The organism is Streptomyces sp. NPDC043176 (genome assembly GCF_056436715.1).
This window is the reverse complement of sequence record NZ_JBWKCA010000011.1, coordinates 115,344-287,057: the sequence shown is the minus strand read 5'-3', so window position 1 is coordinate 287,057 and position 171,714 is coordinate 115,344. Positions and strand designations below refer to the sequence as shown.

Genomic DNA, 171,714 nt, shown 5'->3' with positions numbered 1-171,714 from the left:
CCGCGAACGGAACGATCTTCGCCTCCGCGAGCGCGCGGACCGACTCCCGGAGCATGTCGTGCTCCTCGGAGGGCCGATAAAGGTCGAAGTCCTTGGAACCCGTCACGTTCTCTCACTCCCAGGCTTGCTAACTACCGTTAAGTAACTGAAATGGTAGGCCGTGCCCCGGCCCCGGACCAGGGCACGACTATGCTCGGGCAGGCATTTCCGGCCGACGTTCACTGGAGACCCGCATGGCCCTGAAGATCACCGTGATCGGCACCGGCTACCTCGGCGCCACCCACGCCGCGGCCATGGCGGAGCTGGGATTCGAGGTTCTGGGGCTCGACGTCGTCCCCGAGAAGATCGAGATGCTGTCCGCCGGACGCGTCCCCATGTACGAGCCCGGCCTCGAGGAGCTCCTCGCGAAGCACGTGGCCGGCATCGAGGGATCGAGCGGGCGGCTGCGCTTCACCACCTCCTGGGAGGAGGTCGGCGAATTCGGCGACGTGCACTTCGTCTGCGTGAACACTCCGCAGAAGCACGGCGAGTACGCGTGTGACATGAGTTACGTGGACGCCGCCTTCACCTCCCTCGCCGGGGTCGTACGCGAAGGGGCGCTGGTCGTCGGCAAGTCGACCGTGCCGGTCGGCTCGGCCGAGCGCCTCGCGGCGCTGCTCCCCGAGGGCGTCGAACTCGCCTGGAACCCCGAGTTCCTGCGGGAGGGCTTCGCCGTCCAGGACACCCTGCACCCGGACCGGATCGTCGTCGGCGTGCGCGGCCACGGCGAGCGGGCCGAGAAGACGCTCCGCGAGGTGTACGCCGTGCCCGTCGGCGGGGGCTCGCCGTTCGTGGTGACCGACTTCCCGACCGCCGAACTGGTGAAGACGGCCGCGAACTCCTTCCTGGCCACCAAGATCTCCTTCATCAACGCGATGGCGGAGGTGTGCGAGGCCGCGGGCGGCGACGTCGCCAAGCTGGCGGAGGCCATCGGGCACGACGACCGGATCGGCGCCAAGTTCCTGCGCGCCGGCATCGGCTTCGGCGGCGGCTGCCTGCCCAAGGACATCCGGGCGTTCATGGCCCGCGCGGGCGAGCTGGGCGCCGACCAGGCGCTGACCTTCCTCCGCGAGATCGACTCCATCAACATGCGGCGGCGCGGCCAGATGGTCGAGATGGCCCGCGAGGCCCTCGGCGGGTCCACCTTCCTGGGCCGCCGGGTGGCCGTGCTCGGCGCCACCTTCAAGCCCGACTCGGACGACGTCCGCGACTCCCCCGCGCTCAACGTGGCCGGCCAGATACACCTCCAGGGCGGCCAGGTCACCGTCTACGACCCGAAGGGCATGGAGAACGCGCGCCGCGTCTTCCCCACCCTCGGGTACGCGGACTCGGCCCTGGAGGCCGTACGCGGGGCGGACGTGGTGCTGCACCTGACGGAGTGGCGGGAGTTCCGCGAGCTCGACCCGGCGGAGCTGGCGAAGGCCGCCTCCTCGCAGGTGATCCTCGACGGGCGCAACGCCCTCGACGGCGAGCTCTGGCGGGCGGCCGGCTGGACGTACCGGGCGATGGGCCGCCCGCGCGCCTAGGGCCTGTCTGACACGACGACGAGGAGGGGCGCACCGCTCGGCGGTGCGCCCCTCCTCGTGTGCCGTCGGTCAGGCGGCGGCCGGGCGGATGCGGTTCGTCCGGGCGAGGAACTCGATCTCGCGCAGCGCCCGGGTGAGGTTGGCGTGCGCGAGCCCGACCAGCTCCTGGGCGGTCCAGTCCCGGCGGAGCAGCTCCGCGAAGAGCGGTACGTAGCCGGCGGCCGGGTCGGTGGTGTGCGAGACGCCCGCGCAGTGCGCGCCCGCCCCGGCACGCACCCGGTCGAGGACGTCGGCGACGGCGGCCGTGTCGCCGGTCACCGTGACCATGCAGACGGCGCCGTTCGCGCCGAGCAGGCGCAGCACGTCGTCCGGCAGTCCCTCCGGGTCCGCCCGGGTCAGCAGGGCCGGGGCGCGGGTGACCGCGAGGGCGCGGCGGACCGTGTCCTGGTCGGCGCCGGACAGGTCCACGGCCAGGCCGATGCGGTTCATCTCCCGTACCGCGTCCCGGGCGAAGCGGTCGAATCCGGTCAGATTCACGGCCCGTACGCCGAGCGCGTGGTACGCCCGGAGGGTGGCCGCGGAGCCGCCGAGTGCGCTCCAGCCGACCGGCCCGAGCAGGGCGGCGACCCGGCCGCAGTTGCGGGCGTGGGCCATCTCGGAGGTCGTGCACGCCAGCCTCAGGTCCTCCGGGCAGGCGGCGACGAGGGCCCGGACGGCGTCGATCCGCCGCAGCGTCCCGATGACGCCCTCGTCGGCCTCCACGTGCAGCGACCAGAGCTGTGCCCCGGCCTCGGCGGCGCGGACGGGCGGCAGGTCCTCGGGGTCGAGCGATCCGGGGAGTCCGGTGTGCCCCTCGGTGACGGGCTGGGCGGCGAGGATGGCCCGGGCCCGGGCCGTCTCGTCGAGCGGCGGGGGTGGCTCCGGGGGGTCGGTGGCGGAGGGGACGGTGGAGAGGGGGGAATGGGCGTCTAGCAGTTCCGCCATGGTCTTACTCCGAACTCGGCGATGCAGTACCGCCCCGCCGAGAGCGGCGGGGCAGTACCGTCCACCGTGCCACCGGCCCCTTCGGGGAGCGCGGCGGAATACGCCGTCCGGGTGAGGCCTCAGGGCGCGTCGAGCACGTCGATCGTGGCGTTCGACGGGGCCGTACGGCTCCTCAGGTCGCGGGAGACCGCCTCCGCGTCGCGCAGGACCCGGACCGCGTTGGACCAGGTCAGCCGGGCGAGGTCGGGCTGGGACCAGCCGCGGTGGAGGAGTTCCGCGATCAGGTGGGGGTAGCCGGCGACGTCGTCGAGGCCGACGGGGGTGAAGGCGGTGCCGTCGTAGTCGCCGCCGATGCCGATGTGCGCGATGCCGGCGGCCTCGCGCATGTGGTCCAGGTGGTCGGCGACCGTGACCGCGGTCACGAGGGGGCGGGGGTTCGCCTCCTCGAAGGCGCGGTGGAGCCGCATCGCCTCGGGGCCGGTGTCGAGGTGGTCGAGGCCGTGCGCGCGCAGGTTGTCGTCGGCCCGGGCGGTCCACTCGGCGGCCGCGGGAAGGATGAACTTGGGCACGAACGTGGCCATGGCCACGCCGCCGTTGGCGGGCAGCCGCTCCAGGACGTCGTCCGGGATGTTGCGCGGGTGGTCGCAGACGGCGCGGGCGGAGGAGTGCGAGAAGATCACCGGCGCCGTCGTGGCGTCGAGCGCGTCCCGCATGGTGGTGGCGGCGACGTGCGAGAGGTCCACGAGCATGCCGGAGCGGTTCATCTCGCGGACGACCTGCCGGCCGAAGGCGGTCAGGCCGCCGGCGCGGGGCTCGTCGGTCGCCGAGTCCGCCCAGTCGTTGTTCTCGTTGTGGGTGAGGGTCATGTACCGCACGCCCAGGGTGTGCAGGGCGCGCAGGGTGGCGAGGGAGTTGTTGATCGAGTGGCCGCCCTCGGCGCCCTTCAGGGAGGCGATGCGGCCCTGCGCGCGGGCCGCCTCCATGTCGTCGGCCGTGCGGGCCGGGGCGAGGTCGGCGGCGTACCGCTCCAGGAGCCGGTCGACGACGTCGATCTGCTCCAGGGTCGCGCTGACCGCGTCGTCGCCGGCCAGTCGGCCCGGCACGTACACGGACCAGAACTGGGCGCCGACGCCGCCGGCCCGCAGCCGGGCGAGGTCGGTGTGGAGGGCGCCGGTGAGGTCTGCGGCGATGTCGAGCCGGTCGAGGTCGTAGCGCACGTGCTTGCGCAGGGCCCACGGCAGGTCGTTGTGGCCGTCGACGACGGGCGCGGAGGCCAGGAGTTCCCTGGCCTCCGCGAGGCGGTCCGCCGCGGTCACCGGGCGAAGCCGAACGACTCCGCACCCTCCACCTTGGCCCGCAGTCGCTTGCCCTTCTCCGTCGCCTGGTCGTTCAGCTCCTGCTGGAAGTCGCGCATCCGGCCGAGCAGCTCGGGGTCGTGCGCGGCGAGGATCCGGGCCGCGAGCAGGCCCGCGTTCCGGGCGCCGCCGACGGAGACCGTGGCGACCGGCACACCGGCCGGCATCTGCACGATGGAGAGCAGCGAGTCCATGCCGTCGAGGTACTTCAGCGGCACCGGCACGCCGATGACGGGGAGCGGGGTGACGGAGGCCAGCATGCCGGGCAGGTGGGCGGCGCCGCCCGCGCCCGCGATGATCGCCTTCAGGCCGCGGCCCGCCGCCTCCTCGCCGTACGCGATCATCTCGCGGGGCATCCGGTGGGCGGAGACGACGTCGACCTCGTACGGGATCTCGAACTCGTCGAGGGCCTGGGCCGCGGCCTCCATGACGGGCCAGTCGGAGTCCGATCCCATGACGATGCCGATGACGGGGGCGGTGGCGGGGCTCATTCGGTGATCGTTCCTCGCAGGTAGCCGGCGGCGTGACGCGCGCGCTCCAGCACGTCGTCCAGGTCGTCGCCGTAGGTGTTGACGTGCCCCACCTTGCGGCCGGGCTTCACGTCCTTGCCGTACATGTGGATCTTGAGCTGCGGGTCCCTGGCCATGCAGTGCAGGTACGCGGAGTACATGTCCGGGTAGTCGCCGCCCAGGACATTGCACATCACGGTCCACGGCGCCCGCGGGCGCGGATCGCCGAGGGGCAGGTCGAGAACCGCCCGGACGTGGTTGGCGAACTGCGAGGTGATCGCGCCGTCCTGCGTCCAGTGGCCGGAGTTGTGCGGGCGCATGGCCAGCTCGTTGACGAGGATGCGGCCGTCCGTGGTCTGGAACAGCTCGACGGCGAGGTGGCCGACGACGCCGAGTTCCCTGGCGATCCGCAGCGCCAGCTCCTGCGCCTGGCCGGCGAGGGCGTCGTCGAGGTCGGGGGCGGGCGCGATCACCGTGTCGCAGACGCCGTCGACCTGACGGGACTCGACGACCGGGTAGGCGACGGCCTGGCCGTGCGGGGAGCGGACGATGTTCGCCGCGAGCTCGCGGACGAAGTCGACCTTCTCCTCGGCGAGGACGGGGACCCCGGCGAGGAAGGGGTCGCGGGCGTCGGCCGCGGTGCGGACGAACCAGACGCCCTTGCCGTCGTAGCCGCCGCGCACGGTCTTGAGGATGATCGGGAAGCCGCCGACCTCGGCGGCGAAGGCGACCGCGTCCTCGGGGTCCGCCACGATGCGGTGCCGGGGGCTGGGTGCGCCGATCTCGTCGAGTCTGGCGCGCATCACCCCCTTGTCCTGGGCGTGCACCAGCGCGTCGGGACCCGGGCGGACGGGGATGCCGTCCGCTTCGAGGGCCCGCAGGTGTTCGGTGGGGACGTGCTCGTGGTCGAAGGTGATCACGTCACATCCGCGCGCGAAGTCACGCAGCGTGTCCAGGTCGCGGTAGTCGCCGATGACGACTTCGCTCACCACCTGGGCCGCGGAGTCCTGCGGGGTGTCGCTGAGGAGCTTGAACTTGATGCCGAGGGGGATGCCGGCCTCGTGGGTCATACGCGCGAGCTGACCGCCGCCGACCATGCCTACTACGGGGAACGTCACCCTCTTAGGGTATCCGCACAAGTGGGGATCACTCACGCGGCTGTGTGTTGGCACAGGTGGGACGGGGAAGGCTCACAGTTTCGGCGGCCGGAGGACGATCACCGGATGGGCTAGTTAGCATGGATGGGTTGACGTCGTCCGGACGTCATATGAACGGATGGAACGAGCGACCACCATGAGTGAACGAAGCGCACTTCGGGTGCAGCTGGACCGGCTCACCCGCGAGTTCGCCAAGTTCGGCGCGGTGGGCGGCCTCGGGGTCCTCGTCGACCTCGGCGTCTTCAACCTCGTACGCCATTTCACGGACCTGCCCGTCGTCCGGGCGAGCATCGTCGCCACGGTCGTCGCCATCGGCTTCAACTACCTGGGCTTCCGCTACTTCACCTACCGGGAGCGCGACAAGAGCCGCCGCACCCGTGAGATGACGCTGTTCCTCGTGTTCAGCGTGATCGGCCTGGTGATCCAGAACGGCGTGCTCTACGCGGCGACGTACGGCTTCGGCTGGGACACGCCCCTGCAGAGCAACGTCTTCAAGTTCCTCGGCATCGGCATCGGCACGGTCTTCCGCTTCTGGTCGTACCGCACCTGGGTGTTCCGCGCGCTGCCCGACAACGACGCCGTGCAGGCCGCCGAGGCACTCCTGGAACAGACCCCGCGGCAGGCGACCCGCCGCCAGCCCGACCGCGTCTGACCTGCGCGCTCCACGAAAGAGGCCCCCTGCCAGGGGGCCTCTTTCGTCTACCGGACCGGGCGGTCCGACGGCTCCTCCGAAAGGCTTCTGACCTCGCGGCTCAGGAAGAGCGCGAAGACCGGCGGCTGCTGCTGGAGCAGCTCCAGGCGCCCGCCGTCCGCCTCCGCGAGGTCGCGGGCCACCGCCAGGCCGATGCCGGTGGAGCTGCGGCCGCTGACCGCCCGCTCGAAGATCCTGGCGCCGAGGTCGGCCGGGACGCCGGGCCCCTCGTCGGTGACCTCGATCACCGACTGGTTCCCGGTGACCCGGGTGCGCAGGGCGACCGTGCCGCCGCCGTGCATCAGCGAGTTCTCGATCAGGGCGGCGAGGACCTGGGCGACCGCGCCGGGGGTGCCGACGGCCCGCATGCCCTGCTTGCCCGAGTGCACGATGGCCCGCCCGGCGCTGCGGTAGGCCGGCCGCCACTCCTCGATCTGCTGCTTGACGACCTCGTCGAGGTCGAAGGCGACGGCGGAGCCGGTGCGCGGGTCCCGCGCGTTGGTGAGCAGCCGCTCGACGACGTCGGTGAGCCGCTCGACCTGGGTGAGCGCGATCGTCGCCTCCTCCTTGACCGTGTCCAGGTCGTCGGCGAGGGCGACCTCCTCCAGGCGCATGGACAGCGCGGTCAGGGGCGTACGCAGCTGGTGGGAGGCGTCGGCGGCGAGCCGGCGCTCGGCGGTGAGCATCCGGGCGATGCGCTCGGCCGAGGCGTCGAGGACGTCCGCGACGCGGTCCAGCTCGGGGACCCCGTACCGCTTGTGCCGGGGCCGCGGGTCCCCTGAGCCGAGGCGCTCGGCGGTCTCCGCGAGGTCGGTGAGCGGTGACGCCAGCTTGTCGGCCTGCCGTACGGCGAGGAGGACGGCGGCGACGACCGCGAGCAGCGCCACGGCGCCGATGATCAGGAGGGTGCGGCCGACCTCGGCGGTGACCGTCGACCGGGACTCCTCGACGGTCACCGACTCGCCGCGCTCGCCCTCGGCGACGCCCCGGATGACGTCGCCCTCGGGCCGGGTCCCGATCTCGATCGTGGACCGCCCGGGGATGCGGATCTGCGCGTACCTCTTGGCGCCGCTCTGCTCGGCCAGGATGTCCGGGTTGACCGGCTCCCCGCCGATCAGCCGGCTGTCGACGATGGAGACGATCCGCAGCGCCTCCGAGTCGACGCTCTCCTGGGCGCTGTTCGAGATGGTCCGGGTCTCCACCAGGACGAGCGAGACGCCGAACACGGCGATGACGACGAGCACCACGGCGAGCGTGGAGTTGATCAGGCGGCGGCGCATGGCTTAACGGTGGCTCAGCTCTTCTCGAAGCGGAAGCCGACCCCGCGGACGGTGGCGATGTAGCGCGGGTTGGCGGCGTCGTCGCCGAGCTTCTTGCGGAGCCAGGAGATGTGCATGTCGAGGGTCTTGGTGGAGGACCACCAGGTGGTGTCCCAGACCTCGCGCATCAGCTGGTCGCGGGTGACGACACGGCCGGCGTCCCGGACGAGGACGCGCAGGAGGTCGAACTCCTTGGCCGTGAGCTGGAGCTCCTCCTCGCCCATCCAGGCGCGGTGGGACTCCACGTCGATGCGCACGCCGTGGGTCGCGGGCGCGACGGCGGGCTCGGTGGAGCCGCGGCGGAGCAGGGCCCGGACCCGGGCGAGGAGTTCGGCGAGCCGGAAGGGCTTGGTGACGTAGTCGTCGGCGCCCGCGTCGAGCCCGACGACGGTGTCGACCTCGTCCGCCCGTGCGGTGAGGACCAGGATCGGGACCGTGTGGCCTTCGGCGCGCAGCCGCCTCGCGACCTCGAGGCCGTCCATGCCGGGCAGGCCCAGGTCGAGCACGACCAGGTCGACCCCGCCCTGGAGTCCGGCGTCGAGGGCGGTGGGTCCGTCCTCGCGGACCTCGACCTCGTACCCCTCTCTCCGCAGGGCACGGGCCAGCGGTTCCGAGATGGATGCGTCGTCCTCGGCGAGCAGTACACGGGTCATGGGGTGATGGTAGTCCGCACGGGTGCCGGGCCGGGGCGGGATCCACACGGGCCGGAGATCCCCTGGGGATCTTGTGGGTATCTTTCACATGACCTTCGAATGACCTTGCGCGGTTGCAATTCCGCCTGTGATCCATCTCTCAAGTCCTTCCATATCCGGCACTGTCGTGTCGTATGGTGGCGAGACGTCAGTAGCGGTATTCGGGGACCTTTGGCCAGCTTCGCGGGCCGAGGTCCTCTTTCTGCGTAGAGGTGGGCCCTGCCACCCTCGATGACGGCGAACGACCTGTGGGCCGGGTTCCGGGGCGCGACAACGCGTCTCCCGGGGCGTGGATCCCGGCTGAGTCCTCCCCGACTCCGCCGGTGCCGGCCTCCCCCACCGGGCGCATCACGCTCACAAGGCGTGCGTCCCGACAGAGCAAGGATCGACATGGCGTCCAGCCTGACGAAGGACTCGGCCGAACCCCTCGGCTACGAGAAGACCTTCCTCGGCCACCCCCGTGGTCTGGCCACCCTCTTCATGACCGAGATGTGGGAGCGCTTCTCCTACTACGGCATGCGGGCCCTTCTCGTTCTGTACCTGGTCTCCGGCGGCGTGGACGCCGCTACGGGCAGCCAGGGCGGCGGCCTCGCGATGACCGCGGCGACCGCGACGGCGATCTACTCCGTCTACGTCTCGATGGTCTACCTCATGGCCATGCCCGGCGGCTGGTTCGGCGACCGCGTCTGGGGCGCCCGCAAGACCGTCACGATCGCGGCCTCCGTGATCATGCTCGGCCACGTCTCGCTGGCCCTCCCGGGCCAGGCGATGTTCTTCGTCGGCCTCGCGCTCGTCGCGGTCGGCTCCGGTCTGCTGAAGGCCAACATCTCGACGATGGTCGGCCACCTCTACAAGGGCGCGGACGACCCGCGCCGTGACGGTGGCTTCACCCTCTTCTACATCGGCATCAACCTGGGCGCGTTCTTCGCCCCGCTGGTCATCGGCACCGTCGGCGAGAAGGTCAACTGGCACCTGGGCTTCGCCCTCGCCGCCGTCGGCATGGGCCTGGGCCTGGCCGTCTTCCTGCTCTTCGGCAAGACGCTGAACCCGAAGAGCAGCGAGGTCCCGAACCCGCTGTCCGCCGCCGAGCGCAAGGCCGTCATCACCAAGGTCGCCGTCGTGGCCGTCGTGATCGCCGTCTTCTACGGCGCCGTCGTCGCCCTGGGCATGTACACCCTGAACTGGGCGATGGTCCCGATCACCCTCGCGGGTCTGATCATCCCGGTCGCCGTTCTGGCCCGCATCAAGGGCGACAAGGACCTGACCTCGGGCGAGAAGTCCCGCGTGACCGGCTACATCTGGTTCTTCGTCGCCGCCGCGATCTTCTGGATGATCTACGACCAGGGCGGCTCGACGCTGTCCCTGTTCGCCGACGACAAGACCGCCGACACCATCTTCGGCCTCGGCTTCCCGGCCACCTGGTACCAGTCGCTGAACCCGCTGTTCGTCATGGCGCTGGCCCCGGTCTTCGCCTGGCTGTGGCTGTGGCTGGCCCGCAAGAACCAGGAGCCGAACACCATCGTGAAGTTCGCGATGGGTCTCGTCCTGGTCGGCGCGTCCTTCTTCGTCTTCATCGTCCCGATGAACATGGCGGGCGACGGCACCAAGGTCTCCCCGATGTGGCTCGTCTCGATCTACATGATCCAGACCATCGGTGAGCTGTGCCTCTCCCCCGTCGGCCTCTCCGTCACCACGAAGATGGCGCCGCAGAAGTACGCCTCCCAGATGATGGGTGTCTGGTTCCTCGCCGTCACCGCCGGTGACTGCACCACGGGGCTGCTCTCCATCGCGGGCGTCGACCTCAACGGGACGGGGATCATCGCCCTGCAGGCGGCGCTCGCCGTCGCGGCCGGCTTCGCGATCTACATGTACCGCAAGAAGGTCCAGGGGCTCATGGGCAGCGTCCACTGACCCTCCCCTCGCACGGCCGAAGGCCGCCGCACCGGTTCGGTGCGGCGGCCTTCGCCGTGTGCGCCGCGGTCCACGGCGTGTGCGGGGGCGGCCGTCGCCGCCGCCTCACCTCCTGAGCCGCGCCCAGGGGGTGAAGGTGAACACCGCGCCGCCGAGCAGGACGACCGTGCCCGCGACCAGCGCGAGGGCGCGCAGGGCGCCGTCGTGCTCGGCGCCGGTCTCGGCGAGGTTCCCGCCGGAGGAGCCGCCGGTGCCCGCGCTGCCGGCGTCGGTCCCGGCCCCGCCGTCCGAGCCGCCGGAGGCGCCGCCCGCCTGCTTGCTGGTGTCCAGTTCGAGAGAGGCCTTCACGGCGCCCTTGACCTGGCAGGGGATCTCCAGCTTCGCGGCGCCGAGAGACACCTTGATGGTGAGCGTGCCGGGGCTGAGCGTCGACGTGCCCGTGGCGCCGGGCCGGTACGTGCCCTTCATGTCCTCCAGGCTCACCGGGGCGTCCTTCGCGAGGTCGGTGGGGTTGGGAGCGCCGGTGACCTTCACCGTGCCGCTGTCCGCTCCGCCGATCCTGATCGCCATGGTGGGCGCGAGGGCGCCCTTGGGCAGGGCCGCCGGGCTGTTCATGACGCCCTTGGCGGTCTTGACGGTGAGGTCGTAGACCTCGCCGTTCTTCTTGGCGTTGATCGTCACCTTGGACTTGATGTCCGGCGGTCCGGGGGCTTGGCAGGTGAAGGCGACCGTCACCTCCTTGCCGGGGAAGTCGGTCTGCCCGCCGCCCCCGCCGGAGCCTCCGCCGGAGGAGGACGCCGCGCCGCCCGTGCCGCCGCCGGAGGTCACGGCGGAGCCGCCGGTGTTGTTCGACTCCCCGCCGGTGGTGCTCGTACCGCCGGTGGTGGTGCCGCCCGCGTCGGTCGTGCCGCCGGTGGTGGTCGTGCCCCCGGCGTCGGTCGTGCCGCCGGTCGTGGTGGTGCCGCCCGAGGCCGTCGTACCGCCCGAGGTGGTGGTCGTACCGCTCGACGTGCTGCCGCCGGACGTCGTGCTGCCGCCGTCCGTGACCTTGATCGTCGCGCCGGCCGGCACCGCCTCCTTCGGCGTGCACTTGGTGTCCGTCGACAGGGGCTTGGAGACGTTGATCGTGTACTTGCCGGGCGTGAGGGTGATGTCGCCGGCCTTGTCGAGCTTCAGCCTGCCCTTCATGTCGGGCAGCACCATCGGGCTGTTCTTGGGGATCGGCGGGTTCTGCCGCGGCCCCTCCATGGCGACGGTGCCGGTCGCCGCGCCGCCGACGGTGAGGACGCCGGTCGGTTTGACCGTGTCCTGGCCGAGGTCGAGCACGTCGGGGTTCTTCGAAGCGGCCTGGACCGTCTTCCAGACGATCTCGACCTCGTCGCCGACCTTGGCCTCCGCCGGCGCGGTGATGAGCACCTTCGTGGTGCCCTGCACGGGCGGGAGTCCGGAGATGGAGGGCGGGACGCACTCCGTCTTGTACGAGACCTCGGCGGCCTGGGCGGGGCCGGCGGCATACAGGATCCCCGCGCCGCCGAGCATCAGCGCGACCCCGGCCGCGCTCATCCTCCGTTGCGTACTCACACCTGTCCCTTCGTCGTCGGGCTGCTGCTCTCTGGCGCTGACGGTGCGGAGTCAGGGCTGAACCACGGCAGGACCGTGGTCGGTTCGCCGTCTCCCGGGGTGCCCGGTGCGGGGGCGGTGGGGACGGAAGCACGGGTCCGGATCGCCGGCCGGATCCGGGTCGCCGGCCGGGTCCGGGTCCGGCGGGGGCGGGCGGGCGTCCCGGCGGGCCCGGCCGGCGGGCGGACCTTGTCCACCACGGCCATCCCGGTCCGGAACAGCGCCGCCGGTACGACCACGGCGAGCAGCGCCCAGAAGAGCGTCACGCCCCAGGGGCGGCCGACCCCCCAGGGCTGCTCGACCAGGACCTTGCCCGCGTACCGCACGGAGACCTGGTAGTCGCCGTGGGCGCCGGCCGTCAGTTCGGCCGGGAGGCGCACGACGGCCTTCGCGCCGGGCGCGATCGTGCCGCGCCACCGGCGTTCCTCGTACTGCGGGGCGAACACGCCGTGGCTGGTGCCGACTTCGAAGACGGGGTCGCGGACGGGGGCGGAGCCGAGGTTGCCGACGGTGAAGACGACGTCCCGGCGCGGGGGCGCCCCGAACCAGACCAGGAGGCCGCTGGAGCCGTCGAGGCGCACGGCGGCGAGGACGGCGAGCCGGCCGCCGCCGGAGGGCTCGGGGAGCGGCGCGGTGGGGTGTCCGGCGACGGTGAACTCCCGGTCGACGGCGTCCTGTTGCCCGGTCACGCCGGCGACGTGCACCACGCAGGGGCAGGGCTTGGGCGGTTCGGCGACCGGGAGCTTCGCGCTGAACGCGCCCCTGGCGTCGACGGTGGCGGCCCGGCCGTCGGTGTTGGCGCAGGAGTTGGTGCCGCCGATGACGCCCTTGCCGGGGGCGGCCTGGCCGCAGATCAGGAGCATGAGCAGCGCGCCGGGCTTCCAGCCGCTGCCGCTGACGGTGATCTCGCCGCCCTTGCCTCCCTCGGCCCGCGAGAGCTCGACGGCCGGCCCGGGGGCGGCCGCCGCGGGGGCCGCGGGCAGCAGCGCCAGGGCGAGGACCGCCAGCAGGGCGGCGGCCGTTCGGATCGTCCTCATGGTGTCGCTCCCTGCGGGGCTCGCTCGGTACGGGTCCCCCGTCGCCGCCGTACCGTCCACGCGCCGCCGCCCGCGCCGAGGAGCGCTCCGGCCACGGTGGCGAGGGCGGGGCCCGAGGCGAAGGCCGCCTCGGCGCGGGCCGTGGCGGGAGCGGCGCCGGGGGCGGTGGCGGTCAGCCGGACGGTGACGGAGTCGAGGGCGGGCGGGTCGGGCCAGGGTTCGGTGCGGACGGCCCGCTCGCCGGGCCTGAGGGTGAGCGGCAGGGGGCGGCCTGGCCGGTCGAGGACCGTGCCGAGGAGGCCTTCGGCGCGGACCGCGAGGGTCGGGGCGAGGACCGTGGTGCCCCGGTTGACCAGGGTGTAGTGGAGGGTGCCGGCGTGGACGCGGACGTCCTCGACGGTGAGCGCGGCCAGCCGGGGGCCGTTCACCCGCAGCCGGAGGTCCACCCGTACCTCGCGGCCGGCGGCCGTGGCGCGCACGGTCCCGCGGTGTTCGCCGGGCGGGGTGTCGGCGGTGACGGTCACGGCGAACGGCACGTCCGCCCTGGTCCTGGCCGGCACGGTCACGGTCCGCGCGGCGAAGGCCACCGGCGCGCCCTGCCCGGTGAGGCGGACGGTGAGCGGCCGGGCGCCCGGGTTGGTCACCGACAGGGTGTCCTGGAGGACGCTGCCGGCGGGGCCTTCCAGATAGGCGTACGGCCGTCCGGCGGCGGGCGCCGCCGTCCAGCCCTGGGTCGCGGGGGGCGCCGCCGCGACCGCGCCGACGAGGGCGGTCGCGGCGGCGACGAGCCCGGAGCGCGCCGCCGCCCGCATCAGCGTGCCGTGCGCCGCGTGAGCCAGAGGACTCCGGCGGCGCCGGTCAGCAGGACGGTGCCGCCGAGGGTGCCGAGGGCCACGGCGGAGTCGAGCGGGCCGGTTCTGGGCAGCTCCTCCCCGGAGCCGTCGTCGGCGGGCGGCGGGGTGTCGGCGGCGCCCGAGGCTCCCGTGACCTGGAGTTCGAGCGACGGCTCGGGGCTGTTCTTCGGGGTGCAGGTGGCCGCGTCCATGCCGAGCGCGTGCACGATCAGCGTGCCGGCGGTGAAGGTGACCTTGCCGTTCTTCTTCGGCGTGAAGGTGCCGGTGAGCGTGCCGATGGCGATGGGGGTGTCGGGCGGGATGGCGGCCGTGTTCGGCGTGCCCTTGACCTTGACGGTGCCGGTGGCGGCGCCGCCGAGGACGAGTTCGGCCCGGGGGGTCATGACGCCCTTGGGGAGTTCGATGGGGCTGTCGGAGACGCCCTTCTCGAACGACATGGTGATCGTGTAGCCGTTGCCGCTCTTGACGGCCTTGATGTCGACGGGCGAGACGGCGCTCTTCGGCCCGATCTTCGTCTCGCACGCGTAGTCGACGTCGACGACGGCCGCCTGCGCGGCCGGGGCAGAGGCCAGTACGGCCGCGCCCGTCATCGCGGCCGCCGCGGTGAGCGCGGCGGTCGTTCTCCTCCGGTTCGGCACCTTGGACACCCCGAGCACCCCTCACCGCAACGTAACTGACGGTCTTTCAGATTGGGCGTCAAGGTACGCCTGAGGCCGTACGGAGGGAAGAAGCGCGAAGGAAGAGAGAAGGTGAAGGTCCTACAGGGGGGCGGCGAGTTCGGCCCAGACGGTCTTGCCGGGGGAGCCGGGGGTCCGGTCGATGCCCCAGTCGAGACAGAGCCGCTGCACGATGAACATGCCGTGGCCGCCGGGGCGGCCGGAGCGGTGCGGGGTGCGCGGCGCGGGCTGTCCGGCACCCCGGTCGGTGACTTCGAGGCGCAGGGCGGTGGCCAGGCGCAGGACGCGCAGCTGCTCGGGCCCTTCGGCGTGCAGGCAGGCGTTGGTGACGAGTTCGGAGACGACCAGCAGGACGTCCTCGGCGGCGGCCCTGCGGTCGGCGGTGGCGGCGGGCAGCCAGCCCCACTCCTGGAGCGCCGTGCGCGTGAAGTCACGGGCGAGCGGCACGGTGCCGCTGGTCTCGCCGAGGGCGAGCGTACGGACGTCGGAATCGTGGTCCATCAGCGCTTCACCTCACCGATTGACGAGACAGAGGGACGAGACAGAGGGGCGGGACGTGCGGGTGGCGCCGGGGGTGACGGGGGTCTCAGCCGGGGAGCGCCGTGGCGAGCGTCTCGTGGACGGTGAAGACGGCTTCCGCGCCCGTGATGTGGAACACCCTGGCCACCGGGGGCCGCATCGCCACCAGATGGACCCCGCCGCCGGCCGCGTCGGCCCGCAGCCGGGCGCCGAGCAGCACGTTGAGCCCGGTCGAGTCGCAGAACTCCAGACCCGAGCAGTCGACGACGAGCCGGGAGCGGCCCGCGTCGAGCGCGTCGTCCAGCGGGACGCGCAGCAGGTCCGCGGTGTGGTGGTCGAGTTCACCCACCGGAGTGACGAGTGCGCTCGCGCCGTCGACGGTCCGGACCTCGACACGCAGCCGTGCGGGCTGCGCGCTGCCGATGTGCTGGCGGTCCATGGCCGTGCCTCTTCTCGCTCTCGCGGATGCCGACTGACGTGCGTCGAACACTACAAGCGACGCGCCCTTCCTTGCACACATGGGCTCCCACATATCGGTACGAAACGGATTATTGGCACTTGCAACGATCACCTTCGAGCAGGTAGGGCTAGAAGAGAACACCCGACACGACCGGCTTCGGAGGCGCCGCAAACCGCAGCAGACACCCCGACGAAGGAGACCCATGTCACCCCGGCTCGACGCCCCGCGTACCCCCGACGCGCCGTCGGCAACACTCCCCCGCCCCCTGTCCCTCGACGTACCCCCCGGCGTCCCGCTCGACCGGATCGGACCGGTCGACTCGCGCGCCCTGTCGAAGCAGCTCTTCGCCCGGCTCGCCGAGCTCGAAGAGGGCACCCACGACCACGCGTACGTCCGCAACACGCTGGTCGAACTCAACCTGGCCCTCGTCAGGTTCGCCGCCGCCCGCTACGGCACCCGCAGCGAACCGATGGAGGACATCGTCCAGGTCGGCACCATCGGCCTCATCAAGGCGATCGACCGCTTCGAACTGGCCCGCGGCGTCGAGTTCCCCACCTTCGCCATGCCGACGATCATCGGCGAGATCAAGCGCTTCTTCCGCGACACCTCGTGGTCCGTCCACGTGCCCCGCCGGCTCCAGGAGCTCCGGCTCGACCTCGCCAGGGTCGGCGACGAACTCGCCCAGCGCCTCGACCGCGCCCCGACGCCGGCCGAGCTCGCCGAGGCGCTCGGCATCTCCCCCGAGGAGGTCATCGAGGGCATGACGGCGAGCAACGCGTACACCGCGGCCTCGCTCGACGCGCAGCCCGAGGAGGAGGACGGCGGAGGCGGCGAGGCCGCGCTCGCCGACCGGCTCGGCTACGAGGACCACGGCCTGACCGGGATCGAGTACATCGCCTCCCTCAAGCCGATGATCGCCTCGCTGCCCGAACGCGAACGGCAGATCCTCTCCCTCCGCTTCGTCTCCGGGCTGACGCAGTCGGAGATCGGCGAGGAACTCGGCATCTCCCAGATGCACGTGTCCCGGCTGCTCTCCCGCACCCTCGCCCGGCTGCGCCGGGGCCTCACTCTGGAGGAATGACCCCCACCGGCTCCCCCGAGCCGCCAAAATGGCCCCGGAAAGGGCCCGTTCACGGTCTGCCGACCACGGACGGGCCCTTCCGCACGACCGGTCGCACCACGGCGGACCCCGCCGGCCACAACACCACGGGGTCTTGTTGACGTGCCGTCCGAATGGGGCGACATTGAGCCCGGGGTTCAGGGGGAATCACAGGATGTCTGCTTACGCGGAACTGGAAGAGCGCATGCGCGACCGGCTCGGGGGCAGGGAATGCCTCTACGTGCCGTCGTGCCGCTTCGGCCTCTACCTCGCACTGCGCCGGTGGTGCGCACCCGGCGGCCGGGTGCTGATGTCACCCGTCAACGACGACGTCATCTTCTTCGTCGCCCTCGCCGCCGGCCTCCGCCCGGTGCAGGCACCGCTCGACCCCCGGGACGGGTCGATCGACACGGCGGCGGTCCCCGAGTCCGTCTGGCAGGGGCTCTCCGCCGTCCTCACCACCAACCTGTACGGGAACCCGGACCCGGCACCCGCACTGCGCGCCCACTGCGACCGGCTCGGCATCCCGCTGATCGAGGACGCGGCCCACGCGATCGGCTCCACCGTCGGCGGGCGCCCGGTCGGCACGTACGGCGAGGCGTCCGTCTTCAGCCTCTCGAAGCACACCGCCGCCAGGACCGGCGGCTTCCTCACCCTCGCCGACCCGGCCCTGCGCGAGGAACTCGCCGCCGCCCGCGACGCGTTGCTCCACCCGACCCGCGCCACCGCCGAACTCGCCTACCTGGTACGGCCGTACGCCGAGGCCACCGTACGCGGCCTGCGCCTGGTCAAGGCCGCGCGGGCGGCCGTGCGGCTGCTCGGCCTGGAGGAGCGGGAGGAGATCCGGATGCCGCTGCGCGCCGGCGAACTGGCCCGCGCCCTGCCGGCCGCGCCCGCCCTCGACCCCTTCCACTCCTGGGTCCGGGTCGACATGCACGACTACCGCCTCCGGCCCGGCCCCGGCCGGCCGCGCCGCACCGCCCGCCGACTGGCCCGCCTCGACGGCGTCCTCGCCGCCCACCGCGAGGGCACGGCCCTCCTCCTGTCCGGCGAGTACGGGACGGCGTCCGGCGAGCCCGCGCAGCCACTGTTCCGGGTGCCGCTGCTGGTCGACGACCGGGACGCCGCGACCGCCGCCCTCGCCCGGCACCGGATCACCACCGGCTACCTCTACGACCCGCCGCTCGACAGCTACGCGGGCGAGGCGTTCACCGACCCCTCCCCCACACCCGGCCGGCGGTACCGGCGAGGACGGCTCCGGCGAGGGCTCGATGTTCCGCAACGCCTACGCCCTCATGCTGTCCACCGGCGTCTCCGCCGCCCTCGGCCGCACCATCCGGGAGCTCTGGGTTCCCGCGGAGGACCTCGACGGCTTCAACGGGCACATCGTCGGCGAGATCGAGGTGACCCACGAGTTCCGCTGACGGCGGTGGGGCGGGGCGGTCGGGCCTCGAAGGGGCCGCTCGGCTGCGGTGCTCAGACGGCGCGGACGCCCTTGCGCCAGACCTCCGTGACCAGGGGGACGCCCGGCCGGTAGGCCAGGTGGACGTGGGACGGGGCGTCCAGGAAGGTCAGGTCGGCCCGGCTGCCGACCGTCAGGCGGCCGACGTCGGTGCGGCGCAGGGCGGCGGCGCCGCCGGCGGTGGCGGACCAGAGGGCCTCGTCGGGGGTCATGCCCATGTCCCGTACGGCGAGGGCGATGCAGAAGGGGACGGACGAGGTGAAGGAGGAGCCCGGGTTGCAGTCCGTGGACAGGGCGACGGTGACGCCCGCGTCCAGGAGGCGGCGGGCGTCCGGCCACTCGGCGCGGGTGGAGAACTCGGCCCCGGGGAGGAGCGTGGCAACCGTGTTCCCGGAGGCGAGCGCGTCGACGTCCGCGTCCGTCAGGTGGGTGCAGTGGTCCGCGCTCGCCGCGTCGAGCTCCACCGCCAGCTGGACGCCGGGGCCGTACGAGAGCTGGTTGGCGTGCACCCGGGGGTGGAGGCCCTTCGCCTTGCCGGCGGTGAGGACGGCGCGGGCCTGGTCGCCGTCGAAGGCGCCCTTCTCGCAGAAGACGTCGACCCAGCGGGCGTACGGGGCGCAGGCGTCGAGCATCGGGCCGGTGACGAGGTCCACGTACCCCGCCGGGTCGTCCGCGTAGTCCGGGGAGACGATGTGCGCGCCGAGGTAGGTGACCTCGTCGGTGTGCTCGGCCGCGATGCGCAGGGCGCGGGCCTCGTCCTCGACGGTCAGGCCGTAGCCGGACTTGGTCTCGAAGGTGGTGGTGCCCTGGGCGAGGGCCTCGCGGAGGTAGCGGGCCACGTTGGCGGAGAGTTCCGCGTCCGAGGCCGCGCGCGTCGCCGCCACCGTCGTGCGGATGCCGCCGGCCTTGTACGCCTGGCCGGACATGCGGGCGTTGAACTCGGCGGTGCGGTCGCCCGCGAAGACGAGGTGGGAGTGGGAGTCGACGAAGCCGGGGACGACGGCGCGGCCGGCCGCGTCGACGCGGTGGTCGGCGGCGGGGGCGGCGGCGGCCGGGCCCGCCCAGGCGACGGTCTCGCCGTCGAGGACCAGTGCCGCGTCCGCGAGCAGGCCGAGGGGGCCCTCGCCGAGGGCCGGGTCGTTGGTGACCAGGCTGCCGATGTTCGTGATGACCGTGGTCGTCATGGTTGCTCTCCGGTGGGGGCGGGCGGGGCGGGTGCGGGCCGGTGGCCCGGGTCGTGCCCACCCGTTCCGCGCTGCGGAACGACTGCCCACGACCCGGGGAGGCGGCCTCAGCTCCTCAGCGTGGCGATGGAGTCGGCGAGGGCCTTGCCGACGTCGGGGACGGAGGTGTGGAAGCCGTCCCGGACGATGTGCCGGCCTCCGACGACCACGTGCCGGACGTCCGAGGCGGTCGCGGCGAAGACGGCGGTCTCGGCGGCGAGGCGGGGTACGGGGCCGGCGGTGCGGACGGTGTCGAGGGCGATGGTGGCGAAGTCGGCGAGGGCGCCCTGCTCCAGGACTCCGGCGTCCTGCCAGCCGAGGGCGGCGTGGCCGTCCGCCGTCGCGGCCCGCAGGAGCGCGGCGGCGGTCCAGTGGCCGCGGGTGCGGGTGCGCAGGCGCTCGTTCAGCTCCATGGCCCGCGCCTCCTCCAGGAGGTCGACGACGGCGTGGCTGTCGCTGCCGAGGGAGAGCGGGGAGCCGGCGCGCTGGAGGGCGACCGCGGGGCCGATGCCGTCCGCGAGGTCGCGTTCGGTCGTCGGGCACATGCAGGTGCCGGTGGACGTGGAGCCGATGAGGGCGATGTCCGTGTCCGTCATGTGGGTGTTGTGGACGCCCGTCGTGCGCGCGCCGAGGACGCCGTGTTCGGCCAGCAGCTGGGTCGGCGTCATGCCGTGGGCCGCCTGGCAGGCGTCGTTCTCCGCCGTCTGCTCCGAGAGGTGGACGTGGAGGGGGGCCCGCCGGTCCTGGGCCCAGCGGGCCACGGTGGACAGCTGGTCCGCCGGGACGGCTCGTACGGAGTGGATCGCCGCGCCGATCCGGACGCCCTCGCGCTCCTTGAGGGCCGAGACCCGCTCGGCCCACTTCTCCGCCGTGCCGTCGGTGAAGCGGAGCTGGTGGTGCTCGGGGGCGGCGCCGAAGCCGGCCGAGAGGTAGGCGGTGTCGAGGAGGGTGATGCGGATGCCGGCCTCGGCCGCCGCCGCGATCAGGGCCTCGCCCATCGCGTTGGGGTCGGCGTACGGGGTGCCGCCGGGCGCGTGGTGGAGGTAGTGGAACTCGCCGACGGAGGTGATGCCGGCGAGGGCCATCTCCGCGTACACCGCGCGGGCGAGCGCGAAGTAGCTGTCGGGGGTGAGGCGCTGGGCGACGGTGTACATGACCTCGCGCCAGGTCCAGAACGTGCCGGAGCCGACCTGGACCGTGCCGCGCAGGGCGCGGTGGAAGGCGTGCGAGTGGGCGTTGGAGAGGCCCGGAACGGTGAGGCCGTGGAGTGCGACGGCGCCGGGGGGCGGGGTCGCCACCCCCGTGCGCACGTCCTCGATGCGGCCTTCGGGGGAGCCCCCGGCGGATCCGCCGATGGACACGGTCAGGGCCACGCCCGGCTCGACGTGGGTGTCGAGCCAGGCATGCTCCAGCCAGTACGTCGTCAGCGGCACGCCAGCTCCTCCAGTACGTCGGCGAGTGCGAGGACCCCGGCCACGCAGTCGTCCTCGGCCGCGTGTTCGGCCGGGGAGTGGGAGACGCCGGTGGGGTTCCGTACGAACATCATGGCGGTCGGGATCGACTCGGACAGGATGCCCGCGTCGTGTCCCGCGCCCGTGCCGAGGACCGGCACCTCGCCGGAGGTGCCCAGGATCCGGGAGAGCTCGTCGCGCAGGGTGTGCGAGAAGTCCACGACGGGGGTGAAGGACTCGCGGACGACGGTGAGGTCGATGCCGTGGCGTTCGGCGTAGGCGCGGGCCTCCGCCTCGATGCCGGTGACGACCTTGTCGAGGGAGCCCTGGTCGGCGGCGCGGGCGTCGAGCCAGCCGCGGACCATCGAGGGGATGGCGTTGACGCCGTTGGGCTCGACCGCGATCTTGCCGAAGGTGGCGACGGCGCCCGCGAGTTCGGCCTCGCGGCGGGCGGCGAGGACCGTCTCCGCGTAGGTGAGCATGGGGTCGCGCCGGTCGACGAGACGGGTGGTGCCCGCGTGGTTGGCCTCGCCGGCGAAGTCGTACCGCCAGCGGCCGTGGGGCCAGATCGCGGAGGCGATGCCGACGGCGTCGCCGGAGAGGTCGAGGGCCCGTCCCTGCTCGACGTGCAGCTCGACGAAGGCGCCGATGCGGGCGAGCCGCTCGGGGTCGGGTCCGATCCCCGCGGGGTCGTATCCGGCCGCCTCCATGGCCTGGGGGAGGGAGACGCCGTCGGCGTCGCGGAGCTCGTACGCCTGCTCCTTCGTCAGCCGGCCGGCGGTGAGGCGGGAGCCGACGCAGGCGAGGCCGAAGCGGGCGCCTTCCTCGTCGCCGAAGTTGACGATGGCGAGGGGCCGCTTGAACGAGACGCCGCGGGAGCGGAGTTCGTCGAGCGCGGCGAAGGAGGAGACGACGCCGAGCGGGCCGTCGAAGGCGCCGCCGTCGGGGACGGAGTCCAGGTGGGAGCCGGTGACGACGGCGTCGCCGGCCGTGAGGTCGCCGAGCCAGGCCCACTGGTTGCCGTTGCGGTCGGTCTCGACGTCGAGGCGGCGGGCCTCGGCCTGCATGCGGAACCAGAGGCGGCAGTCGGCGTCGGCCTGGGTCCACGCGTAGCGGCGGTAGCCGCCGGTGGCCGTGTTGCGGCCGATTCCGTGGAGGCTGGACCACATGGCGTGGAACGAGGGGGAGTTCCCCCGCCCCGCCGAGGCGGCCCGGGCGGAGCCGCGGGGCGCCTCGGCGGCGTCGTGGGACGAGGTCACGCGGAGTCACCCTCGCGCATCGGGACGCGGACGCCCTTCTCGTCGGCGACGCGCTCGGCGATGTCGTAGCCCGCGTCGACGTGGCGGATGACGCCCATGCCGGGGTCGTTGGTCAGGACGCGGCGGATCTTCTCGCCGGCGAGCTTGGTGCCGTCCGCTACCGAGACCTGGCCGGCGTGGATGGAGCGGCCCATGCCGACGCCGCCGCCGTGGTGGATGGAGACCCAGGAGGCGCCGGAGGCGACGTTGACCATGGCGTTGAGCAGCGGCCAGTCGGCGATCGCGTCGGAGCCGTCGAGCATGGCCTCGGTCTCGCGGTACGGGGAGGCGACGGAGCCGCAGTCGAGGTGGTCGCGGCCGATCGCGAGGGGCGCGGCGAGGGTGCCGTCGGCGACCATGTCGTTGAACATGTCGCCGGCCTTGTCGCGCTCGCCCTGGCCGAGCCAGCAGATGCGGGCGGGCAGGCCCTGGAAGTGGACGCGCTCGCCGGCCATCTTGATCCAGCGGTGGAGGGACTCGTTCTCCGGGAAGAGGTCGAGGATCGCCTTGTCCGTCTTGTGGATGTCCGAGGCCTCGCCGGAGAGGGCGGCCCAGCGGAAGGGGCCCTTGCCCTCGCAGAACAGGGGGCGGATGTAGGCGGGGACGAAGCCGGGGAAGGCGAAGGCGCGGTCGTAGCCGGCGAGCCGGGCCTCGCCGCGGATCGAGTTGCCGTAGTCGAAGACCTCGGCGCCGGCGTCCATGAAGCCGACCATGGCCTCGACGTGCTTGGCCATGGACTCGCGGGAGCGCTGGGTGAAGCCGGCCGGGTCCTTCGCCGCCGCGTCGGCCATGTCGTCGAAGGCGACGCCGATCGGGAGGTAGGAGAGCGGGTCGTGGGCGGAGGTCTGGTCCGTCACGATGTCGATCGGGGCGCCCTCGGCGAGCATCTGCGGGAGCAGTTCGGCGGCGTTGCCGAGGAGGCCGATGGAGAGCGGGCGGCGGGCGTCGCGGGCCTCGGTCGCCAGCTGGAGGGCGTGGGCGAGGTCGTCGGCCCTGACGTCCAGGTAGCGGTGCTCGATGCGGCGCTCGATGGCGCGCGGGTCGACGTCGACGCAGATCGCGACGCCGTCGTTCATGGTGACGGCGAGGGGCTGGGCGCCGCCCATGCCGCCGAGGCCGGCGGTGAGGGTGATCGTGCCGGCCAGGGTGCCGCCGAACTTCTTGGCCGCGACGGCGGCGAAGGTCTCGTAGGTGCCCTGGAGGATGCCCTGGGTGCCGATGTAGATCCAGGAGCCGGCGGTCATCTGGCCGTACATGGTGAGGCCGAGGTGCTCCAGGCGGCGGAACTCCTCCCAGTTCGCCCAGTCGCCGACCAGGTTGGAGTTGGCGAGGAGGACGCGGGGGGCCCACTCGTGGGTCTGCATGACGCCGACGGGGCGGCCGGACTGGACGAGCATCGTCTCGTCCTGCTTGAGGGTGCGCAGGGTGCGGACCATGGCGTCGAAGGAGCGCCAGTCGCGGGCGGCCTTGCCGGTGCCGCCGTAGACGACGAGCTTGTCGGGGTGCTCGGCGACCTCGGGGTCGAGGTTGTTCTGGAGCATCCGGAGGGCGGCTTCCTGCTGCCATCCCAGGGCGCTCAGTTCCGTACCGCGGGCTGCTCGTACGGGGCGGGGTCCTGACATGGGGGTGCCTCCTCGGATGTCGTTCAGATATTCACATCCTGACTTGCTGAATAGTTGTAGTCAACAGGGCCGCCCTCACCCGTCCCGGTGAAGAGAGGGAGGAGGATGGGCCGCATGGCCTCCTCCCGCCGAGATCTCGCCGTCCGAGCCTCCGTCGACCAAGGACTCCTCTCCCCCGCCGAACCGGTCGTCGCCCTCCTCGACACCGCCGGCATCCGCGCCTCCGCCGCCGCCCTGACCAGCGCCTTCGCCGCCGTCACCGACGCCCACGTGCTGCACGCCTTCGCCGTGAAGGCCGCCCCGCTCGTCCCCGTCCTGCGCCTCCTGTACGAGGCGGGGCTCGGCGCCGAGGTCGCCAGCCCCGGCGAGCTGGCCCTCGCCCGCGCCGCCGGGATCCCGCCCGGCCACACCGTGCTCGACTCGCCCGCGAAGACCCCGGCCGAGCTCCGCCAGGCCCTCGCGCTCGGCATCGCCGTCAACGCCGACAACCTCCAGGAGCTGGCCAGACTCGACGCGCTCGTCGCCTCCGCCCCCACCGCATCACCCCTCGGACTCCGGGTGAACCCGCAGGTCGGAGCCGGTTCCATCGGCGCGCTGTCGACCGCGACCGCCACGTCCAAGTTCGGCGTGGCGCTCCGTGACGAGGGCGCCCGCAAGGGCGTCGTCCAGGCCTTCCTGGAGCGGCCCTGGCTGACCCGGCTGCACACCCACACCGGCTCCCAGGGCCTCCCGCTCGCCCTGATGGCCGAGGGCGTCGGCGAGGCGTACGCGCTGGCCGAGGAGATCAACCGCGCCGCCGGCCGGCAGCAGGTCGACACCCTCGACATCGGCGGCGGCCTGCCGGTCGACTTCGCCTCCGACGAGGAGACGCCGACGTACGCGGAGTACGCCCGGCTGCTCGCCGACACGATTCCCGGCCTCTTCGACGGCCGCTACCGCCTCGTCACCGAGTTCGGCCGCTCCCTGCTCGCCAAGCACGGCACGGTCCTCGCCCGCGTCGAGTACACGAAGACCTCCGGCGGCCGCCCCATCGCCGTCACCCACGCGGGCGTGCAGCTCGCCACCCGTACGGTCTACGCCCCCGGCTCCTGGCCGCTGCGCGTCCTGCCGTACGACTCCGGGGGCCGCCCCCGCACGGGCGAGGCCGTCGTCCAGGACGTGGCGGGCCCGGCCTGCTTCGCCGGGGACCTGATCGCCACCGGGCGCGCGCTGCCGCTGCTCCACCCGGGCGACGTCGTGGCCGTCCCGGACACCGGCGCGTACTACTTCGCCCACCACTACGCGTACAACAGCCTGCCCCGGCCGGGGATCCACGGCTTCACCGTGGACGGCGAGGGCGCGGTGGCGTTCACGACCGTACGGAAGCCCCAGACGCTCGACGAGATCGTCGCCGAGGCGGGCGGGGCCCTGGCGGACGCGCTCGTCCGGTAGCGGGAGTCCGGCGACCCGGCTTCGATGAGGACATGACTGCAACGGGTACGGACACCACCTCCGTCGTCGTCGAGCGCCGGGTCGCCGCCTCCCCCGGCCGGGTCTGGGAGACGATCACCGACCTGCGGGACATGCCCCGCGTCCTGTCGGGCGTCGAGCGGGTGGAGGTGCTCACCGAGGGCGGGTTCGGCGTCGGCACGCGCTGGCGCGAGACCCGGCGGATGCTGGGCAAGGAGGCCACGGAGGAGATGACCGTGACCACGTGCGAGGCGCCCGACCGGTACGTCACGGTGGCCGAATCGCACGGCATGCACTACGTCTCGGAGCTCACCCTGACGTCCGACGGAAGCGGCGGCACCACCCTGCGGATGGCCTTCTCCGCCCGCCCCGCCCAGGGCCGCTCCCCCGGGCTCGTCGCCCGGCTGCTCGCCCGCTTCGGCGCGAAGGCGGTCGCCAAGGCGCTGGCGAAGGACCTGTCCGACATCGCGAACGCCGTCGAGTCCCGGTTCTGACCGACCGGATCCGGTCCGCGGACGCCGGCCGGCCGGATCCGACCGACGAGATCCGGCCACACGGATCCGGTCGGACGGATGCGACGCCCGCAGATCAATTTCCGTCAGACAGAGGCATGTTCCGATGGAAAATGCCAGAACGCCTCCCCGGGGCCGGAACGTTCAGTAGCGTCACCGTCACTGCCACACGTTCGCACGTCGCATCGGGAGGGGAATCCGCGTGCCCGGAATCGACGAGTGCCTTCTGGAGGCCATGGCCCTGCCGGGCGCTCGCGGAGCCTCCCTGGTCGACTGGACCAGCGGGCTCGCCCTCGGGACGGCGGGCGCGTCCCCGACCGGAGACCACGAGACGACGGCCGCGGAGACCGCCGAACTCGCGCGCGCCGCGGCCGAGTTCGACTCGTTCACCGTGACGGACGACGGCTTCGCGGCCGACGGCGCCGGGGCGACGGGCCCGCCCGTCGAGGACCTGATCGTCACCACCCGCGCCGGCTTCCACGTCCTGCGCTTCGTCGAGACCTCCTTCGACAGCAGCGTCTTCCTGCACCTCTGGCTCGACCGCGACACCGGAAACCTCGCCCTCGCCCGCCTCCGGCTGCGCGACCTCGCCGAGAGGCTGGTCCTCGGATGAGCGTCGCCACCCCCGTCTCCCCGATGCTGGTCCGGCTCGCCGCCGAGAAGGCCACCGGCGCCCTGCTCCGCGACCACGGCACGCTCTACCTCGTCGACGGCCGGGTCGTGCACGCCGAGAGCCCCGCCGCCCCCGGCGTCGACGTCCTCCTGACCACCGGCGGCCGGCTGCCCCGCGAGGGCTGGGACGAGGCCGTCGACCGGGCCGGGGCCCACCGGGCCGTCGGCCGCTTCCTCGTCGACAGCGGCCGGCTCCACGACGGCGAGCTGGAGATATGCCACCTGGGCGCCGTCTTCGACGCGGCCTTCTTCGCCCTCTCCCCCACCAGCGGGCCCACCCGCTTCCGGTACGGGGTGGGGCACTGGTTCGGCACCGTCCGTCCGGTCTCCGCCGAGGCCGTCGAGCGCGAGACCGTCCGCCGCCGCGAACTCCTCGACGCCGTCTGGCCGTACGCCTCCGTCGACACCGCCCCCGTCGTGCCGCGCCCCGCCGCCCCCGGTCAGAGCGTCGGGGTGCGTCAGCGCGCCCTGCTCGCCGCCGCCGACGGGGAGCGGACCCCGGCGGAGCTGGCGCGGCTCCTCGGCCGCCCCGCCTTCCACACCCTGCTCGACGTCCGGCGGCTCGCCGCCGCCGGACTCGTCGAGACACCGCTCGCACCCGAACCCGAACCCGTACCGCCGGCGCCCTTACCGGCCCCCCCGGTCACGGACCCCGACATCGCCCTGCTGCGCCGGCTCCGTGACGCCCTGGAGGCACACCTGTGATGAGGCGTGCCCTGCGCCTGCGCGCCGAAAGGAAACAGCTCATGACGGCTGAAGCCGAGGTCCTCGGCGAGCTCAGACGACTGCGGGCCAGGCTGCCGCAGTTGACGGGAGCGCTCGCGGCCAGCGCCGACGGACTCGTCCTGGCCCACGACACGGTGGACGGCGAGGCGGAGAGCGTGGCCGCGCTGACGGCGGCGGCGCTCGGCGTCGGACAGCGGCTGACCGACTCCACCGGCCAGGGCCGCTTCCGCGAGCTGCTCGTCCGCGGCGAGAACGGCTACGTGGCGACGTACGCGGCGGGCGGCGCCGCCGTCCTGACCCTGCTCGCCGAGCCCCGGATCAACGTCGGGCGGCTCCACCTGGAGGCCCGCAGGTCCAGCGCCCGGATAGGGCAGCTCGTCGACGGCGCACTGGAACGCAAAGACCTGAACTGACCCGTCCGAACAGCACACTCGAGAAGGAAGTACGACACCATGGCGAACACCGAGACCTCCCTCAAGGAAGCCGCTTCCATCGACGGCGCGATCGGCGCGGCCCTCGTCGACTACACCAGCGGCATGGCACTCGGCACGATCGGCGGCGGCAAGGAACTCGACCTCAACGTGGCCGCGGCGGCGAACACCGACGTGGTCCGGGCCAAGGTCCGCGCGATGGAGCTCCTGGGGCTCAACGAGGACATCGAGGACATCCTCATCACCCTCAACAGCCAGTACCACCTGATCCGGCTGCTGAAGGGCCGCGGCAGCAACGGCCTGTTCCTCTACCTGGCCCTCGACAAGAACCGGTCGAACCTGGCGATGGCCCGCCACCAGCTGAAGAAGATCGAGAACGAGCTGGACGTCTGAGTCCCGGCCGAACGGGCCCAGGGCCTGTCCGGCCGATCAGGGTCGGGGCGCGACGCTGATCAGCGGGACGGGCCCTCCTCGGCGTCCTGCCCCGGAGGCCCCGCCCCGGACGCCCGGCCTCCGACGCCCCGCCCCGGACGCCCCACCTCGGACGTCCTGCTCGACGCCCCGTCCCGGACGCCCTATTCGACGAACAGCCCCCGCGAGGCCGCCTTCGTGTCGAACTCCTCCAGGCGCGCCTGCGCGTCGGGGAGCTCGTCGGCCATGGCCTCCAGGAGGACCCGGCCGAGCATCATCGGCGCGCAGGCGGTGTCGAAGGCGAGCCCGGTGCCGACGGCGGCCGGGATGAGCAGGTCGCTGTGGGCGGCGACGGGCGCGAACGCGGACTCGGCGACGGTCACGACCGCGAGCCCGGCCGCCCGCGCGTACTCCAGGGCCTCCACGACCTCTCGGGGGTGCCGGGGCAGCGCGAAGCACAGCAGGGCCGTGGCGCCCGCCCGCACGGCCGCGTCGACGCGGTCCGTGAGCATCGAGCCGCCCTCGTCGAGGAGGCGGACGTCGGGGTGCACCTTGGCGGCGAAGTAGGCGAAGCCGCGCGCCTGCGAGGAGGCGGCCCGCAGTCCGAGCACGAGCAGCGGGCGGGAGCGGGCGAGCAGCCGGCCGGCCCGCTCGACGGGCGCGGGGTCGGCGAGCAGTCCGGCGAGGTGCTTGAGGTTCTCGATCTCGGCGAGCACGGCCTGCTGGTACTCGTTGCCCTGCTCGTCCTCGGCGCCGCCCGGCTCGGGAGGCGCGACCTCCCGCAGGTGGCGGCGGAGCGCCGGGTATCCGTCGAAGCCGAGGGCGACGGCGAACCGGGTGACGGAGGGCTGGCTGACGCCGGCGAGCTCCGCGAGCTCGACGCTGGACAGGAACGGCACGTCACCGGCGCGCCGCACCATGCAGTGCGCGATCCGCCGCTGCGTGGGCGTCAGCCGGTGCCCCTCGAAGAGCGCCTGCAGCCGACCGGCCGGGCTGTCGCTCATGCCGCCCCCTCATCCATTCACCCGCCAATGACTCTGCATAAGGATATGCAGGCGGGTGAGGGGAGGGAAAGGGAAGGGAGTGGCGCGGGGACCGCCGCACCCCCGTGAAGGGGGGCGGGACGACGGCGGTCCCCGCGAGGGACACGGGCCCGGGTCAGGGCCGGTCTCCGCGTCCGCGGCGTCCGTGGAGGCCCGGGAGCCGCTCCGGAAGTCCCTGACGCCGACGGACACCAATCTGCCGGACGCGTGTTAAGCGGGTGCTGCGGTTACGTGTCACGCTCGTACCGTTTGTACGAAGAACCAGTTTCACGTACCACCACGCGTCACCGCGAGCTACTTCCCGCCGCCGTTGGCCAGGAAGGCCAGCAGGTCCTGGCGGCTGACGACGCCGGTCGGCTTGCCCTCGACCAGCACGATCGCCGCGTCGGCGGCGTCGCCCAGGACGGACATGAGGTCGGCGACCGGCTCACCCGAGCCGACCTGCGGCAGCGGCGCGCTCATGTGGCGCTCCAGCGGGTCCTCCAGGGAGGCGCGCTGGGTGAAGAGGGCGTCGAGCAGCTCGCGCTCGACGACCGAGCCGACGACCTCGGCGGCCATGACGTCGGGGTGGCCGGCGCCGGGCTTCACGATGGGCATCTGGGAGACGCCGTACTCGCGCAGCACCTCGATGGCCTGGCCGACGGTCTCGTCCGGGTGCATGTGGACGAGGGAGGGCATGACGCCCTCCTTGTGGCGCAGGACGTCGGCGACGGTGGCGGAGGAGGTGTCCTCCAGGAAGCCGTGCCCGGCCATCCACTCGTCGCTGAAGATCTTCGACATGTAGCCGCGGCCGGAGTCCGGCAGCAGGACGACCACGACGTCGTCGGGGCCGAGCTCCTTGGCGACCTCCAGGGCGGCGACGACCGCCATGCCGCAGGAACCGCCGACGAGGAGGCCCTCCTCCTTGGCGAGGCGGCGGGTCATCTGGAAGGAGTCCTTGTCGGACACCGCGACGATCCGGTCGGTGACGTTCCGGTCGTACGCGGTCGGCCAGAAGTCCTCGCCGACGCCCTCGACCAGGTACGGGCGGCCCGAGCCGCCGGAGTAGACCGAGCCCTCGGGGTCGGCGCCGACGACCTTGACGGCCCCGCCGCTGACCTCCTTGAGGTAGTTGCCGGTGCCGGAGATCGTGCCGCCGGTGCCGACGCCCGCGACGAAGTGGGTGATCTTCCCCTCCGTCTGCTCCCAGAGCTCGGGACCGGTGGTCTCGTAGTGGGAACGCGGGTTGTTCGGGTTGGAGTACTGGTCGGGCTTCCACGCGCCGGGCGTCTCGCGGACCAGGCGGTCCGACACGTTGTAGTACGAGTCGGGGTGCTCGGGGTCGACGGCGGTGGGGCAGACGACGACCTCGGCGCCGTAGGCCCGCAGCACGTTGATCTTGTCCAGGGACACCTTGTCAGGGCAGACGAAGATGCACTTGTAGCCCTTCTGCTGGGCCACGATCGCCAGGCCGACGCCGGTGTTGCCCGACGTGGGCTCGACGATGGTGCCGCCGGGCTTGAGCTCGCCGCTCTGCTCGGCCGCCTCGATCATCCGCAGGGCGATCCGGTCCTTGACCGAGCCGCCGGGATTGAAGTACTCGACCTTGGCCAGGACGGTTGCCTGAATGCCCGCTGTGACGTTGTTGAGCTTCACCAGCGGGGTGTTGCCGACGAGGCTGATCATCGAGTCGTGGAATTGCACCGTAATCTCCGGGGTCTCCGTAATGGTGTGGCCAGCGTATGCGTAGTCGGAGCGGGTTACGGGGCACTTAGACCCTGAACGGCTTGAAGGAGGTGACGGCCCCATGTCGAGGGCGAGGGTGGCGCGGCGGATCGCCGCGGGTGCGGCGTACGGCGGCGGCGGTATCGGGCTGCTCGGTGTCGCGGCGGTGGGGGTCCTGCTGGCCGAGATGCAGCTCGCGAAGCGGACGGTGGGGGGCGGAGCCGCGCCACTGCCCCCCGGCGCGGACGGTCTCTACGGCCGCGCCTTCGGCACGGAGGGCCCCCTGCGACTGGCCCTTCTGGGTGATTCCACGGCGGCGGGGCAGGGAGTGCGCCGCACGGGTCAGACCCCGGGCGCGCTGCTCGCCTCCGGGCTCGCGGCGGTCGCGGAGCGGCCCGTGGTGCTGCGGAACGTGGCGCTCTCCGGGGCGCGCTCGGACGACCTGGAGCGCCAGGTGTCGCTGCTGCTCGCCCAGCCGCTGGGCCCGCCCGACGTCTGCGTGATCATGATCGGCGCGAACGACGTGACCCACCGGATGCCGGCCACCGAGTCGGTACGGCTCCTCGCGACGGCGGTCCGGCGGCTGCGGACGGCCGGGGCGGAGGTCGTGGTCGGGACCTGCCCGGACCTCGGCACCATCGAGCCCGTCTACCAGCCGCTGCGCTGGCTGGCCCGGCGGGCCTCCCGGCAGCTGGCGGCCGCGCAGACGATCGTGGTCGTGGAGCAGGGCGGCCGCACGGTCTCGCTGGGCGACCTGCTCGGGCCCGAGTTCGCGGCGAACCCCCGCGAGATGTTCGGCGTCGACAACTTCCACCCGTCGGCCGAGGGGTACGCCACCGCGGCGATGGCCGTCCTCCCCACGCTCTGCGCCGTCCTCGGCGTCTGGCCGGAGGCGGACCTCCTCGAACCCGCCCGGCGCGAGAACATCCTGCCGGTCGCCAAGGCGGCGGCCGAGGCCGTCAAGGAGGCCGGGACCGAGGTCACCGGCGCCCGCGCGCCCTGGGCCCTCCTCAAGCACCGCCGCCGCCGGCGCCTCCCCCTCCCCTCCGAGACCGAGGCCACCCCGGAGGACGTCCAGGCCTCGCGCGGAGCGGAGGGCTGAGCGGGCGCTTAGAAAAGAGGTCCGTGTCACACCGTCAGGGCGGTGACCCGTGCGGTACGTGCGGGTAACTTCCCTTGAGTCCGCCCACCGCACCCTCATGGAGCCGTGATGCCCGAAGCCGTGATCGTCTCGACCGCCCGCTCGCCCATCGGCCGGGCCTTCAAGGGCTCCCTGAAGGACCTGCGCCCGGACGACCTGACGGCGACCATCGTCCAGGCCGCGCTGGCGAAGGTGCCCGAGCTGGACCCGCGCGACATCGACGACCTGATGCTGGGCTGCGGCCTGCCGGGCGGCGAGCAGGGCAACAACCTGGGCCGGATCGTGTCCGTGCGGATGGGCATGGACCACCTCCCGGGCTGCACGATCACCCGCTACTGCTCCTCCTCGCTGCAGACCTCCCGCATGGCGCTGCACGCGATCAAGGCGGGCGAGGGCGACGTCTTCATCTCGGCCGGTGTCGAGATGGTGTCCCGCTTCGTGAAGGGCAACTCGGACTCGCTGCCCGACACGCACAACCCGTTCTTCGCCGAGGCCGAGGCCCGTACCGCCGAGGTCGCCGCCTCCGAGGGCTCCACCTGGCACGACCCGCGCCAGGACGGCCTCGTCCCGGACGCGTACATCGCGATGGGCCAGACCGCCGAGAACCTGGCCCGCCTGAAGGGCATCAGCCGCCAGGAGATGGACGAGTTCGGCGTCCGGTCGCAGAACCTCGCCGAGCAGGCCATCAAGAACGGCTTCTGGGAGCGCGAGATCACCCCCGTGACGCTGCCGGACGGCACCGTCGTCTCGACGGACGACGGCCCGCGCGCCGGCGTCACCCTGGAGGGCGTGCAGGGCCTCAAGCCGGTCTTCCGCCCCGACGGCCTGGTCACCGCCGCCAACTGCTGCCCGCTGAACGACGGCGCCGCCGCCCTGGTGATCATGTCGGACACCAAGGCCGCCGAGCTCGGCCTGACCCCGCTGGCCCGGATCGTCTCCACCGGCGTCTCCGGCCTCTCCCCCGAGATCATGGGCCTCGGCCCGGTCGAGGCCTCGAAGCAGGCCCTCAAGCGCGCCGGCCTGACCATCGGCGACATCGACCTCGCCGAGATCAACGAGGCCTTCGCCGCCCAGGTCATCCCGTCCTACCAGGAGCTGGGCCTCGACCTGGACAAGGTCAACGTCAACGGCGGCGCCATCGCCGTCGGCCACCCCTTCGGCATGACCGGTGCCCGCATCACCGGCACCCTCATCAACAGCCTCCAGTTCCACGACAAGCAGTTCGGCCTGGAGACCATGTGCGTCGGCGGCGGCCAGGGCATGGCCATGGTCATCGAGCGGCTGAGCTGAGCCGTAGCGGAGGGTAGGGGTCGCCCGAGGAACGAGGGCGGCACCTGCCCGCAGCGGTGGCGAAGCTCAGCGCGACCGAGAGAGCGAGCGGCTGAGCTGAGCCGTAGCGGAGGGTAGGGGTCGCCCGAGGAACGAGGGCGGCACCTGCCCGCAGCGGTGGCGAGGCTCAGCGCGACCGAGAGAGCGAGCGGCTGAGCTGAGCCGGGAAGCCGGGCCGGGCGGCCGATCCGTCCGGGTCGGCCGAGCCCGGGGGCGATGCCTCGCCTCTCCACGGGCCGAGCGGGTCAACCGCACCGCGTCCGAGCCGTGACCGAATCTCCCCCAGGATGTGACCTACATCCCGGGGGAGTTCGTTTTCCCAGGTCAGAGCGGTTTCGGGACTAAACACCTGGCAGAAATACCTGTCCAATTCGTGACGTAATGCACTGACAGCGTGCCCCACCCCAGGACAAGCTGATGTAGGAAGTCGGGGGATCGACTCGGAATCGGGAGTACGTCAGTGAGCGCCATGCCTCTTGCCCTGCTGCTGACCACGGCCGCTGCCACGGCCGTGGGCGCTGCTGCCCTGCACGCCGTCCGCGGTCTCCGCAAGGAGGTCACCGCCCTCCGGGGCGAGCTGGCCGCCGGCCACGGGATCACGGTGCCCGCCGCCCGGGCCGCCTCACCGGTGGCCGAGATACGGGCCGCGGTCGCGGAGGCGCTGGCCGAGGAGCGCGAGCGCGAGCTCGCCGAGGCGCGCGCCTTCTGGGCCGCGCAGGAAGCCCGCGACGCGGCCGACGCCCCGTCGCTGCTCGGCGGCTTCGGCGGCCCGATGGACGACGGCGCCTTCTTCGTGCCGCGCCAGGCCGACTTCGCCGGTCTGGAGGCGATGGCCCTGGAGGCCATGGAGGCGGAGGCCGCCGCGCTCGACGGCCCGGACGCGCTGGACGAGTACCCCGAGGACTCGGCGGAGCTGGCCGCGGCCCGCCGCCGGCACCCCTCGCACCCTGACTTCGTGCCGGTGCAGACGCCGGTCGTCACGGACCACGAGCGGACGGTGGCCCGCCTGGAGGAGCTCGCCGACACCCGCACGGCGCTCACCGACGTGCGGCCCGGTCCGCTCGGCACCCTGGACGTCTACGTCTTCGCCGACGGCACCACGCTCTGTATGACCCCGGGCCACCGGGAGACCGCGGAGCTCCTCGCGGAGGCCCTGCGCTCCGGCCGGACCCCGGTCCTGCTCGGCGGCTCGGGCGTCTCGGGCGCCTTCGCCCTGACCTTCTCGTACGGCGACGCCGACGAGGAGAACGTCTACATCCTCGCCGACCGCGTCATCGCCTCGCTGTAGGCGCCCCCAGGGCCGTACAGGCCCCTACAGCGCCGCGCGCTCCGTCGCCTTCCGTACGAGTTCCACGGCCTCGTCCAGTTCCCCTCCGGGGGAGCCGGCCGGGGCCGTTCGCATGATCTCGGCCAGGTCGTGGCCGGCGACGACGAGCTGGTCGGCGACGGTGAAGACGCCCGCGTCGGGCATGATCCGCGGTTCGCGGCCCGGTTCCTCGGCGCGCTGGGCGCGCACGGACAACTCCCTGGCCAGGGCCAGTCCCTCGGCGGCGGCGCCGCGCTGGAGGCGGCTCTGCGGGGCGGCCCGGAGCCGGTCGGCGAAGCGTTCGACGGCGGCGGTCAGTTCACTCGTATCGCGCACCCCGCGACCCTACGCGCCGTCCCGGGCCCCTTGCCAACGGGCGCGGGCTTCGGCACGGTGACGGGGAGAACACGAGGAGCACACGGTACGACGCGTCCGGAGGCGCCGATGTCCCAGACTTTCTCCGCGGAGACCCATCGCAACATGCTGGCCCGCATCCCGCGCCGCACCGGTCGTGAGATCGCCGACTGGATGCGCACGGTCGAGGAGGGTCCGTCCCTCCTCCGCTTCGAGGAGCGGGTGAACTGGCTCCGCGGGGCGCACGACCTCGCGTACGGCCACGCCAAGGCGATCCTTCACGAGTACGACCTGCGGCGGGCGGCGCGCAGACTGCTCTGAGCCGCGCGCCGCGCACCGCACCGGCCGCTCGGCCGGCTCACTTCACGTGCCGGCCGAGGAAGTCGCGGACGAGTCCCGCGATCTCCTGGCCGTGCGTCTCCAGGGCGAAGTGCCCGGCGTCCAGGAGGTGGATCTCGGCGTCCGGCAGGTCGCGGGCGAAGGCCTCCGCGCCGGCCGGTCCGAAGATCTCGTCGCCGCGTCCCCAGGCCGCGAGCAGCGGCGGCCGGTGGGTGCGGAAGTACTCCTGGAAGGCCGGGTAGCCGTCCAGGTTGAACTGGTAGTCCCAGAACAGCTGGAGCTGGATCTCCTTGTTGCCGGGCCGGTCGAGGCCGGCCTGGTCCAGGGTCCAGGTCTCGGGGGCGATCCGGTCGAGCCGGTCGGCGGGCACGCCGTGGGTGTACTGCCAGCGGGTGGCCTCGGCGGTCAGCAGCTCGCGGACCCCGGCCTCGTTGGCCGCGCGGTCCTCGGCGTGGGCGAAGAGCACGTCCCAGAAGGGGGTGAAGCCCTCCAGGTAGGCGTTACCGCTCTGGCTGACGATCGCGGTCACGCGCTCGGGGTGCCGGGAGGCGATCCGCAGGCCGATCGGGGCCCCGTAGTCCTGGATGTACAGCGCGAACCGCTCCACGCCCAGCCGGTCGAGGAGTCCGAGGGTGATCTCGGTGAGCTTCTCGAAGCTGTACGCGAAGTCCTCGACGGCCGGTGCGGCGGAGGCGCCGAAGCCGATGTGGTCGGGGGCGATCAGGTGGTACGAGTCGGCGAGCTCGGCGATCAGCCCCCGGTACATGTGCGAGCTGGACGGGAAGCCGTGCAGCAGGACGAGGGTGGGGTCGGCCGGGTCGCCGGCCTCCCGGTAGAAGACGTCGAGCCCGTCGACGGTGACGGTGTGGGCGCGCTGGGCGAATGCGGACATGACTGACTCCCCGTTTACGGTCTCCGACCGGGAGAACGGTCGTTCTCCCGATGCCCTGTAGACTACGAGAACGATGGTTCTCCACGCAAGGGGTGATGGACGATGGACGCGGAAAGCGCCGAGCTGAAGCTGCTCGACACCGCGGAACGGCTCTTCGGCGAACGCGGGGTGCAGTCCGTCGGCATGGACGCCATCCGCTCCGCGTCCGGGGTCTCGCTCAAGCGGCTCTACCAGGTCTTCCCGTCCAAGGACCTGCTGGTCGAGGCCGTCCTGCGGCGCCGCGACGAGACCGTACGCGCCGCCCTGACCGCGCACGGCGCGCGGTTCGCCGACGGGCCGTACGAGCGGGCGCTCGCGGTCTTCGACTGGCTGGCCGGCTGGTTCGCCGAGCCCGGGTTCCGGGGGTGCGCGTTCATCAACGCCTTCGGCGAGCTGGGCGGGGTCGCCCCGGCGGTCACCACGATCGCGCGCGACCACAAGGAGGCCCTGCGGGCCTACCTCGCCGAGCAGACGGACGCCCTCGGCGTCCCGCCCGTCCTCGCCGACCAGCTGGCGCTGCTCGCCAACGGCGCCATGGCCGTCGCGGGCATCACCGGCTCCCCCGAGCCGGCCGCCCAGGCCAAGGCCGCGGCCCGGGTCCTCCTCGACGCGGCCCGTTCCTAGGAGAGGTGCCGGGACGGGCCCCGGGCACGCCCCCGGACACACGGAGGGGCCCGCCCGGCGTGATGCCGGACGGGCCCCTCCCCCGAGTCAGGGGGTGCGTCAGTCGTCGCCCTGGAGGATCGACAGCAGACGCAGCATCTCCAGGTAGATCCACACCAGGGTCATGGTGAGACCGAAGGCGGCCAGCCAGGCCTCCTCGCGCGGCGCGCCGTAGGTCACGCCGTCCTCGACCTGCTTGAAGTCGAGGGCGAGGAAGCAGGCGCCCAGGATGATGCCGATGACACCGAAGAGGATGCCGAGGCCACCGCTGCGGAAGCCGAGGCCGTCACCGCCGGCGAACACCGCGAACAGCAGGTTGGTCACCATGAGGAGCATGAAGCCCATCGCGGCGGCCATCACGAAGCCGTAGAAGCGGCGGTTGACCCGGATCCAGCCCATCTTGTAGGCGATCAGGACACCGGCGAAGACCGCCATCGTGCCCAGGACCGCCTGGATGACCACACCGTCGGCGATGTACGTCGAGACGGCGGCCGAGATCACTCCGAGGAAGACGCCCTCGAAGGCCGCGTAGCCCAGGATCAGCGCCGGCGACGGCTTGCGCTTGAAGGACTGCACGAGCGACAGCACCAGGGCGACCAGGGCGGCGCCGATGGCGATGCCGTAGGACTTGCCCAGGTTGGCGGGGTCGACCGGCAGCAGCAGCCAGGACAGGACGGCGGTGAGCACGACCGTGCCGAGCGTCATGGCCGTACGGCTCACGACGTCGTCGATCGTCATCACGTTGCCGCGGGCCTGCTGCGGGGCGCCGAGCTGCGTGTCCTGCGGGGCGTACGGGTTGGTCGCGTACGGGTTCGTCGCGCCCTCGGCATACGGGTTGCCGGTGGCGTACGGGTTGGTTCCTACGGCGGGGCCCCCGGCCTGCGGCTGCTGGCCGTAGCCCGCGGTGCCGTTGTCGCGGCTGAACCCCCGTCGCGAGAAGACCGGGTTGCTGCTCCTCATCTCACTCCTCCATGGCAGACCGCACGGCGCGGCCTTGCGTCAAGAGTAATGCGTAGGCAAAAGAAACTCCCTAGTGCTGGGGGAGGATCTTTTCCGCCACCTGATGGGTCTTCTTCGGCCTCGGCCGGCCGCGGGGAGGGACGCCGCCGGGCCGCAGGCACCCGCCTGGGCCCGGTGGTGCCCGGAACCGGACTCGAACCGGTACGGCCCGAAGGCCAGCGAGGTTTAAGCTCGCCGTGTCTGCGTTCCACCATCCGGGCGTACACGCGAAGCTCCGCGTTGGCACAGGAGCCTATCGGGACGCTTCCCCCGTTCAGCGGAACATCGGCCCGATGTTGTCTTATTTTATTGACGTCTGAGGGTGCGTCAGTGCAGGTGGGGGGCTTCTCCCCGAACTGTGACGGGGGTCGCAGGCGCAAAGCCGCACCCCCTGGAATGACGAAAAGTCGCCGCACTTCTGTCACGTCGGCGTGAACGGGTCCCTCAGGGGCCGCCGTCATACCTCAGGAGGACGGAGCGGCCCTCCGGTCAGACTCGAGTCGCCCCCGAGAACGGGCACGTGGGCGGACGCCCCGGGCCATGACGCCGGACACGATGGAGGGGTTCCCGCATCGCCCCCCGCAGTGACAGGAGTCCCCCGTGACCACCTCTCCCACCGTGTCCCGCGCCACCGCGGTGGCCGCCCGCGCCATGGACCTCTCGAAGGTCTACGGCCAGGGTGAGACCCAGGTCGTCGCGCTCGACCACGTCACCGTGGACTTCCGGCAGGGCGAGTTCACCGCGATCATGGGCCCCTCGGGCTCCGGCAAGTCGACGCTGATGCACTGCGTCGCCGGCCTGGACTCCTTCTCCTCCGGCTCGGTCCGGATCGGCGACACGGAGCTGTCCACCCTGAAGGACAAGCAGCTCACCCAGCTGCGCCGGGACAAGATCGGCTTCATCTTCCAGGCCTTCAACCTGCTGCCGACGCTGACGGCGCTGGAGAACATCACGCTGCCGATGGACATCGCCGGCCGCAAGGCCGACAAGCAGTGGGTCCAGCAGGTCATCGACATGCTCGGCCTCTCCGCCCGGCTCGGCCACCGGCCCGGCGAACTCTCCGGCGGCCAGCAGCAGCGGGTGGCCGTGGCCCGTGCCCTGGCCTCCCGCCCCGAGATCATCTTCGGCGACGAGCCGACCGGAAACCTGGACTCGCGCTCCGGCGCCGAGGTCCTCGGCTTCCTGCGCAACTCGGTCCGCGAACTGGGCCAGACCGTCGTCATGGTCACCCACGACGCGATGGCCGCCTCCTACGCGGACCGCGTGATCTTCCTCGCGGACGGCCGGATCGTCGACGAGATGCTGCGCCCGACGGCGGACGGCGTGCTCGACCGCATGAAGGCCTTCGACGCCAAGGGCCGTACGAGCTGACGCCACGGCGCCGGCACCGGACCCGAACCGGTACGGCGCGCGTCCCACCGCCCCGTCCTCCGTCCCACCTTCCGTTCAGGACACACCCATGTTCCGTACCGCCCTGCGCAACGTCCTCGCGCACAAGGCGCGGCTGCTGATGACCGTCCTCGCCGTGATGCTCGGCGTGGCCTTCGTCTCCGGCACCCTCGTCTTCACCGACACCCTCTCCAGCGCCTTCCGCAACCAGTCCGCGAAGAGCTACGACGACGTCGCCGTGGCCGTCGACATGTACCCGAGCCCCGAGGAGGCCCGGAAGACCCCCGGCCTCTCCCGGAAGGACGTCGACGAGGTCGCGCGGCTCGACGGGGTCGCCTCCGTCACCCCCCGCGTCGACGGCTTCGCGGGCGTGCCCGACAAGAACGGCAGGCTGATCGGCAGCGGCTGGTCGAACAAGGGCACCAACTTCGCCCCCGGCAAGGACGGCAAGGACCGCTCGTACGCCTTCACGACGGGCAGCGGCCCCGCCGACGCCGGTCAGGTCGCGCTCGACAAGGACACCGCCGACAAGGGCGGCTACAAGGTCGGCGACACCGTCCGCGTCGCCACCAACGGCCCGGTGAAGGAGTACACCCTCTCCGGCGTCTTCACCACCGAGGACGGCGCCGTCAACGCGGGCGGCAGCCTGGTCGTCTTCGACACCGCCGTCGCCCAGAAGCTCTACCTGAAGCCCGGCTTCTTCCAGAGCATGACCGTCACCGCCGCCCCCGGCGCGGACGACGCCAAGCTCCTCGACGAGGTCCTGAAGGTCGTCCCGAAGGCGGCCTCCGCGCAGACCGGACAGGCCCTCGCCGACCGGCAGGCCGAGGAGATCGAGGCCGGCCTCGGCGCCCTCAACCAGGTCCTCCTGGGCTTCGCGGGCATCGCGCTCTTCGTCGGGATCTTCCTGATCTCCAACACCTTCACCATGCTGGTCGCCCAGCGCACCAAGGAACTGGCCCTGATGCGCGCGGTCGGCGCCTCGCGCAAGCAGATCACCCGCTCCGTCCTCGCCGAGGCCGGTCTGGTCGGCCTGGTCGCCTCCGCCGTCGGCTACGTCCTCGGCATCGGCCTGGCCGCCTCGCTCCGCTCGGCCATGAGCGCCTTCGACATGAAGGTCCCGGCCGGCGACCTGGTCCTCGGCGTCACCCCGGCCGTCAGCGCCTTCGCCGTCGGCGTCCTGATCACGATGCTCGCCGCCTGGCTGCCCGGCCGCCGTGCCGCGAAGATCCCGCCGGTCGCCGCCATGAGCAGCGTCCACGCCGCCGCGAGCACCAAGTCGCTCGTCGTACGGAACTCCATCGGCGCCCTGCTCACCGCGCTCGGTGTCGTGCTGATCGTGCTCGGCGCGGGCAAGGGCGGCGACGACGGCCGCATGCTCATCGGGGGCGGCGCGTTCCTCACCCTCATCGGCGTGATCGTGCTGATCCCGTTCCTGTCCCGGCCCGTCATCGCCCTGATCCGTCCGCTGTTCGTGAGCGTCTTCGGGGTCTCCGGCAAGCTCGCCGGCCTCAACGCGGTCCGCAACCCGCGCCGCACCGGCGCCACCGCCTCCGCGCTCGCCATCGGCCTGACCCTCGTCACCGGTCTGTCGGTGCTCGGCGCCACGGTCGGCTCGGCGCTCGACAAGGTGACGACCGACCAGATCAAGGCCGACTACATGGTCTCCATGGCCAGCGGCGACAGCCTGAGCCAGGAGGCGCTGACCGCCCTGGAGAAGGCCCCCGGCGTCAGCGCGGTCTCCCCGCAGCAGGCGGGCGCCTTCGACCTGAAGGGCTCGTACGTCTCGGTCTCCGGCGTCACCCCCGGCGACATCGCGAAGGTCCTCAAGCTGGACGTCGTGAACGGCTCGCTGTCCTCCCTCGGCGGGAACACCATCGCCATCGACGACGACGTCGCCGCGAAGCGCGGCCTGAAGGTCGGCGACACCGTCCCGGTCGAGTTCCTGGACAAGCAGAAGGGCAGGCTGACCGTCGGCGCGGTCTACGACGCCAACGAGTTCGTCTCGCCGGTCCTCGCCGACCGCAAGCTGGTCTCCGCGCACGAGGAGAAGGCGGAGATCCGCCAGATCTTCGTCTCGACGGACGGCGGCGCGAGCGCGGCCCACGAGCGGGCCCTGTCGAAGGCCATGGGCGACAACCCGGCGATCCAGGTGATGGACCACAAGGAGATCCGGGACACCTTCGGCGGCCCGATCAACATGCTGCTGAACATCATGTACGGCCTGCTCGGCATGGCCCTGATCATCGCCGTCCTCGGTGTCGTCAACACCCTCGCGATGTCCGTCTTCGAGCGCCAGCAGGAGATCGGCATGCTGCGGGCGATCGGTCTCGACCGGCGCCGCGTGAAGCGGATGGTCCGTCTGGAGGCCGTGGTCATCTCGGTGTTCGGCGCGATCGTCGGCATCGGCCTCGGCAGCTTCCTCGGCTGGGCGATCGGCGAGACGTTCAAGAACAGCCTGCCGGGCTACGCCCTGGTCCTGCCCTGGGACCGGATCGGTCTCTTCCTGGTCCTGGCCGCCCTGGTCGGCGTCCTCGCCTCGCTGTGGCCGGCCCGCAGCGCCGCGAAGCTGAACATGCTCTCCGCCATCAAGGCCGAGTAGCCGCACCCGACGCGAAGGGCCGGTCTCCCACCCGGGGAGGCCGGCCCTTCGGCGTACGCGGGTCAGGCCCGCTCGTCCCAGACGCGCGGCCGCAGCGCCGTGCCGCTCTTCCCCGAGACCGGGGTCTTCACCGCGAGGAACTGGTTCACGCCGATCCGGTTGCGTTCGAAGGAGACGGCCGACGCGGCCATGTAGAGCCGCCAGATGCGGGCGCGGCCGGGCGAGGCGAGCCGGACCGCGCGGTCCCAGTCGCGCTCCAGGTTGGCCACCCAGCGGCGCAGGGTGAGGGCGTAGTGCTCCCGGATCGCCTCGACGTCCCGCACCTCGAAGCCGGCGTCCTCCAGGGTGGACAAGGTCCGTCCCATGGGCGCGAGTTCGCCGTCGGGGAAGACGTACGCGTCGATGAAGGGGTCGACCTCGTAGGCCGTCTCGTCGGGTTCCGGCCGGCGGGAGATCTGGTGGTTGAGGAGCCGCCCGCCGGGCTTGAGGAGCCCGTACAGCGTGTCGGCGTACTCCCGGTACCGCACCTCGCCCACGTGCTCGGCCATGCCGATCGAGGAGATCGCGTCGTACGGGCCGTCGGGCACGTCCCGGTAGTCCTGGACGCGGATCTCCACCCGGTCGGCGAGGCCCTCCTCGGCGATCCGCTTGCGCGCGAAGGCGGCCTGTTCCCGGGAGAGGGTGACGCCGACGACCCGGGCGCCGTACTCGCGGGCGGCGTGCAGGGCCATGGACCCCCAGCCGCACCCCACGTCGAGGAGCCGGGCGCCCTCCGTGAGGTTCAGCTTGCGGGCGATGAGGTCGAGCTTGTCGCGCTGGGCGTCCTCCAGGGTGCCGCCCTCGGTCCAGTAGGCGCACGAGTAGACCATCGAGGGGCCGAGGACCAGCGCGTAGAAGTCGTTGCCCACGTCGTAGTGGTGACTGATCGCCTGCTTGTCGCGGCGCCGGGTGTGCCGGCCGCCGCTGCGCCCGCGCACCTCCTCCGCCGGGGGCCGCGGCGGCGGCAGGGGGCCGGCGAGCCGCAGGAGGTCACGGGCGGCGGTGCGGAGCCTGGGATCGCGTACGGAGTCCAGCAGGCTCCTGGTCTGGTCCGGGCGCTCCCACAGGAGCCCCGAGAGGCGGTCCAGGGCCTCGTACAGGTCGCCCTCGACGTCGAGGTCCCCGGCCACCCAGGCGCGGGCCAGGCCCAGTTCGCCGGGCTTCCAGATCATTCTCCGCAGGGCGCGGCGGTCTCGGACGACCAGGACGGGGCCGCCGGCGGGGCCGGCCTCGCTGCCGTCCCAGGCTCGCAGTCGGACCGGGAGCGGTTCGCCGAGGAGCTCCTCGGCGAGGGTCGTCAGCCGCGACGCGGCGTCGGCCATGGTGCACACCTCCGTGATCTCGTGCCCCAGAAATGCTCGTGACCAAGGGAACACCGTCCGTAGGCGTTTGCAGTCCCGCCGCAGCGCAACGAGTCGGCAAAACACGCGAAGGGCCGTCCGCACCACGGATGGCGGACGGCCCTTTTACGGCCTTGCGTGTACTGCCGGTACTGCCGGTACTGCTGTGCTGCGGGTCTTACGAGGCCTTGGCCTTCTCCTGCGCCGGGGCGGCCGGCGCGGGGGCGGGCTTGGCGGCCTCGTAGAACTCCTCGCGCGGCGTCTCCATGGCGCCGAGCGAGACGACCTCGCGCTTGAGGAACATGCCGAGGGTCCAGTCGGCGAAGACGCGGATCTTGCGGTTGAAGGTCGGCATCGCCATGCCGTGGTAGCCACGGTGCATGTACCAGGCGAGACGGCCCTTGAGCTTGATCTTCACCTTGCCCACGACGATCATCGCGACGCCCTTGTGCAGACCGAGTCCGGCCACCGCGCCCTTGTTGGCGTGGCTGTACTCCTTCTGCGGGAAGCCGCGCATGCCGGCCACCACGTTGTCGCCGAGGACCTTGGCCTGGCGCAGGGCGTGCTGGGCGTTCGGCGGGCACCAGGCGCGCTCGGCCGGGACGCCGGCCTTGATCGCGGCCAGGTCCGGGACCTGGGCGTTGTCGCCCGCGGCCCAGGCGTAGTCGAGGCCGTTGATCTGGAGCTTCTCGTTGCAGTCCACGTGGCCGCGGGGGCCGAGCGGCAGACCGAAGCGGGAGAGCGCCGGGTTCGGCTTCACGCCGGCGGTCCAGACGATCGTGTTGGAGTCGACCTCGAGGCCGTTCTTCAGCACGACGTGGCCGTCGACGCAGGAGTCCATGGAGGTCTCGAGGTAGATCTCGATCCCGCGGGACTCCAGGTGCTCCTTGCCGTACAGGCCGAGCTTGGGGCCCACCTCGGGAAGGATCTTGTCGGCCGCGTCGACCAGGACGAAGCGCATGTCCTCGCGCGACACGTTCTGGTAGTACTTCGCGGCGTCGCGGGCCATGTCCTCGACCTCGCCGATCGTCTCGGCGCCGGCGAAGCCACCGCCGACGAAGACGAAGGTCAGCGCCTTGCGGCGGACCTCCTCATCGGTGGTCGAGTCGGCCTTGTCGAGCTGCTCGAGGACGTGGTTGCGCAGGCCGATGGCCTCCTCGATGCCCTTCATGCCGATGCCCTGCTCGGCGAGGCCGGGGATCGGGAAGGTGCGGGAGACCGCGCCCATGGCGATGACCAGGAAGTCGAACGGCAGCTCGTACGCCTCGCCGACGAGCGGCGCGATCGTGGCGACCTTGCGGTCCTGGTCGATGGTGGTGACCCGGCCGGTGAGCACCTCGGCTCCGCGGACGACGCGTCGCAACGGGACGACGACGTGACGCGGCGAGATGCTGCCGGCGGCGGCTTCGGGGAGGAAGGGCTGGTAGGTCATGTACGACCGCGGGTCGACGACCGTGACGGTCGCCTCCGCGTAGCGCATCTTCTTGAGGATGCGCCGAGCTGCGTACAGGCCTACGTACCCGCCGCCTACTACGAGGATCCTGGGACGCTCCGTGGTGCTCATGGCATCGAGTATCCACCCCCTCCGAGGGGGGTGCTCGTGCGCCCCTTCACAAGGTCTCGCCATACCTCTGCTACACTCCGCCGCCCACGTGATCCATGTCATGGTGCTGCAAAGGAACCGGGATGCAAGGGCGAACGTTGTTCACCCCTTGTGAACTGGCCCGGAGAGGGCCCGTTAACGCCGAACCACCGGGTGCGTTCACACGATGGAAACAGCGAGCGAAGTAGCCCCCGAACCTGCGAAAGGGCCCTGAGGCGCCCCCCGAAGGGGCTAAAGACCCCCCTCGGGCGCCATCAGGGCCCTTTTCCTTGTGAAGAACTTCACGAACTTTTCCGACGAGGTGTCGCCGGAAGGCTCGATAGGTGCCCGCTATGCCACGGATAGAGCGATCCCATCGAGGATGTCGTGCTCGCTGACGACGACCTCGCGGGCCCGCGCGCGCTCGACGATCTCCCGCAGGACGAGCGTCCCGGCGATGATCACGTCGACCCGGCCGGGGTGCATGACGGGGATCGCGGCGCGCTCGTCGTGGGTGGAGGCGAGGAGCCGGTCGGTCACCTCGGCGATCTGCTCGGCGGAGATCCGGGCGTGGTGGATCTTCGCCGAGTCGTACTCGGTGTGCCCGTGCACGATCCCGGCGACCGTGGTGACCGTGCCGGCGAGCCCGACGAGGACCTCGGCCGTGTCGATCGGCACGGTCTCGGCGGCCAGGTCGAGCGCGGCCCGCACGTCGGCGCGGATCGCCTCGACCTCCTCGGCGGTCGGCGGGTCGTGGCGGACGTGCCGCTCGGTGAGCCGGACGCAGCCGATGTCGACCGAGCGGGCGGCCTCGACCGACTTGTTGCCGAGGACGAACTCGGTGGAGCCGCCGCCGAGGTCGAAGACGAGGTACTTCTCCGGGCCGTGCAGCTCGCCGGTGGCGCCGGTGAAGGAGAACGCGGCCTCCTGGTCACCGGTGATCACCTCGGGCTCGACGCCCAGGATCTCCACGACCCCGTTCACGAACTCGTGGCGGTTCTCGGCGTCGCGGGAGGCGGAGGTGGCGACGAAGCGGACCCGCTCGGCGCCCAGTCCCCCGATGACCTCGGCGTACTCGCGGCAGGCCGCGAAGGTGCGCTCCAGGGCCTCCGGGGCGAGCCGGCCGGTCTTGTCGACGCCCTGCCCGAGGCGGACGATCTTCATCCGCCGGTCCAGCTCGACGAGGTCGCCCGTCTCCGGGTCGACGTCGGCGACGAGGAGGCGGATGGAGTTCGTACCGCAGTCGATTCCGGCGACCCGGGTCATTCCGCCGGCTCCTTCTCGTCCCTGTCGGCGCACGGGGTCACGCAGGCGCCCTTGGCCCACCACTCGGGCAGCATCGCGAGGGCCTCGTCGCCGAACGGGTTCACGCCCGGTCCCGCGACCAGCGAGTGGCCGACGAGGACGTGCAGGCACTTGACCCGGTCCGGCATGCCGCCGGCGCTGGGGAAGCCCTCGAGGACCTCGATGGCGTCGCGGCGCGCGAGGTAGTCCTCGTGCGCGGCCCGGTAGGCGGCGGCGAGCTCCGGGTCGGTGGCGAGCCGGGCCTGCATCTCCTTCATGACCCCGTTGGCCTCCAGGGTGCCGATGGCCGAGGCCGCCCGGGGGCAGGTCAGGTAGTACGTCGTCGGGAACGGGGTGCCGTCGGGGAGCCGGGGCGCGGTCTCGACGACGTCGGGGTTGCCGCACGGACAGCGGTGCGCGATGGCGCGCAGGCCGCGGGGCGGGCGGCCGAGCTGGAGCTCGAAGGCGGCGATGTCCCGCTCGGTGGGCTCGGTGCGTTCGGTCTGCGGAGGGGGCGTTTCCATGTCTGCCTTGCTCGTGTCGCGGAGGAGGGTCAGGGACGGTCGGCGTGGTCGACGCCGTCCCAGAGGTTGTCGTACCAGGGGCGGTCCGCCGCTCCCTGGTCGGCGCGGGGCCGCTGCTCCGCGTCGGGGTCGTTCACGGTGAAGCCGGTCTCGCCGGGGAGCACGTAGTGCAGGTGCTCGCGGGCGAGGCGGCGGACGTAGGCCGGGTCCTGGAGGCGGGCCTTCTCGTCCCGGAGTTCCTCGACCCGCCGGGCGGCCTCGGCGGCCTTGCGCTCCTGTTCGGCGATCTCGCCCTGCTGGGAGACGTAGCTCCGCATGGGATAGGCGAGGGCCACGACGAGGGAGCAGACGACGAGGGCGAGGAAGGCCGCGCGGCCGGTGAGCCGGGAGCGGCGGGCCTGACGGCGGGTCTGGGAGCGGTAGACACGGGCGGCGGTCTGCTCGCCGAGCAGTCTGATCCGGGTCGCGGTCGAGAACCGGTCCCGGTCCTTCGCGGCCATCTCGTGTCGCCTCCCCTGTTCACGCGTACGTCCCCGCACACGGTACGGGACCGAGTGCGGGGACGCTTCGCTTCGCTACGCCTTTGCTCCCTGTTCAATTCTCCGGACGCAAAGCACGGAGCCGCTCTTCGGAGAGGCTCAGCCCTTGAAGCGCGGGAAGGCGCTGCGGCCGGCGTAGACCGCGGCGTCGTCGAGGATCTCCTCGATGCGCAGCAGCTGGTTGTACTTGGCGACGCGGTCCGAGCGAGCCGGGGCGCCGGTCTTGATCTGACCGCAGTTCACGGCGACGGCGAGGTCGGCGATGGTGACGTCCTCGGTCTCGCCGGAGCGGTGGGACATCATGCACTTGAAGCCGTTGCGCTGGGCGAGCTCGACGGCGTCGAGGGTCTCGGTCAGCGAGCCGATCTGGTTGACCTTGACCAGGAGGGCGTTCGCGGTGCCCTCCTCGATGCCGCGGGCCAGGCGCTCCGGGTTGGTGACGAAGAGGTCGTCGCCGACGATCTGGACCTTGGTGCCCAGCTTGTCGGTGAGGACCTTCCAGCCCGCCCAGTCGTCCTCGAACAGCGGGTCCTCGATGGAGACCATCGGGTACGCGGAGACGAGCTCCTCGTAGTACTCGGTCATCTCGGCGGCCGAGCGGGACTTGCCCTCGAACTCGTAGACGCCGTCCTTGTAGAACTCGGACGCGGCGACGTCGAGCGCGAGCGCCACGTCGGTGCCCGGGGTGTAGCCGGCCTCCTTGATGGCCTCGACGATGAGGTCGAGGGCGGCGCGGTTCGACTCGAGGTTGGGGGCGAAGCCGCCCTCGTCGCCGAGACCGGTGGAGAGGCCCTTGCGCTTCAGCACGCCCTTGAGCGTGTGGTAGATCTCCGCACCCCAGCGAAGGGCCTCGGAGAAGGACTCCGCGCCGATCGGGGCGATCATGAACTCCTGGATGTCCACGTTGGAGTCGGCGTGCGACCCACCGTTGAGGATGTTCATCATCGGAACGGGCAGCAGGTGCGCGTTCGGGCCGCCGAGGTAGCGGAAGAGGGGGAGGTCGCTGGCCTCGGAGGCGGCGTGCGCGACGGCGAGGGAGACGCCGAGGATGGCGTTGGCGCCGAGCGAGCCCTTGTTCTCCGTGGCGTCCAGGTCGAACATGGCCTGGTCGATCAGGCGCTGCTCGGTGGCGTCGTAGCCGACGAGCTCCGGGCCGATCTGCTCGATGACGGCGAGGACGGCCTTCTCGACACCCTTGCCGAGGTAGCGGTTGGGGTCCCCGTCGCGAAGCTCGATGGCCTCGAAGGCACCGGTGGAGGCGCCGGACGGAACGGCAGCACGGCCGGTGCTGCCGTCGTCGAGGCCGACCTCGACCTCGACCGTGGGGTTGCCTCGGGAGTCCAGGATTTCCCGGGCTACGACGACGTCGATGGACGGCACGAGCATCTCCTTCTGGGATGTGACGCTGGAAGTGACGCAAGGTCGATGCAGGTCGCTTGGCCTTGCGGCAAGAGCCTAACCGCCCCGGGGGCTCCAGCCCGCCGGGCGCCCGCACCCTGGGACGAAAAAGGACCCAAGGGCATGCATCTGGGGACGAAGGGCCTCAGATCTACTGGACGGTAACCGCTAGGTGCCCCTTCTACGGGCGCCGGACGGGCCCCCTGCACGACGGAACCCCGCTCCGGCGCGCACGGGGGAGAGCGCGCCGGGCGGGGTGGTCACCGCGGGAGGGTCGTCGGGTCCGCGTGAGCCGCCGGACTCACGCGGGCCGCCGCACTCACTTCAGGTGGAGCTGCTGACCCACGTAGATGAGGTCGGCGTCGGCGACGACGTCCTTGTTCAGGTCGTAGAGGGTCGCCCAGCCGCCCTGGACGCCGTGCGCCTGGGCGATGGTGCCGAGCGTGTCGCCGGCCTTGACCCGGTACTCGCCGTCGCCCTGCTTGACCGTCGCGCCGGCCGGGGTGGTGACGGTCCGCTGGGCCGTGGCCTTCTTGGCGGAGGCGGCCTTCTTCGTGGCCGTGGCCTTCTTCGGGGCCTGGCGCTGCTCGCTGCGGGTGGTCGGCTTGGTGGCCGTGCGCTCGGGAGCCTCGGTGCCGCCGCTGTAGGCGGCGTTGGAGAGACCCACGCCGCAGCTCGGCCACGCGCCCTTGCCCTGGCCCGCGAGGACCTTCTCGGCGATGGCGATCTGCTGGGACTTCGACGCCTGGTTGGCGGTCGAGGCGTAGGCGGTGCCGCCGTACGCGGCCCAGGTGGAGGCCGAGAACTGCAGGCCGCCGTAGTAGCCGTTGCCGGTGTTGATGGACCAGTTGCCGCCGGACTCGCACTGGGCGACGCGGTCCCACTCGGAGGCCGTGGCGGCCGACGCGGTGCCCGCGGTCATCAGCGGGGCGGCGACGGCGACACCGGTGATGCCGACGAGCGTGGCGACCTGGGTGGCCTTGGAGGGACGACGATGTTTGCCCTTGCCGGAAAACAGCATGGAGATTCTCCTCACCGACGCCTGTGAGGTGAGCTGTCGGGTTCGGGCCGGAAAGTTGCCCGGCCGCGTGTCCTAGCACGCGGCTTCACCCCAAGCCGGTCATCGGCCGTCTGTCTCGACGGCCGGGACCGGCACTTACCTTGGGTCCCCCACTCCTGCCTTCGGCGCTTACGCGACGACTGTTCCCATCGGCCGACGGCAGGATTCGGCGTTTCGGTCGACGGGGCCCGCGGTGGCGAGCGGTTAAGACCGTAGACACAGACCCACCGGAAGTTCAAAGAGGCGCATTGCGGAAATACCGCCCCTACCTGCCCTCCGGTGGGGGGCGTTTGCGCAGGTGAGAGGTGACGGAGGCAAAGGTCACGGACAGGACACGCCAGTTGAGGCGAAGAGACCCATGTCTCACTTGCCCAGAACCGGACATACGGCCCTGAACTACCCGGCGGCCGTCGCCGGATCCGTCGTCAGCTCAAGGCTCTGACCAGGCAGGATCAGGTCCGGATCGGCGCCCACCGTCTGCCTGTTGGCGTCATAGAGGGCCGCCCAGCCTCCGGGCAGTTCGTTCGACTGCGCGATGTCGGACAGGCTGTCACCGGGCTGCACGGTGTACTCGGCCGAAGTGTCCTGACTGTCCGTTGTGCCCGAATCCACCACGCCGTCAGTCGACGGCGTGATGGTGGAGCTTTCGGCTGGCTTGTCCGTGGACGAGGCGTGTCGCCCGGATTCCGATGAAGTGCCCGGCTTGCCGGTTTCCTCCGGTGCGGCCTCGCCCCGGTGCTTGCCGGATCCGGGCGTGGCCGACGACACGTCACCCCCGGTCGCCCCGGGGGAAACAGGCATACCAGGCGTAACGGACGCATCGGGCGTGCCCGGGGTCGTCGACGTACCGGGCGTGGTGGGCGCGCCCGGGGTGACGGAGGCGTCCGGGGTCTCCGGAGCGGTGGGCGTGGTGGGCGCGGCGGGCGTCGGGGCGGCCATGGCCGTCCTCGGCGCCTGGGCGGCCCGGGAGGTGCCCGCGGAGCCCGCCGACAGGCCGTCGGTCCGGTTCGACTCGGCGACGGGCCCCGCGGGGGCCGCCGGGACGGCCGTCGGGCCCGGGTCGACGCCGGTGCCCTTGCCGTCGTTCGTCAGACCGGCGATCGGCGCACAGGTCGCCCACTCGGTGCTGCCCTTGGCAAGGGCCTTCTCGGCCACCGTGATCTGCTGGGCGCGGCTGGCCAGGTCGGGGCTGGGCGCGTACGCCAGGCCGCCGTTCCGCTCCCAGCTGTCCTGGGTGAACTGGAGCCCGCCGTACATCCCGTTGCCGAAGTTGGCGCTCCACTGGCCACCGGACTCGCACTCGGCGACGCGGTCCCAGGTGGAGGCGTCGGCGGCGGAGGCGGATCCCGTGGCGAGCAGCGGCAGCGCCATGGCGGAGCCGGTCACACCGGCGGCGACGACAAGAGCGGGGGCCTGACGGGGGCGACGGTGTCGTCCGTTCCCGGAACGCATAGAAGCGCCTTTCGCGTGACGGCTGAAGACTGCGGCGAAGGTAGCCGTATTCGAACGCTCGTCACAAGTCGGTGGACCCCCGATCACGTGAAGATCACAGTTTTGACGATCCGTCAGTTCATCGCGAGGGTCCGGAAGGGGAGAATTCCACCGGAAGTGTCCGCAATCCCCGCATGATGAGCCCACCGCGCCACCGGAGTTCGTCCGGGTCGACGGCAAGTCGCAGGTCCGGCAGGCGCGTCAGGAGGGTCGCCAGCGCCGTCTGTCCCTCCAGCCGGGCGAGCGGGGCGCCCAGGCAGTAGTGGATGCCGTGCCCGTACCCCAGGTGCTGGTTGTCGCGCCGGGTGAGGTCCAGGACGTCCGGTCCCGTGAACCGCTCCGGGTCCCGGTTGGCGGCGGCGAGCACGACGAGCACCGGGTCGCCCGCCGGGATCTCCTGCCCGCCGATGGTCAGCGCCCGCGTCGCGTACCGCCAGGTCGCCATCTCCACCGGCCCGTCGAACCGCAGCAGTTCCTCGACGCCCGTCTCCAGGAGCCCCGTCTCCCCCGCCGCGATCGAGGCCTGGAGCCGCTCGCGCTGCCCGAGGTGCCGCAGCAGCTGGTAGACCCCGTTGCCGATGAGGTTCACGGTGGTCTCGAAGCCGGCGAAGAGAATGATGAAGGCCATGGCGGCGGCCTCGTTCTCGGTGAGGTGCTCGCCGTGGTCGGAGGCCTTGATGAGCCCCGAGATGAGGTCCTCGCCGGACTCCTCGCGCTTCCGGTGGATCAGCTCCGCCAGGTAGCCGCGCATCTTCTTCACCGACCGCGCGACCCCGCCGCGCGGCCCGCCGCCGTGGCGGATCATCATCCCGGCCCAGTCCCGGAAGTCGTCCTGGTCCTCCGGCGGGACGCCGAGGAGGTCGCAGATCGCGTAGATCGGCAGCGGGAACGCGAACTCGTGGATGAGGTCGGCCGAACCCCGCTCCGCGAACGAGTCGATGAGCCGGTCGGTCAGCTCCTGCACGCGCGGCGCGAACTCCGCGACCCGGCGGGGGGTGAAGGCCTTCGACACCAGCCGTCGCAGCCGGGTGTGGTCCGGCGGGTCGATGTTGAGCAGATGGGTCATCAGCTCGGCCTTGCGCTCGCCGGGGATGCCCGTCTTCCCCTTCGCGTGCGGGGACTCGTCGTGGTGCGCGGGGTTCTTGGAGAGCCGCTGGTCGGCGAGGGCCTGCCGGGCGTCGGCGTACCGGGTCACCAGCCAGGCCTCCACCCCGCTGGGCAGTGTCGTCCGGTGCACGGGCGCGTGCTCCCGCAGCCAGGCGTAGGCGGGGTACGGATCGCTGGCGAACTCCCAGGTGAAGAGCTCGGGGGCGGGGGCGGGGCCGGGGGGCGTACTCACGTCACGACCGTACAGGGCGGCCCCCGTACCGCACGTTCGTGGAGAACCTGTGATCAAGGGGTACAGGTCGTGCCCTAGATTCGTGCCGGTGGATCCCCAGCTGCTCAGAGCGTCGTTCGCCGTCGTCGAGAGACGGGCCGAACAAGCCGTCACCTTCTTCTACTCACACCTGTTCTGGAACAACCCGGGTGTGCGCGAGCTGTTCCCCGAGGACATGCTCCCGCAGCGCGACCGGCTCTTCGCCGCGCTCACCCACGTGGTGACGCACCTGGAGAACCCCGGCCTCGGCCCCTATCTGGGGCAGCTGGGCCGCGACCACCGCAAGTTCCTGGCCTCCCCCGCGCTGTACGCCGCCGTCGGCGAGAGCCTCCTCGCCGCCTTCGCGCACGCCGCCGGCTCCGCCTGGACGGTGGACGCCGAGAAGGCCTGGACCGAGGCGTACGGGCTGGTCTCCGAGCTGATGCTGGCCGGCGCCGACGAGGCGGCCGCGGCCGGCGAGCCGTCCTGGTGGGACGCGGACGTCGTCCGCCACGAGCGGTACGGCGACGACCTGGCCGTCCTCACCCTCCGCCCCCGCCGGCCCCTGCCGTACCTCCCCGGCCAGTACGTCAGCGTCAGCTCGCTGCGCGTCCCCCGCGTCTGGCGCACCTACTCGCTCGCCAACGCGCCCCGCCCGGACGGCACGGTCGACCTGCACGTGAGCCGCGTCCCGGGCGGCGCGATGAGCACGGCGCTCGTCGCCGAGACCGGACCGGGCGAGGTCCTGCGGCTCAGCGCCCCCGGCGGCGGCCTCACCGCCCGGACGGCGCCGGGCGGACTGCGCACCTACCTGTGCGCCGGTACGGGCTGGGCGCCGGTGAAGGCCCTCCTGGAGGAGGCCGCCGTCGCCGAGCCGGCACTCGAGGGCCGGCTGTTCGTCGTGGCCCGCGCCAAGGAGTACCTCTACGCGCGTGCGGAGGCCGAACTCCTGAAGGAACGCCTCCCCGGCCTGAACGTCACCTACATCACGCCCGCGCCCCGCCGGCGCCGCGACCAGGCGACCGAGCGGCTGCTCCAGGCCCTGCGGGCCTGCGTCCACTGGCCGGCCCACGACGTGTACCTCGCCGGCCCGCCCGCCTTCGTGACCGAGGTCTCCGAGCTGCTCGAAGAGCTCGGCACCGACCCGGCCCGCACGCACCACGACACCCTGCCGCCGGTGGGCCGCTTCACCACCCGCCCCCACACCGCCGCCGAACGCCTCCTCGGCCCGCCCGCCCCGCTCTGGCACAACCCGGACGCCCGCGCCCCGCGCGACGCCTGAACCGGAGCTCAGCTCCTGGCGCGCGTGCGCCGCACCGCGCACCACGCCGGCTCCACGGCCATCAGCAGCGCGCACGGCGCGAAGACGATCCGCAGCCACGCGGAGCGCCGTCGCCCGCCGGCTCCCAGCCGAAGAACAGCGGCATCAGGGCCGTCAGGCCCGGCGCCCCGGCGGCACTCGGCCTCCGCCGGCGCGGCGCCCCGGTCACAGCCCCTCCGCCGCGCGGATCGCCTCGCGGTACGTCCGCGCGGCCGCCCGCAGCGCGGCCTCCGGGTCGACGCCGGACGCCTCGGCCCGGGCGGCGAGGGCGAGCAGCTCGTACCCGATGCCCTCGCCCGCCGGGAGTTCCACCGCGAGACCGGCCGTCCGCACCCGGCCCGCCAGCTTGGCGGCGAGCGCGAGGCCCGGCTGGCCGAGGGGGACGCCGTCGGTGACGGACTCGCGCTGCTTCTCGATCGCCTTGGTGCGCAGCCAGTGCGCCTTGACCTCCTCGGGGGTCTCGGCGGTCGCGTCCCCGAAGACGTGCGGGTGGCGGTGGACCAGCTTCTCGACGAGCGTCGCGGCGACGTCGTCGACGGAGAACGGCTCCTCCGGGTCCTCCTCGGCGATCCGGGCGTGGAAGACGACCTGGAGGAGGACGTCGCCGAGCTCCTCGCGCAGTGCGTCCCGGTCGCCGTCCTCGATCGCCTCGACGAGTTCGTACGCCTCCTCGATGCCGTACTTGGCGAGGCCCTTGTGGGTCTGCTGCGAGGACCACGGGCAGGCGCGCCGGATGCGGTCCATGATCTGCACCAGGTCGAGCAGGCGGGCGCCGGGCAGGTCGTACGAGCCGGGCAGTAGTTCCAGGTCGGGCATCGCGTACCGGCCGGAGCCGGCGAGCCGGGCGAGGCCGTCGGTGAGCGCGCGGTCGCCCTCGCCGGAGGGCAGCAGCAGGACCGTCCGGCCCCCGGCACAGGCCGCCACGAGCTCCTCCGCGGTCGGCCGGACGTGCTCGACGGCGACGCCGGCCTCCCGCAGGTACGGCAGCTGGGGGTGGTCCTCGTCGGGGCAGAGCACCCGGTCGGCACCGTGCAGCGCCTGCCAGGCGGGCCAGGAGAGGATTCCGGGCGCCACACGGTGGCTGGCGGTGAGCAGGACGATGCGGCCGGGGCTCTCAGAAGTCACCCCTCGAACCTACCTAACGTCAGGCGCCGGCCTGGACGGCCGGGTCCTGGCCGATCTTCCGGAGCCAGGGCGTGGTGGCGGCGGTCAGCCCGCCGCGCTCGGAGTCCCAGGCGCCGTAGCGCGGGTTCACGTCGATGGCGAGGGCCTTGGAGGCGGCCGAGTAGACGTCGGTCCGCTTCTTCTGGCCCTCGGCGCTGTCGGTGAAGCCCAGCTTGTCGGCGATCTTGAGCATGAGGACCTCGTGGCGGACGAAGTCGTCGATCTGGTCGGGCGCCACGCCCCGCTGCTGGAGCAGGATGGCCTCGAACCGCTCCTCGCCGCCGTTCTCGCGGGTGTAGGCGGTGCGGGTCTGCTGGATCTCCGCCCGGCTGGCGGTGACGCCGTTGTCACGGGCGACCTTCTCGACGATCCGGTCGATGATCATGGCGTTGAGTTTCTGCCGGCCGAGGTCGCCCGTGGCCTTGAGCAGTTCTGCGGACTGCTCGGAGGAGGCCTGCGCGGCGCGCACGTCCTTCACCTGTGCCTGGAGGCTCGAGACCTCGATCCGTTCGCCGCCGACGACGGCCGCCGCTCCTGGATGGGCGTCACTGCCGCAGGCGGTGAGCAGGGGGGCCGCGGCGAGGAGCGCGGCGGAGACGGTGAGCGCAGTGCGGCGGTGCAAAGGAGCCTCCCGGGCTGGTCGTGCGTCACGTGGAACGACCTTGCGGTGATCGATGGTAGGGAGTCGCCGGGGCCGGAGCCACTACTTCGGTGCGACTGTTTCCCACAACGACTCACCCGTCACCCGGGTGTCGGCCGGTTCCCCACCGCCACTCGTCTCCTTCAGGAGGTAGTGCGGCCTCCGCTTCACCTCGTAGTAGATGCGGCCCACGTACTCGCCGATCAGTCCGACCATGACCATCTGGACGCCGGCGAGGGCGGTGACGGCGACGAGCAGGGTGACGTAGCCGGGGGTGTCGACGCCGTGGGCGAGGGCGTCGCCGACGATCCAGGCCGCGTAGCCGAGGGCGACGACGAGGAGGAGGAGCCCGAGGTGGACGGCGGCCCTGAGCGGCTTGTTGTTGAAGGAGAGGAGGCCGTCGAGCCCGTAGTTGAGGAGCTTGCCGAAGGTCCACTGGGAGCGGCCCTGCTCGCGGACGGCGTTCTCGTACGCGAAGGTCGTGGTGCGGAAGCCGACCCAGGAGAACAGTCCCTTGCTGAAGCGGTTGTACTCGCCGAGGCCGAGGACCGCGTCGACGGTACGGCGGGACAGCAGCCGGAAGTCGCCGACGCCGTCCACCAGCTCGACGTCGACGAGCCGGTTGATCGCCCGGTAGTAGAGGCGGGCGGTCAGGGTCCGGGTGACGCGGTCGCCGTCGCGGGTGCGGCGGGCGACGACCTGGTCGTATCCCTCCGCGTGCAGGGCGATCATGCGGTGCACCAGCTCGGGCGGGTGCTGGAGGTCGGCGTCCATGATCACGACGGCGTCGCCGGTCGCGTGCCGGAGGCCGGCGAGCATGGCGGCCTCCTTGCCGAAGTTGCGGCTGAAGGAGACGTAGCGGACCCGGCGCGGATCGCCCGCGGCGAGCCCCCTCAGGAGCGGGAGGGTTCCGTCGCGGCTTCCGTCGTCCACGTACACGATCTCGAACTCGCCTGCCAGTCTGGCGAGTTCGGCGGTGACGTGGTCGTGGAAGCGGGCGAGGACGTCCTCCTCGTTGAAGCAGGGGACGACGATCGAGAGCAGCACGCGGACCACGACAACGGACCGCGGTGTCCCGGCCGGTCCGCGCGCGTGGCGGGCAGAAGGCCATCGCGTGAACTGGCCCTCCGAACCCCGTCCTCGCTCCCGGGGCGCTGCCATATTCGACTCGTCATGCCGAACGCCAAGCGCCCCTGTCCGCTCGCCGCCCTCCTCGCCGCCGTCGCCGTCTGCAGCGGGGACGCCGTCGCCCGGGTCTTCCCCTTCGGCCCGCGCCACCGGGCCGTCAACGACCTCGCCAACCAGTTCGTGCCGTTCCACGCCCACCTGTGGGACCTCCTCCACGGCCGGGCGGACGGCGGACCGCTGCTCGACTGGCAGGCGGGCTGGGGCACGAGCTTCCTCCCCGACTACGGCACCTACCTGTCGAGCCCCCTCGCCCCGCTGGTGGCGCTGTTCCCGCGCGCCGGCATCGAGTACGCGGTGTACGCCCTCACCGTCCTGAAGACGGCGCTGGCGGCGGCCGCGATGACGTTCCTGCTGCGCCGCCTCGGGCCGGGCGCCCGGTGGTGGGCGTCCGTCCTCGGCGCCTCGTACGCGCTGTGCGGCTGGTCGCTCGCCGAGGGCACGTACAACCCGATGTGGCTGGACGGCCTGATCGCCTTCCCGCTGCTCTGTCTCGTGGGCGAGTGGGTCCGGGAGGGGCGCAGGCCGGTCCTCGGGCCGCTCGTGGTGGCCGCCTGCTGGTTCGCGAACTTCTACACGGCGTACATGGCGACCCTGGGCGCGGCCCTGGTGCTCCTGGTGCGCCTCGCGGTGACGGACTCCCTCCGGGTGCGGACCCTTGCCCGGGCGGCGCTCACGACCGGGCTGGGGATCGGCCTCGCCGCCCCCGTCCTCGTCCCCGTCCTCCTCGGCTCCCGGCAGGCCCACCCGGGTGTCGTCCGGGACTTCGCCCCTGCGGACGGCACCGACGTGCTGGCCCGCCTGCTCCCGGTGACGTACGGCTTCGCGACCCCCGCGGCCTTCGTGTGCACGGCCGTCCCGCTGCTCGCGGGGGCACTGCTGTTCCGGCGGGACGCGCTGGGCCGGGAGCGGTGGGCGTGGGGAGCCCTGTGCGCGGCGGTGGCCCTGTCGATGCAGTGGGGCCCGACCCATCTCGTCTGGCACGTCTTCGCCACCCCGAACGGCAGCCCGTACCGCCAGACCTTCGTCCTGTCCGGCGTCCTCGTCCTCGCCGCCTGGACGGGCCTGGCCCGTGGCCGCCCGGACCGCCGGGCACTGCTCGGCGGAGCGGCGGTCGTCCTCGCCCTCACTGCCGGGGCCCTGCCGAGCCCCCTCCTCACCCCGTGGTCCCTGCTGCTCGCCGGGGCGGGCCTGGCGGCGGTCGCGGGCGCGCTGCTGCTGCCCCGCCGGGGCCGGTACGGGCTCCTCGCCGCACTCCTCGTCACCGGGACCCTGCTGGGCCAGGCCGCGGCGACGACGGCGTACGCCGACCGGGAGCGGCCGGCCCGGCTCGACGACTATCCGCCGTGGGGCCCGGAGCACGAGCGGCGGGCGGCGGCGCTCGCGGCGGCCGACGGCTGGCCCGCGTACCGCACGGACTCCGGTCTGCCCCGGATCGCGGGCAACGACCCGCTGCTCCTCGGCGGTCAGGGCGCCGCGTACTACAGCAGCCACACCCCCGCCGTCCTCACCCGCACCCTGGCCGCGCTCGGCGGCGGCTGGACCTCCCGCGGCCGGAACCTGCAGAGCCTGGACAACCCCGTGACGGACGCCCTGTTCGGCGTCGGGGCGCGCTGGCGCGGCGGCGCCGTCGTCCGTACGGACACCCGCCTGCCGCTGGTGACGGTACGGCCCCCGGGCCCGCCCCCGGCCTACGGCCCGTCGCCCTTCCGCAACCAGGAACTCCTGCTCGGCTCCCGGGTGTACGAGGCTCCGCGCGCGGGCGCGTGCCGGGCCGGCACGGAGGCCTTCCTCTGGGCCCCCGACGCCACCGGCACGGCCCGCCTCGGCGACCGCCCGCCGGTCCACCTCCTCGGCGGCGGCCCCGGACGCCGCGCGGCCCTGACGTCCCTCGGCGTCCAGCCGGCCCCCGGCCTGAGACCGGCCCTCCCCGGCCCCGGCGAACTCGGCTGCCTCGACCACGACCGCCTCCGCGCGGCCGTCACCGCGCTCCGCGCCCGCGCCGCGACCTCCGTCCACGTCACCCCGGACGGCATCCGCGCCACCCTCCCGGCGGGCGACGGCGGCACAGCACTCATCGCCACCCCCCACATCGCGGGCTGGCGCTGCGCGGGCACCCATCCGGTCTCCTACGGCGGCCTCCTCGCCGTCCCCCTCCGCGCCGGCCGCCCCACGGAGATCTCCTGCGCGTTCCGGCCCCCGGGCCTGTGGCCGGGTCTGGCCCTGGGGGCGGCGGCGGCCGCCACTCTCCTCGTCACACTCCCGGGCCGCCGGAAGCACCCCCTACCCGGGTAGGGGGCCGGACTTGGCACCGTGGTGGGAGGTGGTCGACGCGGCCGGCTTCCTACCCTTCCTGACGTCGGCGTCGGGCCGAGGGACGGACGGGACAAGGAGACGGGCCATGTCATTCACCGCTGGGCGCCGCACGGACGAGCACACGCCGAAGGCCGGGGCCGGGGGCGCACGCGCACGGTTCGCGCGCCGGGTCGGGTACGCCGCCGCGCTGCTGCCGGCGGCGATCCTCACGGTCGGCGCGGTGGCCGTGGGGCGTACGGACCGGGCACGCGACTGGTGGGCCCGGGCCGCCGAGCCGGCCCCGGCGGCCGGAGCCCCGGGCCGCCGCCCCGGACCCGCGCGCCTCCTGGGCCATGCGCTGGTGTCCGTACCCCTCGGACTGCTCGCGCTGATCCCCGTGGGGATGGAGATCCTCTTCGTCCTCCGGGGCGTCCTCTACCCGCTGGTCGAACAGGGCCCCTACGACCATTCCTGGGGCGGGCCGACGATGGCCGGGGCGTGGGCGGCGCACTTCGCCCTCTCCGTACCGCTCGCCGCCGCCGCGCTCGGCGCCCTGTGGCTCCTGGACCGGCTGCACTCCCGCCTGGCCGGCGGAATGTGGGGCCACCGGGTCGGGACGTGGCCCGTCCTCGTGACACCAGTGGCGTTCGCCGCCGGCACGGTGCTGGTCATCGCCTGGACGCACCAGCTGTGACGGGATGACGGGGCGCACCGGGTGTGACGGAGTACGGCGTGTGGCGCCGTGACGGAGTACGGGGGCAGGTCCACGGCCGCCCGGGCGAGTACGGCGGCGGGTCCACGGCCGCGCGGGCGGCGACGGCGGGAGCTACGACCGCGTCGGCGGGGTGAGGCGCCAGCGCACCTCGCCGTCGTGACGTTCCTCCGTGGGGGCGAGACCGGCCGCGCGGGCGACGGCGGCGGAGGCGGTGTGGTCGGGGTGGATGTGGGCGACGACGGTCCGGACGCCCCGGTGCACCAGCGCCGCGACGAGCGCTTCGGCGGCCTCGCGGGCGATTCCCCGCCCCTGCCATCGCGTCCCCGTCACCCAGGCGACCTCGGCCGTGCGCCCGCCGTCGGTGACCGTGGCCTGCACGGTCCCGGTGAGGCGGTCCTCGGCGCGGAGCCGTACGACCCAGTTGCACCAGAGGACCGCCGGGTCGGGTGACCCGGCGACCAGCCGTTCGTACCGGGCGCGCAGTTCGGGCTCGGGCAGCGGTTCGCCGCCGGTGAAGGCGTGCAGTGCGGGGTCGGCGAGGACCCGGGCCATCTCGCCGGCGTGCGCGACGGCGAGGGGGACGAGGTCGAGGCGTCCGGTCGCCACCGTGACGGCCCCGATGCCGTGCCGTTCCGTGCTCACGCCTCGTTCTGCCTCCGCGCTCACGCGCCCCCCGTTCCCCCGCGCACGCGCTGCCCGCCTCCGGACTCACGCGTGGAGGTCCCAGACCCCTTGGTCGTCGTACCCGGTCATTGTCGTCCCTCCCCCGTCTTCCCGAAGCACCTGTGGACAGCCACGAGCCCAGGAACGCGCCGCCCGTCCCGCTGTGCGCTCGGCGCGGGCGTCCTTGACGCTCAGCGCGCGGAACTCGGTGGGGCTGAGTCCGTACGCCCCCCGGAAGGCGCGGCTGAAGACCGCCGGGCCGCTGAAGCCCCAGCGCGCGGCGACGGCCTGCACGGGACGGCCGAGGAGTTCGGGGCGGGCGAGGTCGTCGCGGCACCGCTCCAGGCGGCGGCGCCGGATGCGGGCCTGGACGGTCTCGCCGTCGCCGTGCTCCCGGAAGAGCTGGTGGAGGGTGCGGACGGAGACGTGGTGGCCGGCGGCGACGGCGGCCGGGGCGAGGTCGGGGTCGCCGAGATGGGTCTCGACGAAGGCGTGGATCCGCCGGATCAGCGCCCGCGCCTCGGAGGGGAGCTGGTCCTCGGCGTCGAGGTTCTGGGCGAGGCAGGCGGGGCGAGAAGGCGAACCGTGAGACGCGGACGGCCCGGAGGTCCAGCACCGCCGCCTCGCCCTGGAAGTCGGCGGGCCGCTCGGCGCTGAGCGCGGTGGGCATCACCTCCCGCGTGACCAGGTCCGCGAACCAGTCGAACCGCTCCCACGCCGGCAGCTCCCCTGCCGAGACCGCTGACCACATCGCGCACCCCCGTCGATCTTGGTGTCGGCGGCCAGGACGCAGCGGCGCGAACGCGTTGGTCGCCGGGTTCCGCGGACGGCGTGGCGCGCCGGCGACCTCGTCGCGCAACGCCCGGAACACCCCCGGACCTGCGCTTCAACGACCCTGTGTTGAGCGGCCGTTGAGCGGCACTTGAGGTTCCGTTGACCGCCCCTGACAGGTTCGTGCCGCACCGGAAAACCCGGTCCCTGAGAAACGGAGAGCACCTCGTGAACTTCAAGCGATCCCTCGCGGCCCTCGGCATGGCGGCCGGCGTCGCCCTCGGCGCGGCGGCCGTCGCCCCCGCCGCCCACGCGGCCCCGGCGGGCTGTGCCGGCGGCGGTCTGTGCGTGTACTGGCAGGCCGACTACCAGGGCGCCGTGCAGACGGTCTACCAGGACAACGAGGACCTGAGCGGGTACACCAACTTCAAGTACGCCCTCAACGGCTCGGCCTTCAACAACGGCAACAGCTGCAACGTCGTGGTCTGGAAGTCCACCGGCTACCAGGGCCAGGGCTGGATCCTGTACCGGGGCACCGGCTGGAACCGGATCGGCGACAACCTGAGCACCATCGGCTCCAACAAGTGGTGCACGGTCTGATCGATGACCTCCGGAAGTCGCACCGCCGCCGTGGCGCTGCTTCTGGGTCTCGGTGCCGCCGGATGCTCGACGTCCGGCGGCACCGCCGCACCCGGCCCCGCGCCACTCCCCGCACCCCGCCCCTTCCAGGGCGTCACCCACTACCCCGGGTCGCAGCTCACGGCCCTGCGCGCGGCGGAGGAGGACCTCGTCGCCGCCTGCATGAAACGGCGCGGGTTCACGTACCACCCCCAGCCCCTGCCCACCGGGAACCACCTGGCCGACACCAACCCGTACGGACTGCTCACCGTCGCCCAGGCGATGAACGACGGCTACGGCATCACGAGCACCACGCTGTCGATGCGACCGCCGACAGACGCCAACGCCGCCGAGGCCGCGAACACCCGCTGGAAGGACGCCCTGCTCGGCACCCCCGCCCACCGGGTGAACCTGGCGATGCCCCTGGAGCGCGAGTTCTTCTACCAGGCCGACTCCTGCGTCAGCGACGCCGTGTCCCGCCTCTACGGGCCTGACTACTACGAGCTCTTCAACACCTTCCAGGTCCTGGGCGACGCGGTCGTCGAGAAGGTCAGGACCGACCGCCGCTACCTCGCCGCGCAGGATTCCTGGAGCGCCTGCATGAAGAAGGCGGGGACGGCGGCGAAGACCTTCGGCGACCCGCGGTCCACGGTCGACCGACAGCTCCGCCAGGCCGGCCGGGACCAGGCCGGGCTCCACGCCGTCGCCGGCGTCGAGCTGAAACTCTCCAGGGCCGACGCCGACTGCCAGGCCGCCACCGGCCTCACCGCCGTCGTCACGGCGGCCCAGGCCGACGCCGAGAAGACCCTCGGCGCGGGCTACGCCGACGAGCTCGCCACTCTCCGCGGCATGCGGGAACGGGCCCTCGCGACAGCGGGCGCCCGGTAGGAGCGGCCCCGGGCCGGGCCCTCTCCGGGCCGTCCCGGGGCCGAGCCCGTCGCTCCTCCGGCCGCCTCGGGGCAAGACCCGTCGCCCTTCCGGCCATCTCGACGTCAAGCCCGTCGCCCCTTCCGGCCATCCGGAGTCGAACCCTCCGGTCGGTTCGGGGTCGCCCCCCTCGATCCCTCACCCCCGCAGCCGAGTCGAGCCCCTCCCCGCCGGTCCGGCCGGATGACTTCCCCCTCCGGCCGGGTCGGGGCTGGGGCTCGTGGTGTCGTGCGCGGTCGTCCGTTGATCGGCGGCCCCGTCGGGGGTATCTTGCATTACATGGTTCCTGGCGAAGCAAGATCCGAGGCGACCGGGAAGGTCGCCAGCCAGCTGCGCAAGGGTGTGCTGGAGTACTGCGTCCTCGCCCTGCTGCGCGACGGCCCCCGCTACGGCGTCGAGATCCTCGACGAGCTGGCCGCCGTCAGCGTCATGACGACCAGCCAGGGAACGATCTACCCCCTGCTGTCCCGGCTGCGCCGCGACGGACTCGTCGACACCGAGCTGCGCGAGTCCGCCACCGGCCCCGCCCGCCGCTACTACACCCTCACCGCGCCCGGCAGGACCGCGCTCACCGAGTTCGCCGAGAGCTGGCCGCGCTTCCGCGACGGCGTCGACCACTTCCTGACCGCATCCCACGGAGGCTCCGCATGACCGGCACCGAACACCCCCTCGTGACCGACTACCTGACGACGATCGGGCGCGAGGCGTCCTTCCTCCCCGCCGGGCGCCGCGAGGAACTCCTCGCCGACCTGCGCGAACACCTCGCCGTCGCCGTCGGCGACGAGCAGGACCCGGAGGCCGTCCGCGCCGCCCTCGAACGGCTCGGCACCCCCTCCGCCATCGTCGCCGCCGCCCGCGCGGAGGAGCCCGAGACCCTGGTGACGCCCGCCGCGCCCGCCGCGCCCGAGGCGCCGTCCCGGTCGTCGCGGACCGTCGCCACCGCCGTCCTCCTCGGCGTCAGCGGGGTCGCCGCCCTCACCTCCGCGTTCGCCGGTCTGGTCGCCCTCGCGGCGGGCCTCGGGCTGCTGTGGACCTCCCCCGTGTGGGACCGGCGCACCAAGGTCCTCGCCACCGCGCTCGCCCTCGCGACGCCGGTCGTGGCCACCCTGGGCGCGTTCCTCCTGGCCGCCCGTGTCGGCCCGGCGGAACTGCTCGTCCTCCTCGGCGTGGCCGTCGCCCTTCCCGCCACGGCAGCCGTACGCCTGCTCCGCACCCGCCCTCAGGCCGCCTGACCAGGCCCGGAACGCGGAGGGCCACCCCCCGCCCCGACCAAGATCATTACGGGTGCAGAATGACCCGTATGCCCCTAGCGAACACACCGAAGACGGCCACGATCGACGACGCTCGCATGGTCGGCCACACCCTGGCCTCCGCCTTCGGCGACGACCCGATGATGCAGTGGTTCTTCCCCGACGCCGCCACCCGCGAGTCGGGCCTCGGCCGCTACTTCACCACCCTCTTCACCCGCCAGTACGGCCTTCACGGCGTCTGCGAGCGCACCGAGTCGGCCGCCGCCTTCTGGGTGGCGCCCGAGGGCGCCGACAAGGCCGTCCCCGACGCGGAGACCGTCCAGGAGCTCGTCGGGATCCTCGGCGACCGCGCCCCGGTCTTCCGCGAGGCCGTCATGGCGGCCGCCGAACACGGGCCGACCGAACCCCACTGGTATCTCGCCGTCATCGGCGCCGACCCCGCCGCCCGCGGCCAGGGCCACGGCTCCGCGCTCCTCCGCTCCGGCCTCGCCAAGGCCGACGCGGCGGGCATGCCGGTCTACCTGGAGTCCTCCAAGCCCGACAACCTCCCGGTCTACGAGCACTTCGGCTTCACCGTCGTCGGCGAGTTCGCCCTCCCGGGCGGCGGACCGACCCTGTGGGCCATGAAGCGCGGCCCCCGGTAGTCCCGACGCCCCTCACAGGTGCTGCGGCGGGCCGATGACCCCGTGGCCGAACCGCTCGGCCAGCCACTGGACCCGCTCCTCCTCGTAACCGTCGCCGTTGCGGCGGCGGACGTGCACGAGGACCAGGTGCGTGTCGGCGGGCACGTCGAGTTCACGCGAGTCGTTGTTGAGGACGAGCGTGACCTCGGCGTGTTTGAACTCCCCGCAGAAGCCCCGATCCGGCACCTCCGGCCATTCGAGGCTCTCCCAGTTGACCGCGCCCGACGACGCACCGACCGCCGCCACGAAGCCGTCCTCGAGGCTGCCCACAGGCTCCTCCTCGATCGACAAGGTCACCGGCAGATACGCCTCCGCACCCCCCAGATCCTCCGGCAGATCCCGGGCGCGGATCGGATGCGTCAGGTCCGGCAGTCCCGGCGGCGGCACCTCCGGCGCCCTCCGGTCGTCCCAGCACATCACCCACGCCTCCGGCAGCTCCCCGCCCAGCCGCTTCAACTCGTCCACGGTGTGCGCCTCGACCTCCACACCCACCTCGCTGAACGACTCCCGGCCGTACTCCACCAACTGCCTGGCCACCCGCAGCGCTTCCCCACGGTCGGCACTACGGAACACCGGATACGCGACGTCATTGGACATGGCCCGACCCTGCCACGCCCCCGCCCGCCCGCTCCTCCGAATTAAGCCGCCCTTCAGCGGTGGTCCTCCCACAAGTGGCGCCTGAGCAGCACGTTCGCGTCCGTCACCGCACTGTGGTCGAACCGGCGCCGCGCCTCGCCCCGTTCCCGTACGAGCAGCGCACACGCCACGCAGTGCTCCACGGGTTCCGGCGGACGGCTCAGGTCCGGCGCCGGCTGCGGGGCCCGACCGGCACGAGCCCTGTCGTTGGCGACGCGCACCCCGGCGCTCAGCCGCTCGGCGGGGGTGGCCGGCCTCACGTCGGCCGGGTCCGCCTGCCACTCACGGCCGCCCCCGACCGGCCGCAGCATCACATAGGGCCCAGCGCTCCCCTTGAACTCACCTACCGCACCCGCCACTTGGTCGTAGACCCAGGCCCCTCGTTCCATGGATTCCGCTCCTCTCCGTGGACTACCCTCTGTGATCCCGGCACTACGACAATGGACCGGGACACCGGCAACCCGGAGCGGTGGCGGGCCGTACTTCCCCAGGTCGCGCGGGTAGTTCCACATCTTCCACAAGGGAGTACGCGCGATGCCGACGAGACGCGTGGTCACGGGCCGCAGCCAGGAGCCCAGGAAACGGTTCGCCGAAGAGCTGAAACTGCTCCGCACCGAACGGGGCCTCAGCCTCCGGAAGCTCGGCGAGGCGCTGGGATGGGACTGGTCGCTGTTCTCGAAGATGGAGAAGGGCGAGACGGTCGGCGGACCGGAGGTGGTCCAGGCGCTGGACCAGTACTACGGGACGGCGACGATGCTGCTGGCGCTGTGGGAGCTGGCGGTGGGGGACCCTACGCAGTTCAAGGAGAAGTACCGGCGGTACATGACGCTGGAGGCAGAGGCGATGAGCCTCTGGTACTACGCGGTGGGGGCAGTGCCAGGCCTTCTCCAGACACCCGCTTACGCTCGGACCTTCCTGGCGACGAGCGGCATGGACGGTGAGGAACTGACCGCTCAGGTGGAAGCGCGGATAGGTCGTCGCGAGCTCCTGGCAGGAGACGACGCACCGCCGTTCCGAGCCATCCTTTCGGAGACAGTGCTCCGCACAGCGCTGCCGGACCTCACCGCGTGGCGTGAGCAGTTGGAGCACCTGCTGAGCATGGGCGAACGACGGAACATCACGATCCAAGTCATGCCGCACGCGGCGGGCCCACACGCGCTGACGACCACGGACGTGATGTTCCTGCGGCTGACGGACGGACGCCCGGTGGCCTGGGTGGAGACGGGTCACTCGGGCGATCTCGTGGAAGAACCGGCAGCCGTCGAGCGACTGCAGCTCCGCTACGATCGGGTCCGTGATCTGGCGCTTTCCCCGGCGGATTCACGGAAGTTCATCATGTGGAACTTGGAGGAAGCATCGTGCGAGCCGTCGATCTGAGCAGCATCACGTGGCGCAAGAGCTCCTACAGCAACAACGACGGCGGCAACTGCCTCGAAGTCGCCGACGCCCTCCCCGTCGTCCCCGTCCGTGACTCCAAGACTCCCGCCGGCCCCGCGCTCGTCTTCGGGCCCGCCGCATGGTCCTCCTTCGTCGCCGGAGTCAAGGGCGGGCGGCTCGACGCCTGAGGCACCGGCACGGAGGGTCCGCGATCGCCGCGCCCGCCCCAGGGCGTCACGCGGCGACGCTGTCCCCCGCTTCCCCGGCCGCCGCCTCGTCCGCGTCCGCGCGGCAGGCGGGGCACTGACTCGGTTCCCAGGCACGGAAGGCGACCTCCTCGCAGGTGACGCAGTGCCGCATCGGCGCAGTGGCCTGGGTGCGGGGCGCGGCGGGGAGGGGCGGCGGGAGGAGGGTGTTCAGGCGGTGGGACAGGAGGCCCGCCGGGTGCTTGAGGGGAGCCGGGAGGTCGGCGAGCAGCACGCCACGGACCGCGTCCGGTGTCGCACCCCGCGCGAACCACGCGTCGACGGCGGGCGCCAGGTACCGGACGTCCCTCGCGGAGAGCAGCATGCGCGGCTCGTGGCGACGCAGATCGAGCAACAAGTCGGCCGCCGGGCCTTCCGGGAGCCGGTCCGCCTCCCGGCGTACGGGTTGCGCGGACGGCCCGGCGGCCGCGTCCGGGACGACGGGAGCGGCGGGGGCGGAGGCCGCGTCCGGGACGACGACGGAGGCGGCGGGGGCCTCGGCAGCGAATGGGGCGGCGGCGGGGGTTCGGTCCGCCGGGTCTTGGGCCGGGGACGGCACCGAGCCCTGCGCCGAGTACGGGATCGGGCCTCGCGCCGCGCGCGGGACCGCACCCTGCGTCCCGCGCCGGGCCTCGCTCTGCGCCGTCTGCGGGGCCGCGCCCTGTCCCTGATCCTGCCCTGCCCTCAAGTCCCCACCAGCCGGCGGGTTGTTGCGGGAGATCGTGCGCGTGACGATCCGGCCGCTGGGAAGGCGCTCGCGGAGGCGGTGGAGGTAGCCGTGGGACTCCAGCTCACGGAGGGCGGAGGCGATGCGGACCTCGCCCTCGGGGAAGCGGTCGGCGAGGCGCTTGATGCCGATGGGGGAGCCGGCGGGGAGGGACTGGATGTGGGCGGCGAGGCCGATCGCGGTGAGCGAGAGGTGCTCGTGCTGCGCGAGGTGGTTGCCGACAACCGTGTAGTGCGCGGTGTGGGCGACGTTGGCGTGGATGACGCCCGCGCGGGGCATGGCCGCGCTAGGGTTGTGCTTACCCATGGGGAAGTTCCTGCTTCCTCGTTGGTCAGGCCCTCGTCGGGATTGCGAGTCCCGGGCGGGGGCCGAACTATTTCCCGCTCAAGTCGCCGCGAGCATATGCCAGGCAAGCCCCCTGAAATCCAGTCGAGTTGGGATAGTTCGCTCGTGTGGGTGACGCCCCCTCAGCGTGTCCTCCTACAGCAGGTGGGGTGGGGTTGGTACTTGCCCTGGGTACTTGAAGGGACGTCCGGACCCGCCGCGTCGTGGCCGCCCTCGACCCGGTGAACCACCACCTGGTCCGGGGCAACGCGAAAGGGCCGGAACCCGTGGGTTCCGGCCCTTTAGGGTGTGTGGGGGTTACTTCTTGGCGACCTCTTCCAGGCAGAGGACGAACTTGTCGGACTCGAGCTGCTGGGCGAGAGCGGAGAGCTCGGTGCCGCACTTGTCGAGGTCGAAGGTGTCGTCGTAGACCTTGACGACCTTGAAGAGGTCGGCCTTGCCGGAGGAGCAGTCCGCCGTGTCGACCTTGGGGTCGTTGTCGGAGCCGGTCACGGTGACGCACTCGCCGGCCTTGGCGTGGACCGGGGCGTCGCCCGTCAGGTGGGGCAGACCGAACTTGACGGCGAGGGCGATGACGATCGCGACGATGACGCCGCCGACCTTCTTGAGGATCGCGCTGCCCTTCTTGGCCGGAGCGGGAGCGGCGGGCTGCTGCTCGGGGGTGAGGGGCGCGGACGGCGTCGTCATGAGGGATTCCTTGGGGACGTTGGCGTGATCAGACGCGAACGTTACATGCAACAAAACAGGCAAAAAGGATCAGGGAGATCCACTTCCGGATCAGTTGCGGAGTCGTGATCCTGGCGGGGTGTCAGAAGGCCCTGAGGCGACCGACAGGAGACCACTGGGTGACCGTCAGGGACGGGGACCCAGCTGCCGCTGGTGGTCCAGGGAACGGCGCAAGTCGACCGGAAGCGGGTGATAGGGGCCGTAGGAGCGCTCGGCGTCGAAGAGGAGGCGCTGGAGCTGGTCCTGCCCGGCCGTGTGCTCGCCGGTGGCGAGGAGGAGCAGGCCGACGCGGCGGCGGATGTCGAAGGCGCGGGTGAGGTCGTGCTCGTAGTACGGGAGGACCGCGCGGAACTCCGCGAGCGCGGCGGCCGTCTCGCCCAGCTGCTCCAGGCACAGGGCGGCGTCGTACCGGAACTGGAGGGTCCCGGGGTCCGCGGGCCCGGCCTCCGCGTCGCGGTCCTCCGCGAGCCGGCGGAGCTCGGGGAGGGCGCGGCGGTACTGGCCGTCGTCCATGAGGGTGGAGGCGTACTGCTTGCGCAGGATGTGCACCACGGGCGAGCGCTCGCCGTGCTCGGCGGCCGCCGCGGGCAGGATGCCGCCGAGGAGGTCCACGGCCTGGGTGAGCGAACCCTCGCCGAGCAGCCGCTTGACCTCGTCCACGGCGGCGGCGAGGTCGGTGCGCGGGGCGGCCGCGGCGCCGAGCGGGACCCGGGGGTCGGTGCGGGGGTCGTGCCGGGGAACCGCGGGTGCGGCCGGTGGCGGGGGCGGCGTCGGCGCCTGTACGGGAACGGGGACCGGCACGGTCGGCGGCGGCGCGGTGGCGGGCCGGGCCGGCCAGGGGGCGTGCGGACGGAGGAAGGGGCGGGTGGGGTCCATCGGGCCCGTGGGGGCGCCCCGCGCGGGAAGGAGCGGGAGCAGGTGCTCGTACACCTCGTGGGCGCCGGACGGGCGGGCCTGCGGGTCCTTGGCGAGGAGGCGCAGGACGAGGGCTTCGAGGGGCTCGGGGACCTCGGGCCGGATCTGCCGGATCGGCACCGGGGGCTCGTACAGGTGGCGGTGCAGGACGCCCAGGGCGGTCGAGCCGGCGAACGGTACGTCACCGCTGAGGAGTTCGTGGAGCAGGACGCCGAGCGCGTACAGGTCGGTGGACGGGCCGACGGCACCGCCCATGGCCTGCTCCGGCGCCATGTACGCCGGGCTGCCGATCGGCGAGCCGGTCTGGGTGAGGCGGGTGGTGTCCGTGTCGAGGACGGAGGCGACGCCCAGGTCGAGGACGGTGACGGAGCCGTCGGGGCGGATCATCACGTTCCGCGGCTTGAGGTCGCGGTGCACGATCGGCACCGCGTGCACGGCGGCGAGCACCGCGCACAGCTGCGCGGCGACGCAGACCGCCCACTCCCATGGGTACGGGTCGTGTTCGGCGAGGTGGTCGGCGAGGTCGGCGCCCTCCACGTACTGCATGACGAGGTAGAGGTCGTCGCCGTCGCTGCCCGCGTCGTGCACGGTCACCAGGCCGGGGTGGTCGACGTGTGCGGTCACCCGGCACTCGCGGACGAAGCGGCGCCGCAGTTCCTCGGCCGCCGTGGCGGGGCCGGTCATGGTCGCCGGCCGGAGCAGCTTCACCGCGACCCGGCGGTCGAGCCGTCCGTCGTACGCCGTCCAGACCTGGCCCATGCCGCCCTGGCCGATGACGGTGGCGAGCTCGTAACGCCCGCCGATGACACGCCCGTTCACCTGCGGTCTTCACCTTCCGGGGCGTTCTTGCGGAGCAGGTCGCTCAGCTCGTCGAGCTCGGCGCGGACCTGCTCGATCCGCGGCGCGGCGGGCGGCTGGGGGGCCTGGACCGGGGGCTCGGGCGGGGTGGAGGTGTACGGGTTGGGGCTGCCGAGCGGGCTCGGGACCGTGACGGCCGAGCCGTCGGCGCCGTAGGAGTGGCCGGGCGGCCGGTACGGCGGGGGCACCTGCTCCGCGGCCGTGCGGCGCCGCTCGAAGTGGCGGATCTCGGCGACCAGGTAGTAGGTGACCGAGCCGGCCGCGAGGACCGTGATCGTGCCAACGCCGACGAAGGCCTCCAGGGTGCTGCCCTCCTCCTCGCCGGTGGCCGCCGCGTACGCGAAGAGGGCGGCGCCGGCGACGAACGCCACGCCGCACAGCACCCAGTCCAGCGCCCTGCGGGTGACGATCGCGAGCCGCAGCAGCGGGGCCCAGGCCAGGAAGCCGCAGCTGAGCAGCGGGAGCGCGGCGAAGAGCACGCGCAGGGCGATCAGGCCGCCGGAGGCGGGGCTCTTCGGCGGCTGCGGGGCCTGCGGGGGGCCGTACATGTCGGCTGCTCCTGCTCGGACGGATCGGGATGCGGAGACGAGCGTATACACCGATGCGGACAACGGTTCCGGGATGACCGGAACCGTTGTCGAAGTGAGCGGGAGAAGCGAGAGGAGCGGCCCCCGGGGAAGGGCTCCCCGGGGGGGCGTGGGTCAGGGCGCGACCGTGCCGTCCGCCAGGCCGTCGTACAGGCCCTGTACGAGCTGGTCCCCGAGCCGGGACGTCTGCCGCAGCGCCTCCTCGAACTCGGCGAGGGCCCTGAACCGGTCCCCGAACCGCCGCTGTTCGGCCAGCGGCAGCCGCGGCAGCTGCAGGCGGCGGACGTCGAGCCGGGTCGCGGTGGAGGCGTAGCTGCTGGCCTGCCGGTTGTTGGCGGTGGCCCGGAGGAACCCGGCCAGGAACCAGGGGTCGAGGGCCGCCGGGTCGGGGCGCAGGAGCTGGAGGTTGCGGCCGAGCGCGGCGCCCTCCGCCGAGGCGTCGACGACCCGGACGGCCGCGCCGCCGCCCAGGACGGGGACGACGACGTCGCCCGCGGCGAGCAGGACCGGCTCCTCCGGCGGGCCGTCGGGGAGCGTGCCCGACGGCGGCTGGGCGGCCAGGACGTCGTGGTCGGTGAGGACGGGGACCGGGGACGCGGCGGGGGTCGTGCCCGCGCCGCCGGCGCGCAGGGTCAGCGCCCCGGCCCTGGCCAGTTCGCCGACGGTGGTCGTCGGGCGGCCGACCGGCCCGCCTCCGGCGGCGGCCGGGTCGGTCACGGGCGGCGGGGTCAGCTCCCTGGTCCGGTGCAGGGTCTCCGTCAGGCGCTCGCGCACCCCGGCCAGCTGGGCCGCGCCCTCGGCGGCGGCCGGGGGCGGCAGGTGGCGGGCGGGGGTGAGGTCGACGTCGTCGTCGAGGAGTTCGACGACGGGCACGGACCGGTTCGCCCCCGGGGTCCCGGCGACGCTCCCGTCCCGGTCGAAGGGCGTCCACGCCTCCAGCACGGCGTTCTGGACGGCCGGCCAGTCGATCCGGTCGCGGGCGTCCCGCGCGGGCCCGGCGTGCTCGGACGCGGTGTCGACGAGGAGGAGTTCGGCGGGCGACCGCTCGCCCGGGGCGGGCCGGCGCAGCACCCAGAGGTGGAGCGGGATGCCGTACGGGGGCGCGGCGCCGGCCGGGAGGGCGACGACCGCGCGCAGGGCGCCCCGGCGCAGCAGGTCGGCACGGATCCGGCGGCCCGAGCGGCGGGAGGCGGCCGCGGGCGGCATGAGGAGGACGGCGGTGCCGCCGGGGCGGAGGCGTGCCAGGGCGTGCTGGACCCAGGCGAGTTCGGACTCGGTGCGGGCCGGGAAGCCGTACTCGAAGCGCGGGTCGTAGGCCAGTTCGTCGTGGCCCCAGTTGCGCTCGTTGAACGGCGGGTGGCAGAGGACGGCGTCCGCGGCGAGCGACGGGTAGGCGTCGGCGCGCAGGCTGTCGCCGGACCGGACGCGGATGTCGGCGTCGGTGGCGAGCGCCAGGCGCAGGGCGGTGAGCGCGGCGAGGTCGGGGTCGGCGTCCTGGCCGCAGAAGGCGCCGGGGCGCTCGACCGCGGTGAGCAGGCTGCCGGTGCCGCAGGCGGGGTCGAGGACGGTGACGGGGGCGGCGTCGGCCTCTCCGGCCGCGCCCGTGGCGGCGTCCGGCTCCGTGCCCGCACCCGCACCCGCACCCGCACCGATGGCGAGGGCCGCCATGAGGGCGGCGGGGCCGGACGGGGTCAGCGTGTACTGCCGGGGGTTGGCGTCGAGGTGACGGCCGAGCAGGAACTCGAACGCCGGGCGGACCCCGGTCTCGGCCGCCAGTTCGGCGGCCCCGCGCAGGAGGGGGACGGAGGCCGCGAGCGCGGAGCTGGTGGGGGTGGGGACGGGCCGCGCGTGGCCGAGGCGCTCGCCGAGCGTCTCCTCCAGGGCGACGGGCAGCACCTCGACCAGCCGGTCGTCGGGGAGTTCGGCGAGCGAGGGCCAGGCCGCGGACCGCTCCCGTACGAGGAGGAGGGCGCACCCGGCGTGGACGAGGGCGGTGACGGCGCCCGCCGGGTGGCCGGCGATCTGCTGCCAGACCCGCTCGCGGAGCGGGACCTCGGCCAGTTTGCCCTGGTCGCGGAGCCACTGCTCGATGTCGGCGAGGGCGAAGGACGGGCTCGCCTCCGTGCCGCCGACGGGCTTGGGGAAGTCGGCGTGGCGGCGGCGCCAGTTGCTGACGGCCGCCCGGCCGACCCCGGCGAGCCGGGCGATGCCGGCGGCGGTCACCTCGGTCCCGATCACCTCTTCGCCGCTCGTCTCTCCGCCGCCTGCGTCCGCTGCGCGCTCCGGCACGTGACCCATCTCCCCTGGTTCGCCGCTTGCTCGTCCTGCTCGTCCTGCTGGTCCTCCGTGTGACACCCATCCTAACGACGAACGTCGCGGACACCACTTCACAGCGTGAGCAGACTCGTTTTTCGTGAACCGTGTTGACTCGGTTCACAGCCTCTGCTGTGATTGACCCATCGCGCCAGACATCTTCACTGTCCGGGAGGACACACTCATGTCGTACGACACCCAGGTCCCGCCTGCCGCTCCGCAGGTCATGCGCAACGGGCTCGGCACCGCGGCCCTGATCCTCGGCATCATCGGCACGGTCTCCGGCCTCATCCCGCTCCTCTTCTGGCTGGCGGGCATCCTCGGCCTGATCGCCCTGATCCTGGGCCTCGTCGCCAGGGGGCGCGTGAAGCGCCGCGAGGCGAACAACAAGGGAGTGGCGCTCACCGGCGCGATCCTGGGCCTCGCGTCCCTGATTCTCTCGGTCGTCGGCCTGGTCATCACGGTCACGGCCGTCAGCGACGCGGTCGAGGAGATCGACAAGGCGGTCAAGGACTCGGCCCCGAAGGACCCGTCCGCGTCGCCCAAGACCCCGTCCGGCGCCGCCTCCGACGCCCCCGCCGACGACGCCGGCAAGAAGGACAAGGGCGCGGGCCTCGCCGACGGCGACACCTCGGTCTACGACGACGACCTCAAGGTCACCGTCTCGGACCCGAAGGCGTACACGCCGGGTGAGTACGCGATCGGCCACACCAAGGGCAACACGGCCTACAAGGTCACCGTCGTCATCGAGAACGGCGGCAAGGAGAAGTTCGACACCACCCTGGTGTCCCTGAGCGCGACGGCCGGCACGAACGGCGTCGCCGCCGAGCAGATCTTCGACGACCAGATCGGCGCGGGCTTCGAGGGCACCATCATGCCCGGCAAGAAGGCCACCATCACCGTCGCTTTCGACGCCCCCAAGAACGCCAAGAACCTGACCGTCGAGGTCAACCCCGGCTTCACCTACGACGCCTCCCAGTGGGAGCTGAAGGTCGGCTGACCCAGCCGGACCAGGCACCGCCGGCCGGGACCAGGCACCGCCGAGCAGAACCGGCACCAGACCCTCCCGCACACCCCGGAACCACCCGCCCCACCAGGACCGGGGGCCCTCAGGGGCCCCCACCGCCCGTACGACCCCCATCGGAGACACCCCCATGCGCGCCCTCACCCGCCCCCGGACCCACCGCACCGCTCGTACCGCTCGTACCGCCGCAGCCGCACTCCTGTGCGCCGCGGTCGCGGGCGGCGCCACCGGCTGCGGCCACTTCATGGACGACCCGGAGCCGCTGGGGCCCTTCGGCGGGCTGACGGGATCGGAGGTCGTCGACAAGGCGTTCGCGGCGACGAGGACGGCGAAGTCGCTGACCGTCGACGTCGACGTCAAGTCCCCCGTCGAGCCGGTGAAGGCCTATCTGTCCCTCGACGGGCAGGGGAAGTGCGCCGGCACGCTGACCATGGGCGCGAAGAACACGGTGGAGATCGTCAAGGCCGACGACGAGGACGTCTACCTGCGCTTCGACGAGGCCTTCCTCCGCGAGCAGGTCAAGGAGGACGGCCCCGAGGCGCAGGACGCCATGGTCAAGGAGCTCAAGGGACGCTGGGTGAAGTCGTCCGCGAGCGAGGCCGACTCCGACGGGATGCTGGAGCTCTGCGACCTGGACGAGCTGCTCGACGGGTTCGAGCCGGGCTCGACCGACATCGCGAGGGGCGCCGAGACCACCGTCGACGGCCACCGGGCACTGGCGCTCACGGAGCCGGGCGACGCCGGCGAGACGAGCACGGTCTACGTCGCCGCGGAAGGCACCCCGTACGTCCTGAGGATCGTCACGAAGGGCGGCGAGGAGCCCGGGACGATCACGTTCTCCCACTACGGACAGCCCGTCGTGGCCAAGGTCCCGGCGGCCGAGGACGTCGTCGTCACCGACTGAGCCGCACGGACGCGCACGCGGGGCGGGGCCGCCACAGGGGAGCGGCCCCGCCCCGCGTGCACGTACCCGACCTCACACCCGGTCCCGGGACTCCGCGCACCCCGCCGTACGCGCGTGCGTCAGACGCGGTGGCGCACCCAGACGTTGGGCTCGACGTAGACCGCGTAGCCGCGCGTGGCCTGGCAGTGGACCGGCACCAGCGCGCCGTCGACCCGGACGGGGCCGTCCGCGTCGAAGGGGAGTCCGGTCCACGCGCGCCACTCCTCGACCGAGCCGGAGACGGTCATCGAGGCCGGGGCCACCGCCTCGATGCGGCCACCCGCGCGCACGTGGGCACGGAGCCACGGGTCGTGCGGCAGACCGTCGGCCTCGCGGGTGCGGAAGGCGTACTCGTGGATGGAGGTCTCCGCCTCCAGGTGCTTGCCGTTGGGGCGGACCGGCGCGACCAGTTCGGCGAAGCCGAGCCGGCGGACGTTCTCCCGCATGGCGGCGAGCATCCGGTGCGAGAGGCCCTTGCCGAGGTGGCCGAGGTCGACGGTGATCTCGATCGCGCTCACGGTGTCGGCCTCCCGGCCGTGCCGCAGGTCGGAGAAGGCCCAGTTGAGGACCTCGTCCCACCCCCGGGCGGGCAGCCCGCGGCGGCCCTCCGCGTCGAGCCGGAAGGGCACGCTGAAGCCACGGGCGACGACCGAGCCCGTCGCGTCGGTGGCGACGAGCACGTACTCCGGGAACTCCCGGACGATCCGGCCCATGTTCGCCCAGCCGACCGGGTCGTACATCATGAACTCGGGCCACAGGTCCTTCATGGACCACATCGACCCTTCGAGCTCGGGTCGTTCGGCGAGGGTCGATATGTCGAGGTCCATGCGACCAGAGTAGAGATCGCTGCCTTCTACACCAACCAACTTTCCAGTCGGTTTGGTGAAAGTTTCCCGACAGGGCCTCCCCTTAAGGGAGTTCCTGCTGCGGACAGCCGCCGAGGACCCGCTTCATCGCGTCCCGCTCCCCCTCCGTCACCCACACCCCGTACTTCTTCTTCACCGCGACCTGCCGGGCCACGTACGCGCAGCGGTAGTCCTTGTTCGGCGGCAGCCAGGTGGCCGCGTCGCCGTCGGACTTGCGGCGGTTGGCGGAGGCGTCGACGGCGAGGAGGTTGAGCGGGTCGTTGGCGAAGCGGCGCCGGGTCTCCCCGTCCCACTTCTGCGCGCCCTTCTGCCAGGCGTCGGAGAGCGCGACGACGTGGTCGATGTCGACCTTGCTGCGACCCCGGACGTAGGAGACGGTGCCGCCCGTGTACGGGTCGTCGGCGAGCGTGCCGGAGGCGACCTTGCAACGGCCGTCCGTGAAGCGGACACCGGTCAGGTCGCGCTTGAGTATGTCGTCCCGGGTGCCGCAGCCGTTGCCGTCGACGTCCGCCCAGGAGCGGCCGAACTTCTCCCGGTCGTACCCGGTCTTCGGGGCGCGGCCCTTGACCGTGAGGGCGTCCACCGCCGCCAGGGCCGTACCCGCCGCGGCCGACTTCCCGCCCGAGCCGCCGCCGGAGTCCGGGGTGCCGGTCCCGGGCGAGCAGGCGGTGCCGACGAGCGCGGTGGCGGCGAGCACCGCCGCGGCCACGGTCCTTCGATTCGTTCGATACGTCCGTTGTGTGAACACCCGGGAATCCTAGGCGGCGACCGGTGGGGCGCGTCGGGAGACCCGGCCACCCCGCCCGGTCACGGCCGCTGGGGCGCGTCGGGAGACGCGGCCGCTTCGCCCGGTCACGGCCGGTGCCGGTGCCGGTGGGTCAGACCTTGCCGATGCCCAGGGTGTTCTCGGCGGGCAGCAGGCCGGAGCCGATGGCCGCGAGCCACGGGCCGCCGAGGAGGTCGGCGAGCCGGGCGGTGGCGTCCGGGCCGAGGGCGGCCCAGGGCTCGGCGGCCAGGACGTCCGTGCGCAGCTCGACCTCGGCGCGCAGGGCGCGGCCCGCCTCGGTGGCGGCCCCGGCCGGGTCGAGGAGGCCGCGGGCGGTCAGGCGGGCGCGGGCGGCCGACCAGGCGGCGGCGGACCAGCCGCGGCTCTCGAAGACGGGCTCGGGGGCGGCCCCGATCGCCGCGAACGAGACGAGCGCCTCGGTCGGGTCGAGCCCGGCGGCGAGGAGGGCGGCGAGGTGTCCGTCGCCGCGGTGCTCGCGCAGGACCGTCGCGGCCTGCCAGAGGACGAGGTGCGGGGCGTCGGGCCAGGGCAGCCCGGCGTTGGCGGCGGCGAGCGGCCGTCCGGCCAGGCCGAGCGGCCGGACGGCCTCCGCGGCGCGGCGGGCCAGGGTGGCGGCCTCGGCGAGTCCGGGGCTCTCGACGGCGTCCTCGCCGAGGACGGCCCGGTAGGTGCGGTCGACGGCCCGCAGCCGGGCGGCGAGCACCTCCGCCGGGGCGGCCGTCTCCCAGACGGCGGGGACGTACCGGGCGACCATGGCGGGGCTGAAGCTGTAGAAGGCGGACGTCACCGGGACCGGCCCGGGGGCGCCGAGGGGCGCGGCCCGCCAGGCGAAGTAGGAGGGCCAGCGCTCGGCGGTGTCGTAGCCGAGGGCCGCGGCCTCGTCGAAGGCCTCGGGGGCGTAGTAGAGCAGGGCGTGCAGGGGTTCGAGCAGATGCCACATCTGGCGCACGCGCCCGGGCTCCACGGTCTCGGCGGCCCGCGCGGCTTCGGCGGCCCGGCCGGCCGCATGCGCGGCCGGGGCGGCCTCGTCGGCCGTACGCCCGGCCGCGGCGGTCTCCTCGGCCGTACGCGCCGCTCGGGTGGCCAGGGCAGCCGCCCCCCTCGCTTCGACGGCCTGGCCGGCCGCGCCGGCCGCCTCTTCCGGCCGGGTCTCCAGGGGCTTCACGGGTTCCATGACGTCCTCCTCGCACCATCGACTTGTCACTGACTAGATTGCTCCCGGCCCCTGCAACTTGTCAATGACTAGATACGGGCTAGGCTGCTGCCATGACGAGCCGGAACAGCTACCACCACGGCGACCTGCGGCAGGCCGTCCTCGCCGCCGCCCTCGACGTCATCGCCGCCGAGGGCCCCGGAGCACTGAGCCTGCGCGACCTCGCCCGCCGGGCCGGGGTCTCCCACGCCGCCCCCGCCCACCACTTCAAGGACCGCACCGGCCTCCTCACCGCCATCGCGGCCCAGGGCCACGACCTGCTCGCCGACACCCTCGCCGGCGCGCCCGAGCTGGCCGAACGCGGTGTGCGGTACGTGCGGTTCGCCGTCGACCACCCCGCCCACTTCACCGTCATGTTCCAGCCGGAGCTGCTGCGCGCCGACGACCCGGCCCTCCTCGCCGCCAAGGACCGCGCCTCCGCCGAACTGCGCGCCGGCGTCACCGACCTGAAGGGCGTCCCCGACGCCCGCACCGCCGGCATCGCCGCCTGGTCCCTCGCCCACGGCTTCGCGACCCTGCTCCTCACCCACAACCTGGACGACCCCGTCGGCGGCCGCGACCCGGGAGACGTGTTCCGCTCCCTGACCGGCGCCGTGTTCGGCGCCCCCAACAGCTGACGTTTCCTCACTTCCCTTGCCAGACAAGGGAATAGACGGAGCCGATCGCGCCTTGAAACCTATGTGCGCCCCACCGGCGCAAGTGATCGAACTCCACGGGGGAAACACCAGATGAGCACCCGCACGACCCTCCGGCGCAGTGCCGCCGCCCTGCTCGCCACGACCACCCTGACCCTCCTGCCGACCACCGCGACGGCGACCACGAGCCCGGGCACGACCGCGGGCCGTCACGCGGACGGCGGATGGCGCGGCGCCTGGGCGGCCTCCCCGCAGACGGCGGTCGAGACCCTCGTCCCCAACTGGTCGCAGGAGGGCTTCGCCGACCAGACGGTCCGCCAGGTCGTACGCGTCACCACGAGCGGCACCCGGACCCGGATCGAGCTCACCAACCGGTACGGCACCACCCCGCTGCGGATCACCGGCGCCACCGTCGCCCGTACCGCCGACGGCAGCGCGGTCGAGCCCGGCTCCGTACGGCGGCTGCTGTTCGGCAACCGGCCGTCCGTGACCATCCCGGCCGGCGGCACCCTCCGCAGCGACGCCGCGCACCTCCCCGTCGAGGCCTTCGAGTCGCTGACCGTCACCCTCTACCTGGCGGGCGGGACCGGGCCCGCCACCTTCCACCAGTTCTCCACGGCCACCAGCTACCGCGCGAACGGCGACCACCGCGCCGACGTGTCCGGAACCGCCTTCGGGGAGAGCACCGACGCCTGGTACTACCTCTCCGGCGTCGAGGTCTCCGGCGGCCGGGAGGCCGGACGCCGGAACGGCGTCGTCACCTTCGGCGACTCCATCACCGACGGCGTCGGCTCCACGGCGAACGCGGACAACCGCTACCCCGACGAGCTCGCCGAACGCCTCGCCGCCGCCGGACGGCCCCGTGCCGTCCTCAACCACGGCATCGGCGGCAACCAGGTCGTCAACGACACCACCTGGGCCGGCGAGAGCGCCCTGACCCGCTTCCGCAAGGACGTCCTCACCGAACCCGGCGTCCGGACCGTCGTCCTCTTCGAGGGCATCAACGACATCGGCGGCAGCGGCCCCGCCTTCCCCGGCGGCCCCACCCCCGAGGTCTCCGTCGACCGGCTGATCGCCGGCCACCTCACCCTCGTCCGCGAGGCCCGCGCCAAGGGCCTCAAGGTCATCGGCGCCACCCTCACCCCCATCGCGGGCTCCTTCTACGACAGCCCGGAGAACGAGGCCAAGCGGAACGCCTTCAACCAGTGGGTCCGCACCTCCGGCGCGTACGACGCCGTCGTCGACTTCGACCGCGCCGTCGCCGACCCGGCCCACCCGGACCGCGTCCTCCCCGCCTACGACGCCGGCGACCACCTCCACCTGAGCGACGCCGGCTACACCGCCCTGGCCCGCGCCCTGGACCTCGACGAGTTCTGACCGGCACCCCGCCCGGACCGGCCCGCCCAGCGGACCGGTCCGGGCGGCACCGTCACGAACCCAGGATCGTCGTCAGGAACTCCCCGGTCCACGCCAGGAGTTCGCGGCCCACCACCGGCTTGCCGCCGATCTTGCCCGTCGTCGGGCGCGGGACGAGGATCTGGTGGACGGCCGGCTTGATGACCGTGCGCGGGTGGAGGCGCTTGAGGCGCAGCTCCTGCGACTCGCGCAACTCGACCGGGGCGAAACGGATGTTGGAGCCCTGGAGGACGATCTCGCCGACGCCGCAGGCACGGGCCAGCATCCGCAGGCCGGCCACCAGGAGCAGGTTCTCGACCGGCTCGGGCAGCTTGCCGTAGCGGTCGGTGAGCTCCTCGCGCACGGCCCTGATGTCCTCCTCCGAGTTCGCGGAGGCGATCGACCGGTAGGCCTGGAGCCGCAGCCGCTCGCCGGGGGCGTAGTCGTGCGGCATGTGGGCGTCGACCGGGAGCTCGATCTTCACCTCCAGCGGCGCCTCCTCCTCCACGGCGCCCTCCATCTGCGCCCGGTAGTCCGCGACCGCCTCGCCGACCATCCGCACGTACAGGTCGAAGCCGACGCCCGCGATGTGGCCGGACTGCTCGCCGCCGAGGAGGTTGCCCGCGCCGCGGATCTCCAGGTCCTTCATGGCGACGTACATGCCGGCGCCCATCTCGGTGTGCTGGGCGATCGTCGCGAGCCGCTCGTGCGCGGTCTCGGTCAGCGGCTTCTCCGGCGGGTACAGGAAGTACGCGTACCCGCGCTCGCGGCCCCGGCCGACGCGGCCGCGCAGCTGGTGGAGCTGCGAGAGGCCGAAGTTGTCGCCGCGCTCCACGATGAGGGTGTTGGCGTTGGAGATGTCGATGCCGGACTCCACGATCGTCGTGGAGACGAGCACGTCGAACTTCTTCTCCCAGAAGTCCACCACGACCTGTTCCAGCGCCGTCTCCGACATCTGGCCGTGCGCGGTCGCGATCCGCGCCTCGGGAACGATCTCCCGGAGGCGGGCCGCCGCCCGGTCGATCGAGTCCACCCGGTTGTGGATGTAGAAGACCTGGCCCTCGCGCAGGAGTTCACGGCGCACGGCCGCGCCGATCTGCTTCTCCTCGTAGGGGCCGACGAAGGTGAGGACCGGGTGGCGCTCCTCCGGCGGGGTGGTGATCGTCGACATCTCGCGGATGCCGGTCACCGCCATCTCCAGGGTGCGCGGGATCGGGGTCGCGGACATGGTCAGCACGTCGACGTTGGCCCGGAGCTTCTTCAGCTGCTCCTTGTGCTCGACGCCGAAGCGCTGCTCCTCGTCGACGATGACCAGGCCCAGGTCCTTGAACTTCGTCTCCGACGAGAACAGCCGGTGGGTGCCGATGACGACGTCGACGGAGCCCTCCCGCAGCCCCTCCAGGGTCGCCTTCGACTCGGTGTCGGTCTGGAAGCGGGACAGCGCCCGCACCTTCACCGGGAACTGGGAGTAGCGCTCGCTGAAGGTGCCGAAGTGCTGCTGCACGAGCAGGGTCGTCGGGACCAGCACCGCCACCTGCTTGCCGTCCTGGACGGCCTTGAACGCCGCCCGCACCGCGATCTCCGTCTTGCCGTAGCCGACGTCGCCGCAGATCAGACGGTCCATGGGGACCGTCTTCTCCATGTCCTCCTTCACCTCGGCGATGGTGGACAGCTGGTCGGGCGTCTCCACGTACGGGAAGGCGTCCTCCAGCTCGCGCTGCCAGGGGGTGTCCGCGCCGAAGGCGTGCCCGGGGGCCGCCATCCGGGCCGAGTACAGCTTGATCAGGTCGGCCGCGATCTCCTTGACGGCCTTCTTCGCCCGCGCCTTCGTCTTCGTCCAGTCCGCGCCGCCGAGCCGGTGCAGGGTCGGCGCCTCGCCGCCCACGTACTTGGTGACCTGCTCCAGCTGGTCGGTCGGGATGTAGAGCCGGTCACCGGGCTGGCCGCGCTTGGCGGGGGCGTACTCGACGAGGAGGTACTCGCGGGTGGCGCCCTGGACGGTCCGCTGGACCATCTCGACGTACCGGCCGACGCCGTGCTGCTCGTGCACGATGTAGTCGCCGACCTCCAGGGTCAGCGGGTCGATCGTCTTGCGGCGCTTGGCCGGCATCCGCTGGCCGTCCTTGCCCGCGGCCTTCTGGCCGGACAGGTCGGTCTCGGTGAGGACGGCGAGCTTGAGTGCGGGGTCGACGAAGCCGTAGTCGATGGAGCCGGTGGACACGTGCACGACGGCCGGGGAGATCTCGGCGAGGTCGGCGTCGAGACGGGCGGGGATGCCCTCGCCGCCGAGGACCTCGACCGTGCGGGACGCGGGGCCGTGCGCCTCCGTCACGTAGACCGTGCGCCAGCCGTCGGCCAGCCAGCCCTTGGTGTCGGCGAGCGCGCGTGCGGTGTCGCCGCGGTACGACTCGGGGGCGTGCATCCCGAGCGTCAGCGTGTCCCCGTCGGCGTCGGCCGCGTCCGCCGCGAACGGCGACACCGACCACCAGGCGATGTCCAGCTCCCGCGCCCGGTCCCGCACGTCCGCGATCCCCCACAGCGAGGCGGCGCCCACGTCGATCGGGGCCTCGCCGCCACCGGCGGTCGCCGCCCAGGACGCCTGGAGGAACTCCTGCGAGGTGGCCACCAGGTCCGCCGCCCGGGTACGGACCCGCTCGGGGTCGCAGACCACGGCCATGGCGCCCTTCGGCAGCACGTCCAGGAGGAGCTCCATGTCGTCGACGAGGACGGGGGCGAGGGACTCCATGCCCTCGACCGCGATGCCCTCGGCGATCTTGTTCAGGAGCTCGCCCAGCTCGGGGTGGGCCTCGGCGAGGTCCCGGGCCCTCGCCCGCACCTCGTCCGTCAGCAGCAGCTCCCGGCAGGGCGGCGCCCACAGACCGTGCTCGGCCACTTCCAGGGACCGCTGGTCGGCGACCTTGAAGTAGCGGATCTCCTCGACGTCGTCGCCCCAGAACTCGATCCGGAGCGGGTGCTCCTCGGTCGGCGGGAAGACGTCCAGGATGCCGCCGCGCACGGCGAACTCGCCGCGCTTCTCGACCAGCTCCACCCGGGAGTACGCGACCGCCGCCAGGCCCTCGACGACCTCGTTCAGATCGGCCGTGTGCCCGGACCGCAGCGCCACGGGCTCCAGGTCCCCCAGGCCCTTGACCTGCGGCTGGAGCACGGAACGGATGGGGGCGACGACCACGCTGACCGGGCCGGCGGCCGGGTCGTCGTCCCTGGGGTGCGCGAGGCGGCGCAGCACGGCGAGGCGGCGGCCGACGGTGTCCGAGCGCGGCGAGAGCCGCTCGTGCGGCAGCGTCTCCCACGACGGGTACTCCACGACCGTGTCCGGGTCGAGCAGCGACCGCAGCGCGGCCGCCAGGTCCTCCGCCTCCCGGCCGGTGGCGGTCACCGCGAGCACCGGCCGCCCCGAGTCACGGGCCAGTGCGGCCAGCGCGAACGGCCGCGCCGCCGCCGGGCCGACCAGGTCCACATGCGGTCGGTTCCCGTCGGCGGCGGCCTTCACCGCCTCGGCGAGGGCCGCGTCCTTGACGACGACATCGAGCAGACCGTGCAGGCTCATGAGGGTGTCCATCCCGAGGGGTGCCGGAGGCGGGCAACGCGAACAGCCCGACACGTCGTACGGGCCGGGGTGTCCAGCGTACGACGGTGCACCGACAGCCGCTTCCGAAACACGGGCGGCCCCGGTGGAGCTCCACCGGGGCCGTACCGCTGCGAGCCGGGTCCGCTACTCGGTCGCGATCGCGTTCAGGACGTTCATCCGGCCGGCCCGGAAGGCCGGGACCAGGGCCGCGAAGAGGCCCACGAACGCCGACCCGACGAACACCGTGAGGATGGTCGGCCACGGGATCTCCAGGACGCCCAGGCCCTCCAGGGCCAGCAGCTTCTGGGCGGCCGTGCCCCAGCCCATGCCCAGGCCGAGGCCGAGCAGGGCGCCGAAGAGGGCGATGACCACCGACTCCAGCCGGATCATGCGGCGCAGCTGGCGGCGCGAGAGGCCGATGGCCCGCATGAGGCCGATCTCGCGGGTCCGCTCGACCACCGAGAGGGCCAGGGTGTTCACCACGCCGAGGACCGCGACGACGATCGCCAGGGCGAGGAGCCCGTACACGATGTTGAGCAGCTGGCCGACCTGGTCCTTCAGGTCCTCCTTGTAGTCGGCCTGGTTGCTCACCTTGTACTGCGGGTAGGGCGCGAGGGCGTCCTTGATCGCCTGGTAGGCCTCCGCGTCGCGGCCGTCCTGCGCGGAGGCGAGGAGCAGCGTGGACTGCGGCATCCGGTCGGCGGGAAGGGCGGCGGAGGCGGTCGAGAGGGCCGTGTACATGGCGCCCTTGTCGACGTTGGACTCGTCGGAGGTGATCGCGGCGACCTTCAGCCGTACGGTCTCGCCGTGGGCGAAGGCGACGGCGAGGGTGTCGCCGACCTTGACGCCGTGCTCGGTCGCGTAGTCGCTGCCGACGGACATGGCGCCCGGGCCCCACGCGTCGGCCAGCCGGCCGGCGACGGTCTCGCGGCGCAGGTCCCGCGGGTACGTCGGGTCGGTGGCGGCGAGGCCGTGCTCGAAGGTGCCGCCCTTCGGGTCGGTGATCGTGGCGTCGACCCACTTGTACTCGGTGACGTGGTCGAGGCCGGGGACCTTCTCCACGGCGGCCTGGGCCTGCGGGACGACCGGCTGGCCGGTGGCGTTCTGCACGATGAAGTCGGCGCCGACGGACCGGTCGAGTTCCTCGGTGGCCGAGGCGACCATGGAGGAGCCGACCACCGACAGGCAGGCGACGAGCGCGAGGCCGATCATCAGGGCGGCGCCGGTGGCGCCGGTGCGGCGCGGGTTGCGCAGGGCGTTGCGTTCGGCCATCCGGCCGACCGGTCCGAAGACCCGCAGGACGACGACGCCGAGGACGCGGACCACGCCGCCCGCGAGGAGCGGGCCGACGACGACGAAGCCGAGGAGCGAGAGGACGACGCCGAGGCCGAGCCAGAGGGAGCCGGGTCCGGCCTCCGCCGCGCGGGTCGCGGTCCACAGCGCGGCGGCACCCGCGGCCGTGAGGAGCAGCCCGATCGTGCCCCGCACCAGGCCGGCCTTTCCGTCGGCGGGGGTGCCCGCGTCGCGGAGGGCCGCCATCGGGGAGACCTTCCCGGCCCGGCGGGCGGGGATGTAGGCGGCGAGGACGGTGACGAGGACGCCGAGGGCGAGGCCGACGGCCGGGGTCGTCCACCTGACGGTGAGGTCGTCGGTGGACAGCTCCATGCCCATCGAGGACATCAGTTCCATGAGGCCGACGGCGAGGCCTACACCGGCGGCGACACCGGCGACGGAGCCGACGACGCCGAGGAGCAGGGCCTCGACGAGGACGGAACGGTTGACCTGCTTGCGGCTGGAGCCGATGGCCCGCATGAGGCCGATCTCGCGGGTGCGCTGGGCGACCAGCATCGAGAAGGTGTTGACGATGAGGAAGATGCCGACGAGGAAGGCGATCCCGGCGAAGCCGAGCATCGCGTACTTCATGACGTCGAGGAAGCTCGCGACGTCCTCGCGGCCCGCGTCGGCGGTCTCGGCGGCGGTCTTCAGGTCGTAGCCGGTGCCGAGCGCGGCGGCGACGTTCGCCTTGAGGGCGTCGTCGGTGACGCCGGGCTCGGCGTCGACCATGACCTGCGTGAACAGGCCCTCCTTGCCGAGGAGTCCGCGCTGGGCCGCGCCCGTCTCGAAGTAGACGACGGTGGCGCCCGGGTTGGTGACCTTGAAGTCGACGATGCCGGTGATGGTGGTGGTGAAGTCGCCGGTGGCGGCGATGGTCCGGAGCGTGTCGCCGAGCTTCAGGCCGTGCTTGTCGGCGGTGCCCCGGTCGACGACGACGTCGGTGGGGCCGCGCGGCTCGTGGCCGGTGGTGAGCTCCACCGAACGCAGCTCGTACGGGCTCCAGTTGACGGCGATGGTGGGCGCGCCGCTGGTCGGCCCGACGTTCTTGTTCCTCGCGTCGACGACGGTGACGGCGAGGGAGGCGACGGAGCCCTGGGCGTCCTGGACGCCCTCGGCCCTGCGCACCTTCTCGACGAGGGAGGCGGGGAGGGCCTCGGGGCGGCCGGTGTCCGGGGTCTCGTCGGACGGGTCGGCGTTCGGCGGGCTGACGGTGACGTCGGACGCGGTCACCGCGAACAGCTTGTCGAACGTCGTGTTCATGGTGTCGGTGAACACCAGGGTGCCGCTGACGAACGCGACGGACAGCAGGACGGCGATGGCGGAGAGCGCCATCCGGCCCTTGTGCGCGAAGAAGTTGCGCAGCGAGGTCTTGAGGACGCTCATGACGTCCGCCCGCGCGCGTCGAAGTCCTTCATCCGGTCGAGGACGGCTTCGGCCGTCGGCCGCTCCATCTCGTCCACGATCCGCCCGTCGGCGAGGTACAGCACCCGGTCCGCGTAGGAGGCGGCGACCGGGTCGTGGGTGACCATCACGATCGTCTGCCCCAGTTCGTCCACCGACGTCCGCAGGAAGCCGAGCACCTCAGCGCCGGCCCGCGAGTCCAGGTTTCCGGTGGGCTCGTCCCCGAAGATGATCTCCGGTCGGGCGGCCAGCGCCCGCGCCACCGCCACCCGCTGCTGCTGGCCGCCGGACAGCTCGTTCGGCCGGTGCTTCAGCCGCTCGGACAGGCCGACCGTGTCCACCACGCGCCGCAGCCACTCCGCGTCCGGCTTGCGGCCCGCGATGTCCATCGGCAGCGTGATGTTCTCGATGGCGCTCAGCGTCGGGAGCAGGTTGAACGCCTGGAAGATGAAACCGATCCGGTCCCGCCGCAGCTGCGTCAGCTTCTTGTCCTTGAGGCCGGTGATCTCGGTCTCGTCCAGGAAGATCTGCCCGCTGGTCACGGTGTCGAGTCCGGCGAGACAGTGCATCAGGGTCGACTTGCCCGACCCCGAGGGGCCCATGATCGCGGTGAACCGGCCGCGGGCGATGTCGACGTCGACGGAGTCCAGCGCCACGACCCGGGTCTCCCCCGCGCCGTACGCCTTCACGACCTGACGCGCCCGCGCGGCGACGGCCGTGCTTTCTCCCGTACCCCCGTGCCTGGGGATGGTCACAGCCGAAGTCACGGTGTCTCCTCGAATCAGTGGCTTGGTTTGTAAGTTCAAGTTAAGAAGCCGCCGCCTCCCTCCACCTCCTCCGCCGGTACGAACGACCCCTGGCCCCTATGGGGGAGAAGCCCCTAGGGGTTCTCAACCGTGGGGTCGAGTGAGACCCTGACCCCTGACATTTAGGTGTACGAAGAAAGGAAGGGTGCGCGGTGACGGAACCGTCGACGACCCGGGCCGGAGCCGAGCCGACACCCGCGCCCTCCACCCCCGCCGCCGCGCGACGGGGACCCGTCGTCGCCGCACTCATGATCACCATGGGGCTGGCCGCCATCGACGGGACGATCGTGTCCACGGCCGTACCGCAGATCGTCGGCGACCTCGGCGGACTCGCCGTGTTCTCCTGGCTGTTCTCCGGCTACCTGCTCGCCGTCACCGTCACGCTCCCGGTCTACGGCAAGCTCAGCGACACCTTCGGCCGCAAGCCCGTCCTCATCGCGGGCGTGATCCTCTTCGTGGCCGGCTCACTGCTGTGCGCCGCCGCCTGGAACATGGCGTCGCTCATCGCCTTCCGCGTCGTCCAGGGCTTCGGCGGCGGCGCCCTCCAGGGCACGATCCAGACCATCGCCGCCGACCTGTACCCCCTGAGCGAACGACCCAAGATCCAGGCGAAGCTCTCCTCCGTCTGGGCCGCGTCCTCCGTCGCCGGACCCGCCGCCGGCGGCCTCCTCGCCGGCTACGCCGACTGGCGCTGGATCTTCCTCGTCAACCTGCCGGTCGGCCTCCTCGCCCTCTGGCTGATCGGCCGCCACCTCGTCGAACCCGCCCGCACCGCCCCCCGCGAACGCGTCCGCATCGACTGGGCCGGAGCCCTCGCCATCTTCGCGACCGGCGCCCTGCTCCTCACCGCCCTCGTCCAGGGCGGGGTCGCCTGGCCCTGGCTCTCCGCGCCCTCCCTCGGGCTCCTCGCCGGATCCGCCGTCCTCGCCGCCGTGACCGTCGTCGTCGAACGGCGCGCCGCCGAACCGATCATCCCCGGCTGGGTCTGGCGCCGCCGCACGATCTCCGCCGTCAACCTCGCCCTCGGCGCCCTCGGCCTGCTCATGGTCGCCCCGACCGTCTTCCTGCCGACCTATGCCCAGTCGGTCCTCGGCCTCGGCCCGATCGCCGCCGGTTTCGTCCTCTCCGTGATGACCCTCAGCTGGCCCGTCTCCGCCGCCTTCTCCAACCGCCTCTACACCCGCATCGGCTTCCGCCTCACCGCCGTCCTCGGCATCTCCGGCGCCCTCCTCGTCCTCCTCGCCTTCCCCCTCCTGCCCTTCCCCGGCGAACCCTGGCAGCCCGCACTCCTCATGCTGCTCCTCGGCGCGGCCCTCGGCCTCTTCCAACTCCCGCTGATCGTCGGCGTCCAGTCCACCGTCCCCTACGAGGAACGCGGCACCACCACCGCCTCCGTCCTCTTCTGCCGCCAGGTCGGCCAGAGCATCGGCGCCGCCGTCTTCGGCGCCCTCGCCAACTCCGTCCTCGCCTCCCGCCTGGGCGGCACCGCCGACCTCGACACCCTCGCCCGCGCCCTCGACGCCCCCGCCTCCCTCACCGCCGACGCCCTGGACCACCTCCGCCGCGCGGTCGACGCGGCCGTCGACTACGTCTACCTGGGGGCGGCCGGCGCCGCCGCACTCGCCCTCCTCGTCCTCCTCACCCTCGCGCCGCGCCGCTTCCCCGTCCTGCCGGAGGAGGGGGAGCGGCGCGCCGCGGAGTGAGGCGGAGTGAGGCGGAGTGAGGCGGAGTGAGGGCCCGGGGCCCGTCAGAACGCCGCGTCGATCCAGTTGCCCGGCTCGACCAGACCGTTGCGCACCGCGCCCTTGAAGGGCGCCCGCCAGTCCCCCGTGCCCTCGTAGAGGTACGAGCTTTCGTTCACCCCGAGCAGGTCCGCACGCCCGTCTCCGTCGGCGTCACCGATGCCGACGACGTCCCGGTACGCGTTCCAGCCGCCGCCCAGCCTGACCCGCGGCGCGAAGGTGCCGTTGCCGAGGCCGAGGTACATCCAGAGGACGCCGGCCCTGTCACGGGCGACGAGGTCGCCGGCGGGTGCACCGGCGAGGTTGCCGGTCGCGGTGATCTGGTTGTAGACCCCCCACCCGGTGCCGATCTTCTTCCGCGCGGAGAGCGGGGCGTTGGCATTGCCGGTGCCGGGGTAGAGCCACAGCCCGCCGGCCCTGTCCGTCGCCAGGAGGTCGGACCTCCCGTCGCCGGTCAGGTCGCTGCCGCCGGTGACCTGGTCGTAGACCTGCCAGCCGGTGCCGATCCTCGTACGCCCCGAGAACGGCTTCTCGCCGATGCCGGTGCCCTGATAGAGCCAGAGCGCCCCGCTCCCGTCACGGGCGACGGTGTCGGCCACGGACGTGCCCGCGACGTTCCCGACGGACTCCATCCGGTCGTAGACCTGCCAGCCGGTCCCGACCGGCAGTCCTCCCGTGGGGGTCACGTTGTCGCCGACGGGCGTCCGCGTCGTGCCGACGCGCCGCAGTTCGCCGTCCCCCCAGCGGACGAACAGGTCCGGGGTGCCGTCGTCGTTGTAGTCGTGCGCACCCACGGGCCGCGTCACGGTGAAACGGCCGGTCGCCCTGAGCTCGGGGCCGATGCCCTCGTCCGGGCGTGCGGTGAGCACCCACTCGTACTCACCGTTGGGGGCGGTCCCGAGGTCCTGGCTGCCCTCCAGGCTCTTCTTTCCGTCCCAATGCCAGGTGATCCGGCGCGGCGTCCCGGGGGTGACCCCGTACGGGACGGACCACCCGTCCCGTACCGTCGTGCGGCTGCGCACGTGGGTCAGGGTCACCCAAACCCGGCTGTCCGCCCGCGACAGGTCCCAGCTGAAGTCGACGCCGCGCTCGACCTGTTCGCCGGTGAGCGCCTTCGGGGTGTCGGAGCCGGTGAGGGTCACGACCGTCGACTGCCCGGTGGACGCGACGAGTTCGACGTCCGGCCGTCCGCCGTCGTCGCGCGGCGAGATCCGGTAGAGGCCCTCGCCCCGCTCGGGGGTGCCACCGCGCACCAGGAGGGTGCCGTCGGGGCCGGTGACGGCGGAGGAGAACGCGGTGAGGAGGGCTTCCTTCTCGCCGGTCTCGATCGACTGGACGGTGAAGGGCCTCATCATCGGGTTCGCCGCGCCGTCGAGGAAGGTGGACGCGCTGATGTGGGCCTTCTGGCCGGTCGCGAGCCAGCTGCCGACCAGGTAGAGCGGGGCGGAGGCGTCGGCTTCGGCGTCCGGGATCCACCGCGGCGTGGTGGTGCCGCGCTTGAGGGCGACGATCCCGTCACCCCCCGGTCGGGCCTCACGCCAGGCCACGTGCGTGGCGGACACCGTGCCGTGCCACGCCCACTCGTCCTCGGCCTGGAGGTTCCAGGAATCCGCCCCCGAAGCGAGGTCGACGAGGATCTTGGCGGGTATCCGCGTCTCGCCGATCAGGCAGTCGTAGAGCGCGGAGGCGGTGTCCGTCCACGCCTCGTCGGCGGCGTCGCAGTCGACGAGGGCCCCTCCGACCAGCTTGCGGAGCTTCGGCGTGCCGCCGGCGAGCACGGCGGCGTCGAGCGTGGCGGCGTACTGCACCCGGTAGCCGCCCTCGTACTTCCCGAGGAGCAGGGTGTCGCCGGCCAGGCCCGAGTACGAGTAGTCGCCGAGCGCGTCGAGGTCGATCTCCACGGACGTCACAGCGGGCTTCGACACGTCGTGGATCCGGATCAGCGAACTGACGGACAGCAGGGCCCGGTTGCCGGTGACGACGAGGTCCGAACCGCCTCCGGCGGCGGCGGCCCCGGGCAGCACCGTCGACGAGCCGTCCGCGTAGCGGGTCCAGCGGTACTCGGGCGTGCCGCCGCGCGTCTTCGACAGGAAGCCTTGGGGCCCCGCGCCGACCACGTCCGCGTCGAGCGGGAACGCCGCCGTGGTCTGCTGCGGGTCCTGCTGTTCGGCAGCCGGGGCGGCGGCGGCCGGGAGCGCGGTGAGTGTGCCGCCCGTGGCGGCGAGGACGATGGTGACGGCGGCGGCCGCGAGACGGCGGCCGCGGGTGTGTGCGTGATGCATGTACGGGTTCCCTCCCCTGGACTCAGGAGGTTAACGGGCCCTCAGGTCACGCCCCCCGCCGCCCCGGTACCACCAGGATCGGCGACACCCTCCCGAGCCCGGCATGACCGGCGGGATCGGCAGGATCGGCAGGATCGGCAGGATCGGCAGGACGCCCCCTAGGAGGGCGGGCGCGGAACCGTCAGGCAGAAGGGGTGGCCCGCAGGGTCAAGGAGTACCCGCCACAGGTCCGGGCGGGGCTGAGAGGGGGCGAGGGTGGCGCCCCACTGGATGAGGAGGACCGTGGCCGCGTCGAGGTCGTCGACGTCGAAGTCGAGGTGGAGTTGCTGGGGGACGGTCTGCGCGGGCCAGGTCGGGGGGCGGTAGTCGTCGACGCGCTGGAAGCCGAGGAAGAGGCCGCCGTCCGGGCCGCGGAGGCCGGCGAACTCGTCGTCGGAGCGGTCGGCGAGGGGGATGCCGGTGGCGCGGTGGTAGAAGGTGGCGAGGGCCATCGGGTCGGCGCAGTCGAGGGTGACCGCCGTCAGTTTCATGAGCATGGCCGGTCAGCCTAGGAGTGTCTTGTCGATCAGGCCCCGCGAGCCCGGCATGACCGACAAGACGCCCCCAGGGGTGCCCGGTCGGGGCCGTCCCTTACGCCAAGTCCTCGTCCTCGTCGGCCCGTTCCGGCGTGGGCGGCCCGCCGGGGGCGGTGGGGCGGCCGGTGAGGGCGGCGAGGGAGTTGCGGATGTGCTCCATGTGGGCGTGGATCTCGTCACGGGCCTCGTCGTGCTCGCGAAGGACGCGCTCGGTCTCGCGCTCGACGCGTTCGGACTTCACACGGGCCTCGGCGAGGAGCTCCTCCGCGCGGGCCTCGGCGTCCTCCTGCCCGTGCCGGGCCTGCTCCTCGGTCTCGGCGAGGGCGCGCCGGGCTTCCGCGAGGCGGGCCTCGGCGCGGGAGACGAGCTCCCCTTGGCGGGCGTCGAGGTCGGCGGCGCGGGCCTCGGCCTCGCGGTCGGCCTCGTCGCGCACCGCCGCCTGTTCGGCGCGCTGGGCGGCGAGGAGGTCGGCCGACCGCCGCTCGGTCTCCTCGAAGGCCTCGCGGGCCGCGGTCAGCTGCTCGTCGGCGTCGCGGCGGGCCTCTGCGGCCAGTTCGGCGGCCTGCTTCCGGGCGGCCTCCAGGGCGGCGCCCGCGGCGGCCTCGGCCGCGGACCGGACGCCCTCCGCGTACGCCCGGGCGGCCTCCGTGGCCTCCGCGGCCGCCGCCTCGGCGGCCTCCGCGAGGGCCTGGGCGTCGGCCTCGGCGCCGCGGACGAGCGCCTCCTCCTCCTGCTCGGCCATCTCCAGTATCGTGCGGGCCCGCTCGCCGAGGGACTCGTAGCGCTGGGGGGCGAGGGCCTCGACGGCGGCGCGCAGCCGGGCGGCCTCGGCCTCCCTCTCCTTCACGAGCACGGTGAGCCGCGCCACCCGCTCCCAGGCGCCGTCGCGTTCCCCGGAGAGGGCGGCGACGTACCGGTCGACCTGCTCGGGGCGGTACCCCCGGCCCCGTCCGACAGCGAATCCCATCCCTGACGCCCCTTCCCGTATGGCCTCAAACGTCAAGGATGCGCCATCAGAACGGACAAAAGGCGCCCAACGTGCATGCACGCCGAGCGCCCTTCGTCACATCCCGCCCGCCTCCGGCTACAGGAGGCCGTCCCACATCTGCTCCAGGAGCACCGACCACCAGTTCTCCGGCGACGCCAGCGCCTGCGGGTCCAGCATCGCCAACTGCGCCTGGAAGTCCACCGTCCAGCGACCCGCCTGCTCGGGGTTGAGCCCGAACCGCAGCCGCCACATCCGGCCGAGCAGGGCCAGCGAGCGGGTGAACTCCGGCAGCCCGGTGTTCACGAACTGCGGCGGCACCGGCTGCCCGCCCGGCCCCGCCTCCACCGGAACCGCCACGATGTGCGCGGTCCCGTACTGGACGCAGATCGCCCGCCCGAAGTCCGAACCCAGCACCAGGTACGAACTCGCGTCCGCCGCCGACTGGACCTGCCGCTGCCCCGCCAGCTCCGCGAGCGTCGGCACCACCGGCACGGCCGGCTGCGCCCAGAAGAACGGACCGAAGTCCGCCGGCAGACCCGCCCACACCAGCGTCTGCGCCACCAGCTCCGGCACGCCCTGACGGGACACCGCACGCTGGTCGAAGCGGAGGATGCCCGGACCGAAGGCCCCGGCCAGCTCCTGCGCGACCCCCTCGGGCGGCAGCGGCGGCGCCGGCTGCACCTGCGGCAGCGGCGCCCGCACCGGCGCGGGCCGCGCCGGGCCGTCCGCGACCTGGTGCAACTCGCCCTGATGCGTCAGCAGTTGCCGCATGCCCTGCTGCCGGCCCGCGTGATCACGGCCGTACGGGGCGATGCTGGTGATCCGCGCCTGCGGCCACGTCTCCCGGATCATCCGCGCGCAGTAACCACCCGGCAGCTCACAGGACTCCAGCTCCGTGTGCAGCTCCAGCACCTGCTGCGGCGGCACGTTCATCGCGCGCAGCTCGTGCAGGATCTGCCACTCCGGATGCGGCGTACCCGGCGCCGAACGCCGGATGATCTGCGCCTCGGAACCGTCCGGCGCCCGGTACCGCAGCACCGCCTGGTAGCCCGGACCCACCGTCGGCTGCCCCGCCGGCTGCGGATAGCCGTACGCCGGAGGCACCGGCCCGCCGGCCGCGGGCGCTCCCGGCACCGGACCGGGCGCCGGCGGCGGCGTGTGCCCACCGTGCACCGGCGGCGCAGGAGCGGGCGGCGGCGGCACCCCCGGACCACCCGGGCCGGGGTGCGCCAGCATCGTCGCGGCATGCGCGATACCGCCCGGAGGCGTACCCGGCACACCCGGCGGCGGCGGAGGCGGCGGAGGCGCGCCCGGACCACCCTGGTTCGGATGCGCCAGCATCGTCGCGGCGTGGTGCACGGGCTGCGGCGGCGTCGGCGGACCGGGCGGCGCCGGAGCGGGCGGCGGACCGGGCGGACCCGGCTGCGCGGGCGGCCGAAGCCCCTCGGGGCCCAGCTGCGAGACCAGCTGCGTGGGGATGTACGCCCCCGCACCCGACGAACCTCCCGGCACACCCGGCGCACCCGGCGGCGGGGGCGGCGTCGGACCCCGCCCCCCGGCCTTCGGCGACACCGCCGCCTTGCTGGTCGCCGCGTCCGCGATGTCCCCCGCACCCGGCGCCGAAGGCGCGGGCGGAGGCGGCGGCACACCGGGCCCGGCCTGCGAAGGCACCGGCGGCACCGGAGCGCCCGGCACCGGCGGGTTCGCCGGAGCCGCCGCTCCCGGCCGCGGCGCGGACGGGTCGAGCCGGGGAGCCACGGCGGTCGGCGGCAGCGCACTGCCGCCCTTCATCAGCGCGGTCGGCGCGTCGGCACCCACCACCGGCGGCGGGGTGTCCTCGTCGTCCGTCCCCGACAACGGCGGCGCGAACACGGTCGCCGGCAACGGCACGGCCCCGTCGGCACCCCCGGAACTCGCGTTCGCGTCCACCCACGGACCGCTCAGGGACGGCGAAGCCGGGACCGGAGCGGGAGCGGGGCCCGGAGGGGCCGCCGGAGGGGCCGCCGGAGGGGCCGCCGGAGGGGCCGCCGGAGGGGAAGCGGGAGCCGGAGTCGGAGTGGCGGTGGGGGCCGGAACAGGGGGAGCCTGCGCGGGCACGGAAGCGGGGGGAGCGGCCTGCGCGGGCGCAGGCGGAGCCGGAGGCGCGACGGGGGCGGCCGGCGGAGCCGGGGCCTCCTGGGCGACGGGAACCGGAGCGGGCGGAGCCTCCTGAGGCGCGGGGGCCGGAGGGGCCGCCGGAGAGGCCGCCCGAGGGGCCGCCTGAGGGGCCGAAGGCACGGCCGCCGGCACCCCGTCCATCGCCGTGGGCTCGTACGCGGAGCCCGCGTCCCCGGCGCCCAGCCCGACACCGACGCCCTCACTGCCGTCCCCGCCCGACGACGCCACCGACGCCGAGGACACCACCTCCCCCGCGCCCACCGCCTCCGAGGCGTCGTCCACCGGAACCGACGGACCGCCGGACTCCTGCGAGGCGTTCGGACCGGCCGGGATGCCGATCTTGTCGGCCGCGTCCTGCAGCCACTCGGGCGGACTCAGCAGGAACGACGTCTGGTTGAGATCGATACGGGCCGCCGGCACCGCCGCCTGGGCCGGGACGTCGTCGGCGGAGCCGTACTCCTCCTCGTACCGGCGGATCACCTCGCCCACCGGCAGACCGGGCCACAACGTGGCCTCACCGCTGTCCCGGGCGATCACCAGCCGCTGACGGCCGCCGTCCGACGTCGGACCGCCCTCGCGGTCCTCCGCCCACACCACGAACCCCAGCTCGAACTCCCGCACCCGCACCTCACGGTGCTGGTACGACGGCAGCTCGCCGTTGATCCACTCCTCGGCGCGCTCCTGCGCCTGCGCGAACGTCACCACAGCCAGCTCACTCCCCTACCGGGACCACGGGCACGGCACGCGCGAAGCCACCGTCCACCATCAGGTTCGCCACCGTCTCCAGCTCCGGGGGATTGCCCGCGAGCCGCTGGAGGAACGCGTCGAAGTCCGCGCCGCAGGGCAGCAGCAGCCGCTCCGCGCGCTCGGCCACCGACCAGCCGGCCGCGACCTCGCCGGAGTCCCGCGCGTCGTCGTACGCGCAGAACCACACCGAACCCACCGCCTGACCGCGCACCTTCACCGCGATCAGACCGCCCTGGACGAAGGCCACGCCCAGATAGTCCTTGGTCAGGTGATCGCGCAGGCACTTGTTGACGTAGACCAGGTCGTTGAGACCGGCCTCCTCCCGCACCGTGAAGAACGGCTGGTCGACCAGGAGCCCCAGCTCCGCGTCGAGCGCCGTACCCACCGGAGCACAACCACCCGCCGCCTTCAGGAAGGTGCGGTACGCGCCCGGCAGCCGGTAACCGAGGTCCTCCTCGACACCCTGCAGCTGCTGCTCCGACACCGACACCGAACCCTTGGGCAGCCCGAAGTGCGCCGGCCGGGTCTCCTGCAGCGGCCGCGTGCCCCGCTTCGACTGGTCGACGGCGGCCGTCGCCACCCCGCCGTGATGGCGCAGCAGCGCCTTCACCTCGACCGGCACCAGCTCCATGCGGCGACTGCGCGCCACGTGGTGCCAGGTCCAGCCGTGCGGCGTCGCCACCGACGGGATCGTGTCCCACAGCTCGTGCCCGGTCGCCGCCATCGCCGCGTTCGCCGACACGTAGTCCGTGAGCCGCAGCTCGTCGACGCCGAACCCCTCCGGCGGGTCGGCGATCTCCGCCGCCGCGCGCGCGTACGGCGAGAAGTCCGGGTGACCGTGCTCGTCCACCCGCACCCCCCGGGGATGACGGGAGGCGCGGACCGGGTCCGGGAAGTGCACGACCTGCCCGGCGTAGGCCGCGTTCGGTGGCGCGGTGTGCCCGAGCCGACCTGTCGTCATGGCGGTTGCCCCCTGCACTGGCGTCGCTGACTGCTACTACCGACTGATCCCGCACAGCCTATGCGCTGCCACAAGGGCCCGAACGGCCCCCGCCCGACGGTGACCAAGTGTCACGACGCCATGACAGTCACACCATGATTCCGACACACCGAAGCGGCGTTTCGGCGCCCCAGCTTCCCCATATGGCTCCCTATTTGGCAGGCTGTCCACGCAACTCGGGGGATTGCAGGAGGGGAAGACCAGCACCATGCACGCAACGACGACGCCCACACAGGGTGACCCACGCCTCAACTGGAGCAGCAGCGCCGAGGCCACTCGCGCACCGTTACTGCGTCACCGCCGGGACGGAATCCTCCCCACCGTCGGCGCCGCCCTCTCGGTGCGCGGCGAGACCCTCACGTGCACCGCGGGCCGCGGCGACCGGCCCCCCGTCCTGCACGCCCTCGTCCAGGACTTCCTGGACACCCTGACCAGCAGCCAGCGGGAACGCTTCACCGGCCGATGTCCGGAGGCGATCCTGCTCTCCCGGCACCTCACCGCCACCGAGAACGCCCGCTCCAAGCGCGCCCAGCGCAAGGCCCTCACCCACGGCGAGGCCCGCCGCTCGCTCAAGCACGCCAAGCTCACCGCCCGGCGCATCCGGGAGGACGGCGACCCGCTCCACGGCAGCTACGCCGCGCCCTGCCGTTCCTGCACGGCGATGCTCGCCCACTTCGGCGTCCGCGCCGTCGACCCCACCACGCCTGTCGAGAACGGCTGACCGCCCCCATGCCCGACCACCTCAGCACCACCCGCTTCCCCGTCAACGTCGACGCCGCCCTCCGCGAGGCCGGCTGGCAGCCCGGCCGCTGGGACATCAAGCTCGCCGAGGAATGGGCCGACGCCCTGCGCGCCCACGTCTCCCCCGCGGGCCACCGGCACAGCGTCTTCCCCGCCGCCGTCGAGGCCTGGGCCGAGTTCGGCGGCCTGCGGATCACCGCGCCCGGCCACGGCCGGCAGATAGCGCCCGCGACGGTCCGCTTCGACCCGCTCGCCGGACTCCACCTCTCCCGCACCCTCGCCGACCTCGGCCGCGCCCTCGACACCGAGCTCGCCCCGCTCGGCGAGGAGGGCGACCACCAGGCCGTCCTCGCCATGGACGCCGAAGGCCGCGTCTACAGCCTCGACCACGCCGGCGACTGGTACCTCGGCAAGGACATCGACGCCGCCCTCGCCACCCTCATCACCGGCGCCCACCCCACCCGCCTCACGGCGCAGTAGGACACCGACCCGAGGCGGCCCGCACCGGCCCGGCGACCGGGGCCCGCGACGTGGCCGCCCACGCGCACGCCCCCGCACGCGCCCGCACGCGACGCCTACGCGGCCGACTCCTCGCCGGCCGCCACCGGCAGCACCGCCGACACGCGGAACCCGCCGGCGTCCGTGGGGCCCGAGACGAACACCCCGCCGAGGCGCAGCACCCGCTCCCGCATCCCGACCAGACCGTTCCCCCCGCTCGGGAGGCGCACGTCGGCGGCGGCCGGGTCGGACGGGCAGGGACCGTTCTCCACCTGCATCGCGACCTCGGCCTCCCGGTGCGCCAGCCGCACCACGACCGCCGCACCCACCGCGTGCTTGTGGACGTTCGTGAGCGCCTCCTGGACCACGCGGTACGCCGTCCGCTCCACCTCGGGGGCGTACGGACGCGCCTCGCCGACCACCAGCAGCTCGACGACCGCCCCCGCGAGCCGGGACTGCTCGCACAGCGCCTCCAGGGCGTCCAGGCAGGGCCCGTCGTCCGCCGCGGCCTCCGCGGCGGCGGCAGCGGCCCGGCCCACCGCGGCGAGCGGCACCGCGGCGGGAGCCGCCGGCGCGGTCCCCTCGCGGAGGACGCCCAGCATCTCGCGGAGCTCGGTGAGGGCCTGGCGGCCCATGTCACCGACCAGGGCCGCGTTCCGCACCGCCTTCTGCGGGTCCTTCAGCGCCACCGCCTGCAACGCCGCCGCGTGCACCACCATCAGCGACACCCGGTGCGCCACCACGTCGTGCATCTCCCGCGCGATCCGGGTCCGCTCCTCCTGCCGCGCCCACTGCGCCCGCTGCTCCGCCCGGTCCGCGAGCAGCGACAGCTCCTGCTCCAGGCTGTCCGCCCGTTCCCGCAGGCTCTCCATGAGCCGGCGCCGTGCCCCTATGTACAGGCCGAAGAGCACGGGCGGAGCGTTGAGGCCGAGCGTCATGAAGAGCGACACGATCGGCACGTACCAGCCGCTCGGGTCGAAGTCCTGCGGGCCGTCGTCGACCTGGGCGACGTCCCGCCGCAGCCCCACCACGGTCACGACGAACACGGCCAGCGTCGACATCCCGGCCAGTACGGCGGTGATCCGGCGGGGCACCTCGGACGCGGCGAGCGAGTACAGCCCGACGATCCCCATCAGGAAGCCCATCTCGGCGGGCGCCACGGCGATCGACACGAGCACGACCGCGATGGGCCACCGCCGCCGCACGAGCAGCACGGACCCCACCATCAGCCCGAACACCACCCCCACGGGCACCGGCAGGCCCGCCTTCCCGGCGAACCCCAGCCCCTCGATCCCGCACTCCAGAGCCGACAGCACCGCCAGCCCCACATCGAGGACGGCACTCCGCCCTCTCCCCCACCACCACCAACTCCCGGCGCCCCCAGCGCCCCGATCCGCCCCCGTTGTGGTCATGCCCACCACCCTACGGGCGCCCCCCTCCCGAAAGCGCCCGACGTCAACCACACGCACACCAGTCCCTCGAACTGTTGAATCGCCAGAGTTTTCGACCCGGACGTCCGCATTCCGGACGATGGTGTTCGCATGACGAAGAACGACCTTCGCGACCGCGCCCGCGAGCTACGCCTCGAGGGCTGGACCTACGACCGGATCCAGGTCGAGCTCGGCTGCTCGAAGAGCTCCGTCTCCCGCTGGGTCCGGAACCTGCCGAAGCCGGCGCCCCGTTACAGCGAGGAGGAGCGCCGAGGCCTGATGAACGCCGGCCTCGCCCGGCTTCGCGCGACGCAGGACGAGGAGCGGCAGGAGACGAAGCGCGCGGCCAAGCGGGCCGTCGGGGCACTGTCGGACCGGGAGCTGTTCCTCGCGGGAGTCGCGCTCTACTGGGCCGAGGGCACCAAGGACAAGGCGTACAGCCGCCGCGAGTCCCTGCAGCTCATCAACAGCGACCCGGGCGTCATCACGCTCTACCTCCGGTGGCTGGACCTCCTGGGTGCCACCCGGGACCGGCTGCGTTTCCGCGTCAGCATTCACGAGAGCGCCGACGTCGCGAAGGCCGAGGAGTTCTGGGCGGACCTGGCCGGGGTGGACCGGGCGGTGTTCCAGCGGGCGACCCTCAAGCGCCACAACCCCAGGACGACCCGGAAGAACGTCTCCGACGCGTATCGGGGGTGCCTCGTGATCTACGTGAGGAGGAGCGCGGAGCTATACCGTCGCATGGAAGGCGCCTGGTACGGCATAGTGGAGGCCGCCGGGGCACGGGACTGACGTGATGTCCGTTTTGGCCCTATATGCAATCCCCTGTGGTGTAATCGGCAGCACTGGGACCTTTGGAGTCCTATGTCCGGGTTCGAGTCCTGGCAGGGGAGCACAGTACATACGGGTCCTGACCGTCACGGTCAGGACCCGCGCTCGTTTCCGTGGCCTTGCCCCCCGGTATCCTGCGTGGGTCCACCACCCAAAGCCGAAGGGCATTCCCGTGAGCGCCAATCGCCCGGCAGCCGTCGTCGTCCTCGCAGCGGGTGAGGGCACCCGCATGAAGTCGAAGACTCCCAAGGTCCTGCACGAGATCGCGGGGAGGTCGCTCGTCGGGCACGTCGTGTCCGCCGCGCGGGAGCTGGAGCCCGAGCACCTCGTGGTGGTCGTCGGGCACGCCCGGGAGAAGGTGACGGGCCACCTGGAGGAGCACTACGCGGGGACCCGCACCGCCGTCCAGGAGGAGCAGAACGGCACCGGGCACGCGGTGCGGATGGCGCTGGAGGAGCTGGGCAAGACGCCCGACGGGACCGTGGTGGTCGTGTGCGGCGACACCCCGCTGCTGTCCGGGGAGACCCTGAAGGCGCTGGCCGGCACGCACGCCGCCGACGGCAACGCGGTGACGGTGCTGAGCGCCGAGGTGCCGGACTCCACGGGCTACGGGCGCATCGTCCGTGACGCCTCGGGCGCGGTGACCGAGATCGTCGAGCACAAGGACGCGTCGGAGAAGCAGCGCGCCATCCGGGAGATCAACTCGGGTGTGTTCGCGTTCGACGGCCGGCTGCTCGCCGAGGCGCTGGGCCAGGTGCGGACGGACAACAGCCAGGGCGAGGAGTACCTCACCGACGTGCTGTCGATCCTGCGTGAGGCGGGGCACCGGGTGGGGGCCTCCGTGGCCGGTGACCACCGCGAGATCCTGGGGATCAACAACCGGGTGCAGCTCGCCGAGGCGCGTGCCCTGTTGAACGGGCGGCTGATCGAGCGGGCGATGCTCGCCGGCGTGACCGTGGTCGACCCGGCGTCGGTCTTCGTGGACGTCACGGTGACGTTCGAGGCGGACGCGGTGATCCTGCCGGGTACGCAGCTGCTCGGCGCGACGCACATCGGCGAGGACGCCGAGGTGGGCCCGAACACGCGCCTGACGGACACCACGGTCGGCCGGGGCGCCCGGGTGGACAACACGGTCGCCTATTCGGCCGTGATCGGCGAGAGCGCGTCCGTGGGGCCGTTCGCGTACCTGCGTCCGGGGACGAACCTGGGCAAGAAGTCCAAGGCCGGCACGTACGTCGAGATGAAGAACGCGACGATCGGCGAGGGCACGAAGGTCCCCCACCTGTCGTACGTGGGTGACGCGACGATCGGCGAGTTCACGAACATCGGCGCGGCGAGCGTCTTCGTGAACTACGACGGCGAGGCGAAGCACCACACCACGATCGGCTCTCACTGCCGTACGGGTTCGGACAACATGTTTGTGGCTCCCATCACCATCGGGGACGGTGCCTACACCGCCGCCGGGTCCGTGATCACGAAGGACGTGCCGGCGGGTTCGCTGGCAGTGGCCCGGGGCCAGCAGCGGAATATCGAGGGTTGGGTGGCCCGGAAGCGGCCCGGCAGCGCTGCCGCGCAGGCCGCTCAGGCCACCTCGGAGGAATCCGCCGGCGAAAGCTGACCGGAAACGGGTGCGTCGAACTCGGCGTACCGTGATACGTGCACACAAATTCGGCTGGTTCGCACATGCGCTCGACAGGCGCGGGATCGCGGCCAGAGAACACGTCTGAGGAGACAGTGCTGTGACCGGGATCAAGACGACCGGCGAGAAGAAGCTGATGCTCTTCTCCGGCCGCGCCCACCCCGAGCTGGCCGAGGAGGTCGCGCACCAGCTGGGCGTCGGTCTCGTTCCCACCAAGGCGTTCGACTTCGCCAACGGTGAGATCTACGTCCGCTTCCAGGAGTCGGCCCGCGGCGCGGACTGCTTCCTGATCCAGAGCCACACGGCTCCGATCAACAAGTGGATCATGGAGCAGCTGATCATGATCGATGCTCTCAAGCGGGCCTCGGCCCGGAGCATCACCGTGATCATCCCGTCGTACGGCTACGCCCGCCAGGACAAGAAGCACCGCGGCCGCGAGCCGATCTCGGCGCGTCTGGTGGCGGACCTGCTGAAGACGTCGGGCGCCGACCGCATCCTGACGGTCGACCTGCACACCGACCAGATCCAGGGCTTCTTCGACGGCCCGGTGGACCACCTGTCCGCCCTGCCGGTCCTCGCGGACTACGTGGGTGCCAAGGTCGACCGCTCCAAGCTGACGATCGTCTCCCCGGACGCGGGCCGCGTGCGGGTCGCCGACCGCTGGTGCGACCGTCTGGACGCCCCGCTGGCGATCGTGCACAAGCGCCGGGACAAGGACGTCGCCAACCAGGTCACCGTGCACGAGGTCGTCGGTGACGTGAAGGGCCGCGTCTGCGTCCTGGTGGACGACATGGTCGACACCGGCGGCACGATCTGCGCCGCCGCGGACGCCCTGTTCGCGCACGGTGCCGAGGACGTCATCGTGACGGCCACGCACGGCATCCTGTCGGGCCCGGCCGCGGACCGGCTGAAGAACTCCAAGGTCAGCGAGTTCGTGTTCACGGACACGCTGCCGGTGCCGGGCGCCCTGGAGCTGGACAAGATCACGGTGCTGTCGATCGCCCCGACGATCGCGCGCGCGGTGCGCGAGGTGTTCGAGGACGGTTCGGTGACGAGCCTCTTCGAGGAGCACTGAGCCACGGCCGGAGCCGACGCGTGAGGGCCGCTTCCCCGTCCGGGGGAGCGGCCCTCCGCCGTGTGCGGGTTGATCGATTGGGTGGTGGGGCGGCGGGCCGGTAGACTGCCGTAGTTGCTCGGCGAGGGAGGCCGTACCCCATGGGGTCACGGCGGTCCGTTATCGACGCGCTCTTCGTAGCAGGCCATCGCCAGTCGTGGCCGGGTGACCGTCTTTTTTTCGTCACCTTCTACGAGGAGTGCACCATGTCCGAGGTCAAGCTCGCCGCTTCCGTCCGTACCGAGTTCGGCAAGGGCGCCGCCCGCTCCATCCGCCGCAACGCCGAGGTTCCCGCCGTCGTCTACGGCCACGGCTCGGACCCGATCCACGTCACCCTCCCGGCCCACGACCTCGGTCTCGCGCTGCGCACGCCGAACGTCCTGCTCTCCCTGGACATCGACGGCACCAACGAGCTGGCGATCCCGAAGGCCGTCCAGCGTGACGCCATCAAGGGCTTCCTGATCCACGTCGACCTGCTCCTGGTCAAGCGCGGCGAGACGGTCACCGTCGAGGTCCCGGTCCAGGCCGAGGGCGAGCTGGCCGCCGGTGGCAACCTGCTGGAGCACGTGCTCGGCACCCTGTCCGTCGAGGCCGAGGCCACCCACCTCCCCGAGGCCGTCACCGTCTCCGTCGAGGGCCTGGAGGCCGGCGCGTCCGTCCTCGCCAAGGACATCACCCTCCCGAAGGGCGTGACCCTGGCCACCGACGCCGACGCCGTCGTCCTGCAGGTCCTGGCCGCGCAGGCCGAGGAGCCGGCCGCCGAGGGCGCCGAGGCCACCGAGGGCGCCGAGGCCTGAGCCGTAGGCTCTGCCTGACGTGACGGGGTGACGGGCCGTGCGGCCCGTCACCCCGTTTCTCTTGCACGGGGAAGCACGCACGCGCGTGGACGGACACGAGGAGACACGACGGACATGACGGACGACGCCAACGCCCCCTGGCTGATCGTCGGCCTCGGCAACCCGGGGCCCGAGTACGCGGCCAACCGCCACAACATCGGCTTCATGGTCGTGGACCTGCTCGCCGAGCGGATGCGCGGTTCGTTCAAGCGTGCGCAGAAGGCCCAGGCGCAGGTCGTCGAGGGCCGGATGGGGCCTCCGGGGCCCGCGAGCCGCCGGGTGGTCCTGGCGAAGCCGATGTCGTACATGAACCTGTCCGGCGGCCCGGTGACGGCGCTGCGGGACTTCTACAAGGTGCCGACGGCCCGCGTCGTCGCGGTCCACGACGAGTTGGACATCGACTACGCGACGCTGCGGCTGAAGCTCGGCGGCGGCGACAACGGGCACAACGGTCTGAAGTCGATGACGAAGTCGATGGGACCGGACTACCACCGGGTGCGGTGCGGCATCGGGCGCCCGCCGGGTCGCATGCAGGTCGCCGACTTCGTCCTCAAGGACTTCTCCTCGACGGAGCGCAAGGAACTCGACTGGTTCGTGGACCGGGCGGCGGACTCGGTGGAGTGCCTGGTCGCGGAGGGCCTGGAGCGGGCCCAGTCCGCGTACAACACGTAGAGCCGGGCGGGACTTTCCGGACAGGCCCCAGGTCCTGTCCGGCCGGTGGTCCGGCGGGCGGGTCCCGGTCCCCTGGCGGTCGGGCCGTACGACTGTACGATCGCGGGTCATGACGCACGTCCGTAACGCCGCCATGGCCCTCGTCGCCCTCCTCCTCGTCGTCGCGGGCGTGTGGGCCTCCTGGAACTCGGCCCAGCACGTCCTGCTCGGCAAGGGCCGCGAGCACGGGACGCTGACGGTGACCGGCTGCACGGAGGACACGTGCAGCGGCGCCTACGCCCCTGAGGACCCGTCGTCGCCGCGGCGGACGCTGACGATCGCGCGCTCCGTCGCGGCGGAGAAGGGCGAGACGATCCCGGTGGTGGTGAAGCCGGGCACGGACGAGGGCGTACGGACGGGCTGGGGCGGCGGTTTGCACGCCTGGCTCCCGCTGGGCGGCGCGCTGCTCCTCGCCGCGCCCCTCATCGGCGGCGGCCTGCGCCTCCCGCGCACGGCGTGGTCGCTGGCGGGGGCGGGCGGGGCGGTGTTGGTCGCGGCGTTCTTCGCCCTCTGACCTGGGAGGCCCGATTCCGGGGCCAATTGTTACGCGCCTCTGGGTTAAACACGGCTCAAAGCGATGGATAGGCTGCCTCAGCCACCTCCCACGGCATCCTCATCCCACAGATGGACGACTGCACATGCGACGTACCCTCATTTCCTCTGGCGCGCTCGTCGCGGCCGTAGCGGGGTCCCTGGTCCTCGCCCCCGCGGCCCTCGCCTCCGACGGCGCCAACCACCCCACTCTGCGCCAGGAGCTGCCCCTGAAGGCCGCGGACTTCGAGAAGACCGAGGCCGAGTGCACCGGTGTCCCGTCGACCCAGGACGGCTGGCACTTCGTTCTCCCGGGCAACGAGGCCGACTTCGTGGAGCTGAAGGTGACCTTCGTGCCCGGCGGCACGCAGACCATCACCGATTTCAGCGCGTTCGGCAACCCCGTGGGCAAGCACGCGTACGTGGCTTCGCAGCCGGGTGCCGAGCTGACCGAGGTCGAGGCGACGATCAAGGGTGGCCCGCTCCCGGGCAAGGGCAACAAGTTCCCGCTGTCCCACACTTGCCCGTCGACCGGCAGCACCACGGGTGGGACCACCACGGGCGAGACCACCAACGGTGGGACCACCACGGGTGGGACCACGACCGGTGGGACCACCACGGGCGAGACCACCAACGGTGGGACCACCACGGGCGAGACCACCACGGGTGGGACCACCGGCGAGACCACCTCCACGGGTGGGACCACGACCGGCGAGACCACCACGACGGGCGAGACGACCGCGACCAGCGGTTCCGCGACGGGCGAGACCGCCACCGGCGGCTCCACGACCACCACGGGTGGCGCGGCGACCGGTGAGACCACCGGCGGCTCCGCCGCGGGCGGTTCGGACGAGGGCAACCTCGCCGAGACCGGTTCGAGCGCCCCGGTCGGCATCATCGCCGCCGCTGCCCTGGCCCTCGCGGCCGCCGGCGCGGTCCTGGTGACCCGCCGTCGCAAGGCGCAGCAGTAACGGCGCCGTAGTCCGAAACGCCTGTGCCCCCGTCGGTTCGACGGGGGCACAGGCATGAACGGGGTGTGGGTCAGCCGGTGTTGCGGAGGCCCGCGGCGACGCCGTTCACGGTGAGGAGGAGGGCCCGGGCGAGCAGCGGGTCCGGTTCCCGGCCGCGCTCGGCGTCCGCGCGCTGGCGGGCGAGGAGGGCGACCTGGAGGTAGGAGATCGGGTCGAGGTAGGCGTCGCGGATGGCGAACGTCTGCTGGAGGACCGGGTTGGAGTCGAGGAGCGTCTCGCCGCCGGTGATCTTGAGGACCTCGGCGACGGTGAGGGCGTGCTCGGCCTCGATGTCGTCGAAGACGTGCTTGAGTTCGTCGGGGACGAGGGTGTCGACGTAGTGGCGGGCGATCCGCAGGTCCGTCTTCGCGAGCGTCATCTCGACGTTGGCGAGGAAGTTGCGGAAGAAGTGCCAGCGCTCGTACATCTCGCCGAGGACCTCGTCGAGGCCGGCCTCGCGCAGGGCCTTGAGGCCGGAGCCGACGCCGAACCAGCCGGGGACGATCTGCCGGGACTGGGTCCAGCCGAACACCCACGGGATGGCCCGCAGTCCGTCGAGGCCGGCGCCCGAGTCGGGGCGGCGCGAGGGGCGGGAGCCCAGGTGGAGGTCGGCCAGCTGGTCGACCGGGGTGGCCGCGAAGAAGTACGCGGGGAGGTCGGGGTCCTCGACGAGCTTGCGGTACGCGGTGTGGGCGGCTTCGGAGACGGTGTCCATGGCCGCGTCCCAGCGGGCGAGGGCGTCGTCGGACTGGCGCGGCGAGGTGTGCAGGGCGGAGGCCTGGAGGGTGGCGGCGACCGTCAGTTCCAGGTTCTCCCGCGCGAGGGACGGGATCAGGTACTTGTCGGAGATGACCTCGCCCTGCTCGGTCACCTTGATCTCGCCCTCCAGGGTGCCCCAGGGCTGGGCGAGGATCGCGTCGTGCGAGGGGCCGCCGCCGCGGCCGACGGTGCCGCCGCGGCCGTGGAAGAGGCGCAGGCGGACGCCGTAGCGGTGGGCGACGTCGCGGAGCCGGCGCTGGGCGCGGTGGATCTCCCACTGGGAGGTGGTGATGCCGCCGAACTTGGAGGAGTCCGAGTAGCCGAGCATGACCTCCTGGACGTCGCCGCGGAGCGAGACGAGGCGCCGGTAGGAGGGGTCGGCGAGCATGCCGTCGAGGATGACGTCGGCGGCCTTGAGCTCGTCGGTGGTCTCCAGGAGCGGCACGATGCCGATCTTGGCCCAGCCGGCGTGCAGGTCGATCAGTCCGGCCTCGCGGGCGAGGACGGCGGCGGCGAAGACGTCGTCGGCGCCCTGGCACATCGAGATGATGTACGACTCGATGACCTCCGGGCCGAAGCGCTCGAAGGCCTCCTTGACGGTGTGGAAGACGCCGAGGGTCTTCTCGCCGGCGGCGTCCAGCGGGGCCGGGGTCGGGGCGAGCGGGCGGCGCGAGCGGAGCTCCTTGGCGAGGAGCTTCTGCCGGTAGTCGCGGGGCATGTCCGCGTAGCGCCAGGACTCCTCGCCGAGGCGGTCGAAGAGCTGCCCGAGGGCGTGGTGGTGGGCCTCGGCGTGCTCGCGGACGTCCATGGTGGCGAGCTGGAGGCCGAAGGCGGAGAGGGTGCGGATGACCCGGTCCATGCGGCCGTCGGCGAAGAGGGCGCCGCGGTGCTCGCGCAGGGAGGTCTGGATGAGGGTGAGGTCGCGGAGGAGTTCGGCGGTGCCGAGGTAGTCGCGGCCGTCCTGGTGCGGGGTGCCGTGGGCGAGGCGCTCGCGGGTGTTGACGAGCTTCTGCCGGATGCAGGTGGCCTTGAGCCGGTAGGGCTCCTCGGCGTTGAGGCGCTTGTAGCGGGGGCTGATCTCCGGGAGGAGCTCCAGGTCGCGCTGGAGGGAGTCCAGGAGCTCCTGGGTGGCTCCGGTGTAGCGGATGGAGTTGGAGAGCAGTCCGCGCAGGAAGTCGACGAGTTCGAGGGCGTCGGTGATGCCGTGCTCGTGCTGGAGGATCAGGACGTCCCAGGTCACCTGGGGGGTGACGTTGGGGTTGCCGTCGCGGTCGCCGCCGATCCAGGTGCCGAAGGTGAGGGGGCGGGTGCCGGCGGGCAGTTCGACGCCGACGCGCTCCAGTTCGGCGGCGAGGTCCTCCAGGACGTCGCCGACGGCGCCCGCGTGCAGCTCGTCGAGGTAGTAGATGGCGTTGCGGGCCTCGTCGGCGGGCTCGGGGCGGACCACCCGGAGCTCGTCGGTCTGCCAGATGAGGTCGATGTTCTCGGCGAGCCGCAGGTCGGTGCGGCGGCGCTCGGACTGGCTGACCGGGGTCTCCAGGAGGGCGGCGATGCGGCGCAGCTTGTTGAGGACGGAGCGGCGGGCCGCCTCGGTGGGGTGGGCGGTGAAGACGGGCCGTACGTTGAGGTTCTTGACCGTCTGGCGTACGTGCTCGGGGTCGCCGTCCTTGAGCATGTCGGCGGTGCGGGCGAGGAGGCCGCCTTCGGCGGCGCGCTTCTCGCGCATCTCGCGGCCGCGGTGGACCTGCTCGGTGACGTTCGCCAGGTGGAAGTAGGTGGAGAAGGCGCGCACCAGCTTGGCGGCGGTCTCCAGCTCGACGCCCTGGAGCAGCTCGGCGGCGGCCTCGCCGTCCTCACGGGTGAGGCGGCGGACCTTCTCGACGAGGTCGAGGAGCTCGTGGCCCTCCTGGCGGACGAGGGTCTCGCCGAGGAGGTCGCCCAGTCGGCGGATGTCGGCGCGCAGCTCGGTGCTGGCGGTGGGGGTCTGGTCGGCACTGCTCACAGGTGCGGCTCCTTGCAGTGTTTCAGCACGTCTGGAGGGGTTCTGGAGGCTTGCGGACCGCGCTGTCCGACGCCCCCAGGATAGGTGTCCACATGCTGGGCGGTGGGCAGGGGCCTGTTGTGCCCTCTTGCCGCGCGCCACGTCGCTGCCATACTTACGACGCCGTAGGTTACGGATGCGTAGCCACGGCCGTGCTTTCGCGTACTTTCTCGCACTTTCCCCCCACCCCCACCCTCACCCTCAGGGGACGACCATGACCATGAGCCCCGAGATGACCTCGGCACCCCAGACGTCCGAAGGCACCGCGGCCCCGCCCTTCGCCACGCTCGGCGGCGATCGCAAGGGTTCGACCGAGCAGGTCGCGCTGCTGCTCTTCATCACGGTGCCGTTCCTGGCGCTGCTCGCGGCGGTGCCGCTGGCGTGGGGCTGGGGGGTGAGCTGGCTGGATCTGTCGCTGATGGTCGTCATGTACTTCGTCGGCTGCCACGGCATCACGATCGGTTTCCACCGGTACTTCACGCACGGCGCGTTCAAGGCGAAGCGGCCGCTGCGGATCGCGCTCGCGATCATGGGGTCGCTCGCGGTGGAGGGGCCGCTGGTGCGGTGGGTGGCGGATCACCGCAAGCACCACAAGTTCTCGGACGCGGAGGGCGACCCGCATTCGCCGTGGCGGTTCGGCGAGACGGTTCCGGCGCTGATGAAGGGCCTGTGGTGGGCGCACATCGGCTGGATGTTCGACGAGGAGCGGACGCCGCAGCACAAGTACGCGCCCGATCTGATCAAGGACCCGGCGATCCGGGCGATCTCGCGGCAGTTCGTGCTGTGGACGGTGGTGTCGCTGGCGATCCCGCCGCTGGTGGGCGGTCTGGTGACCTGGTCGTGGTGGGGCGCGTTCACGGCGTTCTTCTGGGGTTCCCTGGTGCGGGTGTCGCTGCTGCACCACGTGACGTGGTCGATCAACTCGATCTGTCACGCGGTGGGCAAGCGTCCGTTCAAGTCGCGTGACCGCTCGGGCAACGTGTGGTGGCTGGCGGTGCTGTCCTGTGGCGAGTCCTGGCACAACCTGCACCACGCGGACCCGACGTCGGCGCGGCACGGGGTGCTGCGCGGGCAGATCGACTCGAGTGCGCGGCTGATCCGCTGGTTCGAGCTGCTGGGCTGGGCGTCCGACGTGCGCTGGCCGGCGAAGTCCCGCATCGAGGCCCGCCGCCAGAGCACGTCCGCAGACGCGGCATGATGGAAGACGTGGCGATCGAGGGCGGTACCGGCAGCAGTAGCGGCGAGCAGAAGCCCCGGCGAGGGCGCCGGGTGCGGATGACGGGCGCGCAGCGCCGGGAGCAGCTGCTGGACATCGGTCGCACGCTCTTCGCCGAGAAGGGCTTCGAGGGCACGTCGGTGGAGGAGATCGCGGCGAAGGCCGGGGTGTCGAAGCCGGTGGTGTACGAGCACTTCGGCGGCAAGGAGGGGCTGTACGCGGTGGTCGTCGACCGGGAGATGCGCCAGCTCCTGGACGGGGTGACCGGTGCGCTGACGGCCGGGCATCCGCGGGAGCTCCTGGAGCAGGCGGCGTTCGCGCTCCTCGACTACATCGAGAACTACACGGACGGTTTCCGGATCCTCGTACGGGATTCGCCGGTGGCCCAGTCGACGGGCACGTTCGCGTCGCTGATCAGCGACATCGCCACGCAGGTGGAGGACATCCTGGGTCTGGAGTTCAAGGCCCGCGGTTTCGATCCGAAGCTGGCCCCGCTGTACGCGCAGGCGCTGGTGGGCATGGTGGCGCTGACCGGCCAGTGGTGGCTGGACGTGCGCAAGCCGCGCAAGGCCGAGGTGGCCGCGCATCTGGTGAACCTGGCGTGGCACGGCCTCGACGGCATGGAGCAGAAGCCGCGGCTCATAGGGCACCGCAAGAGCTGACGGGCGGGGCGGGGGCCGGGGGCCCGTAGGGCGGACGGACCCGGCGGGGACCCGTAGGGCCGACACGCCGGGCGGGGGCCGGGGGGCCGACGGGCCGGGCCGGGGGATCTGACGGGGTCGGGAAAAGAGTGGCTTCCTCCTACTCGAACAGGAGTACACTCCGGTCCACATCCGAGGGGGGTGTCCGCCCTCCGTACGTGCCGACTGCCGTACGGACGCGTCGCGGACCCCTGCCCACGGGCCCTTTTCTCGTTCCCCAGGGGGGGATCTTTTGCGTTCCGCATTCTTCGGGCGCGCGCGTCGCGTCACCACCTGCACCGCGCTCGCCCTGTCCGCCGGCATGCTGCTGGCGTCCCCGGCCGTGGCCGAGCCCGCGCCGCGGCCGGCCGTGGAGCAGCCGCAGCGTGACCGCTCGGCGCTGAAGCTCGACTGGTCGGCTCTGTCCGGCGCGACCAAGGCCGGCACGGCCCAGGCCGAGGCGGTCCTGCCGCCGCGGTTCGACGTGGACGGCGACGGCCGCACGGACCTGCTCAACCGCGAGTGGGACGGCTCGCTGTACGCCGTGCCGTCGACCGCGGTCTCGCCGACCGAGGCGTGGACCGGCTACGGGGGCTCCGCGGTCCTGAAGAACGACATCGTCCCGATCGGCGACCTGAACGGCAACGGCACCCCCGAGGTGCTGACGGTCTCGAAGTACGGGCAGCTGGAGCTCTTCTCCGACGCCACGGCGACGTACGGCTGGCACCAGTGGACGGGCAACGGCTGGACGCTCTACAACAAGGTCTTCTCGCCGGGTGACGTGAACGGCGACGGCAAGGCCGACCTCATGGCCCGCCAGCACGACGGCGACCTGTACCTGTACCTGGGGACCGGTTCGCTGACGGCGCCGTTCGGGCCGCGCGCGAAGGTGGGCACCGGCTGGAACCTGTACGACCAGGTCGTGGGTCTCGGCGACAACGACGGCGACGGCCGCGGTGACGTCCTCGCCCGCACCCGGAGCGGGCAGCTGTTCTTCTACGGCAGCACCGGCGACAAGGCGGCCCCGTTCAAGGGCCGGGTGCCGGTCGGCACCGGCTGGGGCACGTACAACCAGATCGTGCCCGTGGACGACCAGAACGGCGACGGACGGGCCGACCTGATCGCCCGAGACCAGCAGGGCACCCTGTGGCGCTACCTGGGCCTGGGTGACGGCCGGCTGGGTCCGCGCGCGCAGGTCAGCTACGACCGCGGGGCGCGGCAGGTCGACCAGTTCAGCGGTTCGGGCGCGATCGCCGGCTCCGGCAAGAACGCGGTCCTGGCGCGGGACAAGGCGGGCACGCTCTTCGTCTACTACTCCAACAACAACGGCCTCCTGGGCCAGCGGTACCAGAAGAGCGACGTGGGCGGGTGGGCGGGTGCCGACATCGCCGCGTTCGCCTCGTCCCTCGGCGCGGACACCGATGCCGACCTGCTGGAGCGCGGCTACGGCTACCTCTACGGCAACGACGGCACGATCCTCGGCAGCGGCTGGCACATCTACAACAGGATCGCCGGCGCCGGAGACCTGAACGGCGACGGCAGGGGCGACCTGCTGGCCCGGGACGCCGCCGGCAACCTGTACCTGTACCGCGGCAACGGCGAGGGCACGGGCTTCTACGCCCGGATCAAGGTCGGCACCGGCTGGGCCGGCTACAACGCGATCCTCGGCGCGGCCGACTACTCGGGCGACGGGCGTCCCGACCTGGTCGCCCGGGACGGCCGCGGCAACCTGTTCCTGTACCGGGGCACCGGCTCCGCCAACGCTCCGTTCGGGGCGCGGTCGCAGATCGGCACCGGCTGGACGTACAGCCGGATCCTGGCGCCGGGCGACCTGAACAGCGACGGCAAGGGCGACCTGCTCGCGGTGAACGGGGCGGGCGAGCTCTGGCGCTACCTGGGCGCCGGCGACGGCACGTTCGGGCCGCGCCTCCGGATCGGGACGGGCTTCCAGACGTACAACGGCATGTACTAGTCGGGCCTGTCCCGGACGGCATGTACTGGGCGGTGAACGCGGGCGCCCCGCACCGGAGTTCCGGTGCGGGGCGCCCGTGTGTCGTCCGCCGGCGGCCTCGCCTCGCGGGCGGCCGTCACCCCTGCTTGCGGGCGACGGCGAAGATGCGGCGGAAGGGGAAGACCGTGCCGTGCGGGCCGGGCGGGTAGGCCTCGCGCAGCAGGGCGCGGTACTGGGCGAGGAAGGTGTCGATCGCCTCCTGGTCGTCGCCGAGGGTGGTGAGGACGGGTCGCAGCGCCGTGCCCTTGACCCAGTCGAGGACGGGGTCCTCGCCGTGCAGGAGCTGGCTGTACGTGGTCTCCCAGACGTCCGTCTCGCAGCCGAGGTCGGTGAGCCTGGTGAGGTAGTCGGCCGGGTCGAGGATGTGGACGAAGCGGCGGCCCTGGTCGCCGAGGCGGTCGCGCCACTCGGGGGTGTCGCAGAGCTCGCCGAGGAGGGCGTGGCTGGGCGAGGTGAAGTTGCCGGGGACCTGGAAGGCGAGGGTGCCGCCGGGGTGGAGTCCGTCGACCCAGGGGGCGAGGGACTCGGGGTGGTTGGGCACCCACTGGAGGGCCGCGTTGGAGACGATCAGGTCGTAGGGCTCGGTGGGGGTCCAGTGGGCGGCGTCCGCGGGCCGGAAGTCGAGCCAGCCGCCGCCGCGGGTGGTGCCCGCCCAGTCCTTCTCGGCGCGTTCCAGCATCTCCGGCGAGAGGTCGAAGCCGGTGATGTGCGCGTCGGCCCACCGGTCGGCGAGGAGGGCCGTCACGTTGCCGGGACCGCAGCCGAGGTCGGCGATGCGGGCGGGCCGGTCCTGGGCCGGCAGGTGCGGTATTCGGGCGAGCAGGTCGAGGAACGGCCGGGTGCGATGGCCGGAGTGACGGAGGTACTGCTGCGGATCCCAGGTTGGTGCGGCGGATTCCACGGAATGCATGTTCGAAGCCCCCTTGCTGGCACGTGTTGCCGAAGCGGAACGAAGTTCCGGCCGGGTCCCTTCCCCGTAGTCCAGGAAAATATATCTTGATCTAAAGATACTCGATATCGAGAAACTCGACCCCAAGAGACTTTATGTCAACAGACCCTCTACACTGATCGTCATGGAGGACGAGGTCGACCGACTGGTCGCTGCATGGCGCCGCGAGCGCCCCGACCTCGACGTGGAACCGCTCGAGGTGCTCAGCCGCGTCTCACGGCTCGCCCGGCACCTCGACCGCGCCCGTCGACTCGCCTTCTCCGAGCACCAGCTGGAGCCGTGGGAGTTCGACGTCCTCACCTCCCTCCGCCGGGCCGGAGCGCCCTACCAGCTCTCCCCCGGCCAGCTCCTCACCCAGACCCTCGTCACCTCCGGCACCATGACCAACCGCATCGACCGGCTCACCAAGAAGGGCCTGGTCGAGCGGCTGCCCGACCCCAGCGACCGACGCGGGGTCCTCGTCCGGCTCACCCCCGAGGGCCGCGACCGCGCCGACGAGGCGCTCGCCGGGCTGCTCGCCCAGGAGCGGGCCATCCTCGCCCAGCTCTCCCGCGGCCAGCGCGGTGAACTGGCCGCCCTGCTACGCCGGCTGACCGCCCCGTTCGACAACATCCCCGGCTAGCACGGGAGCCGGCTCCGCCGGGCCGACGCCCGCCCGCCGGGCCAGCGCCACCGCCGCCAGGGTCGAGTGCACCCCCAGCTTCCCCAGCACGTTCTGCATGTGCGTACGGACGGTGTGCGGGGAGAGGAAGAGCCGCTCCGCGACGGCCTTGCGGCCCAGCCCCGCGACCATGCAGCGCAGCACCTCCCGCTCGCGCGGGGTCAGCGACTCCACCAGCCGCTCGCTGTCCGTCCGGTGCTTGCGGGCCGCCGTCAGCTCCCGCAGGACGCCCGTGAGCAGCGCGGGCGGCAGATGCGTCTCGTCCCGCAGGACCCCGCGGACCACGGCGAGCAGCCGCTGGAGCGAGCAGTCCTTGGCCACCCAGCCGGAGGCCCCGGCCTGGAGGGCGAGCGCGGCCCGGTGCGGGTCGTCCTTCTCCGCCAGGACGACCGTGCGGACGGCGGGCTGGGCGCGGCGCACGCCCGCGACCAGGGAGATCCCGTCGACGCCGGCCTCCGGGTCGTCCGGGACGTGCCGGGCCGCGGCCGTGCCGGCGGTGGGTCCCGCGCCCAGTTCGGCGTCGACGAGGAGCACGTCGAACCTGCGCCCCTCCGCGGCCCCGCGCTCCAGACAGCGCAGTGCGGCCGGACCGCTGCCGGCCGCGGCGACGTCGACGTCGGGCTCCGCCGCGAGGGCGGCGGCAAGCGACTCGGCGAAGACCCGGTGGTCGTCCACCACCAGGACCCGGATACGTGCCACGGACACCCCCATGTGTCGAGGAACGGACCGGCGCGGTACGGCGCCGGGGGGCGGGTCCGTCGATCGCACGGCCGCCGCCGTGCGTTGACTGTTACCCCGCTCCCGGCGCCGTACCCGACGGGTCTCGACCCCTGAACAGCACCGGCCCCCACCGGCGCTGCCCAACAGAGTAGGGGCGGGGCGTCACGGTGGGGGCCGTTTGGCGGAACTGTGCGAAGTCGTGCGGACGAGGGGGCGCGTTCAGAGTCGGCGCGCGCCCGTCGAGGGCACGGCCGGGAAGATCCCGGGGACCGCGTGTCCGGCCTCGGCGAAGGCCTCGACGACGGCGGCGGCGACCGCCTCCGCCCGGTCGGCGTCCACGAGGACGACGGCCGAGCCGCCGAAGCCGCCGCCGGTCATCCGGGCGCCCAGCGCGCCCGCCGCGTTCGCCGCCTCGACCACGAGGTCGAGCTCCGCGCAGGACACCCGGAGGTCGTCGCGGAGGGAGGCGTGCCCCTCGGTGAGGACCGGCCCGACGGCCCGGGTGTCCCCGGCGTCGAGCAGGGCGATCACCCGCTCGACCCGGGCGTTGTCGGTGACGACGTGCCGGACGTACCGCAGAATCGTCTCGTCGCTCAGGAGTGCGAGGGATTCGGGTAGTTGCGCGGCGCTCAGGTCGCGCAGGGCCTTCACGCCGAGCGCCCGCGCACCCGCTTCACACCCGGCGCGCCGCTCCGCGTACGCGCCGTCCCCGAGCGCGTGCTTGACCCGGGTGTCGACGACGAGCAGCCGGAGCCCCTCGCGGGCCAGGTCGAAGGGGACCTGACGGTAGGAGAGGTCCCGGGTGTCCAGGTGGAGGGCGTGGCCCTCCACCGCGCAGGCGGAGGCCATCTGGTCCATGACGCCGCAGGGGACGCCCACGAAGGCGTTCTCGGCGCGCTGGGCGATCCGGGCGAGCTCGGGGCGGGAGAGCCCGAGGCCGAACAGGTCGTTCAGGGCGAGCGCCGTGACGACCTCCAGGGCCGCCGACGAGGAGAGCCCGGCGCCGGTCGGCACGGTCGACGTGAGGTGCACGTCCGCCCCCGTCACCGGGTGCCCGGCCTCCCGCAGCGCCCAGACGACACCGGCCGGGTAGGCCGCCCAGCCGCCGCCGGACAGCGGCTCCAGGGCGTCGACCTCCAGCTGCACGATCCCGCCGTCGATGTCGGCGGAGTGCAGCCGCAGGACGCCGTCGTCCCGGCGGGAGACGGCGGCGACGGTGGTGTGGGGCAGCGCGAGCGGCAGCACGAAGCCGTCGTTGAAGTCGGTGTACTCACCGATGAGGTTGACCCGCCCGGGGGCGGCCCACACCCCGTCGGGCGCGGCGCCGTACAGCGCCTCGAAGCCGGCGGCGACGCTCATGCGCCTCCCTCCCGGCGGAGACGGGCGAACGCCCACGCGTCGGCCACGATCGCGGCCAGGTCGGAGCGGGAGGGGGTCCAGCCGAGCCGCTCGCGGGCGGCCTCCGCGGAGGCGACCAGGACGGCCGGGTCGCCGGGCCGCCGCGCGGCGGTGGTCTCGGGGATCGGGTGTCCGGTGACCTCGCGCGCGGTCTCGACGACCTGGCGGACGGAGAAGCCGTTGCCGTTGCCCAGGTTGCAGACCAGGTGCTCGCCGGCGGGCACGGAGCCCGCGGTCATCGCGTCGAGCGCGAGGACGTGGGCCTCCGCGAGGTCGGCGACGTGGATGTAGTCGCGGACGCAGGTGCCGTCCGGGGTGGGGTAGTCCTCGCCGTACACGGAGATCGCCTCGCGCTCGCCCAGGGCGACCTGGAGGACGAGCGGGATGAGGTGGGACTCGGGGTGGTGGCGCTCGCCGAGGGAGCCGTACGCGCCGGCGACGTTGAAGTAGCGCAGCGAGACGGCGGCCAGGCCGTGGGCGGCGCACTCGCCGCCGATCATGTGGTCGACGGCCAGCTTGCTCGCGCCGTACGGGCTGGTGGGCGAGGTCGGCGCGGTCTCGGTGATCGGCACGGTCTCCGGTTCGCCGTAGGTCGCGGCGGTGGAGGAGAAGACCAGCCGGCGCACGCCGGCGTCCCGCATGGCCGCGAGCAGCGCCATGGTGCCGCCGACGTTGTTCTCCCAGTACTTCTCGGGCTTGGCGACGGACTCGCCGACCTGCGAGAAGGCGGCGAAGTGCAGCACGCCGTCGTAGGAGGCGTCGAGCCACTTCGCCGCGTCCTGGATGCGGCCCTCGACGAACTCGGCGCCGTCCGGGACCCCTTCGGCGAAGCCGGTGGCGAGGTCGTCGAGGACGGTGACCCGGTGGCCCCGTTCCAGGAGGTGGGCGGCGACGACGCTGCCGACGTAGCCGGCGCCTCCCGTCACCAGGTACCTCTTCGCGGTCGTGGTCATGCGGTCGCCACCTCTCGGAGTCGTCGGGCCGCGTCCTCCGGCCGTACGTCGTTCATGAACGCGCCCATGCCGGACTCGGTGCCCGCGAGGAACTTCAGCTTGCCAGAGGCCCGTCGGACGGTGAAAAGCTCCATGTGGAGTCCGAAGTCCTCGCGCCGCCCGTCCGTGAACGGCGCCTGGTGCCAGGCGGCGATGTAGGGCGTCGGCGGCTCGTCCGGTCCGAAGAGCCGGTCGAAGCGCCTCAAGAGTTCCAGGTAGACCTGTGCGCACTCCGTGCGGGCGGCCTCGTCGAGGCCGAGCAGGTCGGGCACCCGCCGCTTGGGGTACAGGTGCACCTCGTACGGCCAGTGGGCGGCGTAGGGCACGAAGGCGATCCAGTGCTCGGTCTCCAGGACCACCCGCTCCCCGTCGGCCCGCTCGCGGGCGACGACGTCGTCGAAGAGGTTCCGGCCGGTCGCGATCCGGTGCTCGTCGGTCCGGCGCCGCATGGCGGCCGTCCGGGGGGACACGTAGGGAAAGGCGTAGATCTGGCCGTGCGCGTGGGGCAGGGTGACGCCGATCTCCCGGCCGCGGTTCTCGAAGCAGTAGACCTGCTCGACGCCGGGGAGGGCGGAGAGCGCGGCGGTCCGGTCGGTCCAGGCGTCGAGGACGAGGCGGGCCCGCTCCTCGCCGAGGTCGGCGAAGGAGGCGGTGTGGTCGTCGGTGAAGCAGACGACCTCGCAGCGTCCGACGCCGCCGGAGAGCGAGGGGAAGCGGTTCTCGAAGACCACCACCTCGTAGCTCTCCTCCGGGACCTCGCTCTCGCGGCCGTCCTTGGCGGGACACAGCGGGCAGGCGTCGGCCGGCGGGTGGTAGGTGCGGGCCTGCCGGTGCGAGGCGACGGCGACGGGGTCGCCGGTGAGCTCGTCGTACCGGATCTCGGAGCGGGAGACGACGGGGGTGAGGGGGCGCGGGTCGACGGCGGTGCGGACCGTGTCGTCGCGCGTGTCGTAGTAGATCAGCTCGCGCCCGTCGGCGAGCGTGGTGACGGTCTTCTTCACGGGGTGCCCTCCGGGCGGGATCAAACAGAACCACGCACAAAGAATCACATTCAAACATCAGCGTCAATGGCGAAGCCGGGCCCCGCACCCCGGGGCCCTCCGGCATCACCTCGAAAGCCGCCTCGGCGAAAGCCTCAGCAGGGGCCGCGCTGCCCCGGAACCGCCCGGTCCAGCAGCCCCGTACGGGCCGCCAGGGCCGCCGCCTCCAGGCGCGAACCGACCCCCAGCTTCATCAGGACCCGCTGCACGTGCGTCCGCGCCGTGCTCGGCGCGATCCCCATCCCCGCCGCGATCAGCCGGGTGTCCTCCCCCTCCGCCACCCGGACGAGGACCTCCACCTCCCGCTGCGTGAGCATCCGCAGCAGCCGCTGCGCCTCGTCGTCCGGCTGCGCCGACGGGTGCAGCAGCTCCGCGAAGGCGCCCTGGAGCAGCGCCGGCGCCACCGCCGACTCCCCCGCCCTGGCCTTCACCAGGGCCCGCTCGACGCCCTCGATGCGCTCGTCGTGCCGGACGTACCCCGAGGCCCCGGCCGCGAACGCCGCCGCGATCCCACGCGGCGACGGCACCGGACCGAGCACCACCACGGCCACCTGGGGCCGCTCCCGCTTGATCCGAACGACCACGTCGAAGGCGCCCGGCGCGGCCGGCGCGGCCGTGCCGAGCAGACAGACCTCCGGCCCCCGGCCCGCCACCAGCTCCGCAGCCGCCGCCATCGGCGCGCCCGCCGCGAGCACCCGGTGCCCGCGCAGCTTCAGCGCCGAGGCGAGCGCCTCCGCCAGCAGGCGGTGGTCGTCGACCACCACAAGGCGTACGCCCATCCCGGTCATCCCCCATCCTCCGGGCCCGCCGTCCCCCGGCCGGCCCGCTCGACCCCGAATTCTTCGCCACCCTGCGCGGTATGCAAACAGCCCGGCACGTCGGGGTGAACCGACACGCCGGGCTGTACCCGTCTCACGAACGCCCGTACGACGTCAGCGCGTTCAGCGGGTGCTGTACGACACCGCCAGATACTTCTTCTCGTCCGCCGGGGCCGACGCCCGCGGCTTGGAGATCATCACGGCGGACAGGAACATGCGTCCGTCGCCGTACAGGATCTCCGAGTAGTCCACGGAGAACTGGTTCTCCACGTCGCGGATCGACCGCTCGCCCGGGTTCTCCAGGAGCAGCGTCTCCTTCATCGTGCCGGCGTCGATCGAGACGATCCGGCCGCCCTTGTCGTAGGGCGGCTCCTTGTACGCGATGAGGTTGCCGCCGTCCATCCGGAGGGGGACCAGGGTGTACTTGTCGCCGGCGTCCGCCTTGTCGGGCAGGGTGCGCCCGGTGGTCAGGTCGAAGGCGATGATCTCGTTGGTCTCGTCGCCGTACTCGCCGGTGCTGCCCTCGTGCTCCTCGGTCGGCACGTAGAGCCGGCCGTTGCCGACGAGCGCCTGGGAGCAGGCCTCGACCTTCGTCGAGCGGCAGCGGGCACCGTACTGGTCCGCGTCCGCCGTGATCTTCGCCTTCAGCTTTCCGGTCTTCTCGTCGATCGAGAAGAAGTCCGAGATGCCGCTGCCGTCGCCGGCGGTCTCGCCGACGTCGGCCGCGACGACCAGCGGCTTGGTGGAGACGACCGACGCGTACTTCACGCCGGTGGGCATCTTGTACTGCGAGCGCGGGGCGCCCGAGACCGGGTCGAGGTTCTGGATCATCACGTACTGGCTGTCGTACGGACCGCACTTGCGGACCGCGACGAGGCCCTCGCCGCCGCCGTAGCCCAGGTCGTAGCAGTTCTCGTCGTTGGCCTGCGGCTTCCAGCGCGGGTTGCCGTTGGCCACGTCGAAGGCGGCGCCGCCGTCGGTGCCGCCGGCCGCGACGGTCTTCCCGCTGAGCGTGACCTCGCTGAACCGGACCTTCTGGTCGCCGGCGGTGCCGCCGGTGACCGAGGTCGACCACAGCAGCTTGCCGGTGTTCAGGTCGATCATGCCGACCTCGGTGCACACCTGGTAGTAGCGCGGCGCGACGCGCTTGCTGGCCTCGAAGAGGATCGGCACCTTGTGGTCGGCCGTCATGTGCCGCGAGGCGCCGCAGACCTGACCGGTCAGCGGCAGCGTCCACAGGACGGTGCCCTTGTCGATGTCGTAGGCGACGACCGAGTTGACGCCGGTCTTCACGTACGCCTTGTCCGTCAGCCAGGAACCGGACACGTCCGTGACGTCCGGGACCTTCGGCTCGGCCACCGTGAAGGCCGTCTTCGACAGGGTGTTCGCGGGGGCCTTCTCCTTGCCGCCCCCGCCGATGCCCTTGGTGTCGCCGGAACCGCCGCCGTCGGTGCCCTGCGAGGTGCCGCCGGTGCCCTTGGCCTCGTCCTTGCCGTCACCGCCGGAACCGGCGTACCAGATGCCGACGCCGATGATCACCGCGACGGCGACGACCGCCGCGATGACGATCTGGACCTGGGCGGACAGCTTCCTGCCGCCCGGCGCCGAGGGGGCGGGCGCCGGCTGCTGGTAGCCGCCGTAGGACGGCTGGGGCTGCGTCGGATAGCCGTACGGAGGCTGCTGCGGCTGCTGGTAGGCGCCGTACTGCGGCGGCTGCTGCGGCTGCTGGTAGGCGCCGTACTGCGGCGGCTGCTGCGGCTGCTGCGGCTGCTGCGGCTGCTGCGGCTGCTGCGTGGGGTAGCCGTACGGCTGCTGCTGCGGGTAGCCGTAGCCCGGGTCGGGCTGCTGCGGCGGCTGCGGCGGCGCCTGCGGGTAGCCGTAGCCCGGCTCCGGCTGCGGGGCCTGCTGCGGGTAGCCGTAGCCGGCGTCCGGCTGCGGGGAGCCGTATCCGGGCTCCGGCGTCGGGGCGCCGAAGCCGCCCTGGGGGTCCGGCGGTCGGTTCGGCGGCGGCGGGGGTGGCTGCGTCATCGGTCCGTGTACCTCACTTGCTGAAGGCCATCATGGTCTTGACCTGCATCTCGTCCTTGTCGTTGGACGCCGACACACGGCCGCTCGCCACCACGAAGGTGCCGTTGCCGTAGGCGTATCCCGCGCTGTAGAAGCTGCCTTCGACGTCGGAGGCCGAGACCGGGTGCTGGAGCACGATCCGGGGCGTGCCGCCGGTCGGGGCGAGGGTCGCGACGGCGCCGCCCTGGTCGTACAAGGGGGTCACGTACATCAGGACGTCGGAGCCCTCCATGCGCAGCGGCTTCACCGACCGCCCCTCGGGCGCCTTGGCGCGCCACTTGGCCTTGCCGGTGCGCAGGTCGAAGGCGACGACCTCGTTGGTCTTGCCGTAGCCGCCCTCGGTCGCCATGTAGAAGGTGTTCGCGTCGGCGGCGACTCCGGTGCAGCCCTGGAGGTTCTTGCCGAAGATGACGAAGCTGCCGCCGCAGTCGGGCGCGAACTTGTCCGTGCCGCCCTGGATCTGCGAGCGGAGCCTGCCGTTGGCGTCGAGCGCGAAGATGCTCCACTTCTTCTGCTCGCGCTGGGTGGCGGAGACGACGAGCGGGTCCACCGAGTAGACCTTGTCGACCTCCCAGTTCGCCTCCAGCCGGAAGGTGAACTTCGGCCTGCCGGTGTTGGGGTCGACCTGGCCGACCGCCTGGATCTTCTTGCCGGTGCTGCCGGACGGGCAGTCCATGGCGGCGATCAGCTTGCTGCCGCCCGCGTAGGCGAAGGGCTTGCAGCCGGTGGTGGCGCCCTTGAAGAGCTGCCGGCCGTCGGCGAGCGAGAAGCCGTAGGCGCTGCTGGTGCCGGCCGCGGTGACCGTGTTGCCGCTGATGGCCAGGGTGTTGTCGGAGAAGGCGAAGAGGCCGGTGGCCTTCGGCACCGCCTTCTTCCAGCCGGTCTTGCCGGTGTTCAGGTCGATCTTCTGGAGCTCGGTGCACTTGGCGCCGTCCTTGGCGCTCTCGGCGTACCCGAACACCATCGAGCCGTCGGCGGCCGGCTGCGGCGGGGCCGCGCACAGCTCGAACGGCAGGTCGACGTGCCACTTGCGCTTGCCGTCGCTCAGGCCGTACCCGTCGACGCCCTTGTACATGGCCTTGACGACGGTCTCGCCGACGATCCACGGGCCGAACACGTCGGAGCCGTTGCGGGGCAGGTCGACGTCGTTCTTGAGCAGCCAGCTGACCTTGGCGTCGCCGGGCTTGCGGTCCGCGTTGAGGTCGTCCTCGCCGCCCCGGCCGTCGCCGGAGCCGTCGCCCTGGTCCACCGACTCGGTGGGCTTGGGAGCGGCGGAACTCGTGGCGGAGGTGGTGGGCCCGGCGATCGGGCCCTTCTCGTCGTCCCCGCCGGAGACGACGGCCCAGGTCGTGACGGCGGCGACCAGGACGGCGCCGGCGGCCACGGCCGCGACGAGACCGGTCCGGCCCTTGAGGCCGCCGCCCGAGGCGGGCGGCGGGGTGGGGGCGCCCTGGTACATCGGCTGGGTGGGGTAGCCGCCGTAGGGGCCCTGCGGCTGGCCCTGCTGCGGGTAGCCGTAGGGCTGCTGCTGACCGTACGGACTCGGCTGCTGGCCGTACGGACCCGGCGCGGCGGGCTGGCCCGGCTGCTGGCCGTACGGACCCGGCGCGGCGGGCTGGCCCGGCTGCTGGCCGTACGGGCCGGGCGCGGCGGGCTGGCCCGGCGCCTGCGGGTAGCCGTACCCCGGCTGGGTCGGCTGACCGTACGGACCCGGCGCGGCGGGCGGCGGCGTCTGCGGCGCCGGCGGTGCCTGCGGCGGGACCGGCGGTACGGGCGGCAGGCCCGGGGTCGGGCCCTGGGCCGGGTCCTGCGGGGCTCCGAAGCCCCCCGGCGGCTGGTTGCTGGGCGGCTGGGTCATCAGCGGTTCCCCCTTGACGTGAGCGGGTTTTCTTTCTACCACCCACGTGATGGCGCAAAAGCGACCGGTCCGCCCCTTGTGCCCAAGGGAGGACCGGCCTGTGATGCCCTCGTTATGCGTCCTCGGCCAGTTCGAGCCAGCGCATCTCCAATTCCTCGCGCTCCCCGGCGAGTTCCCGGAGCTCCGCGTCGAGCTTCGCCACCTTCTCGAAATCGGTGGCGTTCTCGGCGATCCGCGCGTGCAGCTTCGCCTCCTTGTCGGAGACCTTGTCGAGCTGCCGCTCGACCTTCTGCAGCTCCTTCTTGGCGGCGCGGGCGTCCGCGGCGGAGACGCCGGGCTTCGCCTGCGCGGGGGCGGCGGCGGGCGTCGGGACGGACGCCTCGATCATCCTCTGGCGCCGCTCCAGGTACTCGTCGATGCCGCGCGGCAGCATCCGCAGGGTCTTGTCGCCGAGCAGCGCGAACGTCTTGTCGGTGGTGCGCTCGATGAAGAACCGGTCGTGGGAGATGACGACCATGGAGCCCGGCCAGCCGTCGAGGAGGTCCTCCAGCTGGGTGAGGGTCTCGATGTCGAGGTCGTTGGTGGGCTCGTCGAGGAAGAGGACGTTGGGCTCGTCCATCAGCAGGCGCAGCAGCTGGAGGCGGCGGCGCTCGCCACCGGAGAGGTCGCCGACCGGCGTCCACTGCTTCTCCTTGGAGAAGCCGAACTGCTCGCACAGCTGCCCGGCCGTCATCTCGCGGCCCTTGCCCAGGTCGACGCGGTCGCGGATCTGCTGCACGGCCTCCAGGACGCGCAGGGTGGCCGGGAGTTCGGTGACGTCCTGGGAGAGGTAGGCGAGGCGGACGGTCCTGCCGACGACGATCTTCCCGGCGGCGGGCTGCTCCTCGCCCCCGCTGACGGCCGCGTCGGCGAGCGCGCGCAGGAGTGAGGTCTTGCCGGCGCCGTTGACGCCGACGAGACCGATGCGGTCGCCGGGGCCGAGCTGCCAGGTGAGGTGCTTGAGCAGCTCCTTGGGGCCGGCGGTGACGCTCACGTCCTCCAGGTCGAAGACCGTCTTGCCGAGGCGGGCGTTCGCGAACTTCATCAGCTCGCTGGTGTCGCGCGGCGGCGGCACGTCGGCGATCAGCTCGTTGGCCGCCTCGATGCGGTAGCGCGGCTTGGAGGTGCGGGCGGGGGCGCCGCGCCGCAGCCAGGCCAGCTCCTTGCGCATCAGGTTCTGCCGCTTGGTCTCCTCCGTGGCGGCGCGGCGCTCGCGCTCGGCACGGGCGAAGACGTAGTCGGAGTAACCGCCCTCGTACTCGTGGACGTCACCGCGCTGCACGTCCCACATGCGGGTGCAGACCTGGTCGAGGAACCAGCGGTCGTGGGTGACGCAGACGAGCGCCGAGCGGCGCGTCTGGAGGTGCTGGGCGAGCCAGGAGATGCCCTCGACGTCGAGGTGGTTGGTGGGCTCGTCGAGGACGAGGAGGTCCTGGTCCTCGATGAGGAGCTTGGCGAGCGCGATGCGCCGCCGCTCGCCGCCGGAGAGCGGGCCGATGACGGTGTCGAGGCCGTTCTCGAAGCCGGGCAGGTCCAGGCCGCCGAAGAGCCCGGTGAGCACGTCGCGGATCTTGGCGCTGCCGGCCCACTCGTGGTCGGCCATGACGCCGATGACCTCGTGCCGGATGGTGGCCTTCGGGTCGAGCGAGTCGTGCTGGGTGAGGACGCCGAGGCGCAGCCCGCCACTGTGGGTGATCCGGCCGGTGTCGGCCTCCTCCAGCTTCGCCAGCATCCGGATGAGGGTGGTCTTGCCGTCGCCGTTGCGGCCCACGACCCCGATCCGGTCCCCCTCGGAGACGCCGAGCGAGACGCCGTCGAGCAGGGCACGGGTGCCGTACACCTTGGTGACTGCCTCGACATTGACCAGGTTGACGGCCACGTTGACTCCTGTACGGGGGATCGATCGACGTCCCAGGGTACGTCGCCACCACGGGTACACCTCCGGTATACCCGCGGTGTACCCTCGCCGTATGGCTGACTCCACCATCAAGGTGCCGGACACCACCCGCGACCACCTCGCCTCGTTGGCCCGCGAGCGGGGCACCACGATAGGAGCACTCGTCACGGAACTGGCCGCGACCCAGCTCACCGCCGCGCAGGCCCGGGACAAGGTGGCCGAGAGCCGGCGGATCATGCGCGAGCGGATGCGCTCCACCCTGACCGACGAGGAATTCGACGCGACCCCGAACGCGCTGGACAAGGTCTACGAGATCGCCGCCTCGAACGCCCGCAGGACCCTCGGGGACACGACGGCGTGATCATCCTCGACACCTCGGCGGTGCTCGCCCTCGCACGCGGCCACCGCAAGCTCCAGCGGGTCGCCGACAACGCGGCCGCATCACCGTTCCGTCACCTCCAGGTGCCCGCCCTGTGCCTGCTCCAGGCCGAGACCGAGACCGAGGGCGAAGGCGCGGGTGACTCCACCCTGGCGCTGCCGGGCATCGACGTCGTCCCCCTCGACACGGTCGCATCGGTGACCGTGGCGCGGATGGTCCGCGGCGGTTTCGGCGGACCCGACGTCTGCCACGCGCTCTACACCGCGCTGCCCGCGCCCCACCGCCCCACCATGGACCTGATCCTGACGGACCGGCCGGACCTCTACCCGCCGGGCACCGTGACCGTGGACATAGACGACGAGCGCCTCGACGACTGACCCGGCCGTCAGCCGGTTCGCCGACGCCGCCCGGCCCGCTCCACCAGCAGCCACCCCGCCAGCGCGAGACCGACGGCCGCGGGCGCCGTGACCGGGACCGCGATCAGGGTCGCCGCATGCCCCTCCAGGAGCCCGGCGAAGCCCGTCAGGGACAGGCCCAGGACGCCGAAGAGCGCCAGGGTGATGCCGAGGGCGGCGAGCGGACCGCCCTCGTCGGTCGCCGGGGCGGCCGGGACGGGCGCCTCGAAGCGGCGGAAGACCGCGACGAGCAGCGCCGTCAGCGCGCCCGCCACCGCGAACCGCGGCGGGACCTGCGCCCACCAGGCGCCCGAGGCCGGGACCGGCAGGCCGACGCCGAGCCCGAGCATCGTCCCGTACGTCCCGAGCATCGCCGTCAGGTGCCACAGGAACGCCGTCATCGCGATCCCGTTGGCCGCGACCACCGTCCGCCACACCCCGGCCCGCGCGACGAGACGCGCCCCCGGCCCCTTCAGGAGTTCCACCGCGCCGACCAGCCACAGGCCGTGGCAGAGCAGGGCGAGCGTCGGAGGCGCCATGTTCGACACCTTCTCGCCGGGCATCCCCACCATCGACAGCGGATACGGCCCCAGGGCCACCAGCGCCGCGGCCCCGACCAGGCCCGCGCCCGCGAGGAGCGCCGGGCGGCGGATCATCCCGTCGGCGCGCAGGAAGCCGAGCTGGTGCACCGCCAGCCACACGAACGCGAAGTTCAGGAACTCCACGAACGGCACGTCCGCCGCGAACCGCAGCACGTCCACGAGGACCGCGCCGCCCGCGAGCACGCCGAACGCGCCCCAGCCCCACCGCTCGTGCGCCCGCAGCAGCGGCGGCGTGAACGCCACCATCGCCAGGTAGATCCCGATGAACCACAGCGGCTGCGTGACCAGCCGCAGCGCCACCCCCGCGAGGCCGCCGTCGGCCCCGGCGAGCTGGAGCACGAGCGCGGCGGCCCCCCACACCCCGACGAACACCATCGTCGGCCGCAGCAGCCGCTGGAGCCGGGCACGCAGGAACTCCGCGTACCTCGGACGCGACCGGTGGGCCAGGGCGTGCGAGAAGCCGCCGACGAAGAAGAACACCGGCATCACCTGGAACACCCAGGTCACCACCTGGAGTTCCGGCACGACCGCGAGCAGGTTCCCCACCTGCCCGTCACCGGTGACCGCCGCCATCAGCCAGTGTCCGAGCACCACCACCCCCAGCGAGGCGACCCGCAGCAGATCGACGTACCGGTCCCGCGTCGCAGGCGTCGCGGCGGCGAGTTCACGCGCACTCATTCCCATGCCCGCACGGTCCCGCGCCCGCCCGGTCCGCCGTCAGGGCGCGGATACTCAACCGGCGGATGAGTACGGGCCCGGGCCGACGGGCTCGACGACCCGACCTCGATCGCGGGGCGCGCCAAGACCGTCCACGTGAACAGCGCGGCGTACTTCGACACGGAGGACCCCGACCCGAACCTGCTCCTGGCCGGGATCTCCAAGAACAAGCGCTAGAGGACCGTCCCGCCCGGTGCCGGGGAGGTCGCCGGACGGGCCGTGCGGCAGGTGCCCGAGGCGATCAGGGCGGCGGCCACGGTCGCCGCGGCCTCCGCGTCCTTCACGAGGAAGGCGGTCGTCGGGCCGGAGCCGGAGACCAGCGCGGCGAGGGCGCCCGCCTCGGTGCCGGCCGCGAGGGTCGCGGCGAGCGAGGGGCGCAGGGAGAGCGCCGGGGCCTGGAGGTCGTTGGCGAGGGCGCCCGCGAGGGCGGTGGTGTCGCCGGTGCGCAGGGCGTCCAGGAGGACCGGGGAAGCGGCCGGCTCGGGGATCTCCACGTCCTCGGTGAGGCGGTCGAACTCGCGGAACACCGTCGGCGTCGACAGACCGCCGTCGGCGACCGCGAACACCCAGTGGAAGGTCCCGCCCACCGGCAGCCCGGTGAGCTTCTCGCCCCGCCCGGTGCCGAGCGCGGCCCCGCCCACGAGGCTGAACGGCACGTCGGAGCCCAGCTCCGCGCAGATCTCCAGGAGCTCCTCGCGGGAGGAGCCCAGTCCCCACAGGGCGTCGCACGCGAGCAGCGCGCCCGCGCCGTCGGCGCTGCCGCCCGCCATGCCGCCGGCGACCGGGATGTCCTTGGCGATGTGCAGGTGCACGTCCGGCGAGATGCCGTGCCGTGCCGCGAGCAGCTCGGCGGCCCGCGCGGCCAGGTTCGTGCGGTCCAGCGGCACCTTGTCGGCGTCCGGGCCCTCGCACGTGATCGTCAGCCCGGCGGCGGGGGTCGCGGTCACCTCGTCGAACAGCGAGACGGCCAGGAAGACGTTGGCCAGGTCGTGGAAACCGTCGGGCCGCGCCGCCCCGACCGCCAGCTGCACGTTCACCTTGGCGGGGACGCGCACGGTGACGCCCCGCGCGGCCGCGCCGCCGCCGACGCCCGTACCGCCGCTCAGGCCTTCCCCTCCGCTCACGCCTTCGCCTCCGCGATCCGGACGAACTCCTCCACGGTCAGCATCTCGCCGCGCGCCTGCGGCGAGATGCCGGCCTTCACGAGCGCTTCCTCGGCCCGGGCGGGCGAGCCCGCCCAGGTGGCGAGGGCCGCGCGGAGCGTCTTGCGGCGCTGGGCGAAGGCCGCGTCGACGACCGCGAAGACCTCCTGGCGGGAGGCGGTGGTGGGGAGGGGCTCGGCCCGGCGGACCAGGGAGACCAGGCCGGAGTCGACGTTGGGCGCGGGCCAGAAGACGTTGCGGCCGATGGAGCCGGCCCGCTTCACCTCGGCGTACCAGTTCGCCTTGACCGACGGGACGCCGTACACCTTGTTGCCGGGCTTCGCGGCGAGCCGGTCGGCGACCTCGGCCTGGACCATGACGAGGGTCCGCTCGATGGTCGGGAACCGCTCCAGCATGTGGAGCAGGACCGGCACGGCCACGTTGTACGGCAGGTTGGCGACGAGCGCGGTCGGCGCCGGGCCCGGCAGCTCCTGGACGTGCATGGCGTCGGAGTGGACGAGCGCGAAGCGGTCGGCGCGGGCCGGCATGCGGGCCTGGATCGTGGCGGGCAGCGCGGCGGCGAGCACGTCGTCGATCTCGACGGCCGTCACCCGGTCCGCCGCCTCCAGGAGCGCCAGCGTGAGGGAGCCGAGTCCGGGACCCACCTCCACGACCACGTCGTCGGGCCGCACCTCGGCCGTGCGGACGATCCGCCGGACGGTGTTGGCGTCGATGACGAAGTTCTGGCCCTTCTGCTTCGTGGGGCGCACGCCGAGGGCGGCGGCCAGCTCACGGATGTCGGCGGGGCCGAGGAGGGCGTCGGGGCTTTCGGGGCCGGTGGTGGTGCTCACCGGTACAGCCTACGGGGCCCCGCCACGGCCGACCTACGGCTCACCGGCCCGACCCCGCCGCGACGGGCCGCGGGGTCGGGCCGTGACGGCTGCGTCGGCCCGCGACGGCGGGGCCGGACCGTGACGGCGGGGCCGGGCCCGGGACCCCCGGGCCCGGCCCCGCCGCGGCCCGTCCCGTACCCCCCCCGGCCGGTCGTGCTCAGCGGAACAGCCGTCGGCCGCAGTGCGGCCAGGGGCCGGCGCCGCGCTGGACGTAGAGCTTCTTGGCGCGGAAGGTCTGCTCGGCGGCGGGGGCGTTCTGGGCGGTGCCGCTGCCGCCGAGGGAGCGCCAGGTGCCGGGGTCGAACTGGTACAGGCCGCCGTACGTCCCCGAGGGGTCGACGGCGTTCGGGCGGCCGCCGGACTCGCAGGCGGCGAGCGCGGCCCAGTCGAGCCCGTCGGCGCCGGCGACGGACGTGGGCAGCGGCCGGGTGCCGATCCGCACCTTGCGGCTGACCGGCTCGCGGACGATCTCCTCGCCGATCCTGCGCGGCCTCTGCCTGACGCCGTTGACCGTGCGGAGGCTGTAGGTGACGCGGCGGACGCCCGGGACGCCCTGCCGCTCGACGGTCTCGGTGCCGGCGAAGAGTTCCGGGTCGCGGACCCGCTCGACGGCGTACGGGATCGCCTCCTCCCGCACCTGCCGGGAGCCGGTGATCCGCAGCACGTTGACCGTCTGGCCGTCGCGGGGGAACGCGCCGGACGGCACGGACGTCGTGTCCTGGCCCGACAGGGTGATCCCGGCCTCGACGAGCGCCTCGCGGACGGTGGCGGCGTTCGTCCGCACGGTCCGCTCGCGCCCGTCGGCGAGGAACGTCACCGTCCGCTCGGTCCGCACGTCGAGGGCCAGGCCCTGCCGCGAGATCGGCGCCGCGCGGGACACGGAGAGGTACGCGCCCTCCGCGCGGACCCCGAGCTGGCGCAGCGCCCCCTCGACGGTCCGGGCGGTCGTCCACACCTGGCGGCGCTGCCCGTCGAGGGTGAGGGCGACCGGGCGGCCGTACCGGACGACGACCTCGTCGCCGCTGGCCAGCGCCTCGCCGGGCGCGGGGGCGACGATGTCGTGCGGGCCGACGGCCAGGCCCTCGTCCGCGAGGAGCTCGTCGACCTCGTCCGCGAAGGTGTGCAGGGTGCGCGGCACGCCGTCGACGGAGAGCCGGACGGCCTTGTCGTCGGCGACGAAGGCGCTGGTGCCGCCGGCGAGGAACGCGACGACGAGGGCCTGCGGGACCAGCCGCCGCAGCCCGTCACCGGCTCCCCCGGACGCCTTCTTGCGCCGGGCGGCCCGCCGGGAGCCGGCCCGGGACCCCTGCCCCGGAACGACGCCGGAAGCGGGACCGGCCGCCGGACCCGCCGCGGGCCGGGCCCCCCGCCCGCCGTCCGGCCCGGTCTCCGGCCAGGCGCCCGGCATGACGAGGGGCGCCGCCTGGGTCGGCTGGTCGTGGACGGACAGGGCCGCGCCCCGCCGCCCCGCTCGGTGACTGCCCTGGGAAGTGCTCACGAGGCCGGGACCCTAGCCCCGCCCGCCATCACTCTCCCGGACGACCCGACTACGACACGTAACCGTTATGGATCAGTAATCGAAGGCACGGGCCGTGTTCACGGCGATCGCCTCGGCGAGCTCGTTCTCGCCGATCCCCCGCACCTGGGCCATCGCCCGCACGGTGACGGGGATCAGGTACGGCGCGTTGGGCCGGCCGCGGAAGGGTGCCGGGGTCAGGAAGGGGGCGTCGGTCTCGACGAGGACCAGCTCCAGCGGGGCGACGGCGAGCGCGTCGCGCAGCGGCTGGGCGTTCTTGAAGGTGACGTTGCCGGCGAAGGACATGTAGTAGCCCTTGGCGGCGCAGATCTCGGCCATCGCGGCGTCGCCGGAGTAGCAGTGGAAGACGGTCCGGTCCGGGGCGCCCTCCTCGTCCAGGACGCGCAGCACGTCGGCGTGCGCCTCCCGGTCGTGGATCACCAGCGCCTTGCCGTGTCGCTTGGCGATCTCGATGTGGGCGCGGAAGGAACGCTCCTGCGCGGCGATGCCGTCCGGCCCCGTGCGGAAGAAGTCGAGGCCGGTCTCGCCGACCCCGCGCACGTGCGGCAGCGCGGCGAGGCGGTCGATCTCGGCGAGCGCCTCGTCGAGGGCCGCGTCGCCGCCGCCCTCACGGGCGCCCTGCCGCGACCAGCCGTCGGGGTCCCCGAGGACGATCCTGGGCGCCTCGTTGGGGTGCAGCGCCACGGCCGCGTGCACGTTCGCGTGCGCGGCGGCCGTCTCCGCCGCCCACCGGGAGCCCTTCACGTCGCAGCCGACCTGCACGACCGTCGTCACGCCGACGGCGGCGGCCTTCACCAGCGCCTCCTCGACGGTCCCCGACTGCATGTCGAGGTGGGTGTGCGAGTCCGCGACCTCCACGAGGAGGGGTTCGGGCAGCGGCGGCGGGGCGTCCTTGGCACTCATGGCCCGATCGTACGAGGGCCATGAGCGCCACCGCCAAGGCGCTACTTGTTGCGGCGGAAAGGATGCAGCAGGTCCGACAGGTGCCAGTTGTGCGGCACCGGCGGCTTCTCGGGGGTGTCCTCGGTCAGCTCCTGGCCGATCGGACCCGCCGGCGAGACGGGCTTCGTCGCCCGCGCCCCGTGCTGGTGCTTCTCGGTCGCGGCGATCAGGTCGAGCATCGACGACACCTGCCCCGCCCGCATGATCCGGACGACATGGCCGCCGCAGTTCATGCACGTGGGACTGGACAGCGGTGACGGGACCCGCTCCCCGTCGGCCTTGTAGACGACGAATTCCTGGCCGGCGGCGTCGACGTGGTGCTCGATGTCGTACGCCTGCTCCCAGCCGTATCCGCAGCGCATGCAGGCGAAGGCGTACGCCTCATGGGCGACGGATATGCCGGTGCCGGTGATCTCGCTCATGCCAGCTCCTCTCCACTGATCAGTGGACGCCTTTTCGGGCCGGAGCGCATCAGCGCGGGACGAACCATGGAAGGCTTTTGGCTCTTCCCTTGCCAAGCGCCCAGGGAAATGTCCCGGCGCCGGGTTCGGCTTTGCCTTTCAGGTTAGCCCTTTACCTTTTCCGGGGCCCGACGCTTCGGCGTTCTTTGCCGCCACGACCGCATCGAACACCTCCCGCTTGGGAAGTCCCGCCTCGGCCGCGACCGCGGCGATCGCCTCCTTGCGGCGCTCGCCCGCCTCCTCGCGCACCCGCACCCTGCGCACCAGCTCCTCGGCGTCGAGCTCGGCGGGGCCGGTCTCCGGGGCGCCCTCGACGACGACGGTGATCTCGCCGCGGACGCCCTCGGCCGCCCAGGCGGCGAGCTCGGCCAGCGGGCCGCGCTTGACCTCCTCGTAGGTCTTGGTCAGCTCGCGGCAGACGGCGGCACGCCGCTCGGCGCCGAACACCTCGGCCATGGCGGCGAGGGTGTCGTCGAGGCGGTGCGGGGCCTCGAAGTAGACGAGGGTGCGGCGCTCGTCGGCGACCTCGCGGAGCCGCCCGAGGCGTTCGCCCGCCTTGCGGGGGAGGAAGCCCTCGAAGCAGAAGCGGTCCACGGGCAGGCCGGAGAGGGCGAGCGCGGTGAGGACGGCGGACGGGCCGGGGACGGCGGTCACCTTGACGTCCTGCTCGACGGCGGCGGCGACCAGCCGGTAGCCGGGGTCCGACACGGACGGCATGCCGGCGTCGGTCACGAGGAGCACGCGGGCGCCGCCGACCAGCGCCTCCACGAGCTCGGGCGTCCGGGCGGACTCGTTCCCCTCGAAGTAGGAGACGACCCGGCCCGAGGTGTGGATGCCGAGCGCCCGGGTCAGTCCGCGCAGCCTCCGGGTGTCCTCGGCGGCCACGATGTCCGCGTTCTCCAGTTCGGTGGCGAGTCGGGGCGGAGCGTCCGCGATGTCACCGATGGGGGTCCCTGCGAGTACCAGCGTTCCTGTCACACGGGACATCCTCCCAGCCCGGACAGGCGACGCGCACAGGCGCGTTCCCTACGATGGCGCCGTGACCAGTACCGCACCCGAGACCCTGGAGGGCCGGCACGCCGTGGCAGAGCCCTCTTCGTGGCAGCAGCGGCTGCGGCGTTTCGGCTATGTGCCGCCCGCCGGAAGCACCGCACCCATCGGGCTGCGGGAGCGGCTCGTCCCGACGTACACCCGTCCCTCCCCGCGCGTGTGGTCGCTGCTCGGCCTCGGCCCCGCGCCGGCCGAGCGGCTCTGGCGGCTGATGGCCTGGGGCGGTCCGCTGCTGGTCACGGCGGTCGCCGGCCTGCTGCGGTTCTGGAACCTGGGCAAGCCGCACGCGGTGATATTCGACGAGACGTACTACGCCAAGGACTCCTGGGCCCTGATCAACCAGGGGTACGAGGGCGCCTGGCCGAAGGACATCGACAAGACGATCCTGTCCGACCCGGGCGCGGTGCTCGTCCCGACCGATCCCGGGTACGTCGTCCACCCGCCGATGGGCAAGTGGGTGATCGGCGTCGGTGAGAAGCTGTTCGGCTTCGAGCCGTTCGGCTGGCGCTTCATGGTGGCGCTGCTGGGCACGCTGTCGGTGCTGATGCTGTGCCGGATCGGCCGCCGTCTGTTCCGCTCGACGTTCCTGGGATGCCTGGCCGGCCTGCTGCTGGCCGTCGACGGGCTGCACTTCGTGATGAGCCGCACCGCGCTCCTCGACCAGGTGCTGATGTTCTTCGTGCTCGCGGCCTTCGGCTGCCTCGTCCTGGACCGCGACCGGACCCGGTCGCGGCTCGCGGCGGCGCTCCCGGAGGACGAGGAGGGCGTCCTGCGCCCCGACGCGGAGATCGCGGAGTCCCTGCGCCTGGGCCGGCGGCCCTGGCGGATCGCGGCGGGCGTCTGCCTCGGCCTGGCGGCCGCGACCAAGTGGAACGGCCTGTACGTCATGGTCGGCTTCGGTCTGATGACCGTCCTGTGGGACGTCGCCGGCCGCCGCACCGCCGGCGCCGTCCGCCCGCACCTCGCCGTCCTGAGGAAGGACCTGGTCCCGGCGTTCGTGTCGGTCGTCCCGGTGGCCCTCGCCACCTACCTGGCGACCTGGAGCGGCTGGCTCGCCTCCGACAAGGGGTACTTCCGCCACTGGGCCACCGACCACGACAAGCTGGTGGGCGGCGGCGGCACCTGGGGCTGGCTGCCCGACTGGCTGCGCAGCCTCTGGCACTACGAGTCCGAGGTGTACACGTTCCACGTCGGCCTGACCTCGCCGCACACCTACCAGTCGAACCCCTGGTCCTGGATCGTCCTCGGCCGCCCCGTCTCGTACTTCTACGAGTCCCCCGCGCCCGGCACCAACGGCTGTCCGTCCACCGCGAAGGAGAAGTGCGCCCAGGAGGTGCTCGCCCTCGGCACCCCGCTCCTGTGGTGGGCCGCCTGCTTCGCCGTCCTGTACGTCCTGTGGCGCTGGGCCTTCCGCCGTGACTGGCGCGCGGGCGCCATCGCCTGCGGCGTCGCGGCCGGCTGGCTCCCCTGGTTCCTCTACCAGGAACGCACCATCTTCCTTTTCTACGCGGTCGTCTTCGTCCCCTTCCTCTGTCTCGCCGTCGCCATGATGCTGGGCGCCCTCGTCGGCCCCCGCGGCTCATCCGAAAGACGCCGCACATTCGGCGCGGTGGCCGCCGGCTGTCTCGTCCTGCTCATCGTCTGGAATTTCATCTACTTCTGGCCCATCTACACCGGCACCCCCATTCCACTGGACCAGTGGAGAAACCGGATGTGGCTGGACACCTGGGTTTAGCGGGGGAATGACGAACGAAGAGGGCGCGACCGGTGGTCGCGCCCTCTGTCGTGCGGGGGGATCAGAACACGAGGTCCAGGGAGTGGACCGGTTCGAGGTACGTCGCCTCGGCGGGGCGGAAGGCGGCCTTCCAGTCGCCGGTGCCCTTGTAGAGGGCCGAGGAGTAGTAGGCCGCGCCGATGCCGATGAGGTCGGGGCGGCCGTCGCCGTCGGTGTCGCCGGAGCCGATGAGTGCGCCGAAGGCGTTCCAGCCGGCGCCGATGCGGGTGCGGGGGGCGAAGGTGCCGTCGCCCTTGCCGAGGTACTGCCAGAGGACGCCGTCCTTGTCGCGGGCGACGAGGTCGCCGGCGGGGCCGCCGGCGATGTTGCCCACGGTGGCGAGCTCGTTGTGGATCCCCCAGCCGGTGCCGATCTGCTTGCGGCCGGCGAAGGGCTTGGCGGCGTCGCCGGTGCCGGGGTAGAGCCAGAGGCCGCCGGACCTGTCGGTGGCGACGGCGTCGGGGCGGCCGTCGTTCGTGAGGTCGCTGCCGACCGCGATCTTGTCGTAGATCTGCCAGCCGGTGCCGACCTTGACGCGGGTGCCGAAGGAGCCGACGCCGTTGCCCGGGTAGAGCCAGAGCACGCCGGACTTCTCGCGGGCCAGGATGTCGCCGACCGGGGAGCCGCCCAGGTCGCCGGTGGCCTCGATGCGGTCGTAGATGTTCCAGCCGGAACCGATGAGTGCCCGGGGCCCGGCCTCGTGGACGCCCCTCTGCTCGTCGATCGGGCGGTAGAAGAGGTCGGTGCGCCACAGGCGGCCGGCGGAGTCCCGGGTGAGGAGGTCGGGGGTGCCGTTGTCGTCGAAGTCGTGCGGCGCGGTCTTGCGGACGACCTTGAAGGTGCCCGCGCGGACGGCGTCCGGACCGATGCCGTTGTCCGGACGGGCGACGATCTCCCAGGTGAAGTCGCCGTTGGGGACCTCTTCGTCCCAGTTGTTGTCCTGCCAGGCGAACACCGCCTCCGTGGCGCCGCAGCAGAGGGTGGCGGACTGGGTCTTCCCGGTGCGTACGTGGCGCACGGTGACCGTCGCGTTCCCCATCTCCCGGGACAGGTTCCACCGGAAGGTGAACCCGTCGTTCGCGTCGAGGTCGAGGACCGCCGGGGGAACGGCGACGTTCGTGACGACGAGTTCGGTGGGCTCGCCGGTCGTCGCGACCTTCTCGACGCCCGGGGTCTCGCCGCCCGTGTCCGCGACCCGGTACAAGCCCTCGCCCTGCCCGACGATGCCGCCGCGCGCGTAGAGGCCGCCGTCGGGAGCGGGCGCGAGCCCCCATGCGTGGTCGAGCAGCTTCACCGACTTCTTGGTGACGAAGTTGTAGGCGGTGAGGGGGACGTGCACGCTGGGGTTGCTGAAGGACATGCCGCCCATCTGCCCGTACACGACCCAGTCACCGACCAGGGCGACGTGGAAGTAGCCCGACGACGGCACCGGGGCGACCGGGACCTCCTGTACGGCGCCGGTGGCGAGGTCCGCGACGAAGACCTGCGGCGGCCGGTCCGTCGCCTCGCCCACGGCCCAGGCGGTGTGCGTCTCGGACACCGCCTCGAAGCCGACCGCCCGCTCGCGGATGTCGCCGACGCCGCCGGTGGCGAGATCGATCAGGGCCCACTTGGCCACCGAGCCCTGGAGGAAGCTGACCTTGGCGTGCTCGGGAGTGGCCGGCGTGACCTCGACGGAGATCGCGTCCGAGGGGAGGCCGGTCACCGTCGCGCTGGGGACCGCCCTGCTGTGCTTGCGGAGCACCGTGCCCGTCTCGGTCACGACGGTCGTGAAGACGGCGTCGGCCGCCGAGCCGACGTACTTCGCACCGTCCGTCGTCGCCGCCCCGACGAAGACCCCCATGGAGTCGTTCGTGCTCAGGTTCGTCTGCGTGATCTTGTTCGTCTCCCGCCGGACGAGGTAGTCGGTGGTCCGCGTCGACCGCAGGGTGGCGTGGTACCCGTACGTCTGCCCGGAACCGTCCGCGTACCGGTGCCACGTCAGGGTGCTGTCGGGCGCGGCCGTGAGGAAGCCGGACACCCCGGCTCCCATCAGCCGGCCGTTCACGGGGTACGGAATCGGGTCGGCGGCGGTGGTCGCCGGGGTCGCCGTGAGGACCCCGTTCGCCGCCGGCACGGCGTGCGCGGGGGCGGTCAGCGCGCTCGCACCGAGGGTGACGGCGAGGACGGTGGTGACGGCGGCGGCGAGCCGGCGTCGGGTCGGGCGAGCCAGGGGCACGGGTCATTCCTCCCGGATGCATCAGGCGCACCATGCGCCTCATGGGTGAGACTTCCGAGAGGGCGAAAGGTTGTGCGGACCGGGGTCGCGTGTTCCCAAGTGCCGCTCGGCGAACGATTTCAGGACGCCGTGCGGCGGACGCGGAAGCGGAGGACCGTGACGGCGCCCGAGCGCGTGGAGGAGAGCGGTTCCAGGTCGGTGCCGGGGAGGCCCGGGGGCAGGAAGCGGATGCCGTCGCCGAGGAGGACCGGGAGGACGTACACGAGGAGTTCGTCGACGAGGCCGCGGCGCAGGCACTGGGCGGCGACGTCGGAGCCGAGGATCTCCAGGTCCTTGCCGCCCGCGGCGGCGCGGGCCGTGGCGACCGCCTGGGCGATGTCGCCGGTGAGGACGGTGACCGCCGGGTCGGGCGGGTCCGGCGGCCGGTGGGTGAGGAGGAAGAGGGGACCGGCGAAGGGGTAGTCGGTGCTGTCGGGCCGTTCGGCCCTCATGCGCGCGCCCACGTCGTAGGTCCGTCGGCCGACGAGCATGGCGCCGGTGGCCGCCGCGTTCGCCGCGAGCTCGTCGAGCGGCACGGCGTCGATGATCCAGTCCATCTCGTCGTCGGGACCGGCGACGAAGCCGTCGAGCGACATCGCCCTGTTCACGACCACCTTGCCGCTGCCGGTACGCGTCTCGCTCATGTCGTTCACCCGTCCCGTGGTGTGTTCCCTGAGGCAAGTGTGACGGGAATGAAGGTAGTTGCTCGACACATCGGAGGGGACACGCTTGACTGGACGGCCACCTGGGGAGGGGAGGCGCAGCCATGCGCAGTGGGGTCAAGGTCGCGATCGTCGGGGGCGTGTTCGCCGTGGTGGCGAGCGGTGTCGGTTACGGGGGCCACAACCTCTGGAACGGCCTCACGGGAGGCGGATCGGACATCGGCACGAAGGCCGACGCCGCGCCGCGGACGGGACCCGTGACGGCCGAGGAGGTGACGTCGACCGCGCGGGACTTCCTGGCGGCCTGGGCGGCCGGCGAGTCGGACCGGGCGGCGCAGCTGACGAACGACCCGGTCGCGGCGGGCCCCGCCGTCCTCGGCTTCCGGGAGGGCGCGCGCGTCTCCGAGGCCACCATCACGCCGGGGGCGCCGGTCGGACCGAAGGTGCCGTTCACGGTGAAGGCGACGGTCACCTTCGAGGGCGTCTCCAAGCCCTGGTCGTACGCCTCCGAGCTGACCGTCGTCCGCGGCGAGACCACCGGCCGGCCGCTGGTCGGATGGCTGCCGTCGGTGCTGCACCCGAAGCTCACCGCCGACGGCACCCTCCGCACGGGCGTCGCGTCGACCGCCTCCGTCAAGGCCGTGGACCGCGACGGCAAGGAGCTGACGGCGGAGAAGTACCCCTCGCTCGGGCCGGTCCTGGACGAGCTGCGGAAGCGGTACGGCGCGAAGGCCGGCGGCACGAGCGGCGTCGAGACCCGGATCGACTCCGGCAGCTCGACGGTCCCCGACACCACGCTCCTCGTGCTGACGAAGGGCAGGCCCGGCGTCCTGGAGACGACCATCGACGCCGAGGTGCAGGCGGCGGCCGAGAAGGCGGTGAAGGCGTACGGCACGGCGGCGGTGGCCGCGATCGAGCCGTCCACCGGCGCGATACGGGCCGTCGCCAACAGCCCGGCCGGCGGCTTCAACACGGCCTTCCAGGGCAAGCAGGCGCCGGGCTCGACGATGAAGATCGTCACGGCGACGATGATGATGCAGCGGGGTCTGGCGGGCCCCGGCAGCCGGGTCGAGTGTCCGTCCACCGTCCCCTGGTACGGCTACACCTTCCACAACCTCGACGACTTCGAGATCGACGGCGGTACCCTCACCGACGCCTTCGCCCGCTCCTGCAACACCGCCTTCATCAAGGCGGTCAAGCCGCTCAGCGAGAAGGACGAGGAGAACACCGCGCTCGGCGAGACCGCCCGCCGCTCCTTCGGCATCGGCCTGGACTGGCAGGTCGGCATCCCCACGTCGGACGGCAGCGTGCCGGAGTCGCAGGGCGTGGAGACGGCCGCCTCGTACATCGGCCAGGGCAAGATCACGATGAGCGCCCTGAACGTCGCCTCGCTCTCCGCGACCGTCAAGAACGGCGGTTTCCTCCAGCCGTACCTGGTGGCGCGGGCGCTCGACGACCGCGAGTTCGCCCAGGCCGAGCGGCTCTCCCCCGAGGTCGCCTCGGGCCTGCGCCGGATGATGAACGCGGCCGCGACGGGCCCGCGCGGCACCGCGACCGGTGTCATGGCCGGCGTCCCCTCCCCCAAGGGCGCCAAGACCGGCTCCGCCGAGGTCGGTGACCAGGCCACCTCCAACAGCTGGTTCACCGGCTACTCCGGCGACCTCGCCGCCGCCGCCGTCGTCGAGGCCGGCGGTCACGGCGGCGACGCGGCCGGCCCGGTCGTCGCCCGCGTCCTGCGCGCGGGCTGACGGGGAGGAACCGGAACGCGGGGGACCCGGAACGCCGGGCATCCGGACGTGGGGGCCCGGAAGGTCAGGCATCCGGAACGCACGGGATCCCGGAACGCGGGAGATCCCGGAACGCACGGCATCCCGGAACGTGGAACCAGGTCGCGTGGTCCGTACAACGACCGCTAGCGTGCCGTTATGACGACCGCTGACGACGCCACCGCTCTCGCGCATCCGCAGTTCGCCGCAGCCCTGAGGGACGTGGGCCTCGACGTCGAGGTCCGCCGGTTCCCTGACGAGACCCGCACCGCCCGGCAGGCCGCCGACGCCATCGGGTGCCGGGTCGCGGAGATCGTGAAGTCGCTGATCTTCGCGGCCGACGGGGTGCCGGTCCTCGTGCTGATGGACGGGGCGTCGCGGGTGGACGTCGAGCGGGTGCGGGAGGAGCTGGGCGCCGGGAAGGTCACCCGGGCCGACGCGAAGGTGGTGCGCGAGACCACCGGGTACGCGATCGGGGGCGTGCCGCCCTTCGGACACCGGACGCGGACCCGGGTCCTCGCCGACCGGGGCATCCTCGAACACGACGTGGTGTGGGCGGCGGCGGGCACCCCGCACACGGTCTTCGCGCTCGACCCGAAGACGCTGGTGGCCCACGCCGGCGCCGCCCTGGTCGACGTCCGCGAGCCCTCGGCGTGACCCCGGTCGTCACCCTCGCGGTCCTCGTCGCAGCCGTCACCCACGCCAGCTGGAACGCGATCGCCCACGGCATCAAGGACCAGCTGCTCTCCTTCACCCTGATCTCCGGCGGCGGCGCGCTGATCGGCGTGGCCGCGGCCTTCTTCGTCCCGCTGCCGGCGGCCGGCGCCTGGCCGTTCCTGATCGCCTCCGCGCTCCTGCACATCGGCTACTACGCCCTGCTGATGCGCTCGTTCACGCTGGGCGACTTCGGCCAGATGTACCCGATCGCGCGCGGCTCGGCCCCGCTCGTCGTGACCGCCCTCGCGGCCGTGTTCCTCGACGAGGTCCCCGGCGGCTGGCAGCTCCTCGGTGTGGCCGTGGCGTGTGCGGGCCTGACCGGCCTCGCCCTCTGGGGCATCCGGGGCAAGGACACCCGACCGCACTGGCCGGCACTCCTCGCCGCGGGCGCCACGGGGCTGTCGATCGCCCTCTACACGGTCGTCGACGGCGTCGGGGTCCGCGCCTCCGGCAGCTCGCTCGGCTACGTCGCCTGGCTGATGATCATGGAGGGTCTGGCGATCCCGGCGTACGCCCTCTGGACCCGCCGCGCCGCCCTGCTGCCGCAGCTGCGCCCGTACGCGGCCCGCGGCCTGTTCGGCGCCGCCCTCTCCGTAGCGGCGTACGGCCTCATCCTCTGGGCCCAGACGAAGGCCCCGCTCGCCCCGATCGCCGCACTCCGCGAGTCCTCCATCATCGTGGGCGCCGCCATCGGCGCCCTCTTCTTCAAGGAGCGCTTCGGCGGCCCCCGGATCGCCGCCGCGGGCCTCATGGTCGTCGGCATCGGCCTGATGCTCCGCGCGGGCTGACCGCCCGGCGGGCGGTGCGGGCGGACGCGGTCGCCCACCGGAGCGGGTCGCCCCACCGGAGCGGGTCGCCCCACCGGCGCGGATCGCCCCACCCGCGCGGGTCGCCCACCGGAGCGGGTCGCCCCGCCGGGCGGGGCCGGCCCCGGGCGCGCGTCAGCCGTCGGCCTCCGCGCCCGTGCCGTCGCACGAGGCGCGGAAGAAGTCGGTGCGGATGCGGCGGAATCCCGTGTGGCCGGTCTCCTGCGCGTGGGCCAGGCACCACACGGCGGGGCCGCGTCCGTCGTCCGCCGCGCCGGAACCGTCCAGGCACGTGGTGCACTCCGCCTCGGTGATCGGCCCGCTGCCCGTACGGTCTCCGCGCAGCGCCCAGAGTTTCGGCCGCCGGCCGCCCCTCGGCACGATCCCGGTCGCCCGAGTCGCCGCCGTCCCCTCACGCCCCATCCGACTCCCCCTCCACGGCAAGGTCCGCCCACACCAGCTTTCCCGCCGGGGGCCGCCCGCGACACCCCGCTTCGCAGTGGGGGAGGCCGATCAGAAGTCGCCGGGCGGCAGGGGGAGCGGCAGGCCCGGGAGACCGTCGATGCTCTGCGCGATGTGGTCCTTCTTGGCGAAGTAGGCGCTGAGGGAGGCGTCGTCCTCGCGGGCGAAGCGCTTGCCGTGGAGGTCGCGGTCCTCGTCGTAGGACATGAAGGGGACGCCGTATCCGCAGGAGTCGCGGACGAGTTCGGCGGTGACGACGATGACGGCGCGCAGGCCGTGCAGGGACGGGTCGATGTCCGGGAAGTGCGCGAGCAGTTCCCGGAAGCGCGGGTCGTCGCGGAAGACGGGCTCGCCGCGGCCGTGTACGCGGACGATGTTGGGCGGGCCCTGGAAGGCGCACCACATCACGGTGATCCGGCCGTTCTCGCGGAGGTGGGCGACCGTCTCGGCGGTGCTGCCGGCGAAGTCGAGGTAGGCGATGCGGTGTTCGTCGAGCACCGCGAAGGAGCCCTTGAGGCCCTTGGGAGAGAGGTTGACCGTGCCGTCGCCGTCCAGCGGGGCGGTGGCGGTGAAGAAAATCGGCTGCTGCTCGATGAAGGTGCGCAGCCGTCCGTCTATGCGTTCATAAGTCTTTCCCATGTCTAAGGATTATGTAAGCAAAACCTTCGCCTGTCTAACTACTTGTGGGCGAGGGGCCCTCGGCCTGGGGCGTGACCGAAGGAGCCGTCGGTGCGGGGGGCGGGGTCGCCGGTCGGGGGTCGCCGACGACGGGGGTGCGGGCCGGCGGGACGGGCACCGGGTGCACGGGGGTGCCCGGGGCCAGGGCGAGGAAGTAGACGGCCGCCGCGGCGGCGGCCGTGCCGAGGGCGGTGAGGGCCAGGCCGTACACCCGGCGGGTGCCCCAGGCGCGGCCCCGGGGAGGGGCGGCGGGACGGAGGCCGTGGGGCGTGACGAGGGACGCGCGGGCGACGAGGGCGGCACGCAGGCGGGCCTCGGTGGTGGGGTGGCCGGTCATCGTGACGTCGCCTCCAGCAGTTTCTCCAGCGCGTCGAGGGCACGGCTCGCGGTGGACTTGACGGTGCCCCGGGAGAGACCGAGCGTGTGGGCGATCTGGGCCTCGGTCAGTTCGGACCAGTAGCGCAGGACGAGGACCTCGCGCTGCCGTTGGGTGAGCCGGGCCAGCGCGTCGAGGACGTGGCGGTGCTCCTCGGCGAGCAGGAGGGCCTCGTCGACGGGCGGTCCGGCGCCCTGGTGCGGCGGGGTGTACGCGCGGGCGGTCCGACGGCGTCGCAGGACGGAACGGGCCGCGTTGACGACGGCGGTGTGCAGGTACGCCCCGGGGTCCTTGAGGCCCGCGAGCGACGTCCCGTACGTACGGCAGACGGCGGCGAACGCGTCCTGGACGACGTCCTCCGCGGTGTGCAGGTCGTCCACCAGGAACAGCGCGAGCCGCACCATGTCCACCCGCCGCGCCCGGTACAACTCGGTCAGCGTGGGCGGCCGTTCGTCGTCGTCCACCGCGGGCAGCGCGCGCAGGTGCCGGCCGGGCCGGATCACCGGCACGTCCTCGGCTCCCGACAGACGGACGAGCAGGCGGGACCACCACGACGGGGGCGCTGCGGGTATCGCGTACTGCATGGGCCTCGTTCCAGGGGATCGGGGGCGGGCGGGCGGTTCGCCCGCCCGCCCCACGCGTGCTGCTACTTCGAGGTTCCGGCACCCGGGTGGATCACCGTGGGGGCGGCCTCGGAGGACGGCTCGGCCGGGGCCGGAGCCGGGGCCGGCTCGGCCGACATCCGGGTCGGCTCCGGGGTCGGCCGGGCCGACGGCGGGGCCGGGGCGGGAGTCGGTTCGGCCGAAGGACGGGCCGGAGCCGGGGCCGGCTCGGCCGACATCCGGGTCGGCTCCGGGGTCGGCCGGACCGACGGCGGGGCCGGGGCCGGGGTCGGCTCGGCCGAAGGACGGGCCGGGGCCGGCTGGGCCGGGCTCGTCGCGGGCGTGGGGGCCGTCACGACCTCCGGCGCGGCCGGGGCCGGCTTCGGGGCGGAGTCGGCGACGGCCTGGGCGGTGAAGGCGCCGCCGAGGAGAAGGGCGGCCGCGGCGACGGCGCCGAGGACCCGGGGACGGGTGCGGAGGTTCATCCGGGCGCGGACGGACATGGGACTCTCCCGAGGTGGTGAGGGAACACGGTCTGGGTCGTGCGGTGAAGGGCGCCTTCAACCCACCAGACGTGCGGCACCTCCCGAGGTTGCGCCCCGGTACGGAATTCTTTCGGCGGCCCGGCCGCCGGGGCCGCCTCAGTCGCCCAGTACCTCCGCGAAGTGGGTGTTCACCGCGAGGAGTCCGCCGTCCACGCGCAGGACGGTGCCGGTGATCCAGGAGGCGTCGCGGGAGGCGAGGAAGGCGACGGCGGCGGCCACGTCCTCCGGGGCGCCGACCCGGCCGAGGGGGTAGACGCGGTCGGCGAGGGCGGCGAGTTCGGCCTCCCTTCCGGCCCAGCCGGTGGTCGCGATCGTGCCCGGGTTGATCTGGTTGACGCGGACGCCGCGCGGGGCGGCGTCACCGGCCAGGGTGCGGGTGAAGGAGGCGAGGCCGGCCTTGGCGGCGCTGTAGGCGTGGTTGCCGAAGTCCGCCTCGGCGTTGACGGAGCCGATGGTGACGACGGCGCCGCGCCCGCCGGCCGCCGCGAGGTGCGGGAGGGCCGCGCGGGAGCAGCGGACGGCGCCCAGGAGCGTGACGTCGAGCTGGCCGGCCCAGCCGTCGTCGGGGTCGTCCTCGAAGCGGGCGGAGTCGGGGACGACGGGGGCGAAGGCGTTGTTGACGAGGACGTCGAGGCCGCCGAAGGCCTCCACCGCGTACGCGACCGCCGCCTCCACCGACGCCCGGTCGCCGACGTCGCAGCGCAGGGCCACCGCGCCGGGGACGTCCGCGGCCGTCCTGCGGGCCTCCTCCTCGTCGAGGTCCGTGACCAGGACCCGGGCGCCCTCCGCGGCGAGCCGCCGCGCGGTCGCCGCGCCGATGCCGCGCGCCGCGCCGGTGACCAGTGCCGCGTACCCCTCGAACCGCCGTGTGAGCTCCATGGTCCGATCTCAGCACCGGACGCGCCGTCCGCACCAGAGGGCGCGACTCTGTCACCTCGCCCTCGCGCGGCGGGCCGGTGATCGACTAGCGTCACGGGTCCGCTCCGCTCGGGTGCGGACGGACGGGGGGCGGGAACATGGGGCAGCTGATCGCCGTGGCGGTCATCACGGTTCTGGCGGTCATCAGCCCGGGCGCGGACTTCGCCATGACGGTCCGCAACAGCTATCTGTACGGGCGGACGGCGGGCGTGCTCGCGGCCGTCGGGATCGCCCTGGGCGTGCTCGTCCACGTCACGTACACGATGCTCGGCGTGGGCCTGCTGGTGAGCCGGTCGCCGATGCTGTTCACCGCGATGAAGCTGATCGGCGCGGCGTACCTGGTGTACGTCGGGTACAGGACCTTCGTCGCCAAGTCCGAGGTGGACGTCGACCTTTCGGACGGCGCCGACCTGTCGAGGGCGGGGGCGCTGCGCACCGGCTTCCTGACGAACGCGCTCAATCCCAAGACGATGCTCTTCGTCCTGAGCACGTACACCCAGGTCGTCAGCGCCGACACCCCCGTCTTCCAGCAGGTCGGCTACGGCCTCTTCATGTCGTTCGCGCACCTGGTGTGGTTCGGTCTCGCCGCGGTCTTCTTCTCCCACCAGGGCCTGCGGGCGCGGCTGTTGCGGAAGCAGGCCGTCCTCAACAAGGTGATCGGCACGGTGCTCGTCGGGCTCGGCATGGTGCTGGCGCTCACGCCGGCCGTCGCCTGAGCCCGGTGGGAGCGAGCGGCCCTGCTCAGTCGGTGGAGACGCGCTCGACGCGGGGCTCCGCGATCGCGCGGTAGTCCTCGGCGGAGAGGGCGAGGGAGCGGTCGAGCCGGGCGGCGTTGAAGTAGAACTCCTCGTGGACCAGCAGGCCGGGGTCGACGAAGAGGTCGAGGCGCGCGTCGAAGGAGAAGGGCAGGATCGTGCCGCTCGGGGAGCCCGCGAGCTCCTCGGCGATCTCCGGGGAGGCGAAGGACACGTACGTGCCTCCGTACAGCGCCTTCACGGCCGCGAGGTCGATGCGCTTGTCGCCGGGGACGACGACGAGCGCGAAGCGCTTCTCCTTCTTGCCGATCTTGACCATGGCGATGATGCACTTGGCCGCCTCGGCCGGCGCGTGCCCGCGCAGTGCGCTGACCGCCTCGGTGGCGCCCTCGGGGGCGTGCTCGATCACCCGGTAGGAGGCGCCGTGCTCGTCGAGCAGGGCGAGCAGCTTCTCGTACGTGGCGTGTGCGGCGGGCGCGCCGGGATTCCCGGGCGTGTCCGTGTCGGGCGCGTCGTGCGTGGTGTTCACCGGCTCGGCGGTCATGTGCCTTGCTCCCCTTGCGACGTGTGCGGTGCTCCGGCGCCCGACCCTACTCGTCGCCGCGGGTCACGCCGCCGCGACCCGGACCGCCCGGACCAGGGCCTGGGCGCGCGGGTCGGCCGTGACCGTCTTGCGCATGCCGTTGGTGACGTACCCGAAGGCGATCCCGGAGTCGGGGTCGGCGAAGCCGAGGGAGCCGCCGCGGCCGGGGTGGCCGAAGGAGGACGGGCCGAGCAGCGGGGAGGCCGGGCCGTGCAGCATGTGGCCGAGGCCGAAGCGCGTGCCGACGAGCAGCACCTCGTCCAGGCCCGCGGACTCCTCGGTGCGGGCGAGGGTGAGCGTGGCGGGCGCCAGGAGGCGATCGGCGCCGTCGACGGGGCCGAGGGTGGCGGCGTAGAAGCGGGAGAGCGCGCGGGCGGTGGCGACGCCCGCCGATCCGGGGAGTTCGGCGGCCCGGTAGACGGGGTCGTTCTCGTCGGGCGCGGGCTCGATGACGCCGAAGGCGCGCCGGGTGAGGGAGCCGGGGTCCTGGTACGCCTCGGTGACGGACCGCTTGGGCCGGAGCCTGAGGGCGCCGCTGTCGGCCGGTTCGATCTCCTCGACGGGGCCGAGCCGGCCGACACGGTGGGCCTCCGCGTCCGGGAGGCCGATCCACAGGTCGAGGCCGAGGGGGCCGGTGATCTCCTCGGCCACCCAGTGGCCGATGGTGCGGCCGGTGACCCGGTGGACGAGGCCGGAGAGCAGCCAGCTGAAGGTGTGGGCGTGGTAGCCGTGGGCGGTGCCGGGCTCCCAGACCGGTGCCTGGGCGGCGATGGCGGCGGTGGCCGTCGGGAGGTCGATCGCCTCGGCGAGGGTGAGCGGCCGGTCGACGACCGGGACGCCGGCCCGGTGCGCGAGCAGCTGCCGTACGGTCACGCGGTCCTTGCCGGCCGCCTTGAACTCGGGCCAGTACGCGGCGACGGGGGCGTCCAGGTCGAGCAGGCCGCGCTGGTGCAGGAGCAGGGGCACGACGGCGGCGACGCCCTTGGTGGCCGAGCGGACGACCTGGGCGGTGTCCTCGGACCACATCTCCCGGCCGGCCTCCTCCTCGCCGTCGGCGTCCTTGGTCCCGGCCCACAGGTCGACGACCTTGACGCCGTCGCGGTGGACGGCGACGGCCGCGCCGCGCTCGCCGCGCTGTGCGAAGTTGCGCAGGAAGGCGTCCCTGACGGGCTCCCAGCCCGCCGCCACCGTGCCCTGGACGTCCACCCGACTCACTCTTCCTCTCCTACGACCGGCTCCCATGGTGCAACGTGGGCGTCGGACGGCGGATTCCGGGGTGTCAGGCGACGGAGCCGGGCACGAAGCCGAACGGCAGCTCCAGGCGGTGCCGGGCCATCAGCTCCTCGTCGCCGAGGATGTCCCCGGTCGGGCCGTCGGCCGCGATGACGCCCTCGCTGAGGATGACCGCGCGCGGGCACAGCTCCAGGGCGTACGGCAGGTCGTGCGTGACCATGAGGACGGTGACGTCGAGGGAGCGGAGGATGTCGGCGAGCTCGCGGCGGGAGGCCGGGTCCAGGTTGGAGGACGGCTCGTCGAGGACGAGGATCTCCGGCTCCATGGCGAGGACGGTCGCGACGGCGACCCGGCGGCGCTGCCCGAAGGACAGGTGATGGGGCGGCCGGTCGGCGTACGCGCCCATGCCGACCCGGTCGAGGGCCTTGCGGACGACGGCTTCGAGTGCGGCGCCCCGGACGCCGGCCGCGGCCGGGCCGAAGGCCACGTCCTCGCGGACGGTCGGCATGAAGAGCTGGTCGTCGGGGTCCTGGAAGACGATGCCGACCTTGCGCCGGATCTCGGCGAGGTGCTTCTTCCCGACCGGCAGGCCGGCGACGGTGACGCCGCCCGCGCCGCCGGTGAGGATGCCGTTGAGGTGGAGGACGAGGGTGGTCTTGCCGGCGCCGTTGGGGCCGAGGAGGGCGACCCGCTCGCCGCGCCCGACGGTCAGGTCGACGCCGAAGAGGGCCTGGTGGCCGTCGGGGTACGCGTAGGCGAGGCCGCGGACTTCGAGAGAGGGGGCGGGGGCCGGGGTCATAGCGTCCATCCCAGGAGGCAGATCAGGAGTGCGGTGAGCGGGAGCGCGGCGGCTCGGGCCCACTGGGCGCGGGTGGCGGTGACCTCGTCGATGACCGGCATGGTGCCCGCGTAGCCGCGGCTGACCATGGCGAGGTGGACGCGTTCGCCGCGCTCGTACGAGCGGATGAAGAGGGCGCCCGCGGACTTGGCGAGGACGCCCCAGTGGCGGACGCCCTTGGCCTCGAAGCCGCGGGAGCGGCGGGCGACGGACATGCGGCGCATCTCGTCGGTGATGACGTCGCCGTACCGGATCATGAACGAGGCGATCTGGACGAGCAGCGGCGGGAGCCTGAGCCGCTGGAGGCCGAGGAGCAGGGCGCGCAGTTCGGTGGTGGAGGCGAGGAGCACGGAGGCGGCGACGCCCAGGGTGCCCTTGGCGAGGACGTTCCAGGCGCCCCAGAGGCCGGGGACGCTGAGCGACACCCCGAGGACGGTCGTCTGTTCGCCGGGCACGACGAACGGCATGAGCAGCGCGAACGCGACGAACGGGATCTCGATGAGCAGCCGCTTCAGCAGGAAGCCGACCGGGACGCGGGCCCCGGCCGCCACGACCGCGAGGAGCACGGCGTAGAGGCCGAAGGCCCAGCCGGCCTCGCGGGGGGTGGACACGACGACCACGACGAAGCCGAGGACGGCGGCGAGCTTGGTGTGCGGGGGCAGCTCGTGGACCGGCGAGTGTGCGTGCCGGTAGAGCTTGTGCGCGTGCCCCGCTCCCATGTCAGGCCGCGGCTTCGGCGTGCGTACGGCGGCGGCGGACGACCCAGAAGGCGCCGGTGCCGACCGCGAGGGTCGCGCCCACGCCGATCACGCCGGCGAGTCCGCCGGAGAGGCGGGGGGCCTCGACGCCCTTGACGCCGTAGTCGGCGAGCGGGGAGTCGGCGGCCGCGTGGTCCTCGACCTTGCTGTCGATGCCCTTGTCGGCGGCGACCTTCTCCAGGCCGTCGGGGCTGGCGGAGGCGTAGAAGGAGACGAAGCCGGCGAGGACGAGGGCGGTGACCAGGCCGCCGATCCACAGCTTCTTCGGGGAGCCGGCCGGGGCGGTCGCCGGGGCGGTGGCGGGTGCGGCGTCGACCAGTTCGCCGCCGACGCGGAGCTTGAGCGGGGCGGTGAGGCCGCGGGCCCCGTACACGAGGTCGGGGCGGACGGCGACGACCGCGCCGACGGTCAGCATGGTGATGACGGCCTCGCCGACGCCGATGAGGACGTGGACGCCGACCATCGCGGTGAGGACCTTGGAGACCGGTACGTCGGTGGTGCCGCCGACGGCGTAGAGGAGCGTGAAGGCGGCGGCCGCGGCCGGTACGGAGACGAGCGCGGCGGCGAAGGACGCCACGGTCACCGAGCGGCGGGTGCGGGGCAGAAGGAGGACGAGGCCGCGGAAGAGCGCGTAGGCGACGACGACGGTGACGACGCCCATGACGGTGATGTTCACGCCGAGGGCGGTGAGGCCCCCGTCGGCGAAGAGGATGCCCTGCATCAGCAGGACGACGGCTATGCACAGGACGCCGGTCCAGGGTCCGACGAGGATCGCGGCGAGCGCGCCGCCGAGCAGGTGTCCGCTGGTCCCGGCCGCGACCGGGAAGTTCAGCATCTGCACGGCGAAGATGAAGGCCGCGACGAGCCCGGCGAGCGGCGCGGTGCGCTCGTCCAGCTCTCGGCGGGCCCCGCGCAGGCTGACGGCGACGGCGCCGGCGGCGACGACACCGGCGGCGGCCGATACGGGGGCGTTGATGAATCCGTCGGGTACATGCACGTCCCGAATGATAGAGCGCTCCTGCGAAGAGGTTGCAAGAGCGCATCAGTCACAGAACCACGGCGTACGGACGCACGTGACCCCGCGCACACCCGACGCCGTTCACGCATGCCCCGCGCGGCCCTCGGGAAGGAGTGGGACAGTTAGTCGATAAGAGGACAAAACGTGAGGAGCCTCCGATGGCCGCCGCGCACGACCGTGAAGTCGACGACCACGCCAAGGGACGGATCATCAGCGACGCCCCGCTCTCCCGCCCCGTCCCGGTGTCCCTCCGTTACGACCCGGCCTTCACCCCCGCGACGGTCCGCTTCTGCTTCCCCGGCCCCGTCGAGTGGTCCTTCCCCCGCGCCCTCCTGGAGACCGGCCTGCGCGCCCCGACCCGCCGCGGCGACATCGGGGTCTGGCCCTGCGGCCGCGTCCAGACCGTCGTCGAACTCCACACCGCCGACGGCGTCACCGTCGTCCAGTTCGACACCACTGCCCTGCTGCGCTTCCTCCGGCACACGTACGCCGCCGGCGCGTCGATGACGACGCACTGACGGCGTACGGGTCGAACCGGGGGCCCGGGGGTGGGGCGCCGGTCAGGCCGGGCCCCGGCAGGACACCCCCCGCGACCCCGCGGATCAGGCCTTCACGAGGTCCGGCTTCGGGCCCGCGTCCTCGCCCTTCGGCGCGGCGAGGCCCTCGCCCTCCACGTCCACGTTCGGCAGGATCCGGTCCAGCCACTTCGGCAGCCACCAGGCCTTGTGGCCGAGGAGCGCCAGGACGGCCGGGACGATCGCCATGCGGACCACGAAGGCGTCGAAGAGGACCGCGACGGCGAGGCCGAAGCCGATCATCTTGATCATCTGGTCGGTCATGCCGATGAAGCCGGAGAAGACCGCGATCATGATCACCGCGGCGGCGACGACCACCCGGGCGCTGTGCCGGAAGCCGGTCACGATCGCCTCGCCGGGCCGCTCGCCGTGCACGTACGCCTCCCGCATGCGGGTGACGAGGAAGACCTCGTAGTCCATCGCGAGACCGAAGACCACGCCGACCATGAAGATCGGCATCATCGACATGATCGGGCCGGTCTGCTCGACCCCGAAGAGGCTGCCGAGCCAGCCCCACTGGAAGACCGCGACGACCGCGCCGAGGGCCGCGACCACCGAGAGCAGGAAGCCGAGGGCCGCCTTCAGCGGGACGAGGACCGAGCGGAAGACCAGCGTCAGCAGGACGAAGGCCAGACCGACGACGAGGGCCAGGTACGGCACCAGGGCGTCGTTCATCTTCTGCGAGAAGTCGATGTTCATCGCGGTGGCGCCGGTGACGAGGACGTCGTCGCCGGTGGCCTCCCGGATGTCGTGGACCAGGCCCTCGGTCTCGGTGGAGGACGGCCGGTCCTTCGGGACCACGGTGATCATCGCGGCGTCGCCGGCCTTGTTCGGGGTCGGCGGGGTGACCGCCGCCCAGCCCTCCAGGCCCTTGATGGTGGACACCGTCTTGTCGGCGACGGCCTTGTCGCCGTCCACGACCACGAGCAGCGGGCCGTTGAAGCCGGGGCCGAAGCCGTCGGACAGCGTGTCGTACGCCCGGCGCTCGGTGGTGGACGTCGGCTTGGCGCCGTCGTCCGGAAGACCCATCTCCAGGGAGGAGGCGGGCAGCGCGATCGCGCCGAGGCCGAGGACGCCGAGGAGCAGCACCATCACGGGACGGCGGATGACGAAGCGGGCCCAGCGGGTGCCCCCGTTCGGCTTGCCGTCGTCCTTCTGCAGGCCCTTGCGCTGCTTGCGGCCGACGATCCTGTCGCCGGCGAAGCCGAGCAGCGCCGGGATCAGGGTGAGCGCGATCAGTACGGCGATGACGACCGTGCCGGCGGCGGCGAAGCCCATCTTCGTCAGCATCGGGATGTCGACGACGGCCAGGCCGACCAGGGCGATGACGACGGTGAGTCCGGCGAAGACGACGGCGGAGCCGGCCGTGCCGACCGCGCGGCCCGCGGCCTCCTCCTTCTCCCGGCCGTCGGCGAGCTCCGCGCGGTAGCGGGAGACGATGAAGAGGGCGTAGTCGATGCCGACCGCCAGGCCGATCATCATCGCCAGGGTGGAGGTGCTGTTGCCGAGGTCGAGGACGTTCGCGAGCGCCGAGATCGAGGAGACGCCGATGCCGACGCCGATGATCGCGGTGAGCAGCGGAAGTCCCGCGGCGACCAGCGAGCCGAAGGTGATGACCAGGACGATGCCGGCGATGACCACGCCGACGATCTCGCCGGCGCCGGTCTCCGGCATGGTCTGCAGGGCGTCGCCGCCGACCTCGACGGTCAGGCCCTTGCCCTGCGCGCTCTCGCCGGCCTGCTTCAGCGCCTCGCGCGTCTCGTCGGTCAGCTCCATGGCGTTGACCTTGTAGGCGACGGAGACGTAGGCGGTGGTGCCGTTCTGCGAGACGGCGTGCGCGGTGTACGGGTCGGCGACCGAGACGATCTGGTCCGAGCCTGACTTCAGCGCGGCGACGGTCTCCTCGACGACGGCCTTGTGGGCCGGGTCGGTGACCTTCTGGCCGTCCGGCGCCTTGAAGACGACGCGCGCGGTGGCGCCGTCGGCGCCGCCGCCCGGGAAGCGCTCTTCGAGCAGGTCGAAGGCGCGCTGGGCCTCGGTGCCGGGGATCGAGAAGGAGCTGGAGGTGGCGACGGGCGCGGTGGCGGCGCCGATCCCGGCGATCGCCAGGAGGGCCACCCAGAGGAGGGCGACGAGCCGACGGCGCCGGAAGGCGGAACGGCCCAGCTTGTACAGGAACATGGCCACGGGGGCGTACTCCCAGTGTGGGTGGGACAGGACATGGGGAGCCGGCCCGACGTCGTGAGCGGTGCGATGTCAGGTGGTAAGGGTGGTGCCGATGGTGCTCGCCGTACGGGTGGTGCTGGTCGTACGGGCGGTGCGGGTCGCGCGGGTGGTGCTCGCCGTACAGGTGGTGCTGGTCGTACGGGCGGTGCGGGTCGCGCGGGCGGTGCGGGTCGCGCGGGTGGTGCGGGTCGCGCGGTCCGCCTGGGGAAGGCGGAGGGTCAGACGCCGAGTGAGGGGAGCACGACGGCGTCGACGTACGCGCTGAGGAACGCGTGGTCGACCGGCAGGTCGTCGATCAGCGGCCGGGCGATGAACGCACCGATCAGCATGTGCGGGATGAGCTTCAGCGCCGGGTTGCCGGCGTCGACCTCTCCCCTGCGGACCGCTCGGTTCAGCACTTCGTCGAAGCCGTTCATCTCGGGTTCGATGAGCAACTCGCGCAGTGCCCGGTGCAGTTCGGGGTTGGTGTGGACGGCATGGGCCAGGCCCCGCATCAGCGCGGAGTCCTTCTCCATCTGGCAGTCGTCGGTCCGCGCCACCATCTCCTGGAAGTCGCCGCGCAGCGAGCCGGTGTCGATCTCGGAGAGGTCGGCCGGCTTGTTGGCGCGGAGCGCCCTGGCGACCAGCTCGGGCTTGCTCCCCCACTGGCGGTAGAGGGTGGCCTTGCTGGAGTGGGTGCGGGCGGCGACGGCGTCCATGGTGAGGGCGTCGTAGCCGACCTCGCGGAGGAGGTCGAGCACGGCCGCGTACAGCTCGGACTCCCGCTCGGGAGTGAGTCTGCTGCGTGCCATGAACGGCCTCCGATCCGAACGAAACGGTTTCGTACAGTACGAAGATACCCACGCCGTCAGCGAAACGAAACCGTTTCGTACGTGTCCTGGACCACATCCGAGCCACTCCCGACCCGCCCCCGAGCGGCCCGCGAGCAGGCCCGAGCCCCACCGGACCGCCCCGATCCCACGCTCGGCCACCCCCGAACCACCCCCGCCCCCACGCGAACGTCCCCCGGGTGAAGACGCCCGCATACACGTACGAGTTGCCTGACCCCCTCTCCGCGGAAAGCATGGGGAGGTGAGTGACGACGTCGCGTATCTCCGTTTTCCGCACCTCCACGACGACCTGCTGTGCTTCGCCGCCGAGGACGACCTCTGGATCGCCCCGCTCGCGGCCGAGGGGCACAGCCCCGGCCGGGCCTGGCGACTCACCGTCGACCGCACGCGGGTCGGCCATCCGCGCTTCTCGCCGGACGGCCGCCACATCGCGTACACGAACTGGCGCAGCCTCGACCCCGAGATCCATCTCGTGCCGGTCGACGGCGGTCCCGCCCGGCGGCTCAGCTACTGGGGCTCGACGGACACCCGGGTCTGCGGCTGGACGCCGCCCGACAAGGACGGCCGGTCCGACATCCTGGCCGTCTCCTCGCACGGGCAGCCGTTCTCGTACTACTCCTGGGCCTACACCGTCCCCACCGACGGCTCCCCCGGCCTCCGCATGCCCTGGGGCCCGGTCTCCGACATCGCCGTCACCGACGACTCCGTCGTCTGCGGCCACACCGACGCCGGCGGCAACGGCGCGGAGCGCCGCACCCTCCTGCTCACCGGGAAACCGCCGCACGAGCCGGCCGCCTGGAAGCGGTACCTGGGCGGCGCCACCGGACGCCTCTGGCTGCACGGCGAGCGACTCCTCGCCGACATCGAGGGGCACCTCGACTGCCCCATGGCGGTCGACGGGCGGATCGCCTTCCTCTCCGACCACGAGGGCATCGGCAACCTCTACTCCTGCCTGCCCGACGGCACCGACCTGCGCCGCCACACCGACCACGACGAGTTCTACGCCCGGCACGCCTCCAGCGACGGCCGCCGCGTCGTCTACCAGTGCGCCGGCGAGCTGTGGATCGTCGACGCCCTCACCGCCGACTCGCGGCCCCGGAAGCTGGAGGTCAGGCTCGGCGGCCAGCGCGTCGGCCGGCGCCCCTACCAGGTGCCGGCCGCCCACCACATCGACGCGCTCTCCGTCGACGAGACCGGCCGGGCCAGCGCCGTCTCCGTACGCGGCAGCCTGTACTGGCTGACGCACCGCGACGGCCCCGCCCGCACGATCATCGACGAGCCGGGCGTGCGCGTCCGGCTCCCCGAGATGCTCGGCAGCGGCGGCCAGGTCGCGTACGTCACCGACGCCGAGGGAGAGGACGCCGTCGAGGTCGCCTACCTGCCCCGCGCCAGCGGCGACCGGCCGCCGCGCCGGCTCGCCTCGGGCGGTCTCGGCCGGGTCGAGGAACTGATCGCCGACCCGGACGGCGAGCGGCTCGCCATCGCCTCCCACGACGGCCGGCTCCTGCTGCTCGACGCCACCGAGGAGTCCAACGGCGAGGTCACCGAACTGATCAGGTCCGTCAACGGGCCCGTCCGCGACCTCGCCTTCTCCCCCGACGGCGACTGGCTCACCTGGTCCCACCCCGGCATCGGCCGCTCCCTGCGCTCCATCAAGATGGCCCGCATCTCCGGCCCCGGCGCCCGTACCGTCGTCGACGTCACCAACGGGCGCTTCGAGGACGAGAACCCCGTCTTCACCCGCGACGGCCGCTACCTCGCCTTCCTGTCCTGGCGCGGCTTCGACCCGGTGTACGACGTGCACACCGGCGACCTGTCGTTCCCGCTCGGCTGCCGCCCCTACCTCGTCCCGCTCTCCTCCGCCACGCCCTCGCCGTTCGCGCTGCTCCCCGACGGGCGGCCGGCGGCCGGCGGCCTCGACCCGGCCGACGACGAGACGGACACCGGGGACGGCACGGTCACCGTCGAGACCGAGGGGCTGCCCGACCGCGTCACCCCGTTCCCGGTCGCCGCCTCCAAGTACTCCGCCCTGCACCCGGTCAGCGGCGGCGGCCTGGTCTGGCTGCGCTGGCCCATCTCCGGCGCGCTCGGCGAGACCTTCGCCAACCCGGCCGACACCTCGGGCCGCCCCACCCTGGAGCACTTCACCATCACCAAGGCCCGCAGGACGGAACTCGCCAAGGACCTCGACTGGTTCGCGGTCAGCGGCGACGGCACCCGGCTCGTCGTCGCCGACGAGGGCGAGCTGCGGGCGGTCCCGGCCACCGAGTCCGGGGACGGCGACTCCACCGTCTACCTGGACCTGCGGCGCATCCTCCACGAGGTCGTCCCCGGCGCCGAGTGGCGGCAGGCCTTCGACGAGGCGGGCCGGATCGTCCGCGCCTACTTCTGGGAGCCCGGGATGGGCGGCGTCGACTGGGAGGCCGTCCTCGACCAGTACCGGCCGCTCGTCGAACGGGTCTCCTCCCCCGACGAGTTCGCCGACCTGCTGCGGGAGGTCATGGGCGAGCTCGGCACCTCGCACGCGTACGTCACGCCCGCCCGCCGCAACGAGGGACCGCCGCACTACCAGCGGCCGATGGGCCTCCTCGGCGCCAACCTCGTGCCCCGCGAGGCCGGCTGGACGGTGAAGCGGATCCTGCCCGGCGAGTCCTCCGACTCCAAGGCCCGCTCCCCGCTGGCCGGCACCGGCATCCGCGAGGGCGCGGTCCTCACCCACGTCGACGGCCGGGCCGTCGACCCGGTCGCCGGCCCCTACCCGCTGCTCTCCGGCACCGGCGGCACCACCGTCGAGCTCACCTTCACGCCCGCCGAGGGCGAGGGCCGGGCCCGCCGCGTCGCCGTCGTCCCCCTCGTCGACGAACGCCCGCTCCGCTACCAGGACTGGGTCGCCAAACGCCGTGCCGTGGTCAGGGAGGTCAGCGGCGGCCGCTGCGGCTACCTGCACATCCCCGACATGGGCGGCTCCGGCTGGGCCCAGTTCAACCGCGACCTGCGCATGGAGGTCTCCCGGCCCGCGCTCATCGTCGACGTCCGCGGCAACGCCGGCGGCAACATCAGCGAACTCGTCGTCGAGAAGCTCACCCGCAAGATCCTCGGCTGGGACCTCACCCGCAACGCCCAGCCCGTCGCGTACGCCTCCAACGCCCCCCGCGGCCCCGTCGTCGCCCTCGCCGACGAGGCCACCTCGTCCGACGGCGACATGATCACCGCCGCGTTCAAGCTGCTCGGCCTCGGACCCGTCGTCGGGCAGCGCACCTGGGGCGGGGTGGTCGGCATGACCGGCCGTCACCGGCTCGGCGACGGCACCCAGATCACCGTCCCGATGAACGCGGCCTGGTTCCCCGAGTACGGCTGGTCCCTGGAGAACCACGGCGTCGAACCCGACCTCGCCGTCCTCCGCACCCCCCTCGACTGGGCCGAGGGCCGGCACGCCCAGCTCGACGACGCCGTCCACATCGCCCTCGACCTGCTCGCCGAGACCCCCGCCGCCAGCCCTCCCGGCTACGAGGGCCTCCCCGACCGCTCCCGCCCGAAACTGCCGCCGAGGCCGGACAGCGCCTAGCCGGCCGACAGGTCCAGTTCGTAGGCGGTGCCGGGCTCACCGTCATCGAGCGTCACGCCGCCCACGGCCCCGAAGCCGGCCCGGGCGAGCACGGCGCTCGACGCGGTGTTGCCCAGGGCCACGACGGCGGTCAGCCGGCTGAGCCCGTACACGTCGACGGCCAGCCGGCACACCTCCCGCACCCCCCGGGTGGCGAACCCCTGCCCGGTCGCCTTCTCGGCGAGCCGGAAACCGAGTTCCGCGCTGCCCGCGCCGGTGTCCACGTCGACCAGGTTGACCCGCCCGACGATGTCCCCGCCCTCGGCGACCAGCACGTGGAAGTGGATCTCCCCCGCCTCCTGCGCCTCGATCAACTCCCGGTGCCTGTCGTCGAACTCCTCGAAGTACGCGTCCCCCCGGTCGGGCACTCGGTCGGCGAACCACGCCCGGTTCTCCCGCTCGAAGGCGAGCAGCGCGGGCGCGTGGTCGGATCGGAGTCGCTCAAGTACGGCCATGACGATCACGGTACGAACATCCGGTCGCGTTCGCGTACAACTTTTCGTTTCCTCATGAGTCGTAATCGGTGTGGCGCACGGTGCGCCAGTGCTCTGGGAGGAATGCGAACGTGCTTCACGCCCGCTCGAACCGTCGGCGCCTCGTCGCCGCCGTCACCACCGTCCTCGCCGTCACCCTCGGCGCGGGCACCCTGGCGGTCCCCGCGGCCGCTGCTCCCGCCGTCCGGACGGCCGCGGCGGCGGAGGCCGCCACGGAGCCGATTCCGTTCTCGAAGACCGCTCAGCTGGCCGACGCGGGGGTGAAGAAATTCCTCACCCAGTCCCCGGACGGCCTCTCGAAGGGTCTGTACTCGTACGCGGGCGGCACGGGACAGGGCTGGGGGAGCCGTACCTACCTGAGGTCGTCCCGGACGGGCGACTTCCTGGTCTACACCGACCACTACAAGGTCACGCTCCGCGATCTGACCACCCTGTCGATCCTCGAGGTCGCCACCGATCCGCTGACCGGCACACCCCAGTACGCCGGCTCGGCCGCGAACGCGGTGTTCACCACCGCGGGCACCGCCCTGCGCCAGCACACCTTGGCGGGCGGCAAGGTCACCGTGTCCGGCCTGCCGGAGGGTGCCGCCTCCCTCACGGTCCAGCCCGGCACCCCCGACGACGCCCTCGTCCAGTTCACCGTCGGCGGCGTGCGGAAGTGGGGTCTCATCGACCTCGCCACCGCTGCGGTCGGGGAGATCCACGACCTCCCGGCGGGCGCCGAGATCAAGGCCGTCTCCTCCACCCACGTCGCCTGGACCACCGGCTTCGACGCCCCCGAGCCGGCGGTCGTCCTCCTGGACCGCGCCGCGGACACCGTCCGCAAGATCCCGGTCGCCGCCGAGGCGAGCGCCCTGAAGGTCGGCCTGGTCGGCGGCTGGGTCGTGTACGGCAAGCCCGGCGGCCTCACCTACGGCCCGGGCCCGCTGACCGAGGTCACGGCCCACGACCCGGCCTCGGGCAGGAGCGTCAAGCTGCTCGACCACCTGACGTCGGCCGCCACCGCCGGTGACGGCAGCTTCTACGTGCGGGGCGGCAGCCTCGCCGAGGGCGGCGTCGAGGGCATGTACAAGATCACGGCGACGGGGGCGGAGGACCCGGTCGTCACCCTGGTGGCGTCCACCGGCGAGCCCACCGCGCTGAAGATCACGGGCAACGACGTCCCCGGGACGGTCGACCTCGACAGGAACGCCGGGGTCGCGCGGTTCACGTGGAACCTGTCCCGGACCCGCGCGGACGTCACGCTCACCGTGCGGCACACCCGGACCGGGCAGACCCAGACGTTCCACGACTCCCCGCAGGACAAGCCGAGCACGACGTTCGACTGGCAGGGCGAGTACAACGGCGACTACACCTGGCAGCTGACCGCCCGTCCGCAGAACGGCTTCGGCCCGAGCGACACCGCCTCCGGCGGATTCACCGTCACCCGGACGCCCAAGCCGCACGACTTCGACGACAACGGCGCCCCCGACCTCCTCCTCCGGGACGGCTCCGGCCGGCTGTGGCGGGCCGACACCGCGTACGGCACCCAGCTGCAGGCCGACCCGCACCAGTTGATCGGGACGGGCTGGCAGGTCTACGACCGGATCGAGGCGACCGGCGACGTCGGCGGCTCGACCGTCGGGGACGTCATCGCCCGGGAGCCTTCGGGCGCCCTGTGGCTGTACCAGGGCAACGGGCTCGGCGGCTTCGGCGCCCGGACGAAGATCGGGACGGGCTGGCAGACGTACGCGCAGATCGCCGGCGGCAGCGACCTGACCGGGGACGGCCGGGCCGACCTGGTCGCCACCGACAAGGCAGGCGACCTGTACCTGTACCCGGGCACGGGCTCGGCGAGCGCGCCCTTCGGCGCCCGGAAGAAGATCGGCAACGGCTGGGGCGTCTACAACCAGCTGACCGCCGTCGGGAACGTCGCGGGCGGAGCGGCCGGCGACCTGTACGCCCGGGACACGGCCGGTGTCCTGTGGCAGTACCTCGGCAAGGGCGACGGCACCTTCGCCGCCCGTACGAAGGTGGGCGGCGGCTGGAACGCGTACCAGCACCTGGTCGGCGTCGGCGACGCCGACCGGGACGGACGCCCCGACCTGGTCGGCTTCGGCGCGACGAGCCAGTACCTCTACCGCGGCACGGGCGACTGGCAGACCCCGCTGCTCGGCGCGCAGCTCGCGGCCCTGACCTTCGGCGGCGGCCCGTACAACAGCGTCGCCTGACCGGTCGTACGCACACGCGAAGGCGCCCCCGGCATGCCGGGGGCGCCTTCTTCAAGGACGGGGCGACGTCAGGCGCCGCGGTCCTGGTCCATGCGGGCCTGGGCCTCCTGCTGGGCGCGACGGGTCTCCTCCTCGGAGCGGTCGCGGCTCTGGGAGGCACGCTGGGAGGCCTGGTCCTTGGCCTTGCCCGCGGCCTGCTTGGCCTGCTCGGAGAGCTTCTGCGCCTTGTCCTTGAACTGGTCCTGCATACCCATGGAATTTCACTCCTAGAAGGGTGAGGGACGGCCGGGGCGGTATGCCTCTCCGGCCTCGACCAGCCTTGCACGGGCAAACACTCCACGCATGTCGATCAGTCACGCAGGGCTACCGCGCGGCGGTTCCCTCCGTCCGTTCCTGCTCGTCGGCCGCGCCGCCGGCGCCCACGAGCCCCTTGGGGACCGAGCCGAGGCGCGGCTCGAAGCGCCGCATCTCGCGCTGCCCGACGGTCGCGATCATGCCGGGCAGGTAGCCGCGGACCGACTGCATCCCGCGCAGCCACCACTGCGCGTACACGTGGGCGGAGCGCCGCTCGATGCCCGCGACGATCCGGTCGACGGCCGGGCCGAGCGGGTATGTGCGGTTCGCCGGCCAGGGCAGCCGCTGCCGCAGCTCCTTCATCACGTCGTCCTGGTCGGCGCCGCGCACCATGTCCGTGTCGGTCCAGGAGAGGTAGCCGACGCCGACCTTCACGCCCTTGTACGCGACCTCGGCGCGCAGGCTGTGCGCGAAGGCCTCGACGCCCGATTTGGAGGCGCAGTACGCCGTCATCATCGGGGCCGGGGTGAGGGCGGCGAGCGACGCGATCTGGAGGAAGTACCCGCGGGACTCCATGAGGACGGGCAGGAACGCGCGGCCGGTGACGGCGCCGCCGATGAGGTTGACCTCGATGACCCGCCGCCAGGCGCCCGGGTCGGACTCGACGAACGGACCGCCCGCCGCGACACCGGCGTTGGCGACGACGACGTCGACCTTCCCGAAGCGTTCCTTCACCTCGGCCGCGACCCTCGCCATCGCCTCGTGGTCGGTGACGTCGGCGTGCCACCAGTCGGCCTCCGTGTGCAGCCGCCCGGCGACCTCCTTCAGCTGCTCCGGCTCCAGACCGACCAGCGCGATCTTCGCGCCCCGCGCGGAGAGCTTGCGCGCCAGCAGCTCGCCGACCCCGCGCGCCCCTCCGGTGACGACCGCGACCTGTCCTTCCAGGCTCACCCTGCTCATGCCTCTGCCTCCTCGGTCTCCTTGACGCCCAGGTACGTCAGGGTCAGTTCGCGGATCTGTGCGGTGACGGCCTCCGGGGCCTCCACCGGCGTCATGTGGCCCGTGCCGGGGAGCTCGACGAGGCCCGTGCAGTGCGGGAGGGCCTCGGCCATGGCACGGGAGTGGGCGGCCGGGGTGAGCCGGTCGGCGGTGCCGACGAGCACGGCGACCGGCAGCCGCAGTTCCCGCACGCCCTGTTCCAGGTCGAGGCCGGCGAGGACCTGTGACCAGCCGTGGCGGGCGCCGCGCGGGCAGGCGTGCACGATCCGGGCGCAGGCCTCGACGCGGTGGGGCGCCGATCCCGGTCCCATCGTCGCGTACTTGAGGACCTTCTTCGAGACGGCGTTGACCGGGCCGAGCGGGGCCTTCGCGCCGAGGACGGCGGCGGTCAGCCGGCTGCGCAGCGCCCCCGGTCCGAGCGGGACGACGGTGGCCTCGGCGGTCAGCCGCGAGGGCCCGGTGGAGCAGAGCAGGGCCGCGGCGGCGTGCTGCCGGAGCCCGGGGCGTCCGGCGGCGGCCATGATCGTCATGCCGCCCATGGAGTGGCCCGCGAGGACGGCCCGTTCGCCGGGTCCGAGGGTGGCCGCGAGCACCGCCTCCAGGTCGTCGGCGAGCGCCGTCGTGGAGTAGCCGCCGGGACCGGGCTCGGGGGACCTGCCGTGGCCGCGCTGGTCGTAGGCGATGACCCGGTGGTCGGCGGCGAGGGCCCGTATCTGCTCGGCCCAGAAGGCGATCGAGCAGGTCCAGCCGTGGGCGAGGACGACGGCGGGCGCGCCCTCGGGGCCGTACACCTCGACGTGGACGCGGGAGCCGTCGGCGGAGACGGCGGTGAGTGCCCGGGACTCGGGCAGCGGGGTCAGGTGGCGGCTCACTGGGCGGCCTCCTTCTTGCGCGGGGTGGGGGTCTTGCCGGCGGGCGCGGTCCTGGGGGCGCGGATGACCTCGTACTCGGAGAGGTCGACCTGCCGGGTCTCGCGCCGGAACTCGCCGGTGGTGCCCGGCCACAGGGTGGTGTTGCGTCCGTTGGCGTCGAGGTACCAGCTCTCGCAGCCGCCGGACTTCCAGACGGTCCGCTCCATGCGGGCCTGCACCTTGCGGTTCCAGGCGCCGACGGCGGAGGGCCGGACGGCGAGGGCGGCGCGGCCGCCCAGGACGTTCAGCTGGCGCAGGTAGTCGGCCATGTAGTTCAGCTGCGACTCGATCATGAGGATCATCGAGGAGTTCCCGAGGCCCGTGTTGGGGCCGATGACCGTCATGAAGTTGGGGAAGCCGGCGGCGGTGGCGCCGCGCAGGGCCTCCATGCCGCCCTTCCACGTCTCGGCGAGCGTGCGTCCCTCGGCGCCGACGACCCGATCGGCGATGGGCATGTCGGTGACGTGGAACCCGGTGCCGAAGACGATGGCGTCGACCTCGGTCTCGGTGCCGTCCGCGCCGACGAGGACCGAGCCGCGGACCTCGCGGAGGCCGGCGGCGACGACGTCGACGTTGGGCTGCGCGACCGCCGGGTAGTAGGTGTTGGACAGCAGGATCCGCTTGCAGCCGATGCGGTACGAGGGCGTCAGCTTGGCCCGCAGCGCGGGGTCCTTGACGGACTTGGCGATGTTGGCCTTGGCGAGCTTCTCGACGAGTCCGAGCTCGTTCGGGTGCTTGGTGAAGGCGCCGACCTGGAGTTCGCGGATGCCCCAGAGGAGACCGCGGCGGAGGGTGCCGGTGACGGGCAGGGTGCGGTGGAGCCAGCGCTCGGGTCCCGTGATGGCCCGGTCCATGCGGCGCATGACCCAGGGGGGCGTGCGCTGGAAGAGGGTCAGCTTCCCGACCCGCGGCTGGATCGCGGGCACGATCTGGATGGCGGAGGCGCCGGTGCCGATCATGGCGATGCGCTTGCCGGTGAGGTCGTAGTCGTGGTCCCACTGCGCGGAGTGGAAGACCTTGCCGGGGAAGTCGGCGAGCCCCGGGATGTCGGGGATCTTGGGGTCGGAGAGCGGCCCGGTGGCGGAGACGACGACCTCGGCGCTGAAGGCGCCCCGGCTGGTCTCGATCTCCCAGCGCAGCGCCTCGGCGTCCCACTCCATCCGCAGCACCTCGTGGCCGAGCCGCAGGTGGGGGCGGATGCCGAAGGTGTCGGTGACGTGCTCCAGGTACGCCCGGATGTGCCGTTGTCCGGAGAAGGTCCGGGGCCAGTCGGGGTTGGGCGCGAAGGAGAAGGAGTAGAGGTGGGACGGGACGTCGCAGGCGCAGCCGGGGTAGCTGTTGTCCCGCCACGTGCCGCCCACGGAGTCGGCCCGTTCCAGGACCACGAAGTCGGTGATTCCCTCGCGGCGCAGCCGGACGGCGGCTCCCAGGCCGCCGAACCCCGATCCGATCACCGCCACCCGTACGTGCTCGTGCTTCGCCATGCCGCCTCCCGCGCGCCCGGCCCATTACGCCAGCAATCACTGGCACAGTCGGGACTGTAGAGCAGCTCCATACCGAGCGGTAGGGGTACGGCGAGGGAAAGTTACCGGCGGTACAACATAGGCTGGCGGCGTGGCAGAAGGATCAGGACCCGACAGCGCGCACGCGGACACCGGCATACGCGAGTACCGCATGGCGGAGCTGGCCGACGCCGCCGGCATCACCGTGCGCACCCTGCGCTTCTACCGCGAACGCGGCCTGATCCCGCCGCCCCGCCGCGAGGGCCGCATCGCCTGGTACGACGAGCAGCACCTGGCCAGGCTCCGCACCATCGCCGCCCTCCTGGAGCGCGGCCACACCCTCAACGGCATCGCCGACCTCACCACCGCCTTCGAGAGCGGCCGCAACGTCCGCGAGGTCCTCGCCCTCGACACCCCCAGCGAGGAGGAGCCCGTCCGCCTCACCCCGGAGGAGCTCGCCGACCACTTCGCCGGCGAGGTCACCCCCGAGAACCTGGCCGCCGCACTCGACCTCGGCTACCTCGTCACCGACGGCGAGGAGATCATCCACATCAGCCGCCGCCTCCTCGACGTCTCCGCCGCCCTCGTCCGCGAGGGCGTCCCCCTCGCCGAGGTCCTCAAGGCGGGCGCCCGCGTCCGCGAGCACGCCGACGCCCTCGCCCAGCTCTTCACCGAACTGCTCCGCGCGCACGCCGGCGAGAAGGACGTCCGGCGCCTCCGCCCCCTCGCCAAGAGCGTCGTCGAGGCCGAGCTCTCCATGGCCCTCGACCGTCACCTGCGCGACCTCCCCTGACGCCCGGCACGCGCCAGGGGCCCGCGGCGCCGCCGGCCTACAGGTCGTAGACGGCGGTCACGGGGGCGTGGTCGCTCCAGCGCTCCTCGTGGGTGGCGGCACGCTCGACGTACGCCTTCACGGCCCTGGCCGCGAGACCCGGCGTGGCGATCTGGTAGTCGATGCGCCAGCCGCTGTCGTTGTCGAAGGCGCGGCCGCGGTAGGACCACCAGGAGTAGGGGCCCTCCTGGTCGGGGTGCAGGGCCCGGACGACGTCGACGTAACCGCCCTCGCCCTCCTCCAGGACCCGGCCGAGCCACTCCCGCTCCTCGGGGAGGAAGCCGGCGTTCTTCTTGTTGGACTTCCAGTTCTTGAGGTCGGCCTCGCGGTGGGCGATGTTCCAGTCGCCGCAGACGACGACCTCGCGCCCGTCGGCGGCGGCCCGCTCCCTGAGCTCCTTGAGGTAGGGCAGGAACTCGCCCATGAACCGGTACTTCTCGTCCTGGCGCTCGGTGCCGGCCTCGCCCGACGGCAGGTAGAGGCTGGCGACGGTCACGCCGGGCAGGTCGGCCTCGACGTAGCGGCCGCTGCCGTCGAACTCCTCCGACCCGAAGCCGACGCGCACCCGGTCGGGCTCGCGCCGCGTGTACAGGGAGACCCCGGCGCGCCCCTTGGCCGCGGCCGGCGCGTGGACGGTGAACCATCCCTCGGGCGCCCGCACCTCGGCGGGCAGCTGCGCCTCCTCGGCGCGCACCTCCTGGAGGCAGACGGCATCGGCGGAGGTGCCGGCGAGCCACTCGACGAAGCCCTTCTTGGCGGCGGCACGGAGACCATTGACATTCGCGGTGGTGACAGTGAGCATCCCGGGAGAATACCGACACCCACTCCGTGCATACATGTACGATATTCCGCATGAACATCCAGCCCACGCCCTATGACCACCCGGACGCCGTCAAACTCGAGGACGCCGTCCAGGCCGAGTACGCCGTCCGCTACGGCGACGAGGGCGATGTCACACCCCTGGACGCGGCGATGTTCACCCCGCCCCACGGCCTCTACCTCCTCGCCTACGACCAGGACGGCACCCCCCTCGCCTCCGGCGGCTGGCGCACCCAGGACGACAACCCCGAGGGCTACTCCGACGGCGACGCCGAGCTCAAGCGCATGTACGTCGTCCCCGAAGCCCGCGGCCTCGGCCTCGCCCGCCGCATCCTCGCCGCCCTCGAAGCCGACGCCCGCACCGCCGGCCGCACCCGCATGGTCCTGGAGACCGGCACGGCCCAGCCGGAGGCCATCTCCCTCTACCTCTCCGCGGGCTACGCCCCCGCCCCCAAGTTCGGCCACTACCGCGACCACTCCGAGAGCCGCTGCTACGCGAAGCGGCTCTGAGCAGGCCTCACCACACCGCACGCGAAAGGGCGGGACGCCCGAAGGCGTCCCGCCCTTTCGCCGCCGTGGACGCCTTCCGGCGCCACAACGAAGAGGATCCCGCCCGATCTTGCGATCGGACGGGATCCTCAGTGTCTGTGGACCTGTGGGGATTTGAACCCCAGACCCCCTCGATGCGAACGAGGTGCGCTACCAGACTGCGCCACAGGCCCTTGCGACGTGTGAAACATTAGCATCCCGACCGGCTGAGACAAAAATCGGTTCCCGCGCAGGTCAGCCGGGGGCCGTCGCGGCCCCCCGGGTGGGGGTCACTCGTTGGCGGCGCGGGGGCGGTCGTCGTCGGCGTACTGGTCGAAGAGGGGGGTGCGGCCGCGGTCGCGGTTGCGGCGCGGCGGGGTGGTGCGCTGGCGGGGGGCCGGGGAGGGCGCGGGGGTGGGGTCGGCGGCCGTGGAGGAGCGGGCGGCGCTCCAGGTCTCCGGGTCCGTGATGTCGATGCCGCTGGTGGCGCGCGGGGCGACCGGGGCGGTGACGTAGGTGGGGAGCGGCACCGGGACGGGGTCCCAGCTGTCGCCGCGGGCGGGCCCGCGCTCGCGCTGCTGGTCGACCCACTCCGCATGGTCGGTCTGCTCGACCAGGGCCCGGCGGTCGGCCTCCTGCGGGGAGGGCGCCGGGTCGGCGACGGGCTCCGGGGTGGGGGCCGGGCGCCGGCTCTCGCGGAGCCGGGCGGCCGCGGCCTCGGCGCGGCGGCGGTCCATGACGTACACGAAGCGCCGCCGCTCCTGGACCCGCAGGTGCACGATGTACGCGCTCAGGAGCAGCGCGGGGACCGCGGGCGCCCACAGGAACGTGACGCCGCCGACGGCCGCGACGACCGCGCCGAGGGTGAAGGCGGCGAAGAGGAGCGTCGTGGTGCGCCGGCGCCTGGCGAGGACCTTGCCGCGCCGGGCGCGCTCGGCGGCGGCCCCCGCCGCGCCCGCGGCGAGGCGGGCCGCCGCGGCCGCCTGGGCGGAGCCCGGGGCGGGGCCGGCGGCCTGGGCGGGTTCCGGTTCGGGCTCCGGGAGTTCCAGGCGCGCCTCGGTTCTGGCCGCGGGCGCGGAGAAGGCCCGGACGTCGACCGAGCTCAGATGCTCGGTCGCCGCGTCCGGGTCCACGTCGGGCGTCGGTCCCTGCGCCGTACGGTCCCGCTCCTTGAGCTCCTTGGCGTACCGGCGCTCCATGCCCGCCCGTCCGGAAAGCAGCCGGATGGCGGTGCTGAAGCGTTCCGTCGGACGGGCTTCGTTCAGCTCGTCCTGCCTGCGGAGCCACATCGGCACCAAGTAGGCGGCCCAGGCCCCGACGATGACTGCGTAGATGAGGCCGCTGCTGCTCACGCATCACACGGTAGAGGGGTTCGCGCGGGGCCATCGGCCAATTGGCCCGGTGTGTCGCACGATCTGGCTGATATCACTGAACTTTTTTGTGATTGTTCAGATCGTTTGCGTGCCAACTACCGATTAAATTCGAACACTTATCTCATTCTTGCCTGGTGCCAGCGCCTCAACAGCCCCTCCGGCACCTCCTCCGCCGTCAGCGCGAAGACCAGATGATCGCGCCAGGCACCGTCGATGTGGAGATAGCGCGGCCGCAGCCCCTCCTCGCGGAACCCGAGCTTCTCCACCACCCGGCGCGACGGCCCGTTCTCCGGACGGATGCACACCTCCATCCGGTGCAGCCCCACCGTGCGGAAGCAGTGGTCGACGGCGAGCGCGACCGCCGTCGGCATCACCCCGCGCCCGGCCACCTCGCTGTCCACCCAGTACCCCACGTGCGCCGAGCACATCGAACCCCAGGTGATGCCCGCCACCGTCAACTGTCCGACGAGCCGCCCCCGGTACTCGATGACGAACGGCAGCATCCGGCCCGCGTTCGCCTCCGACCGCAGGTGACGCACCATCTGACGGTACGTCGGCCGCTGCGCGACCGGACCGGCCGGAGGCGGCGGCGGAACCGTCGCCTCCCAGGGCCGCAGCCACTCCCGGTTGCGCCGGTTCACCTCGCGCCAGGCCCCCTGGTCGCGCATCCTTATCGGCCGGAGCGCGACGTCCCCGTCCACGAGGATGATCGGCCACGTAGGGATCACGACGGTCTCGGGTGGTCGCCGCCGCGGATCTGGTCGACGGCGTGCCGCAGGAGGGGCTCCAGGACGGCCAGGCCGTCCCGTACGCCGCCCGGGGACCCCGGCAGGTTCACGATCAGCGTGCCGCCCGCGACCCCGGCGAGACCGCGCGAGAGCGCCGCCGTCGGCACCTTCTCCCGCCCGTACGCCCGGATCGCCTCCGGGATGCCCGGGATCTCGCGGTCGAGGACCCGGCGGGTGACCTCGGGCGTCTCGTCGGTGGGCGAGATGCCCGTGCCGCCGGTGGTGACCACCACGTCGTACCCGGCGCCCACCGCCGCCCGCAGCGCCGCCTCGACGGGCGCCCCGTCCGGGACGACCCGCGGGCCGTCCACGGCGAAGCCCATGGCGGTCAGGCCCTCGACGATCAGAGGCCCGCCCCTGTCCTCGTAGACCCCGGCGGACGCCCGGTTGGAGGCCGTGACGACCAGCGCCGAGTACGGGGCGGACGGGGCGCCGCCGGCGCCGTCGCCGAGCGCGGACGGGAGCGACGCGTCCGCCGGGCCCTCGTGGCCGTGCCCATGGCCGTGCCCGGGGTCGTGCTCGTGGTCGTGGTCGTGCGAGCCCGCCACCCGGCCCCCGCGTGTCACGAGGTGCTCCGTGTCCAGTGGCCCGACTTGCCGCCCGTCTTCTCCTCCACCCGCACGTCGGAGATGACCGCGCCCTTGTCGACCGCCTTGATCATGTCGACGACCGTCAGGGCGGCCACCGAGACCGCCGTCAGCGCCTCCATCTCGACGCCGGTGCGGTCGGTGGTCCTCACCGTCGCGAGGATCTCGACCGCCTCGTCGGTGACCGCCAGGTCCAGGGTCACGCCGGAGACGGCGAGCGGGTGGCAGAGCGGGATGAGGTCGGGGGTCTTCTTGGCTCCCATGATCCCGGCGATCCGGGCGGTCGCGAGGGCGTCACCCTTGGGGACGCCCTCGCCGCGCAGCAGCTCGATCACGCGCGGCGAGACGAGGACCCGCCCGCTGGCCCGCGCGGTGCGGGCCGTGACGTCCTTCGCGGAGACGTCGACCATGCGGGCCGCACCCGCCTCGTCGATGTGGGTGAGACCTTGCTGCGTGCTCATGGCCGTGACACTCCCGGTCGCTGTATGGGGACGACACCGTACCCCCACCCTCGCCCCCTCAGCCGAGGAGGACCACTTCCAGCGTGCTGCCCGGTTCCGCGCTCGTGGCGTCCTCCGGGACCACGAGCAGGCAGTCCGCGTGGGCGAGGGCGGCGATCAGGTGCGAGCCGGCGCCGCCCACGGGGGTGACGGTGCCGGCCTGGGGGTCGTACGTGCCGCGGAGGAACTGGCGGCGGCCGGGCGGCGAGGACAGGGCCTTGTCGGCGGCGAGGACCGCGTGGACGCGGGGCCGGTGGAGGTCCTCGACGCCCATCAGGGCGCGGATCGCGGGGCGGACGAACAGCTCGAAGGAGACGTACGAGGAGACCGGGTTGCCCGGCAGCGCGAGGAGCGGGATCTGCTCGGCGCCGATCGCGCCGAAGCCCTGCGGCTTGCCCGGCTGCATGGCCAGCTTGCGGAAGTCGACCTGGCCGTCGGCGGTCAGCGCCTCCTTCACCACGTCGTACGCGCCGACGCTCACCCCGCCGGTGGTCACGATGAGGTCGGCCCGGATGAGCTGGTCCTCGATGGCGGCGCGCAGCGACTCGGCGTCGTCGGCGACGGCGCCGACCCGGTAGGCGAGCGCTCCGGCGTCCCGCGCGGCCGCGGCGAGCGCGAAGCTGTTGGAGTCGTGGATCTGGCCCTCGCCGAGCGGCTCGCCGGGCTGGACCAGCTCGCTGCCGGTGGAGATGACGACCACCCGGGGGCGGGGACGGACCCTGACGGTGCCCCGGCCGATGGCGGCGAGCAGGCCGATCTGCGGCGGCCCCAGGACCGTGCCGGCCGCGAGGGCGAGCTCCCCGGCCCGCACGTCACTGCCCGCCCTGCGGACGTGGGCGCCCGCCTCGGCGGCCCGGTGGACCCGGACCTCGCCCGCGGAGCCCTCGGGCGAGGTGCTCGCGGCGCGCATGCCGGTGGCCGCGCCCCCGCCCGTGCCGCCGTCGGTCCACTCGACGGGGACGACGGCCTCGGCACCGGGCGGCAGCGGGGCGCCGGTCATGATCCGGGCGGCCTGGCCTGGGCCGACGGTGGGCAGCCCGCCGTCCCCGGCCGCGACGTCGCCGACGACCGTGAGGACGGCCGGGAACTCCTCGGTGGCACCGGTGACATCGGCGACCCGGACCGCGTACCCGTCCATGGAGCTGTTGTCGAAGGGGGGCAGCGCGACCGGAACCGTCACGTCCTCGACGAGGACGCAGCCCTGGGCGTCGAGGAGTTGCAGCTCGATGGGTTCGAGCGGGCCGACGGTCGCGAGGATGTCGTCCAGGTGCTCGTCCACCGACCACAGGTCGCGGGCCGGGCCCGCGCAGGGGTCCGCCGTCGCGCCCTCGTGGCCGTGGGCGCTGTCGTCGGGGGTCGGCGACGGTGCCGTGCTGCTGCTCAAGGTGCTACATCTCCTCGCTGACGTATCTCCGGAGCCAGGCCCGGAAGTCCGGTCCCAGATCTTCACGTTCGCACGCGAGTCTGACAATGGCACGCAGATAGTCGCCCCGGTCACCGGTGTCATAGCGGCGCCCCTTGAACACGACGCCGTGCACCGGGCCGCCGATCTTCTCGTCGACGGCGAGCTTCTGCAGGGCGTCGGTGAGCTGGATCTCGCCGCCGCGTCCCGGCTCGGTCTCCCGCAGCGTGCCGAAGACGGCCGGATCGAGCACGTAGCGGCCGATGATCGCGTAGTTGCTCGGCGCCTCCGACGGCTCCGGCTTCTCGACCAGGTCCGTCACCCGCACCACGTCCGCGTCGACGGTGGCCTCGACCGCGGCGCAGCCGTACAGGTGGATCTGCGCGGGGTCGACCTCCATCAGGGCGATGACGCTGCCGCCCTCGCGCTCCTGGACCTCGACCATGCGGGCGAGCAGCGGGTCGCGCGGGTCGATCAGGTCGTCGCCGAGGAGGACGGCGAAGGGCTGGTCGCCGACGTGCGGGGCGGCGCACAGCACGGCGTGTCCGAGGCCGCGCGGGGCGCCCTGGCGCACGTAGTGCATGGTGGCGAGGTCGCTGGACTCCTGGACCTTGGAGAGGCGCTCGTCGTCGCCTTTCCGGCTCAGTGCCTCCTCCAGCTCGTAGTTCCGGTCGAAGTGGTCCTCCAGGGGCCGCTTGTTCCGGCCGGTGATCATCAGGACGTCGGAGAGACCGGCCGCGACGGCCTCCTCGACGACGTACTGGATGGCCGGCTTGTCGACGACCGGCAGCATCTCCTTGGGCGTCGCCTTCGTCGCCGGGAGGAAGCGGGTGCCGAGGCCCGCGGCGGGGATGACAGCCTTGCTGATCCGGCCGAGCCTGGGGAGCGACTGATTCATGCGTGCACCTTAGTCGTTCGGAATGAGAGGAAGATGGGGCTTCGGTTAACTTCCTTCACATAAAGACAGTTACGAGAATTTCGTGCATTCACATGAGGCCGTCATGACACCCGAGATGTCCGAAAAGACCCTGCTTCGCAGTCGACTTCTGGCCGAGCGGGCCGCCCTGAGCACCGATTCCCTCGCGGACACGGCCGAATCCCTCGCTCGCCGGGGTGTGGAACTGGCCGAACTCGCGGAGGCGTCCACCGTCGCCGCGTACGTGTCGGTGGGCCGCGAACCGGGCACGCGCGCGCTGCTCGACGCGCTCCACGCGCGCGGGGTCCGGGTCCTGCTGCCCGTCCTGCTCCCGGACAACGATCTGGACTGGGCCGCGTACGAGGGCCGGGAGGCGCTGGCCAAGGCCGGACGCGGCCTCCTGGA

156 protein-coding genes, 3 tRNA genes and 1 riboswitch (1 of these 160 cut by a window edge) are annotated in these 171,714 nt (G+C 72.9%); of the genes, 60 read left to right on the top strand and 99 right to left on the bottom strand.

Going from position 1 to position 171,714, the window contains the following annotated elements:
• Positions 1-233 precede the first annotated feature (233 nt).
• Entirely contained in the window at positions 234-1,565 is a 1,332-nt protein-coding gene (locus AC067A_RS20550; protein ID WP_479243906.1) for a UDP-glucose dehydrogenase family protein, read from the top strand.
• 69 nt (positions 1,566-1,634) lie between these two features.
• On the opposite strand, the gene AC067A_RS20545 is transcribed toward AC067A_RS20550, so the two are convergent.
• The 4 genes from AC067A_RS20545 to AC067A_RS20530 form a co-directional block, all read right to left on the bottom strand.
• Positions 1,635-2,549 carry a membrane dipeptidase gene (locus AC067A_RS20545; protein WP_479243905.1) on the bottom strand — a complete coding sequence of 305 codons (915 nt, stop codon included), beginning with the start codon at positions 2,547-2,549 and terminating at the stop codon, positions 1,635-1,637.
• Between the two features lie 119 nt (positions 2,550-2,668).
• Positions 2,669-3,865, bottom strand: coding sequence for a dipeptidase (locus tag AC067A_RS20540; protein ID WP_479243904.1), 1,197 nt, complete (start codon positions 3,863-3,865; stop codon positions 2,669-2,671).
• Positions 3,862-4,395, bottom strand: coding sequence for a 5-(carboxyamino)imidazole ribonucleotide mutase (gene purE / locus AC067A_RS20535; RefSeq protein WP_479243903.1), 534 nt, complete (start codon positions 4,393-4,395; stop codon positions 3,862-3,864). Before purE ends, AC067A_RS20540 begins: the two co-directional genes overlap by 4 nt.
• Positions 4,392-5,531 carry a 5-(carboxyamino)imidazole ribonucleotide synthase gene (locus AC067A_RS20530; RefSeq protein ID WP_479243902.1) on the bottom strand — a complete coding sequence of 380 codons (1,140 nt, stop codon included), beginning with the start codon at positions 5,529-5,531 and terminating at the stop codon, positions 4,392-4,394. Before AC067A_RS20530 ends, purE begins: the two co-directional genes overlap by 4 nt.
• Before the next feature lie 175 nt (positions 5,532-5,706).
• Here AC067A_RS20530 and AC067A_RS20525 point away from each other — a divergent pair, with 175 nt between their 5' ends.
• Positions 5,707-6,222, top strand: coding sequence for a GtrA family protein (locus AC067A_RS20525; protein ID WP_479243901.1), 516 nt, complete (start codon positions 5,707-5,709; stop codon positions 6,220-6,222).
• Between the two features lie 47 nt (positions 6,223-6,269).
• Here the strand turns inward: AC067A_RS20525 and AC067A_RS20520 are convergent, their stop codons facing one another.
• Positions 6,270-7,541 (bottom strand): ATP-binding protein, encoded by a 1,272-nt coding sequence (locus tag AC067A_RS20520; RefSeq protein ID WP_479243900.1) that lies wholly within the window; start codon positions 7,539-7,541, stop codon positions 6,270-6,272.
• Positions 7,542-7,555: 14 nt separating this feature from the next.
• A complete protein-coding gene (locus tag AC067A_RS20515; RefSeq protein ID WP_479243899.1) occupies positions 7,556-8,233 on the bottom strand; it encodes a response regulator transcription factor in 678 nt (225 codons plus the stop codon).
• Positions 8,234-8,662: 429 nt separating this feature from the next.
• Here AC067A_RS20515 and AC067A_RS20510 point away from each other — a divergent pair, with 429 nt between their 5' ends.
• A complete protein-coding gene (locus AC067A_RS20510; protein ID WP_479243898.1) occupies positions 8,663-10,183 on the top strand; it encodes a peptide MFS transporter in 1,521 nt (506 codons plus the stop codon).
• Positions 10,184-10,288: 105 nt separating this feature from the next.
• On the opposite strand, the gene AC067A_RS20505 is transcribed toward AC067A_RS20510, so the two are convergent.
• From AC067A_RS20505 to AC067A_RS20480, 6 genes are all read right to left on the bottom strand, one after another.
• The gene (locus AC067A_RS20505) at positions 10,289-11,746 is read right to left on the bottom strand and encodes a hypothetical protein (RefSeq protein WP_479243897.1); all 1,458 of its coding nucleotides are present in this window, start codon (positions 11,744-11,746) and stop codon (positions 10,289-10,291) included.
• 14 nt (positions 11,747-11,760) lie between these two features.
• Positions 11,761-12,840 (bottom strand): hypothetical protein, encoded by a 1,080-nt coding sequence (locus tag AC067A_RS20500; protein WP_479243896.1) that lies wholly within the window; start codon positions 12,838-12,840, stop codon positions 11,761-11,763.
• Positions 12,837-13,652 carry a hypothetical protein gene (locus AC067A_RS20495; protein ID WP_479243895.1) on the bottom strand — a complete coding sequence of 272 codons (816 nt, stop codon included), beginning with the start codon at positions 13,650-13,652 and terminating at the stop codon, positions 12,837-12,839. Before AC067A_RS20495 ends, AC067A_RS20500 begins: the two co-directional genes overlap by 4 nt.
• The gene (locus AC067A_RS20490) at positions 13,652-14,332 is read right to left on the bottom strand and encodes a peptidase (protein WP_479243920.1); all 681 of its coding nucleotides are present in this window, start codon (positions 14,330-14,332) and stop codon (positions 13,652-13,654) included. Before AC067A_RS20490 ends, AC067A_RS20495 begins: the two co-directional genes overlap by 1 nt.
• 120 nt (positions 14,333-14,452) lie before the next feature.
• Positions 14,453-14,872, bottom strand: coding sequence for an ATP-binding protein (locus AC067A_RS20485; protein ID WP_479243894.1), 420 nt, complete (start codon positions 14,870-14,872; stop codon positions 14,453-14,455).
• An 85-nt stretch (positions 14,873-14,957) separates the two neighbouring features.
• On the bottom strand, positions 14,958-15,329 hold the full coding sequence (locus AC067A_RS20480; protein ID WP_479243893.1) for an STAS domain-containing protein: 372 nt from the start codon (positions 15,327-15,329) through the stop codon (positions 14,958-14,960).
• A gap of 223 nt (positions 15,330-15,552) precedes the next feature.
• Between AC067A_RS20480 and AC067A_RS20475 the strand changes: the two genes are divergently transcribed.
• Together AC067A_RS20475 and AC067A_RS20470 are read left to right on the top strand one after the other, a co-directional pair.
• Positions 15,553-16,431, top strand: coding sequence for an RNA polymerase sigma factor SigF (locus AC067A_RS20475; protein ID WP_479243892.1), 879 nt, complete (start codon positions 15,553-15,555; stop codon positions 16,429-16,431).
• Positions 16,432-16,624: 193 nt separating this feature from the next.
• Positions 16,625-17,986: a DegT/DnrJ/EryC1/StrS family aminotransferase gene (locus AC067A_RS20470; RefSeq protein WP_479243891.1), complete on the top strand. Its 1,362-nt coding sequence runs from the start codon at positions 16,625-16,627 to the stop codon at positions 17,984-17,986.
• Here AC067A_RS20470 and hutI read toward each other — a convergent pair.
• The 4 genes from hutI to hutU all read right to left on the bottom strand — a co-directional run bounded on the left by hutI (position 17,926) and on the right by hutU (position 23,505).
• A complete protein-coding gene (gene hutI, locus AC067A_RS20465) occupies positions 17,926-19,095 on the bottom strand; it encodes an imidazolonepropionase (protein ID WP_479243890.1) in 1,170 nt (389 codons plus the stop codon). The genes AC067A_RS20470 and hutI overlap by 61 nt on opposite strands.
• Before the next feature lie 107 nt (positions 19,096-19,202).
• The gene (locus tag AC067A_RS20460) at positions 19,203-20,567 is read right to left on the bottom strand and encodes a formimidoylglutamate deiminase (protein ID WP_479243889.1); all 1,365 of its coding nucleotides are present in this window, start codon (positions 20,565-20,567) and stop codon (positions 19,203-19,205) included.
• The gene (locus AC067A_RS20455; protein WP_479243919.1) at positions 20,558-21,754 is read right to left on the bottom strand and encodes an allantoate amidohydrolase; all 1,197 of its coding nucleotides are present in this window, start codon (positions 21,752-21,754) and stop codon (positions 20,558-20,560) included. The genes AC067A_RS20460 and AC067A_RS20455 overlap by 10 nt, the downstream gene beginning before the upstream one ends.
• An 86-nt stretch (positions 21,755-21,840) precedes the next feature.
• Positions 21,841-23,505 carry a urocanate hydratase gene (gene hutU, locus AC067A_RS20450; protein ID WP_479243888.1) on the bottom strand — a complete coding sequence of 555 codons (1,665 nt, stop codon included), beginning with the start codon at positions 23,503-23,505 and terminating at the stop codon, positions 21,841-21,843.
• Positions 23,506-23,610: 105 nt separating this feature from the next.
• Here hutU and AC067A_RS20445 point away from each other — a divergent pair, with 105 nt between their 5' ends.
• The 6 genes from AC067A_RS20445 to AC067A_RS20420 all read left to right on the top strand — a co-directional run bounded on the left by AC067A_RS20445 (position 23,611) and on the right by AC067A_RS20420 (position 27,688).
• Positions 23,611-24,936 carry a type III PLP-dependent enzyme domain-containing protein gene (locus AC067A_RS20445; RefSeq protein WP_479243887.1) on the top strand — a complete coding sequence of 442 codons (1,326 nt, stop codon included), beginning with the start codon at positions 23,611-23,613 and terminating at the stop codon, positions 24,934-24,936.
• 32 nt (positions 24,937-24,968) lie between these two features.
• Positions 24,969-25,448: an SRPBCC family protein gene (locus AC067A_RS20440; RefSeq protein ID WP_479243886.1), complete on the top strand. Its 480-nt coding sequence runs from the start codon at positions 24,969-24,971 to the stop codon at positions 25,446-25,448.
• Positions 25,449-25,668: 220 nt separating this feature from the next.
• Positions 25,669-26,079 carry a hypothetical protein gene (locus AC067A_RS20435; protein WP_479243885.1) on the top strand — a complete coding sequence of 137 codons (411 nt, stop codon included), beginning with the start codon at positions 25,669-25,671 and terminating at the stop codon, positions 26,077-26,079.
• Positions 26,076-26,843, top strand: a complete 768-nt coding sequence (locus AC067A_RS20430) for a transcriptional regulator (RefSeq protein WP_479243884.1) — start codon at positions 26,076-26,078, stop codon at positions 26,841-26,843. Before AC067A_RS20435 ends, AC067A_RS20430 begins: the two co-directional genes overlap by 4 nt.
• 41 nt (positions 26,844-26,884) lie before the next feature.
• Positions 26,885-27,277: a roadblock/LC7 domain-containing protein gene (locus AC067A_RS20425; RefSeq protein ID WP_479243883.1), complete on the top strand. Its 393-nt coding sequence runs from the start codon at positions 26,885-26,887 to the stop codon at positions 27,275-27,277.
• Positions 27,278-27,316: 39 nt separating this feature from the next.
• Positions 27,317-27,688 (top strand): hypothetical protein, encoded by a 372-nt coding sequence (locus AC067A_RS20420; protein WP_479243882.1) that lies wholly within the window; start codon positions 27,317-27,319, stop codon positions 27,686-27,688.
• Between the two features lie 182 nt (positions 27,689-27,870).
• Here AC067A_RS20420 and AC067A_RS20415 read toward each other — a convergent pair whose 3' ends face one another.
• Positions 27,871-28,710 (bottom strand): MurR/RpiR family transcriptional regulator, encoded by an 840-nt coding sequence (locus AC067A_RS20415; RefSeq protein ID WP_479243881.1) that lies wholly within the window; start codon positions 28,708-28,710, stop codon positions 27,871-27,873.
• A gap of 333 nt (positions 28,711-29,043) precedes the next feature.
• Positions 29,044-30,432, bottom strand: coding sequence for a cystathionine beta-synthase (locus tag AC067A_RS20410; RefSeq protein WP_479243880.1), 1,389 nt, complete (start codon positions 30,430-30,432; stop codon positions 29,044-29,046).
• Between the two features lie 103 nt (positions 30,433-30,535).
• Between AC067A_RS20410 and AC067A_RS20405 the strand changes: the two genes are divergently transcribed.
• The 3 genes from AC067A_RS20405 (at position 30,536) to AC067A_RS20395 (ending at position 34,211) form a co-directional block, all read left to right on the top strand.
• Positions 30,536-31,555: an SGNH/GDSL hydrolase family protein gene (locus AC067A_RS20405; RefSeq protein ID WP_479243879.1), complete on the top strand. Its 1,020-nt coding sequence runs from the start codon at positions 30,536-30,538 to the stop codon at positions 31,553-31,555.
• 108 nt (positions 31,556-31,663) lie between these two features.
• Positions 31,664-32,884 (top strand): acetyl-CoA C-acetyltransferase, encoded by a 1,221-nt coding sequence (locus tag AC067A_RS20400; protein ID WP_479243878.1) that lies wholly within the window; start codon positions 31,664-31,666, stop codon positions 32,882-32,884.
• Positions 32,885-33,383: 499 nt separating this feature from the next.
• Complete coding sequence (locus AC067A_RS20395) at positions 33,384-34,211, top strand: hypothetical protein (protein ID WP_479243877.1); 828 nt, start codon at positions 33,384-33,386, stop codon at positions 34,209-34,211.
• A 24-nt stretch (positions 34,212-34,235) separates the two neighbouring features.
• On the opposite strand, the gene AC067A_RS20390 is transcribed toward AC067A_RS20395, so the two are convergent.
• Complete coding sequence (locus tag AC067A_RS20390) at positions 34,236-34,565, bottom strand: hypothetical protein (protein ID WP_479243876.1); 330 nt, start codon at positions 34,563-34,565, stop codon at positions 34,236-34,238.
• A gap of 108 nt (positions 34,566-34,673) precedes the next feature.
• On the opposite strand from AC067A_RS20390, the gene AC067A_RS20385 reads away from it, so the two are divergent.
• Positions 34,674-34,904: a DUF4287 domain-containing protein gene (locus AC067A_RS20385; protein WP_017241213.1), complete on the top strand. Its 231-nt coding sequence runs from the start codon at positions 34,674-34,676 to the stop codon at positions 34,902-34,904.
• Between the two features lie 37 nt (positions 34,905-34,941).
• Here the strand turns inward: AC067A_RS20385 and AC067A_RS20380 are convergent, their stop codons facing one another.
• On the bottom strand, positions 34,942-35,814 hold the full coding sequence (locus AC067A_RS20380) for an alpha/beta fold hydrolase (protein ID WP_479243875.1): 873 nt from the start codon (positions 35,812-35,814) through the stop codon (positions 34,942-34,944).
• 102 nt (positions 35,815-35,916) lie between these two features.
• On the opposite strand from AC067A_RS20380, the gene AC067A_RS20375 reads away from it, so the two are divergent.
• Positions 35,917-36,477, top strand: coding sequence for a TetR/AcrR family transcriptional regulator (locus AC067A_RS20375; protein WP_479243874.1), 561 nt, complete (start codon positions 35,917-35,919; stop codon positions 36,475-36,477).
• A gap of 99 nt (positions 36,478-36,576) precedes the next feature.
• Here AC067A_RS20375 and AC067A_RS20370 read toward each other — a convergent pair whose 3' ends face one another.
• The gene (locus AC067A_RS20370) at positions 36,577-37,476 is read right to left on the bottom strand and encodes a Bax inhibitor-1/YccA family protein (protein ID WP_479243873.1); all 900 of its coding nucleotides are present in this window, start codon (positions 37,474-37,476) and stop codon (positions 36,577-36,579) included.
• 175 nt (positions 37,477-37,651) lie between these two features.
• Positions 37,652-37,736 (bottom strand) — tRNA-Leu (locus tag AC067A_RS20365).
• A gap of 379 nt (positions 37,737-38,115) precedes the next feature.
• Here AC067A_RS20365 and AC067A_RS20360 point away from each other — a divergent pair.
• Positions 38,116-38,886: an ABC transporter ATP-binding protein gene (locus AC067A_RS20360; protein ID WP_479243872.1), complete on the top strand. Its 771-nt coding sequence runs from the start codon at positions 38,116-38,118 to the stop codon at positions 38,884-38,886.
• A gap of 88 nt (positions 38,887-38,974) precedes the next feature.
• Complete coding sequence (locus tag AC067A_RS20355) at positions 38,975-41,506, top strand: ABC transporter permease (protein ID WP_479243871.1); 2,532 nt, start codon at positions 38,975-38,977, stop codon at positions 41,504-41,506.
• A gap of 62 nt (positions 41,507-41,568) precedes the next feature.
• Here AC067A_RS20355 and AC067A_RS20350 read toward each other — a convergent pair whose 3' ends face one another.
• The 9 genes from AC067A_RS20350 to AC067A_RS20310 all read right to left on the bottom strand — a co-directional run bounded on the left by AC067A_RS20350 (position 41,569) and on the right by AC067A_RS20310 (position 52,102).
• Entirely contained in the window at positions 41,569-42,867 is a 1,299-nt protein-coding gene (locus tag AC067A_RS20350) for a class I SAM-dependent methyltransferase (protein WP_479243870.1), read from the bottom strand.
• Between the two features lie 196 nt (positions 42,868-43,063).
• Positions 43,064-44,449, bottom strand: coding sequence for an NAD(P)/FAD-dependent oxidoreductase (locus AC067A_RS20345; RefSeq protein WP_479243869.1), 1,386 nt, complete (start codon positions 44,447-44,449; stop codon positions 43,064-43,066).
• A gap of 369 nt (positions 44,450-44,818) precedes the next feature.
• Positions 44,819-45,733, bottom strand: a complete 915-nt coding sequence (locus AC067A_RS20340) for a Ppx/GppA phosphatase family protein (protein WP_479243868.1) — start codon at positions 45,731-45,733, stop codon at positions 44,819-44,821.
• Positions 45,730-46,275, bottom strand: coding sequence for a DUF501 domain-containing protein (locus AC067A_RS20335; RefSeq protein WP_479243867.1), 546 nt, complete (start codon positions 46,273-46,275; stop codon positions 45,730-45,732). Before AC067A_RS20335 ends, AC067A_RS20340 begins: the two co-directional genes overlap by 4 nt.
• Before the next feature lie 29 nt (positions 46,276-46,304).
• Entirely contained in the window at positions 46,305-46,775 is a 471-nt protein-coding gene (locus AC067A_RS20330; RefSeq protein ID WP_386249742.1) for an FtsB family cell division protein, read from the bottom strand.
• 138 nt (positions 46,776-46,913) lie between these two features.
• Positions 46,914-48,200, bottom strand: a complete 1,287-nt coding sequence (gene eno, locus AC067A_RS20325; protein WP_479243866.1) for a phosphopyruvate hydratase — start codon at positions 48,198-48,200, stop codon at positions 46,914-46,916.
• A gap of 331 nt (positions 48,201-48,531) precedes the next feature.
• Positions 48,532-49,233, bottom strand: a complete 702-nt coding sequence (locus AC067A_RS20320) for a transglycosylase family protein (RefSeq protein ID WP_479243865.1) — start codon at positions 49,231-49,233, stop codon at positions 48,532-48,534.
• Between the two features lie 3 nt (positions 49,234-49,236).
• A riboswitch (cyclic di-AMP (ydaO/yuaA leader) is annotated at positions 49,237-49,410 on the bottom strand.
• Positions 49,411-49,668: 258 nt separating this feature from the next.
• On the bottom strand, positions 49,669-50,724 hold the full coding sequence (locus tag AC067A_RS20315) for a transglycosylase family protein (protein WP_479243864.1): 1,056 nt from the start codon (positions 50,722-50,724) through the stop codon (positions 49,669-49,671).
• A 118-nt stretch (positions 50,725-50,842) separates the two neighbouring features.
• Positions 50,843-52,102 carry a cytochrome P450 family protein gene (locus tag AC067A_RS20310; protein ID WP_479243863.1) on the bottom strand — a complete coding sequence of 420 codons (1,260 nt, stop codon included), beginning with the start codon at positions 52,100-52,102 and terminating at the stop codon, positions 50,843-50,845.
• A gap of 88 nt (positions 52,103-52,190) precedes the next feature.
• On the opposite strand from AC067A_RS20310, the gene AC067A_RS20305 reads away from it, so the two are divergent.
• Positions 52,191-53,402: a globin domain-containing protein gene (locus AC067A_RS20305; RefSeq protein WP_479243862.1), complete on the top strand. Its 1,212-nt coding sequence runs from the start codon at positions 52,191-52,193 to the stop codon at positions 53,400-53,402.
• A gap of 204 nt (positions 53,403-53,606) precedes the next feature.
• Here AC067A_RS20305 and AC067A_RS20300 read toward each other — a convergent pair whose 3' ends face one another.
• The 3 genes from AC067A_RS20300 to AC067A_RS20290 form a co-directional block, all read right to left on the bottom strand.
• Positions 53,607-54,566 (bottom strand): nucleoside triphosphate pyrophosphohydrolase, encoded by a 960-nt coding sequence (locus AC067A_RS20300; protein WP_479243861.1) that lies wholly within the window; start codon positions 54,564-54,566, stop codon positions 53,607-53,609.
• A gap of 19 nt (positions 54,567-54,585) precedes the next feature.
• Positions 54,586-55,227, bottom strand: coding sequence for a SurA N-terminal domain-containing protein (locus AC067A_RS20295; RefSeq protein ID WP_479243860.1), 642 nt, complete (start codon positions 55,225-55,227; stop codon positions 54,586-54,588).
• 81 nt (positions 55,228-55,308) lie between these two features.
• A complete protein-coding gene (locus AC067A_RS20290) occupies positions 55,309-56,292 on the bottom strand; it encodes a glycosyltransferase family 2 protein (RefSeq protein ID WP_479243859.1) in 984 nt (327 codons plus the stop codon).
• Positions 56,293-56,418: 126 nt separating this feature from the next.
• Here AC067A_RS20290 and AC067A_RS20285 point away from each other — a divergent pair, with 126 nt between their 5' ends.
• Together AC067A_RS20285 and AC067A_RS20280 are read left to right on the top strand one after the other, a co-directional pair.
• Positions 56,419-58,725: a YfhO family protein gene (locus tag AC067A_RS20285; protein WP_479243858.1), complete on the top strand. Its 2,307-nt coding sequence runs from the start codon at positions 56,419-56,421 to the stop codon at positions 58,723-58,725.
• A gap of 106 nt (positions 58,726-58,831) precedes the next feature.
• A complete protein-coding gene (locus tag AC067A_RS20280; RefSeq protein WP_479243857.1) occupies positions 58,832-59,419 on the top strand; it encodes a hypothetical protein in 588 nt (195 codons plus the stop codon).
• Positions 59,420-59,551: 132 nt separating this feature from the next.
• Here the strand turns inward: AC067A_RS20280 and AC067A_RS20275 are convergent, their stop codons facing one another.
• A complete protein-coding gene (locus AC067A_RS20275; RefSeq protein WP_479243856.1) occupies positions 59,552-60,082 on the bottom strand; it encodes a GNAT family N-acetyltransferase in 531 nt (176 codons plus the stop codon).
• A gap of 66 nt (positions 60,083-60,148) precedes the next feature.
• Complete coding sequence (locus AC067A_RS20270; protein ID WP_479243918.1) at positions 60,149-60,601, bottom strand: helix-turn-helix domain-containing protein; 453 nt, start codon at positions 60,599-60,601, stop codon at positions 60,149-60,151.
• A 501-nt stretch (positions 60,602-61,102) separates the two neighbouring features.
• Here AC067A_RS20270 and AC067A_RS20265 point away from each other — a divergent pair.
• The 5 genes from AC067A_RS20265 (at position 61,103) to AC067A_RS20245 (ending at position 64,313) form a co-directional block, all read left to right on the top strand.
• A complete protein-coding gene (locus AC067A_RS20265) occupies positions 61,103-61,474 on the top strand; it encodes a peptidase inhibitor family I36 protein (protein WP_479243855.1) in 372 nt (123 codons plus the stop codon).
• A 3-nt stretch (positions 61,475-61,477) separates the two neighbouring features.
• Positions 61,478-62,380: a hypothetical protein gene (locus tag AC067A_RS20260; RefSeq protein ID WP_479243854.1), complete on the top strand. Its 903-nt coding sequence runs from the start codon at positions 61,478-61,480 to the stop codon at positions 62,378-62,380.
• A gap of 318 nt (positions 62,381-62,698) precedes the next feature.
• On the top strand, positions 62,699-63,070 hold the full coding sequence (locus AC067A_RS20255; protein ID WP_479243853.1) for a PadR family transcriptional regulator: 372 nt from the start codon (positions 62,699-62,701) through the stop codon (positions 63,068-63,070).
• Entirely contained in the window at positions 63,067-63,651 is a 585-nt protein-coding gene (locus AC067A_RS20250; protein ID WP_479243852.1) for an HAAS signaling domain-containing protein, read from the top strand. Before AC067A_RS20255 ends, AC067A_RS20250 begins: the two co-directional genes overlap by 4 nt.
• Before the next feature lie 59 nt (positions 63,652-63,710).
• Entirely contained in the window at positions 63,711-64,313 is a 603-nt protein-coding gene (locus AC067A_RS20245) for a GNAT family N-acetyltransferase (protein WP_479243851.1), read from the top strand.
• Between the two features lie 12 nt (positions 64,314-64,325).
• Here AC067A_RS20245 and AC067A_RS20240 read toward each other — a convergent pair whose 3' ends face one another.
• Positions 64,326-64,949 (bottom strand): hypothetical protein, encoded by a 624-nt coding sequence (locus AC067A_RS20240; RefSeq protein ID WP_479243850.1) that lies wholly within the window; start codon positions 64,947-64,949, stop codon positions 64,326-64,328.
• 53 nt (positions 64,950-65,002) lie between these two features.
• Positions 65,003-65,377: a hypothetical protein gene (locus AC067A_RS20235; RefSeq protein ID WP_479243849.1), complete on the bottom strand. Its 375-nt coding sequence runs from the start codon at positions 65,375-65,377 to the stop codon at positions 65,003-65,005.
• 145 nt (positions 65,378-65,522) lie between these two features.
• Between AC067A_RS20235 and AC067A_RS20230 the strand changes: the two genes are divergently transcribed.
• Together AC067A_RS20230 and AC067A_RS20225 are read left to right on the top strand one after the other, a co-directional pair.
• Positions 65,523-66,365, top strand: coding sequence for a helix-turn-helix domain-containing protein (locus AC067A_RS20230; protein ID WP_479243848.1), 843 nt, complete (start codon positions 65,523-65,525; stop codon positions 66,363-66,365).
• Positions 66,347-66,553, top strand: a complete 207-nt coding sequence (locus AC067A_RS20225; protein ID WP_479243847.1) for a DUF397 domain-containing protein — start codon at positions 66,347-66,349, stop codon at positions 66,551-66,553. The genes AC067A_RS20230 and AC067A_RS20225 overlap by 19 nt, the downstream gene beginning before the upstream one ends.
• A gap of 46 nt (positions 66,554-66,599) precedes the next feature.
• On the opposite strand, the gene AC067A_RS20220 is transcribed toward AC067A_RS20225, so the two are convergent.
• From AC067A_RS20220 to AC067A_RS20200, 5 genes are all read right to left on the bottom strand, one after another.
• The gene (locus tag AC067A_RS20220; protein WP_479243846.1) at positions 66,600-67,643 is read right to left on the bottom strand and encodes a helix-turn-helix domain-containing protein; all 1,044 of its coding nucleotides are present in this window, start codon (positions 67,641-67,643) and stop codon (positions 66,600-66,602) included.
• Between the two features lie 336 nt (positions 67,644-67,979).
• Positions 67,980-68,369, bottom strand: coding sequence for an LppU/SCO3897 family protein (locus AC067A_RS20215; protein ID WP_479243845.1), 390 nt, complete (start codon positions 68,367-68,369; stop codon positions 67,980-67,982).
• A 165-nt stretch (positions 68,370-68,534) separates the two neighbouring features.
• Positions 68,535-70,142: a protein kinase domain-containing protein gene (locus tag AC067A_RS20210; protein WP_479243844.1), complete on the bottom strand. Its 1,608-nt coding sequence runs from the start codon at positions 70,140-70,142 to the stop codon at positions 68,535-68,537.
• On the bottom strand, positions 70,139-70,729 hold the full coding sequence (locus tag AC067A_RS20205) for a hypothetical protein (RefSeq protein ID WP_479243843.1): 591 nt from the start codon (positions 70,727-70,729) through the stop codon (positions 70,139-70,141). The genes AC067A_RS20210 and AC067A_RS20205 overlap by 4 nt, the downstream gene beginning before the upstream one ends.
• Positions 70,730-70,882: 153 nt before the next feature.
• Positions 70,883-72,991 carry an N-6 DNA methylase gene (locus AC067A_RS20200; RefSeq protein ID WP_479243917.1) on the bottom strand — a complete coding sequence of 703 codons (2,109 nt, stop codon included), beginning with the start codon at positions 72,989-72,991 and terminating at the stop codon, positions 70,883-70,885.
• Positions 72,992-73,265: 274 nt separating this feature from the next.
• Between AC067A_RS20200 and AC067A_RS20195 the strand changes: the two genes are divergently transcribed.
• Together AC067A_RS20195 and AC067A_RS20190 are read left to right on the top strand one after the other, a co-directional pair.
• Positions 73,266-74,081 (top strand): DUF4190 domain-containing protein, encoded by an 816-nt coding sequence (locus AC067A_RS20195; protein WP_479243842.1) that lies wholly within the window; start codon positions 73,266-73,268, stop codon positions 74,079-74,081.
• Between the two features lie 154 nt (positions 74,082-74,235).
• A complete protein-coding gene (locus AC067A_RS20190) occupies positions 74,236-75,009 on the top strand; it encodes a hypothetical protein (RefSeq protein ID WP_479243841.1) in 774 nt (257 codons plus the stop codon).
• A gap of 119 nt (positions 75,010-75,128) precedes the next feature.
• Here AC067A_RS20190 and AC067A_RS20185 read toward each other — a convergent pair whose 3' ends face one another.
• The 3 genes from AC067A_RS20185 to AC067A_RS20175 all read right to left on the bottom strand — a co-directional run bounded on the left by AC067A_RS20185 (position 75,129) and on the right by AC067A_RS20175 (position 77,641).
• Positions 75,129-75,875 carry an N-acetyltransferase gene (locus tag AC067A_RS20185; RefSeq protein WP_479243840.1) on the bottom strand — a complete coding sequence of 249 codons (747 nt, stop codon included), beginning with the start codon at positions 75,873-75,875 and terminating at the stop codon, positions 75,129-75,131.
• Between the two features lie 82 nt (positions 75,876-75,957).
• Complete coding sequence (locus AC067A_RS20180; protein WP_479243839.1) at positions 75,958-76,623, bottom strand: HNH endonuclease family protein; 666 nt, start codon at positions 76,621-76,623, stop codon at positions 75,958-75,960.
• Between the two features lie 169 nt (positions 76,624-76,792).
• Entirely contained in the window at positions 76,793-77,641 is an 849-nt protein-coding gene (locus AC067A_RS20175) for an SCO6745 family protein (RefSeq protein WP_479243916.1), read from the bottom strand.
• Between the two features lie 326 nt (positions 77,642-77,967).
• On the opposite strand from AC067A_RS20175, the gene AC067A_RS20170 reads away from it, so the two are divergent.
• Both AC067A_RS20170 and AC067A_RS20165 read left to right on the top strand, forming a co-directional pair.
• Positions 77,968-78,531: a TetR/AcrR family transcriptional regulator gene (locus AC067A_RS20170; protein WP_479243838.1), complete on the top strand. Its 564-nt coding sequence runs from the start codon at positions 77,968-77,970 to the stop codon at positions 78,529-78,531.
• A gap of 111 nt (positions 78,532-78,642) precedes the next feature.
• A complete protein-coding gene (locus tag AC067A_RS20165) occupies positions 78,643-79,926 on the top strand; it encodes an SGNH/GDSL hydrolase family protein (protein ID WP_479243837.1) in 1,284 nt (427 codons plus the stop codon).
• Positions 79,927-79,978: 52 nt separating this feature from the next.
• Here AC067A_RS20165 and mfd read toward each other — a convergent pair whose 3' ends face one another.
• The 3 genes from mfd to AC067A_RS20150 all read right to left on the bottom strand — a co-directional run bounded on the left by mfd (position 79,979) and on the right by AC067A_RS20150 (position 87,036).
• Entirely contained in the window at positions 79,979-83,512 is a 3,534-nt protein-coding gene (gene mfd / locus AC067A_RS20160) for a transcription-repair coupling factor (protein WP_479243836.1), read from the bottom strand.
• 165 nt (positions 83,513-83,677) lie between these two features.
• On the bottom strand, positions 83,678-86,251 hold the full coding sequence (locus tag AC067A_RS20155; protein WP_479243835.1) for an ABC transporter permease: 2,574 nt from the start codon (positions 86,249-86,251) through the stop codon (positions 83,678-83,680).
• Positions 86,248-87,036 carry an ABC transporter ATP-binding protein gene (locus AC067A_RS20150; RefSeq protein WP_479243834.1) on the bottom strand — a complete coding sequence of 263 codons (789 nt, stop codon included), beginning with the start codon at positions 87,034-87,036 and terminating at the stop codon, positions 86,248-86,250. The genes AC067A_RS20155 and AC067A_RS20150 overlap by 4 nt, the downstream gene beginning before the upstream one ends.
• A 191-nt stretch (positions 87,037-87,227) precedes the next feature.
• Here AC067A_RS20150 and AC067A_RS20145 point away from each other — a divergent pair, with 191 nt between their 5' ends.
• On the top strand, positions 87,228-88,778 hold the full coding sequence (locus AC067A_RS20145; protein WP_479243833.1) for an MFS transporter: 1,551 nt from the start codon (positions 87,228-87,230) through the stop codon (positions 88,776-88,778).
• Positions 88,779-88,822: 44 nt separating this feature from the next.
• Here AC067A_RS20145 and AC067A_RS20140 read toward each other — a convergent pair whose 3' ends face one another.
• From AC067A_RS20140 to AC067A_RS20120, 5 genes are all read right to left on the bottom strand, one after another.
• Positions 88,823-91,099 (bottom strand): FG-GAP repeat domain-containing protein, encoded by a 2,277-nt coding sequence (locus AC067A_RS20140; RefSeq protein WP_479243832.1) that lies wholly within the window; start codon positions 91,097-91,099, stop codon positions 88,823-88,825.
• 158 nt (positions 91,100-91,257) lie between these two features.
• Positions 91,258-91,635, bottom strand: coding sequence for a VOC family protein (locus AC067A_RS20135; protein WP_479243831.1), 378 nt, complete (start codon positions 91,633-91,635; stop codon positions 91,258-91,260).
• A 94-nt stretch (positions 91,636-91,729) separates the two neighbouring features.
• Complete coding sequence (locus tag AC067A_RS20130; RefSeq protein WP_479243830.1) at positions 91,730-92,641, bottom strand: cellulose-binding protein; 912 nt, start codon at positions 92,639-92,641, stop codon at positions 91,730-91,732.
• A 117-nt stretch (positions 92,642-92,758) separates the two neighbouring features.
• On the bottom strand, positions 92,759-95,524 hold the full coding sequence (locus tag AC067A_RS20125) for an SUKH-4 family immunity protein (RefSeq protein WP_479243829.1): 2,766 nt from the start codon (positions 95,522-95,524) through the stop codon (positions 92,759-92,761).
• A 7-nt stretch (positions 95,525-95,531) separates the two neighbouring features.
• Complete coding sequence (locus AC067A_RS20120) at positions 95,532-96,527, bottom strand: SMI1/KNR4 family protein (RefSeq protein WP_479243828.1); 996 nt, start codon at positions 96,525-96,527, stop codon at positions 95,532-95,534.
• 247 nt (positions 96,528-96,774) lie between these two features.
• On the opposite strand from AC067A_RS20120, the gene AC067A_RS20115 reads away from it, so the two are divergent.
• Together AC067A_RS20115 and AC067A_RS20110 are read left to right on the top strand one after the other, a co-directional pair.
• Entirely contained in the window at positions 96,775-97,287 is a 513-nt protein-coding gene (locus AC067A_RS20115; RefSeq protein WP_479243827.1) for a YwqJ-related putative deaminase, read from the top strand.
• 8 nt (positions 97,288-97,295) lie between these two features.
• Positions 97,296-97,787, top strand: coding sequence for an SUKH-3 domain-containing protein (locus AC067A_RS20110; RefSeq protein WP_479243826.1), 492 nt, complete (start codon positions 97,296-97,298; stop codon positions 97,785-97,787).
• A 95-nt stretch (positions 97,788-97,882) separates the two neighbouring features.
• On the opposite strand, the gene AC067A_RS20105 is transcribed toward AC067A_RS20110, so the two are convergent.
• On the bottom strand, positions 97,883-99,217 hold the full coding sequence (locus tag AC067A_RS20105; protein ID WP_479243825.1) for a sensor histidine kinase: 1,335 nt from the start codon (positions 99,215-99,217) through the stop codon (positions 97,883-97,885).
• 129 nt (positions 99,218-99,346) lie between these two features.
• On the opposite strand from AC067A_RS20105, the gene AC067A_RS20100 reads away from it, so the two are divergent.
• From AC067A_RS20100 to AC067A_RS20065, 8 genes are all read left to right on the top strand, one after another.
• Positions 99,347-100,027, top strand: coding sequence for a hypothetical protein (locus AC067A_RS20100; protein WP_479243824.1), 681 nt, complete (start codon positions 99,347-99,349; stop codon positions 100,025-100,027).
• A gap of 29 nt (positions 100,028-100,056) precedes the next feature.
• Positions 100,057-100,128 (top strand) — tRNA-Gln (locus tag AC067A_RS20095).
• 110 nt (positions 100,129-100,238) lie between these two features.
• Positions 100,239-101,684 carry a bifunctional UDP-N-acetylglucosamine diphosphorylase/glucosamine-1-phosphate N-acetyltransferase GlmU gene (gene glmU, locus AC067A_RS20090; RefSeq protein WP_479243823.1) on the top strand — a complete coding sequence of 482 codons (1,446 nt, stop codon included), beginning with the start codon at positions 100,239-100,241 and terminating at the stop codon, positions 101,682-101,684.
• Positions 101,685-101,805: 121 nt separating this feature from the next.
• Positions 101,806-102,780 (top strand): ribose-phosphate diphosphokinase, encoded by a 975-nt coding sequence (locus AC067A_RS20085; RefSeq protein ID WP_017241154.1) that lies wholly within the window; start codon positions 101,806-101,808, stop codon positions 102,778-102,780.
• A gap of 245 nt (positions 102,781-103,025) precedes the next feature.
• The gene (locus AC067A_RS20080; protein WP_479243822.1) at positions 103,026-103,616 is read left to right on the top strand and encodes a 50S ribosomal protein L25/general stress protein Ctc; all 591 of its coding nucleotides are present in this window, start codon (positions 103,026-103,028) and stop codon (positions 103,614-103,616) included.
• Between the two features lie 114 nt (positions 103,617-103,730).
• Positions 103,731-104,327 carry an aminoacyl-tRNA hydrolase gene (gene pth / locus AC067A_RS20075; protein ID WP_479243821.1) on the top strand — a complete coding sequence of 199 codons (597 nt, stop codon included), beginning with the start codon at positions 103,731-103,733 and terminating at the stop codon, positions 104,325-104,327.
• Positions 104,328-104,436: 109 nt separating this feature from the next.
• Positions 104,437-104,880, top strand: a complete 444-nt coding sequence (locus AC067A_RS20070; protein WP_479243820.1) for a hypothetical protein — start codon at positions 104,437-104,439, stop codon at positions 104,878-104,880.
• Between the two features lie 124 nt (positions 104,881-105,004).
• The gene (locus AC067A_RS20065; RefSeq protein ID WP_479243819.1) at positions 105,005-105,868 is read left to right on the top strand and encodes an LPXTG cell wall anchor domain-containing protein; all 864 of its coding nucleotides are present in this window, start codon (positions 105,005-105,007) and stop codon (positions 105,866-105,868) included.
• Positions 105,869-105,938: 70 nt separating this feature from the next.
• Here the strand turns inward: AC067A_RS20065 and ppc are convergent, their stop codons facing one another.
• On the bottom strand, positions 105,939-108,668 hold the full coding sequence (ppc, locus tag AC067A_RS20060) for a phosphoenolpyruvate carboxylase (protein WP_479243818.1): 2,730 nt from the start codon (positions 108,666-108,668) through the stop codon (positions 105,939-105,941).
• A 253-nt stretch (positions 108,669-108,921) separates the two neighbouring features.
• Between ppc and AC067A_RS20055 the strand changes: the two genes are divergently transcribed.
• The 3 genes from AC067A_RS20055 (at position 108,922) to AC067A_RS20045 (ending at position 112,575) form a co-directional block, all read left to right on the top strand.
• A complete protein-coding gene (locus AC067A_RS20055; protein WP_479243817.1) occupies positions 108,922-109,905 on the top strand; it encodes an acyl-CoA desaturase in 984 nt (327 codons plus the stop codon).
• Positions 109,905-110,585, top strand: coding sequence for a TetR family transcriptional regulator (locus AC067A_RS20050; RefSeq protein WP_479243915.1), 681 nt, complete (start codon positions 109,905-109,907; stop codon positions 110,583-110,585). The genes AC067A_RS20055 and AC067A_RS20050 overlap by 1 nt, the downstream gene beginning before the upstream one ends.
• A 271-nt stretch (positions 110,586-110,856) precedes the next feature.
• Positions 110,857-112,575 carry an FG-GAP repeat domain-containing protein gene (locus tag AC067A_RS20045; protein ID WP_479243816.1) on the top strand — a complete coding sequence of 573 codons (1,719 nt, stop codon included), beginning with the start codon at positions 110,857-110,859 and terminating at the stop codon, positions 112,573-112,575.
• Positions 112,576-112,690: 115 nt separating this feature from the next.
• Here the strand turns inward: AC067A_RS20045 and AC067A_RS20040 are convergent, their stop codons facing one another.
• Positions 112,691-113,524 carry a trans-aconitate 2-methyltransferase gene (locus tag AC067A_RS20040; RefSeq protein ID WP_479243815.1) on the bottom strand — a complete coding sequence of 278 codons (834 nt, stop codon included), beginning with the start codon at positions 113,522-113,524 and terminating at the stop codon, positions 112,691-112,693.
• A 163-nt stretch (positions 113,525-113,687) separates the two neighbouring features.
• On the opposite strand from AC067A_RS20040, the gene AC067A_RS20035 reads away from it, so the two are divergent.
• Positions 113,688-114,185, top strand: coding sequence for a MarR family winged helix-turn-helix transcriptional regulator (locus AC067A_RS20035; protein ID WP_329853265.1), 498 nt, complete (start codon positions 113,688-113,690; stop codon positions 114,183-114,185).
• Here AC067A_RS20035 and AC067A_RS20030 read toward each other — a convergent pair.
• From AC067A_RS20030 to AC067A_RS19995, 8 genes are all read right to left on the bottom strand, one after another.
• The gene (locus AC067A_RS20030) at positions 114,144-114,935 is read right to left on the bottom strand and encodes a LuxR C-terminal-related transcriptional regulator (protein WP_479243814.1); all 792 of its coding nucleotides are present in this window, start codon (positions 114,933-114,935) and stop codon (positions 114,144-114,146) included. The two genes, AC067A_RS20035 and AC067A_RS20030, sit on opposite strands and share 42 nt — an antisense overlap.
• A gap of 228 nt (positions 114,936-115,163) precedes the next feature.
• Entirely contained in the window at positions 115,164-116,303 is a 1,140-nt protein-coding gene (gene galK, locus AC067A_RS20025) for a galactokinase (protein ID WP_479243813.1), read from the bottom strand.
• Positions 116,300-117,295: a UDP-glucose 4-epimerase GalE gene (galE, locus tag AC067A_RS20020; RefSeq protein ID WP_479243812.1), complete on the bottom strand. Its 996-nt coding sequence runs from the start codon at positions 117,293-117,295 to the stop codon at positions 116,300-116,302. The genes galK and galE overlap by 4 nt, the downstream gene beginning before the upstream one ends.
• Complete coding sequence (gene galT, locus AC067A_RS20015) at positions 117,292-118,335, bottom strand: galactose-1-phosphate uridylyltransferase (RefSeq protein ID WP_479243811.1); 1,044 nt, start codon at positions 118,333-118,335, stop codon at positions 117,292-117,294. Before galT ends, galE begins: the two co-directional genes overlap by 4 nt.
• Positions 118,336-118,469: 134 nt before the next feature.
• Positions 118,470-119,153, bottom strand: a complete 684-nt coding sequence (locus AC067A_RS20010; protein ID WP_479243914.1) for a helix-turn-helix transcriptional regulator — start codon at positions 119,151-119,153, stop codon at positions 118,470-118,472.
• Positions 119,154-119,315: 162 nt separating this feature from the next.
• Positions 119,316-121,220, bottom strand: coding sequence for an outer membrane protein assembly factor BamB family protein (locus AC067A_RS20005; protein ID WP_479243810.1), 1,905 nt, complete (start codon positions 121,218-121,220; stop codon positions 119,316-119,318).
• Positions 121,221-121,233: 13 nt separating this feature from the next.
• Positions 121,234-123,117 carry an outer membrane protein assembly factor BamB family protein gene (locus AC067A_RS20000; RefSeq protein ID WP_479243809.1) on the bottom strand — a complete coding sequence of 628 codons (1,884 nt, stop codon included), beginning with the start codon at positions 123,115-123,117 and terminating at the stop codon, positions 121,234-121,236.
• A gap of 112 nt (positions 123,118-123,229) precedes the next feature.
• Positions 123,230-125,035 (bottom strand): ABC-F family ATP-binding cassette domain-containing protein, encoded by a 1,806-nt coding sequence (locus tag AC067A_RS19995; RefSeq protein WP_479243808.1) that lies wholly within the window; start codon positions 125,033-125,035, stop codon positions 123,230-123,232.
• A gap of 91 nt (positions 125,036-125,126) precedes the next feature.
• On the opposite strand from AC067A_RS19995, the gene AC067A_RS19990 reads away from it, so the two are divergent.
• Positions 125,127-125,414, top strand: a complete 288-nt coding sequence (locus tag AC067A_RS19990) for a hypothetical protein (protein ID WP_479243807.1) — start codon at positions 125,127-125,129, stop codon at positions 125,412-125,414.
• Entirely contained in the window at positions 125,411-125,809 is a 399-nt protein-coding gene (locus AC067A_RS19985; protein ID WP_479243806.1) for a PIN domain-containing protein, read from the top strand. The genes AC067A_RS19990 and AC067A_RS19985 overlap by 4 nt, the downstream gene beginning before the upstream one ends.
• A gap of 8 nt (positions 125,810-125,817) precedes the next feature.
• On the opposite strand, the gene AC067A_RS19980 is transcribed toward AC067A_RS19985, so the two are convergent.
• The 7 genes from AC067A_RS19980 to rsmI all read right to left on the bottom strand — a co-directional run bounded on the left by AC067A_RS19980 (position 125,818) and on the right by rsmI (position 133,108).
• Positions 125,818-127,113: an acyltransferase family protein gene (locus AC067A_RS19980; protein ID WP_479243805.1), complete on the bottom strand. Its 1,296-nt coding sequence runs from the start codon at positions 127,111-127,113 to the stop codon at positions 125,818-125,820.
• A 206-nt stretch (positions 127,114-127,319) separates the two neighbouring features.
• A complete protein-coding gene (locus AC067A_RS19975) occupies positions 127,320-128,252 on the bottom strand; it encodes a 4-(cytidine 5'-diphospho)-2-C-methyl-D-erythritol kinase (protein WP_479243913.1) in 933 nt (310 codons plus the stop codon).
• A gap of 14 nt (positions 128,253-128,266) precedes the next feature.
• A complete protein-coding gene (gene rsmA / locus AC067A_RS19970) occupies positions 128,267-129,139 on the bottom strand; it encodes a 16S rRNA (adenine(1518)-N(6)/adenine(1519)-N(6))-dimethyltransferase RsmA (RefSeq protein ID WP_479243804.1) in 873 nt (290 codons plus the stop codon).
• A gap of 199 nt (positions 129,140-129,338) precedes the next feature.
• A complete protein-coding gene (locus tag AC067A_RS19965) occupies positions 129,339-130,679 on the bottom strand; it encodes a ubiquitin-like domain-containing protein (protein ID WP_479243803.1) in 1,341 nt (446 codons plus the stop codon).
• 72 nt (positions 130,680-130,751) lie between these two features.
• The gene (locus AC067A_RS19960; RefSeq protein WP_479243802.1) at positions 130,752-131,621 is read right to left on the bottom strand and encodes a TatD family hydrolase; all 870 of its coding nucleotides are present in this window, start codon (positions 131,619-131,621) and stop codon (positions 130,752-130,754) included.
• A gap of 41 nt (positions 131,622-131,662) precedes the next feature.
• Positions 131,663-132,082, bottom strand: coding sequence for a hypothetical protein (locus tag AC067A_RS19955; protein ID WP_479243801.1), 420 nt, complete (start codon positions 132,080-132,082; stop codon positions 131,663-131,665).
• Between the two features lie 138 nt (positions 132,083-132,220).
• Complete coding sequence (gene rsmI, locus AC067A_RS19950) at positions 132,221-133,108, bottom strand: 16S rRNA (cytidine(1402)-2'-O)-methyltransferase (protein ID WP_479243800.1); 888 nt, start codon at positions 133,106-133,108, stop codon at positions 132,221-132,223.
• A gap of 52 nt (positions 133,109-133,160) precedes the next feature.
• Between rsmI and AC067A_RS19945 the strand changes: the two genes are divergently transcribed.
• Entirely contained in the window at positions 133,161-134,906 is a 1,746-nt protein-coding gene (locus AC067A_RS19945) for a dolichyl-phosphate-mannose--protein mannosyltransferase (protein WP_479243799.1), read from the top strand.
• A 61-nt stretch (positions 134,907-134,967) separates the two neighbouring features.
• Here AC067A_RS19945 and AC067A_RS19940 read toward each other — a convergent pair whose 3' ends face one another.
• Together AC067A_RS19940 and AC067A_RS19935 are read right to left on the bottom strand one after the other, a co-directional pair.
• On the bottom strand, positions 134,968-137,163 hold the full coding sequence (locus AC067A_RS19940) for an FG-GAP repeat domain-containing protein (RefSeq protein WP_479243798.1): 2,196 nt from the start codon (positions 137,161-137,163) through the stop codon (positions 134,968-134,970).
• Positions 137,164-137,282: 119 nt separating this feature from the next.
• The gene (locus tag AC067A_RS19935; RefSeq protein WP_479243797.1) at positions 137,283-137,846 is read right to left on the bottom strand and encodes a dihydrofolate reductase family protein; all 564 of its coding nucleotides are present in this window, start codon (positions 137,844-137,846) and stop codon (positions 137,283-137,285) included.
• 122 nt (positions 137,847-137,968) lie between these two features.
• On the opposite strand from AC067A_RS19935, the gene AC067A_RS19930 reads away from it, so the two are divergent.
• The 3 genes from AC067A_RS19930 (at position 137,969) to AC067A_RS19920 (ending at position 141,135) form a co-directional block, all read left to right on the top strand.
• On the top strand, positions 137,969-139,612 hold the full coding sequence (locus tag AC067A_RS19930; RefSeq protein ID WP_479243796.1) for a penicillin-binding transpeptidase domain-containing protein: 1,644 nt from the start codon (positions 137,969-137,971) through the stop codon (positions 139,610-139,612).
• Between the two features lie 177 nt (positions 139,613-139,789).
• Positions 139,790-140,287: a YbaK/EbsC family protein gene (locus tag AC067A_RS19925; RefSeq protein ID WP_479243795.1), complete on the top strand. Its 498-nt coding sequence runs from the start codon at positions 139,790-139,792 to the stop codon at positions 140,285-140,287.
• The gene (locus tag AC067A_RS19920; RefSeq protein ID WP_479243794.1) at positions 140,284-141,135 is read left to right on the top strand and encodes an EamA family transporter; all 852 of its coding nucleotides are present in this window, start codon (positions 140,284-140,286) and stop codon (positions 141,133-141,135) included. Before AC067A_RS19925 ends, AC067A_RS19920 begins: the two co-directional genes overlap by 4 nt.
• Before the next feature lie 153 nt (positions 141,136-141,288).
• Here AC067A_RS19920 and AC067A_RS19915 read toward each other — a convergent pair whose 3' ends face one another.
• From AC067A_RS19915 to AC067A_RS19895, 5 genes are all read right to left on the bottom strand, one after another.
• Positions 141,289-141,576, bottom strand: a complete 288-nt coding sequence (locus tag AC067A_RS19915) for a DUF7848 domain-containing protein (protein ID WP_479243793.1) — start codon at positions 141,574-141,576, stop codon at positions 141,289-141,291.
• A 90-nt stretch (positions 141,577-141,666) separates the two neighbouring features.
• Positions 141,667-142,254 carry a pyridoxamine 5'-phosphate oxidase family protein gene (locus AC067A_RS19910; RefSeq protein WP_479243792.1) on the bottom strand — a complete coding sequence of 196 codons (588 nt, stop codon included), beginning with the start codon at positions 142,252-142,254 and terminating at the stop codon, positions 141,667-141,669.
• 372 nt (positions 142,255-142,626) lie between these two features.
• Positions 142,627-143,253, bottom strand: coding sequence for an RNA polymerase sigma factor (locus tag AC067A_RS19905; protein WP_479243791.1), 627 nt, complete (start codon positions 143,251-143,253; stop codon positions 142,627-142,629).
• 62 nt (positions 143,254-143,315) lie between these two features.
• On the bottom strand, positions 143,316-143,774 hold the full coding sequence (locus tag AC067A_RS19900; protein ID WP_479243790.1) for a hypothetical protein: 459 nt from the start codon (positions 143,772-143,774) through the stop codon (positions 143,316-143,318).
• Between the two features lie 138 nt (positions 143,775-143,912).
• Entirely contained in the window at positions 143,913-144,695 is a 783-nt protein-coding gene (locus AC067A_RS19895; RefSeq protein WP_479243789.1) for an SDR family NAD(P)-dependent oxidoreductase, read from the bottom strand.
• Positions 144,696-144,832: 137 nt separating this feature from the next.
• Between AC067A_RS19895 and AC067A_RS19890 the strand changes: the two genes are divergently transcribed.
• Positions 144,833-145,450 carry a LysE family translocator gene (locus tag AC067A_RS19890; RefSeq protein WP_479243788.1) on the top strand — a complete coding sequence of 206 codons (618 nt, stop codon included), beginning with the start codon at positions 144,833-144,835 and terminating at the stop codon, positions 145,448-145,450.
• 25 nt (positions 145,451-145,475) lie between these two features.
• Here AC067A_RS19890 and AC067A_RS19885 read toward each other — a convergent pair whose 3' ends face one another.
• The 5 genes from AC067A_RS19885 to AC067A_RS19865 all read right to left on the bottom strand — a co-directional run bounded on the left by AC067A_RS19885 (position 145,476) and on the right by AC067A_RS19865 (position 149,898).
• On the bottom strand, positions 145,476-146,033 hold the full coding sequence (locus tag AC067A_RS19885; RefSeq protein ID WP_479243787.1) for a YbaK/EbsC family protein: 558 nt from the start codon (positions 146,031-146,033) through the stop codon (positions 145,476-145,478).
• Positions 146,034-146,096: 63 nt separating this feature from the next.
• The gene (locus AC067A_RS19880) at positions 146,097-147,314 is read right to left on the bottom strand and encodes a serine hydrolase domain-containing protein (RefSeq protein ID WP_479243786.1); all 1,218 of its coding nucleotides are present in this window, start codon (positions 147,312-147,314) and stop codon (positions 146,097-146,099) included.
• A 37-nt stretch (positions 147,315-147,351) separates the two neighbouring features.
• Positions 147,352-148,113, bottom strand: a complete 762-nt coding sequence (locus AC067A_RS19875; protein WP_479243785.1) for an energy-coupling factor ABC transporter ATP-binding protein — start codon at positions 148,111-148,113, stop codon at positions 147,352-147,354.
• On the bottom strand, positions 148,101-148,862 hold the full coding sequence (cbiQ, locus tag AC067A_RS19870) for a cobalt ECF transporter T component CbiQ (protein WP_479243784.1): 762 nt from the start codon (positions 148,860-148,862) through the stop codon (positions 148,101-148,103). Before cbiQ ends, AC067A_RS19875 begins: the two co-directional genes overlap by 13 nt.
• Position 148,863: 1 nt before the next feature.
• Positions 148,864-149,898 carry an energy-coupling factor ABC transporter permease gene (locus AC067A_RS19865; protein ID WP_479243783.1) on the bottom strand — a complete coding sequence of 345 codons (1,035 nt, stop codon included), beginning with the start codon at positions 149,896-149,898 and terminating at the stop codon, positions 148,864-148,866.
• Positions 149,899-150,077: 179 nt separating this feature from the next.
• On the opposite strand from AC067A_RS19865, the gene AC067A_RS19860 reads away from it, so the two are divergent.
• A complete protein-coding gene (locus AC067A_RS19860) occupies positions 150,078-150,437 on the top strand; it encodes an SsgA family sporulation/cell division regulator (RefSeq protein WP_479243782.1) in 360 nt (119 codons plus the stop codon).
• A gap of 84 nt (positions 150,438-150,521) precedes the next feature.
• Here AC067A_RS19860 and AC067A_RS19855 read toward each other — a convergent pair whose 3' ends face one another.
• Complete coding sequence (locus AC067A_RS19855) at positions 150,522-152,681, bottom strand: MMPL family transporter (RefSeq protein WP_479243781.1); 2,160 nt, start codon at positions 152,679-152,681, stop codon at positions 150,522-150,524.
• A 257-nt stretch (positions 152,682-152,938) separates the two neighbouring features.
• Positions 152,939-153,511, bottom strand: coding sequence for a TetR/AcrR family transcriptional regulator (locus AC067A_RS19850; RefSeq protein ID WP_479243780.1), 573 nt, complete (start codon positions 153,509-153,511; stop codon positions 152,939-152,941).
• Positions 153,512-153,791: 280 nt separating this feature from the next.
• Here AC067A_RS19850 and AC067A_RS19845 point away from each other — a divergent pair, with 280 nt between their 5' ends.
• Positions 153,792-157,115, top strand: a complete 3,324-nt coding sequence (locus AC067A_RS19845) for a S41 family peptidase (RefSeq protein ID WP_479243779.1) — start codon at positions 153,792-153,794, stop codon at positions 157,113-157,115.
• On the opposite strand, the gene AC067A_RS19840 is transcribed toward AC067A_RS19845, so the two are convergent.
• Positions 157,112-157,609: a GNAT family N-acetyltransferase gene (locus tag AC067A_RS19840; RefSeq protein ID WP_479243778.1), complete on the bottom strand. Its 498-nt coding sequence runs from the start codon at positions 157,607-157,609 to the stop codon at positions 157,112-157,114. The genes AC067A_RS19845 and AC067A_RS19840 overlap by 4 nt on opposite strands.
• Positions 157,610-157,719: 110 nt before the next feature.
• Between AC067A_RS19840 and AC067A_RS19835 the strand changes: the two genes are divergently transcribed.
• On the top strand, positions 157,720-159,858 hold the full coding sequence (locus AC067A_RS19835; protein ID WP_479243777.1) for an FG-GAP-like repeat-containing protein: 2,139 nt from the start codon (positions 157,720-157,722) through the stop codon (positions 159,856-159,858).
• 68 nt (positions 159,859-159,926) lie between these two features.
• Here the strand turns inward: AC067A_RS19835 and AC067A_RS19830 are convergent, their stop codons facing one another.
• The 4 genes from AC067A_RS19830 to AC067A_RS19815 form a co-directional block, all read right to left on the bottom strand.
• Positions 159,927-160,112 (bottom strand): hypothetical protein, encoded by a 186-nt coding sequence (locus tag AC067A_RS19830; RefSeq protein WP_479243776.1) that lies wholly within the window; start codon positions 160,110-160,112, stop codon positions 159,927-159,929.
• Between the two features lie 109 nt (positions 160,113-160,221).
• Positions 160,222-161,112 (bottom strand): SDR family oxidoreductase, encoded by an 891-nt coding sequence (locus tag AC067A_RS19825; protein WP_479243775.1) that lies wholly within the window; start codon positions 161,110-161,112, stop codon positions 160,222-160,224.
• The gene (locus AC067A_RS19820) at positions 161,109-162,023 is read right to left on the bottom strand and encodes an alpha/beta fold hydrolase (protein WP_479243774.1); all 915 of its coding nucleotides are present in this window, start codon (positions 162,021-162,023) and stop codon (positions 161,109-161,111) included. Before AC067A_RS19820 ends, AC067A_RS19825 begins: the two co-directional genes overlap by 4 nt.
• Positions 162,020-163,546: a flavin-containing monooxygenase gene (locus AC067A_RS19815; RefSeq protein WP_479243773.1), complete on the bottom strand. Its 1,527-nt coding sequence runs from the start codon at positions 163,544-163,546 to the stop codon at positions 162,020-162,022. The genes AC067A_RS19820 and AC067A_RS19815 overlap by 4 nt, the downstream gene beginning before the upstream one ends.
• A 190-nt stretch (positions 163,547-163,736) precedes the next feature.
• On the opposite strand from AC067A_RS19815, the gene AC067A_RS19810 reads away from it, so the two are divergent.
• Positions 163,737-164,357 (top strand): MerR family transcriptional regulator, encoded by a 621-nt coding sequence (locus tag AC067A_RS19810; RefSeq protein WP_479243912.1) that lies wholly within the window; start codon positions 163,737-163,739, stop codon positions 164,355-164,357.
• Positions 164,358-164,394: 37 nt separating this feature from the next.
• Here the strand turns inward: AC067A_RS19810 and AC067A_RS19805 are convergent, their stop codons facing one another.
• On the bottom strand, positions 164,395-165,198 hold the full coding sequence (locus AC067A_RS19805; protein WP_479243772.1) for an exodeoxyribonuclease III: 804 nt from the start codon (positions 165,196-165,198) through the stop codon (positions 164,395-164,397).
• 50 nt (positions 165,199-165,248) lie between these two features.
• Here AC067A_RS19805 and AC067A_RS19800 point away from each other — a divergent pair, with 50 nt between their 5' ends.
• Positions 165,249-165,725 (top strand): GNAT family N-acetyltransferase, encoded by a 477-nt coding sequence (locus tag AC067A_RS19800; RefSeq protein WP_479243771.1) that lies wholly within the window; start codon positions 165,249-165,251, stop codon positions 165,723-165,725.
• A gap of 138 nt (positions 165,726-165,863) precedes the next feature.
• Here AC067A_RS19800 and AC067A_RS19795 read toward each other — a convergent pair.
• The 7 genes from AC067A_RS19795 to galU form a co-directional block, all read right to left on the bottom strand.
• A tRNA-Ala gene (locus AC067A_RS19795) sits at positions 165,864-165,937 on the bottom strand.
• Positions 165,938-166,033: 96 nt separating this feature from the next.
• Positions 166,034-167,095, bottom strand: a complete 1,062-nt coding sequence (gene sepX, locus AC067A_RS19790; RefSeq protein WP_479243770.1) for a divisome protein SepX/GlpR — start codon at positions 167,093-167,095, stop codon at positions 166,034-166,036.
• A 137-nt stretch (positions 167,096-167,232) separates the two neighbouring features.
• Complete coding sequence (locus AC067A_RS19785; protein ID WP_479243769.1) at positions 167,233-167,844, bottom strand: GNAT family N-acetyltransferase; 612 nt, start codon at positions 167,842-167,844, stop codon at positions 167,233-167,235.
• Entirely contained in the window at positions 167,841-168,311 is a 471-nt protein-coding gene (locus tag AC067A_RS19780) for a MogA/MoaB family molybdenum cofactor biosynthesis protein (RefSeq protein WP_479243911.1), read from the bottom strand. Before AC067A_RS19780 ends, AC067A_RS19785 begins: the two co-directional genes overlap by 4 nt.
• Positions 168,312-168,466: 155 nt before the next feature.
• Entirely contained in the window at positions 168,467-168,952 is a 486-nt protein-coding gene (gene moaC / locus AC067A_RS19775; RefSeq protein ID WP_479243768.1) for a cyclic pyranopterin monophosphate synthase MoaC, read from the bottom strand.
• Between the two features lie 58 nt (positions 168,953-169,010).
• Positions 169,011-170,279 (bottom strand): molybdotransferase-like divisome protein Glp, encoded by a 1,269-nt coding sequence (glp, locus tag AC067A_RS19770; RefSeq protein ID WP_479243910.1) that lies wholly within the window; start codon positions 170,277-170,279, stop codon positions 169,011-169,013.
• A 100-nt stretch (positions 170,280-170,379) separates the two neighbouring features.
• Positions 170,380-171,291 carry a UTP--glucose-1-phosphate uridylyltransferase GalU gene (gene galU, locus AC067A_RS19765; RefSeq protein ID WP_479243767.1) on the bottom strand — a complete coding sequence of 304 codons (912 nt, stop codon included), beginning with the start codon at positions 171,289-171,291 and terminating at the stop codon, positions 170,380-170,382.
• A gap of 103 nt (positions 171,292-171,394) precedes the next feature.
• Here galU and AC067A_RS19760 point away from each other — a divergent pair, with 103 nt between their 5' ends.
• Positions 171,395-171,714, top strand: the 5' portion of a protein-coding gene (locus AC067A_RS19760; protein WP_479243766.1) for a 5-formyltetrahydrofolate cyclo-ligase. Its footprint extends 274 nt past the window's final position; 320 of the gene's 594 nt are visible here — the first part of the coding sequence; its start codon is at positions 171,395-171,397; its stop codon lies beyond the right edge, outside the window.

Bases quoted from the DNA above. Each gene is read 5' to 3' on its own strand.
- AC067A_RS20520 (WP_479243900.1), bottom strand. From the start codon at position 7,541: ATGCGCCGCCGCCTGATCAACTCCACGCTCGCCGTGGTGCTCGTCGTC.
- AC067A_RS20135 (WP_479243831.1), bottom strand. From the start codon at position 91,635: ATGCTCATGAAACTGACGGCGGTCACCCTCGACTGCGCCGACCCGATG.
- AC067A_RS20330 (WP_386249742.1), bottom strand. From the start codon at position 46,775: ATGGCCGCGAAGGACCGGGACCGGTTCTCGACCGCGACCCGGATCAGA.
- AC067A_RS20345 (WP_479243869.1), bottom strand. From the start codon at position 44,449: ATGAGCACCACGGAGCGTCCCAGGATCCTCGTAGTAGGCGGCGGGTAC.
- AC067A_RS20400 (WP_479243878.1), top strand. From the start codon at position 31,664: ATGCCCGAAGCCGTGATCGTCTCGACCGCCCGCTCGCCCATCGGCCGG.
- AC067A_RS20545 (WP_479243905.1), bottom strand. From the start codon at position 2,549: ATGGCGGAACTGCTAGACGCCCATTCCCCCCTCTCCACCGTCCCCTCC.
- AC067A_RS20415 (WP_479243881.1), bottom strand. From the start codon at position 28,710: ATGAGCGACAGCCCGGCCGGTCGGCTGCAGGCGCTCTTCGAGGGGCAC.
- pth (WP_479243821.1), top strand. From the start codon at position 103,731: ATGACGGACGACGCCAACGCCCCCTGGCTGATCGTCGGCCTCGGCAAC.
- AC067A_RS20455 (WP_479243919.1), bottom strand. From the start codon at position 21,754: ATGTGGTCCAGCCTCCACGGAATCGGCCGCAACACGGCCACCGGCGGC.
- AC067A_RS19915 (WP_479243793.1), bottom strand. From the start codon at position 141,576: ATGGGGCGTGAGGGGACGGCGGCGACTCGGGCGACCGGGATCGTGCCG.
- galE (WP_479243812.1), bottom strand. From the start codon at position 117,295: ATGACCACGACCGCGAAGAGGTACCTGGTGACGGGAGGCGCCGGCTAC.
- AC067A_RS20110 (WP_479243826.1), top strand. From the start codon at position 97,296: ATGCCCGACCACCTCAGCACCACCCGCTTCCCCGTCAACGTCGACGCC.
- AC067A_RS20430 (WP_479243884.1), top strand. From the start codon at position 26,076: ATGAGCGTCGCCACCCCCGTCTCCCCGATGCTGGTCCGGCTCGCCGCC.
- AC067A_RS19805 (WP_479243772.1), bottom strand. From the start codon at position 165,198: ATGCTCACTGTCACCACCGCGAATGTCAATGGTCTCCGTGCCGCCGCC.
- AC067A_RS20385 (WP_017241213.1), top strand. From the start codon at position 34,674: ATGTCCCAGACTTTCTCCGCGGAGACCCATCGCAACATGCTGGCCCGC.
- AC067A_RS19930 (WP_479243796.1), top strand. From the start codon at position 137,969: ATGCGCAGTGGGGTCAAGGTCGCGATCGTCGGGGGCGTGTTCGCCGTG.
- AC067A_RS20165 (WP_479243837.1), top strand. From the start codon at position 78,643: ATGAGCACCCGCACGACCCTCCGGCGCAGTGCCGCCGCCCTGCTCGCC.
- AC067A_RS19810 (WP_479243912.1), top strand. From the start codon at position 163,737: ATGGCGGAGCTGGCCGACGCCGCCGGCATCACCGTGCGCACCCTGCGC.
- AC067A_RS19935 (WP_479243797.1), bottom strand. From the start codon at position 137,846: ATGAGCGAGACGCGTACCGGCAGCGGCAAGGTGGTCGTGAACAGGGCG.
- AC067A_RS20440 (WP_479243886.1), top strand. From the start codon at position 24,969: ATGACTGCAACGGGTACGGACACCACCTCCGTCGTCGTCGAGCGCCGG.
- AC067A_RS19960 (WP_479243802.1), bottom strand. From the start codon at position 131,621: ATGAGTGCCAAGGACGCCCCGCCGCCGCTGCCCGAACCCCTCCTCGTG.
- purE (WP_479243903.1), bottom strand. From the start codon at position 4,395: ATGAGCCCCGCCACCGCCCCCGTCATCGGCATCGTCATGGGATCGGAC.
- AC067A_RS19840 (WP_479243778.1), bottom strand. From the start codon at position 157,609: ATGGCCGTACTTGAGCGACTCCGATCCGACCACGCGCCCGCGCTGCTC.
- AC067A_RS19825 (WP_479243775.1), bottom strand. From the start codon at position 161,112: ATGAGCAGGGTGAGCCTGGAAGGACAGGTCGCGGTCGTCACCGGAGGG.
- AC067A_RS20500 (WP_479243896.1), bottom strand. From the start codon at position 12,840: ATGAGGACGATCCGAACGGCCGCCGCCCTGCTGGCGGTCCTCGCCCTG.
- AC067A_RS20005 (WP_479243810.1), bottom strand. From the start codon at position 121,220: ATGACGCAGCCACCCCCGCCGCCGCCGAACCGACCGCCGGACCCCCAG.
- AC067A_RS20515 (WP_479243899.1), bottom strand. From the start codon at position 8,233: ATGACCCGTGTACTGCTCGCCGAGGACGACGCATCCATCTCGGAACCG.
- eno (WP_479243866.1), bottom strand. From the start codon at position 48,200: ATGCTCGTGCCGTCCATCGACGTCGTCGTAGCCCGGGAAATCCTGGAC.
- AC067A_RS20355 (WP_479243871.1), top strand. From the start codon at position 38,975: ATGTTCCGTACCGCCCTGCGCAACGTCCTCGCGCACAAGGCGCGGCTG.
- AC067A_RS19980 (WP_479243805.1), bottom strand. From the start codon at position 127,113: ATGGGAATGAGTGCGCGTGAACTCGCCGCCGCGACGCCTGCGACGCGG.
- AC067A_RS19875 (WP_479243785.1), bottom strand. From the start codon at position 148,113: ATGGACGCTATGACCCCGGCCCCCGCCCCCTCTCTCGAAGTCCGCGGC.
- AC067A_RS19905 (WP_479243791.1), bottom strand. From the start codon at position 143,253: ATGCAGTACGCGATACCCGCAGCGCCCCCGTCGTGGTGGTCCCGCCTG.
- AC067A_RS19860 (WP_479243782.1), top strand. From the start codon at position 150,078: ATGGCCGCCGCGCACGACCGTGAAGTCGACGACCACGCCAAGGGACGG.
- AC067A_RS20070 (WP_479243820.1), top strand. From the start codon at position 104,437: ATGACGCACGTCCGTAACGCCGCCATGGCCCTCGTCGCCCTCCTCCTC.
- AC067A_RS20140 (WP_479243832.1), bottom strand. From the start codon at position 91,099: ATGCATCACGCACACACCCGCGGCCGCCGTCTCGCGGCCGCCGCCGTC.
- AC067A_RS20100 (WP_479243824.1), top strand. From the start codon at position 99,347: ATGACGAAGAACGACCTTCGCGACCGCGCCCGCGAGCTACGCCTCGAG.
- AC067A_RS20115 (WP_479243827.1), top strand. From the start codon at position 96,775: ATGCACGCAACGACGACGCCCACACAGGGTGACCCACGCCTCAACTGG.
- mfd (WP_479243836.1), bottom strand. From the start codon at position 83,512: ATGAGCCTGCACGGTCTGCTCGATGTCGTCGTCAAGGACGCGGCCCTC.
- AC067A_RS20000 (WP_479243809.1), bottom strand. From the start codon at position 123,117: ATGACCCAGCCGCCCAGCAACCAGCCGCCGGGGGGCTTCGGAGCCCCG.
- AC067A_RS20550 (WP_479243906.1), top strand. From the start codon at position 234: ATGGCCCTGAAGATCACCGTGATCGGCACCGGCTACCTCGGCGCCACC.
- AC067A_RS19880 (WP_479243786.1), bottom strand. From the start codon at position 147,314: ATGGGAGCCGGTCGTAGGAGAGGAAGAGTGAGTCGGGTGGACGTCCAG.
- AC067A_RS20220 (WP_479243846.1), bottom strand. From the start codon at position 67,643: ATGGGTAAGCACAACCCTAGCGCGGCCATGCCCCGCGCGGGCGTCATC.
- AC067A_RS20230 (WP_479243848.1), top strand. From the start codon at position 65,523: ATGCCGACGAGACGCGTGGTCACGGGCCGCAGCCAGGAGCCCAGGAAA.
- AC067A_RS20185 (WP_479243840.1), bottom strand. From the start codon at position 75,875: ATGGACCTCGACATATCGACCCTCGCCGAACGACCCGAGCTCGAAGGG.
- AC067A_RS20050 (WP_479243915.1), top strand. From the start codon at position 109,905: ATGGAAGACGTGGCGATCGAGGGCGGTACCGGCAGCAGTAGCGGCGAG.
- AC067A_RS19925 (WP_479243795.1), top strand. From the start codon at position 139,790: ATGACGACCGCTGACGACGCCACCGCTCTCGCGCATCCGCAGTTCGCC.
- hutU (WP_479243888.1), bottom strand. From the start codon at position 23,505: ATGTCAGGACCCCGCCCCGTACGAGCAGCCCGCGGTACGGAACTGAGC.
- AC067A_RS20475 (WP_479243892.1), top strand. From the start codon at position 15,553: ATGTCACCCCGGCTCGACGCCCCGCGTACCCCCGACGCGCCGTCGGCA.
- AC067A_RS19895 (WP_479243789.1), bottom strand. From the start codon at position 144,695: ATGGAGCTCACACGGCGGTTCGAGGGGTACGCGGCACTGGTCACCGGC.
- AC067A_RS20215 (WP_479243845.1), bottom strand. From the start codon at position 68,369: ATGACGACGCCGTCCGCGCCCCTCACCCCCGAGCAGCAGCCCGCCGCT.
- AC067A_RS20130 (WP_479243830.1), bottom strand. From the start codon at position 92,641: ATGGGATTCGCTGTCGGACGGGGCCGGGGGTACCGCCCCGAGCAGGTC.
- AC067A_RS20235 (WP_479243849.1), bottom strand. From the start codon at position 65,377: ATGGAACGAGGGGCCTGGGTCTACGACCAAGTGGCGGGTGCGGTAGGT.
- cbiQ (WP_479243784.1), bottom strand. From the start codon at position 148,862: ATGGGAGCGGGGCACGCGCACAAGCTCTACCGGCACGCACACTCGCCG.
- AC067A_RS20065 (WP_479243819.1), top strand. From the start codon at position 105,005: ATGCGACGTACCCTCATTTCCTCTGGCGCGCTCGTCGCGGCCGTAGCG.
- AC067A_RS20250 (WP_479243852.1), top strand. From the start codon at position 63,067: ATGACCGGCACCGAACACCCCCTCGTGACCGACTACCTGACGACGATC.
- AC067A_RS19890 (WP_479243788.1), top strand. From the start codon at position 144,833: ATGGGGCAGCTGATCGCCGTGGCGGTCATCACGGTTCTGGCGGTCATC.
- AC067A_RS20240 (WP_479243850.1), bottom strand. From the start codon at position 64,949: ATGTCCAATGACGTCGCGTATCCGGTGTTCCGTAGTGCCGACCGTGGG.
- AC067A_RS20080 (WP_479243822.1), top strand. From the start codon at position 103,026: ATGTCCGAGGTCAAGCTCGCCGCTTCCGTCCGTACCGAGTTCGGCAAG.
- AC067A_RS20195 (WP_479243842.1), top strand. From the start codon at position 73,266: ATGTCGTACGACACCCAGGTCCCGCCTGCCGCTCCGCAGGTCATGCGC.
- AC067A_RS20375 (WP_479243874.1), top strand. From the start codon at position 35,917: ATGGACGCGGAAAGCGCCGAGCTGAAGCTGCTCGACACCGCGGAACGG.
- AC067A_RS20120 (WP_479243828.1), bottom strand. From the start codon at position 96,527: ATGACGACAGGTCGGCTCGGGCACACCGCGCCACCGAACGCGGCCTAC.
- AC067A_RS20035 (WP_329853265.1), top strand. From the start codon at position 113,688: ATGGAGGACGAGGTCGACCGACTGGTCGCTGCATGGCGCCGCGAGCGC.
- AC067A_RS20425 (WP_479243883.1), top strand. From the start codon at position 26,885: ATGACGGCTGAAGCCGAGGTCCTCGGCGAGCTCAGACGACTGCGGGCC.
- hutI (WP_479243890.1), bottom strand. From the start codon at position 19,095: ATGACGACCACGGTCATCACGAACATCGGCAGCCTGGTCACCAACGAC.
- AC067A_RS19850 (WP_479243780.1), bottom strand. From the start codon at position 153,511: ATGGCACGCAGCAGACTCACTCCCGAGCGGGAGTCCGAGCTGTACGCG.
- AC067A_RS19885 (WP_479243787.1), bottom strand. From the start codon at position 146,033: ATGACCGCCGAGCCGGTGAACACCACGCACGACGCGCCCGACACGGAC.
- AC067A_RS20175 (WP_479243916.1), bottom strand. From the start codon at position 77,641: ATGTGGCATCTGCTCGAACCCCTGCACGCCCTGCTCTACTACGCCCCC.
- AC067A_RS20285 (WP_479243858.1), top strand. From the start codon at position 56,419: ATGCCGAACGCCAAGCGCCCCTGTCCGCTCGCCGCCCTCCTCGCCGCC.
- AC067A_RS20470 (WP_479243891.1), top strand. From the start codon at position 16,625: ATGTCTGCTTACGCGGAACTGGAAGAGCGCATGCGCGACCGGCTCGGG.
- AC067A_RS20350 (WP_479243870.1), bottom strand. From the start codon at position 42,867: ATGGCCGACGCCGCGTCGCGGCTGACGACCCTCGCCGAGGAGCTCCTC.
- AC067A_RS20245 (WP_479243851.1), top strand. From the start codon at position 63,711: ATGACCCGTATGCCCCTAGCGAACACACCGAAGACGGCCACGATCGAC.
- AC067A_RS20505 (WP_479243897.1), bottom strand. From the start codon at position 11,746: ATGAGCGCGGCCGGGGTCGCGCTGATGCTCGGCGGCGCGGGGATCCTG.
- AC067A_RS20420 (WP_479243882.1), top strand. From the start codon at position 27,317: ATGGCGAACACCGAGACCTCCCTCAAGGAAGCCGCTTCCATCGACGGC.
- AC067A_RS20010 (WP_479243914.1), bottom strand. From the start codon at position 119,153: ATGGGCGTACGCCTTGTGGTGGTCGACGACCACCGCCTGCTGGCGGAG.
- AC067A_RS20480 (WP_479243893.1), bottom strand. From the start codon at position 15,329: ATGGACCGCCAGCACATCGGCAGCGCGCAGCCCGCACGGCTGCGTGTC.
- AC067A_RS20510 (WP_479243898.1), top strand. From the start codon at position 8,663: ATGGCGTCCAGCCTGACGAAGGACTCGGCCGAACCCCTCGGCTACGAG.
- AC067A_RS20335 (WP_479243867.1), bottom strand. From the start codon at position 46,275: ATGGAAACGCCCCCTCCGCAGACCGAACGCACCGAGCCCACCGAGCGG.
- AC067A_RS20405 (WP_479243879.1), top strand. From the start codon at position 30,536: ATGTCGAGGGCGAGGGTGGCGCGGCGGATCGCCGCGGGTGCGGCGTAC.
- AC067A_RS20280 (WP_479243857.1), top strand. From the start codon at position 58,832: ATGTCATTCACCGCTGGGCGCCGCACGGACGAGCACACGCCGAAGGCC.
- AC067A_RS20040 (WP_479243815.1), bottom strand. From the start codon at position 113,524: ATGCATTCCGTGGAATCCGCCGCACCAACCTGGGATCCGCAGCAGTAC.
- AC067A_RS20190 (WP_479243841.1), top strand. From the start codon at position 74,236: ATGCGCGCCCTCACCCGCCCCCGGACCCACCGCACCGCTCGTACCGCT.
- AC067A_RS20205 (WP_479243843.1), bottom strand. From the start codon at position 70,729: ATGTACGGCCCCCCGCAGGCCCCGCAGCCGCCGAAGAGCCCCGCCTCC.
- AC067A_RS20495 (WP_479243895.1), bottom strand. From the start codon at position 13,652: ATGCGGGCGGCGGCGCGCTCCGGGCTCGTCGCCGCCGCGACCGCCCTC.
- AC067A_RS20105 (WP_479243825.1), bottom strand. From the start codon at position 99,217: ATGACCACAACGGGGGCGGATCGGGGCGCTGGGGGCGCCGGGAGTTGG.
- AC067A_RS19830 (WP_479243776.1), bottom strand. From the start codon at position 160,112: ATGGGTATGCAGGACCAGTTCAAGGACAAGGCGCAGAAGCTCTCCGAG.
- galU (WP_479243767.1), bottom strand. From the start codon at position 171,291: ATGAATCAGTCGCTCCCCAGGCTCGGCCGGATCAGCAAGGCTGTCATC.
- AC067A_RS20320 (WP_479243865.1), bottom strand. From the start codon at position 49,233: ATGCTGTTTTCCGGCAAGGGCAAACATCGTCGTCCCTCCAAGGCCACC.
- AC067A_RS20315 (WP_479243864.1), bottom strand. From the start codon at position 50,724: ATGCGTTCCGGGAACGGACGACACCGTCGCCCCCGTCAGGCCCCCGCT.
- AC067A_RS20340 (WP_479243868.1), bottom strand. From the start codon at position 45,733: ATGACCCGGGTCGCCGGAATCGACTGCGGTACGAACTCCATCCGCCTC.
- AC067A_RS20445 (WP_479243887.1), top strand. From the start codon at position 23,611: ATGGGCCGCATGGCCTCCTCCCGCCGAGATCTCGCCGTCCGAGCCTCC.
- AC067A_RS19910 (WP_479243792.1), bottom strand. From the start codon at position 142,254: ATGGGAAAGACTTATGAACGCATAGACGGACGGCTGCGCACCTTCATC.
- AC067A_RS20485 (WP_479243894.1), bottom strand. From the start codon at position 14,872: ATGGACCACGATTCCGACGTCCGTACGCTCGCCCTCGGCGAGACCAGC.
- moaC (WP_479243768.1), bottom strand. From the start codon at position 168,952: ATGAGCACGCAGCAAGGTCTCACCCACATCGACGAGGCGGGTGCGGCC.
- AC067A_RS19900 (WP_479243790.1), bottom strand. From the start codon at position 143,774: ATGTCCGTCCGCGCCCGGATGAACCTCCGCACCCGTCCCCGGGTCCTC.
- AC067A_RS20525 (WP_479243901.1), top strand. From the start codon at position 5,707: ATGAGTGAACGAAGCGCACTTCGGGTGCAGCTGGACCGGCTCACCCGC.
- galK (WP_479243813.1), bottom strand. From the start codon at position 116,303: ATGAGCGTCGCCGCCGGCTTCGAGGCGCTGTACGGCGCCGCGCCCGAC.
- AC067A_RS20055 (WP_479243817.1), top strand. From the start codon at position 108,922: ATGACCATGAGCCCCGAGATGACCTCGGCACCCCAGACGTCCGAAGGC.
- rsmI (WP_479243800.1), bottom strand. From the start codon at position 133,108: ATGTCCCGTGTGACAGGAACGCTGGTACTCGCAGGGACCCCCATCGGT.
- AC067A_RS20255 (WP_479243853.1), top strand. From the start codon at position 62,699: ATGGTTCCTGGCGAAGCAAGATCCGAGGCGACCGGGAAGGTCGCCAGC.
- AC067A_RS19800 (WP_479243771.1), top strand. From the start codon at position 165,249: ATGAACATCCAGCCCACGCCCTATGACCACCCGGACGCCGTCAAACTC.
- AC067A_RS20370 (WP_479243873.1), bottom strand. From the start codon at position 37,476: ATGAGGAGCAGCAACCCGGTCTTCTCGCGACGGGGGTTCAGCCGCGAC.
- AC067A_RS20155 (WP_479243835.1), bottom strand. From the start codon at position 86,251: ATGAGCGTCCTCAAGACCTCGCTGCGCAACTTCTTCGCGCACAAGGGC.
- AC067A_RS19955 (WP_479243801.1), bottom strand. From the start codon at position 132,082: ATGAGCGAGATCACCGGCACCGGCATATCCGTCGCCCATGAGGCGTAC.
- AC067A_RS19815 (WP_479243773.1), bottom strand. From the start codon at position 163,546: ATGGCGAAGCACGAGCACGTACGGGTGGCGGTGATCGGATCGGGGTTC.
- AC067A_RS20030 (WP_479243814.1), bottom strand. From the start codon at position 114,935: ATGGGGGTGTCCGTGGCACGTATCCGGGTCCTGGTGGTGGACGACCAC.
- AC067A_RS20170 (WP_479243838.1), top strand. From the start codon at position 77,968: ATGACGAGCCGGAACAGCTACCACCACGGCGACCTGCGGCAGGCCGTC.
- AC067A_RS19990 (WP_479243807.1), top strand. From the start codon at position 125,127: ATGGCTGACTCCACCATCAAGGTGCCGGACACCACCCGCGACCACCTC.
- AC067A_RS20260 (WP_479243854.1), top strand. From the start codon at position 61,478: ATGACCTCCGGAAGTCGCACCGCCGCCGTGGCGCTGCTTCTGGGTCTC.
- AC067A_RS20380 (WP_479243875.1), bottom strand. From the start codon at position 35,814: ATGTCCGCATTCGCCCAGCGCGCCCACACCGTCACCGTCGACGGGCTC.